Source organism: Roseimicrobium gellanilyticum (assembly GCF_003315205.1).
Classification (GTDB): domain Bacteria; phylum Verrucomicrobiota; class Verrucomicrobiia; order Verrucomicrobiales; family Verrucomicrobiaceae; genus Roseimicrobium; species Roseimicrobium gellanilyticum.
On the sequence record NZ_QNRR01000009.1, the window covers coordinates 1 to 230686 of the forward strand.

Here is a 230686-nt window from a genome sequence, read left to right on the forward strand (position 1 = left end):
CACGTATCCATGAGCGCTCCTCCCGCAATGGTCACTTCGAGTTTAAGCTCATACCATGGTAAAATACCCCGCATTTTCCTTCATGGCATTGGGCTGAAGCCGAAACTACTTTGGTACTCACCAGCTCCGCTCACCTCGCACAAACAAAAAGGACGGCAGCCCACGCTGCCGTCCTTGGAACTTCAGAATGCTCGCGAAGAGACTCGCGAACTACGATGGGTTTACTCCACCGTCGGATTCGGCTCTGCGCTGCCGTCAGCAAGGCCGAGGGCCCATTTGATGCCGCCGAGGATGTGCGCCTGGTACTGCTTCGCCGTTTCGACCGGGTTCACGCGGCCCTTCAGCTCAGGGTCAGCGCTCCAGAGGTCTTCGCGGTGGCCGAGGCTGGTGTAGAACACCTTGCCCTTGCCAGGCGTGCGCACCCAGGACACGGGGAAGTAGCCCTTCTCCTCGGGCTTGTTCGGGTGCTGGCGCAGGTGCCAGAGGGAGCGCACCTTGCTGCGGTCGTGGTGCTTGATGAGGTACATCTCTTCCTGCTTCAGGCTCCAGGAGTCACCGATTTCCGCATTGGCGGGGTGCTTCGCGTCCGCGGCCACGAGGTCGGCAGGGACCTGCGCGCCGTGACCAGCGAACTCACCCTGCAGCATGTCGAGGTAACCTTCGAACTGGTGGAAGGTATCGCTGGAGGAATGCATACCGATGAAGGCGTGGCCTTCTTCAATCCACTTGATGAAGCCCTCCTTGTCCGGCAGGGGCAGCATGCCGGTGGTGTTCGCGAAGATCACGGCGTCGATGCCCTTGGCCTTCAAGTTGTCCGGGCTGAGCTTGGCGAGGGACTCGGCCATCTTCTTGTCGAGTTCTGCCTGCGCCGCCTTGGCTTGGGCTTCCACTTCAGGAGTCCACTTGGCCATCTGCGCATCGTAGTTGGCGATGTCCTTCTTATAACGCTCCTTGGCCTTGTCATCCGCATCGGCGGCCAGGTCCTTGGGTTTGTTCGGCTTCTTGGGCACGGTCACATCCGGCTGCTGGCAGTAGTCCACCACCTTGTAGGCGCCGGACTTGTCGCCCAACTCGGCGATGGTCTTCTCCGCAAAGGGAATGGAGCTGTGACGGAAACCCGCCGTGGTGGTGACGACGATGACCTTCTTGGGCTCAGCGCCCTGGGACTGCACGGGCAGCACGATGGCCCCGGCGAGAAGGAGGAGGATGGAGGTACGACGTAGCATTTTGAGGGGGATGATGAGATGTACTGACCCACTCCAGAGGACTGGAACGGGTGGAGACATACGGGAAGACGGGCGAGTTGCTTCCAAAATTAGACATGGCGGGGGTCAAAAGCGTCTCGCGCGTCCTTGGAATCCATGGCAGTCACAGGCTGTAGGAAACCAGGCCACCACCCCCATGTCCCACACCCTGCGATTCTTCCGGACCAGATGTCTCGATTGCGGCGCCGACTTTGCAATACCTGACCTCGGCGAGTTCCTCTACGGTCAATTCATCTGGTACGGAGAGCGCGGCGACGCGTTTGCGTACTTTGACGCCATCGCCAGCCCCATGTTTGAGCACATTCGCTCCCTCCTGCGAAAGGCCGTAGGATACCCACAATCACCGTCGAGCCATGAGATTGACCGCTTTCATTGGGTGGTCGCAGGATGCGCCGAAAAGATCACAGACCAGCAGCTTCTGCCTCGCAGGGTCTGCCCTTCTTGCCGGTCACGGAATCTCTCCGTGGACGACGGCGACCCTGTTGCAGACCGCCTGGTGGAAGAGGCTTCCTATGATGAGTTTCTCGCCAAACCAGCTCTGGAACAGCTCTCCATGGTGGCGCAGTTATGGGAGCAGTCGGGAGAGAATCGCTTCACGTCTCCCTGACCAGCTACACAAAAAACAAAAAAAGGGCGGCATCCCCCGATGCCGCCCTGCTTTCTGTCGATGGTCCGCCGCCTGAGACGGGCATCGGCATCAAGCAAATATGTCGGTGATAGGATGACCCTTGTCCGCAATGGTGAACGGACGCTTGCTGGGCGAGTACACCACGTGGTCAAGCGGCAGACCCAAAGCGTAGGCGATGGTCGCGTTGAACTGCGGGATCTCCACCTTGTTCTCGATGACTTCGCGGCCTTCCCTGTCCGTCTTGCCGTAGACAAAGCCGCCCTTCACGCCGCCGCCGGCCATGATGCCGGAGAAGGCTTTCGGATAGTGGTCGCGGCCGACATTCACGTTGATGTCGGGCGTGCGACCGAATTCGGAAGTGACCACCACGAGCGTTTCTTCAAGAAGGCCGCGCGAGTTGAGGTCGCTGAGCAGGCTGGCGAGCGCCTTGTCCAGCACATCGCAAAGTTCCGGCACGCGGACGAAGTTCGCATTGTGCGTGTCCCAGCCACCGAGCGAGACTTCCACGAAGCGCACGCCGCGCTCCACGAGACGGCGGGCCAGCAAGCAGCCCTGGCCGAAGGGCTCAGCGCCGTAGCTCTTGCGGGTCTCCTCGTTTTCTTCCGTGAGGTCGAAGGCCTTGAGGTCTTCGCTCTTCATCATGGTCATGGCGTGGTCGTACATGTCCGTGTACGCCTTCACATTGCGATGCTGATAGGTATTGCGGAAGTCCTTATCCAGTTCATCCGCCAGAGACATGCGGGCGACGAAGCGATCCTCCGAGAGGCCCTTCTGCACGCGCACGTTCTTGATGCCGTTTTCCGGATTGTTCACGAAAAGCGGGTTGTAGCTCGCAGGCAGGAAGCCAGCGCCAGGGTGGCGGCTGTCATTGCCGATGAAGACGCTCTTCGGCAGCGTGCTGTTCCCCGTGGCGGGCTGGAAGGCGGTGAGCCAGGAACCCATGGCAGGGTGGCGGATGGTGCCACGCAGCGTGTAGCTGGTGTGCATCATGTAGTTCCCCTGCTCATGCGCTCCCTGGGTGGAGGTGAGAGAATTCACCACCGTGACGTGGTGCATCTGCTGCGCGGTGAGCGGAAGATACTCGGAGATGCGCACGCCATCGGCGCTGGTCTTGATGGGCTTGGTGGGGCCCGCAGTTTCCACGCCTTCCTTCACGTCCCACGTGTCCATGTGCGTCTGGCCACCGGACATGTAGAGGTAGATCACATTCTTGGCCGTGGCCACCTGCTTGCCCTTGAAAGAGCCTTCGAACGGTGCGGCGCCCGCCTTGTTCGTGAAGACCGAGGGAAGCAGACCCACGCCGAGAAGCGTGCTCGCGGTGCGGGCGGCGAACTGGCGGCGCGACAGCTGGTCGCCACGGAGGAGGCTGGACTGAAGGGCGGTGCTCATGGCTTTGCGAGGGTGAGGGGCTTATTGAATGAAGATGAACTGCTGGGTATTGATCAAAGCGTAGATCAGGTCGGAAATGTCCAGGCCTGCATCGGAGCTCTGGGCCTTGTTCCAAAGCTCAAGCTCACGCGGGGTGGGCTTGCGGGTAAGCAGGGTCATGTACACGGCTTCCACTTTGTCATCCGGGTAAGGGGCCTTGTTTACCACGAGCATGAGCTGTGAATAGCGCTCCATAATGCCGGGCAGGAGCTGGCTGTTCATCATGGCCAGGGCCTGCGGCACAGAGGCATCGTAGTTCGCGTTTTCAATCGTCTCACGATCGCTCTGACCGAACTCACGAAGGTAGTGGCCACGCGGCGCGGGCGATTCGATCTCGGCGGCACGCAGCCAGTTGCGCATCTGGCCCGCGCGATAGCTCGCATAGCCCTTGCGCTCCTTCTCAGGGATGCCGTAGTAGGCAGCCTCCTGCATGAGGTCATCGAGCTGCTTCTGGCGCTCTGCCTTCACCTGCTCATCGGACTTTTCGGGCTTGTCATAGCCGGGGATCTTGATGCGATCCGCGTTCATGCCGGCATCTGCCATCATGCCACCGCTCATCATCATGGAGCTGTCTGCGGAGGCCACGACGGGATCGCCTGGCTTGTCGGAAGTCTTGGCGCCGCCCACACTTGCAGCGAGCTTTTTCACCGCGGGAAGGTACACCTGGTTGTTCACTTCCTGGCGAGCTTCACGCTGGAGTTCACTGACCTTGCGGCTCAGCTCCTTGGCGGTGGCCTTGTCGTCATTCGCACGGGCATCCGCGATCTTCTTCTGCAGATCCTTCACCTGATCATTTTGCGCCCGGTATTTCTGCGCAGCGATCTGGGCACCCTTCAACATCTCCTCGGGGGTGAGCTCATTCAGCGCATCGCCCAGTTTCTTCGCAGCGAGCACACGGCGCTCAGCCGCTTCGCGAATGGGAAGATTCGGCATGTCTGGCGTGGGATTGATGAGGGCCACGAAGGAATCCCACATCTGCTCGGCGCTCATGCGGCGCAGGACGGGGCCGGTGAAATGATAGGTCACACCGGCGGGTATTTCCTCCTTCGTCACGGCGCGCTGGTAGCTGCTGGTATTCAGGAGCACACGGAGGTACGACTTGAGGTCATACTCATTGCTCACCATGAGCTTTTCCAGATGCTTCATGAGCTCCGGATTCATGGGGGCGGTGCCATCCATCAGCTCGTCCACCGGTTCGATCAGGCCAAGACCGAACACCTTCTTCCAAAGACGGTTCGCAATCACGGTGGTGAAGCGGGGATTGTCCGGTGAAGTCATCCACTTGGCAAAGGCATCCAGCGACTTCTCTCCAGGGGCGGCTTTCAGCTCATGGCCCATCATCGTGGCCGCGGAGACCACGGACTTCGGCTTCGCATCCGAATACTGGTAGTCGTGCGGCAGGCGCAGTTCACGTTTCGGATTGAAGCCCACCGAGGTGTAGCGCAGGCTGTTGCGCACATCCCCCAGCACTTCCTCCACCGGGCGCATTTCCTTGCGCTTGGCATCGCTGGCAAGACGGGCCTGCTTGCCCATCTCCTCCATCTTGTCACGGTAGGCCTTCTTCTCCTCCGGTGTCATGTTCTTCTTCGGAGGCTCCGGCTTGAACTTGTCCCGCTCTGCCTGGATCTCCTTGTTCATCATGTCACGCGCGGCGAGCTGCGTGGGGCCGTAGTAGTCATTCGTCTCCACCCCGTAGGTGAAGGCCGCCATCTGGTAGAACTGCATCTGCGACCACTTGTCGAAAGGATGGTTGTGACACTGGGCGCACTCGATGCGGGTGCCCAGGAACACACGCACGGTGTTCGCAAGATTGTCCAGCGGCATGCCACGGTCACGCATGTAGTAGCCGATCGCACCACTGTCCCAAGCATCACCTTCTGCGGAGACCATCTCCTGCACAAGCTTGTTCCACGGCTTGTTGGTCCGCAGGCTGTCCTTGATGTAATTGGTATACGCGGCCCCGGTAATGCCACCCGCCTGGCCGTTCGACTGCGCACGCAGGATGTCGGCAAGGTAGTTGTACATGTGCTGCACATAACCCTCGCTCGCCAGCAGGCGGTCGATGAGCTTGCTGCGCTTGTTCGCGTCCTGGGAACTCAGGAACTCCTCCGCCTCGCGATGCGTGGGAATGCGGCCGACGACATCCAGATAGATGCGGCGGAGGAAGACTTCATCGCTGGCAGGGGCGTTTCCCTGGAGCTTGTTCGCCTTCCAGTCCTTTTCCAAAATGGCATCGATCTCCCGGGCTGCCTGTTTGGCATCGGGCTTGGCGGCCTGCAGGGTCAACGAACCGAGCAAGACCACAAGGGGGGTGAGCAATGTGGGCCTTTTCATGGCTAAGGATCCTAAACGATCCCGACCATTTGGATTTATCACAAATAATATTCCTTATTTGCCGAACCCATTTTACCCCCTCAGGGTTTGTCCACGTAGTCGCCACCGTTCAGGCTTTTTGCCACGGACTCCAGCCAGCGCTCCAGCGCCTCCTGCATCTGCGGCACTCGCTCGGGTTGTTCGGCCAGCAGCACGCGACTTTCATCAGGGTCATTTGCCAGGTCATACAGCTCCCAGCTGACCGCGCCGGTCTTGGGGTCCTCCATGCGGTGCAACTTCCAGTTTCCATCCAGCCATGCGGAATGCCCGGGATACTTCTGCGGTGCAAAGTGCTCTTTGATTTGTCCCGCCTCTGCGAACGCCTGTGGCTCGGGAGTGGGCTCGCGACCTTCTTTCTCGGCGGCCATCTGCTCCTCCATCCATTGCTTTGCCGGTGTGCCGATGCCTCTGATCGGAGAATCCCAGAAGCCGATGGGCTGGCTGCGCTTCTTTACCGTCCCCTCCAGCAGTGGCATGAGGCTGACTCCGTCGAGCGGGCGCGATTTGTCAGGCTCCAGGTCGGTGATATCCAGCAGCGTGGGGAAAATATCGCTGGTCACGCAGGGTTCGGTGATCACCTTGGGCTCGGGAAACTTTGCGGGCCATTCCAGCAAAGCAGGCACGGCGAGACCGCCTTCGTACACGGCGCCCTTGTTGCCACGCCGTCCACCGGTGGAGCCAATCTTCGGCAGCGCACCGTTGTCGCTGTAGTACCAGAGCAGCGTGTTCTTCCGCAGACCAAGCTCCTTCAACGTGTCGCGGATGCGGCCGAAGGCACGATCCATGGCGGTGATTTCCCCGTAGAAGTCCTGCGCGTTCTTGGGCAGATCCGCATACAGCTCGCGGTCTGCCTTGAGGGCCTTGTGGGGATTGTGTGGTGAGCCGAACCACACCACGGCCACGAAGCGCTGCTCCTTCTCCACGCTTTCCTTGATGAACTGGATGGCGAGGTCCGCAGTGATGTCCGAGCTGTCTCCCTGGAACTGCGTGGCCTTGCCCCGCTCGCTCAGGATGGGATCGAGGTCGAAGAAATTGGGCGAGGACACCCACGCATCAAATCCCTGGGCACCGGGGCTCGTGGGCTGATCCTTGCGCACAGAACCGAGGTGCCACTTGCCGAAATGTCCCGTGCGGTAGTCCGCCTGCTTGAGTGCTTCCGCGAGTGTGAGCTCCTGCGGTCGCAGCGGCCAGCCCCACTGGAAGACACCGTACCGATTCGGCGTGCGACCTGTGAGCACACTGCCACGCGTGGGAGAGCACACGGGCGCAGCGGCATGGAAGTTATCAAAGCGTACGCCCTCCTTCGCCATGGCATCGAAGTTCGGCGTCTTCAGGTGTGGGTGCCCATTGTACGCCATGTCTCCCCACCCCTGGTCATCGGCCATCACGAGGACGATGTTGGGCAGATTATCCACAGCACGCAGCGTGGACATGAGGGCAAGGGACGAGCAAGCGACGACAGCAGCGCAGGTCAGGCGGCGGAGGCTGGTGAGCATGCGTCGAGGCTACCGCAACCATGGCAAAACAAGCAATGCCGCAGTGAAGAATCCACCCCGCCGATGCAACCGCCCGCAACCCGGCGGCGTCTCCAGGGGTTCAAGACCGAACCTCGACGCTCCATGCCCACTTACCTCCTCCCCCGATTTGCCGCCCTCGCTTCCGCCGGAGCCCTGCTGCTTCACGCTGGGATGGGTCATGCGGAAGGCATCGCCAAGTCATCCACCACCAGCGGCAGCGCCGCGACTGCGACAGCAGTCGGCCAGCGCGTCTTTGTCTGCGCACACAGCTTCATGATTTACACGGCGAAGCTGTTGCCTCCCATGGCGCAGGCCGCGGGCATCGCGCATGTGAATGCCGGCCAGCAGATGATTGGCGGCTCGAAGGTCATCCAGCACTGGGAACTGCCCGATGACAAAAACCGCGCCAAGGAAGCCCTGCGCTCCGGGAATGTGGACGTCATCACGCTCTCACCCCACATGCTGATGCCTGACCCCGGCATCACGAACTTCACCAAGCTCGGCTTGGAGAAGAATCCGAAACTGCGGGTGCTGGTGCAGGCCTCCTGGCCCGCGCGTGATGGACATCCGGAAAAGGGATTCAAGAACGAAGAACGCGATGCGCTGACGTTGGACGGGCTGAACCAGATGCGCATCGATCATCAAACGCTGTGGCGCTCGAAGCTGGAGGACCAGGTGCGCTCACTGAATACCGCCGCCGGTCACGATGCGGTGCACATCATTCCAGTGAGCGATGCCGTCTTCGCCCTTCGCGAGCAGGTCATCAAAGGCACGGCACCGGGCATCGCGAAGCAATCTGCGCTCTTCCGCGATCCCCTCGGCCATCCCCTTGAAGTGCTCGCCACGCTGGTCACCTACACGCACTTCGCCGCCATCTACCAGTGCAGCCCGGAAGGACTCGCCGTGCCGGAGCAGCTCAAGAACCAGCCTCAAGCCGAGGAGCTGAACAGGCTGCTGCAGAAGCTGGCTTGGGAGGCGGTGGTGAACTATCCCATGAGCGGGGTGAAGCAAAAGGCCGTCAGTACCACGCAGAAGGGCTGACTCATTTCATAGGGTGCCACCGGGATCGTAGCCGAGTTTCTCCGAAACTCGAAGCGCCTAGCATGTGCTGTAGATGCATCCATTTCTGACGTCTGGCACCACGCCGTGATGGATGGCACGTCATAGACAGGTCCACGCGCAACGAGTTTCGGAGAAACTCGGCTACTTTGCCAGGAAGCCACCCGGGCCTTGCCATGACCGAATGCCGCTATTGACCGCGCCCACCTTTCCGCGCATCTGTTTCCCAGATGAAATTCACCTCCTTTAACGTGAACGGTGTGCGCGCGGCGATGGACAAGGGTCTCCGTGACTACCTGACCTCTTGCGACGCCGATGTGATCTGCCTTCAGGAGGTGAAGGCCCTGCAGGATCAAGCCGATCTCACCTTCCTCAAGGACTACGAGGTGCTCTGGAATCCCGCCGTGAAGAAAGGCTACTCCGGCACGGCGGTGCTGACACGCATTTCTCCGAAGACGCACGTGCTCGGCGTGGGCATGCCCGAGCATGACAACGAGGGCCGCGTGATCACGGCAGAGTTCCCCGACTTCTACCTCGTGAACGTCTACACGCCGAATGCGCAGGAGCAGCTCAAGCGCCTGCCCTACCGCCTGAAATGGGACGCGGACTTCCGCACCTACCTGAAGCGTCTGGAGCAGACCAAGCCCGTATTCTCCTGCGGTGACTTCAACGTGGCGCATGAAGAGATCGATATCGCACGCCCGAAGGAGAACCGGAAGAACCCCGGCTTCAGCGATGAAGAACGCGCGAGCTTCAGCGAGCTGCTCAACGCCGGCTTCATCGACACCTTCCGTGAGCTGGAGAAAGGTGCGCACCACTATTCCTGGTGGAGCTACCGCGCCAATGCCCGCGCCAACAACGTGGGCTGGAGAATCGACTACTGGCTCATGTCCCAGGCCTTGCGTTCCAAGCTGAAGGCAGCACGCATCCGTCCAGACATCTACGGCTCGGACCATTGTCCGGTGGAGCTGGAGATTGGGTGAGGCTGGTGCGACGCCATCTATCGCGGCCCCCAGATTGGGTCAGGTTCCGGCTGACCACAGAGCTTTCGCCAATACTGCGGAATTGAGTGCCTGATCCAACCGTGGAGGAATCTGCGCCACGACGACTGGTCGTAAGTCCTCTCCTTGCCGAAGTTATCAATCACATATCCGCGTGACGTGAGGTAGTGCCTGTTGCCACTTTCCTGGCCAAGGTATTCGGCGCACTCCACCGCGAGCACGCGGTTGAGCTCCAGATGGACCGGAATGTCACTGCGTGCATCCTCCGCAACAAAGAAGCGGAAGCGGGTGTCGCTCACTTTCTGAATCTCCGCATTCAATTCAGCCACGGCTTCGCGAGGTGTGACGCCATTCCAGCGAATGGATTTGATCTCCACACGCAAGAGCTCGTCGAAGACGCGATCTTCCGGGAGGGGCAGGAAGACGGCCCATGCGAGCAAAAGAAACAGAGTCGCCACTGCCGAAGTTGCCGGGAAAGGGAACCCCTTCTTCTTCACCATCGCTGAACCACCCATGTGAAGTTCCTCCAATCAAGGAGGTGGCGGAGTTTTGAACGGATCGACCACCGCGCCAGGTGGGCTGCCGAACGGACCCGCCGAGGCAGGGGGCGCAGGCGCCGCCGACGGAGCGGAAAACGGAGTGGCGCTTGGGACTGATGGAGCTGGCGCAAAGGGATCGCCTCCGCGTGACCTCCAAAAGCGGTCCCACTTTGAAGGCAGGCTGTATCTCACCCAATCGCGGAGGGGTCTTCGCCACGACTGGCCTGGGCGCCTGCTTGAGGGAGCCTCACAACGCAACATGTCGATGACAATTCCATCCCGCGTTCCGTACATGCTGCCCCCCGACAATTCAGACACGTACCGGGCCAACTCGTCCACGGGCACATCATCCAACTGCAGGGAGATCGTGCCTGAGGACAGTTGAGCATGGGCGTCCGAAACGAAGAAGCGCAAACGCGTTTCCCCTTCCTTCTCCAGTTGGGCGTTTACTTCAGCCACCGCGACTTCAACCGGAGCGTTCTCCAAGTGGATGTGGCCGACCTTCACGGTCGAAAGCACCTCGAAGACCTTTTCCTCAGGAAGGGGAAGCAACACCAGCAGCGCAAGCGATGCCACGGCGATCACAAGCACCGCAGTCATCAGCATGGGACCGGAGGGTCTTCGTGATAGAGCCATCCGGAAAGGGAATCAGAGCCTCAACCTCCTGTCACTCGTTTCCTCAAATGCTTAGCGATTACAGAACCACCCCACACAGGAATTCACGGCGCCGCGAAGGGATCCGAAACGGAGGGCTCGGGCTTCTTTCGGAAATAGTTTGGCAAGCCATTTGTCACCCAGGAGCGAATGCTTCTCCGCCAGGAAGATTCGCCATAGCGGTGACCGTGATCGTAGTCATCAATCACCAGCCCGTCTGGGGTGGCAAAAACACCGCTGCCGCTAAGCTCAGCGATGTATCTGGCGCATTCCGTGGCAGGGATGGAATTCTGAAACTCCAGGGAGAGTGTGATGTCATGGTAGGGCTCCTGCCGCTCGGCGAGCTTCACGCGGTAGGCGCTTCTATTGGCCTTCTCCACCTGGGCATTCAGCTCGGCCACTGCGGCCTTGGCGGAGACATTCTCCCACTTCACCGGTCCTACTTGCACCTTCGACAACTCGTTAAAGATGCGCTCCTCCGGAAGAGGCACCAGAAATGCCATGGTGAACCCCGCCGTCAGCCCGGCCACCGTGGCGGTCACGGGGATGAACAGGGCCCTGCTGCTTGGCATGAGCGGAGCAAACCAGAAATGGCGGCGCTTGTCACGGGTCCTTTCATGCGGTGGACTCACTCGGCAAGAAAATCAAAAAGGCCTGCGCCACTTCAGGGCGGGAAACCGCGCGAACCCAGTATCGAATGTCAGAAACTCACACCCATGCTCAATCGCCACTGCTGCGTGATAGGCATCGGTAACATCATTGCCTCTCGCAGAAATGGCCCGCATTTGATTCACGAAAATCCCCCAGTGTGAGCGACCAGGGACAAGCACTCTGGCGGTTGGAGCACCGCGCACGCTCTCCACAAAAGCCAGAGCTTTATCCAGGCTAAACGGTGTGACGTAAATTCGTGGGTTGGTCAATATGCGGACGGTTGCCTGAAGAACCAGTTCGCTGACACCGAACGGTTGCTGACCGTTGAGAAGCGAATGTAACCATGACCGCGCTGGCGCATGCAAAGGCGACGATTTGTCGGCAGCGTAGATCAGCGGATTAACGTCGGGCAGGTCCATCCACTTCGTCGAGGTAATCGTTCAGCGCACGACTGTCATGAATGGGAGGCACGCCGGGAAGGAGACCTCCCGTATCGCCAACTGGGAAACTGACCTTCTTCCGCCTCACGGGCGTGGACCCACCAGCAAGTTTTGCGCGCACAGCATCTGCAATGTACGCCGTGAGACTGTTTCCCTCCGCCGCTGCGGCCGCTTTGGCGCGACGCATCAGTGCATCGTCGAAGCGAAGTGTGGTTTGCATCAGCAAAGGTATGCGCGTGACAGATTTCTGTCAATCTATCGCTTGCGATGCAAGAGCGTGACAAAAAAACCGCCGGAGTCTCCTCCGGCGGTTTGTCGTTTGAAGGTGCTTCTGATGTCAGGCAGCTTTACGCCACCTTGTACTCGCCGCGGTACTCGCGGGTGAGCCACTTGGGATCGCCACCGCTGACGAAGTTGCTCTTCGCAGGGTCCCACTTGAAGCTGCCACCGTACCAGTAGGCGAAGTTCATCAGGTGGCAGGCGATGGCGCTGCTGGCGCCGATGGCCACGTCGCACACGGGTTGCTGGCGGCTCTTCACGCAGGTGAGGAAGTCCTGGATCTGGTCCTTGCTGTTGTAGAGCTTCACCTTGGCGTTCGCGAGGAACTCACGCTCGGCCAGGGTGTACTCGCGCTGGAGGCTGGTGCCCTTGTCCACTTCCTTGTCCCAGAAGCCGAACCGGCGCTTGCCGTCGAGCACGAGCTCGAACTTGCCGCGGTTCACGTGCACTTCACCTTCGGTGCCGAAGAAGCTGCAGCCCTTGCCGTTCACGTGGGTGAGCACCACGCCATTCGCGTAGATGAGCTGGGCGCCGCGAGCCTTCGGGCTGTCCCACTCAGCGGGAGCCTTCACTTCGACCGGGCCGCTGCCGTCCACATTGAGACCCCAGTGGGCGATATCGATGTGGTGTGCACCCCAGTCCGTGATCATGCCGCCACCGAATTCGCGGGTCATGCGCCATTGCGGGAATCCCTTGTGCACGCCACGCGGGCTGAGCACGGAGCTGTACGGCACCAGCGGGCCGGGACCGCACCAGCGATCCCAGTCGAGGCCGGGCTGCAGAGGCTCTTCCGGGTTCGCATTGGGCTTGGCGGGGTCACCAAAGCTGGTTTCCACGCGCTTCACTTCACCGATGACACCATTGCGTACCAATTCGCATGCGATGCGGAATTCACTTGAGCTGCGCTGCATGGAGCCGGTCTGGAGCACACGGTTGTGCTGGCGTGCGACTGCCGTCACAGCCACGGCTTCATGGACATTGTGCGTAAGGGGTTTCTCGCAGTACACATCCTTGCCGTTGGCGAGGGCGGAGATGGAGATCACCGCGTGCCAGTGGTCAGGCGTGGCGATGCAGACGGCGTCGAAGTCCTTGCTCTCCGTGATCTCACGGAAGTCATTCACCGCCTTGCAATCCTTGTTCTCGTACTTCTTGTCCACCGTCTCCTTGGCGGCGTTGCGGCGGTCGGTATCCACGTCGCACACAGCCAGGACGATGACGCTCTCGTCACCGAGGAACTTGTTCAGGAGGCCGCGGGACTGGGTGCCCATGCCGATGAAGCCCATGCGGAGCCTGGCGCTGGGCTGCGTTTCTGCCGACCAGATGCGGCCTGGCAGGATGAAGGGGGCGGCAGCCGAAGCGGCGGCAGCGGTGAGGAAACGACGACGACTGGCGTGTTTGTGGGGCATGAAAGTAGGAGTTCTGGCGATTTTCGGGAGGACGGAACGCCTCCTCCTGAGAGCTTCTTGCAGGAGGAGCAGACAACGTTCAGGCTCCACCCCGGTGCGTCCAGCCCCAAAAACAGACAAGACAGGCCGTCTCCGGCCTGTCTTGCGCTTCAAGGAATTGAAATTGAATTACTTAACCAGGCTGGGAGGCGTGGCGATGTCATCGGTCAGCTTGGGGCTGTACGGGACTGGGTCGCCACCACGGCTCAGGTAGGTTTTGTAGAGCTGCTTCTGGAGATGGTGCCATGCGTAGAACATCACCGGGCCACCGGCGAGGAAGCCAAGGTAGCAGGTGATGACACCCAAGATCATATACACGATGCCCACGCCCAGCATGAACAGGGCGGCCATCATCAATTCGCCTTTCGTGAGGATGAGGAAGCGCTTCACGAATCCGAAATCAAACGCTTTGGCAAAGTCCTGCGTGATCGTCGAGCGGATGATCATGGGTGTGGTCACGAAGAAGAACGCAGCCATGGCCAGAGCATAAAGGCCGAACATGACGACCATCATCAGCAAGCCGATGATGCTCGCGCCATCACCGCTGGAATTGGAACCCATCGCGCCGATGAGCAGCATGGGAACGAACATCACCACCATCATGACCGGGATCAGGGCGAAACTGCTCACGAGGCTGACCAAGAACGGCCAGACACCGCGCTCCAAGTACTTCATGAAGTACTGAAAATCGAAGTCGGGAAAAGTGGCAGGATTCTCATCATTTTTCCTTCCGTACAATCCCGTGATCAGCCAGCCGGCGAGAACGATGGGTCCCACGGCCGGGATGATGAAGGCCACGATGCCAAGCAGCAGGTTCATGCCCCACTTGGGGCTTTTGAAGAAGTCAGTGATAGAGGCGATGTAGTTCATTTTCGATGTCCTTGAGTATGGTGTGTCGAGTTCTTGTTCCCCCGCGTGCGTGTTGTGACGAAAAAACTGGAATCGAAAAATGCGTGCGTGCTACAACCCCGCTTCTTCTTGAGCGAGTTCAATGTTCTGGCCGAGGAAGTCAAGACCGCGGTCGAAACCTCTTTGTTTCACGCGGAAGGCCTCGTCTGAAGGCGCCTCCTGCAGACGGGCGAGGTCGCGCTTGCAGTAGTCCAGGTGCTGCTTGAGTGCCTCGATGCGCGTCTTGAAATAGTCACGCGTGGTCACGGCGGAGCCGCCCTCTGCCAGCACTTGGATTTCGGCATCCATGGTGGCCAGGGCGGAGTTCACCTTCTTCACATAAGCCTCACGGCTCATGGTGAAGTTTTCCTTGGTGCGCTCCCAGAGGTCCTTGCCCTTCTCGCCGCTCTCTTTCACGGCCTCCTTGGCCTCACCCACGAGCTTTTCGAGCATCTGCTTCGCCTTGTCGGAGGTGGACTTGTCGATCTTGAGGGGCTTCTCATCCTTGTCCTGCGCGTGAGACACGGTCGGTACGGCGAGATGGAACCCAAGGGTGGCTGCGAGCGAAAGGAGCGTGAGGTCGAGCTTCATGAGGAAGAGATGCTTCAGGTTCGGTGGCAATCAACTGCGCAAACACTGTGCCGCACGTCCGCGCCATTTACGAGTGGAAGTGTGGGATCGTTGCATGATTTGACGCCGGCGCATGATTCTGCGCCAGGACAGGGCCCGAAGGCGCATCCCAGACGTATCTCCTCGCACAGCCGCTTCAGATTTGATGTCACGCAACCTTGCGTGACTGACATGAAGAAACGCACATCGCAATCAGTCCAACGAGAATCGACCAACGCAACCAATCACCAACTCACGATTCCCATCCATGTATCTCCATGAAAAGCCCAAACAGCCCCAACGAATACGACCGCACCTTGAGTCTCCGCGAATACCGTCTCCTTCATCCTCATACTGCTGACTATCCCACGCTCAGTGAGAGCACGGTGATTGGCGCCCTTCTGGAACGTCGCCGTCGCCGCCTGGAACGCGCAGCCCGCCGCCACGAGTTCTATCGGAACATGCTCGCCCTTCCGGGAAAGACCGCCATCAGGGCGTGGAACTGGGCAGTGGCCCTCGTCCCGCAAAAGTCCGTGAGCCAGCCGGCGCCTGCTGTCGCAAGGCCTGCCTTTGCGAAGTTCGACCAGCCCGCGCAGATGCGCGCATAAATCCCGCCTCACGGCAAGCGTGCGCGGTATATGTATGGTGCGTGAATCATGCGCACCGACATCGCATGGAGCAGCTGATTGTGCCATGGTGGTGTATCCATGGCCTCAGCGCTCTTCCGCTATCGCGCGTCTCTCCTGCTGTTCATTGCCGGTCTGATTCTGGCTGGAGTCACGGCATTTCCACTGCTGCATGAGCTGCGCCTGCTTTGCCAGATGCTCGGCATCGATGAGCCAGCCCGGTATGCAGAGCTCTCTGGCTTGCGGCATTGGATCGCACAGGTGGCGCATGGTCTGGAGCAGACCTATGCGAAGTTTCCCTTCATCGCGTACGGCACGGACTGGCTCGCCTTTGGGCACCTCAGCATCGCGATGTTCTTCATCCGCCCCCTGTGGAAGCCGCTGGAAAGTGACTGGGTGCTGAAGTGCGGCCTCATCTGCTGCGCCGGCATTCTCCCGCTCGCGTTCATCGCTGGAGCGATGCGTGGCATTCCCTTCTACTGGCAGTTGATTGACTGCTCCTTCGGCGTTTTCGGCGCGGTGCCGCTGTTGTATTGCCTGAAAATGAGCAAACAGATGCAGGCGGAAAAACAGTGAGTAACGGAGATGCCGCGTCGGTTGACTTGCCCGCGTGGTGAGTGTCCCATGACGACGTGGATGCAGGGCCCTCGCATTTTCCAACTACCCAATGGACGGCCATCGTCCATGCCGTGCGATCAGAGAATGGGCAGCACCGGCATCAGGCGCTGACGGATCTCTGCCGGGAATACTGGAAGCCGCTGTACGCCTTCTCCCGCCGTCTGGGATACAGCATGCATGATGCGGAAGACCTGACACAGGGCTTCTTCGCCTACCTGCTGGAGCGCCGGGTATTGGAGACGGCCAACCGCGACATGGGCACGCTGCGAACCTTTCTTCTGAAGGTGTATCAACGTTACATGAATGACGTGCGCGATCGTGAGCAGGCACAGAAGCGTGGTGGTGGAGTGCAGGTCTTTTCTCTCAACGTGGAAGAGGGCGAGCACCTGTACCTCGCCGATCTCGCGGGAAAGCACACCCCCGAGAGCCACTATGATCATGCGTGGGCGCAGTCGGTGCTGCGAGGAGCCTTGCGGCATCTCGGCGTGCAGGAGGAAGAGGCGGGGCGCGGAAAACTCTTCGCCGAACTGGAACCGCATCTCAATCCTGACTCCGATGCCGAGGCGGACTATGCCAAGGCCACCGTGACGCTCGGCATGAACGCGGAATCCCTGCGCCAGGCGGTGAGCCGGCTGCGGAGGAAATTCCGCGACTGCCTGCGCGAGCGCATTGCCGCCACGCTACAGGACCCGGATGACGCACGCATCGACACTGAGCTTCATGCTCTGAGGGCGGCGCTACGGTCGTAAGATGATGAACCAGGCATGAGATGACTCATGGGAGACACATCATCCAGTAACGCTTCTGATTCGCCGACGGCAAAGGTGCTGCCGGCGGGTCTGCTGGATCTGGGCTTCATCACGGAAGATGCTGCGCACGAGGCCGGCAGGGCATCATCGCCATTTTCCACGCCGGAGACAGAGGGGGATATGATTGGGCGCTACCGCCTCATGGCTCCACTGGGTGAAGGCGGCTTCGGATGCGTGTGGAAGGTGGAGCAGACCGAACCCCTCAAGCGTGAGCTGGCACTCAAGCTGATCAAGGCGGGCATGGGCAGCAGGGAGATCATTGCCCGGTTCGAAGCAGAGCGGCAAGCCCTGGCCTTGATGGACCACCCAAACATCGCGAGCGTGCTCGATGCAGGGACCACCACCGACTCGCGCCCGTACTTCGCGATGGAACTGGTGAAGGGCGAGCCCATCACCGAGTACTGCGACAACCACCAACTCAGCATCCGCGAACGGCTGGAACTCTTCATCCCCGTCTGCCAGGCGGTGCAACACGCACATCAGAAAGCGATCCTGCATCGCGACCTGAAGCCCTCCAACATCCTCGTGGTGACCGTGGATGGAAAACCGGTGCCGAAGGTGATCGACTTCGGCATTGCCAAGGCGCTGGGCGGCGGTGATGCCGAAGGGCCGGTGGCTGCGACTCTGCTGCGCACACAGATGGGAATGATCGTCGGCACGCCACGCTACATGAGCCCGGAGCAGGCTGGGAGCATGCCGGACGTGGATACGCGGAGTGATGTGTATGCCCTTGGCGTGATCCTTTGCGAGCTGCTGACGGGGCAAACACCCTTCCCCACCCAGCCGGCAGATTTCGTGGAGGCCCTGCGGTGGGTGCGCGAAGCCGAGCCTGTGAAGCCCAGTACGCTGGTGCAGCAAGCCACTCCCGCCGTGGTGATGGCAGCCGCGCATCGCCACACGGATCCCGCACGCTTCGCCCGGGCACTGCGCGGCGATCTCGACTGGATCACACTGAAGGCGTTGGAGAAGGATCGCACACGCCGTTACGAGACGCCCACCGCGCTGGCACGCGACATCTCGCGCTATCTGGAGCAGAAGCCCATCAGCGCCGTGGCTCCCACCTGGCGCTATCAGCTTGGCAAGTTCGCACGCCGCCAGCGGGCAACGTTGATTGCGACGGTTCTCATCACCCTGGCACTCATCACCGGTACCGCCGTGAGTCTCTGGCAGGCCTCGCGGGCGGAGAAGAGCCGCCTGGAGTCAGAAGCGCACTACGCGCAAGCACGCGATGCCGTGGATAAGTACCTCGCTCGTGTGTCGGAGCATCCGCGGCTGAATTCTTCCGACTTCACGGACCTCCAGCGTGAATTGCTGGAAACGGCATTGCCATTCTACGAACAGATGGCCACGCAGCGGAGTGACGATCCAAAGCTGCAAAAGGATCAGGCATGGGCTCTCTGGCGGTTGGCGAAGCTTTATCAAATGACCCGGCAGTTGGAGAAGGCAGAGAAGACCTATGAAAAAGTGATCCCACTGCAAAAAGTAGTGGCGGCCGATTCATCCCACGATCCGACACTTCAGAAGGATCTGGCGTTCCAGTATGACGAACTGGCCTACGTGCAGAGGCAGCGTGGCAAGAACGAAGCCTGCCTCGCCAGCCATCAGCAGGCCATTGATACCATGGCGAAGCTCGTGGCGCGTGATCCTGCCAACCTTGGCCATCAGCTCCGTTTTGGCATCGTGCGGACGAACTATGCGCTGACACTGGATGAGCTGAAAAGGCACCACGACTCCGAGCGAGAGTACCTGAAAGCCGCCGCAGTTCTTGAGCCTCTGGCAAGGCAACACCCCAGTCACGTGGAGCACTGGCGCGCCATTGGGGAATGTTTTGGCAAGCAGGGCGGACTTTATCGGAGAATGGGACGCCTCAGGGAGGCCGAAGCTGTCTTGAATCAGGCGGTGGAGTGCCAGGAGCAGGCCGTCACGATGCGCCCCCGCGACCGGACCTACCGTCACCATCTTGGCAATGCGCTGTCCATGTTGGGGACGGTGCTCTACTATCAGGATCGTGCCACCGAGGCCGAGCCCCATGTGCGCCGCGCGATTGAGTTGCACCAGGAGATGGCCGCTGAGTTTCCCTCCATTCCCCTCCACAGGACTGCACTGACCGAGGCACGGGAAGTGCTCATCTACACGTGCATCAAGCTCGGCAAGTCAAAGGAGGCGGACGCCTTGCAGGAACTGCAACAGGCAGAGCTGTCGCGACTGGCTTCCGAGTTTCCTGACGAGAAGAAGCACAAGGACAATGTGGTGAAGATCTTCGCGCTGCAGGCGGCACGCGCATATGAACGGAGGGAGTGGTCTATCGCGCGTGACCGCTATCAAAGGGTCGCGGATGCGACCGGTGGCTATGATGCGCATCTGAGGCTCTGCCAACTCGCTCTCATTTCAAAGGAACCTGCGACCGCCGTGAAACATGGTGTGGAATTCATGGAGAAGGCTCCAATCAACTGGCAGAACTATGAAGTGGCTGCGCGACAATTCCGCGATGCGCTTGCCCTCATTCGCGCAGATGCAAAGACTGCTCCCCCAGATCGCGAACAAGCCGCCGCCGAATGCACCGGACACCTCATCAAGAGTCTGCAAAAGGCAGTCTCGCTGGGCTTCACGGGCATCGCGTTCATTGACCATGATGAGCGAGCCGCTCCCCTGCGCGAACACCCGGACTACCAGACGCTGCTACAGCAAAGCTATGCTGCGCCTCCACGATCACCGGTGAAGTTCCAGTTCGACTACCGGCATGACAATCCTGGGATCCGCCACTGGACACGCGAGGGGCTGACCTGGACCGAGACCGCGCCCAAAGGAGAGACCGGCACCTTCACCGTCATGGGGCCAGCTACTGTCGATGGAGTGTCCGGAACCCAATTGGAAAAGAACGGCCCGAGGAGACTCACCGTGTTCCTGCCTGACCTCGGCACTCCGGAACCGATGTCACTCAAGTTGAGAAAGCCGGACGGATCATGGGGTGCCTTCAGCATCTTGCAGCAGGTGCAGTGAGGCTTTGCGCCGGTGACGCGAACTTTTTTCGTCACGGCCAGCGGGTTCTTCCCAAAGGAGGGTTGGAACGGAAGAAGCTCCATTTCTTCCGTCACTGAAACCCAAAGAAGAAAGGACCTGCCATGTTAGCTGCCCGAATGCATGAATACTACAAGCCACTCATCCTTGAAGACGTCCCGGTGCCGGACATCAAGGCGGACGAAGTCCTGGTGAAAGTCACCGCCGCCGGCATGTGCCGCACGGATGTGCAACTGCTCGACGGTTACTTCCGCAAGTATGTGGAGTCGTCATTTCCTCTCACGCCCGGTCATGAGATCGCAGGCATCATTCACAAGATTGGCAGCCTCGTGCCGAAGAATTCAGGATTCGAAGAAGGCGATCAGGTGGTGCTGGTGGGCGGCTGGGGAGATGGCACCTGCCGCCACTGCCAGAGCGGCAACACGCAGATCTGCGGCCACGGCGCCTGGCCGGGCTTCGGCCCGTACGGAGGTTACTCGGAGTTCCTCCCCGTACCCAGCCGGTATCTCATCAAGGTGGACAAGCGCCTGAAGGCAGAGGAACTCGCACCGCTCACGGACGCAGGTCTCACGCCCTACCGCGGCATCAAGAAACTCCGCGACGCCGGCGCGCTCGGACCCGACCGCATCCTCGGCGTGTTTGGCATCGGTGGCCTGGGCGCCTATGCAGTGCAGTATGCCAGGCTCCTCGGTGGCGGCGCGACGGTGATTGCTTTCGCGCGCAATCCTGAAAAGCTCGCCATCGCAAAAGACTACGGCGCGGATCACATCATCAGCACGAAGGACAAATCCACCGCGGACATCCGCAAAGAGCTCAACACCGCCTGCGGTCAGGGGCAGCTCGATGCTATCATCGACTGCGCTGGCGCCCCGGAGATGATTCGCATGGGATTCGAGCTGCTCTCCACCGCTGGCCACTATTCATCCGTCGGCCTCGTGGGTGATCAGATCGACATTCCGCTCTTCCCCTTCGTGGCTCGCGAGTACACATTCCACGGATCCTTCTGGGGAAACTACAATGACCTGAGCGAGGTCATGGCGCTCGCCACGCAGGGCAAAATCCGCCACACGGTCAAGCCGATCACGCTTGAGCAGGTGAACGAGAACCTTGAGCTGCTGCGAACGGGTGATGTCCTGGGCCGCGCAGTGATCCGGTTCTAGTCCACCAGCATCCTGGCGGCCTGGCGTTGTTCCCGGGAACAATTGTTCAGGTCGCCTCCATCTGCCCCACTTCAATTTCCACCAGGAGCACCCGATGAACACACCTGCAAGATCCCTCCTCCTCCCCTTCATTCTTGTCATCACATCCCTTCATATCATCCCAGCCATGCACGGTGCCGACACCAAGAGCACAGCCGAATCGAACAAAGCCATCATCCAAGCCAGCTTTGACCGCTGGCGTGCGGGAACGGGCGGGCCATTCGAGCTGCTGGCCGAAACAGCTGACTGGACCATCACCGGGAATTCCGTCGTCGCGAGGAAGTATCCCACGCGCGCGGAGTTCATGGACATCGTCATCAAGCCGTTCAACGCGCGAATGACCAAGCCGCTGGTCCCAACCATGCGCAGCCTTTACAGTGATGGTGACACCGTGATTGCGTTGTTCGACGCTGAAGCACTTTGTCTGGACGGCAAACCGTATCGCAACACCTACGCGTGGTTCATGAAAATGCAGGACGGCAAGATGGTGAGTGTCACTGCCTTCTTTGACTCCGTCGCCTTTGATGATCTCTGGAAGAGAGTGGTGCCCAGGTCCAGTTCCTGAAGTCACGCCTACTTCACGTCGAAGACCCACGCGCCATTCCAGTCTGGAGCGGGAGGATTGAGACGAAAAGCGTAGACGCGCTCAAGGAGAATCCTCGCAGGTGCATCATCATGATCCATGGCGAGGCACTCCCGCAGCGCCGTCTCCGCCGCATCCCAGTCCCGCGCCTGGTACGCGGCAAGGGCTGTGGCGGAGCGGCTGCAAAGCCCGAGCATCTTCTCCGGCACCTCACCGGCCAGACCGAGCAATTCGTAGATGCTGGTGGTTTCCGTCTTTCCTTTGACGATGATGGTGTCGATTTCACGAGCGACAATCGCATCACCGACTGCCGCGCGCGTGCTGCCACAGATGAGGATGTGAGTGCCGTAAAAGCGATTCACATGCTCAAGGCGCGAGGCCAGATTCACGGTGTCACCAATGACGGTGTAGCTGCGGGTATTCTCCGAGCCAATATTCCCCACCACCACCTCGCCCGTGCTGATGCCAACGCGAAGGTCGAGCTGTGGCAGATTCTTCCTCAGGCCGGTGACCTCGGGCAACATCGTTTGCAGACGTTCCACCGCGCGCCTCTGCTCAAGGGCAGCACGACAGGCGAGTAAAGCATCGCCCTGTTCGGTGGAGAAGGGTGGGCCCCAGAAGGCCATGACGGCATCACCCATGAACTTGTCGACAATGCCATGCTCATGCTGGATGGCCTCCGCCTGGAGTGTGAAGTGCCGGTTCAGGAGATTGACCACCCCCGCAGGCGTGAGTTGCTCCCCGATCGAGGTGAAGCCAGAGAGGTCGCAAAAGGACACCGACATCTCACGTCTCCCGCTCGCAGGCCCGGCTGATTCGGAAGTCAAGAGCACCTGCTTCAGGATGCGCGGATCGATGTATTTGCCGAACGTATTGCGCATCTGTTCCTTCTGACGGAGCTCGGCGATGAAGAAATTGAAGGAACGTGTCAGGGCTCCAATCTCATCCGCACTGGCCACGGGGAGCTGGATGGTGAGATCACCTTTCTCAACAGACTGAATGCCGCTCATGAGAGAGCGCACCGGCTTCACGAGTCTGCGTGTCACAAGGGCGGCCACCGTCAATCCCAGAAGTACCGAGGTGATGGTGGCAAGGAGTGTCGTCCACACGATCTTGACATGACGCTCGGCAGACTCACGCGTCGATGCCGCGATGACCGAACCCATGACGTTCTGCATTTCGCTGCGCTGCTTTTGCACCACGACCTGAAGTTCATCGAGCATGCCCAGAACATCTACGGCGCGGGCTTTCTCGCCCCCCTTGATGAGGTCAATCACCTCACGCTGACGCTTCGTGATGATGCTGTAACTGGATTCCACCTGATCCAGCAGGACGCTGATTTGCTGAAGTCTAAGCTGGTTGCTGGTCCCTGCCGGGGGCGCGGCCAGCATGCCTCGTGCCCGGACGATTTCCTCCGACACCGCCTGGTTGTACAAGTCGTAGTTCTTTGAAGCCTCGGCAATGGCCGCAGATCGATCCTGCCCAGAATCAAGTGCCGCATGCCAGCGCTCAAACGCAAGACGGCGACGCAATCCTGCCTCGTTCAAGTCTACCAAGGTCAGTCGCAGGGGAGCATAGTATCCCGCGATGATCTTCAAGTGACCATTCAACGCCGCTACCTGGTAAAGGAGGAACCCGACCAGCGAAATCATCAGGCACACGAGGATGAGCGCGAGACCGAAGATGCGTGAGGCAATGCTCTTGATGAATGGCATGCAGAGAAGGTCGGTACAGGATCACACGCCAGAATCTTGCGAGGCCGTGTGTTCGCTGATGTACGCCGTTTTTCTCCGTGTGCAATCGAGTCTGCTGGGAGTGGTCCTGCACGAACCTTTAGCGCCCCAACGCCTTCGGCCACCACCACACAAGGGCGGCGCAGGTGAAGAGGCAGGCGTCTTTGACGAGGCCACCGAAGGGGTCATGGAGCGCCTCGGGATTCGTACCGATGACCAGCACCATCAACACCAGCACGGCTAGTGTCGAAACAAGTGCGGCAGCGCGCTCCCAGATACCGCTCATGATGGCGATGCCCGCCACGACCATGGCCGCGCCCAGCCACCAAAGAGTCTCCTCGGGAGAGCCCACCCACCAGCCGCTGCGGCGCACCATCTCAAACTGGGTCGCGTTGGGGAAGAGCATCTTGGGCATCAGTCCCTCCCACACCCACACGAGGCCGATGCTCAGTCGGGCGGCGACTTTGATGCGGTGGAGGGCCTTCCATTCACCTGATGTGAGGTGATGCGTGGGCGCATCAGTGTCTGGGGCAGCATTCATGGCAGTGGCGGCTATGGCATTGGTGTTCATGTTCGTGACTCCGGTAGAGGTTAAAGGCGATGGCGGCTGGCGCGGACGGGCCTGGACATCCACACGTCCCGCAAACCCGGCGAGTAGTTGGCGCCGATGAAGCACGCGTGTTTGGCCCACTCGCCCGTAAGGGACATGAGGCTGTCGTCTTCGATGACGGCCTCCACCTCGCACTGTGGCCAGGGTTCATGCCAGATGCGGAAACAGCGCTTCCACCCCAGCCAGGTGGTGAAGGCTGTGTAACGCTCCATGAGGAACTCGGTGAGCGATCCGTGCTCCGCTGGACGGAAGTCCGGATGCAGCGGCAGTGCGGCCCGGTAGCGCAACACTCCTCCGCCACCGCTCTTGCCCTTCCTCCTGTGAGCAATCACGCTGCCACGTATTCTTCCGCGCTCATGATGATGCCGGTAGTCCAGCCTGCCCAATCGATACGGCAATCCGAAGACCGGCCGTCCCAGCAACACCGCGAGCTTGTTCGGCAACCACTCGGCCAGGAAGTAGATGCCGCTCTCACCGTGGTGCTTCACATAGGTGCGCACATTGAGAAAGCCGTGGGTGGCAATGGGCTTGAAGGCGAGTGCCGCGAGCTTCCCGCCGTGACGCGGTCGCATGCCACGCATGGTGAAGGCGACCAGGCTCACATAGGCCTTTCCGTCGCGTACATCGAGGGGGAAGGGGACGAAGGGTTGCAGTGCCTCCGGAGCAACTTCGTAGTGCAGCATGAGTGCGTGTTCCCAATCGGCGAAGAGGAAAGGTTCTCCTCTGCGCATATCCAGCAGGCGGCTGCGAGCCGCGGCGCTGGATGTTTCTGCGATTGATGGGTGATGGTGTATCAGGGGCGAACCCACCCCGTCGGGAGCAAGAATGCCCCCGCTCCTTGAGCTAGCGCCCGGTTCTGCATCGTCTGTGAGGCATCGCACTCCTTCAAGGAGTGGGGGCATTCCTGCCCCCATGCGCGCGTGACCGCCCAGCGGCCCGCCATCCTCCACGACAGCGCATATCTCTCCCCCCTCCTCCAATGCCCCAACCCCCGCTTTCATCGCGCTGGAGTGTTTCATGACCATCTTCTCCTTTCTCTTTCTTCTTCCTCAATCACTCACTCATTCATTGCTATTGCTCATTCCAAACCTCCGCCTACGCCGTCGCTGCGAGTGCATACACCACGGTCCATGCGCCATATCCGAGGAAGAACAGCCAGTGCAAAAAGGTCCGGCTCGGAATGCCACGCCAGTGCACCGGGCTGTAGTGGAGCCACTGCGCCGCGCAGCGGATGCCCCAGAATCCCGCCATGGCCCAGCACAGCCAGCGTGAGAGTTCCGTGGGCGCGTTTGCCATCTCATGCGCGAAGCGCCACGTGAGCACCGTCCAGATGGCCAGCGTGATCGTGATGAACCACGAGTGGATGATGAACACATCCCGCACCAGTGGCGACATGCGGTCAATGTCCGGCTTGAAGTTCAGGATGCGCCCGATGAACAGATTCGCGATCACCAGGGAGAACTGCGCCACGGCGACGATGCGAAGGAACAGTTCCAGATGCGTGCGGGCAAATTCGATGAGCGTGTTCATGGTGGGATGCGGTGTAGGTTCATTACTTGGCAAAGAGGTCGTGCAGCGCTTCGGGCAGTTCCGCATGGCGGAACTCGAAACCCTCCTGCGTAAGGCGTGCGGGAATGCCGCGCCGGCCGGTGAGTGCGAGTACCGGTTCCGTACGCAGGAAGAAGCAACCGATGGGTACGAGGAACGCGGGCATCGGCGGGCTCCAGGGGCGATGCAAGGTGCTGCGAAGCTCCCGCATGAACCCGGCATTCGTCACCGCTTCCGGTGCCGTCGCGTTGTACACGCCGCTCATGCGTTCGTCTTCGATCGCGCGCAGCCACAGTCGATTCATGTCCTCCACGTGGAGCCACGAGATGTACTGGCGTCCACTCCCGATCGCGCCTCCAAGGTAGCACTTCGTGAGGTTGGCCAGCATGCGGAGGGCGCCGCCTCCATTTCCCAGCACGAAGCTGATGCGGTAGATGACCTTGCGCGTATGAGGTGTGTTTTCCGCTTCGAACGCGCCCTCCCATTTCAAGCAGGTGTCCACCGGGATGCCTTCGCCGTGCGGCGCGTTCTCATCGCACACATGATCACCAGCATCACCATAGATGGCGAGTGAGCCAGCCTGCACCCATACCGCTGGCGGGAAACGGCAGGCGCGGACGGCCTCGCCGATGACCTTCACCGAATCCACGCGTGAGTCGTTGATTTCATCCAGCGCTGCCGTGGTGTAGCGGCAGTTCACATTCTTCCCGGTGAGATTCACCACGGCAGTGGCACCTTCCAGCTCAGCCGCCCAGGCTCCCAGGGTCCTGCCGTCCCAGTGGATGTATCTCGCAGGAACACCAGGCGGCAGAAGATGACGTGACAGGATGAAGACCTCGTAGCCTTCCCCAGCCAGATAGCGTGCCAGGGCGATTCCCAGGAATCCGCTGCCTCCGGCGATGATGACTTTTCCCTTGTGCATGACGATGGATGATTGGGTTTCGTGGTGTATCAGAAACAAATAGTGAGGTGCAGTGCCGCCATGGTGTAAATGGCGGTGAAGAAGACAAAGGCCGCAGTCAGCACGTGGTCACCCAACTTCATCCAGGCGTTCGTCAAATACGGCCCCGTCTCGAAGATGAAGAGTTGCACGAAAAGTCGGGCTCCCCAGAAGACTGCGGTGAAAGCCGCCAGCCCGCGTGCTACCGGCTCTCCCTTCACCATGGCATCCGCATGGAACAAGGTGAGCGTGCCGAGTCCGATGATGGTCAGCACGATGAACACGCCATACACCCAGAAGAGCGTGCGCAGGAAGGGGGGCAGCGGTTGCAGGTTGGTTTTCCAGTCCAGCACCTTCGGCACGAGCGCGCTGGCACAGAGGATGCCGAAGTGACCGATGCCGGCGAGCAGCAGTAGGTTTTCCAGATGGAGGAAGGTGTACACACTCATGGCAGGGCTCCGATGGCGTGGAAGAACGGAACCATGACGCCCTCCACGAAAGGCGGATGGAAGAGGAAGAAGGCCGGCACCGCCGTGAAGAGCACGGTGCGGATGTGCTTGATGATGGTGGGGAGCTTGCAGTAGCGCCGCTCCAGGATGAGTCCCGCGCCCTGCACCAGGAAGTAGGCGGTGGGCAATCCATACCCCGCACCCGCCGGCACACTGATGACCAGCTCATGCACCAGTCCCGAGATGGCGAAGACGAACCAAGTGGCCCCAGTCTCGCCGAAGCGACGCGCCACGGGGATGAAGAGTGTGCGGTGCGCGAGGTCGCGGAACGAGGTATTCCACCTCTGACCCCAGAACTCTGCCAGCGTGGTGGCAGCAAGAGGATTGCGCATGACCGGCTTCACCTTCAGGCCGAGCCCGCCCCAGAAGGCGGTCACGAGGTGGAACACACCGAAGTGCAGCAGGAAGATGAGCCCCACCATGCCTACCCATCCCGCAGCGAGCGGATGGGTGAAGAGTCTCGCCACACCCCAGAGCAGCGCTGCGCCAAAGAGGATGTTGCGCACGCCGTCCAACCAGAGTGTTCCCACTTCACGCTCTCCCGCGGCGTCCGCCTTCGTCCGTGCGGGCCACTTGCTCCAGCCGTTCAGGCTCATGCCCGGCCAGGCGAGCCACCATCCAGCGGTGAGTACGGCGTCTCTTCCGCCTTTCGGAGCGGGTGTCAGCATCCACATGGCCACCTTCCCAGTATAGAAGACCGCAGCCGCCAGCACCCACATGGTCACCCAGCGAGGCAGAGCTTCGGTGATGGCGGTTGTGGCGTTCATATCTGTAGTTTCGGTAAATAACGAAATTCCGTGGCAAATAAAAAGAGCGCTATGACCCCTGGCCTCCCAAACCCAGCAGCTTCACCGCCTTGTCCCCCATGCGGGCCACCTTCACCAGCGAACCGGTGGGAAGACGTTCAAGCTGGTTGGCGAAGGTCGTGGCCAGCTCGAAGAACTCCTTCATGGTCGTGAGTCGGGCACGCACATACTCCTCGCCCTTCTTCTCCTTGCCGGTGTCTTCCAGACAGTCCTCGATGAGCTTGAGCGTGGGATCCACCTCACGGCGGCGACGCTCGTTGGCGATGACGCGGAACATCTCGAAGACGTCCTTCATGCTCTCGAAGTGGTCCCGGCGATCGCCCGGCAGGTGCACCAGCTTCACAATCCCCCAGCCCTGCAGCTCGCGGAGCGAGACGCTGACATTCGACCGGGCCAGCTCCAGCGCCTCGCAGATTTCCTCCGCATTCAGCGGGCGCTCCGAGAGATACAGCAGCGCATGGATCTGCGCCATGGTCCGGTTGATGCCCCAGCGCACGCCCATCTCTCCCCAGTGGAGGATGAATTTGCGGGTGATGGGCGGCAGGTCCGTCATGTCAGTCTTTTCTGTTAAGACAGAAATAGCTGAAGAATGGGAAGGTGTCTAGGGAAAAGTGATTCCCAAAATGCATTCTTGCCTCGCCTCACTTCGGGACGTCGATGGTGATCTTCAAATCATCCACGGTGACGACCGTGCCTGACCTCAGGGCAAACTCCATGAGCAATTCCAAGGCACGGACATCCTTTTCCTCTCCGAAGGAAAACCGATGGTTCTTTGCAGCGTCCGAGCAGGTCACACGGTATCTCATGCCCGGCTTGGTCCACTGGATGTTGCCCAGGACAATCTCTTCCATGTATTTGGCAAGTTCCCCAGCAGTGGTGTCCTCGAAGTGAGCGGTGGGCACAATGACTCTGGGGAGGGTGTGAGCCCCTTGAACCGACCGCAGCAGCACCCCGGCGCTGGTAGAAGGACTCGATGGAGTTTCGGCTCTGATGCCGAGTGAAGTCAGTGCGAATGCCAGGCAAAGCAGCGACCTTATCCTTGAGCTTTGAAGACGTGTCATGACATGGACTCCCAATGCGAATCTCGACTGACCACACCCACCCACTGAGGGACTGACCGCACACGGAGTGTGCGGACCACCAGGGCTTACTGCCCCGGAGCCGGTGCAGGGTAGTAGTTCGGATCGATCTCGTCCTGGCTCTTCTCCTTGCCACCGACGAAAGGCACCCACTTCAAGGGCTTCTTCACCGCTTCGGCGGTGGCGCTGGCCGTGTTGTTCATGGCGCGAGTGGTCTTCTTCAGGATGGTATTCTCCTGCTTCTCCTTCTCCGCCTTTTCCGCCAGGTAGGCATTGGGCTGGGAAGTGGGCGCCGCTACCGGCCGTGCTGGGCGCCAAGTATTCGAGTACGGGTCAAACTCCTGGCCACCACCGGTGTAGGCAGGCGGCGTGGCAGCGGAGGACGACGAGCCGAAACCAAGGTTAAAGCCGGACGTGCCGCACGAGGTGAGGGCCATCGCGGCGACGGCACAGAACAGGGCGGAGGTGGATTTCTTCACGGTCATGGTAAGGGGCGGAGAAGCTAGAGGGGGACGAAAGGAATGACAAGCGACGTTCTTAGTCCGGCGTCGACAGCTCCCGGATGGCCTGGCCAATCTCCTCACGGGCATGTTCTACGACGTCGTTGTGGTGGCTTTTGTTCATTTCCACATAGCGCACCTCCTTGGGGAACCGGTCGCGCAGGACGTGGGACATGCGCACGGGAATCACTTCATCATGAGTGCCATGGAAGATGCGCACCTCGGCATTTCCCCGGCTCGTGATGGAGTCCAGACGCGCCACATTGTCGAATCGGTGCATGTTGATGTAACAAAGCGGCCAGCCCAGAACGTGCCTGCCCATATCCGTGAGGGAGGTGAAGGGGGCGCAGAGCACGGCGCGGTGCAGGTGCACGCTATCCGCCATGATGAGGGCGGCCGCGCAACCAATGGAGTGGCCGAAGACACCGCTGTGAGCGCGGAACTCCTCCTCCGTCCATCCAAACTCAGCCCGCATCTTCTCCGCCACCGCCACCGCATTCTCTTGGATGCGCTTCGGGTTGGGCTTGCCCTGACACAGGCCGTATCCCGGGTAATCCACGAAGACATAGCCCAGCTTTCTGTCCCAGAAGGGTGGCTGGTCTGCGTAGTCGAGGGAGAGTGACCCATTGCCGCCATAGATGAACCAGACGAATGGCGGCGCCTGTTTGGTCCCGACGATACCTTCGGGTGGCAAGTAGAAAGCGGTCTGTTTCCCCTGGGAGGTGGTGTACTCCAGCTTCTTTCCACCCTCCGCCTCAAAGACCTCGACCTGCGTCGTGTCGTATGGGCGCGGGTAGTAGATGATCTTCGACTGGCAGGAGAGGAGAAACACGACACAGGTGAGCAGCGCAATGGTCAACATCCGACCGAGCGACTTGAGGGCTTTGATCATGAGGTGGGAGACGTGTGAAAATCCAGCCGGGCTACGAACGGGCGGAGTATAAGTGTTACAGAGACAACGTTTTCGGCTTCCCGTTGCCATTTTTCCTGCCTGCTTCCATGCTGGATGACCTGCACCCCACCCTGGCCGCCTGGTTCCGCGGGCGCTTCGGCAGGCTCACGCATGCACAAGAGGTGACGCTGCCCCACGTACTGGCCGGACGCTCCGTGTTGCTCTCTTCCCCCACCGGCACAGGAAAAACCCTCGCCGGATTCCTCGGCGTGCTGGACCACCTGGTGCGCTTGCTGGAAAACGGTCCCCTGCCCCATGGCATCCACGCGGTCTATGTCTCGCCGCTGCGCGCCCTGACCTATGACATGCAGAAGAACCTGCTCCTCCCGCTGCAGGAAATGGGCTTGGAGAGTCAGGTACGCATTGGTCTGAGAAACAGCGACACCACGGCCAGTGAGCGCACGAAGCAGAAAAAGCATCCACCCCATCTGCTGCTCACCACGCCGGAGAGCCTCTCCATTTTGCTGCCGCAGGAAGGCCATCGTGAGGCGCTGCAATCCTGCCGATTTGTGATCGTGGATGAACTGCACGCCATTGCGGAGAACAAGCGTGGCTCCCACCTCACGCTCTCCCTGGAGCGGCTGGAGGAACTCACGGGTAAAGGAAAGCCGCTGGTGCGCATCGGACTCAGCGCCACGGCAGCGCCTTTGAAGGAACTGGGCCACCTGCTCTGCGGTGTGGGCAGGAAGTGCGAAATCGCCGAGGGCCGCATCGAGCGGAAGCGACGCGTGGAAGTGCTCTCACCACTGAAGCGCAATCCCTACCCGCCTGCGGGGTGGACGGCGGGTCGCGTCATGGAGGACCTCGCGCGCCTCGTGAAGCAGAAGCGCAGCGTCATCATCTTCTGCAACACGCGTAGCGGCACGGAGAACATCTCGCTGCGACTCAAACAATCACTGCCAGAGCTCGCGGCAGTGATCGAGACACATCATGCCTCGCTGGATCGCGACGTGCGTCTGGAGGTGGAGGACAGGCTGAAGGCCGGGGAACTCCGCGCCGTGGTATGCAGCACCAGCTTGGAGTTGGGCATCGATATCGGCGCGGTGGATTGCGTGGTGATGATCTCCACGCCCAAGGGGATCAGCCGCGCTCTCCAACGCATCGGGCGCAGTGGGCACAGCATTCATGAGGAAAGCCACGGCGTGCTGGTGGCCACGAATGTGAATGATCTTATGGAGTGCGTGGTCTGCGCGGAGATGACGCGCAAGGCGCAACTGGATGACGTGCGGATCATGGACTCGCCAGGTGATGTGCTCGCGCAACACCTCGTGGGTCTCGGCATGGAGAAGAAGCACACGCGGGACGATGCCTTCGCGATGGTGCGGAAGGCGTGGCCGTATCGCGAGCTCACACGTGAGACTTTCGAGAAAATCCTGCGCTACGTGATGGGCGGCGGTCGCAGCCTGGAAACGCAGTACCGCGAGACCTTCGGCAAGGTCATCGAAGGTGAGGATGGCATCCTTCGCACGCCAAGCAAGAAGGTGGAGCGCGACTACCTCGTGAACATCGGCACCATCGCCAGCGAAGGCGCGGTACGTGTGTATCTCGGCACGCGACGCATCGGCGAGGTGGAGGAGAACTTCGTAAAGGGTCTGAAGATAGGAGACATCTTCGTGCTCTCTGGTCGCACGCTGAAACTCATCGAGACCGGCATCATGGAGATCCACGTGGAGGCTGCGGATGGACGCCTGCCCACCGTGCCGAGCTGGAATGCGAACAAGATGCCGCTCGCCAGTGGCCTTGCGAATCAAGTGACGAAGCTGCGCACTCAGCTCTCCGACCTTTTCAAGAAGGATGAATCGGTGGAAGCCATCAATGACTGGCTCGTGGAGAACTTCAGCATCTCCAGCGTGAATGCGGATGCCATCGTGAAGCACTGCAAAAACCAGTTCCGCTTCTCACGCATGTCCACGGAGAAGCTCTTCCTCATTGAGGTGTATCATGAGCCGAGTGAAGAACCGGAACTGGACAAGGAAGGCCGCCGCATGACCGCCGCCGCGAAACGCTCGCGCATGCAGAGCGAGGCAAACATCCAGGTCTTCTTCCATTCTCTCATCGGTCGCTCGGCGAATGACGCGCTGTCACGCGTGATCAGCCATCGGCTCAATGAAGCCGTGGGCGGCAATGCCTTGGTGACCATCGATGACTACGGCTTCCTCCTCACGTTGCGACCGTTTCAAAAACTTGGCCTCGAAGATTGGCGCGAACTCTTCCATCCGGAGAACACGGCGCAAGACCTCCGTACCGCCTTGAAGGAAAGCGCGCTGGTGAAGTGGCAATTCCGCGGCGTGGCGCAGACAGGACTCATGGTCCCGCGCAATCTCCCCGGTGCCGAGCGCAAGCTGAAGCAACTCCGGTGGAGCTCGGAGATTCTCTTCAAAGTCCTCTCCGCCCACGAGCCGGATCACGTTCTGCTGGAGCAGGCTTACCGCGAAGCCGAGCATGTCTTCCTCGATCTGCCACGCGCGCAGGATTTTTTAAGCCGCGTGCAAAAGATGGAGTGGGATCTCATCGAGGTGCCCGTGGTCACACCGTTCTCGTTTGGCATCTACGCCAGCAAGATCAAAGAAGGCATGATGCTGGAAGACCCCGAGGAGGCGATTGAGCGATTGTGGAAGGAATTTGAGCGGGCGGATTTGCTGGCGGGGAAGGGGCAGAAGTGAGCAAGGCGATTGTTAAAGAGGCGAAATGTCCCAGTGCGCCTCGTATTCCGAAGTTTGCTCCCGGAGGGAGCACGGATGGTAGCCGGTCGGTGGAGGGAGCCTGAGCGACCGCAACCACCGGATCTTCGGGAAAGCTATGATGGCGTCCCGGAGGGTACGCCGGAAGGTGTGGCAGAGTGAGAGAGCGTTCATTGGCCAAGCCACGCCTTCCGCCGTCCCATCCGGGACGGGTCATCTTTTCCGCACACTGATCCGGTGGTTACGCTCGTCTAGACTCGCTCCACCAACCGGCTACCATCCGCTGTCCCTTCGGGACAAACATCCGCAGGCACTCATGAGAACCTTCACTCGCTTATCCAGCACGGCATGCCTGGCTCTCGGGGGAATCATGATGCTGCTGCCCGCATGCCGCGACACTTCTCAACCCCACGCGCCTCTCACCCGCGAAGCCTATATCTGGCAGCAGCAATGGCGCGATCCCGTGGAAGCGGCGGCTGCGACCGCCAGCAGGGAACTCGACAGCCTCGCCGTGCTGGCGGCGGTGATTCGATTTCCCAAAGGCTCCATCGCCCCGCAGACACAATACGTCGAGGTGCCATGGCAACGACTCAAGGAACACGGCAAGCCAATCGCGGTGGTGGTGCGACTGGGCACGCCTACCCCTAGCTTCGATGTGGGACATGCCGAGCACGAGACAGGTGCTTTGCGCACTGCCATCCACGCCACGCTGGAAATGCTCTCTACCGCGGGTCTTTCACCTTCAGAAATCCAGGTGGACTTCGACTGCCCGGAAAAGAAGCTGGCTGCGTATGCCCAAGTAATGCGCGACCTTCGCGCGCAGTGGCCGAAGGAGAAATGGTCCATCACCTCCCTGCCTTCCTGGCTGGGAGCGAAAGGTTTCAAGGAACTGGTGCAGACCACAGGCAGCTACATTCTGCAAGTGCACTCACTGAAACTCCCGCCTCCGGGACGCGCGGCGACGCTGTGTGATGAGCAACGCTCGCTCCATTGGGCGAAGCAGGCGGACAAGGTTGGTGTGCCCTTCCGCATCGCCCTGCCCACGTATCGCAGTGAGGTGCTCTATGATGCCGGTGGCAAGCTTTTGGATGTGATCTCCGAAGACCTCCCACAGGACAAAACCATACGTGCCGCCTCACGCTCCGTGGCCGTTGCGGATCCCGCTGCGATGGCCCGGCTGGTAAAACAATGGACTGCCGAGCCGCCGGAGCATCTCACCGGATTGATCTGGTTCCGCGTGCCGGTGGAAGGCGACCGGCGAAACTGGTCCATGCCTGCTTTCCTGAAGGTCCTCCAAGGCGAAGCGCCCGCACCGAAACTTGAGCCGGTGGTGGAGCTCGACCCTTCCGGCATTTGGAAAATCTCCATCCGCCAGACTGGTGATGGAATGGCACTGTGGCCGCTTCAGGTGACGGTCCGTCTCGCGTCAGGCGCGGTGGTGGAGAGCACGGATGCACGTCCCGAGTATGCGGCAGGCACCGCGCCCAACGGTGTGACCTTCCAGCTCACCCGTGACGCACGCGCTCGTGTGCCGGAAATGCCGGCGGGGGATCCACTCTATGTGGGCTGGGTTCGTGGCGGCTCCAGCAAGCCGGAAGTTTCGCTGACGACAGCCACTGTTTCCGAGATGCTGGGGCAGTAGGTTTGTTCGCCAGTGTGACGTTAGTCCCGTCACTTATTTACAATTGTTTTTCTCGCGGGATTATCGAACAAGCCCATCGTTTCGCCGTCTGTCATGCTCACGCACAGACAACCATCATGAACTCTCCCATGCGACTGCTTGGCGCTGGTCTCGGTATCGGGACCCTCGCCGGCATTTCCGCCATCCTGGCCTGCGGGCCTTTCATTTCCGAGGACTACCTCGGTGGACCTTCCCTGGCGCCTTTCCGCGCTCCCGTGGCCGATGTCGCCGCCGAATTGAAGCGGCTGGCCCAATGGTCACGCGAAGCCTTTCCTGACGCCGATCTCGCCCCCTTGCCCCTGCCACCGGATGCGGCTGGACGTCACCAGTACTTCCGCACGCTGGAGCATTCCTTCAGCACCACACTCGAGGTGGAGACCCGTGAACTCGGTGAGCTCGCGAACATGGACGCTCCTGACCTGGAAAAGTGGAAAGACGCCCGCAAGGCCCTGCTCCCATTTGTAGGCGTAGCGCTTTCCATTGGCGCCACCGACCCTGCCACGAAGGATCCACAGGCCGAAGGCGCCATCAAGGCCATCACCTTTCCAAACGCACCGGAGGCGTTCTCGCTGTATGTGGAGGGTGCGCGGCGCTTCGCGCTCGGCGAGAACAAGGAGGCCCGCGGCGCTTGGGAAACAATCATCGCGCTCCCCACGGAACAGCGCAAACCCCGTGCCGTGTGGGCGGCCTACATGATTGCCCGCAGTCACGAAACGGAAGAAGCCTGGAAGGATGCCCGCGCGGCGTACCGACTGACCCGCAAGCTGGTGCGTGAAGGCTGCAGCGACCCCCTTGGACTTGGCATCGCGTCCTTCCGTCGTGAGGCGGACTGCGCCACCGCCTCGGAGGATGAGGAAAGCGCCGCGCGCCTGCGCCTGGCGTGGCTCGCCTGCGGAGATGAAGCCGCCGTGCAGGTCATTCGCACGAACATGGAGCTGCCTCCTCCAGCCATGGATGAGGTGGCGGTGGAAAAGGCCGCCAGGCAACCCGTGCGCCGTGTGCTCATCTCCATGGCCCTGCTGGAGCGTGACTTCATGGGCGAGGATCCTTCCTCTGCCAACCCGGATGAGAGTACCAAGGCGTGGCTCGAAGCACTGGAGAAGCATTTGCATGACGCACCGCTGCTTCATGCGGAGCGCCTCTCATGGGCCGCCTACTCCCAGGGGGACTTTGATCGGGCGCGCCGCTGGCTGAAGCTCGCGGATGCGAAGGAATCCATGACCCAGTGGTTGCAGGGCAAGTTCGCCCTCATGGAGGGCCGCAAGGACGATGCCACCCGGCACTTCGCCTCGGCGAAGCCTGCCTTCACGCCGAAGACCAATGCCGTCATCATCTGGCGCAGGACCGCAGACCCTGACGCCTACATTCACTCTCCCGTGACGGAAGGGATGGAGATACAGCCCTGCCAGTTCCTGGCGGATGCCGCCACGGCGAAGCTGGCCGCGGGTCAGTTCATTCCCGCGATGCAGGGATATCTCGACGCGGGATCATGGCGCGATGCGGCTTACATCGCGGAACGTCTCCTGAGCCGCGAGGAGCTGCTCACCTATGTGCGCCGTCACACCAACGACCGTGAGTGGACTCCAAAAGCGCCGGCGAATGCTCAAGAACGCGCAGAGAACGAAGAGTACGGCATTGTTGGGTTTGGATCCATCCAGGCCCACCTGCGGTACCTCGCCGCGCGTCGTCTCGCGAGAGAGCGCTACTTCAAGGATGCGGCTCTGCTCTTCCCACCTGCGTTGCGTGGTCCCTTCCAGGAGTACACTGCTGCCTGGCGCAAGGGGCATGACGGCAACCTCCCGCGCAAGGAGCGGGCCGGTGCGCTCTGGACGGCCGCGAAGCTGCATCGGAAATACGGCATGGAATTTTTCGGCTTCGTGAATGATCCCGATCACCAGGAGAACGGCGGCAACTTCCAGGTGAACCACGTGGCCGCGTCCCGCACGCGCGGCTCCTATGTGGTGGAAACGGAGGCCGGTGAGTTCAAGGACTACTGGCAGTGGATGAATCGCTGGGCGGATCCTGCCGCCATGCAAGGCAAGCGCGACCAGAATGCCGCCTTGGGCCTGCCCGCGCCTGATGCCATCTTCCCCAAGGTGAGCAGCAACGAACGCTGGAGGCTCGCGAAGTATGGCGTGGCTCCGATCGAGAAGCGTTTCCACTACCGCTACACCGCCGCCGATCTCGCCTGGAAAGCTGCCGCCCTCATGCCGGACAACGACGAGCAAACCGCCGAAGTCCTGCGCACCGCCGGCCTGTGGCTGGCCAATCGCGACCCGAAAGCCGCGGATAAGTTCTACCAATCGCTGGTGAGCCGAAATGCTGCCATCCCCATCGGCCAGAAGGCGGATAAGTTGAGGTGGTTTCCGCAGAGGTAGGTATCCTCCAATCGTGGATTCACCCCAAGCGATCCCTGCGCCTTGTAAACTCAATTGAATGCATGAAAAAGACCTGTCTGCTGGTCGGCCTCGCTGTTGCCATTGGTTTTTGGATTGGGATGCCGTTGTCCATTGGACAGAACAAGGGAGGGACGGGCCGACTATCTCAAAAAGATCGAGTGTTGAGGTCGCTGAAGGATTTCCGGAAACTGTCAGAAGGGATGACCCAGGAACAGTTTGAAAATGTTCGCAGCATTGAACAGCTGTACGCCCTTCTATATGCAGATGATCCGAAGTTCACTATGATGGCTGGCGGTGGAAGTGCATGGCACTACGTGGATGAGCACGCTGGCACAAAATACAGTTATCTTGTTTACCCCTACTCCAGGGGAAGAAAACTCACGGACTCCATCTACATCGCCACCCCCTGTTCCATTGATGGGGTAAGGCTGGTCCTCAACCATGCTTTGAAGATTGAGGAAGTTAATGAATCGACGTTTCACTTCCGAGTATACAGTCAAAGCAAATGAGCCTCCGCGCACTCAATGTTCTTGGCTGATTCTTCCCAGAATCCACCGAACTCGCGGCCCTCACACCTTCTTCTCCTTCCACTTTCCTTTCCTGAAGAGCACCGCGCTCCACAACGTGAGCACGCCGAAGGAGAGGGGCACAGAGATGTACACGCCGAGCGCGCCAAGCTTCAGCGTCACCGCAAGCACATAGGCCAAAGGAATTTGGCCGAGCCAGAAGCAGAAGAAGTTCAGGCGGGTGGGGGTCCAGGTGTCGCCGGAGCCGTTGAAGGCGCCTTCAAAACACATGCCGGCGGCGTAGAAGGGGAAGGCGAGGGAGACGATCCACAAGGAGCGCGTGGCCTCATGGAGCACGTCTGGCTCGGCCGTGAATATGGCTGCGAGCGGATGGGCAAAGGCCACGTACAGTACGCCAATCACACCAAGGAAGATGGTGTTCCACTTCACCGCGATCCACACAGCCGCCTCCGCACGGTCCGGTCGCTCGGCGCCGAGGTTCTGCCCCACCAGGGTGGAGCCCGCATTGGCAATGCCCCACGCCGGCAGCAGCATGAACATGATCAGACGCAAGGCGATGGTGTAACCCGCCAGCGCAGCCTCGTGGAACATGGCGAGGATTTTGTAGAGGCCCACCCAACTCGTGGTGCTGATGAGCAATTGCGCGATGCCATTCTTTGAAGTGCTGAGGATGGTATGCAGCACCTCACGCGCTGGGCGAAGATGATACAGATGCACATGGATGCGGCTGTGATGGCCCAGCAAATGCCAGAGCTGGTAGAGCACGCCGATGCCACGGCCGATGTTCGTGGCCACCGCAGCGCCGGTCACGCCCATCTCGGGGAAGGGTCCCCAGCCGAATACGAAACACGGCCCCAGCGCCATGTTGATCACATTCGCGAGGATCAAGGTGCGCATCGCGATCACGGCATCCCCCGCGCCACGGAAGATGGCATTGATGAGGAAGATCATGAAGACGGTGATATTCCCACCCAGCATGATGCGGATGAAAGGCGTGCCCATCTCCACCACGGCGTCGCTCTGGCTCATGAGCCGCAGGATGTCCTCTCCAAAGTAGCCCAGCACCACGCCCATGCCGGAGGCCACCAGTGTGCCCAGCACCACGATCTGCCCCGCAGCCTGCGAAGCGCGCTCGGGATCCTTTTCCCCAATGCGCCGCGACACAATGGCGGACGCGGCAAAGCACATGCCGATGGCCACCGCATACACGAGGCTCATCACCGACTCGGTGATGCCTACAACAGCGACTGCATTCTTCCCCAGATGCGAGACCCAGAAGATGTCCGTGATCGCAAACAACGACTCCATGAACATCTCCAGCACCATGGGCACGGAGAGCAGGAAGACGGCTCGATTGAGAGATTCAGCGGTGTAGTCATGCTCCTCGCCCCGCAGCGACTGAACAATGCTCCGCCACAGGGAGGGCTTTTCCATTCACCTCAGCATAGTCGGAAATTGCGAGTGCGAAAGCGGGATGGTGGAAACAGTGCGCAGGTGTGCAGGCTTCGCGTTCCATGACAGATTCGAGGCGCTTGCAGTGGTCATGGATGTTACAGGTGCCCGCGTGATGCATTGAGTTTTACTTGTAGCGCCAGCGCGTTCATGTAGTGCTCTCGCGCATGGATTCCCCGACCCTCCCGCACCGTTGCTGGACTGAACTCAGTGCTGATGCGCTCCGGCACAATGCTGCCGTGGCGCGGGAGCAGGGAGGCGCGGAGATCATGGCCGTGGTGAAGGCCAATGCCTATGGTCACGGCGCAGTCTGGGCGGCGCGCATCCTGCAGGACCGCGTGGCCATGTTTGGCGTGGCGAATCTGCAGGAGGCCCAGGAGTTGCGCCTCGCGGGCATCGAGAAGCCCTCGTTCCTGCTGAGCCCCTGTCTCCCGGAAGAGTGGGAGCCTGCGGTGCGCATGGGCTGCCACATCTCCGTGAGCTCACTACAGGAGGCCATCGCGCTGGATCGCCTCGCACAACGCACCGGAGTGAGGGCGCTCCTGCATGCCGTGGTGGATACCGGGATGGGCCGCATTGGCTTCCTGGAGGAGGCATGGGATGAATCCTCCATCGCCGCGCTGAGCTCGCTGAAGTTCGTTTCGTGGGAAGGCATCAACACGCACCTCCCTTCGGCAGATGAAGACGCGGCCTTCACGCGCGCACAGCTCGCCCGTTTCCGCCAGGCGGTGGAGAAGGCTCGCGCCATGGGCTTGCGCCCGAAATGGATTCACTCCTCGAACAGCGCGGGCCTGCTGGGCTATGAAGAACAGCGCGGCTGGTGCACTCTCACGCGTCCGGGCCTGATGCTCTATGGCATCTCACCTCTTCCCGAGGAGCAGTCCCGTCTGAAACCCGTGCTCACCTGGAAAACCCGCGTCACGCAGGTGCGCGAACTCCCGGCCGGGCACGGTGTGAGCTATGGATGCACCTACATCACCGAGCGTCCCACACGCGTGGCCACCCTGGCCTGTGGCTATGCGGATGGGTACCCCCGGCAGGTCTCTGGTCATGGCGCACAGGTGCTCATCGGCAGCACGCTGTGCCCGCTGCTGGGCCGGGTGACCATGGATCAGATCATGGTCGATGTCACCGCGCGCAGCGATGCCAAGCCGGGTGATGAAGTCATTCTCATCGGCGCCCATGGCACGAGCAAGATCACCGCAACGGAAGTCGCCGCCTGGGCGGAAACCATCGAGTGGCACGTGTTCACCGGCATCGGGCCGAGGGTGCCACGGGTGGGGTAGGGGCGCCTGTGGTGGTCCCAAGTGGTCCGCACACTCCGTGTGCGGGTCAGGGCTCACCAACGGGATAGAAGGTCAAATATCCCAATGCTGGAGAAGTCCCTGAGAAATCGGGAGAAGTATCTCGACCCTTGGGAAGGAACAGCGCTCCTTGTGCTGCATGAGAGAACGTACGCTTCTTGCGAGTCGCGCCACCCTGACCGCACACGGAGTGTGCGGACCACCATGGGTGCGGACCACCTCGCTACCTACTTCCCCACGCCTGCCAGCTTGCGTGCGTAAGCCAGGGTATCGATCTCGGCAGGGGTCTTGTCCGTGCGGATGGCCTTGATGCGAGGAAAGCGCAAGGCGAGGCCGCTGTCATGCCGCTGGCTGGGCTGGATGGAATCAAACGCAATCTCCAGCACCACATTCGGTGTCACGGTACGGACACTGCCGCGCTGACTGAGGGTGTGTTCTTTGAAATGCTCCGTGAGTGTTTCGATTTCCACATCAGTGAGGCCGGAGTAGGCCTTGCCGATGACCTTGAGCGCGCCAGTGTTTTCCTCACGCACGGCAAAGGTGTAGTCGCTGAGCACATGGCTGCGCTTGCCATGGCCCTGCTCCGCCTTCACCACCACCACATCCAGCGTGGAGAAGGCTTTTTTCAACTTCAGCCAGGTCTTCCCACGTCGGCCCGGCGTGTAGAGGCTGTGGCGGTCCTTGGCAATCAGGCCCTCGTTTCCATTGCGCCGTGCGGCGTGAAAGGCGTCTTCCACCTCTTCCGGAGAGCCCGCCTCGGTTACAGCGATGCGGCGTAGCAGCCTGGGCATCTTCAACGCCTCCAGGTGCTGCCGCCTGGCCGCAAGTGTCTCATGGAGCAGGCCTTCGCCATTCTTCCAAAGGAGGTCGAAGGCGATGTATCGCACTGTGATGTCTGATGATACAAACAAGTCGCCCTGATCACGGCGGCCCAGGCGCTTCTGCAAATCATGGAAGGTGAGCTTCTTGTTTTCCGAGAACGCAATCAGCTCGCCATCGAGGATGACCTCCTCCTTCAGATCACCCGCGGACTGCACAATCTCCGGGAACTGGTCGGTGAAGTCCTTCAGGTCGCGGGTGAAAATCTTCACTCCGTCCTTCGAGCGATGCAGTTGGGCGCGGATGCCATCAAACTTGTCTTCAAGCCACACCCTGGGTGGGCCTTCCTTGGATGCGCTTCCATTCTTTGTCGGGAGCGCTTCTTCATCGTCCTTCGCATGCGCTCCGTCGCCACAGATGCGCTCCCAGATATCCTCCGCCGTTTCCTCCGGACTGGCGAGCATGACCTTGATGGGGATGAAGAGCGTGGGCTGCGCCTCGTGAAGCGCATCCCTCGAGGCCAGCACCGCAGCACGACCAATGTCGCCGGAAAGCATCGCGGCCTCGCGCAGGGCATCCGCGTCCACGTTGAACGCCTTCGCCACGGCTTCCTCCACGAGTCCTTCTCGTGAGCCCACACGCAACTCGCCCGTGAGGAGCCGCACCAGGAAACTACCCTCCAGCGCCGGCATGCCTGCGAGCGCCTGCTGCAGCACCATGGCCTTTTCATTCGGACCACGCGCCGCGCGCAGATTCCGGAAGATGGTCGCGACACCGGCGATGGAGATGGCATTTCCATCCGCAGCCACTCCCGGTCTGCGTTGAAGGACAAGATACGCCGTGCGCCCCGTGTCTGCCTGCTGCCGTGAGATGGCGCGGTATTCCTGCTCCCGAAGCTGGCTTGCCTGCAGGAGGGCACGCCGGATGATGGACCAGCCGACCTGCAGGGGTCCTGTCTGAGCTGCGGGATCATCCAGCAAGCCCGAGAACCATCGCGCGGCGGTGGCAAGATTCTCCTCTCTCAGGGCCGCGAGGCATGTCGCGAGGTGCTCCTGCTTCTTCAGGCGCGAGGAGTCCGCCGCCACCCGCTCACACGTGCGACACCAGCTGGCGAAGGCCTCGGGAGCGAGCACCTTGTCCCGCAAGTCCGCGTCCGTGGTTTCCGGCACAGACGTGGCGGCCGTCGCTCTTGGGGATGCAGGGACGAAGTCCGCGGCGAGCCCCAGCTCCATCTGGTCATCCGAAACGAGGGACCATGCCTCCCAGCCACGCTGCCGCAGGTCGCGGGCAAACTCGCTCGTGTACCCGTGCACGGTGTACACGACCTTGGGCTTCACCTCTTCCACACAGCGGATGAGTTCCGGGTAGTCCGCGTGATCGCTCAGGGGGAAGACTTCATCCACCTGGTAGCGGTACTTCGCACCCGGCGTGAGGGCCCAGCCACTGAGCATCGCAGTGCGGCAGACTTTCAGGCGGCGGACGGCCTGTGATCGGGCGGCACTTGGCGGCAGCACCAGCACGTGGCCATGCGCCCGTGCCGCATCGAATTTCTCATACTCGGGAAACTCATGTCCGGGATGCAGGTCACGATAAACGGAGGTCATCTTCAGGATGGACTCGTGCAGCATCACGGGCACGCCCGCCTGGTGCAGGGCGGAGATGATTTCCTGCGCCTTCCCCAAGGAGTAGCCCAGCAGCACGGGAATACCACCATCCTCCAGTGTCTCCCGCACGAAACGCAGCATCTGGTCCAGAATCTTTTCCATCGGGGGAAACTGGAACTGCGGCAGGCCAAAAGTGGTCTCCAGGATGAGGGTATCCGCCGACAGCAGCTCCGCAGGTTCGGCGGTGAGCCCCTGCCGCAGCTTGAAGTCACCGGTGTAGAGGAGGCTGGCCCCATCCGAAAGCCGGGTGAGATGCAGCATGGCGGAGCCGTAGATGTGCCCCGCTGGCACGAGCCGGATGGCATAGCCGCCCTCCTCCACCACTTCTCCGTAGGCAGGCGAAATGGCCTCCCGACCCCGGAAAGCCCCGTACCGCCGCTCAATCAGGGTGCGGGTCACGGGGGAGCAGATGGTCTGCGCATGCCGGGCGAAGTGGTCGCTGTGTGCGTGCGAGACGAAGGCCCGCCCCTTCTGGAAGGGCGGGTCCAGCCACAGGTCCGGCTCCGGCAAGTAGATGCCGTCCGCGTAGTGGACCGTGATGTGAGCAGGCGAGGACACGAGCGCGAGGGTCAAAAGGGTCTGAGACTCAATACGCTTCCTCACAAGGATCGCCACGGCGGAGCGCAGCGGTTTTGCGTCTCGATTTCCCCATGGAGTCCGTTGACATCCTCCCACCCTCTCCCTATTCTCCGCCGTTTATGACTCTCCGCCGTCTTGTCTTATCCTCCCGTCTGATCTTGACTGCGGGCATGGTGTCACTGCTCGCAGCGTGCTCCACCACACCGAAGACCGAGACCGGAGCCAAAATCACGAAGGTGAACCCTTACTGGCTCGCGGACATCAGCGAGCCCATCCGTGCACAGGACCCCTCCATCCTGCATGAGCGCAACGCCCTGCTCCATGGCGCCATCTCCAATGACGAGCGCACTGCCCGCCAGGGGAACTACTTCACCATCTTCTGGGAACTGGCCGATCGCCAGCCCGTCACCGTGCGCCTGGAGTACCGTCAGGCCAATAGCGGCCTGAAGGTGAAGACCATAGAGCAGGAAGTCACGGAGCTGAAGAAGCACAACGTGACCAAGTTCTCCTTCATCGGCGAAGACTACGTCACCAACGGTCGTGTGACCTCCTGGCGCGCCAGCCTGGTGCGAGGCAAACAGACACTTGCTGACTATAAGAGTTATCTCTGGGAGTAATTTCCCTTCTGAAGCGCGTGCTTTCACCGGCACGCGCTTTTTCGTGTCCTCAACTGTTTGCGTGACAGACACGTAACAGTACTTAGATTATTGGCTATATTCTTCTGAATGCATACCCACGTGCCAGCTCATCACCTCCGATGTGGCGCTGCGGCTTCCCGAAAATCTTGGGTAGCCCGACAGGCCATCGGTGGCGCATGCGCGTGAAGTAGGCAAAAAACATCCCCCGCTTCTCCACCCCTTCCGCCCGCCCACCGTCATGACTGCTCCCGCCCCCATCCTAGTAGGACAAGTAGGACCTTTTTTCTGGCTGCGCGTGGAGGGCAAGGGCTCTTTCCAGAACAGCGTGCAGGTGAAACGCTGCTTCCAGACGATGATCGACAAGGGCGAGCGTCATTTTGTTGTCGACCTTGAGCGTTGTCCCATCATGGACAGCACCTTCCTGGGCACCCTCACCGGCGCTGCGATGAATCTCCGTGAGAAAGGCGAAGGCGAAGTGTCCGTGGTGAACGTGAACACCCGCAACCAGCAGCTGCTCTGCAGCCTGGGCCTGGACCACATCCTCGACGTGGACACCGATGGCACCAAGCACTCCGCCGAACGTCGCGAAGTCTGCGCCGAACTCGGCACCTGCACCGAACCCGCCTCCTCCAGCAAGCAAGAACAGGCCGAGCACGTGCTCGAAGCCCACGAGGCCCTCACCAAGGCGAATGACAAGAACGCCAGCCGCTTCAAGGACGTGATCGACTTCCTCGAGAAGGAAGTCCGCGCGCATGCGGCGGTGTGAGGGGCCGACCTTCTGCTAGAAGAAGACCAGAGGCGCTTCAACGGAAAAGGAATCTATTGCGGTGGCATCATGCCCGGAAATGGAGGTATGAGCAGTGTACACCCGGGTACGAGTGTGGGCTACCATCCCGGATGCGGAACTCGCGTTCCACACTCCTCTTCGTTGATCGCCCTGAAGGGGCGGAGGAACCCAGCCCAGGGTTAAGGAGCCTTGGCGACTGACACCCTGGGTGGTGACGAAAAATGGATGCCACCCTGAAAGGGTGGAGGAGAGTGTGCCACTCGCTGGAAATGCAGGCCGACACACCCTCCACCCCATGGTATGCTGGTGCGCACTGCTCGCGGTCCAAATGCCTCTGCGAATCTCAACCACGATTCTTTTGCTCGTGCTCTTCACGGGCTGTTCACGCAGGTCGGTGTTTTGGGAAGACGGAGCGTATCGAGTGTATTCACGGCCCTCCTCTGACGAGGTTATCATGGGCTATCACATGGGAGGCGGTGCCGTGCTCGGGCTCAGCGACCCGACTGTGACCGCAGCAGGATCGGATGCCCGCTTTGTCACGTTCAAATGCGAGTCCAACACAGGTCCGGTTCGCTTCTATTACATCGAAAAAAAGCCGGGTGAAGAGGGCGAAGTATCAGGGCCGTTTTCAGCGGATGAGTATGCCCAGGTAGAGAATGCAAAAATGCTTCCTCCCCACAGCTGGACGGCGAGGCCGTAAGACTCGCCGTGCTATCTTTCGATTTGCTCCGTGAAGTGGAGTAGCCTCCCTTGAGGGGCCGCGACACCGCTTCGAGCGGAGCAAAGCTGAGTGCAAGATAACGCACCGTTGCTGCAGGCCATTTGGAATGCTGGATCCCGCATGCGGGACAGCTTTTGGGAGCAGAGCTTGCTCTGCGTGAAGCCATGCACGGGCCTGCCACTTCTTGGGAACGTTGAGCCAGGGGTAGCTTCACGGCAGCAAGCTGCCTGCGGAAAGCTGTCCCGCATGCGGGATCCAGCACTCCAAATCAGACCACGCCAGCTTCTTTCACATGGAAGGTGGCGAAGAGTTCCACCGCTCCGTTCAAAGCGGTGTCGCGGCCTCAAGGGAGGCCTGTGCCACCGCACTCCACGACGCAAAGCGAGATGGCACGCCTTTGAGGCACGACAGGCTTTACCAATAGGATGACCTGATACACCCTAATACCTCCGCAACACCGTATCCTGTGGTGGCTTGGTGGCATCCACATTGGGATAGTCCAAAGTATAGTGCAGCCCGCGGCTTTCATGGCGGCGCACGGCGCAGTCCACAATCAAGGAAGCGCACTCCACGAGGTTGCGCAGCTCCAGCACTTCCGCCGTGACGCGGTAGTGCCAGTAGAACTCCTGCACTTCTCGTTTCAGATTCCGCAGACGAGCGGCAGCACGCTGCAGGCGCTTCGAGGTGCGCACGATGCTGACGTAGTCCCACATGAGGCGGCGGATTTCATCCCAGTTATGGTAGATGACCACGAGTTCATCGATGCTCTGGGCATCGCCGCTCTGCCACGCTGGAATCTCATACTCCTGCAACTCCTCACGCCCCATGGGCAGCTTGTGCAGGAGGAAATCCACGGCGCGATGACCGAGCACGAAACACTCCAGCAGCGAGTTGCTCGCCAGGCGATTCGCCCCATGCAGACCGGTGCAGCCCACTTCACCCACGGCGCAGAGGCCGCGCAGGCTGGTGGCGCCATTCACATCCGTGCGCACACCACCGCACTGGTAGTGCGCGGCAGGCACCACGGGGATGGGTTCCTTGGTGATGTCGATGCCCACATCCAGGCACGCTTTGTGGATGTTCGGAAAATGCGCGATGATGAAGTCCGCTGGCTTGCTGGTGATGTCCAGGTACACGCAGGGACCGCCGGTGCGCTTGATCTCATGGTCAATCGCGCGCGCCACAATGTCGCGAGGCGCGAGTGACCCGCGTGGATCATAGCGGTGCATGAATTCCTTTCCATCCTTCCCTACGAGCACCGCGCCCTCACCACGCATGGCCTCGGTGATGAGGAACGAGCGCTTCTGTGGATGGTACAGGCACGTGGGGTGGAACTGGATGAACTCCATGTTCGCCACCTGTGCACCCGCGCGCCAGGCAATGGCCACGCCGTCACCGGTGGCCACGCGAGGATTGGTGGTGTATTGATACACCCTCCCACACCCTCCGGTGGCCAGGATGATGCGGTCGCTGCGCATGGCCACCACGTCGCCGCTGGTTTCATTCAGCACGTAGACACCAATGACGCGGTCCTCCGAGACAAAGCCGAGCTTCGCCGTGGTGATGAGGTCGATGGCATAGTGATTCTCCAGCAGCGTGATGTTCGGCTCCGCTTTCGCGGCAGCCACGAGCTTGTCCGAGATTTCCTTTCCGGTGGCATCGTGATGATGCAGCACACGGCGGCGCGTGTGGCCACCCTCACGGGTCAGGTCAAACTCCAGCGTGCCATTCACTTCGCGCCGGTCGAACTGCACACCGAGCGCGATGAGCTCCGCCATGCGCGCCGGTCCTTCGCTCGCGATGGTGCGCACGACATCTTCTTTGCACAGGCCCGCGCCGGCGATGAGCGTGTCCTGCACATGCTGGTCGATGGAGTCCTCCTCGCTCTGCACACAGGCCACGCCACCCTGAGCCCAGGCGGAATTGGAATCCTCCGCGCTCTTTTTGGTGACCACGGCGACCTTGCCGTGTTTGGCGGCCCTCAACGCCGCAGTGAGCCCGGCAGCCCCGCTGCCCACGACAATGAAGTCGTATTCGTGCATCCAACGATTTCGTTGCGGACTTGCATAGATGCAAGTGGTGGGGTGGAAAAGGTGAGGGGCGACGCGTTTAGAAAACAGCGCTAGGGAAAAGAAGGAATCACGCGCGCGGCAACCTGCAAGCGGGGGACAGGAATGTCCCCGTTCCTTGGAGAGTGGCGCGCACCATCTCAAGGAGTGGGGGCATTCCTGCTCCCATTCCGCGTGGTGTGCCGCGAGAGCCTGAGTTTCCAGGCTGCTGCCTCTGCGCTCCCGGAGGGAGCACGGCTGGTAGCCGGTCGGTGGAGGGAGTCTTGGCGACCGCAACCACCGGATCCGACGCACAAAATCCGGTAGCGTCCCGGAGGGCACGCAGGAAATTGCTCCATGTCCTCGACGCATCTTTCCCTCCATTTTCACATCGTCTTCTCCACCAAGGACCGTCATCCATGGTTCGCCCCCAGCGTTCGTCCCCGCCTACATGACTTCCTTGGAGGGATCATCCGTGCGGAAAAAGGTCACCCGCATGCAGTTGGTGGAACGGGTGATCATGTCCATGTGCTTATGGGGCTGGATGCCACCCACAGCCTTGCCAAAGTCATGCAGCGCCTGAAGAGTGTCTCCTCAAGCTGGATTCACCGCGAACTACAGCTCGCAGGCTTTGCATGGCAAGAAGGGTATGGAGGGTTCACCGTAAGCGCCACCAATCTTCGTCGCGTACGGAACTACGTGCTCAACCAGGAAGAGCACCACCGCACGAAAACGTTCCAACAAGAATATGTACAACTCCTGAAGCGCGGTCTGGTGACCTATGATGAGAAGTATCTCTGGTAATTGGACGTGGAAGAAGATGGCACATCACATCCGGCGTGCCCTCCGGGACGCTACAAAACTCTACGCGCGGGATCCGGTGGTTGCAGTCGCTCAGGCTCCCTCCACCAACCGGCTACCAGCCGTGCTCCCTCCGGGAGCGAAGCCCTTCCTCACGTCATCCCACAAAGAACGGGGACATTCCTATCCCCGTTCACATCAACGATAATCTTACGCCAGCTCAAACACCTCACGCGCATCCGCCACTTCACCAGTCACGGCAGCGGCAGCCACCATGACAGGAGACATGAGAATGGTGCGGCCGGTGGGGCTGCCCTGCCGTCCCTTGAAGTTGCGATTGCTGGAGCTGGCGCAGAGCTGGTCGCCCACGAGCTTGTCCGGATTCATCGCAAGGCACATGGAGCAGCCTGCGCCGCGCCATTCGAAGCCGGCGTCGATGAAGACCTGATTGAGTCCTTCCTTCTCCGCCATCACGGCGACAATCTGGGACCCTGGAACAGCGATGGCCTTCACATGGCTGGCCACCTTCTTGCCCTTCAGGAACTTCGCCACTTCGCGGAAGTCGCTCAGGCGCCCATTCGTGCAGGAGCCGACGAAGGCCACATCAATCTTGGTGCCCTTGATGGGTGCGCCGCCTTCGAGCTTCATGTACTCCAGCGCTTCCTGGATGCTCACACGCTGCTCATCCGTCGCGGCGCTGTCCACGGTCGGCACGGCTTCCGTCACGGAGATGGCCTGGTCAGGGCTCACGCCCCAAGTCACGGTCGGAGGCACGTCCTCGGCCTTGATGTTCACCACGTCGTCATACTGCGCGTCGCGGTCGGAGGCGATGGCGGTCCAGTGCTGCACGGCGGCATCCCATTCCGCACCCTTCGGCGCATAAGGACGACCCTTGAGGTAATCAAAAGTCTTCTGGTCGGGATTCACATAACCACAACGAGCACCGCCTTCGATGCTCATGTTGCACACGGTCATGCGCTCTTCCATCGTGAAGCCGTCGAAGACACTGCCGCCGTATTCATAGGCGAAGCCCTTGCCACCACCAGCGCCCAGCAGGCGGATGATGTGCAGGATGACGTCCTTCGCATACACGCCGGGGCGCAGGGCGCCGTCCACATTGATGCGGCGGACCTTCATGGGGCTCAGCGCCATGGTCTGGGTGGCGAGCACGTCGCGCACCTGGGTGGTGCCGATGCCGAAAGCAATCGCGCCAAAAGCACCGTGCGTGGCCGTGTGGGAGTCACCGCAGGCGATGGTCGTGCCGGGCTGGGTGATGCCCTGCTCGGGTCCCACCACGTGCACGATGCCCTGCTTGCCGGTGCTCAAGTCGAAATAGGTCACGCCGAACTCCTCCGCATTGCGGCGCAGTTCCTTGATCATCTCCGCGGCGAGCGGGTCGGCGAAAGGCTCGGTCTGCACATCCGTGGGCACGATGTGGTCCACCGTGGCGAAGGTGCGGCTCGGATAGGCTACCTTCAGACCCAGGTCACGCAGCATGCCGAACGCCTGGGGGCTGGTCACTTCGTGAATCAAATGGGTATCAATCAAAAGCTGAGTCTGCCCATTGGAAAGGGTGGCGACGGAGTGCGATTCCCAGACTTTAGCGAAGAGTGTCTTGCCCATGTTGCGTGTTACTTACGAGTGAGTCCGCCATCCGGACGGGGCGGGGGGAATGAGTCTAACATGGTTCTGCAAGGGCGCAACGACGGGAGAGGGAATGGAATGAGGGAAGGGTGGAATTTTGGAACGTTGGGGAGGGGGAACGGACGCCCATCCAAGGAGCGGCGGCTTTAGCCGCCGATGGGGTCAAAGGAACCGATGAGTCGCCCTTCCAATCGGAAGCACGCCAACGGCCTGTCACGCAAAACGGCGGCTAAAGCCGCCGCTCCTTGGGGGGCGCAAGCACCGGCACAATTGACTCACTGCCAAGGCACAATGCGGCACACCTTGCCCAAGGAGCAGGGCATTGCTGCCCCCTCCTTGAGCTTTGCATGGAGAGCGCTACGCCAACTTGTAGCAGTCCGCCCACTCCTTCCGCGGAGCCGGGCCTGCCAGCAGGGCATTCGCGGCATCGTTGCCGGTGAAGCGCTTGGTCTTCGGGTCGAAGGTCAGCTCGACGTTGAGATACTCGGAGATCATGCCGAGGTTCAGCACCTGGGTCAGCTCGCCCGAGATGCTGAAAGCAGACTCGGTGGTGCCGTTCCCCATGCACGCCTGCACGAAGCTGTCGAAATGGTTGAGCTTCGGCGGGTGCAGCGCCAGGGCATCACGGAACTCCAGCATCTTCGTGCGGGGATACACCAGGGAGTGGTTGTCATGGGAGCCACGCTGCACCACGTAGTCGCCCTGCTTCCGATAGAGCAGCGAGCCATTCTTGAGAGGCTTCGGAGTGACAATTTTGCCGTCCTTGTCCGGGTCGCCGTACTTCTCCGCGATTTCGATGGGGAAGTCTCCCGCCTTCCAGTCCAACTCCACAGCGGGGAGCTTGGCGCCGCGCTCCGGGAATTCGAATCGAATGTTGGAGCTCAGCGGGAAACTCACCTGATTGTAGTCCGCCAGTGCCACAGGGGTGATGCGGGTGGGCAGGCCGAGCTTGAGATGATGGTGGGCAAAATCGATGATGTGCGCGCCCCAGTCGCCGAACATGCCGCCGCCGTAGAGGTGGAAGCCACGCCAGTTGAAGGGGTGATACATCTTGCTGAAGGGCTTCACCTCACAGGGTCCGCACCACAGGTCCCAGTTCTTCAGGGAGTCCGGCTTCGTCTCTTCAGCCGGGAAACCCTTGATGCGCTGGGCGGCATCCATGAACCAGAGTGAAGGCGACTTCCACGCTTTGATTTTCACAATGTCATCCACGATGCCCGCCGCGAGCATCTGCTTGAACTGCTCGGCACCCGCAGACGTGTGGCCCTGGTTGCCCATCTGGGTGACCACTTTGTACTTCTTCTCCGCGCGCATGAGGATCTCCGCCTCTTCGAAGCTGTGCGTGAGCGGCTTCTCCACATACACATGCTTGCCCAGGGCCATCGCCGAAATCGCGGCGGTGAAGTGCGTGTGGTCCGGCGTGACGACGCTCACGGCATCGATGTCCTTGCCCATCTCATCGAGCATCACGCGGAAGTCTTCGTACCGCTTCACGTCGGGGAAGGCTTTCAGGTTTTTCTCAATATTCCCGGCGGTTGCGAAGTCCACGTCCGCGAATGCAATCGGCTTTGCCGTGCCGGCAGCAGACAGCCCGGGGATGACACTCTGAGCCCGCCCCCCCACGCCAATGCATCCCAGATTGAGCCTCCGGCTGGGCGGGAGCTGCGGATTGTCCGCCGCGCGGGCGCTGGTGAGGTAGGCAGGCAGAAACGTGAAGCCGAACCCTGCAGAGAGCGATTGTTTGACGAAGCGGCGGCGGGACGGTTGGGCAGAGGGGTCGGTAGGTTTCATGATGGTTCAGGAGCGGACGGCCCCACAGGGCGAAGTCGTTGGAACTAATCGCGCCTCAAACATCAGTTCTTGCCAGGGAAGGCGTGCCAGAAAGTTCTGAAAGCCGACGGGAAGGTCCGGCGCGTACTGGACATGAACACGCTCCGGCGAGCACCCCCACGGCAAGACGCGCCCCTTTCACCCTCGCGCCATGCCCCTCTGAATCATTGCACGTATCGCACCTCACTTCATCCAACCCCACCATGAGCACTCCCTACCAAGCCAAAGCCTACTCCGCCTCCAGCAAGACCTCACCGCTGGTCGCCAGCTCCATCCCGCGCCGCCAGCCCACGGACCGCGATGTGCGCATTGAAATCCTGTACTGCGGCGTCTGCCACTCCGACCTGCACTATGCCCGCGATGAATGGCATGACACCATGCCCACCGTCTATCCCTGCGTGCCGGGTCATGAGATTGTCGGACGCGTGGTGTCCGTGGGCTCCGCCGTCACCAAGTACAAGGCAGGCGACACCGTCGGTGTGGGGTGTCTTGTGGACTCCGACCACACGTGTCCGAACTGCCAGGATGGCCTGGAGCAATACTGCCCCAACATGGTCCTCACCTACGGCTCGCCGGACTCCCACGGCACGGCGCCGGTGACCTATGGCGGCTACTCCGACAGCATCGTGGTGGACGAGCACTTCGTGGTACGCATCCCAGAGAACCTGGACCTCGCGGCCGCAGCGCCCCTGCTCTGCGCCGGCATCACCACCTACTCGCCGCTGCGCCATTGGAAGGTGGGCAAGGGCAAGAAGGTCGGCATTGTAGGCCTCGGTGGTCTCGGCCACATGGGCGTGAAATTCGCCCACGCCTTCGGCGCGCACACCGTGCTCTTCACCACCTCTCCGGGCAAGACGGAGGACGCGAAGCGCCTCGGCGCGGATGAGGTCGTCATCTCGAAGAATCCCGATGAGATGAGCAAACACGCAGGCAGCTTCGACTTCATCCTCGATTGCGTTGCGGCACAGCACGATATCAATGCCTACATCCAGCTGCTCAAGCGCGATGGCAACATCACCATGGTCGGCGCCCCGGAAAAGCCGCTGCCGGTCGGCGTCTTCGGCCTCATCTTTGGCCGTCGCAGCTTCTCAGGCTCCGCCATCGGCGGCCTCGCGGAGACACAGGAGATGCTCGACTTCTGCGGCGAGCACAACATCACCTCCGATGTCGAGGTCATCCCGATTCAGAAGATCAACGAAGCCTATGACCGCATGACGAAGAGCGATGTGAAGTACCGCTTCACGATCGACATGGCGTCGCTGAAGGGCGAATAAGCCAGCAGGTAGATTCAGCACGCTCTGCCCGCGCAACCAGCAATGCTCCGCGGGCAGAGTCTCTTCACCTGGAGTGCATTCAGAAATGAACGTCTCGTGACGTGAGAAACCCTGGGACGCACCTTGGGGCTCTGCGGTGCACCACCTTGCGCGAAGCGCTTTGGAGTGCGGTGAGAATCACCGCTTTGGGAGGCAGGTTGCGAGGGGAACAGGCATTGTGATACAATATAATACACCAAAGCCCCTGATGGAGCAAGGGGAGGTGCGGAGCCGTGCCAGGAGCTGGCAATCTATCTCCGGCCCCAAGCTCCCCACCAAAGCGGTGATTCTCACCGCACTCCAAAGCGCTTCGCGCAACGTAGCTGCGCGTGACCGACATTCCCTCTCTCTTCGAGTCACTCATGTCACGAGACGTTTCAGGAGCATCCCTCACTCTCCGAAGTTCCTCTGCGTCTCCGTGTTTGATTCGTCCTTCGTCCTCACCCTTCGGGCTGCTTCGCAGTCGTCTCGCTTCGCTCGGCGCTGTGTTGAACCCACTGCACCACACCACACCCACTCCCTCCAATCACAACCCCTCCGCCTCTCACCTCTCAACACTCAACCTTCACCTCTCAACTTCCCCTTTCACTCCCCCGCCTTCCCCCGAAACCTCTCCGCCACGCGCTCCACCCCACCACGCGGCCCCACCACTTCCACAAAGCCCTTCCCACCCGAAGCGGGATCCACCGCCGCCTTCGCGGGATAGGGATACAGCGGAATCTCAATCGTCGTCTTCCCATACAGGATGCGCTGCGCCTGAATCTTCCCGGGTGCGATGCCCTTCTCGCGCCAGTCCATCACCAGCTTCAACATGCGCGGCAGGCTGTTGATGCCCGGCCCCGGACCATGACCCATGCCGGGGACGAAGTAGAGCCGCGCAAAGGACTGCGCCTTTTCCACCGAGCCGAAGTGCTCAATCACCCGCTCATAATAATCCAGCGTGGCATGGTACGGCACCACTGCATCCGCCGAGCCCGTGATCATGAGCAGCTTCCCACCACGCGCCTCAAACGCACTCAGGTCCGCATTCTCCGCATTCAGATACGGCGCAAGCTCCGCCGTGTAGGTATCGATATCTTTTCCGAAATCAATCGTCGCCAGGTTCTTCTCCTTCCCGAAGACCCACTGGAAAAGATACAGGTGCCCGTGCGCACTCTTGAAGTCCGCGCCAAAGGGAATGCCATTGAAGATGCGCTCGCCGGTGACGGCATGCTTCGGTCCTCCGAAGAGCTTCCGCAGCGCATCGGCATGCTTGTCCGTGAGCGTCGCGTCCTTCGAGCGGGCCAGCGCGATGACGGCCTCGATGTCCTGCGCGGTGCAGCGCGGGTCAGACACCATCTTTCCCGCCGTCTGCGGCAGCTCGCGTGAGGCCATGTATGCATTCCCCGCCGCGATGATCTTCACCTCCTGCAACTCAGTAAAAGGGCAGGCGCGGAGTATCTGGTCATTCCACAGGAAGTAGGCATGCAGTGGCGTGCGGCAATGCGCGGGCACATTCGCCACGATGCCGTCATAATCCTCCGGATACCGCTGCGCCTCCTGCAGCGCCTGCTGGCCGCCCGTGGAGCCGCCATTGAAGTACGAAAACTCCGGCGCCTTCCCGTAGTAGGCCTTGATGCATTCCTTCGCCGCCACCGTCATGAGATGCGTGGCGCGATGCCCAAAATCCTTCCACACTTCGCGATTCCCGATGCCCGAGTCCGAGTTCGGCGCCGTGCCCATGTCCGTGGTGGCCACGGCGAATCCCTGGCTCAGCGGTCCCACCAGGCTGTCCGGATTGATTTTCCCCGCCGCCCCGCCATTGCCCAGGCCGAGGAAGCGTCCATTCCACTTCTCCGCATCCGGCAGCCACGCCTCCACCTTGATGTTCGAGCCCTTCGCCGGTTGCAGCAGCAGATTCACCACCGTGCGCGCCGGCAGTTCGCCCACCCCGATGTGCGCCACCAGCACGATTTTTCCAGACTCGATGGGCAGCGTCCTGAGCCTCGCCGCGCCCTCTTCCGCCGGAGTCACCGCCTGTGCTTTCGGCGGTGCCTTCTGCTTTGTCTGGGCCGTCAGGACCACAGGACTGCACACTAGCAAAAGGGAAGTCAGGAGCAGGGGATGGGGATAAAGCTTCACAGGAGGAGATGAAAATGGTTTCGCAGAGAGACTAACCAACGCACGAACCCGCGGACAACAAACAAACGAATTCGCGAGGGAAGTTCACAATAGGTGAGCACCTCACGCGGTCGCGTCCGCTGCATCGCCCTCTTCGTCTTCATCATCGTCCGGGCAGCCCAGGGGTTTCCGGAAATAGGTGAGCAGATCCTGCTCCACTTTACCAGGCAGCAGAAGGTCGATGCTGCCCGCTTCGTCATCCGCATGCAGCTGGAACCATTTGCTCTTGAACGCGCCCGCCTGCTCCTCCACCCACGTCACGCTCGACCACGGCAGCAGGAAGGGCTCATGAAAACTCCGGAAGAGAATCACCACGGAAAAATGGATGCCCTCCTCTGCAAAAACCACCCGCACCACTCCCTGATACCTCCCGCTTTGAAAATTGCTGGTGGAAACAGTGTACCTGCGACCCATGGGCGGGTGTGTCGCCGGGTACTTCACGGCAAAGGCATGCCACCCCTTGCGCGAAACGACGTATCCCGACGCTATCCACGCACAGATGAAGAGCGGGACAAACCACAGGAGTGAACCCAACGGCATCTCGGCCAGAATCGGAAGCATCACGTGAATGAAGTAGCCCGTTCTCCCATGCTATCAACCTTCACCCACTGAAACAGCGCCTAAGCAGATCGTGTCGACACCGTCACCCGGTGCATCCCCACAAGCCCAAGGACCGGGAACGCCTCGTTCCCGCACGATTGAGCTGAACCCCGCGAGCGTACGTCGCAGGCACCGCCACCTCCCTCCGGGCATTTTCTTTTTCGCGTCTCTTTGCGGCCATCTCCTCTGCAACAAATCACCCACACGGCAAGAAACCTGCAATTCCCGCACATCCCCACCCGTCACACTCTCACCTCCACGGACAAACTCCCCATCTCCCCATCTCCCCATCTCCCCATCTCCCCATCTCCCCATCTCCCCATCTCCCCATCTCCGCGTCTCCACCACTCCCCGTCATGCTCAATCCCTCTCCCATCCTCCAGACCGCCTTCGGCTTTTGGAATTCCAAGGTCCTCCTCACCGCCGTCGAGTTCGGCCTCTTCACCACACTCGCCAATCGCCGTCTCACCGGTGCCGAGCTCGCCGACGCCCTGCAGCTCCACCCGCGTGCCGTGCCGGATTTCTTCGATGCGCTCGTGGCCATGAAATTCCTCGACCGCGATGGCAACGGCCCGCAGTCGCGCTATTTCAACACGCCAGAGGGCGACCTCTTCCTCGTGGAGAGCAGCCCGCGCTACATCGGCGGCATCCTCATCATGCTCAATGCGCGCCTCTTCAAATTCTGGCACGACCTCCCCGAGGCCCTGCGCACCGGCAAGCCGCAGAACGAAATCAAACACAACCAGCGTGGCATGTTTGAGGAGCTCTACTCCGACCTCCCCCGCCTGGAGCAGTTCATGGGCGCCATGACCGGCCTCTCCCGCATGAACTTCGAGGCCTTCGCGGAAAAGTTCGACTTCACCCCTTATCGCACCCTCTGCGACATCGGCGGCGCCACCGGCCTGCTCTCCACCGAGGTGGCAAAGCGTCACCCCCAGCTCCAGTGCACCAGCTTCGACCTGCCCGAGGTGGAGCCCATCGCGCAGAAGCACATCGCCGCCACCGGCCTGACCGACCGCGTGAGCACCGCGCACGGCGACTTCTTCAAGGACCCCCTGCCCAAGGCCGACATCATCACCATGGGCATGATCCTCCACGACTGGAACCTGGAGAAAAAGAAACACCTCATCCGCGCCGCCTACGAAGCCCTCCCTCCCGGTGGCGCGTTTGTGGCCATCGAAGCCCTCATCGACGACGCCCGCCGCGAGAATGTGCAGGGCCTCCTCATGTCGCTGAACATGCTCATCGAGTTCGGCGACGCCTTCGACTACTCCGGCGCCGACTTCCGCGAATGGTGCACCGAGGCCGGCTTCACCCGTTTCGAAGTCATCCCCCTCGCCGGTCCCTCCAGCGCCGCCGTGGCCTACAAATGATGATATAACCAGAACGGCTACACCACATCCCACCTTCCAGCACCCCGAAGGCACCCAGCTTCAAGGAGCGGCACTAGCCTAGTGCCGGTGGTCGGCAAATAGGGGTGCGGAGCCTCTCTCTTCAAAAATCCACCACTCCACCCTCTTGCCCCTCCTGCGTCTCTTTGCGGCCAACCACTCCACCACTCCTCATCCCACCCCGCTCTCAGTCTCCTTGCCTCTTTCTCTCCGTATCTCCGCGTCTCCGTATCTCCGCGTCTCCGCACCACACCACCCCCTCACTCACTCCTCGACTCACGCACCGCCACTTCCTCCACCTCCGTCTCCCCCTTCTCCCCCTCTGGCTTCTCACCCGTCTCCTTCGGATACGCTTTCTTCGCCGGAGGCACCTGCAGCATCGGCTTGTAGTACTTGAAAAAATCCTCCTGCGCCGCCTTGGACAGACACAGGCGGATGGGCCCCTCGGCATCTTCGATGTCCACCAGCAGGTTCCGGTTCGGCACGAAGCCACCCTTCTTCTTCACCCGACGCACACTCGTCCACGGCAGGAGAAACGGCGGATGAAACAACCGCACCACAATCGGCGGGTGAAAGTAGATGCCCTCCGGCGCAAAGACCATCCACACCAGGTTCCGGTACCAGCCAAAGAGCTCAAACTTTACCCACGGCACCCGATGCGCCTTCCCCGCCGGCCGCACCTTCGCCCGGTACTTCCGGCCAAACCACAGCCACCCCATGCAGGAGAGCAGCAGGCAACCACCCAGCCACGCGCCAATCAGGGTCAGCGGGAAAAACACCCGAAGGTCCTGCAGCATGGGCGGGAGTGATGTCATTGCGATTTGCAAAGAATCACGTCGGCTCCCATACCCCTGTCAACACAACCCCTTGACACTAAATCCTTCTTCAACGCGCCCTCTACCCCTCTCCGGAAACCACACGCCGCCAAGGACTTGGCGCACCCCCGCATGGTGGTCCACCCACTCCAGGTGCGGCCCTCACCTAGTCACCCTGCGGAGACATCCCTCGCGTCTGCGCGTCCCAGACCCCTCCCTCCATGAGCGGCTGCTTTAGCTGCCGAAGCCTGGCCCCTTCCCAAGACGTCTCCACCCATGGTAGGGTGGCGCAACTCTCTCCTGCCATGGCTTCCTACCCCACTCTGGCGAAGGCACTTCTTCTGGGCGCCCTCACCCTGCTGCACACGCAGTGCACCTCCTTGCGGCCCACTGGCGATTCTATCCCGGGGGAAGGCCGACAGGTCCTCGTCGCGGGCTACCTCACCGGAGACCCGCGCGACAGTTTCCGGCTGCGCAAGCCGGTGCACACGGAGGAAGACGCCCGCAAGTCCTTCTCACAGTGCGGCGACCTCCTGGCCAGCCGCTATGACGATTGCTATTTCTACAAAAGTTCGGTGAGAGTCACATGGAAAGCAGACCAGCAACTCTTCGTCGGCACCGGCAGTGCCCTCTTCCACACATACGGGCAGATTCGCTATGAGATGCGCGTGAAGAAGGGCGGCACCCTCTTGAAATACCACGAGACCATCGAGAACCGCGTTCCCAAGCCGAAGCCGAAGCCGAAGCCGAAGCCCAAGGACTGGGACTAGGGCGGTTTGAGGTACAGCGTGGCCATTTTCGTCTTGGGGTAGCAACAACCCTGGCACCACTGTGGCTGCGACCGCTGGTCGCGGTGCGGTGCGCTAGCAACACCCCTGGCACCACTGTGGCTGCGACCGCCGGTCGCAGTGCGGTGCGGTCCGGTGCAATACAGTGCGGCAAGTCACCCCTGATCCTCAGCCAGGACTTCAGTCTCCCCACTCCAAGGGGTCAAGGACACTGGTAGTTCCCTGCCCTCAGACATTTTCCACCGGCCGCACCGGCTCCCGCAGCGCCAAAAAGTATTTCAGCAAATCCTGCTCCACGCTTTTGCGCAGCCACAGATGCATGGTGCCCACGGGATCCATCACATCGACATGGATGGACTGCCCGAGAAGAAAGCTGTCCTTCTTCTCCACCCGCCGCACACTTTCCCAGGGCAGCAAGAATGGCGGATGACACAGCCGGAACGGAAACCACACACAGAAGTAGACCCCCTCCTCTGTCAGAATCACCCTCACCACATTCTTGTAGGGGCTGACGGGACTCCAACCCATCGTCGCCTTCACCGCAGTATGCGCTCTCCCTGCGGGCCGGGTTGTTGCCGGATATCTTCCCGCAAACCTCCGCCAGTCCCAGGAGACAACGAAGCTGGCGCTCAGCCATAAAACCACACCGGTGAGTGCCAACCGCGGCCACACCTCTCCGAACCCTGAAGCGGGCACGCTCGACGGCGACGTCGCCAGCAGCAGAAGCGGGAATATTGGGTCCACAGGCGGACTATCACGTACCCCGGATTCTCTTGTCAAGGCACCTGCATCCGGCCGATGCCCTCGGCCCCATCCGCTCAGCAACCAGGAGCCACTTTCCTCGAAAACATCCTCGGCCAAAGCTTCCCCTACCCCCCTGACGAATCTGACAAACCTGATGCTTTTTCACTAAACTCCCCAGCTTTCTTCTCTCCTGAAAAACTCTTGGAAATCCCGTCAGTTTCGTCAGGGTACCAAGGCAACGGCTGGCCAATCACCGAACTCACCTCCCAAGGAGCGGCTGCTTTAGCTGCCGAAGCAGGTCCACCCACTCCGCTGCGCGGTCAGTCACCCCACCCCCTTCCCCCCTCTTTGCGTCTCTTCGCGTGGAACCCTCCCCCTTCAACCAACCAAGAACGAAGAACCAAGGACCAACAACATCCCCGAATGCACCCGACCATGAGGAAAATGGCAAACAGGGGGCCATTTCCATAAACCCCTCCGCTTCCTTCCATTCTCAGAACTCTGTGGAATCACCCCATATCCACCATGTTTCCCATGGCCACCCTTTCCAGAGTGACGGAAATGACGAAAGTAACCGTGCTCCAAAAAGTTTGTAGGGCAGAATTCTGTAGAGAATACTTTTGGGAAAAGCGTCATGATTGTCACCACCGTCACCCGGCCATGGGAGCAGGTCACGCCCCAAAGGAGCGGCTTCCCGCCCTGAGGGATACCGACGAAGTGGTCCGCCCACTCCGTGTGCGGTCAGTAGGCACCATCCCCCTTGAGCCCCTTGCGTCTCCCCACGGCCAACCCCTCAGTCCCAAGAATCGGGGGCACTCCTGCCCCCGCATTCATTCCCCCGACGTAGACGGCCTGGCGGAAGGTACTGCACAACTCCTGTTCCACCTCCACCTTCCCCGGCAGCCACAGTTCCATCGACCCCGCCTCGCCCGCGCCCTCCACCACCACGTGGTAGTAGCGCCTGCGAAACAAGCCCTTCAGTTCCTCCACCCGCCGCACACACTCCCAGGGCAGGAGAAACGGCGGATGAAAGGGGCGGCAGAGGAACTGCATGTGCAGGTACAGGCCTTCCTCGGCGAACACCACCCGGGCAGCGTTCTTGTACGACGCCATCGTATCGCCAAACCGCACCCCCGGCACCTTGTAGGATTTCCCTGGTGGGCGATGCGCAACCGGATACGCACGGGCAAACGCCTTCCACCGGGGCGAAATGAGAAACCAAAAGACCAGGAATCCGCCCACAGCCGTCATGGGGAAACAAAGGTCCCAAGGCAGGTCATCAGTCGCAGGCATGGCCATCCATACCGGCGTCATTCGAATAAGACAAGCCAAGTGGGCAATCTACGAGGGCAATGTCCCAAGGAGCGGCTGCTTGAGCTGCCGTCAAAGTGGTCCGCCCACTCCGTGTGCGGTCCGTTGGCACCACCCCTCTGGAACCCTTTCCCGTCCCTCTGCGGCCAACCGTCCCCTCTTCAAAAAAACCAAGAACTAAGAACCAAGAACACTCCTCAACCTCCTCCCGCCGCCTCTCTGCCTTCCTGCATTTGCGCACCGTCTTGCTCGAAAGGCGCGGCTGCTTCCCCAGCCTCTCCGCAAACGCACTCCATCCCATCCGCGACAAGCCGAAGCAGATGCCCAGCCACAGGGCGACAAGGCCGAGCAAAATCAGGGGCCAGTAGTTTTGGAGGGGGACAGCGAGGAGAGAATGAGCAAAGAGAGCTGTGGTGATGATGCCCAAGGCACCCGATTGAGGTCTGCGCGTCAAGGGTGCAGTCGAAGTACGAGCCTACCCTGACGGTACTCTCGTTCGCATCAACTCATTAGTGTCGCAGCCAATTCCAGATTTGCTGCCACACACTGGGGTTAGAAGGTGTGGAAGGCTCTTGGGGTTCGATTGTTTCGCTCTCGGCAACTCCATCACTTGATTCCGCTGGCTCACTTGAAGGTTTCTCCTCCCGAGAATCGTCCCATGAAGGACACCATTCTGCACGACTGCGCCTAATCCAATAGTGTGACCGACATGGGAAGCGCCAGTTGCCGATAGATGGAGTCAGCGACAGCGACTCACCATCAAAGTAGAGCTGCCAATCTGTCGGAGACAATGGTGTCACCACTTCCCGACCACAGCCGCAACAGCAAAGATGCATCACCGTGCAATGCTCAATGGAAACGTACAGAGTGTTCCCCTCGAGCGCTTCAGGCATCTGTTTCACGAATCGAAGGTCGAGCATATTCGCCGAGAAGGAGATTATCGTTAATCGAGTATACAGTGTGGTGTTCCTCCTCAAAGTCTTGGTAGAACCCACAGAGCTTCTTCCACTTCAACACAGCAAGCGCAGCATTGAGCATGTTCAGTTCAGCAATCTGAATATTGGTGTGATAGTCATCATTCCGGGCTTCCTGAAATGAGACAACTTTCCCGAAGTGCTCCCGATTCGAAGGTGTGCTCGCTGTCACGCGAACGCTGCCCAGAAGCTTCCCATCACACACTTGTATTCCCATCCCAACATCAATGAATGACTTCTCTCTGGACTCCAGAAAATCAACAATGACTGCCCTCGCAGGCCCATCATCAACGCAGATAAATACGAAATCGAGCTGTTCCAACTCGTGTACGTTCTCTGCGTGAATCAATTCCTCATGCGGGACAATGTGCTGACGCATCCGACCGTAGATGTCCGAGAAGTAAGCCACCTTGGGTTGCGGTAACTCTAGCTGCTGCAGTGTTGGAGCCCCAGGAGACCTAAAAGCGTTGTGTTGCGCAAATGGGTCGACATCGAATAGATGGATCTCAGCGACGGGTGTCTTTGCCACTAAGTCGAGCACATACGAGCCGGTGCCACCCAGGCCAATAATCCCAATCCTAAGACCTTTGAGCTTGGCGCTGATCGCTTCAATCTCTCCACGGCTGGAGTTGGTATCAAGATAGTAGAAGACTGAGTCATTGGCCGTGGAAGGGATCACGCGAAATGTTGTCGCGGTGGCTTTTTCGTCGATAGACTTGGCTGGTGCCGAGATGATCTCGATGTACCGCGTCACTTTCTCATAATAGTCAGGATATCCCTCCTTGGGTTTGTTCGAGAAAGAATGCTCCACAACCAACCCCTCCATCAGCTGCTTCCGCTCACTGGCGTGCGTAATCGGCGAGATGACCCTTCCATCGCGATTGCACGGATGGGCTCCGATAAAGTGGATCACATGCGTCCTTGGCTTGGCAGTGCGATTACCTGCCAGGTCCAAGTCCGACACGAGTATTCCATACAGAACCTTCTTGTTCTGGTCTACGTAGGGAACATGACTGACCAGCAGGTACGAGCCGCGAACTTCCACCTCGTACCCCTCGTTTCTGAGACGCCGGAGGTCCGGACTAAGATCTATCAGTTGCTCGGACATTGAAGTTCATTCCACATTTTACTTTCACGACATCACCAGCAACCATGGTGCCCTTGGGCTTGTGGTCTGGTCCTTTGCTGTAGGTAACCGTGTATGCTGTGTTCGGGTCTGGCGACCCGATTCCAAGCTGTACGACTTCCTCATATGAAATCAGCCGAGAGGTCACGACTCGCTCGCGACCATTAATGACGATTGTTATACCCTTGGTTTGGCGTGTATAAAACACGGGGCCATCACCGAAAAAGGCCGAATCTCCATCCTCAATAGGCGAGTCATGCGGAGACTCATAGTCACGGAAGAGGTCTTTCTGGCAATCCAATCCAAACCAGTCACGAACGGTCCTACCAGACTGGTCGGGACGGATGGTGATTTCGACCCCGTCGTCCACGGAATATGCCAGTTTGGGAGGTGCTGTGCACTGGCCACGAGGTTTCAAGTCGCACAGCGGTACAGAGTAGAAGACATTGCCCTGTGCGAGATCAACGACTGCATCGTCAGCAAACACCGGGTCTTCGGGGGAGTTGTGATCGCGAACAAGCGCATGGGCCTCTGGGCTATTGCCCTGCGTCTTCAGCACTTTGACCAAAACTCGTCTTTGGGGAGTAGGAATCCTCACATCGTTGATGTGAGCAAACCATTTGGCGCCCCTTTGAGAGTTCGAGCGGTCTTCTGAAGAGTGCACTGGATGCTGAGGTTCGATAAGTGGGGTATTCATTTTCAGGAGTTCGAGGTAGTGTTGTTGTTCTTATTTTGTTGAGGTGTTGTCAGTGTTCACGCCTCACACCCTTGAAGGGCTTTGTGTCCGACTTTTGGTCGAGAAACCGGCCAGTCTCGATGTCACGCTTCACGTACCTGCGTGTATGGGGGTTCAATACTTGGGACCGGTTCCGGACAGCGCCCTTACGGTGGCCGTCTCCTGCTGGAGGGTTTGTAGCCATAGAGTATTTCTGTTTTATTGTGTTCCTGGCTTCGACTCAGATGAATCGAATGCTTCCGGATTTTCATTTAAATGAACTACGATGTCAATCGTGAAGTGAATTGTTTTGCAATTTATTTCATTTTGATGAACAATGTGCTTATTTGAACACTATGCAGGTAGGTCCTCGAATTCGTTCTCTACGCCTTGAAAAAGGATTCACGCTTCCTCAGCTGGCGGAAGAGGCAAAAGTCTCCGTTGGCATGCTGTCTCAGCTTGAGAATGCTGATGAAAACTCAGCAAATCCAAATCTTCAAACTCTCCGCAAAATCGCCGGCGCACTTAATGTGACTGTCGGAGACCTTTTGGGTAAGGCAATCGCAAAGACCCGGACCTTTATTCCAGAGAAGCTAGACCGAGGGTTATCAGAGTTTTTGGAGCGAGCTAGAAAGCGGGGCGAGGATTTAGACGAAGGGGTGTTGCAGGGGTGCTATGGCATGCAGGAACGAGACGGTGCTCCAAAAACAGCAGACGACTGGGAATTTCTCTACAAAACCATTAAAATGACGTTTGATACGAGAAGACGGCAATGAGCAGGACATTTAACACATTCGACGATCGCAATCGTAGACGCTGGGTGAATCAGTCAGTTGTCATGTTGATGAGCAAACTGGCTGAACAAGGGGAAATTCCCCAAGAGACGATCCGCCGCTTAGCGCGTAATGTAGTCAGCGATGCACGGTCTTCGGGATGGAATGAAATGCCATTCGATGTTGAGTTATTGGCTGAATTGCAGTGCATCGAAGTGAAGTGCGCAGAGGGTGACATACGCGCTGAGGCACGGCTGATGCCTCTTCCTGGCAATCGCTTAATCATTGAATATGCCGCTGATGCTCCGGTAAGACGTCGGCGTTTTTCCATTTGTCATGAGATCGCCCACACGCTTTTTCCAGACTGTTATGAGCGGGTACAACACCGGCGTAACAATGAGTCTTTCGACCGCGTTCATTCCGAGCTTGAATTGCTCTGCCACGTTGGGGCGGGTGAGTTCTTGATGCCGCTGGAAGAGTTTCTCGAAGCAACTAACGGGCGACTACCTTCGTTGGAAGTCGCACATGAGCTTGGCAATTCCTTTGATGCGTCGCAGGAGGCGGCTCTTCGACGAATGGTTGATCTGTCCGGCGATCCGTTTTGTCTCCTTTGGATTTCCGAACGACTAAAGCCGACAGAAGAGCGGAATGCGGGACCGGAACTCAATCTTGGGTTTGCAGGCCCATCCATGAAGCTCCGTGTCGACTACCAGTTCGGCTCTCCTTCTTGGAAAACTTTTGTCCCCAAGCACAAATCCATTCCGGACGGTTCGGTGCTCTACCAGACACTTTCTGATAGATTGCCTCGTGCACTTTCAGAGGACTGGAGTGAGCTAGACCTTGGAAGGCTTCGCGTTGAGGCTATGACGAGCATGCATTCGGAACCTTCCGCTCGTGGGATTATGGTTTTACTAAGTTCGCACGAGTGACCGCCCTCAAATTTCCCTTGCATTTGACTAAACAGTCAACTATCATCCTCGCATGGGCAGAACCAGCGATGCCAAAGAACGCCTCCTCGAGGCGGCGCTGGATCTTATCTGGGAGCGCAGTTATGGGGTGGTGACCATCGACAACATCTGCGAGGCGGCCAAGGTGAAGAAGGGGAGCTTTTATTACTTCTTCAATTCCAAGGCAGAACTGGCCGTGGCCACCCTGAACAACCACTGGGCGAACTATGGCCGGGCGAAGTGGGACGAGATGTTCTCCCCCAGCCTGCCGCCGCTGGTGCGCATCCGTACCTTCATGCAGAGCGTGCATGACAGCCAGGCGGAGATTCGCGCCGAGTACGGTCGCGTGCTCGGGTGCCCGTGCTTTTGCCTTGGGACTGAGGTGGCTAACGACGATGAAGCCCTGCGTGGCGTGGCCCAGGACATCCTGGCCAAGCAGCTCCGCTACTTCGAGTCGGCCATCCGCGATGCCCAGGCGGAAGGCGTGGTGGGCGCTGGCAATGCCAGCATGAAGGCCCGCTGCCTCTTCGCCCTGTTCGAGGGGTCCCTCGCGCAGGCCCGCATCCAGGATGACCTGGAGATTCTCCGCACGCTGCCGGATTCGGCGATGGACCTGCTGGGCGTGGCCCCGGCGAACATCCCCGCCTGCCTGCCCAAGGTTTCCTGCGCGGCGGCCGCTTCAGATTCTACGACTTCCAAGGCATCTGCCCCAGCGACCGAGGTCGTATCTGCCCCTGTCTCCGACCATTCTCCCTCCCTGGCGACGGCCTAGCTGGCTGAGCCATTCGGGGCTTGAATAGCCCCTTTCGCCCTCCTCGTACCCCGTTCGTTTCCAACGCTTCCCGCCCCTTTTTTCGCACGATTTTGTTTACCATCTAGTCAACTACTAAAGACCCGATTGAATCCCATGAGCACTCAAGACCTTCCAGAGAACCCGGTGAGTCCAGAAATCGAAAGCCAGAAGACAGGGTTGGCTGCCGGGGCCAATATCGAATCCGGTGAGTCTGCCAAGCCACTGACCGCACAACGGAGTGTGCGGACCACCATTGCGGCTGGCCTGGCCGTGGCGGTGATTGGCGGGCTGACGTACCTGACCGCCGGCGAGACCGGAGCGAAGGAGGGTTCCTCTTCCTCCGCCAAGGAAGCGACCACCCCTGCCACGCCGCCTGCGCCGCGCGTGACGGTCTCCACGGTGGAGGAGCGCACGGTCACGGAAACCCGCGAACTGCTGGGCCGCGTGGATGCTCGCGAGACGGTGGAAATCCGCCCGCGTGTGTCCGGCCACATCCAGGAGGTGAAGCTGCAGGCGGGCCAGGTTGTGAAGCAGGGCGAGGTGCTCTTCACCATCGACCCGCGCTGGTACCAGGCCACGCATGACCAGGCGAAGGCCGCCGTGGATGCTGCGAAGGTGCGCGTGCGCATTGCCGAGCGTGATGCGCGTCGTGCCGATGACCTCCTGAAGAGCCGCGCCATCTCCGTGGAGGAGGCGGACACGCGCACCTCGAAGCTGGAAGAAACCCGTGCCGAGCTCGCTGCTGCTGAGGCCACCCTCGCCTCCGCCCGCCTCGACCTGGAGTACACGGAAGTGCGCGCGCCCATCAGTGGACGCGTTAGCCGCGCCTATGTGACCGCGGGGAACCTGGTCTCCGGCGCTCCCAGCGGTGGCACGGTGCTGACGACGATTGTTTCCGATGGCGACATGTATGTGTACGCGGACGTGGATGAATCCACCCTGCTCCAGTACAGCCGCCTGGATCGCGAAGGCCGCCTGCGCAAGGAGAACGGCCGCATCCCGGTGGAGATGCAGCTCAGCGATGAGACGGGCTTCCTGCATCGCGGTTATGTGGAATCCTCCGACAACCGCGTGGACCCCGGCACGAGCAGCCTGGTGCTGCGCATGGTCTTCCCCAATCCGGAAGGCAAGCTCGTCGCTGGCCTGCCCGCCCGCGTGCGTCTCCCCGTGAGCGCGCCGCAGGCCACGCTGCTCATCACCGAGCGCGCCATCGGCACGAACCAGAGCCAGAAGTACGTCTTCACCGTGGACAACACGGAGAAGGTGAACCAGCGCCCCGTGAAACTCGGCCCCGTGATCAATGGCCAGCGCGTCATCCGCGACGGCCTGCAACCCGGCGACCGCGTGATCGTGAATGGCCTGCAGAGGGTGACCGCGGGGATGGTGGTGAATGCGGAGTCGTCCGTGGCGATGAAGTGAGGAAGAGCCAGTAAACAGTAGGTCAGTGTTCAGTATTCAGAACTGAGATGATCACTGGCCACAGGAAGAAGGCCAAGGCCCACACTGAGTCACTGTCTTACTGACCTACTGAATACTGATTACTAAGGCCCGCCACCCCAGGGCCCCTACAAACCATCACACCCCATCCCACCATCCGGCGATGCTCCCCCGCCGGACCCAGCCGCCGCTTTGCCCTTTTCCCAAGCACCTTCCCCTTCCTTCCTCCTTATGACCACCCACGACCACCCTCCGCTGCTGCCGCACCTGTTGCACGAGCTGCCCGCCTTCCTGTGGGAGGGCCAGGCCAGCCCACGTGTCTACCTGCGTGACATGACCGGACGCCGCGGATGGTGCACGAAGGAGGAAGCCGCCCTGCAGGACAGCGACACGGCGGATTGGTACTTCGACTCCCACTACGCCGCCCTCGCCGCCTAGCGACGCGAGCCACTCCCATCTCGCGCCACGCTTCCTCCGCGTTCTCCAAATCAAAAATCATCAATCAAAAATCACAAATCTTGTCCGCCATGAACTTCTCGGACTTCTTCATCAAGCGCCCCATCTTCGCGGGCGTGTTGTCCATCGTCATCTTCCTGGTGGGCGCCATCTCCATGCTGCGCCTGCCGGTCAGTGAGTATCCCGAAGTGATCCCGCCCACGGTGGTGGTCACCGCAAAATATCCCGGCGCCAATCCCAAGACCATCGCGGAGACCGTCTCCACTCCATTGGAGCAATCCATCAATGGCGTGGAGAACTCGCTCTACATGTTCTCCCAGGCCACGAGTGATGGCACCATGACGCTGACCATCACCTTTGCCCTGGGCACGGACCCGGACAAGGCGCAGGTGCAGGTGCAGAACCGTGTGGCCCAGGCGCTGCCGAAGCTGCCGGAGGAAGTCACACGCAACGGCGTGGTCACCGCGAAGAGCTCGCCGAACCTCACCATGGTGGTGCATCTCTTCTCCCCCGACGGCCGCTATGATGATGTGTATGTGAGCAACTACGCCACGCTGCAGGTGAAGGACGTACTCACCCGCCTGCCCGGTGTGGGCCTCGTGCAATCCTGGGGCGCGGGTGAGTATGCCATGCGTGTGTGGCTGGACCCGAACAAGCTCGCCTCACGCAATCTCACCACGGGCGATGTGATTGCGGCCATCCGCGAGCAGAACGTACAGGTGGCCTCCGGCGCCGTGGGCAAGCAGCCGAATGCGAACGGCGCGGACACGGAACTGCTCATCAACACCAAGGGCCGCCTCGTGAATGAAGACGAGTTCGGCGAGATCATTGTGAAGATTGGCGCGCGCGGTGAGCGCACCCTGCTGCGCGACATCGCCCGCATCCAGCTCGGGGCGAATGAATATGCGCTGCGCTCCCTCCTGGCGAACAAGACCGCCGTGGGCATCGGTGTCTTCCAGCTTCCCGGGTCGAATGCCATCGAGCTCTCCAACAACGTGCGCAAGACGATGACGGAGCTGAAGAAGGAATTCCCCGAGGGACTCGACTACGCCATCGCCTATGACCCCACGGTGTTTGTGCGCAGCTCCATCGAGGCGGTGGTGCACACGCTGCTGGAGGCCATCCTGCTCGTGGTGCTGGTGGTGATTCTCTTCCTGCAGACGTGGCGTGCCTCCATCATCCCGCTCGCGGCGGTACCTGTGTCCCTCGTGGGTACCTTCGCAGTGATGAGCGCGCTCGGCTTCTCCATCAATGCGCTCTCCCTCTTCGGCCTGGTACTGGCCATCGGCATCGTGGTGGATGACGCCATCGTGGTGGTGGAGAATGTGGAGCGCAACATCAGCCTGGGTCACTCGCCCTTTGAAGCGACGAAGATCGCCATGCGCGAGGTGACGGGTCCCATCGTGGCCACGGCGCTGGTGCTCTCCGCGGTGTTCATTCCCACGGCCTTCATCAGCGGCCTCACCGGACAGTTCTACAAGCAGTTCGCACTGACCATTGCCATCTCCACGGTGATCTCCGCGTTCAACTCACTCACGCTCTCGCCCGCCCTGAGCGCGCTCCTGCTGCGCGACCACCATGCGCCGAAGGATGCGCTCACGCGTTTCATGGACAAGGCGCTTGGCTGGTTCTTCCGTCCCTTCAACCGCTTCTTCGAATGGGCGTCGAACAAATATTCCAACGGGGTCGCGCGTCTCATCCGTGTGAGCGTGGCGGCATTGATTGTGTACGGCGGGTTGCTCTTCTTCACCGGTCATGTGTTCAAGCAGGTGCCCGCGGGCTTCGTGCCTTCGCAGGACAAGCAGTACCTCGTGGCCTTTGCCCAGCTTCCCGATGCCGCCTCGCTGGAGCGCACGGATGAAGTGATGCGCCGCATGGGTGAGATCGTGGCGCAGCATCCCGGCGTGGAAACCTCGCTGGCCTTCCCCGGCCTTTCCATCAATGGCTTCACGAACAGTCCGAACAGCGGGATCATCTTCCCCATGCTGAAGGACTTCAAGGAACGCAAGGGCAAGCCTGGCATGTCCGGTGAGGAGATCGCGAAGGACTTGCAGGCAAAGTTCAACGAGATCCAGGATGCCTTCGTCGCCGTGTTCCCACCGCCGCCGGTGAACGGTCTCGGCACCACGGGTGGTTACAAGCTCTATGTGGAGGACCGCGCCGGTCTCGGTTATGACGAGCTCTACAAGGCCACGCAGGATCTCATCACGAAGGCGAACCAGACGCCCGGTCTCGCGGGCATGTTCTCCAGCTTCACCATCAACACGCCGCAACTCGATGTGGAAGTGGACCGCGCCAAGGCGAAGCAGCAGGGTGTGCCGCTCGCGAATATCTTCGAGGCCATGCAGGTGAACCTGGGCTCGCTGTATGTGAATGACTTCAACCGCTTCGGCCGCACCTACCAGGTGATTGCGCAGGCGGATGCCGAGTTCCGCGCCAACGCCGAGGACATCATGCGCCTGAAGACACGCAACGCCGCCGGTGAGATGGTGCCGCTTGGCTCCCTCGTGAAAGTGGAGGAGACCTATGGTCCCGACCGCGCCATGCGCTACAACGGCTATGCGGCTGCGGACATCAGCGGTGCTGCTGCTCCCGGCTACAGCTCCGGTCAGGCCGAGGCCATCCTGGAGAAGCTCGCTGCCGAGACCCTACCGAAGGGCATGGTGCTCGACTGGACGGACCTCACCTACCAGCGCATCATCGCGGGGAATACCGGGATGTATATCTTCCCGTTGAGCATCCTGCTCGTGTTCCTCGTGCTCGCCGCGCAGTATGAGAGTTTCCGCCTGCCCTTCGCCGTGCTGCTGATTGTGCCCATGGCCCTGCTCTCCGCCATGCTCGGCGTGTGGCTCACCGCGGGCGATAACAACATCTTCACGCAAATCGGTTTGATTGTGCTCATCGGCCTCGCCGCGAAGAACGCCATTCTGATTGTGGAGTTCGCCGTGAAACTTCGTGAAGAAGGCAAGGGCATCGTGGAAGCTGCGCTTGAAGCTTCGCGCTTGAGGTTACGTCCCATCTTGATGACCAGTATCGCGTTCATCGCCGGTGTGTTCCCGCTGGTAGTGTCCACCGGCGCCGGTGCCGAAATGCGCCAGGCGATGGGCGTGGCGGTGTTTGCCGGGATGATTGGCGTGACGATCTTCGGCTTGTTCCTGACACCTATCTTTTATGTGGTGCTGGAGAAGCTGGGGGTGAAGAAGGCGAAGAGTGAAGCAAAAGACAAAACGCTCACCGAAACTCATCCAGAATCCGTCGTGACCGCCTAAGTGATTGATGTGGGTCTGTGAGGCGCGGCCTCAACCAAAGTAGCTTCGACTTCAGTCGAACGAGCACTCACCACTCGCTGCACCACACAACAGCTTCCCAGTAGTCCCACTCACAAGTGCATTTCACCCCTGCCTCGTTAAAGCGAGTCAGGGGTGATTTCATTCGACTGAAGTCGAAGCTACTTTGAGAGCCGCGCCTCAATCCTATCCAGCACCCGATTGTTATCCGCATCAAATGGCATCGCATCTTCGAGGTTCTTCACGCGATCGCCATCCTCATCTCCATCCGGCTTCAACCACGTGCCCTTCTCAGGCAGCCACTCGCCGCGCTGTAACAGCACCCGCCACAGAAACTGCGCCGCCTCACCACGCAACAGAGGCTGATTGGTGCGGCCACCTTCCAGCAAGCCCTTCGCCACCGGTAATCCCAGCCGCGTGAGCCACGCGTGCAGCGTGTTCCAATTCGCCACGCCGTCCGGATTGAACTGCGGCGCAGTGGGCTGGAAATCTCCCCACGCGATCATCGCCTCGATGGCCCTGCGGTCTGCATCATCCGCGAATACATCCTGATACAGCGGCTTGGCGTTCTCATTCACCCGCGGCCACTCCTTGGCCTCGGGCAACGCACGGCACACACGCACGATCAGCCTCGCCAGCTCACGACGCGTCACGGGTTTCTCCGGTTCAAAGAACAGATTCGTCCCCTCCGGCTGCCAGATACCGCGCACGGCGAGCATGTTCGCCGCTTCGAAATACGCTGCATCCGGCGCGAGGTCATGCCACGGCCAGAGCAACAAGCCCGGTCCATCGCAGCCACGCACGAGCTTGAGTTGCAGTTCACGCACCTTGGACATGTCGCCGGCAATCTCACGCGGCTCCACGCCATCGCGCAGGCACATCCATGCGAGCGTCGCGCCTGCTTGACCCGCATGCATCATCTGTCCATGCAATCGCAAGGCCGACTGCACCACGCTGCTCACGCCGATGTTCTTCCCTGCACCGATGAGCCCCTTCATCTCCACCGGCACGAGTCCACGCAATGGGAACACCGCGCGATCCGTGTCCGTGTGCCAGCCGCGTGAAGGCGTGTGCACATTCTGCCAGGGACCGTTGCGATCCTCCGTGAGGAACCTTCGCCGCGTGGGATGGAAGTCGATGTTGAACTGAAAACCGAACACGGAGTCCGTCGGCATCGCCTTCGCCCACGCGGGCTGCCTTCCCTCTGCGCGGATGTCCTGCTCACGCACCATGTAGAGCGCTTCCAGACGCAGGCCCTCGCGCACATAGGGCTTCGGCGGCAGGCGGTCTGCCGTGCCGAACTCTTCTGTAAGCGCCATGTAGCGGAAGGACTGTGGGAAGTCTCCCACGCGATCATGCACTACTGTCTGCAAGTGATACAGCATGCCCAGCGCGTGCTCCTTGATATCCGCGAACACGATGGCGCGCTGGCGTGGCGTGAGGTTCACGAAGTTCTTCTTCGAGGCCCCCGGCTCATCCTTCTCCAGCGCGTCCACCAGCCGCTGCGGCAGCTGGCAGAGTGGATAGTCCTGCGTGGGATAGTTCAGAAAGGTCGCCTCTGTGCCCGGAGCAAAGCCATTGTGCCAGCGGTCCACGAGGCGGCGATGCGTGTACGGACTGTTCCCACTGGAGGAGTACATGCCCGTGCTCATGTCACTCTCCACCCACGGCGGAATGCGGTCCAGCGCGGCGAAGGAACGCGGGTCATAACTCGCCGGCTTCGGGATGGTCGCATCCTTGCCGCCCGTCTCACGCAGCACAAGGCACCACGAGATGGGATTCATCTCCTGGGCGCCCACGGCATCATCGAACGACTCCGGCGCACTCGGCTCGCCGAAGCGCGAACGCAAGTCCGGCCCCGCGCCATACTTCGCGCCACTGAGACGAATCACATCGCCCCAGTCGCTGGCATCCATGGTCATCTTTGCCTGCACGGTCAGCCGCTCTGCACCGCTCGTGGTGCGCTCGAACTCGACACTCATCACGCGCCCCTTCTCCACCATCACGTTCAGCGGCTGCCATCCGCGCTCGATGCGCAAGGCACCGCTCTTCACGTGCGGTTCCACCAGCTCCTCAAAAATCTTCGCCGCTGCCGCTGGCTCGATGGTTTCCGTGCCGCAGAACGCATTGCCTGGGCTGGCGAGGCCGTACTTGGCCGAGTTGTGCGCCCGGATGCGCTGCACCACTTCGGAGAAGAGGCCACTGCGGGGGAAGTTCGCATGGCGGCCCTTCACGAGTGTCCACTCGTCCAGGCAGCCCACCCCCTCCGCGCTGAACTCGCCACCGAGCCAGTCGATGTCATTCACCAGCACGATGCGCTTCACGCCGAGTCGCGCTGCCTGCACGGCTGCGGCACACGCGGATTCATTCCCGCCGACGATGAGGAGGTCGGCTTCGATGTTCAGAGTGGCAGCGCTCGTTTGTGCGGGAAGCATCGACCAGCACACAAAGACGGTTAGCAATAGAACAAGGGATCTCATGATGTTGAAGGGGGCGCTAGAGTACGCGTCGGTGTGAAGTGCTTTTGCGCTCATGGTGGTCCGCCCACTCCGTTGTGCGTTCAGAGCGTGACACCGCTCCGGGCGTCACCCCATTGGGAAGGCAATAGACCATGGAGGTATTTCACCCACCGCACACGGAGTGGGCGGACCACCATGCTTCCGCTCCCTTGACACCCACTCATCCCGTGAGATTTCTCCACTGCTGGTTCTGCATGCCAGTCCGCTCCATGTCTGCGAAGTCTCCTCCATTCCGGTTTGCGATCGCACTTCTGCTTCCGCTGTTATTGGGCGTCTCATCCTGCCGCACCACTGCTGTGCTCGACCCTGGCGGTTCACGCTCTATAGGGACCAGCGGGGCTCCCGGCTCCCTAGCCCTTGCGCAATCGGCTTACACGCAGCTCGCCGCAAACCCGACAAATACCAGCGCCTCCAAGACCTACCACCACGCCCTCGCCGATCTCGTGAAGTGGTACGATGCGCTTCCAGTCGATCAACGCACCGCCGCATGCCGCGCCGCAGGCATCACAGTGGAACAAGACACTACTGACGAATCCGGCCTGCATCGCTACCTGCTCCCCTCAGATGTGCCCCGTGACCTGCTAACACATTGTCAGGGGCGCACCGGCATCGGTGTTCCCGTGGTCGCATGGCGTCCCACCGATGGCTCCGGCAAGCTCGACAACCTCCGGCCACCGGAAGGCATCTTCACACCCATGACTGCGGTACTCGACCGCAAGAGCACCAACCACGGCGACCAATGGACCCTGCGTTTCCTCTGGCCCATTGAGCGCAAGACCATCTCCTTCTCCAATCGCACCGAGCCTCTCGCCGCCGACTTCAGCGCGCCCATCGCGGTGCTCATCCAACACGCGGAGGAGCTGCGCAAAAGCGGCTTCCGCGGCATGCTGAATCCCACCACGGACCGTGTACGCCGGGAGAAGTTGTATCTCCTCCAGCCTTACGACCCACGGAAGATTCCGCTCATCATGGTGCATGGGCTGCAGTCCACGCCGGTGGCCTTCACCAATCTCATGAATGATTTGCTCGCGGATCCGGTGATTCGTTCACGCTATCAAGTCTGGCACTATCACTACCCCACCGGCACACCCGTGATGTGGAATGCCATGGTCTTCCGCCGCACGCTGAGTAGCACGCTGCGCATGATCGATCCGGAAGGGGACGACTATGCGACGAACCACCTCTTCGTCATCGGTCACAGCATGGGCGGCGTCCTCACCCATACGCTGGTCTCTGACTCAGGGTACAAACTGTGGGACGGCGTGGTGAAGGTGCGGCCGGACAAGCTCCATGCACCGCCCATCAGCCAGCAGACACTGGAGGACCTGTTCCTCTTCCGACACGACCCACGTGTGAGGCGAGTCATCTTCATCTCCGTGCCGCACCGTGGCAGCGCGATTGCGGACAACTGGATTGGCGACTTCGGGCAATACCTCTACCGGGCAGATCCGAAGCTGAATGAAACACTCGGCCCACTCCTGGAAAACCATCGAGATGTGATCGCACCCTTCCTTGTGGGCCTCGCCCAGGCTGGCAAAATCAGCTCCATCCGCACCTTATCCGCGAAGAGTCCGTCACTCATGGCGCTCTCCACCCTGCCACCCCGGGTTCCGTTTCACAGCATCATCGGACAGAAAAAGGATGGGCCAAAAGAAACGGGCAGCGATGGTGTGGTGCCGTATGCCAGCAGTCACCTTGAGGGTGCCGAGTCCGAGCTCATCGTGAAGCATGGGCACGGTTCGTTTCGGAGTCCCGATGCAGTGACGGAGATTAAACGCATCCTGCGGCTGCACGTGGGTACGAAGTGATTCTCAGTGTTTGGGCCATGCCCCCTGACCGCGACCAGCGGTCGCAGCCACAGCATGACCTTGTCTGAATTCGCGTCACAAGAAGCACGGGGCTTCTGTGGCTGCGACCGCTGGTCGCGGTTGGCTGAACCCACCGCTACCCATGTTCCTGCTTCACACCACCCGCCACTCTCCCTCTGCCAACTCCCCCAAGTCATACTCTCCAAAGTTCACACGATGCAGCTTCTCCACATGCCATCCCTGACTCGCGAACATGCGCCTCACCTGATGGTACCTGCCTTCCGTGAGCGTGACTCGCGCAGTGCGCTCACTCACGATCTCCAGCTTCGCCGGCAGGCAGGGCGAGTCTTCACTACGCAGCATCAGCGTCCCTGAGGCGAACACGTCTACGAGACCTGCCTCCAGCGGCTTGTCCACCTCCGCCACGTATACCTTCTCCACCACGGACTTCGGCGAAGTCCAGCGCTGCACCAGTTCACCGCGATCCGTGATCAGCAGCAATCCGCTCGTGTCCTTATCCAGTCGTCCCACACTCGTCACCGGTGGATTGCGTTTCGTCCAGCGCTCCGGCACCAGCTTGTAGATCGTCTCACCCTCCCCTGCGGCATGCGTGCACACATAGCCCACCGGCTTGTGCAGCATCACCAGCAGCCCATCCGGCGCCTCCAGTGGCTCCCCTTCCACGCGCACCTCTGCCACATCCTGCGGCGCGATCTTCTGCCCCTCATCCTCCAGCGCTTCACCACGCAGCGTCACCAGCCCTGCATCAATCAGCTCACGCACCTCCCGCCGGCTGCCGTGGCCGAGGGAAGACAGAAGCTGATCGAGGCGGCGCGGTTTGCTCTGATTCATGAAGATCGCTGAAGAGATGGATGCTATGATTCTCGCACCGTGACCGCATCGGAAACACCGTCAAAGCCAACTTTGACCATTCCTCAATTTGCCATGCTCCTGTCGATGGCGTTTGCGGGCCTCATGACCCTCGTCGTGTGCGGAGCAATCACACTCTATTTTGGGAAGGAGCTTAGCCACTTCGAGCAACATCCTCCCAGGGACCTGGCCGTGCTTGAGCGTTTCATGAAACTTCCCGCGGAGGACAGTCCGGAGCGTACAAGAGTTCTCAAGCTCCAGAAGGACTACGGACAGATGGTGAAATTCCGCCGCGGAACGCTGTGGGGCGGGATGGTCAGCGGCACCCTTGTGTCCGCGACGGGGGCGTTTCTCCTATGCTCCCTTCGCACACAGAAGGGACGGCAAAAGTTCCTGGAGAACCGCAAGACAAACGTGCGTGAACGTGCTCACGCAGTTACGCGAGAGGACAAGCAATCCAAAGGAACACGCCTGTGCTTCTTTGCAGCCTCGGCCATCACGATGTGGATATGCATCGACCTGATGATCCACTTCCGGACCGAGCTCATGCGCGTGCACGACCACTCTCCGTACGATCGGGCCACACTTGAGTTCTACATGCTGCCCACCGTTCCCGGATCCCCGGATGAAATCACCGCGCACAGGCTCGCTGAGGACTACGAGCGGATGGGGACTCTCTACGAGCCTCTGTTGAGAGGGACTGTTATCGCGTGCCTTATTCCCATCCTCGCCTGCGTGCTCATCATGCTCTGGCAGCTGATGTGGCTGTGGCCACGCAAAGCGCAACCACAGCCACAAATAGAAAGAACACCTGCTGCCTAGGCTTACGCCAGCCCCGGAATCTCCCAGCCTGAGCGGTAGCTGCGTTTCACAAACTTCGTCGCGTCCTCGGAGTTGGTGAAGATCATCTTCTCCGCATCCCACTCGAGCGTCTGCTGCGGGAAGATGCTCGCGAGGCAGCCGAGCAGCACCGCCTCGGTAAGCGGGCCACTGTAGTCGAAGTTCGCACTTGGCTTCGTGGAGCCACCCTTGAGGCAGCAATCCACCCACTCGCCCCAATGGTTGCGAGGCTCGAGTTTGTTCGGCCGGCGGCCGGCGAATTTGTCCTTCGGATGCAGCGTGGGAGTGCTGCCGTGCGGATGCACCAGCACGCCTTCCGTGCCGATGTATACCGTGCCCTGGCCGGGCCACTTTCCTTCCACCAGCGCCTGGATTTCCGGAGAGGGAAGCTGGTCGCCGTCATACCACGTCACCTTGATGGTATCCCCTGCGGTGTACTGCGTGCCGGGGTAGAGATATTCCACTTTGCCATTGATGGCCCAGTTCTCCGCATTGGGAGGAGGAGGACCGTAGGAAGTCACGGACTTCGGCATGGTGAGGCCGAGCGCGCGGTACCATCCGCTGAACATGTGGCAGCCCATGTCACCCAGCGTACCCGTGCCGAAGTCACGGCGCTTGCGCCAGTTGCCCGGGTGATAGTAGCCGCTGATGAACTGGCGCTCCTTCGCCACGCCGAGCCACTTGTCCCAGTCGAACTCGGCCGGCGGGGTGTCCTTCTTGTCCGGCACGGGCTCCATATCGCCCCACTTCTTGTTGGAGAACGTGTGCGCCTCCTTCACCTTGCCAATCGCCCCTTCCTGGATGTAGGCCACGGCGAAGCGCTCGGTGAAGTCCGAGGAAACCTGGATGCCCATCTGCGTCATCACGCCCTTCTCACGGGCCAGCTTCGTGATGGCGCGGCACTCCAGGAGGTTTTGCGTGAGCGGCTTCTGTCCATAGACGTGCAGGCCCTTGTTGATGGCAGCCATGCCGATGGGGCCGTGCATGTGGTCCGGCGTGCTGACGTTCACCGCGTCGATCTTGCCTTCTTCCTTCACCAGCAGCTCGCGCCAGTCCTGGTAGACGCGCACATTGGGAAACTGCTCCTGCACGCGCTTGAAGTTGCGCGTGTCCACATCGCACACGGCGGCGAGTTCCCAGTTCGGATGCTTGGCCAGGTTGGTGATATCCGCCCAGGACATGCCGCTCGCGCCGAAGGCGGCGTGGCGCAGCTTGCCATTGGGCGAGGCCGCCCGCAGGCCGGAGGTGACGAAGGGCGCGCCAAGGATGGCTGCGGCGCCCGTTTGCAGGAAACGACGGCGTGAAGAGGTGGAGGAGGCAGGACGAGTCATGGTTCGTAGAAATGCGAAACGTGAACCAGTGCATACGCCGGGTCCCCGCCCAACCTTCGCGGGACAGGCATAATTCAACCGGCTTGAGTGACAAAAGGCAGCGTCCTCTTTAGGACACGCCTAAGGTGGGATTTTTCTTTCCCCCTGCCATCCCCTGCCCGGTCCTGAGTCGACTCCTATTTGGCGGAAATCCTTCCCCTGGCAGACTGACATGCCAGACTCAAGACTCCCAATTCCCTCACCCTCACCTGATGAAGCGATTCTCCTGCGAATGTGGCAACGTGCTCTTTTTCGAAAACTCGCAGTGCCTGCAATGCGGCTCCGAGATGGGCTTCGACCCTGCCATGGGGACCATGGTGAAGCTCACCCCCGAGTCTGGCCTGAAGCGCTGCGACAACGGTCCCACCCACGGCGTGTGCAACTGGCTCCTGGCCAAAGACGACACGAACATCCTCTGCACCGCCTGCCGGCTGAACCGCACCATCCCGGACCTGAACCTGTATGGAAACCTCCCCCTCTGGGGTCGCATGGAATCTGCGAAGCGCCGCCTGCTGGCCACGCTGCTGGGCCTTGGCATCGAGGTGCACTGCCTGAATGAGGACCCCGTGGGAGGTCTCGCCTTCGACTTCATCCAGACCTTGTCGAACCCTCCGGTCACCACTGGCTACGCGGTTGGCGTGATCACGGTGAACCTCCAGGAAGCGGACGACGCAGTGCGCGAGCAGACCCGCCAGCAGCTTGGCGAGAGCAGCCGCACCCTGCTGGGCCACTTCCGTCATGAGACGGGCCACTACTTCTGGGAGCGTTGGTTTGGCACCCTGGCGCTGGATCACCCCCTGCGGGTGGCCTTTACCGGGCTCTTCGGTGATGCCGGGCTGGACTACGCCACCTCCCTCAATCGGCACTATTCCCAGGGACCACCGCTCGGCTGGGAGCAGTCCTACATCAGTGCGTACGCCACCATGCACCCGTGGGAGGACTGGGCGGAGACCTGGTCCCACTACCTGCAGATCCTGGATGGTCTGGAGACTTGCGAAGCCTTCGGCCTGCAACTCGGTGCCGGCTCCCTGGAAGTGACGCCTTTCCCGAAGGAATCAGCCACATTGCCAGAGAATCTGCCACAGGAGCCCGCGGAGGATCAGAAGTTTCTCACCTGGCTGCATCGCTGGGTGCGCCGCGCCCCCATGTTCAATGAAATTTCCGCCAGCCTCGGGCAACCCGCGCTGTATCCCTTCGTGCTGAGCCTGCCTGCGGTGAGGAAACTCCGCTTCGTGCACTACGTGGCGAGTGAAGGGCGTCCCAAGCCACAGCCAGCCGCGGTGGCTGCGAATCCCGTCCCTGTAGAATCGACGCCACCCGCACCCGCGCCGCTTGCAACTCCCGAGGCGAAAGAGCAAGTTGCCGCATGAGTTGGTTTCCCAAGTCGAAGGATCACCTTCCGCTGACATGGTGGAAGGGGCATGCCATCTACCTGGCGGCCTACATCGCGATTGGCGGTGTGGTCAGCATGGTGGTCACGGCCATCCTCATGGCAGCCGCAGGGGGCTCGATCATTGGGATGCTCCAGTTTTCCTATGCCGGACTCGTGGGCGGCCTGCGTCTCTGGACGCCGCTGACTTACGTTCTCGTCAATCCTCCGGACCTCTTCTTCCTGCTCTCCGCCTTCTTCTTCTGGCGTTTCGGCGAGGATGTGGAGAAGTTTTTCGGACGCCGAATTTTCGTGCAGCTTTTCCTGGCCCTCGTGCTGGTCACGCCAGTCGTCCTGACCATCTTTGGCCTGCTCGGTGCGGCGACGTGGTCCGTGTGGGGCGTTACCGGGGTGTTCTTCGGTGTTTTCCTGGCCTTTGTCACTCTGTACCCGCGTGCGCAGATATCGCTCATCCTCTTCACCCTGCCGGCGTGGGTCTTGGCCACCGCGATTGTGGGCGTGAATGCCCTCATCTACCTGGCGGGGCATGCCTGGGCTCAGCTCATCATGCTCGCCAGTCAGGTGCTGACGGCGTACGGCTTCGTGCGTTATCAGCAGGGTCGCTGGACGATGCCCTCCTTCTCCAGCCTGCTGAAGTCCAAGAAAACCGAGCAGCCCGCGGACATCACCCTCCTTCCATCGTATCGCGAGAAGAAGAAAAAGGGCGAGCCGACGGCGACCGACGCGGAGAAGGTCGACGCCATCCTGGAAAAGATCAGCCAGAAGGGCATGCAGAGCCTCACCGCTGCAGAACGCAAACTGCTGGAGAAGGCCAGCGAGCGACTGAAGAAAGGCTGAAGACAACCTGTCCGAGACGCTTGCACCCGCCCCCGCAGGCGTAAGATATCTTTGTGTCCGTTTTCTCCCTCAATTCCGAATACCACCCGCGCGGCGACCAGGCGCAGGCCATTGCCAAGCTGGTAAAGTCCGTGGAAGCGGGCAACCGCCACCAGACCCTGCTGGGCGTCACGGGCTCGGGGAAGACCTTCACCATGGCGAACATCATCGCCCAGATTGGCAAGCCCGCGCTCATCATGAGCCACAACAAGACGCTCGCCGCGCAGCTCTACTCCGAATTCAAAAACTTTTTCCCGGACAACGCAGTCGAGTACTTCGTGAGTTACTTCGACTACTACCAGCCGGAGGCCTACATCCCGCGCTCGGACACCTACATTGAGAAGGACTCGAGCATCAATGATGAAATCGAGCGCCTGCGCCTCTCCACCATGGGCGCGTTGCTCACGCGGAAGGATGTGGTCGTGGTCGCCAGCGTGTCCTGCATCTACGGCTTGGGCTCGCCGGAGGACTATGAGGGCATGATGCTTCCCGTGCATCGCGGTGAAACGATGACCCGCGAGACCATGCTCTCGAAGCTGGTGGACATGCTGTATGAGCGCAATGACATCGCCTTCACCCGCGGCAAGTTCCGCGCTCGTGGCGATGTGGTGGAGGTCTTCCCCGCGTACCTCGACAATGAAGCCATCCGCGTGGAGTTCTTCGGCGACGAGATCGATCGCATCAGCGTCTTCGACCCGCTTACCGGCAGTGCCACCACCCAGCTCCAGAGCTACACCTTCAATCCCGCGAAGCAGTTCGTCACGCCCGCGGACAAGCTGCGCGTCGCCATCAAGGCCATCCGCGCGGAGTTGGATGCGCGCGTTGCGGAGTTCGAGTCGCAGGGCAAGCTGCTGGAGGCGCAGCGCATCCGCATGCGCACCGAGTATGACATCGAAATGATGCAGGAGATGGGCTTCTGCCAGGGCATTGAGAACTACAGCCGCCACCTCTCCGGTCGCGCACCGGGCAGCACCCCGGGCACGCTGTTGGATTTCTTCCCGGACGACTTCCTCTACTTCGCGGATGAAAGCCACGCCACCATCCCGCAGATCGGTGGCATGTATGAGGGCGACCGCTCGCGCAAGACCGTTCTCGTGGAGCACGGCTTCCGCCTGCCCAGCGCATTGGACAACCGCCCGCTGAAGTTCAACGAATTCATGGCCACGATCAAACAGGCCGTGTACGTGAGCGCCACGCCTGCCCAGTTCGAGGTGGACAACAGCGTCGTGGGAAACAAGAGCTACGTGCCACACAAGCGCGAGCGCATCGGCGAGGCGGAGACTGTACCTGCGCTGCTGCCTGGTGGTATCAATGGAGGCGGCAAGTCCAATCTCCAGTCCCAGCTCACGAGCTCGCGTTCCATCGTACGCATTTCCGGAAGCAGCGAGCCGGTGGAGAAGTTCGATGTCACCACGAAGGGCAAGCACCTCATTGTGGAGCAGATCATCCGCCCTACCGGCCTCTTGGATCCCGTCGTGACGATGAAGCCGCTCAAGGGACAAATCGACGAGACCATCGAACTCTGCCGCCAGCGCATTGAAAAGGGCGAGCGCGTGCTCGTGACCACACTCACCAAACGCACCGCGGAAGATCTCACCGACTACCTGCGCAATCTCAACCTCAAGGTGCGCTACCTGCACAGTGAGATCGACGCCATCGAGCGCGTGGAGATTCTGCGCTCGCTGCGTGCCGGTGAGTTCGACATCCTTGTGGGCATCAACCTCCTCCGTGAAGGCCTCGACCTTCCCGAGGTGAGCCTTGTATGCATCCTCGATGCGGACAAGGAAGGCTTCCTGCGCAGTGAAACGTCCCTGCTGCAGACGGCGGGTCGCGCCGCGCGCCACGTGAATGGCGAAGTCGTCCTCTTTGCCGATCAAATCACTGGCAGCATCCAGGCCCTGCTGAACATCAGCGCCTACCGCCGCGATCGTCAGATGGATCACAACGAAGCCCACGGCATCACTCCGCAGACCGTGAAGCGTGCCGTGCAGGAGAGCCTGCATGGCTGGCAGGCCGGCAAGCAGCTTGAAGAAAGCATGGTGAAGGACGAAGCCGGTGGCTACGCCGTCACCGAAGTCCTCCGCGAACTCGAAACCGAAATGGCCGAGGCCGCCAGCAACCTCGAGTACGAAAAGGCCGCCTTGCTCCGCGACCAGATTCGCGAGCTGAAAAAACAAGCTGGCATCAGCGATGCCATGACGCAGCTCCCACAGCGGAAGGTGAAGTACGGTGGAAAGAAACGGGCGAAGAAGGGGTAGTCAGGAATCCATGAGCGACCGCGATCTCAGTACCGTTGTGCCCCGGCTGTATCTGGCGCTTCCCAATAGTGTGCCCGCAGATTTCACCCTTACTGGTGACGATTCACCGGTGGAATCAAAGCTCGCAGGTGACCTTGTCGTCCTTTACGGCTTCGACAAGGGGACGCACTTTCGGTTGGCAAACGGAGGAGATCTCAAGGAACTCGCAACCACGCCTGCTGAATTGCATGAGAAAGCGGTGGAGAACCTAAACAGCCTTCCCCTGCACCTTGAGTTTCATCAAGGTGACGACTACCACATGGTTACCGCAGGTGGTGATCATGAGGCCACACTGGTGTTTCACTCTGCTGTCCTGGAATTCCTCGCGGATCAAGTGCCAGGGAAGCTCGTGGTCGCCATACCCGCCCGCGACCTGTTTCTGGTGGCGAGCAGTGCTGATCCCCGGCACCTCGCAGCATTGCAGCGAAAGGTGAATGAACTCATTGAGACGGCTGAGAAGCCCCTTTCGGGGTTGCTCTATACACGGGATGTCATTTCGGGTGAATGGTCCGTACTCTCTCGTTGAGTTGCCAGTGCAAGCGCATCGTTTTTCCCCTCTCCAATCAACAACATGCGTCGCCTCCTCCGAGCCATCGCCCTCCTCTTTTTGAGCGCCTTGGTTCTCTGGCTAGCATGTCTGAGCTTCGTCATTTGGAACTTCGGCCAAACCGACCACGCCACGCAGGCTGACTGTATCATCGTCCTGGGCGCCAGCGTCCAAGGCTCCCAACCTTCTCCTGTCTTCGAACAACGCCTCCGGCATGGTATTGACCTCTACCAACGCAAACTCGCTCCACGCCTCCTCTTCACTGGTGGCTTTGGGGATGGGAAAAGCCATTCCGAAGCCGGCGTCGGTTCCGCCTATGCGCAGCAACACGGCGTGCCAGCCACCGCGGTGCTGCTGGAAGAGAAATCCCGCACCACGAAACAGAACCTGGAAGAAGCCCTCAAGCTCATGAAGGCCCACGGCCTGCAATCCGCCGTCATCGTGAGTGACCCACTGCACCTGAAGCGAGCGATGATGATGGCAGAAGATCTCGGCATTCAGGCGCACTCATCGCCCACATCCACCTCCATGTACCGTTCCTTCGGTTCCCAGGCGAAGTTCCTGCTGCGCGAGGTGTACTTCATGCATCACTACATGATATTCGGAGAATAGCTAACCTCAGTCGTCTCGTGATTCGATCATCACGTACAGCAAGAAGCTCACCTTAGGTGCACCACCTTGCGCGAAGCGCTTTGGAGTGCGTGTGCGAAGCACCGCTTCGCGCGAAAGTCCGGGAGATCGCACAGCAGAAGGACGAACCCCCAAGGAGCGGCGTGCTTTAGCCGCCGTGGGAGCGTGAAAGGCATGGCCGGTGCCTCGCTACGCACTCTCACATGACAAGCATCCTATGGCTGATGAAGGGGTGGCCATGATCATGCAGCGCTCCATGCGGGGCCACCATTCCACGGCGGCTAAAGCACGCCGCTCCTTGGGGTCGCATCCTCGTCTGCGGTGGCAAGGCCATGGTGGGTCATGCACCAACATTTCACGCCGAGCACTTCGCACAACCTCATCGAGCAAGATCTCCCTCCGCCTCGCGTAAACATTCCAGCTTCCCAACGGGCAGGTCGGAATGATGCGGCATGATGAAAAGAGAACACTGCGGCGGCATCATCGGTCCTGTCCGTGATCCCTTGCACGCATTATCCCCAAGCCATGAATTGCCTTCGCTTTCGAATCCCTCGTTTCCTGCCTGTCAGCGTCCTGCTGCTGGTGTCCTTTGCCATAAACGTTCACTCTGCCGATCTCACCCTGCTCTCCGAAGGCAAATCCACCTACCAAATTGTCACTCCCGACACGCCCCCTACTCCGGAACTCGCGTCCTGCCTCGAACAAACAGCACGGCTCCTGCAAGCTGCCTTCAAAGCAAACGGCGCAGACGTCGCCATCATCTCCGAAAGCAAACGCGTCCCATCCCAGCCAGCCCTCTTGCTTGGTAACACCGCCTTCGCCAAGCAGAACAGCGTCGATGTCACCACACTCACCGACTGGAGTTACATCCATAAAGCGGTCGGGAAGGACATCATCATCGCGGGACATGATCACGCCTCGTCAGTGAAGCCGGATGCGGGCAACGCACGCCGACGCGAGTGGGACCGCACGGGCACAGCGAAAGCAGCTGCAGACTTCGCCCGCACCTACATGGGCGTGCGTTTCCTCTTCCCGGATCTCCCGGGTTACACGCAAGTGAGTGCGCACTCGAAGAATGATCTGCTCGCCTCCCCCTCCATTGAGTTCCTCTCGATGAAGGCCATCACCGTTCCCGATACTCTGAACACGCACAAGGCGCCTTTGCTCCGCATCAACAGCAGCCATCCCGCCGGTGGCAGCTTCTACGACTTGGCTCACAATCGCTTCCCCCGCGTGAATGCCCTTTATGGCAGCCACACCTGGGATCGCGCCGTGCCGGCAGAGAAATACATGGATGCCCATCCCGAGTATTTTGCCCTCATTAATGGAGAGCGCATGAAGGACAAGGCACGCCCGCAGTACTGCCTCTCCAATCCTGATGTGCAGGAACTCATCTATCAGGATCTCGTGAATCAGGTGGAGGCGGGCTATGACTACGTGGATCTCGGTCAGCCAGATGGCTATCGTGAATGCCAGTGTGAAGCCTGCGCGAAGCTCTGGGATACAGGCGGTGACTGGAGTGAGAAGATCTGGATCCTCAATCGCCGCACCGCCGAGCGCCTGCTGAAGTCCCACCCCAAGGCGCGCGTGACCATGATGTCCTACATCCTCACGGCCACGCCACCGAAGACCTTCAAAGCGTTTCCCGCGAACACCTCCGTCATGCTCACGGGCACCAATGAGGAGGACATCGCCCCATGGCGAAGCTATGAGATACCCGGTGGCTTCACCGGTTACGTGTACAACTGGTGCCCCAATCTCGGCAGCCGCTACACACCCATGCGCACCCCGCAGTATGTGGAGGCCCAGGTGAAGCGTCTCGCCGCCGGCCGCATCCAGGCCTTGTATCGCGACGGACCAGGCCAGCTCTTCGGGCTGGAGGGTCCGGTGTATTACACCATGGGGCGCATGTTCGATGACCCGGACCACAATGCGGCGAAGGATCTCATTCCTGAGTTCTGCGATGCCGCTTTCGGCAAGGCCTCGCCAATCATGCGCACGTTCTACGACCAGCTCTATGACGCGATCATGCTGTACTCCGACCACCTCGGCACACGCAATAATCTCTGGACCTACCAGCCGCTGGAAGGCCGGAAACGCAAGACGGTGCGTGATCCCTTTCAGCTCCTCGCCTTCCTGTACCATCCCGAACTGCTCGCCTCGCTCGAGGCCAATCTGATTCAGGCCGAGAAGCTGGCGGACAATGCGAAAATAAAAGCACGACTCTCACTGGTGCGCACCGAGTTCGACTACATCCGCCACCTCGCGCGCGTCATCCACTTGTATCAAGCCTTCACGGTGCAGCCGGATGAAGCCTCACGAGATCGACTTTTGAATGCCATCGATGCCCGCAATGCTTTCATCGAAGCGCTCTACCCGAAGAAAGGTGAGAAGCGCGCTGAGGTCCGATGGGAGCAAGTGTTCTTCCCTTTCCCCGGTCACGATGCCAACCACCTCCGTCTCGCACATGACGGCTACCAGGAACCCTTCGCCAACACCTGTCTGAACTGGGATACCAAGGCCATGCGCCGGGCCCCGTTGCCAGGGAAGAAACGCATCTCCGTCGCTGCCACCTCTACACCCGCAACTTTGGATGGCCCTGAATGGAAGCATGTCGCCACGCAAACACTCACGGTCGCACCTCCCTTCAATCAAGCTCCACGGAATACCACTCTCCAGATGCTGCATGACAAGACGAATCTTTATGTGCGCATGACCTGCGAACTCCCGCCCGATGGCAAGACGACCTTCAGCCCGCAACGACGGGACCTCGACCTGAGCAATCAAGAATCGGTCGAGGTGTATCTATCTCCCGCAGCGGAACGCGAGATCTCCTATCGCTTCATGGCTGGTGCCCATGCCAAGACCGGTTGGGACGCTGCAGCTGGCTTCATCACCGATGTCATGGATCCACGCCATGGTCGAGATGACGCGACCTGGAATGGCGAGTGGACTCACCAGCCCGAAGTAGATGTCTCAAAGAAACAGTGGCGCACCCTCATCACCATCCCCTTCAAGACCCTCGGTGTCGCCGGTCCCACTCCGGGCACCACCTGGCGCGCCAACTTCGCCCGCAATCACCAACTCGTCCGCAGCATGATGGACCGTGCCATCTGGTCATCCGCGATCGGGAACACGAACATGAATGACCGGAGCATCTTCGGGGAGATCGTCTTTGAGTGAGAGTCTCCCAATGAGACCCAGCCTCACTCAAGGATCGGGGGCTTTCCTGTCCCCGTGGATGTGGTTACATCCCACCATTTTCGAACGTCCGTCGCGTGTGAGCGGCACTAGCCTAGTGCCGTCATATGCAGCGTGACCACGCTTGGAGCTCGGAAGATCCGCAAAGCTTCGAACAGAGTGGCTCCGCACCCATTTCGCTCACCGCCGGCACTAAGGCTAGTGCCGCTCCCTGCGAGTCGCGCTTCATCACATGGACGCGCTGCCTCGACAACTCCGTTCACGCATCGAATGGGGCAAGAATGCCCACACTCCTTGCGGGCGCACATCACGCACGGCAGACTCGCTTCTTACTCGCCGTCTTCATCCTCATCCCCCTGCCTCGTCTGCTGTGCGGAGGTCCAGCCTTCTTCTTTCCACTCCTGCACGAGGCGCTTGAGCTTGCGCTGGGCACCAAGCTTGGAAGCCGCGGAGAGACGGTCGGTGAAGAGAATGCCATTGAGGTGATCGATCTCATGCTGGAACGCACGACCCAGCAGGCCATCTGCCTCCATGGTCACGGTCTCGCCTTCGAGGGTCTGGTAGGTCACCGTCACCACGCCGGCGCGGCGCACGTCATAACGCAGATGCGGAATGCTCAGGCAGCCTTCCTGACCGGTGGCCTTGGTGTTATCGAGCACCAGCTTGGGATTGAGAAAGATAATCGGCTGGGTTTCCGCGAGCGTCTTGTCCACGCCATTCACACGCAGCACGGTCACAGACTCATCGTTCGCCGGCACTTCGATGATCGCCATCTGGATGGGCACGGCCACCTGCGGCGCCGCGAGACCCACCCCACGTGCGTCATGCATCGTCTCCATCATGTCGGCGGCGAGTTTGCGGATCTCATCTGTCACCTGCGTGACAGGCTGGCACTTCACACGCAGGACAGGATTTCCGTAGAGGACGATGGGCAGGATCATGAGTAGGGCAATCAACTAAGCACAAACCACCTTATCTCAAAAGAGATAATGAGGTGCGAACCTGCGGGAAGTCAGTTCGGATTCGCACCCTCCACGGCGCGCTGCAGGAGCGTGGTTACGTCTTTCACCAGCCCCGCTGCCACCAGGGCATCAAGCGTGGAGACATACATCCCATGCGGCGCCTCACGATCGACGGATACCTTCAGCTTCACGTCAGGATCCGTCATCTTCAGCTCCTTGAGCGCGGATACCAGATCCTGTTCCGCCACCTCCTGACCGCCCAGGAAGATTTTCCTCTCCTTGGTCACGGTGAGGGACGTCTGCGTGTTCTGCGTGGCGACCGTCTTTCCCAGGTTCTCCGCCGTGGGGAGTTTCACGGGCATCTGCGTCTCACGACTGCGGAAGGTCGTGGTGGCGACGATGAAAAGCAGCACGATCACAAGAATGTCCACCATCGCCACGATGGGAATCACGGGCGAAGGACGGCGGCGGCGGCGGAGATTCACGGGCGGAGGTCAGTTCTCAGTTCGCTGGGCTCAGATCATGACTAGCGCGACATCGCACGCTTCACTTCGAAGTGACGGTGGAAGTCATGAATCGCGTGGCGCAGGATGAGTTCCATGCGTACGGAGATGGCATCCAGCTTGCGGCTGAAGTAGCCATGCGCAATCACGGTGGGAATCGCCACCAGCAGACCCGCGATGGTGCTGTGGAGCGCTTCCGCGATGCCCTTGGCCACCATGGCATTGTCACCCTCCGTACCCTGCCCGCCGAACGAGCCGAACACCGTCACAAGACCCACCACCGCGCCGAGCAAACCAAGCAGCGGTGACACGGTCACGATGACTTCAAGGATCGGAATGCCTTCCTCCAGACGGTGCATGATGCCACGCGCGGCGGTCTCACACGCTTCGTTGTTCTCCTCGCGCGTTTCATGCTTGCCGGAGATGGCGATGATGCCGAGCTGCGCAGCCACGCTGCCGTCCTCCTCCAGCATGTCCTGCAGAGGGGAGATGTCCCCGGTGGAGGCGTAGTTTTCGATCTTCTTGATCTCCTCCACGATCTTCGGCGGGAAGAGCATGCCATCCCGGAGCTGCAGCGCCTTGATGATGATGATGGTCACACTGGCAAGCGAGCAGAGACCGATGAGGATCATCACCTCGCCGCCTCCACGTACGAAGTTCCACACGGTGTCTATACCGCTGCTGACGGAGGCGAGAAGTTCAAGATCGGGCATGATTCAGATCGGTCGAGGCGGGTCGGACAGTTATGGATGAATGACAATGTTGTAGGTCATCTCCAGGCGCTCCTTGTCGAGCATGGGCACGAGGTCGGCAGGCAGCGGAGGAATCTCCGCTTTCAGAATGGCTTCAATGGTGAAATCTTCAAAGAGCGGGCTGGCCTTTTCCTCCAGGATTTTCAGGTCCTCGATCTTGCCCTTCTTGTTCACGTAGAAGCGCAGGCTCATATGACCGGGCTCCACGGCATCCATGCGCTGGATGCGGTACTGGTGCCATTTCTTCTCAATCGCACTGGTGACGATGCGCTTGTAGCGACCCGCAGGTGTGGCGGCAGCAGCCACGGCGTCTTCATCACCCACATTGCTGATCGAGCCCTTGATCTTGCCACGATGCGTCTCAGGCTGGAAGGCATTCTCCTGGGGCTTCGGTGTATTCACCACCGGCTTCGCCACCGGAATGGCTTTGGGAATCGGCACCTCTTCCGCCGCTTCACGCATGATGGGCGGCTTCGCGGGCTCCGGCGGAGGCAGCGTCTTCGGTGATTCAGGCGCAGGCTTGGGAGGTTCCGCCTTCGGCGGCTCCTCGGCGAGCTTCTGGTCCAGCTCCTTCATCATGGCCTCGGCAGGAGAGTCCTCCTTTTTCGCCATCTGTGGAGTGGGAGGAGGCGGTGCTGGCGCTTCTTCTTCCTTCTTCTCCAGTTCCTTCGGCTTCACTTCCGCCACGGGAGGTGGAGGCGCGGGCGCGGTCACGGGGGGCGGGGGAGGAACAGGGAGCGGTTCCGGCTCCGGCTTGGGGGCAGGGGCAGGGGGAGTCTCCGCCACTTTGGGCGGCGTAGGCGGCGGCGAGGGCTTTTCAGGCGGCGTAGCGGGTGCCGAGTCATCCTTTGTCTCGCCCGCCTTGTAGGTGCGATTGGCCAATTCCTTGGTCTCGCGATCCAGACCCTCCATGGAGGGCATCGGAGGCCCATCAGGGGTGGAGGCGGCGGTGCCACGCGTCATGGCGACGGTGTTCCGGTCAGATTCGAAGTTCGCGTCCTTGGGCGCCTCCGCCACCGCGGTGTTTTGCGTGGTGCGGATGTATGGGTCCATCTTCTTCTCCGCAGGTGGCGGGGGTGGGGGAGGAGGAGGCGTCGCCACATCCAGGTTAGGAGGGTCCGGGAAAAGCAGGACCACTTCAGGCTCCTCCGCGAGGTCTGGTCTTGGAGCCGCCAGCATCTGGTGAAAGGACGCCACTCCAATCCACACGGCAAACGCCAGGGCAAGCACCACATGCACCGCCAGCGAACCGACGATGGCGTACGTGATGGTCCGGGATTCCGCGTGCGTCATGAAAGGGATACCATGCCAGCTCACTCCGAAGTCGCAAGTCCCGCTCCGTGCCGGTTTCCGCCCTCCCGATTGCCGCTTGCACCGCTCCGGTTGAGGCTATGGTGCACGCTTTCGAACTCATGAGCACACCGCAGAAAGATCCCCAGAGCGTGACCCCGGCGGGCGAAAGGGTAGCTCCCCTCATCGATGGCGTCCGCGTCCGCCGGGCCGTGACCCATCCGGATGAACGGGGTACGGTGTGTGAAGTCTTCAACCCTGAGTGGAGCTTCCACCCCGACCCTCTGGTGTACGTGTACCAGGTCACCATCCGGCCCGGCCAGGTCAAGGGCTGGGTCGTGCACCGCCTTCAGGATGACCGCCTCTTCCTGAGCCAGGGCACGATGAAGGCCGTGCTCTTTGACGACCGCGAGTCGTCCCCGACCTATGGCCTGGTGAACGAGGTTTTCCTCGACCAACACAACCGCGGGCTGCTCGTCATCCCCGCAGGCGTGTATCATGCCATCCAGAACGTAGGTTCGGATGATCTGCTCTTCTTCAACATGCCGACTCGGCCGTACAATCACACGGATCCGGACAAGTACCGGCTCCCGCTCAACAACGACCGCATTCCCTACCGGTTCCCGACCTAGATAGATTAGATGCATCCGGCTCCGCGAGTCAGCGTCATCATTGCCACTTACAACTGGAGCAGCGTCCTTCGGTACTCCATCGAGTCTGTGCTCGACCAGGAGTTTGAGGACTTCGAGGTGCTGGTCATCGGCGACGGCTGCACGGATGACAGCGCTGCGGTCGCTGCGTCGTTCGGTGATGCCCGCGTACGCTGGCACAATCTCCCCGAGAACTCAGGAAATCAGTCCGCTCCGAACAACGAAGGTCTCCGCCTCGCGCGCGGCACCTACTGCGCCTACCTGGGGCATGATGACATCTGGCATCCCAGGCACCTTGCCGTGCTGGTGCGGGCCATGGACGAGACTGGGGCGGACTTCGGGTACACCTGGCTGCAAATGCTCGGCCCAGAAGTGGCGCCTGGGCGGGAACGTGTGCGCCTCCTCACCGGAGTGGCTCCCGGTGGTGTGCACGACAAAGACATGGCCGTGCCCCCCTCGTCTGTGATGCATCGCCGCGAGGCCGGTCTGTCCATTGGCGGATGGAAGGATTACAGGACCGTGCGTTTGCCCCCCGATTCCGAGTTCCTCCACCGGGCCGCCCTGCAGGGCATGCGCTTCACCTGCGTGCCGGAGCTTACTGTATTCAAGTTCAATGCCTCCTGGCGCAAAGACTCTTACGTGGAGAAGCCCTGCCATGAGCAGCGCGAGTGTCTCCGACGCATCCGGGAGGAACGGGACTTCCGTGTCCACGAGCTCCAGGCCGTAATCACGGCCCTGATACGGCAACATCCGGAAAGCGTGCCTCGCATCCAGGTGGCCGAGGATGTGCCGCCGGGCGAAATCGTGCGGCGCAACCGGCGTCTGCGTGGTCTGGAACGTCGGGATGGAGACGCCCCAGCTCCCCAGCCCCTGCCCGCGCGGCTGAATCTCGCCGACACGACTGCGGAGCCCTATCTGGGACCGGGCTGGAGCGTGCCGGAGACCGACTGCCGATGGACAGACGGCACGACGGCGGCACTCGTTTTCTCCTTGGAATCTCCCCAGCAGAGCCTGCTGCGCATGAGCGTGCAACCTTTCCTGATTCCCGGCAAAGTGCAGGTGCAACCTGTCCGCGTGATCGTGAATGGCAAGTTCATGGGCGAATGGACGCTGCGTGCCAACGACTGGGAGCAGCTCGAGTGCGAAGTGCCCGCGGAGGCTCTGACAGCGGTGAACACCCTCGTGCTGGAGCTGCCGGGCGCCGTGTGTCCCTTGCATCTGGGAGTGAGTGCCGATGCCCGCGAGCTGGCGTTGCGAGTAGCTTGGATGGATCTGCAACCTGTTGGCGATCTGCCCTGGTAACGCCTCACGCTGGATACACCGCCAAACGCCACGGACGCCTCAATCACGCTTGCGGGAGAAGATGCCACTCGTGCGCGCGTGATGAAAAATCCACTGCTGGGCATACCCCCGGTACGGACCGAAATGGTCATGTGCGAACTCCTTCAGCACCCGTGAGGTCACCTTGTCCTCCGCATCCGAGAAATACAGCTCCCGCAGTGCCCGCTCAATCCAGACGTCGATGGGAAACACACCCAGCCGCTCATACGAGAAGAGCAGGGTGCACTGTGCAATCTTCGGCCCCACACCGGGCAGCTCGCACAGGCGCAGCAGGGCTTCGTCATCCGGCAATGCTGAGACCGCCTCCAGATCGAACTTCCCATTCGCAATGAGCTGCGCCGTCTGGTGCAGAAATCCCGCGCGGTAGCCCAGGGCACAGTTGCGGAGCGCTTTTTCACCCGCCTTGGCCAGCGCCGCCGGGGTGGGGTACGCATGAAGCTTCACCCCTTCCCTGGTGGTGATGACCTCCCCATATTTTTCCCTCAAGGTGAGCGAAATCTGCCGGATGTGTGCCACCTGTTTCATGGAGGAAGTGATGAAGGTGGCAAGGCACTCCCACTTCGGCTGGCGCAGGATGCGGATGCCGGGCGCATACTTCAGCGCCCGCTTCAGGTGCGTATCGCCCTTCGGTAGGGTGCGTCGGATCTTCGTGAAGTCGTGATCCAACGCCAGGTAGCTGCTCACCAGCGCCTCCGTCCCGGCTTCCGCTTCCACCTGGTCAGGCGCGCTCTGCCGTACCCACACCGGCGTGTTCCCAATGAGCCCATGAAAGGTCTGCCCTTCGCGATGCCAGTGGAAAACCTGCCCGCTTTCCAGCGTCGCTGCGAGATCGAACCCAGGTGCTGCCAGCTTGATCCACTCCATGCGAACTGCTCCTACTCCGGCCGGTTCCTCATGAAGTCCGCGAGCTGGCCAAAGAACTCACGCAGCACGTTCGCCTCCTCCTCTGGCACGCCCGTTTCCTGCAGCGCACCTTCCATGAGTTCCATCCAGCGGTCCCGTTCCTTCACGCCAATGCTGAAGGGCATGTGCCGGCCACGCAGCCGCGGATGCCCACGTTCCTGGATGTAACGATCCGGACCACCGAAGCGATAAATGAAAAAGTCACGCAGGCGCTTCTCCGAGCCCTCCCAGTCATCCGGTGGGTACAGCGGGCCGATGACGTCATCCGTGCGCACACGCCGGTAGAAGGCCGCCACCAATCGTGTCAGCCCCTCTTCACCCAGCCGCGCATAAATCTGATCTACCATGCACCAGTCTACCAGCCTCGCGGGTGACCGCAATGGCATGGCCCGCTTTCGCTTTCCCATTGCCAGACGCGCAGATGCCGCAAGAGTGCCCGCGTGATCCGCGCACTCCGCACCACCCTTGCCCTGCCGTTGTTCCTTCTGCTGAGCGCCTGTGGCGGCTCTCGCGAGAGGGCGGACCTGGTCTTCGTGAACAGCGCGGAAATCGAAACGCCCGATCCCGCCAAAGCCACGGACCAGGTGAGCATGCGCATCAGCGAATCGCTCTTCGAAGGCCTGTGCCGCAATACCGGTGGCAAGGCCGAGCCCGCCGTCGCCGAGCGGTGGGAGGTGAGCGAGGACAAGAAGCGCTATGTCTTCCACCTCCGCAAAGACGCGGTGTGGAGCAATGGCGACCCGGTCACGGCACATGACTTTGTGTGGTCCTGGCAGCGGGCCCTGGATCCGAAGACCGCTTCCGACTATGCGCCGCAGCTCTATCCCCTGGTGAATGCGAAGGCCTTCAACGAAGGGAAGGTCACCGACCCCTCACAGATTGGGGTGAAGGCGCTGGATGATCGCACACTGGAGTGCGTGCTGGAGAATCCGATTCCCTACTGGATCGACCTCTGCGCTTTCCTCACGCTCTCCCCCGTGCATCGCCCCACCGTGGAAAAGCACGGCGACTCATGGATCAAGGCCCGCAACATCATCGGCAATGGCCCTTACGTCATGGGTGAGTGGCTCATTGATGACAAGATCCGTCTCATCAAGAGCCACAACTACTGGGACCGCGACAACGTGAAGATGCGCACCGTGGAGGTACTGCCCATCAGCGAGGCGAACACCGCGCTCAATTACTTTCTCACTGGCCAGGCAGATCTCCTCATGGACAAGGGCATGGTGCCGCTCTCCCTCGTGCCGAAACTCAAGAAGGAAGATTACTTCCATACGGGACCCTTCCTCGGCACATGGTTCATTCGCATGAATACCAAGAAGCCGCACTTCCAGGATCCTCGTGTGCGGCTCGCCTTCGCCTATGCGGTGGACCGGAAACGCATCGTGGAAAAGATTACGCAGCTTGGCGAGCAGACCGCCTTCTCGCTTACGCCTCCCGGTACGGGACAGAACTATCAGCCACCTCCCGGTCCCGAATACAATCCGGAGAAGGCCAGGGCTCTGATGGCAGAGGCGGGCTATCCCGGTGGTCGCGGCTTCCCTCGTGTGGAGTACCTTCACCTGCCCCTGCCCATCGAGCGCAACATTGCCGTGGAATTGCAGTCCATGTGGCAGCAGACCCTGGGCGTCACGGTGAACCTCGACAAGAAGGAGCAGAAGATCTGGCTGAGCGCCATGCGCGAGTTGAGCTATGACATGTGCCGCTCCAGCTGGGTGGGGGACTACAACGATCCCAATACGTTCCTGGAGATGTTCACCATCGGGAATGGCAACAACCGCACCGGCTGGGAAAGCCCTGCCTATGATGGCTTCATCGCGGCCGCAGCGGCCGAGGGCGACACGGCCAAGCGCCATGAAATTTTCAGCAACGCGGAAAAACTTTTGATCTCTGAGCAGGCGCCCATCATCCCCGTGTATCACTATGTGGGTGTGCAGTTCCGCCGCGCGAACCTCAAGGGTGTGAAGGCCAACCTCATCGACAATCATCCCTTCCGCGCCATGTATTGGGATCCAGCACCGGCACGATGAGTGACTTGAAAATCGAACTGGTTCCGCTGGAACCTGCCCATCTGCTCGCACTGATGGAAAGTGAAGCGGCCTATGAGAAGGTCACCGGCCTGCGAGTGGCCGCAGGTTTGCAAGACTTCTTCGAGCAGGTGCCATCGTCGTACCTCGAAGATGTAAAGTCCGCCAGCGGACCGGACGTTTGGCGGTTTGGCTTTGTCGTCATGATTCCCGCTGAGAATTACTGGGCTGGATGCGCGAGCTACAAAGGACCGCCAGATGCGCACGGCATGGTGGAGATTGCCTATGCCATCGCACCATCCTGGGAGGGCCACGGCCTTGCCACTCAGGCGGCAGCTTTTCTGACGGAACAGGCCTTTCGGGACGCTCGGGTAAAAATCATCCGCGCACACACGCTGCCGGAAAAGAATGCCTCGGGCCGCGTGCTGGAAAAGTGCGGCTTCACTTTCGTAGGTGAGGCCATGGAGCCAGAAGACAGACTCGTGTGGCGGTGGGAGTATCCTCGTCGCTGAAAGAAGGAGCCTCAGCGCTTCTTCACCCCTCACCCCGCCGCGATGCGATCTCTGCCTGGTCTGCGTCGCTCAGTCGTGTCAGGAATGTCTTGAAAGGTTCACCCCATTCCGTGGTGAAGGTGGCCATGTTGGCATCGAGCGTATCCAGTCGCGCAAAAACCTTCGTGCCGTCCTTGCTGGTCCAGGTGCGATAACGTTGCGATTCCAGCCGCTGGCGACGCGCTTCCGCGGCTTTGCCGCTGTTCTTCACCGCATTCTCCAATCGCTGGAGATACGCCTTCGTGTAGGAGCTCTTTTCGCCCGCGTCTTTCTCGTTGTATCCGGCAATGCGGTCTATCTCGGTGCCATCTGGCAGCGTGACCACGACGGTCGGATATCCCTTTGCCTCCAGACGCGCCTTGAAGTCGCGGTAGTAGGGACTTTGCCGCGTGTCTGTGTTCGCGTAATTGATGCGCAGGGGAATGAACTGCTCGGACACCAGGGTGCGGAATTCCGGGGTCAGCATAAGCGTATTCTCCAGCGCCTGTGCAGAGCTGCTGCCCTGATGCGTGAAGAGGATAAGCAACGGTTTCCCGGAGCGGCGGGCATCTTGCGCTGCGGTGGTGAGACTGCTGTGCCAGCCCACACGCCCAAAGTTCTGCGCCTGCGTCTGCACCACATTGGAAAAGTCAAACACGCCTCCCTCAGCGCCACCTCCCGCAGTGCCACCAGGACGTTCTCCCGGCATGCCTCCGGTGCTGGCCCCGGCAAGGGCCTGACCGTCATTCATCAATCCGCGCAGCCCCTTCTCAGGCTCCTCCTGCTTCGGTTGTTTCTTCGGCCGCTTCTTGGTCAGGGCTTTGGTCCTCGCGCCCGCGCTGGCAAGCACGTGACGGGTACGGCCAGCAACATGGCTTCCGAAATGGCACTGCGTGAGCAGCAGCGTCGGGAGCAACGTTACCAGCAACAGGCGACGCATGGGGAAGCGCATGCGCATGGGTCCTAGCGCATGCCTCCCAGGCTGCCCGCCATCGAGCCCGGCTGATAGCCCTTCCACATGGCGGCGCCGCTCGTGGCCGTTCCGTAGTTCTGGCTGTTCAGGTCACCGCCCTGCTGGTTGTACGGCCTGTAGAACCCACCCGCTGCTCCCGCGCTCGGGAGGGACATATCCACCGGATTGCCGCCCGTGGGAATGCCGAGCTGGCGCTTCTGCGCATCGGAAATCTCGTGCCGCGCCCAGGCCATGTCCTGCGCCTGGTTCGGGATGTTGTTCTTGATGGATTTCAGCCGATCGTCATAGCTCTCCTGGCTGATTTCGCCGCGCCGCAATTGTCCGTCGATGATGTCGATTTGGCTCTGCGCCATTTGCTCCGCCTTCTCGTAATAGCGGTCCATCTGCGTAGCAGTCGGCGTCGTGCTGGAAGCGCACGAGCAAAGGGCGGCCAGCGCACCCAGCAGGGCCGTTGTGGATAAGGCACGGAACATCATGAGAAAGAAATTCTAAGGAGAGCGTGGGGCCTTTTCAATGAAAACTACCGCCCCGCGCCATGCATGGACATTTTTGCCCGGCACTGGTTCATTCCGTCTTTCCAATCGACCTCCTGACCGCCATCATGTTCACCAGCAGCAGCTTCGCCGCCCTGCGACGCTGACCGACGTCCTTTCGCGAAACACGACACGATCCTCATGCCCATGACTTTCTCACGCATCGGCCAGCTTTTGTCCGGACCCAGCGGCATTCAGGAGCTGATGGATGACCTCGGTGCGGCGATGACCTCCCACCCGGACATGCGCATGCTCGGGGGAGGCCAGCCGGCAGCCATCCCGGAAGTGCAGGCGCTGTGGCGGAAGAGGATGCATGCCCTGGTGGAGGATGGTCCAGCGCTCGACCGCATGCTGCTCAACTACGATCCGCCCTCGGGAAACCCGCATTTCCGCGAGGCCTTCGCCGCCTTCCTGAAACGTGAGTGCGGCTGGGACGTCACGCGTGAAAACATCTGCGTCCTGCCCAGCAGCCAGGCCGCGTTCTTCCTGCTCTTCAACCTTCTCGCCGGCGACTCCCCTTCGGGGAAAAAGCGCATCCTCTGCCCTCTGGTACCCGAGTACATCGGCTACGCCAACCAGGGCCTGAGCGAGGAACACTTCGCCGCGTGCCTGCCTCAGATCGAGGAGCACGGCCCGCATGAAATCAAATACCGCGTGGACTTCGAGGCCCTCCGCAAGGCCATCACACCGGACATCGCCGCCATGGCCGTCTCATGCCCCACGAACCCCACAGGCAATGTGCTGACGCAGGGCGAGTTCGACGGATTGCGTGACCTCGCGCGGAAGCATGGAATTCCGCTCATCGTGGACAACGCCTACGGCCATCCCTTTCCTGATGTGCTCTACACCGGCTTCCATCCGCACTGGGAGGAGGGCATGATCTTCTCCATCAGCATGTCGAAGGTGGGGCTGCCCGGCGTGCGCAACGCGATGATTGTCGCTTCAAAGGAAATCGTAAAGGCACTCAGCAACATGAACGCCATCCTCGCGCTGGCGAATCCCAATCTCGGCCAGACCCTGCTGACCCCGCTGCTGGCCGATGACACCCTGCCGCGCCTGAGCCGCGAAGTCATTCGCCCCTTTTACAAAGCCCGCTCCGACTTCGCTGCCGAGGTGCTGACCAACTCATTGGGTGACCGCACTCGCTGGGCCTTGCACGCGCGCGAGGGCGCCTTCTTCCTCTGGCTGTGGCTCAAGGATCTGCGCATCACCTCCGCGGAGCTCTATCAACGGCTGAAGGAACGCAGCGTACTGGTCATCCCCGGGCACTACTTCTCCTTCGGACTGGAGCAGCCGTGGGCTCACGCCGCCCAGTGCCTGCGCATCACGTTTTCCCAACCGCATGACATCGTGCAGGAGGGACTGGAGATCCTTGCGGAGGAAGCGGTGAAGGCGAGCCAATGACCGGCACACGGCGATTGTTTCGGTTTCGCCACGGGACGTAAATGCATGCTGAGTCGACATCGCGTGCGCCCCTGCGCTAAGCTCGCAGTATGAAGTGCGTCTGTACCTTCCTCGTTCTCCTGCTGGCTCTCGCCGCAGTCCGGGCGGATACCATCGGTGACTACACATTCGAGTTGGACGGCGCTCCGCTGGAGCCTGGACTCATCACCACCGAGGGCGAAAATCCCGTGCCAGGAGATGTGGCATTCGTGGCAGGCTTCAAACTGTGCCTGGATGGGCCTGGAACATATGCCTTCATTCGCAAGTACGATGGTCTTTACAGGAAACTGGATGATGGCCGGGTGGTGATGGTGGCTTGCGAAGTGGAGGAGCGAAAGGCCGAGCTTGAGGGCAGCCTGCATGGGCCTCCCTCACCCCGCACCATGATCAACCCCCTTACGGACATGGACGCGACGGCGCTGAAGAACCTGCGTGGCGTGACCCTCACCACGTGGCCTGAGGCCATCGAAAAGCATCTCGCCAAGCTCGACTGGGAACATGTGTGCCTGAGTGTCGAAGGAAAGGCTGTCTGGCAGTTTGGGGAGAAAATGCCGCCGATTCCCACTGAGGTGCGCACGCTGATGGTGGAGTCCGGAGGGTCCTGGCACTGCACCGACATGTCCCCGTTCTTGAGATTGCAGAAGCTTCGGTTCTTGGATCTCCGTCAAGCCAGTACCCGGCATTTTGATTTGAGCGTTCTGAGAGGTCTCCCTCTCGAATATCTCGGCTTGCCTTGGCCTTTGGAGAAATCAGATCCTGAAGCGCTCGGCTCTCTCACGGCTCTCAAGACACTCGTGGCAGACTACTGCGACTATATCGGTGAAGCGCGCTGGCTGGCCAAGCTGCAGAACCTGCGGGTACTCCATGCCAGTCATGCCTTTGAGCGTGATGGGACATCCTTTCCACCTCTTGATCTCGCCGCCATCAAACACCTGCCCAAGCTCACGGAGCTCCACGTGCAGGACAGAAAGGTGGCGAACCTCCCGGACGTCAGCATGCCCAGCCTCAAGAGCGCCTTTCTGCTCCAATGCTCAGCTCCTCCGAAAGCGATCGAAGCATTTGTGAAGGCAAATCCCCAGGCGAGGATCCACAAGAGCATGAACGAGGAGCTCGCCAAGGAGCTTCAGGGAGTGGACAAGCTTCGCGCCAGATCGGGTGGAGTGCGACTTCGTGGCGCTGAAGAGGTGAAAACCATACACGAGACTCGCGACGTGTTGGAGATTCAGGAGCTGGCGAAGAACTTTGCCGTAAGCGAAGTCATCAACTATGGACACTGCAATTGCCTGGGAGACCTCACCTTTGAATGCTACAAAGGCGAGGAACTGGTGGCCGTGATTGGATTCCACCATGGCAGATCCATTCGCTGGCTCGGCGGCACGTGGCCCAGCGATGGTATTCTTACGGGTTCCAGTGCGCACCACCTCACCGGATGGCTTGCCAAACACGGGTACAAAGATCCGCATCAGCTTGCAGAAGAGAGATCCCTGCGCCGTGCCGCTGCCCTGCGCCGCCAGCAGGAGATCTATGCCACGTTGCTGCCCCCTGCATTGGACAGGTCGAAGCTGACCACGTCCACAGAGGACGATGCCCTCGCAGAATTCGAGAAGCACTTCCCCACTGTCCAGGCGAGAGCCGCGCTCTACCTCAAACTCTTCGGCTGCGGGCAGGGTCCTTGGGAGATGGCTTCACCGCTGGACCAGCTCCTCGCCCGGGTGCTGCTTCCCTACCTGCCCAAGGAGGTGCTTCACGAAGCCATCAAGTCCGCGAAGCCCGGTAGCATGGAAAGCCTGGGAGCCCTTCGCTGGGTGTTCGGCGAAGAACATGCGAAGGAGTGGCGTCACGACCAAGTCACCCTGGAACGGCTGGCACGGCAGGCGCTGAGCGATCCCCATTCGGGTAATCGCTGGCTCACACTTGCCGTTTTGCGGGATGTCGAGTCACCTGAGGCCCTCCAGGTTCTACGCTCCGTGTTGAAGGATGGCACCAAGCCATCACCAAAAAGCAAAGAGGCGGAGTACGAAGAGTACGCCTACGAGCGGATCTACCAACCGAGCGCCCTCAAGCTCCCCGCAGGGACACCAGACCAGACCGTCGCAGCTCTCTGCCTGAGGATGCTCCGGGACAAGGAGTCCGCTGCCGAGGTGGAGAAGATCTACCAGCAGCTCGGTGCCGAGACAAAACAAGCGTGGGATGAGATATTGGGCGAGAAGTGACAGTTCCGTTCGCGAACTGGGTGGTGCCTTCCGGTCAAAAGAGAAAAAAACCGCCGGTCCCTCATCGGGAGCCGGCGGTCTGGAAAGGTTCTGAAGCCGCTGGGCTTCGCCAAGCTTAGTGCTTGTGGCCGCTTTCGCAGGTAGCGCACTTCTTGCCAGCCTTTTCAGCCTTGGCGCAGCACTCTTTCTTGGCAGCGGTCTTGGAGGCGCAGCAGGAGTCGCAATCCTTCTTGATGGCAGCGCAGGAGGAAAGGCTCAGCGCGGCGGCGGCAAGGGCGAGGGTAAGGATACGGGTCATGATTTTTGGGAGCAGTACTGTTGGTTGAATGAGCGGTTTAGACTGAATAACAACGGCTGATGCGTGGCATCTGTGTCGCCGGATGCAATAAAAAAGCACGCCAAGACAGGCTCGGCGCGCTTTTTGAAGATCGGATTGAATCAGCTCAGCTTACTTGCTGCTGGTGTGGCCCATGTCCACGGAGGGCTGGGGGGGAGGGGGATTCTTGGAAGCGCAGGAGGAAAGGGTGAGGCCGGCAACGGCCAGGACAAGGGCGGCAATGGTGGCTTTCATGGTCGGGTATCGTTGAATAGATTGAATTGCTGTTTTTGGGGATGGTGGGTAACACCAACCCTTGATTCGGGCTATAACGGCGAGCAGGCCGGATGCCAACTCCGATTTTCTGGGATTTCGTGCAAGTTGCCAACGGCGGGCAACTCGTTCATTCCCCGATCCAAACAGGCGTTCCCACATCCACCAGGTCGTACAGGGCGGCCACATCCGCATTCTTGAGGCGCACGCAACCATGGCTCGCGATCCGGCCGATGCTGCCCTCGTCATTCGTACCGTGGATGTAGATGTACCGGTCGAAGGTGTTCGCATTCCGTTCCTCACAGCCTTCCAGCCAGAGGATGCGGGAAAGGATGAGGTCTCCATCTGTCGGGCCACCTGGCTGCCACTCGCCGACGGGCTTGCGGGATTTGAAAATGGTTCTCTCAGGCAGGCCATCCCCGTGCTTTTCCGCCACGCGGAAGGCGCCCAAAGGTGTCTGGTTCGACCCTGGAGTGAAGCCGATACCGAACTTCGAGGTGCTGCACGGCCACTGCTTCACCAGGCGGCGTCCATCCCAGAGGCTGAGGAGCTGGGTCCCGATGGAGACTTCCAGACGAGGCTGCGTGAACTGCTGCATTTGTTGCATTTTACGTCCGGCAGCGTAGTCTGCGCGCCCCTCAAATCAAAACACAAATATGAGCCATCTCAAGCACGTCGCCATTGCCGGTGCCACCGGCGCCGTCGGCGTGGAAATGCTGCGCTGCCTCGAGCAGCGGAACTTTCCCGTCGGTCAACTGACCCTTCTCGCTTCCGCCCGCAGCGCGGGGAAGACCGTGAAGTTCAAAGGCACCGACGTGACCATCAAAGAGCTCAAGGCGGACTCCTTTGAAGGTGTGGACATTGCGCTCTTCAGCGCCGGCGGCGGCATCAGCAAGGAATTCATCCCGCACGCGGTGAAGGCCGGTGCCGTGGTGGTGGACAACTCCTCCGCCTACCGCATGGATGACTCCGTGCCGCTCGTGGTGCCGGAGATCAACGCGGAAGACGTGAAGAAGCACAAGGGCATCATCGCGAACCCGAACTGCACGACTGCCATCACCCTCATGGCGCTGTGGCCGCTGCACCAGGCCTTCGGCGTGAAGCGCCTCTTTGCCTCCAGCTATCAGGCCGTATCCGGTACCGGTGCACAAGCCATCGAAGAACTCGAGCGCCAGACCCGCGAGTGGGCCAAGGCCGAGCGCAAGTGGGACGATGTACGCCTGCCCGCCGATCAGGTGAAGGTGTACCCCCACCAGATCGCTTTCAACGCCCTGCCCCATGTGGATTCCTTCCTCGACTCCGGCTACACGAAGGAAGAGATGAAGATGGAAAACGAAGGCCGCAAGATCATGCACCACCCGACCCTCCGGGCCAGCGTGACCTGCGTGCGCGTGCCCGTCTTCCGTGCCCACAGCGTGGCCGTGAGCGCCGAGTTCGAAAAGCCCGTGACCGTGGAAGCGGCTTATGAAGTGCTGCGCACCGCCAAGGGCCTGGACCTCGTGGACGATCCCACCCTGAAGAAGTACCCGCTCGCCCTCGACGTGGCCGGCAAGGACAACTGCGCCGTGGGCCGCCTCCGCCTGGACTGCGCCCTCGACAACGGCCTGGCCTTCTGGGTCGCCGGCGACCAGCTCCTCAAGGGCGCGGCACTCAATGCGGTGCAGATCGCGGAGTGCCTCGTGTAAGGTAAGCGACAAGATTCACTGGAAGGGCTTCTTCGTTTCATGCGGGGAAGCCCTTCTTTTTGGTGGGACAGGTGGAGGAAAGAAAGACGTGCTCCTCCGGTCCATGACGCCGCCTGCCTGTTGACCGGTGGGGTGCTGCTGCGTCGGCACCCAAATTGGGCGGGGCTCGGGGCGGAGCGGAGCCAATGGGTGGTGCAGTATGTTGCGCGATAGCAAAGCGGTTCCACACCGCCTCCGCCCACTGAAGCTTGGGTGCCGGCGCAGCAGCACCCTACCAGAACACTTTGGCCTCCGGCCAACAGGCGTGTGCATCGAAGACTGCCTTGGCGGTGGAGCTCTCCCACATCCCGTTTGACTCCGCCTCGTGTCCACGCTTGGTGACATTTCCCTCACCCTCGCCGTCATCATGCCCGAGCTCGACCTCAAGACCTACCTCTCCCAGCGTGTCACCTTCGTAGACGCCGCTCTGGAGCGCTTCCTGCCTGCTGCGGACACCCGTCCAGCGAGTCTCCATGCGGCCATGCGGCACAGTGTCTTCGCTGGTGGCAAGCGACTGCGTCCGATTCTTTGTCTCGCGGCTGCGGAGGCCTGTGGTGGCACTCGTGAGCGCGCGCTCTTCGCCGCGGGCGCGGTGGAGTGCCTGCACACGTACTCGCTCATCCACGATGACCTGCCCTGCATGGATGATGATGATATGCGTCGCGGCGTGCCCACCTGCCACAAGGTGTACGGCGAAGCCGTGGCCCTGCTCGCGGGCGACGCCCTCCAGGCGCTCGCCTTCGAACTGGTGGCACGCACGCCAGTGACGCACCGGCATTCTCCGGCAGACATGGTAACACTCCTCGCCCGTACCGCAGGCAGCCTGCATCTCGTGGGCGGCCAGGTGGCGGATCTTGAGGGCGAAGGCAAGAAGCTCCCGCTGGAAGACCTCCGCTACATCCATGAAAGCAAGACGGCCGCCCTGCTCACCGCCAGCGTGAAGCTCGGTGGCATGAGCGCGGATGCGACCCCGGAGCAAATGCAGGCGCTGCATGACTTCGGCATGGCCACGGGTCTCGCCTTCCAGATCATCGATGACATCCTCGATGTCACCCAGACCAGCGAGAAGCTCGGCAAGAGCGCAGGCAAGGACGTGGCCACGGAGAAGAGCACCTATCCCGCCTTGATGGGGCTCGATGCCTCGCGTGCGGAAGCGCATCGACTCACCGACGCGGCGCATGCAGCACTGGAAGTCTTCGGCCCAAATGGCGTGTGGCTGCGCGCCCTGGCGGACTACCTGCTGCAACGCGACTATTGAGCCACTTCGATCTTCTTGTTGTTCTTGTCGAACATGTCCTCCGCCGCGAACTTCAGAAGGTCCTCCGCTGACTTCTCAATGGTGCCGCTGCTTCCCACGGTAGCCACGGTCTTTCCAGTACTGTCCTTTACGACCAGAAGATACCCGTAGTACTTGAAGCCGTACTTGTAGGCAATGTTGTCATAGGTCAGCTTCACTTCCTTGGTGTCGTGCGTCAGGGTCTTCAGCGGCTCCAGCGTCACATCAAACTCCTCCCGGCTGATGACCTTGGACTCCTGATTGTCCTCCAGGTTTTTGGCAAAGGCCATCATGGTGGCCTTGCCCCCGCTGAAGGGACGCTGCTGCTCGCCATTCCGGATGTCCACCCGGAATCCCACACGCGCGGTGCGCTCATCATAGGCATTATTAGTGGGTCGATCGCTCTTGTTCGGATAGACCTTGGCCTCGATGCGCATCGGGGAAGAAGTGTTGGCCGCCGGTGTGCTGGCAATGGCTTTGGGAGTGGCGGACGTACCGAGATTGGCGGGAGCCACGGGAGGCTGCGTCAACTTCACCACTGCGCCTTTGGAAACAAAATAATCCTGATCCGTCTTGCTGAAGTTGGATGCCTTCACCGTGAAGACCAGCCCATCGCTGCTGCGCTTGATGGTGACCAGTTCCCCGTTGGCGCTGACCAGCTCACCCTGCAGGGAGCGGCCATTCTGGTCGATGAATGTGCGAACCTCCGCGCTGAGCGAAGCCAGCCCACACACGACCCAAACTCCAAGAACAAAAAGGGATGATTTCATGGCTCCGATATTCCTTCCGCAAAGCACAACGGATGTTACCGGAAAATGTTGATTTTAGGCAGGCTTTTTTACGATTCCTTTACCTTCACTGCGTCCCACACCTCATCCAGCTCGGCAAGCGAACAGTCCTGAACAGCCCGGCCTTGCGTGGCCAGTGCTTCTTCCACCTGCCCAAAGCGCCGCTCGAACTTGGCGCTCGCCGCCGCGAGGGCGCTCTCCGAGTCCACGCCCAGCTTCCTGGCCAGGTTCACCACGGTGAAGAGCAGGTCGCCCACTTCTTCGGTGATAGCAGCAGCATTGCGGGCTTCCATGGCATGGGTGATCTCCGCGGCCTCCTCCCGAATCTTCTCCAGCACCGGCGCGGCGTCCGGCCAGTCAAAGCCGACCTTGGCCGCCTTCTTCTGCAGCTTCTGCGCCCGCATGAGCGCCGGCAAGCCATGGGAGATGCCGTGAAGAATGGACTCCTTCTGGGTGCCTTTTTCGTCGCGTTTGATCGCATCCCACTGCTTCAGGACCGCGTCGCTGGTCTCGGCATTCGCCTCCCCGAAGACGTGGGGATGACGGCGGATGAGCTTCTCCGTGAGCTCATGAGCGATGGCATCCAAATCAAAAGCGCCTGTCTCTGAAGCGATCTCCGCATGGAGCACGGGCTGGAGCAGAAGGTCACCCAGTTCCTCCCGCAGGTGGGGCATGTCGTTGTTCTTGATGGCTTCCGCCACCTCATACGCCTCCTCCAGCAGGTGCGGGATGAGCGTCTCATGCGTCTGCTCCCGGTCCCAAGGGCACCCTCCCGGCGCCCGCAGGCGGTGCACCACCGCACGCAAACGCGCGAGGGCATCCGGAATATCCGTCACAGTGGGGGCAGCAGCGGTCGCAGGAGAAGTCACACGGCATCATGGGACCGATGCGGATGGCGTCAACTCACGGTTCTGCTGCGCTGAACATGCTGTCTCACCCAGGCCCTCCGTCCGCTCCCGGATGCATGTCGAAACAAGCGGCAGGTCCCAATCTCCCCGTGGGCACAGCTCGCCCCCGCACTGGAACATCTCCCCCGCAGCTACTGGTCCCGAATTTCTTTTAGCAATCGAATGTACTCGCCGATGGCGTGGTCACTAAACCATGAGATAGAACCTTCAAAACCCGGGCCACCGAAGGTCGGGGAATCCTGTTGGACAGTAAGTTCCATCTGAAGCTGTCTGAACTCATGATCAGAGAGGGGCGGAAGGTCGCAGTCAATCATGGTGGTCTGCTCCAACCCCGAAGAAGCCACCGCTTGGGCGGTTTCAAGAGCCGTGGATTCAAAAACGCGAGCCGTGGCTCCGGTTGCGAGCGGTTCCTCACGGAAGGACGACTCAAACCCTGGCTGGAACTGCGGCGCCCCAAAGCCGGTGGTGTAGTTGGGAAGCTTGGCTGCGAACTCGAGAACCCCAGGGCGAACGATGCGCTTCACGATGCCTGTGTGCCGGTAAAGAAGCCCAGGAGGCACGCGTGTAACGATGTCACTTTGGTTCACGAAACGATAGAGCTGCCCCGGCAGTTCGATGGAGAAGCGCTCAGCGAAAGCTCCGAGGCCCACACGAGGCTGCCCATAGGTGTAAAGACCAGCGATGCGGGAGGTTTGCATCTTGAGCCGCGCCGCTGCGACGACAGCGAGCGCCCCGCCGAGACTGTGGCCGGTAATCCACACGTACTTCGGCTTGGCATCAGCGAGTGCCTTGTAAAAATCAGCGAGGTCCGGGCCGACATCTTCCACACCATCCTTGAAGCCTGCATGGATCCAACCCCAGGGAAAAGGAACAGGAGCAAAACGAGCGTCGCGGATCCACTGGCCCGGATTGCTGGTGCCCCGGAAGGCGAGGAGGGCCACATCTCCCTGCACCCCCCAGAACCCCTGGACGTTCTTCCGGTCAAAGGGCACAGGCGTTTGGAACCCCTGTGCCTTTGCCCAACTCACCACACTCAGCGGGTTGGTGTCGTATGCGATCTGTGATGCTTCCGCGAGGAAGACCGCTCGCTTGATTTCAAAGCCGGTGCCAATGAGAAGAGAGAGGGACATGGGAAAGACTGGTTCCAGAGTGATGCTTTTTTGAAGCTGCGGAAATCATCGACCGGATGAGTTCAGGACTTGCCGTTGCTGCCGATCAGCTTGCGAAGCTGTGCCAGCGCCTCGGCTCGCTTGGGATCGACAGGGGCCGTGGACCCCTTGGCAGAAGCGGATTCCGGGCTGCCCCCCATGCTCATCCGGAAGACAATGGGCCGGTGGTCGCTGATGTTTTGAATATAGCCGGGATACCTACTTTCTGCGGCAACGATGAAAAAGTTATCTCCACCGTGGGTGTTCCCCAAGTTCGGAGAGAGGTAGATGTGATCGATGAGGGAGAGGTGGGGTTGCTTTAAATAGGTGAAGGCACCGTCCCGTTCATCCCTGGCGCTGATGGGGACGAGCCCCCCTTCGGAGAGGGCTGCGAAATCTTCGCTCGCGATTTCGGCATTGAGATCTCCCCCCACGATGTAGTCCGTGCCAATACCGTCCTGGATTCTCCGGTTGATGGCTGCCGCAATGATCTTGGACGCCATGCGCCGGCGGGGACTGCCTTCATCCATGGCTTTGAGATGCAGCGGTATGACGTGGAAATCCAGCGTGTGACCTGGACGCACTTCCTGGACGGTGCGGAAACGGAAAAGCGCAGGATAACGGTCAAAGATGCGTCCATGCACCGCTTCGAGGCCCAGGTCGTCAAAATCCCGGCTGTGTGTGTTGAGCCAGGTTTCGATTGGTTCGCCCCACTCTACTTTTTCGCCGGTTACTGTACTGGCGTTCCAAAGCATTGTGCAGCTTTGCTTGCCGTCGGCAGAATCCGGCTCCGCAGCGCCCCACTCAAAGTTGAGACCATAAGTATCCTTCAGAACCTCAACGACCGCCTGGACGCCGTTGGGGGAGGATTCCTCCAAGCACCAGACGTCCAGCTTCATGTCAAAGATGACCTGGGCCACCTGCGCAGCTTTTGCTTCGTAGCGGTTGGTGAGCCATTCGACGTTCCAGAGACCTACGTCAATATCCTGTTCCGTGCCCTGATATGTGTCGACCACACGCTCCAAGTTGGATTCATTCCCCGATGCGCGACCAAGTACACCGAAGAATCCAGCCAGCTCATCTGTGCCGCCAAAGAGTGACAGAACCTTGCGCGCGTTTGGGGCATCGCCGCTACCATCCCGGGAACGACGCTCCAAGTCCGCTGCGATGGCGGAGAACTTGATGCCTTCGTTGAGGATCTCGAACCCCGGCACCTGGCTGCGCTTGGAAGCGTGGTGGAGGGCAACAAGCTGCCAGTTGTTGTTGGACACCGGAGCACCGGAGCTGCCAGGCTCCGTGTCCGACGCATAGTGAACAACCAACTCATCCTGCCACTTGACCTCATTCTCCTTGATGCTGACCAGCTTGGGCCGACCATCGGGATGACTGACAATGTTTGCGTATTCCGATGGGGCAATCGCAAAAGCACTCCTTTTGATGGGGACAGATCCAAATTCTGCCGCCGGATCTCCTTCAAAAGCCACGAAGGAATAATCCAAGCCATCAAGGGCAGAGCTCGTGATAAAGAGCGCGTCTGGTCGGAGACGAAACGCCTTGGTGCGCGCGGGTTGGCCTGAAGGAGTGGTCTGAAAATTGAAGGTGCACTCTGCGGCAGCGGCCGTGGCACGCGAGTTGAGCACGTGATTGTTGGTGACGAGCACGTTCGGCGCAATGATGAACCCTGTTCCAGTCCAAGCCCCAGATCGCCCGAGATAGTCTGTGCCGCGAGTGCTGATCAAGCAGGTCGCGCGACTGACCACGACTCCCTGCTCCAAGAAGCTGGCTGGCAAATAGTCCGCTTTGCCGATGATGGCTTCGAAACCTCCGACACTGGCGCTCGCCTCTCGCATCTGGTCCTCAGTAAGGACCCCTCGAATGAAGAGGTCCCGCGCGCGATGCACCTGGGCTTCATCAGCCGGCGCTGCGGGGTCGAGCTCCGGGACGGAGGGAGTTGCAACACCTTCCACGCCGGACGAGCTGAAAGATTCGAAGCCGCTCTCGGCAGTAAACTGATCAGCGGCAAAAGGAGCGTTGGGTCTGAGGAAATCAGTCGAGGGCATGGCGGTGGAAGCTAGGGGCTGTGCGTCTTGAAGGCACGGTTCAGGAGAATGGACTGTCCGATCAGCAGTCGGGAAGAGAGGGGGCTGGCTTTCACGACCGCAGGCTTGCGATTGAGAAATGGCACAAATGGGTCATCTATTCAGGTGCTTATATCGTCAGAGAAATAATTGCGCCAGTCAAATGGTGAATGGAGTAAATATCTCTGCATTTCTGTAGACATTCCGTCACATCCATTCCGGAACCGGCAGCCGAAAGTGTTGCATGAGTTTTTTGCGGACAGAGGCATGAATGAACACGATCTGCCGCCCGTGCATGATAAATGCATTCTTAACGCGTGGAGTAACTTTCGCTTGTCATCTTCGTGCTGAAGGTGCAATGGATGAGTGCAGTCAACGCGCTGGCGACTGAATGAAACCGCCACTTTCTTCTGGTGTCCACCTGAATAGGATCGGTGCTGTAGCCGCTTGTGATGCCCTGCGCATCATCGGCGATGGCATCGGACGAAAGGCCGCATCTTCGGTTTATCCCGCGAATCTCTGAATCCCCAGGAATTTCTCTTATGCCATTCGGCCCCAATTTTGACCAGCAGGCACGCATCACGCTGCTGACCTGGACCGCCTTCTGCAACTTGATTGAATTGCTCGAACTGGATACGGCCAACTTCAGTGAGAATGCAGCGCCTGCCGCACGCGTGCGGACGTTCCGAAACGAAAGCAACGCGGCGGAAATCAGCGAGGCGGCCATCGAGATGGCCATCATCACGACCGTGACCCGTCCGACCGCCGAGAAGATCATCGCCGTGCTGGAGATCCCGGTTCCAGACGGCCTCTACGTGGGCTCCCCACCGTGGTTCTCTGCTGTGAGGGCGCAATTGGAGTCGCGGGGCATCACGCCGCCGCAGATTAAAGCCGCGCGAGCCCAGGGATTGGGGTCAGCCTCTCCAGTGGATCAACCAGGACCAAGCCATGGGTGGGAAGCTCCGTCATCGGAGCATCTCGAGCAGATCATGGACAAGCGCAGCACCCTGCTGCCGATGGATTTCCTGGAAAAGGCGGTACGGGCGAGCCGAGCCGTGGCAAAAGTAGTAGTGCCAGTGGATGGGAACAAGGCCTACGGCACAGGATTCGTGATCGCCAACAACCTGCTGGTCACCAACGCTCATGTGCTGAAGGACAAGACGCAGGCAGCGGCGGCGGAAGTGCTTTTCAATTTTCAGCGGACCGTGGATGGGGTGGATCGCGAACCGGACCGGGTGACCCTGGACCCAGGACTCTATTTCCGAAGCTCAGCCAGCGACGTCGATGACCTGACAGTGGTCGCGCTCAAAGAGGCTCCCGCTGGCCGGTGGCTCGAATTGGCTTTGAAGGAGGAAAAGGGCAAACGCTTGAAGAAGGATGACGCCGTCTGCATCATCCAGCATCCCGGTGGGGAGCAAAAACAGATCGGGATGCACCACAACGTGGTGACATACACCGACGACCGTTTGCTGCAGTATCTGACAGACACCCTGCCGGGGTCCAGCGGCTCGCCGGTGTTTGACCGCGACTGGGATGTGGTAGGTGTGCACCACGCCGGAGGCTGGCTGCGCGAACCTGCATCCAAACGCACCCTGTTCCGCAACGAGGGCATCCGTCTGGATCGCCTGCTGGCTCTAATGAAGTGAATAGACGATCCCCGCCATGCCGCCTCCACTGGAGAACCGGATCCTAAGCCTCTCCTGGCCCCAGTTTGTGGCCCTGGTTGGGGCTCTGCACCTCGCGGCCACGGAGTTCAATGAGAACTGGTCGTCCGCAGATCGCACCTTGAAGCTGAAGAATCAGCTTGTGGTAGCGACGCCCGGCGGGGTAGTAAATTGGGACCTTGTCGAGCAGGCTCTCAACCAACTGCTGGGAGTGACCTCAGGCCCCGCGGCCGCCCAAGTTCTGCTCGCCGAGAATGTACAGCACGTGAAGGGAGTGCTTGAAACTCTGGAAGGACAGGGCGGAGGAAACGCGGCGCTGGTGAGAACCGTGCGCGATCAAATTGAATTCATCCGGGCGGCGAAGGCCATCCATGCCCTGGTACAGCACCAGCTCGCGTTCAAGCTGACACAGTATCAAATCTACGCAGAGACGAAGATCGAGAACTTGCGCACGTGGAATGCCGTACGGGGGACGGTGCGGGCTTTGCGGAGCGACCTGAACGCGGTGAAGGACAGGGCCCTCGAGCTGGCCCTGGTGAATCAGCTCGAGATGCAGCGGTTCAACAGTGAGATGGATCGTGAACTCGCGAAGCTGGAGACCGTCCTGGCCTCCCCCACCGTGGTGGAGCTGGATCTCATCACACCACTGGACCTCACCTTCAAACCCTACGTGGCGCAGGTCCCCTCCGCCATGCAACGCCTGATGGAGGAGGAGTCCACGCGCATCCCCTGGAAAAACCTGGCGGCACTCTCTACGACCCAGGCAAATGCGGGTGCGGCCGCTGCCGGGGTGAAATCAAACGAGGCCTTTGAAGCGGTACAACGCCTGTTGGCAGATTTGGTGACTCAACACGGAGCCTGGCAGGCGCTGATGAATCAGGTCATGCAATTCGTGGAAAGAATGGAGGCCTTCCTGGAAGGCGTCGCACGGGCGGTGCGCGAAGTGAAGAGCCTGGCGGAGAAGATCACCATTCTCGCCGCTCAGGTCACCGGAGCACCGGAATGCGCACCCCAGGCCCTTCTCCTGAAAGCGGCTGTGGATGCTGTGGCCGTTGATGAGGCGAACGTACGCAATCTGAAAGAGAATCTGGAGGGACAGATCAACGGAGCATTCAATGACGTGGACAATCGGCTGCTGGATGCCTGCGGCACTCTCAGCAACCTGCTCTGACTGCGGTCGGACAAAACACACGGACCTCACAACCGTTAGCAAAACTGGAGCCTATGCAACTCAAGTCCATGACCATAGAAACCCTTGAGGCGATGCGGCAGCACCATTTGGAGTTGATGGAAGCGTCTCCGGAATCCCCTCCAGAACAGATTCAGGCCTTTCTGGCTGCAGGGATGGAACTCGGAGCGAAGCTCTCTGCTCGCAAGGACCGGGCGGAGGCCCAAAGCATGCTCAACTACTGGGCGGCAACACTGGCCGGAACGTACTCGGTACAGGACAGAGTAGCCTCAGCAGAAATGGAGGCGGAAGCCGTGAGATCAGCGGGGCAGTCTCAGTTGGAGCGAGGTAGGACGAAGGGGGTGTCGCGCGAGACCACGCAGGAAAGTGACGGAGGGCTGTTCGGTGTGAGCGGTTTTGTCGCACTCAAGCCTTTCGACGAAGGCGCGGTCGTAAGACAGGCGCGTGAGGGCCTGGCGCGTCTGGACAAGGGTACGGAACAGGAGCAGGCCGAGGTGGAGCAACTGATGCCGGCACTGGTGCGGATGGATGAAACCAGCCACGATGTGCATCTGGCCATGCTGCGTGAAGATGACTCGCTGCTTCAGGGCCAGGGGTGGAAGCATCCGGCCGTGGTACGCTTGCAGGAGGCCGGGTTGCTGATTCCCGCCTCGCCAAGCGAAACGGGAAAACAACAGATGGTATTAGCGGGAGAGTTCCTTCTTCAGGACTGGAAGGCGCTTGAAAAATACAGGACGAATCGCCGAGCCTTTCGCCAAATGGCCCGGGGGTGGGAGAACAGCGGCAAGCAGTCTTCGGCCTTGCTCACCAAAGGCACGCCACTGCGAGTTGCAGAGACGTACCGCGATCGCAATGAGTATGAGAACGCATTCCTCGACAAAAGTCGCACAGCGGCCACCCGGATGCAGCAGGGAATGCTTTCTATCGCCGCAGTCGTGATTGCTCTGTTGGGGACGTTGAGCGTCTGGCTGTTTCTTGAAAAGGCTGAGGCGGACGCGGCCAGGAAAAAGGCCGAACAAGCCCTGGCAGAACTGAAAACGGCTACAGCCCTGGCAGAAACCAGACGTGTCGAAGCGGAAAAAGCCACGACTCTTGCGGAGAATCGGCGCATCGAAGTGGAGAAGGCGTTTGCGGACCTCAAGGCGGCCATGGACGCCAAGACGACAGCAGAAGCTGAGGCGGCCACACTGGCTCTGGTCAATGCCGAGGCGGAAAAAGCAAAGGCCCTGGAACAGGCAAAAGAAGTGGTAGCCATGCAAAAGCGGCTGGCGCAAGAATTGGAAAACTCTGCAAAACTCCGTGTGATCGTGGACTCCGGTCAGAAGGCGTTGGGCGACCTGAACCGGCTCAAGCCAGTGCTAAACAAGCAAACACTGCGGGGTGAAGAACAAATCCTCTCTCAGGCGGTGAAGGATCTCGAGAGAAGCTTCGAACAAGCGCAATCTGTCCAGAAAGCGACGGATCAGAGCCTGCCCCAAGTGGAACAGGCGGTGAAGGATGCGCAGCAAGGGACGCTGGAGAGACAACCCATCCTCATCAAGACCCTGACGGGCCATCAAAGGGGAATCACAGCCGTGCAATTTTTCCCCGATGGTCGATTGGCCACCGCAGGCGGTGACAACGACGTACGGCTTTGGAATGCCGATGGCAGCTCAGCAGGAGAGCCGATCCCCGGCAGCAGTCGCGATGGAGTAAACTGTCTTGCAGCAAACCCAAAGGGCCAGGAGCCCTTGCTGGCCATCGGAAGCAACGGCTCCACCGTGCGGCTCTTCAACTTCACCACGCGGCAAACAGCGGCCTACGACGGACACCTGGACGCCATCACCTGTGTGGCGTTCAGCCCGGATGGGAAAAGGATTCTTTCCACCAGTGGAGACCGCAGCGTACAGATCTGGAATCCTCGTGAGCCGGGGAAGCCCGCATTGTTCAATGCGCAAAAGTTGGGTTCCATCGTGACATGGGCGGCGTTTGATCCCGCTGGCAATCGAGTCGTGGCTTCGCTGGATGAGCCGGCAAAGGCAGCTTTTCTTTGGGATCTGAGTTCAAATCCGGCAGATCGCAAGATTCTCCAGATGGATGCGCCGGTGAAAAGAGCTGTATTCAGTCCTGATGGAACATTGGTCCTGGGTGCAGGCTCTGGCGACAAGACGGCAGGCCTATGGGACGCTGCCACCGGCACGCCCAAAGCACGCCTTCGCGGTCACGAAGGACCAGTATGGCAGGCCATCTTCCGACCAGACGGAAAGCAGGTAGCGACCGCCAGCGGAGATACGACTATCAGGGTGTGGGACGTGGCCGACGGCGCACTGTTGCGTACCCTGAGGGGCCATGAGGGAGAAGTCCGGCATCTGGCCTGCAGTCCGGACGGGGAGGTGCTGGCCTCCGGGAGCATCGATGGCATCGTGAAGCTGTGGTTTGGCAAGGACACCATGGCGCGAAACACGCTTACAGGGCACGAGCGGCGGATTACCGCAGTGGCGTTCAGCCCAGATGGCAATCGCCTGGCTACTGGATCCCAGGACAGCACCGTCCGGCTCTGGAACCTCAACGCCGCGCCCCCGGTGGATGATACGACGATACGGAAGGGCTGGTCCCTCTATGGATGGCTGGAAGAAGGCCCTCCTCCTCCGAAATTCCGCGGTCAGTCCTTCGCCCCCGTGGAGGGTCCAAGGGGAACGATGCCCGAGCCCGGGTCCGTGGTAGTGGCGGAGGCTACCATGAATATCCGGGATAAAGTGGCATTGAATGCCAACGGTCAATGGGATCAGGGCAAGCCCGTGGGATTTATCTTCGCCGGGGAGAAGGTACGGGTGATCGAGCGTCAGGGCGGTAAACCTGGCGAACCGCCAGGCGTGTGGATCTTGTTCGAAAAACTATGATCCTACTGCGATGCGGATGCCGCCTTGCCATCGCGCTCAATTCCCATGAACTCCCGATAACGGGTCATGATTTCTTCAAAGTTCTCTCTCTTGACCACACCTACACTGCTGTCATTTTTTCCCACGATATAGAGATCGTTTCCCACAGGACACGAACCGATGATCAAGGGCAGGTCTCCGGGAGAGGCATCCGTCAATCCTGGAAGGAAAACCCAGGGAACATGCAAGCCGTCACGCCCAATCATGCGGTTGATTTTTGAGAAGCTTTCCTGGTCGAGGATATCTTCCTTCACCAAATCCTCCAGATGCTTGGGGTAATTCCCGCCATGGTCAGACGAGAAGATCCTCATCGCGGTAATGAGTCGCCGGCAATTGCTGATGTTGCGATGGATGGGACCGCGACCATCCAACAAACCGACTGCGTCCTCACGCGCCAGCCACGTCGCGTGGTGCGCGAGCCCGATGGTCGTACAAGCCGTGCCGAAGGCAGCCAGCAAGAGTCCCACCAAGGAGAGCGTCCACTTCGGTTTCCACCGGAAGCCGGACTCCCGTTTTGATTTTGCAAACTTCGCCAACAGGATCTGCAAAGCGCAGACCGAAAGGATGATCAGTACTGCAAATCCCACCAGCGTGGAAAGGCTCGGAACCATGTAGGGCACAGATGCCCAAAGGTGCATGAAACCGCCGGCGAGCAGATGCCAAATAAACCCAAACACCAACTCCCCGAAGGGGACGAACAGCGAGAGCAAGAACAGCACCACTAAAAAGATGGCGCCCCATTTGCAGATCTTTGTCAGACAGGTCGATTCCATCACTTCACCTCCTCCTTGATCTGAGTGTCCATCACCGTCTGTCGCCAGCGGACCAGCGCTGCCTGCCACTCTTCCTCAGTGCACTCTTCTACGCGCTCATCCATAAAGGCGACAAGTCGTGTGCCATCGGCATACGGGTGCGGCGCCACGGCCACGGGGACATCTCCAGGTGTCCCGGTGGCATCCAGCCCTTTGCCCAACCAAGTAAAGTACTGGGGCGGCTGCTCTAGGTTTTCATCGAAAAACACAACGAAAGGCTCTCTAAACAAAGAGGACGCCATGGCAAGTGCGCCAAAGAGATCCTCCGGCAGCTTGCCATCCTCCTGCAAGGCTACATGCCGGCCATTGCTGACCAGGTAGCTTGCGTTGTGCCTGTTCTGATCACGCGGTGTTCCATACGATCCGCGCAGCTTCCCAGCAGAGGAAGAGGCCCATCCAATAGACGTGACAAGACCCACAGTGGCGACGCAGATGCCGAACATCACCGCCACTACCGCGACGATGGAAAGTGTCGTACGCCAGCGCCAGCGATGGCCAGTGGCCGCCGTGCGGCCAAACACGCTTGCCAGCAACCAGTGCAGCACTGCACAGACCACCACCAAGCCAACGACGCCATTCACCAGGGACAACCCATCCACGTGAATCTGCGGCACAGTCTCCCAGAGAAACACCAGCCAGCCCACCGCCACGCGCAACAGCATGCGGAATAAAGATACATCAAGAATCATCCAACCCACCAGCATCAGGAGCAGCAGCAGCACGGCCGGCTTGCGGAGAGAGGCGATGCGACCCGAATCGATCCAACCGCGCATCTCCCGCAGGGACCGCTGGTAGCCACGCTCCAGGGGATCGTTGTCACCATCGAAGGGAGAAAAACACTCCCGGACAGGAACGTTGATGTTCTCCTCCGGGTTCATGGTGATGCCTTCGTAACCTGTGGCTGAGAAGGCATCTGCATGGTCTGTCTCCAGCGTTCCAACGAGGCTTGCCATTCTTCCTCGGTGCAATCCATCACCGTGGTATCCATGAAGGCCACGATGCGCTTGCCATGCTTGTCTGGTCGGGGGGCGGCGAGCACGGGCACATCGGGGGCGGCATCCAGTTTGGTCCCGCCCAGGTAGATCCAGAACTCTTTCATCGCGGTCGGATCCGTATTGAGAATCGGCATCAAGCTGGAGGCTTCGCTGGTAACGCCCACCCCCAAAATGTCATGAAATTGCAGGGGAAGATGTTTGTCGGGGGCACCGGCTTCCTTGGCCACCTCCACGATGTCTTTCGCCCTGGATTTGTTCGCGGCACTAAAACCGCCACCGCGGAAGTGGGGCTCCATCCAATGTTGCACGGGAAAGGATGCCACCTGATCGACAAGCCCTCCTGCAATGACTCCAGCACTCAGCACCAAGGCCGCGATAGCGGTCAGACCAACGGAGTGCTTCCATCGCGGGCCATCCTCTGCCTCCTGTTGAGCACGGAACATTTGCAGGACGGCGCGCATCGCGAAGCACGCAAAGCCAAATCCCAACACGCCAAAAAAAACCTGCGCCATGTCCAGTTGCAGGGTCGGCAGCGTCTTGTGCAAATAGGACAGCCAGCCCACCGCCAACCCGAAACCCAGTTGCATCAGCGCTTCCAAGCGGGGGAAAAAGGGTAAAAGCAACCCCATGACAAGCCAGAACCCCGCTCCAAGAATAAGGAGCCTTACCGGCCTGCCAATGTGCCAACGCATCTCAATCATGGCCGTCCCGACGCGATCACTTGTTCCATCTCCTTCTTCGCCCGCTCCGAGAGCTCGTGCAGCGGCAGGTTGATGATCTCTCCGCTGCTGAGCAGCACATACCGTCGTGAGCCGTACACATAGGGCTCGAAGGCGACGATGAAATTCCCCTCCTCCGCCCGGCGGCCGGGGTAGTAACCATAGGTCGTGCGATCCGGGTCGATGCCGCGCCAGAGCTCCCGCGGGAAGTCCAGCGCCTCGGTATGCGGAGGGAATTCGCCGTTGTGCTTCTTCGCATACTCGAAGAGCCCCTGGCGCAGCCGCTCCATGGCCTGCTGCCGCGCAGAGTCCAGCCAGGGCTTGGCCTGCTTCTCCGGTTCCACGGTGTAGGTGATGCCAGTCTGCCGCCATGCCCCGGGGGTCATGAGCTCACGCGCCCCTGCAATCATCGTGAGGATCACGTACAAGAACATGCCGCACACCACCATCATGCCCAGGGCGCGGGGGTAGGTGAGGCGGGGCAGCTTGGGGAAATCCTTCGCCACTCCGTTCCAGATCCACTTGAACACCAACGTCAGGGCCAGGTAGGCCATGAGGAAGAAGGAGACCACATCCAGCCGTGCAGCGGCCACATCGGTGAGGCGGAAGGAAGGCATGCCAGCCCACGCGGGCGAGCAGGCGGCGCTGCCCCACAGCAGGGCACACACAAGGGACGGGGAGGCGAACCTGGGGGGAGGGGTCACGCCTTCATGCTACCAACGCCGCGCGCCTTTTTGCAAGAGGGCTGCTAATCCTTCACGCCCTTTTCACACTCTCTTCACACCTTCGTGTCGTCATCCCGGTGCCACCCTCCTACCCCCTACATTTCGCGCGATCCGGCGCAAAGAACCTCTGGCAGCGCTCGTTACCAAGCGCTACTCTGACCGCCCTTTTTCAAACGCCAAACCCTAACCCTGCTGAAATCATGCCAAGCAATGCCTTGAACCGCCGCCGCTTTCTCACCACTGCCGCCGGAGTCGCGGGTAGCACTTTTGCCTTTCCGAACCTCCTTCTCCGCGGCCAAAACACGGCGGGCAAGAAGCTGAACCTCGCGATCATCGGTGCCGGTGGCAAGGGTCAGTCGGACACCCAAGCCATCGCACTCGACCACAACGTGGTGGCACTCGTGGACGTGGCCAAGGACCGCCTCGAAGACGCCGCGAAGCGGCACTCGAAGCTCTTCACCGACGCCGGTGAGCAGGCTCCCGCCACCCCGCCGAAGCTCTACACCGACTTCCGCAAGATGCTGGACGAGTGCCACAAGGAACTCGACGGCGTGATCATCAGCACCCCGGACCACACCCACTTCCCCGCCGCCATGTGGGCCATGGGCTACAAGAAGAACGTCTGCGTGCAGAAGCCGCTGGCGAACACCATCTGGGAAGTGCGCGAACTCCACAAGGCTGCCAAGGCCGCCGGCGTGATCACCCAGATGGGCAATCAGGGTCGCACCATGGAAGGCCAGCGCCTCGCCAAGGAATGGATCGAGCAGGGCGCGATTGGCACCCTCAAGAGCATCAACCTCTGGACGAACCGCCCCATCTGGCCACAGGGCCCCATCAAGACGAAGCCCGCGGAAGTGCCCGCCTCCCTGGACTGGGACGCCTGGCTGAACGTCGAGGCCTTTGAACCCTACTTCGAGTACGATCTGCCCGACGCCGACCTCAAGCGCGGCAAGGGTCTGCATCCCTTCAACTGGCGTGGTTGGTGGCAGTTTGGCTCCGGCGCCTTGGGTGACATGGGCTGCCACATCATGGACGCCACCTTCAGCATCCTCGGCCAGGCCATCCCGATCAAAATCGAGGTGGAAAGCGGCGAGGTGACCGAGCGCAACGCCCCCACCTGGAGCTCGCTGAAGTACCACTTCGCGGCCGGCAAGAACAACCCCGAGCCTCTCGTGGTCACCTGGCAGGACGGCATCAAGGACGGCGCCCCGAACAAGCCCGTGAAGCCGGCCATGATGGAAGGCCTCTCCGAAGAAGGCTGGAAGAAGGCCAGCAGCGGCATGATCTTCCAGGGCACCGACGCGGTGGTGTACGAAGGCGACGCCTACTGCGCCAGCCCCTCCATCTACCCCAGCCCGAAGTTCATGGAAACGAAGCAGGCCATGGCCGACGGCAAGATCAAGAAGACCGAGGCGCGCAGCCCGAAGCCAAACAACCCGCAGGGCGAATGGGCCCACTGCATCGTGAACGGCGGCACGCCGAGCTCGAACTTCGACTACTCCTGCAAGCTCACGGAATTCGTGCTGCTGGGCAACCTCGCCATCCGCTCCGGCCAGACCATCTCCTGGAATGCCGAGAACATGAAGGTGACGAACGTGGAAGCCGCGAACAAGTACATCAAGCGCGCGGCGTATCGCCCTGGTTGGTTGAAGGCGTAAATGACGCCACGGACGAGCTGACAACGCAAACTCTGAGCAACCCACCGGTGAGAGCCGGTGGGTTGTTTTTTGGTGGTCCGCACACTCCGTTGTGCGGTCAGTGACACACAACACCACATCCCCCTAATCCACCCCTGTGCCGGGCCATTTGCGTGAATAGCCCCATCAAAGGCCATTCACGCATGACCGCACACGGAGTGGGCGGACCACTTTTCTCCCTCGCAACTCGACACACCGGTTGCGCATCCGCCGCTTCAGGTACCTTTACAGCAGTGCCGGATTCAGAGGACATCATCGCGGAAGACGACAGCTCCACAAGCGTCGCTGACGCTACCAGCGCGCCAATTCATGACGCGCGTGAGGCCCTGCGCAAACACTTCGGCTTCCGCGCCTTCCTCGACGGCCAGGAAGCAGTCATCGCCGCCACCTTGAGCGGGCAGGACGTGATGATCATCATGCCTACCGGGGGCGGCAAGTCGCTCTGCTACCAGCTGCCGGCGATGGTGATGAATGGCGTTACCGTGGTGGTGAGCCCACTCATCGCACTGATGAAGGACCAAGTGGATGCCCTGCAGAATCGAGGCATCCCCGCCACGCTCATCAACAGCACGCTTTCTTTCGACGAGCAGAAGGACCGCATCAACGCCCTGCGGCGCGGCGAGTACAAGCTGGTGTACGTGGCTCCGGAGCGCTTCCGCAGCAACATGTTCGTGGAGACCATGCGGCAGGTGGACATCGCTCTCTTCGCGGTCGATGAAGCGCACTGCCTTTCGCAATGGGGTCATGACTTCCGGCCGGACTACCTGCGACTCGGCGATGCCCTGGAACGCCTCGGTCGTCCCCAGGTGTTGGCCCTCACCGCCACGGCCACACCCGAGGTGCGGTCGGACATTCAAAACACGCTGAAGCTGCGCGACCCGCATATCAGCGTGCGCGGCTTCTCCCGGCCAAACCTGAGCCTGCACATCACCCACACCGAGAAGAACAAGGACAAGTACGAGCGGCTGCGCGACATCGTACAGCACTGGAAGAAGGGCATTGTGTACTGCTCCACCCGCAAGAAGGTGGAGGAGATCGCCGCTCTCTTCGATGAATGGCGCATCAAGGCCATCGCCTACCACGGCGGCATGGATGACAAAGGACGCGAGGAAGCGCAGAACCGCTTCCTGCAGCGGAAGGTGGAAGTCGCCGTGGCCACCAACGCCTTTGGCATGGGCATCGACCGCTCGGACGTGCGCTTCGTGGTGCACTATGATGTACCCGGAAGCATTGAAGCCTACTATCAGGAGGCAGGTCGCGCCGGACGTGATGGCGAGCCCTCACATTGCGAGCTGCTCTTCAACTACGCGGACACCCGTACGCAGGAGTTCTTCATTGAGGGGAACAATCCCACCTATGACACCATCCGCGATGTCTACCAGGCCCTGCTCAATGACGCGGACAACGCACACGAAGTGCACGCCACGATCGAAGACATCACGGATCGCGCGGGTGTGAAGAACTCCATGGCCGTGAGCAGTGCGCTGAGCATGCTCGGACGCCAGGGTTACATTGAGCGCTTCGACATTCCCGGCAAACGCATGCGCGGCACGCGTCTGCTTCAGCCGAAGGTGCTGGCTCGCGGATTGCAGATCGACAAGGTTGCGCTCGCGGAGAAGGACCGTCGCGATCGCTCCAAGCTCAAGTCCATGGTGGAGCTCTGCTATGCGGATCGTTGCCGCCAGCAGGTCATCCTGGAATACTTCGGTGAGAAGCATGCCGGCACCTGTGGCAACTGCGATGCGTGCAAACGCGGCGGCCTGAAGGCCACAGTACGCGTGGGTACCAGCGAGGAAGTGGAAGTGCTGCGCAAGGCCTTGAGCGGCGTGGCGCGCATGAGCATGCGCGAATCGGATGGCACCTGGACTCCGCGCTTCGGACGCGGCCGCATCGTGGCCATGCTCATCGGCAGCAAATCCCGCGAAGTTGTGGACTCGGGTCTCGATGAACTCAGCACCTACGGCATCCTGAAAAACGTGGGCACCGCCGGGGTGAACCAGCTCTTCAAGGAGATGGAGAAGCAGGGCATGGTGGAGACCACCATGGAGAGCGACTACCCACTTCTGCGCCTCACTGACAAGGGCGCCGAGGTCATGCGCAAAGGCGGCAGCATCCGCATGCAGTGGCCCGACTTGACCAAGCGTGTGGAGATGACCAAGAAGGGCCCCTCAGGTGGGGATGACGATGAAGAGCTCGTGGCTAAGGAACTGGGCTTCGATGAGAAGCTCTTCGACAAGCTCAAGAAGAAGCGTCTCGAAATCTCCCAGCGCGAGAGCATCCCACCCTACATCATCTTCAACAACAGCACGCTGGAGTTTTTCACGCGTTTGAAACCGAGAACTCAAACCGCCGCCTTGAAGATTCGCGGAGTGGGGGAACTCAAGGCGATGCGCTGGCTGCCTGAGTTCCTTGAGGTGATCAAGGGGCATGAGGGGTGAACACTCATGGGGTTTTCCGCGAGTCGTCTCGTGACTCAATTAATACTGCTCATATCAACCGCGCTTGAGCAGGCACCACCTTGCGCGAAGCGCTTTGAAGAGCGCGTGCGAAGCACCGCTTCTTGTGGCGACGACGCTCAGAGGGCAGTGAGTAATGATACACCATAGTATTCGCACCCTGAAGGGGCGCAGGAGCCCTTCAGGCTGCGGCTTCCAAATAACCACTACCTCTTCCCCACCTTCTCCAGTCTCTTCTTCCATCGCTCACGCTCTTTTCCCACGATGTCCCCGGGCTTCGTGGTGAAGTAATCGTAGGTCACCTTGTTGTGCTCGGCCATGTCGTGGTAGGTCTTGTAGACGACTCCATCCTGGCCGCCCGCGAAGATGGGCTCTCCTGTTTCCACATCATAGAAGCGTGCCCAGAGCACTTCGGTGGATGCGGGATCCTTCACGTAGTCTGTCTTGCCAGCCGCATTGGTCGTCTTGCGCAAGTTCGTGATGCGGTGGGCATCCAGCCACACGATGGCGTCTTCCACCGATGACAAAACTGCATCTGTGGTCGGGCCATCGCGCATGAGGAACTTGAGCAGGTTGGCACTCTCCGCGCCGCTGAGGGACACAGGCTCCTTCAGTCGCGCGGCCACCGGTGTCAGGGTGATGGGATGATGCTGCGCACACCACACGGTGCGCTTGCCCTGCACCTGCACCTGACACGCTAGCACGCACTGGATGCCACGCTCGTATGCCGCACCGGCGCGTTTCCGCAATGCCTCATCACAGAATCCGAACGGCTCCTCACCTGCACGCACTGCAAGCAACAAATCCAGCGCATGCAGCATGGCGTCATCATTGAGCGTGATAGCCTCATGATAGCCTGACTCCAGCGGATACACCTGCGGCCAGCCACCATTGGGAAACTGCGCGGCAAGCAACCACTCCAGACCACGCAGCGCACCGGCACGGCAATCCTCGCGTTTTGTTGCCTGATCCACCAACGCGAGGAACTTGATCTGCTCCGTGGTGCTGTAGTTGTCCAGCGTGCCGCAGTAATGCCAGCCCGCTTCACTTTGGGTGGTCCAATGTGTGCCGCGAGGGCGCGCGCCCTTGCTGTAGTCTACGGCTTTGGACCACGCGCCGGCTGGTGTTTGGTAGCTGAGGATGACACTGGCCAGCGTCGCCGCTTCCGGGCTCGCGAAATAGGAGGCCGCCACCTTGGTCGGGCACACGAATCGCTCGCTGTCCGTGGGTGCAGGCTTGGAAGCAGCAGCGCGAATCTCCCGGCATTCAGTCGCGAGCGTCTCGTGATCGGCATGCTCATTCTCCCGGGAACGGGCCAAGTATGCCTTCCACGCGACTCGTTCCGATTCAGGAAGCGACTCGATGCGATCCGGCGTCACATGCACGAACGCCGCCGGCTCCGGTCGCGTGACACCTGCTTCCTTAATGACCTTCTCTCCGTCCAGCGCGCGGACTTCCACGCAGTACCAGCCACCAGCGGGCATGGGCGTGGCGAGCTTGAAGGCGCCGTCTGCTACTGGCAGGTCGAAATGGCTCCACGCCACCATGTCCTCCGGACCACCCGGCAGCACCCGCCATTGCCATGCATTGGCGGTGATGTTGGTGGTGCCGGTGATGCGCAGCGCGAGGTAGTCTGCCTTTACAGTGAGCTTGAGCGTGGGCGAGGCCGGTGCTGCATCTTGGGCACGGGCGATGGTCCCGAGGCTCCAAGATAGGAGGGACAGGAAACCGGCAAGCAGGGCCTTCACACGCATGCCATGACGCTGCCACGCCGGGGGCGATGTGTCCACATCACGCTGGCTGTGGCTTTCATGTCAGGAGTCCGACCGAGGGGACAAGAGTGTCCCCGATCCTTGGGGAGCTGATGCTCCCTCTGGTCTATCATTTCGCAGATCGGTAAAACTGGTAGGGCGCTGCTGCGTCGGCGCCCTGATCAGAGCGGGCGGAGGCGGGGCGGAGCATGCGGGTGAAAGCGATTTGTCACGTGTCAGTTCCCCACCACCTCCGCCCACCTGATTAGGAAGCCGGCGCTGCGGCTCCCCACCAGTGTATGAGTCACGCAAGGCCATGGACCAGTGGAGTGCCCCAAGTCCATTGCCCTTCCCTCAAAACAAAAACCGCCATGTCCGCGGAGGACATGGCGGCCAAAACTATCGTGAATGAACGGTTACTATTCCGCCCTGTCCTCAATCCCCAGCAGCTCCCTCGAAGCACGGTTACCCGTCTCGACGCCACCATTCATGAAGCCAGGGGACTCGCCGCTGGTGTGCTCACCGGCGAAGAGCAGATGTCCATCCAATTCCGGTGAGGCCGCCGCGCCATAGACCCAGGTGTACTGGCCCACCTTCGGGCAGGAGTAGCTGCCCTTCATGGTTTTGATGCTCGGCCAGTTCATCATGGTGCGATTGCCATCGATCTTCGCCTTCACACCGGGGAAGATCTCATCGAATTCAGACACGAACTTGTCGAGCCGCTCCGGACTGAACTGCGCACCGAGCGAGCCACCCATGAAGTTCGTAATGATGGCGCTGTCACCCGACTGGCCACGGCTGGTTTCCCAGGCAGTCTGGAAGGGTTTGTCCGAATACACCGCGCCATTGCAGAAGAAGTCGCGGCCACCCGAGGGCTTGCGCCACACCTTCTCAGAGAATCCATACATGACCTTCAAGTTGGTGCCGTAACCCATTTCCTTGATGGCCTTCTGCTTGTCCTCACTCAGTTTCAGCGTGGACACGCCTTCGATGCCACGGAGGATGGTGAAGGGCAGCGCCATGATCACATTCGCATAAGATGGCGTGATCACTTTCGCGTCCGTGGCGAAGGTCAGTTTGATCTTGCTGCCGTCCTCCGCGATCTTCACGAGGCGGTGACCCCCGTTGCACTTCACCGTGCGCTGGATTTCCCGATGCACTGCCGTGGGCAGGGTGTCATTGCCACCGCGCACGCGGAAGGCTTCATCGCTTTCGCCAAACACCTGGAAGCCATTGCTCGTGTCCGGATTGATGAAATCGATCAGGTTCAGCGCGGACTGCTCCTCCGCATCGATACCGTACTCGGGCACGTAGGCCACCTCCAGCATTTGCAGAATCCAGCGATCCACACCCCCACCAATCTGCTTGAGGTAATCCTTGAGGCTGACGTTGTCGAACTGGCGCGCCTTCGCGGTGAACTCCTCCTTGTCATCGTAGATGCCCTCGGCATCCGCGGCAATCCGCTTGGAAAGCGGACCGAAGGCGGCAATGACATCGTGGTCGGTATAGATCTTACCGCCGAAGTGGTAGAAGTCGAGACCGGCATCTCCCTCCTTCAGGTTCTGCAGCTCCACACCGAGTTCCTTCGCCAGCGCGATCAGGTCTTCATGGTTGGAATCCACCAGCTCGCCCCCGAGCTCGACGAACATGCCTTCCTTGTTGAAGTCGCGCTTCGTCCACATGCGGCCGCCGAAGCGATCCAGCGCTTCATACAGATGCACCTCCACGCCCGCCTTCATCAGGCGGTAGGCAGCCGTAAGACCGGCGATGCCACCACCGACAATGGCGACGGGGCCTTCGATTTTCTTCGTGGGCTTCGCCTCGTCCTGCGCGCGGAGACCCACAGCGCCCAACGCCACGGAGGCACCGGCAGCGCTGCTCAGGCGGAAGAAGTCACGCCGTGTCTGCGTGGGCACAGCAGAGTGGCGCATGGCGCGCATGAGCGCGCGGAAGAGGGGAGTGCGACCGGATTTCATGGATGTGAAAAGCTATTGTGAAAGGGATGCGAATTGTGACGGAGGCAAAAGAGGGGCGTGGTCCCACTGTGGAGACCACGCCTGCGGATACAAGTCTTTGCTGCGACGGGAGCGTTATTCGTCGTTCGTGGGCCCAATGCCCAGGAGCCACACCTTCAGGAAGTTCATGACCTGCTGCTTGGTGAGCTGGTTGGCGTCGAGCTGGTAGGTGATCTTGCTCGCGGTCACGGAGTCCTCGCCGTTCACCTTGGCCATGGTGTCCACATAGGCCACCACGCCCGTGAGGGACGGCACGCTGTTGTCCACGGAGAAGAAAGCCTCTTCGTCATTGGCGCTCTTGAAGGCATCAGCCTCAGTGCTGGCGGGCTTGTTCTTGTCTTCGTTCCAGCGGAGGTTGAACTCATACTGCCCCTTGCCGTTCGTGGCGCGGTTGGGATCTTCCACCCACTTGATGGAGCCGGTCACCACGTCATCATACTCCTTGCCATTCAGCGAGTAGTGGAAGCGGATGCCGTTGGTGAGCCAGTTCCCGGTTTCGTAGTCGAAGTCGAGATTGCCATTCACCGTGCACTTCGGGTAGCTCTGGGCGGGACCCGAGGCGATCACCACGTTTTCGAAGCGCATGGGGTCCACGTTCTTCACCTCGATCTTCACTTCCTTGCCCTGGAGACGACGCACGTAGGACATGGCGCCACCGGTCTTCTTGCCCTTGCCGTAGAGACGGCCACCGAAGTTGTCGGTGAAGGCCGGAGACCTGCCTATGGCATCCACGCTGACGCGATGTTTGCTCTCATTCGAGCCAGTGAGTTCATAGGTGCCGTCTGCGGCGATGGGCACGGTGCCCACCCACTTCCCGACGGTCTTCTTCTGCGTCATGTTCGTGGGATTGATGACGCCGAGATCCAGCGAGTAGAAGTACTGGCCAGGTTGCTCCACGCTGCCGAGAATCTTGCTCGTAAGCAGCGGCTGGCGCTCGACCTTGCCCTTGAACTCCGTGGTTTTTCCAACCGTGAGAGCGACTTCATACACATCCTTCGCGCCCTTTTGCGGCTTCCCATCATCGGTCAGACGCGTCCGGGTGTTGAAGGTGATATTCACTGTACCGTTGATGGCACCGGGCTGGGTGATCTTTTCCAGCTCCTGCGCCTGAACGGTTGCCAGGGACAACACCAACAGTGGGAGTAGACGGAGTGTTTTCATGGTTCGGTTACTTGATGACATGACTTTAGCGCGAACAGGGACAACGGATTGCCACGTATCGTTCAAATCGCAAGAGGCGCATTTTCCATACAGCGCCCCCCAGACGGACTGAGAAGGAAGAAAGCTGCACCTCGCCGGGGCGTATTTCCCTCTCACCTCAGATCCCCTTTTGCAGAACCGTGAAGAAGACCGTTTTCATCCTCTCCAGCCTGATGCCGCTGCCCATGGCCACCGCCGCGGTGGACTACGCGCGGGAGGTGAAGCCGTTGCTGGCCAGCGCCTGCGTGCAATGCCATGGAGCCGCCAACCCGAAGGGCAGCCTGCGGCTCGACACGGCAGCAGCCATCTTCAAAGGAGGAAGTGATGGCCCTGCTGTGACTCCGGGAAAGGCAGACCAGAGTCTGCTGCTCACCGTGCTGCGCGGCGCCCACGACGAGATTCCGCAGATGCCCTACAAGCGGAACCCGCTGGCGCCGGAGCAGATCGCGATCCTCCAGCAGTGGATCGCGGAAGGCGCCCAAGCCCCGGCCCAGGAGACGCCAAGCGAATGGAGCCACTGGTCCTTTGGAGTGCCGAAGCGCGACAAGACAACGGGGCCTGAAAGAGAGCATCCCATCGATCACTTTATCAATGCCGCGCTCACGAAGCAGGGCATCGAACCTTCACCACGCGCCGATGCCACGACCCTGGCACGGCGGCTCTCGCTGGATCTCACCGGCCTGCCTCCCAGTCTCGCGGTGGTGGAAGCTTTCACCAACGAGTTCGCCAAAAATCCAGCTTGGGGCGTTTACGCCTATACGACCTTTCTCCTCGACTCACCGCACCACGGCGAGCGCTGGGGCCGTTGGTGGCTGGATCAGGCGCGCTATGCAGACAGCAATGGCTACAGCATCGATGCGCCCCGCAGCATCTGGCCCTATCGTGACTGGGTGGTGAAGGCGCTGAATAGGAACATGCCCTTTGATCAATTCACCATCGAGCAACTCGCAGGTGACCTCCTGCCCAAGCCCACCGTGGATCAGCTTGTGGCCACCGGCTTCCATCGCAATACCCAGGTGAATGGCGAAGGTGGCATCGACCCCGAGCAGTTCCGCATCGAGTCGGTGTTTGATCGCGTGGGCACCACGGGCACGGTGTGGCTTGGGCTCACCATCGCGTGCGCGCAGTGCCATGATCACAAGTTTGATCCGGTGACCCAGCGCGAGTTCTACGCGCTCTTTGCCTTCTTCAACAACCAGGAACAGGACGGCCACGGAGGGACCAAGACCTCCTCGGTGGAGATTCCCGATGCAAAGAAGGACATCCCCGGCCTGAAACGTGAAGAGGCAGACCTGAAAAAGAAAATCGAAGTGATGATGCCAGAGCGCCTCCCGGCCATCGCGCAGTGGGAATCAAAACTCACGGATGGAGAGAAGAAGAAGCTGAAGCCCGACCTGCGCAAGGTGCTCGTGGTACCCACAGAGAAGCGGAATGCCGCGCATCATCGCCTGCTCTATGCGCAATTCGCCTTCAACGATGCGGAGTTCAAGGGACTGAACGATCGCCTCATCGACGTGGAGAAGGAACTCTCCACGAAGACCACCTCCCTCACCATGCGTGACCTGCCACAGCCGCGGGAAACACGTCTCTTCATCAAGGGGGACTTCACACGGCCGGATGCCGTCGTGACGCCCGGCACGCCCCATGTTCTGAATCCCTTGAACTACACCGGCAGCAGTCAGCCCACCCGCCTCGATCTTGCCCGCTGGTTGGTCAGTCGTGACAATCCGCTCACCGCACGCGTGATCATGAACCGCGTATGGCAGGTGTATTTTGGCAAAGGACTGGTGGAAACGGAGAATGACTTCGGCACGCAAAGCAGTGCGCCCACGCACCCTGAGTTGCTCGACTGGCTCGCGTGTGAGTTCATGGACAGCGGCTGGGACCTGAAGCACATGCACCTGCTCATCGTCACAAGCGAGACCTACCAACGCAGCTCAAAAGCGCGGAAGGACCTGGCCATCAAGGATCCCACCAACCGCCTGCTCTCCCACCAGAACCGCCTGCGCATGGATGCGGAGATGGTGCGCGACACCTGCCTCAAGGCCACCGGTCTTCTTAACCCAAAACTCGGTGGCGCTCCGGTCTATCCACCGCAGCCGGAAGGCGCGATGAACGTGGGCCAGATCAAGCGCCCGTGGCCCACCAGCACCGGGCCGGATCGCTACCGCCGTGGCCTGTACACCTTCTTCTTCCGTGCGAGCCCGCATCCGGCGCTGACGGTGTTTGACGCGCCGGATTCCTTCACCACGTGCACGCGCCGCATTCGCAGCAACACACCGCTGCAGGCACTCACCATGCTGAATGACCCGGCTTACTTCGAGCACGCGCAGGCGATGGCGAAGGTGGTGGACAGCCAGGGTGTGAAAACTGCCTTCCGCCTGTGCGTGGCGCGCGAGCCCACTCCGAAAGAACTCGCCACCCTTTCCGCTCTTGATCCCCTCACCGCCGCGCGCGTGCTACTGAACCTGGATGAAACCATCACCCGCGAATGATGACGACGATGATGCCTTCTTCGAATGACATCTCCCAGCTTCACGCGGCGCAGGCAAGACTGCAGGCCGGCACACGTCGTCATTTCTTCAGTCGCTGCTCGATGGGCTTGGGCTCCATCGCGCTTGCTTCAATGATGGCCGAGCAACAAGCCAAGGCCGCACCGTCACCGCAGGATCCCCTGGCGCCGCAGAGGCCGCATGGAGCGCCGCGCGCGAAGAACGTCATCTACCTCTTCATGGCGGGCGGGCCCTCGCAGCTGGAGCTCTTCGACTACAAGCCGCGGCTACAGGAGCTGAATGGCCAGCCCATTCCGCAGAGCTTCATCGAAGGGAAACGCTTCGCCTTCATGAACAGCAGCCATGGCGTGAAGCTGCTCGGCGCGCGTCGTGAGTTCAAGCAACACGGCCAGAGTGGCGCGTGGGTGAGCGATCTGCTGCCTCACACGGCGAGCGTGGCGGATGACCTCTGCTTTGTGAAATCCTGCGCCACGGAGCTCTTCAACCACGCACCGGCGAAGCTCTTCATGAACACGGGCAGCGGCCAGTTCGGTCGCCCCAGCATGGGCGCATGGGTGACGTATGGCCTCGGGAGTGAATCGCGCGATTTGCCCGGTTTCGTCGTGCTCCAGAGCGGCCCGCGTGGCCCGCGCGGTGGCGCGGTGAACTGGGCCAGTGGCTTCCTCCCCACGACCTATCAGGGCGTGCCGCTGCGCGGAACCGGAGAGCCCATCTTGAATCTCACCACACCCGGCGGTGTGAGCAGCGCGAGCCAGCGCAAGACCATCGATGCCATCCGCGATCTCAATCTCTCCCGCCTCGTGGAGACGGGCGATGCGGAAATCCAGACACGCATCAACTCCTACGAGATGGCGTACCGCATGCAGACGAGTGCGCCGGACCTGATCGACATCAGCGGTGAGAGCAAGGCCACGCTGGATATGTATGGCGTGGATCCCTCGCAACCCTCCTTCGCACGGAACTGCCTGCTGGCCCGCCGCCTTGTGGAGCGCGGGACCCGTTTCGTGCAGTTATACCATACAAACTGGGACAGCCATGGCGGCCCCGGCGAGACGCTGGAGGATGATTTCCCCCCTCGCTGCCGCGAAATTGACCAAGGCTGCGCTGCCCTCATCCGGGACCTGAAGTCCCGCGGCCTGCTGGAGGATACTCTCGTGATCTGGGGTGGCGAGTTCGGTCGCACGCCCATGGGTGAGAACCGGGACAAGACCGGGCGGAATCACCACATCGACGCCTTCACCATGTGGTTCGCAGGGGGTGGTGTGAAGGCGGGCCACACCTTCGGCAAGTCTGATGAGCTGGGCTTCAACGCTGTAGAGGACCGGGCGCATGTGCATGACCTGCACGCGACCATCCTCCACTTGCTGGGCATCGACCACAAGAAGCTGACCTTCCGCTTCCAGGGACGCGACTTCCGGCTCACGGATGTGCATGGAAAATTGCTACGTGGAATGCTCGCGTAAGTGGCAGATTTTAAGCGGAATTGAAATAACACAGGTCAAAAAAGGCCACTGGACGTTTCGCGACGATTCTGGAAGAACTTTGCTGTACCCATTGCCTCACCGCCCACCTGCGGTAGGGAGAGGGGTACCCGCCAGCTTCCCCCTTCAGACCCCTGCATGTCGAGATACCACCTCGCTTACATCTTCGAGAGATTCCCCACGTTTACCCAGACGTTTTGCGTGAGGGAGATTTTGGAGTTGGAGCGCATGGGGGTGCGGCCGCTGATCTTTTCCATCCATGACACACGGGATGAAAAGGTGCGTCACTACCCGGAGGAGCTGTTGCAGCGGGTGCACTTCCTTCCTCCTGAGGAAGAACTGATCGCGAAGGTGCTCAAGTGGAAGGAGGCCAACGAGCTGCCGCAGAGCGTGGTGCTCACGCTGCGGCACTGGGGCGACCGGCCCGACAAGAATCGCGTGTATGAGGCCGCGTACATCAGCCACGTGCTCACCCAGCTGGGGAGCGCTGCGCCGAGCCACACCCATTCCCACTTCGCCGGCATGGGCGCCCGCACCTGCTGGTGGCTGCGCAAATTTCACGGCACAAGCTTCAGCTTCACCGCGCATGCGAATGACATCTTCTGCTGTGGCGAGACCCAGATCCCACCCCTCTCCTCGCTCTTCCGTGAAGCCAGTCTCGTGGTCACGGTAAGCGACTACACGGCGCGCAAGCTGAAGGAGGAATTCCCCATCGACGCCCCACGCGTCCAACGCGTGTACAATGGGCTGGACCTGCAGCCTTTCGTGGATGCCCGGGCCGGGGCTGACCGCACGAAGGCAGCCGGTGGCATCTTGAGCGTCGGGCGCCTCATCGAGAAGAAGGGATATGACGATCTGATCACCGCGTGCGGCCTATTGCGTGATCGTGACATCCCCTTCCACTGCCGCATCGTTGGCGAAGGTCCTCTTGAAGACGAACTCAAATCCCAAATCTCAAATCTCAAATTGACCGACAGGGTCACGCTCACCGGTCCCCTGGGCATGACAGAGATCATCCGTCTGCTCGCAGAGGAGACCCAGGTCTTCGCGCTCGCCTGCAAGACCGAGAAGGATGGTGGCAAAGACAACCTGCCCACCGTGCTCATGGAGGCGATGGCAGCCAGCCTGCCCTGCGTGTCCACGCGTCTCGCCGGCGTGCCGGAGATGGTGGTGGATGGTGTGACCGGATTGCTTTGCGACGAGAAACAGCCTGCAGCCTTTGCAGATCATCTCGTGACGCTGTTGCAGGATCCCTTGAGGTGCGAACAGATGGGCAAGGCCGGTCTGACCCATGCGCGAAAGCACTTCGCGAAGGAAGAGACGTCCGTGAACCTGCTGGATGCCTTTGCCGAGCGCGCCAGCCTGCGCTTCGATCTCACCCTCGCGCAGAAGTACGGCCTGCTGACCAGCTTCGCCTCACGCACCATGCGTGGCGATGCCCAGCTGCGGCACCATGCGGCGAAGGCACGCGACAAGAGCTTCGATCTGGCCCGCTTCATGGATTGCACTTAGCGTGAGCCGCAGTCGCGCGGCACCACGTGACACGGTGGGATAACGAATGGCGGGTATGAGATGGCCCGCCTCCAACAGCGCCGCACTGGTCTGCACGGCAGCCTCCTCATCGCCGATGATGATGGGCAGGATGGCAGCGGGAAGTGCATTGGTTTGCGCCGTGAACGTCCCACCAAGAAGAGAGAGCAGCAGGCGTTTGTTCGCCCACAGCTTTTCGCGCCTCGCCTCGCCTTCCGCACTTTGCAGGAGTGAGATGGCGTGCTTCGCGGTCCATGCCACGGCAGGTGGTGGAGCGGTGGAATAGATGAGGCTGCGTGCGCGATTGATGAGCAGATCACGCACCGCGCTGGAGGTGGCCACATAACCACCACTCACACCGATGGCCTTGCTGAGCGTGCCCATCTGCAGCTCCACCTGCTTCTCAAGACCCAGTGATGCCACCAGACCCCGACCCTGCGGGCCCAGCACACCCACGGCATGCGCTTCATCGACGAGCAACCACGCGCCGTGCTTTTCTTTGAGCGCGATGATCTCCGCGAGCGGCGCCGCGTCACCATCCATGCTGAAAATGGACTCGGTGACCACGAGCACACGAGTGGACGCGCCGCCTTTCTCACGCGCACCCGCGAGCAATCGCTCCAGCTTTCCGAGATGATTGTGCGGAAAGATGCGGATGGTCGCGCCGCTCAACTTCGCCGCATCAATGAGCGACGCATGGCTGAGCTTGTCCAGGATCACCACATCACCCGGACCGACCAGCGCGGGAATGGTACCCACTGCAGTGGCATATCCGCTGGTGAAAGCCAGTGCCGCCTCGGCGCCTTTGTAGGACGCGAGCGCAGCTTCCAGATCTTCATGTGGCGCATAATTGCCGCAGACCAATCGTGAAGCGCCGGAACCCACACCGAAACGATCGACGCCTTCGCGCATCGCTTCTTTGAGTGCCTCACTGGTGGCAAGACCGAGGTAGTCGTTGGAGGAGAAATTGATGACGCTGTCACGTTGGGGCAACGCAATCTCCGCACCACTGGTGGAGAGCACGCGGCGCAATGACCGCCGCAGCCCCTGCTGCTGCAAATGCTCCAGCGCTTCCTGCGAAGCGTGGGTGAGATTGTGGGAAGTGTCGTTGTCCATGCTGGCGTCCGTACGCATGGAACGCATCGCCTGCGGTGGGGAATTTTCAAACAGAGAGAGGGGGCCGGAGCGCCTCAAGGTGGTCTGCACACTCCGTGTGCGGTCACCTCACGTGACGCAACCTTCAGTCAAGGAGTGGGGACATTCCTGTCCCCACTTGCTACGGCAATCCGGTAGATTGCTGCATTACCAACAGGTTGGATCCACAGAAGCAGCAGAGCTGCGAAGCAAACTGAAGGTGCCGACCTTGGAATGAGCTTCTGGATCCGGGATCCTATCACGCTCCAATGGGGGCAGGAATGCCCCACTCCTTGATACGAGGCTTTCATCTCCAGGGCTGCGCGTTTGCTATTCACTCCTTCGCCAACAACCCCTGCTCTCTCAGAAAGCTGATGCTCTTCTCCAGTGTCTTTGTATATGCAGGCTCCCGGTTGAAGTAACCGTGGGAATCCCCAGGAGAAACTTCCATCACACACGTTCCACCAAGCTCTTTCACCTTCGCCGCATATGCCTGGACTGTGTCGATGGGCACTGTGTTGTCTGCATCACCATGGAAGATGATGGTCGGCGGATGACCTGCCTTGAGATGATGATACGGACTCACCTTCAAGAGCTCCTCCTGCTTCGTGGCCGTCACTTCCGTGGCGCGGCGGAAGTCGAGCTTCACCGCGGGATTGAACAGCAACAAGGCCGCTGGCTTCGTGCTCACGCTCAGATCGTCCTTGGCATCGTTCACTTCGTCCAACGTTGCGAGCGTGGCCGCGAGATGGCCACCAGCCGAACCACCACCGGCGGCGATCTTCGTGGGATCAATGCCCAGCTCCGTTGCATGGCTGCGCACCCAGCGGAAGGCAGAGCGCGCGTCCTTCACGCAGTCTGGGATAGTCACACCGGATTGCGAGGTCAGGCGGTACTGCACGGAGATGGCCACCATGCCGAGCTTCGCCAGCTCCGCACTCTGGCGTGAAAACGCCATCGGGCTGCCATTGCGCCAGCCACCGCCATGGTAGAAGACGACTGCACCACGTTTGTCCTCCGCCTTCCAACCCTCGGGTTTCCAGATCCAGAGTTCCAGCTTCGTGTCACCGGCTTCCTTGTAGACCTTCTTCTCCGTAGGCTGCGGTCCTTGGATCTTTGCTTGTTGCTGCGCCTGCGATTTGGCGTTGTTGGACTTGGGCTTTGGCTTGGCGGAGTCTTGCGCAGACACCATCAACGGCAGTGCAAGCGCGACGGCAGAGACAACTCCAAAGGAGAAAGAAAAAAGGCGGGATGGAAGAACCATGCCGCCTTTAACGCCGGGGTAACCCTGGTGTTTCGTTAGAAATGCCATCCAAAGCTCAGCATCGGGCCGAGAGCGTCGATGCCGGGATTCACGTCGTCTTGATCCAAGTTGGAGACGTGCTGGTAATAGAGGCCGAGGGCCACGCTGCAGCGTTCCGCCACCATGAACCGGGCGCCGGAGTAAAGGAACCAGTTGAAGTTCAAGTCCTGGCCCTGGGCGCCTTCCACTTCATAGCCCTTGCTGTCCATCCAGCCCACACCACCGCCGGCGGCGAAGAACAGGGAGAAATCGCGCGGGGCATTCCACCATTCCAGGGTGCCGGAACCGGCGATGCCGAAGTAGTAGTCCTCCGGACCTTCCACAATAGGCTCCAGCAGCAGCGAAATGCGGTGGCGGAAACCTAGGCGACCGCTGCCCACATTCCAGCCAAAAGCCTCCGGTGACTTCCACGTGATGATTTGCGGCAGGATGGTGTAGTCCAGCGGGGTGCCGTTGTGCCCCACGCGCCAGAGCGCCCCCGTTTCGAAATCGATTTCGTGATGCAGGAGCGGGTCGTAGGGTACCGGGGTGACGGTCGGCAGCGACTTATCCACCGGTCCGGCGACTGCAGCCGAGACCGCGAGACACAACGAAAGGAGCGGGGTCAGCACCAGCGGCTTGAGCTTCAGCATGCGGCGATGGTAAACCGTTTTTCTCAAGTGGGAAGCGGAAACAAACAGGCGCTATACAGCGGGATGGTAGCCGAGTTTCTCCGAAACTCGTGGCACGTTGAGTCATCCGGGAGATGTTTTCCCTCTCCGGGACCTAGAGCGGTTTAAGTTACCGCGTGGCCATTTTCGCAACCCCAACCGCGACCGGCGGTCGCAGCCACAGCCTGAGCCATCCGCCGCACCGCAGTAGCAGCCTTGGCTCTACTGTGGCTGCGACCGCTGGTCGCGGTGCGGCGAGTCACCTCTGATCCAAGGCCACGTCTTTGTTTAGAACGCCCTAGAGGAACGTTCCGTTCCGTATTCTCAGGGTACTTCGAGTTTCGGAGAAACCCGGCTACCATCCCTTCTCACCCACGATTCTGCCGCAGCGCCTCATAGAGCACGATGCCCACAGAGGTGGCCAGATTCAGGCTGCGCGTGCCCTCCATGGGAATGCGCAGGCACGTGTCCTTGTTCGCCTCCAACAGGGACTCGGGCAACCCGCGCGTCTCCGGCCCAAACACCAGATAACACTCCGCCGGAAACGTCGCGTCCCAATAGCTCTGCTGCGTCTTCGTGGTGAAATAAAACCACGGCACTCCAGTTGCGGCGCTCGCACGCAGATCCTCCAGCGTGTCCCACACGTGCACATCCACTTCCTTCCAATAGTCCAGCCCGGCGCGCTTCAACTGCCGATCATCAATGCTGAAGCCCAGCGGCTTGATGAGATGCAGCCTCGCGCCCGTCGCCAGACACAGCCGCCCCACCGCTCCGGTGTTGTGCGGGATCTCAGGCTGGTAGAGGACGATGTGGAGCATAAAAAAAATGCGAGAGTCGTGGTCGACTCTCGCATGGATCAATTCAAGCCCGGATATGAGCCAAAAGGCTAGGCTGCCTTCTTCGCCTCCGCGGGCTTCGCGGCCGGTTGCTGCGCCGCCTTGGCAGGAGCCGCAGGACGCGGCGTGGGCATGATCTCCACCTTGAGTTCCTTCACCTTGTTGATCTGGTAGATCTCCGCCTCGTACTTCGCGGCGAGGTCATCCAGCTCCTTGCGCTTCGTCTGGAACTCGGTCTGCCACGCATCATACGCCACCTTGTCCGATTCACGCTTGTTGAACATGCCCTTCTGCTTGCCCCACAGGTTGCGCATCGGGCGCACGGCTTCGTCATTCCGCTTCTTGTTGAGCGCCACGACCTTCAGGGACTGCTGATACGTGGGGGAATCGGGATCCTCCTCCACCTCGGCATGCACGGAGAGCGCACGCTCATCCCAGGTGCCCACCAGCTTGCCATTGATGTGCAGATCATAGCGGCCGCTGATGAGACCAGAAGCCACATAGGACTCCTGCGAGGCAGTGTGTCCCGCTTTGGTGAGCTTCATGCCGAGTGGTGCCTCAGCCTGCTGCACCCACGGGAGCGCCTTCGGCTTCACGGTGTAGCTCACGGAGCGGGTGGGATTGCCCTTCACCTCCGAGACCACGGCGGGATTGATGGGCTGCCACTGGCCATTCACCACACGCACACCGGCACTCAAGATGGGCCCGGCTTCACCGGTCTGCTTCAGAAGCGTATACGCCATGATGAAATTGCCATCCGGTCCGGGATGGATGGCATCCTGGATGAGCGTGAAGTTCGGGTCGAAGCGACGCTGCTGCGCGGTGAACAGGTTCAGCGGTCCAAAGAGATCCACGAACTGCAGGTTGCGCTGCCAGGCCGTTTCCTGCAGCCACTTGCCATAGTAAGCGAGCACGGCGTTGTAGCCAGTAACCACCCGGCCTTTCGCATACTCCGGTTTCTCCTTGATGCGGACGTCCCACGCCTGGTGGTCGAACATGGTGGGGCTCATCACAATCACACGGCAGTTGATGGCCTTGAGGCGATCCAGCAGCTCGCTCATGTCCTTCGCGTAGGTGTCGAAGGTGGGCTTGTCGAAATCCTTGTAGCTGCCGTCGTTCATGCCCAGCAGCACCGTGGCCACGGTCGGCTTGAAGGCGGCGATGTCTTCGTCGAAGCGGTTCAGCACATCCCTGGCGCGGTCGCCACTCACACCCGCGTTACGGAACGCGAGGCGCATGTTCGGGTAGCGGGTGTAAAAATAGTTTTCCACGTACTGCGTGTAGAGACACGCATGGGTGATGGAGTCGCCCACGAAGATGAAACGATCGCCATCCTTCAATCCAAGACCCGCAGGGGTGGCAGGTACGGCGGGCTTTTTCGCTGGAGCGGCGGAAGGTGAGGGGGCAGCGAGTGACCGGCCCTCCTGGGCAGTGACCGGATGCGCGAGCAGCGCCGCCGTGGCCAGGGTGAGAAGGAATGAGCGTTTCATGGCAAGGATGGTATCGGGTGGAAAAACGGTGGTGGCTGGGTGCCTATTTGCGCCTCGACACCACCACTACCAGCACGAGGCCGAGGACGGTCGCGCCGATGATGACGAGTTCAGTGAAGCCGATGGAAGAGATCATATCGTTGAAGGGCAGAGCTGTGTCATTTCTGCTTTTTTGACAGATACACCACCAGGAAGATGATTCCACCCAGCACCAGCACAGGACCCCCCACCAGCGCCGCGATGACGAGCATCTCGGTCGTGCCAAAGGGCCCGATGCCGGCGAGGGGCGGAGTCATGACAGACAGGACAAACTACAGGTTCTTGATCGCGAGATTGCGGAATTCCACGTGATCGTTGTGGCCGCAGATGATGAGATGGCCGCTGGCATTCAGCATGCCAGGATGCTCGTGGCCATCAATGGGCTTCAGCTTGCTGAGGTCGGCATCCACAATTGTCACGCCATTGAGGATGACTTTGATCTTGGTGCCTTGGGCGACGATTTCCTGCGTGTTCCACTCGCCGATGGGCTTCATGCCTTCGTGCTTGGCGGGCAGCACGCCGTAAATGCTGCCGTGGTGTTGCCATTCCTTGATCTTCTCATGCTTGGGCACGTTGGCATCGATGAGCTGGATCTCCATGCCATTGAGGTGCGGCGCGGGAGCCTTGCCATCCTTGGGCAGATCACAGCGGATGCCCATGCCGTTGTTCGCACCCTGGCTGAGCTTGAAGTCGAACTTCAGGTGGAAGTCGCCATAGGCCTTCTCGCTGATGAGATGCTTGCCCTGCGGCGTACAGATGAGGACGCCATCCTTCACCTCGTAGCCCTTGGTGGTGTCCGCCTTCCAGCCCGCGAAGGACTTGCCGTCGAAGAGCGGAGTGAAGCCCTCATCTGCGGCACGGGAGACCGTGGTGGAAAGGGCGAGGGTGCAAAGACCGAGGGCGGCGGAGAGGAAGAGGCGGCGCGAGTACATGATAGGGAAGGACAACACCAACGCGGCTCGACACCAGGGTGTTGCGAGGAGATGTGCAGCGGCCCGTTTCATGGGCATTCCCCGACTCGTTTCGGGCACTATTGTCTCACAGCCAGCCACTTCATGGCAAGCCCGATGGCGAAGGGGGCGGTGAAGATGCTCACCACGGTGGTGGCCACAATCACCAGCACCGCCGTGGCCGGGTGCCCGCCGTAGTGCCGCGCCAGTACCACGGTGAAGACCGCCGCCGGCATGGCCGCCTGCACGCAGAGTACCTGCTTCATCTCCGCGCTCAGGGGCATCCAGAGCCCCACCGCAATGAACAGGAAGGGCAGCAAAAACATGCGCAGCACCGAGGTGGCCACGGCCACATTCAGCTTGAAACGCTCTTCGCCGATGAGGTCCATGATGGTGCCGCCAATGAGGATGACGCACAACGGAATGGCACATGCCCCGAGCTGGCCGAGCAGCACGTGAATCATTTCCGGCACGTGCGGCCCCACCCCGGCGTAGTGCAGGACCAGTGAGGCCAGGATGCTGATGACGGGCGGATTGATGGCGTGCCTCCACGGCGCCTTGCTGAAGCCCGTGAGCAGACCCACGCCCACGGTCCACATGGCAAGTTCCACGCCCAGCGTGTAGGTGAAGAGCACCCCGATAAGCGGCTTCCCAAAGAGCGCCTCCGTCACGGGGATGGCCACAAAGCCGTAATTCTGCAGGCCGGTGCAGAGGGCGAAGGTGCGCGCTCCCTCCCCTTTCTTGATGCCAATCAGTGGCGTGACCAGGTAGCAGAGCCCCATGGACGCGGCCACCATCACGAAGCCCAGAGTGGCATTCAGCAGGACCTGCCCACCGTTGTTCAGCGCCGGATTCCCCACGATGCGCTCAAAGGCGAGGCATGGAAAAAGCACCCGCACCGCGAGGTTCATGATGCCGAAGTCCGCCTCGCGTGGCATCCACCCAATCCGCCGGGCACCCGCGCCCACCATCATGGTGAGGTAGACAGGAAGCGTGGCGAGGAGGATGGTAGAATAGTTCATGAACGATAGCGCCCCCTCTTGGTCAACGGGACCGGCCTTCCGGTCAATGAATTCGCTGCAGTTGCTGCGGCGGCACGTCCTTTGCGAACGTGTCATGCACATCCATTTGACGGACCGCTCCGCCGCCCTTTAACGCAGGGAAGAGAATCACACCATGCTCGTAGACGGAAAGCCCTACCGCACCGTCTGGCTCAAGCCGGACGAACCCCACATCGTGCAAATCATCGACCAGCGGAAGCTGCCGTGGAAGTTCGAGGTCGTGGACCTGCGCACGGTGGATGAGGTAGCACGGGCCATCAAGGATATGTGGGTGCGTGGCGCGGGCTGCATCGCCGCCACTGCGGCCTATGGCATGTGGCTCGCCTCGCTGGAGGCCATGCGTGACCCCGACTACAAGCTGGCCACCAAGCTCGGTGCCCGCAAGCTCCTGCAGACTCGCCCCACGGCGGTGAACCTCATGTGGGCCATCGAACGCCAGCTCGCCGCCCTCTCGAAGGCGCGCACGGACATCCAGGCCCTGGAGATGACGCGCGAAACCGCCGAATCCATTGCCGATGAAGATGTGTCTGCCTGTCGGGCGATTGGCGAGCATGGACTCACGCTGATTCAGAGCATCTACCGTGGCAAAAAGCCCGGCGAGCCGGTGAACATCCTCACGCACTGCAATGCCGGCTGGCTGGCCTTTGTGGACATCGGCAGCGCCACCGCGCCCATCTACGCCGCGAAGAAGGCTGGCATTCCCATCCACGTATGGGTGGATGAAACCCGCCCGCGTAACCAGGGCTCACGCCTCACCGCCTGGGAACTCTCGCAGGAGGGCATCCCCCACACCATCATCCCCGACAACACGGGCGGCCACCTCATGCAGCATGAGAAGGTGGACATGGTCATCACCGGCGCGGACCGCATCACGCGCAAGGGCGATGTGGCGAACAAGATCGGCACCTACCTGAAAGCACTGGCCGCCAAGGACAATGGCGTGCCCTTCTACGTGGCCGCCCCCGGCAGCACCATTGACTGGGAGATGAACGATGGCCTGCTGGAGGTCCCGATTGAGCAGCGTGGTGAAGAAGAGGTCGCCTTGATCGAAGGCATGACCAGCGCCGGCAAGCTGGAGACCGTACGTCTCTTTCCGCAGGCGAGTCCGGCTGCGAACTACGGCTTCGACGTCACCCCTGCTCGCCACATCACCGGCATCATCACCGAACGTGGGGTGGTGCGTGCGGATGAAGCAGCGCTGGATCGGGCGTTTTCGTGAGTGGTGGTCCGCACACTCCGTGTGCGGTCAGAGGTCTGGAGCAAAGCACACCCCTGCGGGTGAAAGCCTCACACTCAAGGAAGGAGGATATTCTTCCGAATTGGGTATAGCTAGCCGGTGGAGTGGTTCCGAATCGAGGAAGCCCTCGACGCAAAGAAATGGGGGCAAGAATGCCCCCACTCCTTGAAGATTCTGTCCCCGTCACGGGAGGTAGCAAATCGATGACCGTACACGGAATGGGCGGACCACCATGGGCCGCTACTCCCCGGCCTCTTTCTTCACCTCAGCCTTCTTCTTCTCCACCTCGGGTGAGCTCAGCTCCTCGAGCTTCGGTGGGGTACCACCCTTCGGCACGAAGACCAGGGCAGCGCCATTGATGCAGAAGCGGCGGTCTGTAGGGGTGTTGTAGCCTTCCTTTTCAAAGACGTGGCCCAGGTGGGCTTCGCAACGCTTGCACACGGTTTCCACGCGGCGCATGCCGTGTGAGTTGTCCACGCGCTCGAGCACGTTGTTCGCCTTCGAGGAATCATAGAAGGAGGGCCAGCCGCAGCCGGAGTGGAACTTCTCCTTGCTGGTGAAGAGCTCGCCACCGCAGCAGACGCAGTAGTAGGTGCCTTCGCCTTCCTTTTCGAATTTCTCATACGCAGCACCATGGGCGCGCTCCGTGCCCGCGCGGCGGGTGATGGCGAACTGCTCGGGCGTCAGCTTCTTGCGCCATTCCTCATCGGTCTTGGTGACTTTTCCGGTTTCCATCTTCGTGGTAGAGGCTTCAGGGGTTTTGGGTGTCGCGGGCTTGTCCTCGGCAAGGGCCAGGACCACGGGCAGCGCAGAGGCCAGCGGCAGGAGAAAGATCAGCGGCGTTTTCATGGATGGGTGATCGAACTACGGACAGTCTGGCACAATATTAGGCACGACAGGTATCTGAGTGTCGATCCATCATCAGGTTCGACACTAGGATACGCAAGCTCAGGGACCTTAGATTCAAGAGGCCCCACCCAAATTCGCCATCGTCATCACCCTCCTAAATCCTCACTTGCCAATGCAGTAGAGCGCCTTGTTCGACCGCAGGAAGAGGCAGCCGTCGCTGACTGCCGGGGTGGCGTTGAAATCCGTGGTGTCGCCCACCAGGACATTGGTGCCCAGTACCTGAAACTGGGGTTTCGCCGCCAGGATGTAGGTGCCCTGCTTGCGGCTCACGGCGTAGATCTTGTCCCCGATGAGCAACGGGGAGGCATAGAAGGGTTTGCCACCTCCCCGACGTCCGCCCCCTCCAGCCGAGGGATCCGCCGCTCCGCCAAGACGTTCGCGGTAGATCATCTCACCCGTCTTTGCATCCGCGCACCAGGCGAAGCCCTGGTCACTCACCACGTAGAGTTTCCCATCATGGTAGAGGGGCGTGGGCACATAGGTGGACTGGCTGTCCTGCCAGAGCATGGAGGAGGCGCTCACCTCGCCTTTGTCACCCGCCTTCAGGGCCACGCGCATGGTGGAGGGGAATCCGCCAAAGACGTAGATGTCCTCCCCCTGCACCACTGGGTCCGGCGCCACATTTCCCTCGATGCCCGTGGGCGCATACCAGCGCAGTTTGCCAGTCTCGGGATTCATGCCCCACAGCTCACTCGGCGCGGCAAAGAGGAGATCCTCGCGCCCATCCGCGCGCTTGAGGATCTGCGGTGAGCTGAACGCGCCCTCCAGCAATCCGGCGGTCTGCTTCCACACCTGCCTGCCCGTCGCCTTGTCGAAGGCGATCACAGACTGCGCTTCATCCGCCGCATTGACGATAAGGAGGTTTTTCCACAGCACGGGAGACCCTGAGGAGCCCCAGCGCTGACGCCCTGACTCGCTGCCGGTGGGGGCCTTCCACACTTCCTTGCCGTCCATGTCCAGCGCAACGACACCGCCCTTGCCCCAGTGCACGTACACATGCGCGCCATCGGTCACCGGGGTGTTGCTGGTGTAGCCGTGCTCGCGGATCATGCCGCGCCACTCGTCATCCTGCTGCGTGGTGGGGTAGTCCTTCTGCCAGAGTTTCTGCCCGGTGACCTTGTCGATACAAAGGACGTGGCGCACCAGTGCGCTCACATCGCCATCCTCCTTCTGGCCGGAGAAGCACGTCACGAACACCTTGCCACCCCACACGATGGGACTGGACGCGCCTGCACCGGGAAGACCGAGTTTCCACTTCAGATTCTCCTGTTCACTCCAGGCTGTGGGAACGGTGGCATCCGTGCTGACGGAGTCACGGTTCGGTCCGCGTGTTTGAGGCCAGTTGCTCGCAAGCGCAGGCAACGAAAAACACAACACTGCGGGGAAAAGAAGGAGCGGCTTCATGGCTGAAGGAATGAAACAGCCCGGAATTGCCCCGGTTGCGCATGAGTGAGTGATCACGACAATCTCTGCTTCGTGACTTGCAGCACCGCCCTCCCGATGCTTCGTCATTCCCACATGCAAGCGGTCTTCTTTCGCGCCGGACTCGGCGACGTGATACGCACCATCTACCTCACCCAGGCGTACAAATTCATCAGCGAGACCACGGAACCGGTGAAGGTCATTTCCGCCTCGCACAATCCCTTCACGACCGAGATCTTCCGCTACCATCGGAACTCGAAGAATTTTCTCATCCTTGAACTGGGCCATAAGTATGAGCAACTCCTCAATGCCGGCCTGAGGGCCGGAGATCTCGATCGAGCCATTTGTGAGTTTGCCGAAGTACGTCAGGAAGACCTCTTCACCGGGAAAAAGCTGCCGGACTTTGTCCCCCAGTTCAATGCTCCAGACGATGTCGAATCCTCCGGTCATCTCATCTTCCAGCCGTTTGCCGGGAGTGTGGCGGATCGCACGTTCTCAGATGCACTGATGTCGGATCTGGTGCGCATCCTGGAGAAGCTGCCGTGCCACGTCTATTTGATCACCCGCAGCTTCACACGCAAGAGCAACACCGGACGTTTGATCCACGCGAGTGAAGACGCCCGCCGCTTCACCCGTGAAAACATCACCGTGATGGAACATCTCAGCGTGCCTGCCACGCTCAACCTGGTGAAGTCCAGCAGCGCCTACCTGGGCTGCTGGTCCAGCCTGCAGCAGGCCGCGTGGTTCGAAAACAAACCCGTGGCCGTGCTGTACCCACCGAACTGGTGTGATGTGGTGAAGCGCACCGGGTATGCCTTCGGACTGGATCGCCCGGATTGCTTCCACACCGACTTCAAGGCACTGGATCTGGACAGGCTGCAGGCATGGCTCGCCCAGTGGATTTCGCACCGCCCAGCTTCGCCAGCGCCTCCCGGATCACTGTGATGTGTCCCATCGCATGCGAGGGAGGCACGCTGAGGTCTTCTGCCTGCAACTTGTAGGGAACCACCTCCGGATAGTAGAAGGGCACCCCGCTCACCCGCGCGAATACCATGCCGTGGAAACGGCCTGTGAGCACCAGCTTTGAACGCGCGATCTGAAGGTAGGCCTCATGCGGAGTCAACGACTCCATCACCTTGGTACCCGGATAGCGTCGCCGCGCGAAGGAGAGTTGGGCCTCATCATCCACGCGCGCGCCCATGCTCAGCCAGGTCGTTTCATACTTCATGGAACTGAAGAACTCGACGAAGCGTTTGCTCATCGGGTCCGAAGGAGACACCCGCCCTGCCACCACGATGGTGAGCCCACCGCTGCCTTGGGCGGGCGTTTCATCCACGAGTCCCGGCATGAGGTAGCCTGTGTCCGGATACCACCGGGCAATGTCACGTCCCACGAGATCACGCATGAGACTCACGCATTTCGGTGAACGCAGCGTGATGAAGTCTGCCTGTTCGAAGTAAGGCACCCACGGCTTGAGCGAGTCCCGGAATCCTGCCTCATGATCCGGCCGGAACTGAAACCCGCACGAGGAGAATCCATAGGGCACTCCAGCCCCGATGGCCCACTTCATGTAGTGCTCCATCTTCGCAAAGTGCGGCGATGGAGCAGACGGGTCTTCTCCCTTGGGATTATTGTACAGGATACCACCACCACCCATGACCACCAGATCCAGATCCGCCGGCATTTCCTCCGGCAGATCCGAATTGTAGATCAGCAGTTCATGTTCCGACAGGTGTCGGGAATAGATCAGGGGATAGGTGTTGTCGCCGACATTACCGTAGCCACTCGCGCCCACGAACGCGATCTTCATAGAGCGGCGGGAACGAACGCCGGGGACTGGGTCTTGATCCGGGTGGACCCTTGGGCTTGCGGGAAGAGGGTCTCGAACTGGGCAGCCACCTGGCTCCAGGCGTACTGCGGCTGCCGGACATGGGCCATGCCTTCGCGCGAGAGGCGCTGACGCAGGCTGGCATCCGTGTAGATCTGCTGGAGGCTCTGCACGAAGCATTCGTCATCAGGAAGCGCTCCTACCGTGTTGATCTCGGGGTGGACCAATTCCGTGGTGCAAGGCACCTTGATGGCGGGCTCTGCCCATTCACCCAGCGCGGCCCAGTCCGGCACGATCTGCGGCACGCCGCAGGCCATGCCTTCCATGGTGGTGAGCCCCCAGCCTTCGCCCAAGGTGGTGGACACCTGCACATCGAGTGCATTGTAGGTGTCCTGCAGGTGCGAGGCGTCGCACGCCTCATGGAGCTCTTCCGGTCCAGTGAGGATCAAGCGACCCGCGACTCCGTAGAAGCGGGCCACGCGTTCCAGATTCCACCCCGTGTCCTTCTTTGCGCAATGCAGCAGAAGCCAGGCATCCTTCACATCATGCGCCTTGGTCCACTGGGCAAAAAGGCGGATGGTTACATCCAGGCGCTTGCGGGGCTGGTTGCGGTTCACATTACCCACCACGAAAGCGTTCTCAGGAAGCTGAAGGCCCAGCCGTGCGCGTGCGGCCTTCTTCTCCACGGGCTGCCACTGCGAGCCATCCAGCCCGTGAGGGATCACGTGCCGTGAGCCGGTGAATCCGGCCTGCACCGCCTGCTGGTAGCCGTAGTCCGTGTACCACACGGCGGCGGAGAGTGATTCCAGGCGACGGATATCCGCGGGATCAAGATGCGCACCATCAACCGGCATGTAGCCAATGATCGGCAGAGTCTTGGGCGCATGATCAAGGAAGGCGGCCACATTCCACCAATCATTGTTGATGATGGCTACGTCCGGCGCGATCTCCTCGCAGAGCGCGGCGAAGCGATTCATGCCCCACATGTCACCGCCCTGCCAGGCGGGCAGAATGGTGTAGGGATATTCGTGGCGGGCGCCGCTGTAGTTGATGCCGGAAACAAAGACCTCCCAGTCGCGATGCAGATGCGCGAGCACGGAGTGCGTGACCGTGGCGAAACCCGTGGGAACCGTGGCGTCTCCCACCCACAGGAGGCGGCCCTTTGCCGGAGTGCTGCGCACGGCGGCCTGCGCCATGATCGTCGTGGCCTCGCGGGCCTTCTTCCGCGAAGTACGCGGAGAGACCTCCAGGGCATTCACGGGAACGCCGGAGCCGCTGGCAAGGATGGTGGTAGAGGTCTTGGAAGTGAGTTGTGCCTGGAAGCTGGGAGCTGCTTGGGCGGGAGAGTGGTTGCTGGGTGTGTTCATGATGACTTTCAATACTCGCTGATCTTGAGGTCCGGCAGTGCGTTCTGAAGCTGGTTGATCAGGCGGAGTTCGGGACCGACATCGATGATGTTGGGGTCGGACACGACAGCATTGATTCTGAGCAGGCGAAGATTCCGAAGGGCGGCCAGTGACTCAACCGCTCCCTCATTGAATCCCTGGGTATCTTTCAGATTGAGACTGGTGAGCGACTCCGCCAGGCGCGAGAGATATCCCAGACCGGTGGAGGTAATCTTGGTACTGGCGAGATTGAGGTTTTGCACAGACCCGGCGATGGCAGCGGCATCCACCACGACCGCGAGATCCTGATCCCGGAAAGCAGGCGCCTGATGAAACGAGATGCGCCAGATTTCGAAATCTTCCTTGGGCAGGTCCACTTCCGAACGAATTTCGTATTCGCCGCCCATCATCTGCAGCGGCGCACCCTCTGTGACGTAGTTGATCGTTCCACCCCTCGCAAAGACCGTGCGGGCCAGCGCGGCCTGTGCCTCCCGGCGTTCGGACGGCGCGGTCGCCGTCTGAGGCGGCGGATGGGTGGCAGAAGGCGACGGCGCCATCTCCTTGGACGGGGTCATGCCAAAGAAGTAGGTTCGTGCCCTCTCCATCACGCCGCTGGAATCCCCGAAGATGAAATATCCCAAGGCAAGCAACGAAAGGGTGGAGAATCCCCAGCTCAGGTTTCTCCACCAGGGCCCCCTTGGCTTCTTTCGCAAGTGCACCGTGGTGGCAGACGGGCTGGCCGGTGGATCTGGATCGCCGGGCACCGGGGTGCGCTCAAGAGGCGAGGGATTGGGGGCAGCTCCCGTAATCGGATCTATCAACTGACGCACCACCGTGCTGAGATCCCCCACGCTCTGGTAGCGCCGCTTGGGATCCACCTGAAGCGCGCGGCTCACCACTTCATCAAACCTCTCGTCCACACCCACGGCACGTGAAGGCGGCTCCCAGGCGCCCTTCGGCACATGATTCGTGAGCATTTCATAGAGCATCACGCCCAGGGAATAGATGTCAGCACGATGATCGACCTCGTAGTCGCGGGTCACGGCCTCGGGCGCCATGTAGTCCGGCGTGCCCAGCGCATCGCTGGCGCCGGTGAGCAGGTGCTGGGGTGGCGCGCCGATGACCTTGGCCAGGCCGAAGTCCGCCACCTTGGCGCGTCCATTTTCATCAATGAGGATGTTCGCCGGCTTTACATCACGGTGTACTACACCACGGGAGTGGGCGAACTGCAGCGCCTCGCACACCTGCATGGCGATATTGAGGAGTTGCTTCGCGGTCGCGCGTCCCTCCTTCATGAAGCGGCGGAGGTTCGTGCCCTTCACATACTCCATGGCGTAGTAAAGGCAGCCGCCGCTGGCCTCACCCGAGTCATACACGGAAACAATATTCGGATGGTTCAGCAGCGCCAGCGCCCGGGCTTCGCGGCCAAAACGCTCGGCAAACACCCGGCGATTCCGCAGCGATACCGGGAGCAGCTTGATGGCAACAACGCGATTCAGGCTGCGCTGTCGGGCCCGATACACCGCGCCCATCCCTCCGCGATCGATGAACTCGAGAAATTCATACGCAGGGATCTGCTGATCAAGTTCCTCGATGGAAGGTGGGTTGAATGCGCCCAGATCAAACGGATCCGCTATCGGCGACTGATGCTCCCCTGGCGGGGTTAGAGCGGCCAGACTGTGAGGATCCTTCTCTGATTTCATCTCTCCACGAAAAAGGAAGATAGTTGGCGGAGAAAAAAATAAGGGGCTTTCCTACAAACACAAGGTGATTTGCGGACGAGCACTTCACCCCCGATTCAGCGCGCAGCCACCAAATAAAGCTGTATTTGTCACACTTGTCACCCAAAAGTCGCAGAAGCGACTCAGCGCGAGAGGGTGGCGCTCATGTCCGCCGCCAGGGCAGCGTTGCCAATGATGCCGGATTCATTGCTAAATTTAGCCGGAACCAGTTTCAAACCTTCCCAAACCACGGTGGAGAGCATGGATTTCATCTTTGCTTCCAAAGGCTCAAACAGGAGCGGTCCTGCCTGCGCCACACCGCCACCGATCACAAACGCATCGGGATTCAGCAGCCAGGCAATGCTCGCCAGTGCCGTTCCGAGCCAGTCTGCTACTTCACCCCAGACCTGGCGTGCAATGTCATCACCCGCATGCGCTGCTTCCGCGATCGCTTTGGGAGTGCACTCTGAGGCTTCGCGATGTACTCCGGCCTGCGCATACCGGTGCACGGCGTGCTCAGCGATCTGATTGTTGCCCACGTACTTCTCCAGGGCGCCGAGATTGCCGTAGTGCCCGCTGGTGCCTTCGAAGTGGATGCTCATCTGCCCGATTTCCCCGGCGGAGAAATGTCCGCCGCGATACATCTGGCCATTGAGAATCAAACCTCCACCCACACCAGTACCAAGGGTGAGTGCCACGACATTCTTCATCCCCTTGGCCGCACCATAGCGCCACTCCGCGTAGGCCATGGCATTGGCGTCATTCTCCACAGTGATGGGAAGGCCGGTGAGATCGCCCAGGATTTTGCGCAGGGGAATGTGATGCCATCCCGGGACATTGGTCAGCACGTGGACAAACCCCTTGTCGAAGTCCACGAGTCCCGGAACACCCACACCAATCGCAGCAATGTCCGGATACTTCACGCACAACTTCTCCACGCGCTCTGCCATGGCACGAATCAGGGCATCGGGTTCCTTGTAGTCACCGGTGATGATAGGTGCATCCGTTTCCAGCAGGGTCTCACCACGGCAAACACCCAGCTTGATGGAGGTGCCGCCAAAATCGACGCCGACTGCTGTGACTGCCTGGGAAGTCATGATGTGATGTGCGAAAAAAGAAAGGGGTGCGTGAGGGTTAAGAAAGGGGGTGGAGATTTCCCACGAGTCGCAAGCCGTGCAAGGTCAAATCCTCATCCACCCGCTCGATCTCCGGCAAGGCGGAGGCGATCCATGCCGCGTCTCCTCCAGTGGCCACCACCCTGAGGCCAGTCGGATTTCCCATTTCGCGACGCAATGCTTCCAGGATCCCGCGTACCATGCCGCGATATCCGTGCGCCGCACCGGAGAGAATGGCCTCCACGGTGGACTTGCCGATGGCGTGCGTGGGTTCGTGCAGATCCACCTGCGGCAGAAGAGCCGTACGCTCGTGCAGATAGTCCGTCATCAGTCGCAATCCCGGGGCAATCACGCCACCCACATAGGAGGCGCTGGCATCCACAATGTCGAAGGTCACCGCCGTGCCGAAGTCAATCACAATGCCCGGCGCACTATATAAGTGAGCGAGCGCCACGGCATTCGCGAGGCGGTCCGCGCCGATGGTCTCGGGCCTTGGATACGTGATGCCGATGCCCAGCGGGATGTCATGCCGCAGCACCAGCATGTTCTCGAAATAGCTCTTCAGCTTCTCCGTAGCTGCGGGCACTACGGAAGAGGTGACCACCCGGTCGTACTTCCAGCCATCCAGGGCTTCGGCAAGTTCCGCAGGAGCCAATCCTGCCGTGGGGAGGTCCCGCTGTTCCTGAATCTCCGTGCGACTGGCAAGTCCGAACTTGGTGCGGCCGTTGCCGACGTCGATGAGGAGGTAGTCCTGAGGCATGGAGTGGGCTGCTTTGATAGCGAGGGACCGGGGACAGGCAAGCGCAGCGACCTCCGGACATCGCCACCGCCGTCACCAACCGTCCGGCTGGAAGGTTTTGGGTTCCTTATTCTTGAGGGTTTCCAAATCAAAGGGGGTGGCACCTTTCACCGCAGCCTTGTTGCCACTCACTTCCAAGCTGAGGCCGTCCTGCAAATCCTTCTTCTCCAGCCAGTAACGGAGCTGCACATCCTGGGTGGTACCGGGGGCGATCTCCGGCTGGGGCTCGAAGGGAAGGAAGTAGCCCGGAATCTCCCGTCCACTGGCGGTCAGCAGACGCACTTGGGGTGGCTGGAGCACCAGCTTTTCCGAGCCGGAGTTCTGGATGCGGGCCTCAATGTCGAGCCGGGCATTGCCAAAGTCCCGCTCAACTACGGCACGGTGCACTTGGAGTGGCTTGCCGGGGTCTCCTTTGACAACAGTACCGGTTTTGCGGGGTGGAGGCGTATCCCCCTCTTCCTCCTCGGACGGTCCGCTGGTAAACACCCACACCAGGCCACCGACCACGATGGCCAGCAACACCCACAGCTCGACGCGCTTGAAGAGATTCATCGCCACATCATGGCACGGGAGGGCGGGCGGGGAAAGCAGGAGGTGTCAGCCAGGGCCCTGAGGCCCTGCCTTGTCGCGTCCCGGTTATTGACCCGCTGAGGCGGCTACGCCAGCCACACCGATGAACATGACCACCACCAGGATGATGAGGAGTGATACCGCCAGCAGAATGGCAGAAATCATGCCGCAGATGCGCCCGGCGGAGGTGTTTGACCTGCCCTCGGGGTCCATGATGCCGGCATCCATCTCGCGTAAGTCGTTGTTCCCCATGATCCAGGCGACGATCCCGAAGATCTGGCAGGTGACGAGGCCGAGGATGCCGAAGACAAGGATGAGAGTGCCGCGGTGAGGTTTCATAGCAGGATGGAGAGGCTGCAGAATTCATAAGCAAAGCAGGCGGAATGTTTCTCCGCAAGTGTCCAGTCGGGCGGCAGACCGCATTCTTGCTTGCCAATTTGGCTTTCCCCCCTACACTGCCCGCCCCCTTCCCGCCTTTGTGGGTTGGGGACCGTCAGAAACAATTCAAACCGCCGCGTGATCGAATCAGTCAAGTGACTGAGCTCCAGCCCCGCTGAAGTGCGATTGCAGGCCCCCATCGCTACATGTCCCAACAACTCGCAGAACTCGTCGAAGCCGGAGTCCATTTCGGCCACCAAACCCGCCGCTGGAACCCGAAGATGAAGAATTTCATCTTCGACTCGCGCAACGGCATCCACATCATCAACGTCGAGAAGACCATCGACCAGATCGGCGAAGCCTCGCTGTTCTTGAGCGATCTCGCTCGCAAGGGCAAGCGCCTCCTTTTCGTGGGCTGCAAGCGCCAGGCGCAGGAAGCCGTGCAGGAAGCTGCCGAAGCCTGCGGCCAGTACTATGTGAACCATCGCTGGCTGGGCGGCACGCTCACCAACATGAGCACCATCCGCAAGAGCGTGGCCCGCTGGCAGTACCTTGATGACCTGCCCAAGCTCCCCGAGTTCAAGGCCATGTCCAAGAAGGAAATCGCCGCGCTGAACCGTGAAAAGGCCAAGCTCGAGCGCAACCTCAAGGGCATCCGCTACATGGACGGCCAGCCGGACGCCATGATCATCGTGGACAGCGCTCGTGAGCACATCGCCGTGCACGAAGCCCGCCGCCTTCGCATCCCGATCGTGGCCCTGGTGGACAGCAATGCGGACCCCGACCTCGTGGACTATCCGATCGCCGCGAACGACGACGCCATCCGCTCCATCCGCATCATCCTGCAGAAGCTGATCGACCCGATCATCGTGGCGCAGGCCGAAGCAAAGAAGTAAGGCGGCATCGCCACTTGCCTCGAACGTTTCCGGCGCGCAGCTTCACCGCTGCGCGCCTTGTTTTCCAGAAATCCCATTTTTCCACTCATTCATTCCCATGGCAGAAATCACCGCTGAAATCGTCAACAAGCTCCGTCAGAAGACCAACGCTGGCATGATGGACTGCAAAAAGGCTCTCACCGAAGCCCAGGGCGATCTTGAGGCCGCTGAGACCATCCTTCGCAAGAAGGGCATCACCAAGGCCGCTGGCAAGCAGGACCGCGCCACCAAGGAAGGCATCATCGCCAGCTACATCCACCTCGCCGGCCGCGTGGGCGTGCTCATCGAGGTGAACTGCGAGACCGACTTCGTCGCGAAGAACGAGAACTTCCAGTCTTTCGTGAAGGACCTCACCCTCCACATCGCCGCCGCGAACCCCACCTACCTCCAGAAGGACGATGTGCCCGCGGACATCATCGCCAAGGAGAAGGAAATCGCCGCCGAGCAGGTGAAGGGCAAGCCCGCCAACGTGGTCGAGAAGATCGTGGAAGGAAAGATCAGCAAGATCTTCTCCGAGCAGTGCCTCCTCGATCAGGCCTACATCAAGGACGACAAGCTCACGATCTCCGACCTCATCAAGAGCAAGATTGCTGAGCTCGGCGAGAACATCGTCGTGCGCCGCTTCACCCGCTATGCGGTGGGTGGGGAGTAAGCGTCACACAGCTCACGCTGCATAATTCCAACGCGGATGGTGCCTTGCGCATCATCCGCGTTTTTTGTTTTAGCTCAAGCCGTGGAGGGAGGTTGGCACAGGAGTGATGGGTGTGGCGGGCTGCATTGGATCCAACACAGCGCCGAGCGGAGCGAGACGACTGCGAAACAGCCCGAAGGGTGAGGACGGAAGGACGAATCAAACGCGGAGACGCAGAGGAACTTCGGAGACTGAGATGACTGTGCATAGCGCATCGTGGGACTCGAAACCAACGGGAAAGGGTCTGTGGACACCGCCCAGAGAGCTGCTCTTCACAAGTAGCTGTATTTGCATTTCTCCGAAGTTCCTCTGCGTCTCTGTGTCTCTGTGTTGAACACCCTGCACCCAAACTCACCCACCTTGGGCAAACGGGGCAAACTCTCTTCCCTCTCTTTCACTTTCCACGTCATGCATTCTGCGCCACGCTGGCGTCTGCATGAATCGCATCGACCGCCTCACGGGCATGATCCTGCTGCTGCAAGGCCAGCGTGTGATCACGGCGGAAACCATTGCAGAACATTTCGAGATCAGTGTGCGCACCGTGTACCGCGATCTCGCGGCACTGGGTGAAGCGGGCGTGCCCATCGTCGCAGAGGCTGGCATCGGCTACAGCCTCATGCGTGGCTACCACATGCCACCCATCATGTTCACCGAGGATGAAGCTGCTGCGCTCTTCCTCAGTGGTGAAGTCGCAGAACAGGTCGCGGATGACTCGCTGCGCCAGGCATTGCGTGCCGCGATGCTCAAGATCAAATCCGTGCTGCCACAGGAAAAGCGCGACTACCTACAGCGACTCGGCAACGCCGTGAGCGTGCGCCTACGCCGCGAACACGCGGGTGCAAAACACGAGGGGCTGCTGCCCATCCAGGACGCCGTGGTAAGGCGTCGCTGCCTGGCCCTCTGTTACAACACGGCCAACCGCGGCGCCATCACCGAGCGCATCGTGGAGCCGCTGGGCGTGGTGTTCTATGCCCGCGAGTGGCACTTGATCGGATGGTGCCGCCTGCGCCTCGACGTGCGTGACTTCCGGCTCGACCGCATCCAGTCCTGGCAGGTGCTGGATGAGATCTTCACTGGGCACGAAGATTTCTCGATCAAAAGCTTCCTGAGAAGGGACGTCTCTTGTGAAGAGATGATTCCCGCCGTGGTGATCGTGCAGGGTATGATCCTCGAGGGTTTCCTCCACGAGCTCCCAGGGACTCCGCTGGCTCGTGAGCCGCTTCCAGACGGAAGGGTGCGGCTGGAGCTGCTCACTTTCTCCCTGGAGTGGCTGCGGCATTTCCTGCTGGGTTATGGCACCATGGTGGAGGCCGTGGAGCCCGCAGATCTCCGCGATGGCGTGCGCGCCGCCGCACTCGCGGTGGCTAACCGCTACGCCAAAGAAGAGAAAGTGCGGGAATTCGCAGAATCCTGAAACCCTCCTGACATAGGGCTGTCAGTGCCGTGTGGTTGACTACCCACGTTGCCACCCATGTGGGCTGCGCAACGTCCACTAGCCAACCCAAGTACCACGATGAAACAGAACGCGATCAACTGGTTTGAAATCTACACCAACGACATCAACAAGGCCGCCGACTTCTACGAGAAGATCCTGAAGAAGGAATTGTCCAAGATCACCAACGAAAAGTACAACATGGCCATGTTCCCCTGTGACCTCGACAACGGGGTGGGTGGCGCGCTGACGCAGATGGACAAGTGCCAGCCGGGCGGCGGCGGCACGGTGGTCTACCTCAATGTCGAAGGCGACCTCGACGGTGTGCTGGAGCGCATCCCGAAGCACGGTGGCACCGTGGTGCAACCGCGCTTGGACATCGCTCCGCACGGCTTCATCGGCATCTTCAAGGATCTCGAAGGCAATGTTGTCGGTCTCCACAGCATGGTGTGAGTAAGACGGCAGCGAAGAACCCTCACGCGGATGATGCGCACAGGTGCGTCATCCGCGTTCATTTGTTTACATCACTGCCGGAACGAACGGGCCCCCTGGCTCCTGAGCCCTGTGCACTGCCGGTGGTGGCCTTCACCTCCGCCGGCTTTTGGCGTTTGTAGTAAACGTTGTAGTCGATGTGATTGTGGATCAGTGTGTCTCCGGGCGAGAGATAGCAAAGATAGTCGCTGTACACCGTCTGCTCCGCGCCTTTGTCGTCCTTCATCACGTGTGCAAACCCCATCCAAATGGGACCGCGCTCGTGTTCGAGCCAGATGCCTTTGCCTTTGGAGTGGCCGTAGTCGTAGGTGAATGTGCCATCGGGAGAAAGCACCAGCCGCGGTTGGTTTGAATCCTCGTCACACCATGTCCCTATGTATCTGCTGTCCTTGGCCGGCTTCTTGGACTCGCTCTTGAGGGCGTCCATCATCTCCACAAACCCCTTGGGAATTCCGTGGCCCACATGCTCCTCGAACCATTTTTTCTGTGCCTCTATATGCTCATTGAGAGGAGACTTTCCATGGTCTGGCATGGCCGGCTTGGCCTCTTCGGCCGCGGTCTCAGTCTGTTTCGGCACGGATCCTTTCTTCGGCGCCGCCTCCTGCGCCATCAAGCATGCAGGGGCTGCCACTAGGACGATGGCGACGAGGACACACATTCCGTTGCCAGTCTCAGGCAGAGCGGCCTGGTTGGCAATACGGTTACTTCGCATCCTCCAGCGACAGCAGCTTCATCGTCACGATCTGCTTCATGGGGACGGTTTGGCCTTGCATCTGCAAATGCATCTCCGTGCGCGTTTCATTGCGCACAATCACCCGCTGCTGCTGGTCGAAAAGTGTTTCAGCGGTGAACTTGGAACCATCTGCCCAGCCTGTGATGGAGGAAGCACCGGGGGACGTACTCAAGGAACCGTCCACGAGAAGCTTCGCATGCTTGCGTCCTTCGACTTCCACCACGGAATCAAACCTGCCCGCACCTTTGATCACCACCGCCACGGGCGGCATTTCCATCTTTTCCTCAATGTTCCATGTGTCGCCCACGCTGGCAGGATTCTTGGGCAGGAACGTTTCAAAAGATTTGCGCCACGCGTCCGCGATCTGTTTTCCATCCATGCTGACGGTGTTGCCCAAGGGCGTGGGCTGCAGCTTCTCCGAGCCGCGTGTTTCCACATACTTGTCGTCCTTGTCGAACACCAGTGTGACACTCTTGTTCAACAGTGCGCCAAACGTCTGCTGCAGGAAGGGTGGGGACTTGGCAGGGTCTGCGGAGTCGTAGGTGTGCGATTGGCCCATGATGTCCATGGTCGCCTTCACACCTGTCAGGCTGAATTCGGCGAGCTTGTTTCCGGTGGCGGGCTCTGCTGTGACCCGGAATTGAAATGTCTGTGCCACATCTGACTTTTCGGGTTTTGGGGCGCCTGGTACGGAGGTCGTCGAGGACGTGACTTGCTCATATTTGTAGAGCTTGCCCGGCTCCCAATGACTCCGCAGGACCTCCTTCTGCGCGAGGAGGGGGTGGGCGGCAATCAGGACAGCGAGGGAAAGGAGGAGGCGCTTCATGAAAAAGGCAACGTTGGGAGCTGGCGCGGAAGAAACCACCATCCCCGGACCGTGCCAAGCGCCTCCGGCTGAGAACGGTGCCAAATTTTCGCTTAATTGATCCCAACAAAACGATTTTTTTGAAAAAAGCCCGGTCTTTGGCACACTGCCCGCTATGATGGAGTGGCAACTGGGCAATGCCGCCGGCAAGAAAACGCAACACCACGCCATCTACCACCCAAACCAATCATCTATGAAAAAAGTCGAAGCCATTATCAAACCCTTCAAACTGGAAGACGTGAAAGAGGCGCTTGCCGAGGTCGGTGTGCAAGGCATGACGGTGGTGGAAGTGAAGGGATTTGGCCGCCAGAAGGGTCACACGGAAATCTACCGCGGCAGCGAGTACACCGTGGACTTCCTGCCCAAGGTCAAAATTGAAGTGGTAGTCGAAGGCGACCGTTGTGACACCGTGGTGGACGCCATCGTGAAGGCGGCGAACACCGGCAAGATCGGTGACGGAAAAGTTTTTGTAAGTGACGTGGTCGAAGCCATCCGCATCCGCACTGGTGAGCGCGGACGTGAGGCTGTCTCTGGAAACTAGACCGCGTATAAAAATTTCCGACTAACCATCGGAGTGAGGAAGCGTGCGAAAAAAGGGCAGGCCGGGCCGGGTGGTCCGGCCTGTCTTTTTTTTGTGGTCAATGGCTGCGCGCCATATTCTTGGATTTCAACACAGAGGCACAGAGACACAAAGGCACGAAGGGGAATGGAAAATGAGAGCCCCTGGGGGACTGAGCCCAAAGGGGAGCGATCCAGGCGCACGAGGGAGACGGGCAACTTTAGCCCACTCCCTTCTTCAGCTCTGTGTTTTCGTGTCTCTGTGTCTTCGTGTTGAATCCGAAGCACAAGGCCACCCCCTTTACTGCTCCTCCTCGCGCTTCCGGCGGCCCTGCTTCTGGAGCTGCTCCAGCGTGTCGCTCACGTCATCGACATTGTCCCAGACGTCCTTGGCCACCAGGATGGGGGCATTGTTCGCCACGGCCATGGCGATGCTGTCACTCGGGCGGGCGTCGATTTCCACCACCTTGCGTGCCTGCACCTCGTTTTCCGCGGTGAGGATCAGGCGGGCATAGAAGACGCCGCCGTCCAGGGCATTGATGATGACACGCTCCACCTTGGCGCCGAAGGCCCTCAGCATGTGTCCGATAAGATCGTGCGTCAGGGGGCGGTCCTTCACAATGCCGCGCATGGACATGCTGATGGCCAGGCCGACCGGCTCATCGACGAAAATGACAAAAGTCTTCTCCTCGTTGCCAAGGAACACGGCATGCCCGCTGTCCATTGCAACCACGTTGCGCAATTCCACTGGCACGACGTTGTTGATCATGAGGGAACGTAAACCCCTGCCTGTCCGGGGGCAAGGGGATGCCGCAGGATTCCTGCATCAGAATTCAACTGCCGCCCGGCGCCGGATACATCTCCCGGAATCGGCGGGAAACCTCCACATACTTGGCAGCCAGGCGTGCATTGTCCTGCTGCTCGGCATGGGTGAGCGTCCGCACGACCCGCCCCGGAGATCCGAGGACGAGCGAACCTTCCGGCACCTGGGTCCCCTTGGTGACGATCGCTCCGGCTCCGATGATGGATCGCGGCCCGATCACCGCGCCATCCATGATGATGGCTCCCATGCCCACGAGTACTTCATCGCCAACATCACACGCATGAATGACGGCACGATGACCCACGCTGACGCGCTCGCCGATGATCGCTGCATAAGCATCAGACACATGCACAATGCATCCATCCTGAAGGTTGCTGGATGGTCCCAGCGCGATGCGATTGATATCACCGCGCATCACACATCCATACCAGACACTCGCATTCTCTCCCACGGTGACAGCACCGAGAACCACTGCTCCTGGTGCTATAAAAGCCGTGTCATGAATGCTTGGAATACATTCAGGCATCAAGAAGTTTTTCAGTGAGGATTTTTCAGACATCTGGGGAGCATTAGCTGTTGACGCTTTCCATGGGCGTGGGCATAACGAACGCGTCTTCTCTGTTTCCGATCCAGTCACAGAGGAACCTCAACAAATCAAGCAACACACACCAATCATGAACAAAGCTGAACTCATCGAAGCAGTCCAAAAGACCCTTGGTGGTGAGACCTCCAAGCGCGCTGCGGGCGATGCCGTGGAAGCCGTGCTGACTGCCATCGCCAAGGGCGTGGCGAAGTCAGGAACGGTGCAGCTCATTGGCTTCGGAACCTTCAAGGTGGCCAAGCGCGCCGCCCGCACTGGCCGCAACCCGAAGACGGGTGAAGCCATGAAGATCAAGGCCTCCAAGACGGTTCGCTTCGTGCCTTCCTCGGCGCTGAAGGGATCGCTGTAAAGCTCATCTGGCATCACCAGCATCTACTCCCACACAAGTGCCCGCCGCCTGATGGCCGCGGGCATTTGTATTTTATGCATATTATTGCATAATTATTTCTATACTCCTTGGGCTGCTGCAAGCAGTCCCGCTGCTTTGTGCCGCGTCTCCTCCCACTCATGCGCGGGATCGGAATCCGCCACGATGCCGGCGCCGGTATGGAAATGCATGCGCCCATGCTCCCTCCATGCAGTGCGGATGGCGATGCTGAACTGGCTCTCGCCATTGAAACCAAAGCATCCGATCGCACCTGTATAGAGTCCGCGCTCGTGAGGCTCCAGTTCATGGATGATCTCCAGCGCCCGCTTCTTCGGTGCACCACTGATGGAGCCTCCGGGGAAGCATGCGAGAAAGGCCTCCACCTGGTCCACATCCGCGCGCAGCGTGCCCTCCACCGTGGAGACAAGATGATGCACCTGCGCATGCCTTTCCAGATGGAGGAGCTGCGTCACCTGCACGCTGCCATACTCACACACGCGGCCGATGTCGTTGCGCTCCAGATCCGTGATCATCACGAGCTCCGCACGCTCCTTTGGCGAATGCATGAGTTCATTCGCAAGCTGATGATCTGCATCACGGCTCTGCCCGCGTGGTCGCGTGCCTTTGATGGGACGCGTGACAATGTGGCTGCCGCTCATCTTCAGGAAACACTCGGGTGAGGCACTGCACACCTGCATGCCCGCGAGATCCAGGTAGGCTGCAAAGGGGGCAGGGGAGACATCCCGCAACCGCAGGTAGAAGGCGAGGGGATCCAGATCCGCCGGCCACTCGCCCGTCCAGGGGTAGGAGAGATTCACCTGATAAATGTCCCCGGCAGCGATGTACTGCTGTGCGCGCTCCACAAGGCCACAAAAGGTCGCCTTGTTCATCAGCGGCTCCATATCCAGCGAGGCACCAGCCATGCTGCGCACGACGGTAGAAGACGACGCTGCCACGCGGGCCGCAGAAGCATCCAGCCACGTGCCGCCGCCATGCTGGAACACATGACACTCCGGATACACGCCAAAGATGAATTGCCCATCGAAGCCCACCCAGCCGAAGAGGCCGCCTGAAGGCGCGCCAAGGTCCGGCACATGAGGCTGCTGGTACTGCTGGAGCACACGACGCAGCACCGGCGCGTCCCGGAAGATGTTTCCAGTCAGCACCTCCACCGGTTGAGAGGCCAGGATCGAGAGACTCGCGGCATCCGGCACCGCCGTGTCCAGCCAGACGAGGCCCCCGGCTGCATGCAGCCGCGTGGCCAGCTCCGTGGGCGGGAGCAGGCTGGAGGCTTGAAGCGGAAGGGTGGTGCCGGCGGGCATGAGGGGAAAGACCTAGAATGCGATCGTACGCCTCACACGCAAGGAGGGAATGTACGAACCTGCTTGACCTTGAGCAGGCTGGGATGGCAGCATGCTGGGGAAAAGAGGGCAAGCATGCACATGGCGGAATCATCCAAGAAGGGCACGCGCAAGGCTGCGGCGAACGCTCCCCACCGTACCATCATCCTCTGGCTCTCTGCCCTTTTCGTGGTGTCCATCACCCTCTCCGGATGGTATCCGCTCTTTCCAGAAGACTGGATCGTGGAGCACATCCTTGTCCTGGCGACTGCTCCCGTGTTGTGGCTGCTCTACCGCAAGATCCCGCTCTCGGTGGTGTCCTGGGTGGGTATCTATCTGTTCCTCTACATTCATGAGCTGGGCGCGCACTACACCTACTCGAAGGTGCCGTATGACCAGTGGACCCAATCATGGTTCGGCTTTTCGTTGAACGGCTTCTTCGGCTGGGAACGCAATCATTTCGACCGCTTCGTGCACTTCACGTATGGATTGCTGCTCGCGTATCCGCTGAAAGAGATCATCACCGCGTGGTGTGGGGCGAGAGGTTTCTGGCCCTGGTTCTTCGCGCTGGATGTGGTGATGTCCACCTCGTGCTTTTATGAACTGCTCGAGTGGGCGGCGGCGCTGGTCTTTAGCGAGGAAGTCGGCACGGCCTATCTTGGCACGCAGGGGGATGTGTGGGATGCGCACAAGGACATCCTTCTCGCGGTGATCGGGGGATTCATCACACTGACGGTGGCCACTGTTCTCGAAGCGCGCAAACGCGGCGCCGTGTTCTGGAAGGAGTGGCGGGAGAGCTTCCGGGTGGCGCGTGACGTCAACTAACGGGACGCTGGACAGAATTCGTTGCCCACCGAGCGTGACGCAAGGAAGTCCCTGACCTCCTCATAGTATTTTGCATCTTCGAACATGGAGCGGGTCATGTGATACCTCTGCCCGTTCGACAACACCACGGTGAGAATGGTCTGGAAGTTGAACCGGGTCTCCCAGAGACCCTCGACATCGGAGTAGCGGATGTTGGAAGATTTCAAATGCAGATATCCCGCAGGAAGGGTGAGCACCTCATCTCCCAGCTCCAGAAATCTTGGAAACACGGCGGTGCGCACCAGAAGGATGAGACCCATGAGCGAAAACAACCCACTCACAACCGTGAGCACCCAATAGAACATGGTCGCGCCCCCGGGACCAAATTCGATGAGATGCCAGAGGATGAGACCTCTGTCGTTATGCTGCGCTTTGGACGAAAATAGCAAGATGCCCAGACCAAAGAATACCAAGCCGAGAATCGCCATGGGAGGCGAAGGATTGTAGTGATAGCGCTTCGGAAGCTCCATACAGACAATGCCCGCACTATAGACATCAGCACTTCACCGTCTTCTTCTTTTTCCCAATGGTTCCACGCTGCTCAATCTTGCGCGAATAAGGACCGCACTGCTGTTTCTGCAAGTAGTGGAGGAAGGTGGGGCAGCGCTTTCGGGTGCAGCTGGATAGAACCAGGGTCCGCCCATTCAATCGTTCGTGTTCAGGAACGATTGGGCGGGAACCAACAAATGCGCGCGATGTTCGTTGTCACCCAGGGGATAGCGGACCACGAATTGACGCATGCCGATGTAGACGTTTCGGCACTCAGCATCGGTAGTGATGGAGTTCGGGTACCACCTGATCCAGTGTCCGTTGGGCACCAGGACCTCCGTGCGCTTCTCGAGTGATACCGCCAGCAACATTTCCGAGGTAACGATGCAGAATCGATCATCTGGAAGCACAGTCACGGCCAGGCCAGCACCCGGCAACTCTACAATCTGTGTGGCCGTCCACTTTCCCGAGAGCTTCGCCAGTTCTATGAGCGACCCTTCGGAGGAGGTGGGGCTATCACGTCCTTCTACCGCAAAGATTCTGTTCTTGTGCTGGATGAACCCGTTCACCCAATGCTCTGAGATCTGATATTTTATCTTACCATCAAGGCTATACCACCAAAGGGAAGAGCCAAACTCTCCGCGATTGTATACCGCCAGCCAGCCGTCCTCGGTGGAGAACAAATGGGGCTTCTGAAGATCATTGTCGCCGGCCACGGGCGCTCCCGTGGAGAACTTCGGCCACTCGCCCAGCGGTTCGTTGGAAATGTCCGTGTACAGCTTTGCATGCACATTGCCACCCTCCTGGGAAACGAACCAATCGTCCCGTGAGGCATCAGCACGGGACACAAAGCTTATGTGCTCATCGGACCGGGTTGGAGGCGGGGTCACTTCGATCCATTTCGTGACATCACGATCGTATGAACGCGGTTCATCCGCGGCACCGCCGCATGTGCCAAGGGTGACAAGAAGTAAAGCCGTCAGCAAAGATTTCATCGCTTCGTCCAGTCTAGCACTTCACCGTCTTCTTCTTTTTCCCGATGGTGCCGCGCTGCTCAATCTTGCGGATGTAATCGGGTGAATAAGGCACGGCACAACTGTTATTGCCGAGGTCCGCGGTCACTTCACCAATTTTCTCACCCGTCTCAATTGCCAGCCCGGTGAGTGGTGCCACATAAGCCCCCACGGAAATCACATAAGCATTCATCTGATAACGCACCAGATCCGCCGCGTCATGGATGGTGTTCTTCACGCGTTTCAGCAACGATTTGATTTCCGCAAGATCCAATTCCTCATCGGGCTTCACCGAGACAAGTCCACTCAGTGTGGCCCATCCCGTGGCTGCGATGAGGGGCTTCGGAGAATCGATCCACTTCACGGCCATGGTATGGCCGTGTGGACTGCCAGCGGCGACCCATGCCACCGTCGCTCCCGTGAGCGCTCCCGCGTAGGCTTTCTCCACCCAGCGCTGCAGATCCTTCTGCGTCATGCGCGCGTCATCCGCAATCAGACCGGCGAGATACATGGCGTCGTAGTTGCCGGTGTCATAGAGACCCAGCGCAAGCTGGTAATCCTTCCTGATGCGCTTCTGGATCTTCTTCAGCTCGCTGATGGCCACTCCGTAGCACGGCTCCTTCACGCCGTGACCGTTCATCAAGACTCTCTTGTAGCTCTCTTTCCCGAGTAGTTTCAGCTCGGCGAGGATGGACTGGACAGTGTCTGTGCTCATGGCCGGTGAACGAATCCCCAAGGCTGACAGGAAACGACAAGTCACACCAGTCCAAACCGTGTGGTTCCCGGTGGCAATGTCGAGCAATCGCGCAGACTCGAGAGCTCATCGAATAAGCCTTGCCCATCATTCGTCCGTAGTCCTACCTAGCGGCAACACCATGAAAGCACGTCTCTCCCTTGGATGCCTCGTCGCCTCAGTCACTGCGAGCGTGGGATTTCTGGGTGCCCCCTTCGCACACAGCGCGGATCCGCTTCCTCAGCTTCAGCTGCGCCAAACGATCATCCGGGTTCCCGAGAGCGCGTTGTTCAAGGCCCTGGAGAAAAAGCCCGATGACGACACCCTGGCAACAGAACTTCGGGATTGGGCGAGCACTGGAGCCGCACAGGTGGTGTCTGATCTCTCAGCCAAAGTCGAGTGGGGCGGGAGTTTCGACGTGAAGAACGGCCTGGTATACAAGTGGGTTGTGGAGAACGATCAGGATTCCGACAAACCGGTACTGACTCCGACCTCCTGGCAGGACGTCTTTCTGGGCACTTCCCTGCGTGGGGAATATCGCCTGGAACAGAACCGCCTTCCGGCACACGCAGAGGTGGCACAGCCCGCGGAAGCTCCACTGGATCCCTTCAGTCCCGTTCGGGTGAGACTCGCGGACATTCCTGGAGGACTGGAGACGCAGGCCTTTGGCTGGGCCACCGAGACGCGTGCCCAGATGAATCAGAAAGTCCGGTGGCCTCTGGTGTGGCCGGAGAACCGGAAACCGGAGGTGGGCTGGTATGAGCAGGACGACTTCTTGACGCAAACCCTCATCACCGATGCGCGAATCCGTCCCGGCCATACGGCCGTCCTGGCATTCCTGCGTCCGGCTTCCGATCTCGAAAGCGAACCCACCGTTCGCGAGCTTGATGTGGTGCTGGCCCATGCCGCCTCGCAGAAGACGCCGGCCTCCAAAGCGCCCAGCACCACCCATCCCGCCGTGCCACGCGTGCACCTGCTTGGCTTTGGCCTGAACGATCGCGATGCCACTGAGTTTCTCACCCATCGCCAGCCCGGCGATGATGCGGCGCTGCTGGGCAAGCTACAGGCCCTGGTGCAGGAAGGCAAGGCCGCACGCCGCCTGGTATGCGGTGCCCAGGCGTCGAGCTTTCGCGGCACACTCGCCACGGTACGTGAGCATTCCTATCCCACGGAAATGCCCACCATTCCTTCGGCTTGGAACATGTGCCCGGTGGGGACGCGGGTGGAAATGGAACTCATGGGTCGCAGTCTCAATCTGGTGCTGACTCACCATCCGGCGCGCTTTCGGTGGGCCGAGTGGAAATGCGCGCTGGATGCACCGGAACTCATCATGAACCAGCCACAGTTCTTTGTGCAGCGCGTGCAAACGAATGTGGAGATTCCCGAGGGGAATGTGGCGCTGGTGGCCGCGATGCGCACGCCGGAGTGCCTGAAAGGATCGGACAAGGGACCTGTGATGGGGGAGACCATGCTGATCTTTGCCGAGCTGAACCAGCCCGCTGGCACACCTCCGCTCAAACGCTATCCGTCAGAGGAACATCAGCGTTTTCTCGACTTGGAGGCCGTAATCTTTGAACTGCCGGTTTCCGAGATCGCCGAGTGGCAGGGCCATGGCAGCCTGCCCGTCGATGCCGCAGACGATGAACAGCGCTTTCAGAAAGCCCTGGCAAAGGTCAAGGAAGGCAAGGCCAGCGTGGTCTGCCATCTGGCCATGGCCGCACAGGCAGGACAGCGCTCCAGGGTGGAATACGTCGAGGAGTTTCGCTACGTGACGGAATACAATCCCGTGGATCACAATCCCACTGGTCGCTACCGACCCACTGCCATTGAAGAGCGTCCCGTCGGCTCCATCTGGGAAGTGGATGCAAGTCCTGTCGATCCCAACGGAGCCGGCGGCAAGCCGATGTTCTCCCTCAACTCCAGCCTGCGTCATGATGCGCTTCCCGCAGTGCAGCCCACGCTCAAGGAAGCGATGAAGTACACACAGGACCATACCCACGACCTTCCGGTGCCGGTGTTCACGACAGATGAGTGGGTCGCAGGCTTCCCCCTCGTGTCCGGCAAGGCTCTCTGCCTGGGCCCCGTGCGGCCCAAGGGCGCACGGTTCCAGGACCGCATTCACGTGGCCTTCGTGAGAGGCGTGGTGAGGAAATGAGAGGGTGTCCTACACCATGGCGCGCAGCTCTTCGAGCGCCTGTCGGGTGCGGATGATGCCCTCCTCCTCGGTGTGCTTCTGGCCTTCGTACTCCACACCGATGTAGCCATTGTATCCAGTGGCCACGACGATCTTGATCAGGCGCTCGAAGTCGAGCGTGATCTCGCGGGGTTCACGGCGGTCTTCCGTGTAGAACTTGCCCGCGCCCGTGTCCCAATCGAACGATTTCGCACTGACGGCCTGCTTCACCCAGGGCATGAACTCACGCATACCCTGGTAGGGATTGTACAGCTCCGCTTTCTCGCGGTTCGTGTAGAAGTTGCCGAAGTCCGGCAGGATGCCCACGCGCACGTGGTCGGCCTGCTTCATCACCTGGGTGAGCCACTTGCCGTTGGAGGAGAGGCCACCGTGATTCTCCACGACGACAAAGAGGCCACGCTTGTCGCCCTCCACGCAGAGGGCATGCAGGCCCTCCGCGGCGAGCTTCGCCTGTTCATCCCAGCTCAGCTTGGCATCGCTGGCGGCATTCACACGGATGCTGTGGCAGCCCAGGAACTTCGCCGCATCAAGCCACTTGAGATGGTTCTGCACGGTCTGCTTGCGCTTCGCGTCATCGGGATCTCCGAGGTTCCCTTCGCGGTCGCACATGATGAGCAGGCTGTTCACTCCTTCACCTTCGGCGCGCGTCTTCATCTCCCCGAGGTAGGATTTGTCCTCGCCCTTGTCCATGAACATCTGGTTCACGTACTCGATGCCATCGATGCCGAGCTTCTTCGCGGTCTTGGCGAAGTCGAGGTTGTCGAGCGGTTCCGCGCCCGCCTTCTTGAAGAAGCGCTTGTTCAGCGACCACTGCGCGAGCGAGATCTTGAAGGGCTCTTTCTTCTCCGCGGCGAAGACGTTCGCGACCGGTTGCGTCAGCGCAGCAGCACCGATGGCAGCGGCGTGTTTCAGGAACGAGCGACGGGACGAGGAAGGAGATGGGGCGTGCATGGCGGATCAAAAAGTGAAATCGGAAGGCGATGCTGAGCGATGCGCCTGCGATGCACAACCCAAATCCGCGCTACCGCACCTTCGCGGCCTGCCACGCGCCTTCTGGAGATCTCCTCAGGGAAAGGAATCCACGCGCGTCCACGCGGTTGGCCTTCTTCTCATAGACGGCGATGATCCAGGAATCTGGCGCAGCGGGCAATGCCATGAGTGTTTGAGGTGCTGTGGCGCTGTTTGTCAGGGCGGTCTGCAGCGTGCCATGGCTGCCAAGTTCTTGGGCGCCATCCCAGCTCTCGGGACTAGCAATGGCAAAGCGACGACCCTCGCGCTGAACGTAGGGAAGATTTTCCCAGCTCGCGAGTTCCAGCCGCGGGATCACCGCACCGGGAGGAAGCGGCGTGGGGTCGAGCAGCCAGGCATCGGGCAGGACCTGGAGCAGAGTTTCAAAGTGATCGCGCCGCAGCATGGATTCCCAAACGCTTCGCAATGGGCGGAGTCTCAGCAGGGCAAGCCAGAGGGGTGCGGCAGCATCTTGGGGCGGATCCAAAAGAGCCGGAAGAACCTTGGGCGCCTCAGGGTCTGTCTGCCTCCAGAGTGCGAGGGCCTTGGTCGCGAGGTCCGGGGGAAGCATCAGGGCCGCCAGTCGGATGTCTGTGCCGCTCAGGCTGTAGGCCGAGAGGAAAGTACCGTCCTCCTTCAAACTGGCAGGGATTCCACCGTCTTTCCCAAGCCACGGTTTCAGCGGTGCAAACGTCTCATCCTGAAGGATACGTTGGTGGACCAATGCACGTGCCGCGAGAAAGCGCTCGAGCTTGTGGCCGAGGGAACGAAAGACGTTCGTCTGCGCCTTGCTCATCTCGGTGGGGGCTGCAGATGCGGAGCGCAAGAGTGGCTCGAGATCCGGGGGAAAATGGGAGTCTGCCAAGAAGAGGGCCATGGTTCGTTTCTCCGAACTATTTCTAAACACTAGATAAATCTTTATGAATTATTGTTGCTATAATTAAACAGATTTACGATAATCTTTTCTTTATATGAGAACTGGCTCTCCCTTGCTCTCCCCGCTCCGTCGTCGCAGCGGTGCTGGGATGACCTTGATAGAGGTGCTCACGGTCATGTGCATCATTGGCCTGCTGACAGCGATTGCCGTGCCGCAGATTTCGGCGCTGGCCAGCGGAAATGCCCAGGAAATTCGGCACCGCCGCAATGCGCAGGAGCTCGCCGCCGTGTGCGCCACGGCAGAAGCCGCTGGCCTGAAGTTCGTGGCGGCCAATGATCTGGAGCAGTCGATTCGCAACATCATCAAGGGCGGCACCCCAGCAGCGGGACCCTTCCAAGGGAAGGGTTTTGGGGTTCAGGGATTGCTGGAAGAAGATGTGCAAGGGGTGCAGAGGTATCTTTCACTGAGGGACGGTCGCTTGATCTACGATTCCTCTGGCGAAATGGCGGCAGCCAAACAATAGGCCTTCGGTGCCGACGAGACTCGGGCTAGCGCGGACGCTGGCATACCGGACACCAGCAGGCAGTGCGACCTCGCACGGATTCGCGGACCAGCTCGGCCTCACATCTCGGGCAGCAGTGACCGTCCTCCCAGCGGTAGCGGAAGAGCCAGTTCAGCGGCGGGTCATCCCAATCCACGCCAACGGTTTCCAGCGCGACGCGGCATACCTTTTTGATGGTGCGATGCAGTGCGCGCACAGCTTTCTCATCGAGAGCCCCTCCCAGAATGTGCGGCGGTAATTTCATCTGCCAGAGAATTTCGTCCGCCATCCAGTTCCCGATACCGGGAAACCACCGCTGGTCGAGCAGGAGTGCCTTCAACGGGGTGCGCGCGTGCCTTTGAAGGATCTCCCGCAGGCGCGGCACGGTGAACCCTTCGTCCATCGGCTGGGGAGGCAGGGTAAGCCAGGCCGGGGGAGGGGTCTTGCCCTGGTGGTACAACACGGAGCCGAACTGCCGCGGATCGGTAAACACCAATGCATGCGTGCGCGTGTGCAGCACCAGGTGATCGTGCTTCGCTGGTTCGTAGGGCTGCGGCTTGGCTGCGAGCTCGCCCGTCATGCCGAGGTGAATGGTGAGCCACTGCCCCTTGCTGAACTCAAAGAGCATCTGCTTCCCATGCGTGCGTGTGCTTCGCAGTTGCGCCCCCGGCAATCCCTCGGTGAGTGCGGTCGTGTCACAAGCACGGAAGACCCGCGTCTTGGATCGGATATCCAGCGCGGTGATGCGTTTGTCCTTTCCCGCATCCCACTGCTTCGCGTAGTAGAAGACTTCCGCGAGCTCAGGCATGCGGCATCATATCCCCACGAAGCCGATTGGGTCAACCCTGAGGCTGGGGTCAATCAAGTCAGCTTGAAGACGCGTCGGGCGTTTCCCGCGAGAATCTTTTGCCTCGCGATTTCATCCGGCACCAGCTTGCGGATGAGGGCGATCATCTTGCTGCCACAGCAATTCTTCTCCTCGGGCACGCCGAGCACGTCCTGACAGTCGCTGCCGTACAGGAGCTTGTCCTGATGCCGGGCAAAGAAGGCGGCGCCCTGTTCCTCATCGCGGGTGAAGGCATTGAGCCCGGAGCCGGCGGAGAGATCCGCGAAGAAATTCGGATACTGCGTGAGCCACTTGTCCGTGAGTCCTCCGGGGGTGACCTTGCCCTTGGGATAGAGATCCTCCTGCTTGTGCGCGGCATCCACATTGCCCCAGGTGGTCTGCGCATGCGCGATGAAGTTCACTGTGGGATATTTTTCCAGGATCTGGTAGAACCGCTCGTAGCCGAGGTTGTAGGTCTTGTGCTGGAAGTGGAGCAGCACCGGCACGCCATACGCCTTGGCGAGGTCATACATCTTCAGGCTCACGGCAGAGTCGCACTCCACGCTGAACTTCTGCTCGCCAATGCCGCACGCGCCGAGTTTAAGATACTTCTCCATCACCGGGATGGCGTTCTCCAGATCCGTGACCTCATTGGCACAGAAGACGAACTTGTCCGGGTGTTCCTTTGTCAATCGATATGCCGCTTCATTCCCCAGCACGCGCGCGGCGAGGCCGAAGGATTTGCCGTTGTGCGTGGAGGGACGCAACGCATCCGAACCCGCCGGCAGCAGGATGGTCTTCGTCACGCCCATCGCATCCTGATGCTTGATGAGGTCCGCGTCGGTACGCCCGTGGTAGTTCGTGTGCTGGTGGATGTCCACGATCTCAGCGCGGGGGGAGGAGGTCTGCGCGAGGAGGGAATGTTGTTTCCCAAAGGCACTGCCAAGCAGCGCGGCAGAAGAGGCGGCCATCCAGCGACGACGGGTGAGGGGAGCACGAGCGGGCATGGGAAGGGAACGCCGTGTGGCGGGAACTTTTTCTCATCGGAGCGGTGCCTGCTACAGGATTACCAGTTCCGGTCACAGGAGCATTGCCTTGCTGTGCGGAAGTTGGCACGATGCGGCCATGGAAGAATTACCGGCTGATACCGGGGCTGGATCACAATCCAGGGAAAGGCGCCATCGCTGGACGGTCATCCTGATCACCCTCCTCTGCATCACAGGATGGGCGGCCTTCATGATCTTCGCTCACAAGCCTGCCGCATTGATTCTACCTGGCGGTACCAAAGTGACCTATGTGGAGGTCGCCGACGGCGAAAGGAAAGGCGTATTGCACTCGAACAGATCGGGTCAACCCGCTTACATTCACGCCCTGGAAATCAAAGAGAGCACCTTCGATAAAATTCGGGCCCAGCTTCCCCGCTTTATCGATCGGATGCTGCCCGGCAAACGCATCCCCGCAGGGAGAACTTCAGGCTACGAATCCGCTGCCGCCCAGGCGTTCTGGTTTGCGATTGACGGGCCCTTCGAACCCGAAGATTGGAGGTTCTTCTGGGTGGATGATCAGGGATATGAGTCCGAGGTACGGCACTGGCATCTGAGCAATCCCGGAGAATGGTTGGGTGTGGAGGGCAATGTCCCCCGAATTCAGGAACTACTGCATCTGAAGGTCCGGTCACGAACGGGAGAAAAGGACGGAGACTATGGGACTCCCAGCCGGGGATCGCTTCCCGGCATCGCCAAGGACGGTATCTTGGGCGAGGTGGTGGCCGAGATGAAATTCCAGAACCCTTTACGGAGAACAGACCTGGTCAATCCGCTGACCGCCCAGCCTTTGCCAGCAAAGGTGTCTGTGGATGGGCATGAGCTCGTTCTAAAAGGAGCTACCCGGGCACGCATTGCAAGCGATCGCACCTTTGGTTTGCATCTGGATCTGGCGCTGGAGGGCGAGCACTCCCTCACAAGCCTCTTCTCTCTGCATGACTGGACGATCGAGGACGGGAACGGCAACGTCATGGTTCCAGGGCATGGAATGCTTTCTGAAACGGGCCAGTTGTGGGACTGTGCGCCGTGGAGCGATGCCCCGGTGTGGAAGATCCGCTTTGTTCCGGTGTTGAGCGATCCGAAGAACTACACAGATGAGGAAATCATCACGCTGGATCCCATGCCAGTGCCCGTATACCCGCGCAAGAAAGACATCAATACCTGGCGTTCTGAACGCTTGGTGGGCAAGTCCACCACCATCACCGCCCGATCACCCGAGCCGATGGGCCCCAATGAGATTGTTTTCGACATCACCATCACTCCCGCGGTCAACGGCCACAGTCTGCAACTGCTGCACGCCACCGATGAGTCCGGTAGCCAGACCGTGCAAACTCGCTACGGTCAGGAAAAATATGCCATGTCGTTGGCATCGGTCGCACCCGCAGGTAGCACTGCCATGCCTGTCTCGACCGAGTTGGTCGGGCGATGCCGCCGGCCCACTACCGGCAAAACCCTGACAGTGACTCTGGCCTTCAAGAAGGTGACGCCGGTGGAGTTCACGTTCCGCCCCGAATTCGAGCCGTGACCGAGGGTAGCCTGTACAAGGCAGCCTCCGCCAATCCCCGGAAGATTGGCCCGCAGAGGGCGTTTCCTCTTTCCGGTGTCCTTGCCTCGCCAGCCCCATATCATGCCCTTGCGGTCCACGGTCTTTTTGGCCCTGGTTGGAGCGGTGTCTCTGGGTGGCGGGATGCCGGCTCAAGCGGCGGACGTTTCCTTCAAGAACGACGTGCAGGCCGCCATCGCCAAGGCGGGGTGCAATCTGGGCACATGCCACGGCAATGCCACAGGCAAGGGTGGCTTCAAGATGTCGCTCCGTGGGGATGACGCAGACTATGACTACGCCGCGCTCGTGCAGGATGTCAGCGGGCGCCGGGTAAACCTCATGGAGCCGGAACGCAGCCTGCTGCTGCAGAAGGGCACGCAGGCCCTGGCCCACGAGGGTGGCAAGCGCTTCGACAAGAACTCGTGGGAATATGCCGTGCTGCGCGACTGGATTGCCCAGGGCGCCCGCAGGCACACACCGGGGGAACCGGAGCTACAGAAGCTCGAAGTCACGCCGCGCGAGCAGATCCTCGTGGAGCCGCAGAAGGCGATGCAGCTCAAGGCGACCGCGACTTTTTCCGATGGCACGCAGAAGGATGTGACCAAGCTGGCCGTGTATGAGCCCGCGCAGGTGGGCCTCATCAAAGTGAGCAAGGAAGGCCGTGTGGAGAAGCTGCAGGAAGGTGAGCCCACCATCGTGGTGCGTTACCTGAACAAGCAGCAGCCCGTGCGCCTGGCCTTCATCGCGGCACGACCGGAGTTTGTGTGGACGCCCACGCCGCAGAACAACTTCGTGGATCGCCAGGTCTTCGCCAAGCTGAAGTCCCTGCGCATGACCCCGAGCGACCTCTGCACAGATGAGGTGTACGCAAGGCGCGCCTACCTCGACCTGTGCGGCGCGCTGCCCACGGTGGAGCAGGCGAAGGCCTTCGTGGCGGACAAGTCGCCCGACAAGCGTGCCCGTCTTGTGGACGCGCTGATGACCACCGGCGCCTTCGCGGACTTCTGGGCGGTGAAATGGGCGGATGCGTTGCGCGTGGAGTCCCGCACCATGGATGTGAAGGGGATGACGGCCTTCCACGCTTGGATCCGCGACGCGGTGGCGCGGAACACGCCTGTAGACAAGTTCTCCCACGCGGTGCTCTCCGCACAAGGAAGCACCTACACGGTTCCACAGACAAACTTTTACCGCGCCATGCGCGAGCCCAATGCGCGCGCGGAGGGCATCGCCCGCGTGTTCCTCGGCACTCGTTTGCAGTGCGCGCAGTGCCACAACCACCCCTTTGATCGCTGGACGCAGGATGATTACTTCCAGTGGAGTGCGGTGTTCTCCCGCGTGGACTACAAGATCATCAACAACGAGGTCGAGGACAAGAGCGACAAGCATCGCTTCAAGGGCGAGCAGGTGGTGCAGATTGCCAAGTCCACCAAGCTCATCAATCCCCGCACGGGTGAGCAGGCGAAGGCCAAGCTCCTGGGAGCCTCCGAACTCGATGCCCAGGTGCTGGAGCAGCAGGGTGATCTGAATGCCGCTGCCGATTGGGTGACCAGCCCCACGAATGCGCTCTTTGCCCAGGCGCAGGTGAATCGCATCTGGTTCCACCTCATGGGCCGCGGCCTCGTGGATCCGGTGGATGACTTCCGCGCCACAAATCCTGCCTCGCATCCCGAGCTGCTGAAGAAGCTCGCGGAGGAATTTGTACAGAGCGGCTATGACATGCGGCACATCATCCGCATCATCACGCAGTCGCGCACGTACCAGCTCAGCAGCGAGCCGAATGCGACGAACGCCGCGGACACGACCAACTTCGCCTACGCCTATGTGCGCCGGCTTACGGCCGAGCAGCTCTTCGATGCGCTGTACCAGGGGCTGGGTCTGCAGGCCAAGTTCGATGAGTTCCCCAAGGCCACGAAAGCCGTGCAACTTCCGGGACCCCTGAACCGTCGCAGAAAAGAAGCGGGCAATGACACTGGCGTGGCGTTTCTTGCCCAGTTCGGCCAGCCACCGCGCCTGCTCGCCTGCGAATGCGAGCGCAGCGACGAGACCACGATGGGGCAGTCCTTCTCGCTCATCAGCGGACCGCAGGTGAACAACCTTCTGAAGAGCAACCGGAACATCCTCTCCCGCCTGTTGAATGAGAAGAGCGATGACGCTGCCAGGGTGGAAGCGCTCTACTGGAGCGTGCTGACACGCGCGCCTTCTGCCCAGGAAAGGCAGACCATGGCAGCGATGCTCACCGAAGCCAAGGACAAGCGCGCCGCGTTGGAGGACCTCGCGTGGAGCTTGGTGAATGCGAAGGAATTTGTGCTGCGCAAGTAGCCCGGATGGATCATCCAGCGAGCTCTTGTGCCATGAGAAGCACAACGATTCCTTAACCGTGGCCATGTGGCAGCATCCCTTATGAAGTGGCGTCACCGAGCGCTCCGGCACGGCCTATTTCCCATGCGATTTGAGAAATTTTTAGCATGCAACCGATTGCGGACAACCGAACCCCGATAGAAGGCAGATATCTCCAGAGAACTGCAAACGCCCCATGCCCAGCGCCTCGAGAAACCCTGCTGCCGTATTCCACCTCACCCACGCCAAGGCGGGCTCGCAGTGGGTGTATCAGGTGCTTGATGCACTTTTCCCACACCGGATCGTCCATCCGCAAGCGATGACCGGGCAGTATCTCGATGGCTCTTTAAGGGAGGACGGTATCTATCCCACAGTCTATGCGACGAGGGAGGAATTTGAGGCAGGGCAGGTCCCTGCTCATCACCGGAAGTTTTTCGTCATCCGGGATCTCCGCGATACGCTGGTCTCTCTCTATTTCAGCCTCAAGCACAGTCATCCGAGCCGGAGCTATGACATCGTGTCCCTGGTGCGCACGGACATGGGTGGCATGACCGACGAGCAGGGCATGGAGTTTCTTCTCTCCACCTACCTGGAGCGCATTGCCCAGACCCAGCTTTCGTGGCTGGATGGTGATGCTCCCATCTATCGGTATGAAGATGGCCTGCGGGATCCCATTGGGTTTTTTGGCAGGATGCTGGATCACAGCGAACTCCGCGTGTCGAACGCGATGCTGCGGAATGTGATCGATTCCATGTCGTTCGAAAAGCGGAGCGGCCGTCTCCGCGGCGAGGAGGATCGCAACTCGCACTACCGTCTGGGAGTGTCTGGCGACTGGCAAAATCATCTCCAGGGCACCTTGCTGGAAAAGTTCCTCGCACGGTATGGCCACGTGCTGGTGAAAACGGGATACGAAAAAGCAGAGGCCCTCCCCAGCACATGCCATGTCCAAGGCGGCAAGGAGCTCCAAGGTCGCACCGAACATGTCATGCCGGAGCTGCCAGAGGAAACCGTGGCAATCCTCAGAGCCTATCGCTGCAAAGACCACGACTGGTTTCAGCGTCAGTGGCAGCAAGCCGGTCCGGCCCGACCGGAGAACTCGCTGCAGCAGGACACGCTAATCACCGGCACAGGGTGGTATCCCGTTGAGGAACAGGAGGGCCGCCCATTTTGCTGGGTAGCTGATGAAGCGGAGTTGACGGTACGGCGGCCCAGCGGCGGCATGACACGACTGCACCTCGAGGTGGAACCTGGTCCTTCGATTGGGTCCTTGCCTGCAAAACTCTCCGTGCTCGACCAGAATGGCCAGTCCATCACCGCGGAAGAGATGGTGCCCGCCCGGCAATGGATCACGCTGGACCTCTCCGCATGCGTGGGAGACACGGGCGAGGATTGGAATCTGGTCCTCAAGGTCGAGGGTGCTGGAGCAGCCGTGACAGGGGATGCCAGAACCATGTCATACCGGGTCTTCCGTTTTGGCTGGGCTCCCACCCTGGGGGCAAGACAGGACGCCTGGGGGATGGAGGGGCCGGTATGAGCGGCATCATCTGCTGGTTTTTTGGGCGTTCCGGGGCTGGCAAGAGCAGCCTCTCCTCCCATGTGGTGGCGCAGTTGCGTCAAGAAGGGCGGGCCACCTATCTGGTGGATGGCGATGCCCTGCGATCCGGCGTGTGCGCCGACCTGGGCTACGACGATGCCAGCCGCACAGAGAACCACCGCCGCGCCGCAGAGATGGCCAGGCTGGCCAGTGAGCAGGGGTTGATCGTCATTGGGGCGACCATGTGTCCCGCGAGACACCACCGTGACCTGCTGAGAGACATTCTGGGAGACCGGCTGCGGCTCATTCATGTAAGGGCCAGTCACGAAGTCTGTGCCATGCGCGATCCCAAAGGGCTCTACTGCCGTGCGCAGAAAGGTTTGGTGGATCATTTCGCAGCACAGACATTTCAAGATCCCACCGAGCATGAGGCTGATGGTGTCATTGATACCGGCCTCCACAATTTGGAGGCATGTCGCGAAACTGCCTGGACCATGGTGAAACGTCTGCTGTAATGAGATGGGTAGGCTGGCCCCGCAGTTTCATCGAGTGGTGCGGAGAATGCCGGTATGCATTGATATCGAACATGGATTTCATCTCCTATCCGCAGCGAACCTTCATGCCGTTGCCGGAAGCATTCGTCGAAGGCATCGGCCGTGATGATCGCTTTCTTCTGGCATTCCCCAGGTCCGGATCCCGCTGGATGCTTGTCATGCTCACCGGTCTGATTGAAGAGGCTCACGACCTTCCGCGCAGCAACTTCTTCTCCCGCCCTGCCGATGACCTTGGCCAGGGAGAAAGGAAATCTACACTTTTGGATTCTCACGGAAGATGCGTTCTGCCGAATGCCCACGGGAATCCACGCGAGAGTTCTGCTCTCCTTGCCATTGGCGAGACGCCGATCTTCCGGTCGCACCATCTCGCGGAAATCATCACACGGGCAAACGGACCCATCGTCTATATCGTGAGGCCACCAGCACCGGCGCTCTACTCGTACTACCACTTCGCGCGGGGAGAAGGGCATGTGCCGGCGAGCCTCGGCATCGAGGAGTTTTGCACGATACATTTACCACTGTGGAAAGACCATGTGGCCACCATGCTGCAGCTGCACCGCATGACGCCGGGCCGGGTGCTCTTTCTCACCTACCGGGATCCGGGACCCTTTGAGCGGTTTCAGCTCGAGGCTGCCACGGCGCATTTCGGAATTCCAGCCTCCCCGGAGGCGGTGGAGCGCGCGCTCGCCGGCCTGGCGGGATTCCTGCCTCGGCTCAGCGCCCGCCCGGCCATGGCCCACCCGCGCGGGGTGAATGACGAACTCGTTCGCGAGCTCCCACGGGACCTGCTGCACTGGATCCACTCGGAAGCGGGTGAACTTTACCAGGAAGCGATGATGGCCGAGCGGTCCCGCGCCTGAGCCAGAGGTTCCCCCACCGAAAGAGGGCTCGCCTCCGGGCCGTTGTTTCCCTGGCCATCCAATGGTACCATGGCTGCCCGTCTGTTGCTCATGTCCCAGCCTTCCCCAGCCTGCCGCGACTTTCACAACACCTGCCTTTTGAGCCGGCGCTCGATCCTGCGTGTGGGTGGCATGGGCTTGTTTGGCATGACGCTGCCGCGCCTGCTGGGCGCGACGGAGGCTGCCAAGGTGGAGAAGCGTGTGGCCAGGGCCAAATCGGTGATCTTCCTCTTTCAGTGGGGCGGACCGAGCCATCTGGAGACCTTTGACATGAAGCCGGATGCACCGAGTGGCATCCGCGGCTTCCACAAGCCGATGTCCAGCAACGCGGACGGCATCCAGGTGAACTCCCTGCTGCCCAAGACCGCGCAGATCATGGACAAGGTGACGCTCATCCGCAGCGTGCATCACAACATGAAAAATCACAACAGCGCGGGCTACTACGCGCTGTCCGGCCATGCGCCACCCAGTGATGACCAGCGCCTGAAGGACACGCCGGATCTCTTCCCTGCCTACACCAGCGTGGCGGATGCCATGCTGCCCTCCCGGCTGGAGATTCCCACTTCAGTGCATCTGCCCTTCGTGGTGAGCGATGGCACGCAGACGCCGGGACAGTTCGCCAGCTTCCTCGGGAAGGCACGCGATCCCTTTCTGGTGACCAAGGATCCGAATGAAGCGAACTTCGCCCTCCCTGAGCTGAGCCTGCCAGATGGTATCACCTATGAGCGCCTTGCCGCACGTCGCGAAATGCAGAAGCTGGTGGACAGCCAGAGCCGTCTTCTGGAGTACTCTGCAGCGGCCAGGGGACTGGATGGATACTACGAAAAGGCCCTCGCCATGCTGCACAGCTCGCAAGTGCGCGAGGCCTTCGATCTCGGCAAGGAATCAGACAAGGTGCGCGACTCCTACGGACGCAGCTCCTATGGCCAGAGCTGTCTGCTGGCCCGCCGCCTTGTGGAGGCGGGGGTGAAGTTTGTCACGGTCACCTTCGATCCGGGCATCGGTGGACGACTCACCACGAGTGGGGGCTGGGATACGCACGGCTTCGACAACACCAGGATGTTTCCCATCATTGAGCAGCGTCACCTGCCGATGACGGAGCAGACCCTGCCTACGCTGTTAATGGATCTGGATCAGCGCGGCCTGCTGGATGAGACGCTCGTGGTATGGGTGGGTGAATTCGGTCGCACGCCGCGCGTGAACAAATCCCTGAGCCGTGACCACTGGCCCTTCTGCTACACGGCGCTCATGGCTGGTGGCGGCACGAAGCGCGGCTTCGTCTATGGCGCCTCCGACAAGAACGGCGAGCATCCCTCCGACAAGCCCGTGAAGCCGGATGACCTGGCTGCGACGATGTACCACCTCATGGGCATCGACCCGCACCATGAGCTGCATGACCTTGCGAATCGTCCCGTGCCGCTGAGCTATGGGAACGTGATCGAGGGTGTGATTGCCTGATACAAGCCTGGGGATACCCCGGCCAGGCTGGCCTAGCGTTGCTGCGGAATTGAGTTTCCGTTTCCTCCAGCAGTGCGATGCTGGAGAAACCGCCTGTGCACTGCCCGCATGGAGACAGCCTCCGCCGTCCCCCCGGATCCCACCTTGATTTCATCCGCTGTTCCTGCCCCCAGGTTCAGCGTCATCATCCCGCTGGAATTTCACCGTGGGCAGGGACACGATTGTCTGCAGGGCTGGACACAAGGTCAGGATTTTCCTCGCGACCAATTTGAGATTGTGCTCGCGATTCCGCCCAGCTTCCCTGAGGACGAAGCCGCCGTCTTGCGGACCATGCTGGCGCCACACGACCAGGCCATTGATCTGCCACATGAGCATGACATCGCCCTCTGCGCGGCGGCGGCGCGGCACGCGCGGGGCGAGATTCTCTTCTTCACTGAATCCCACTGTCTGCCGGAGCAAGACGTGCTCACCCAGGCAGAGCGGGGTCTGCGGGCACATCCGGAGTGGGCGGGCTTCAGTTGCGAGTCCGTGCCCATCACGCACAACCTGCTTTCCAAAATCGAAGCAGGATTCTACGAGCGCGACATCCGGGAAGCCATGGAGCACCCATGGAGAAATATCCTGGACCAGTGCTTCGTCACCACCCGCAAGGCGTACCTGACTTCAGGCGGCTTTGATGGCAGCCTCGGCCACTTCGCGGAATGGGTGCTCTCTGCACGCTACCGCCAGCATGGACTGAAGCTCGGCTACTGGCCGGCCGCTCGTATCCACCACTATTACATCGGAGAGATCGATGAGTGGTGGGAGTTCACCGAAGACTTCACTGCCGGGGAGAGTGCCATGCTCACCCGCCCGGTCCGGGACCCGGTGCTCAGCTGGTTCGATGAAAACGACGAGTGGGCGGCACGACATGAGAACTCGCGAGGGCTCGCATGGAAGATGGCCCTGATGGTGCTGCGATCGATGTTCTCGTCGAAACAAGCAGCCTCGGAAGCAGGGCCAGAATCATCGCCTTCCCATACGGATGGTAACGGGCGTGATCTCTTCCGTTGGCTCGCGCGTGGGCTCTTGGGGAGCTGGGCGCCGCTTCTCTCGGCACACGGGCGGGTGTTGCGAGCGTACGCGTTGCTGAATTTCGCGCTCTGGCGGGAGGACCGCGAAGGAGCGGAGCGAGCGTTGCCCAAGCTGTGCAAGGCCCTGACGAGTCGGCGCCGTCGGCAGTTGCTGCGTCAGCACCAGCCATCACACCCACGTTCGGCCGATCCCATCCCGCCCAGTGGCGATTGGATTCCCGAGAATAATACCCCAATGGTCTGTGCCGGGTTCCACGCCACGGAGACCTGGCGTGACGCGCCACTGCGCTGGTCCAAGCCCGCTGCCATGGTGGAATTGCACCTGCAAAAAGGTAAGCATGAGGTGACCCTCGAGTGGATGCCCCGGGCCACGCCACTTCATATCCAGTTCTTCATCAATGAGAAACCGCTGAAGCCAGCTGCGGTAAAGATAGGCAAACGGAAAGCTCGCCTGCGTTTCCGGCTCAACCGCGAAGGACAGGTACGACTCGGCTGGGTCTGCAATCCCCACCACTCACCGGACGATCCCCGTCGGGCTGGCGTAGCCGTGAGGCGGTTGATTTGGGCCGCCCGTTCCTGAGGCAAAACGCACTGTTCAAAAGTTCAGTGCGTACGGTTGCCAGCGCGCGGCGAACTGGTAAGATTCGCCCACGACTTTCCCATTTTCCCCGATGTCTGCCCGCCCCCCGAAGTCCGCTGCCCCTGTCACTGACAACCACATCCACATCTGCGGGGTACGGCAGAACAACCTCAAGGGGTTCGACCTCGATCTGCCCCTCGGGAAACTGAATGTCATCACGGGACCGAGCGGTTCGGGGAAGTCCTCCCTGGCCTTCGACACCATCTACGCGGAAGGCCAGCGGCGGTATGTGGAAACATTCTCCCCGTACACGCGGCAGTTCTTCGAGCGGATGGACAAGCCGGAGGTCGATGCCATTCACGGCATTCCCCCGGCCATCGCCATTGAGCAGGTGAACAACATCCGCTCCACGCGCTCCACGGTGGGGACCATCACGGAGATCAATGACTACCTGAAGATGCTTTTCCCCCGCCTGGCGGAAGGCTCGTGCCCGGAGTGCGGCAGGCCCGTGCGACCGGAGTCACCGGAAAGCATTCAGCAGACTTTGCTCAAGGAGCATGCGGGCAAGACGGCGCTGATACTCTTCGGCGTGGCGGTACCGGCGAAGTCGAGCGTGGAGGACTTCTTCGCCTTCCTGCAGAGTCAGGGCTATGTGCGCGTGCTGCTCTATGGCGACGTGGTTCGCACGGACGAGCCCGCATCGTTTGGCAAACGCAAGCTGCCTGCCGTGGTGCCGGTGGTGCAGGATCGTGTGACGCTGGAACCCGCGAGCCGGATGCGTCTGACCGAAGCCATCGAAGCTGCGCTGCGCTACGGCAAGGGCACGATGAGCGTGGCCATCCTCGGCAAAGGCGGGAATGGATCTCCTTCCCAACAACAGCACCTGAATTTTTCCACAGACTGGAGGTGCGCCGATTGCGATCTCAAGCTGCCCGAACCCACGCCGGGGCTTTTCAGCTTCAACAATCCCATCGGCGCCTGCCCTGCGTGCCGTGGTTTTGGAAAGACTCTGGGCATCGACTGGCGCAAGGCGATTCCGGATGAGTCGCTCAGCATCCGTGATGGCCTGGTGCGTCCCTTCGCCGGTGAAACCTACAGCGAGTGCCAGACGGATCTGGAACGCTGCGCGCGAGCACGGAAGGTGGATTTGAATCTGCCCTTTGATCAATTCAGCGAGGAAGATCGCAACTGGCTCATCGAAGGCGACAATGCAGATCCCGAAGAAGCGTACAAGACCGGCGAGTGGTATGGCATTCGCGGCTTCTTCAAGTGGCAGGAATCCCGCGCGTACAAGATGCACGTGCGTGTGTTCCTCAGCCGCTACCGCGCATACACGGAATGCAGCGAGTGCAATGGCGGCCGCCTGAAGAAGGAGGCGTATTATTATCGCGTCGCCGGCAGGACGATCGCGGACTTCTGGAAGATGCCCGTAAATGTGCTGCTGCCCACGGTGAGAAATCTCGATGTCGTGGAAGGCGACCGGGCAGCCAGGATGCTGCGCGATGAGATCGCCTCACGCCTGAGCTACATGGAGCGCGCCGGCCTTGGCTATCTGGATCTGGATCGCCAGACGCGCACGCTGAGCGGGGGTGAACTGCAACGCGTTAATCTCACCACGTGTCTCGGCGCCTCGCTGGTGAACACACTCTTCGTACTGGATGAACCGAGCATCGGTCTGCATCCACGCGACATCGGCAAGCTCATCGGCGTGATGGAAGGCCTGCGCGATAAGGGCAACACCTTGCTCGTCGTGGAGCACGAAGAGGCCGTGATGCGTGCGGCGGACAACCTCGTGGAAATCGGACCCGGCCGCGGTGAGAAGGGTGGAGAACTCGTCTTCCACGGTCCACTCTCCTCACTCAAGAAAACCCATGGCACGCTCACGGGCGACTATCTGTTCGGCAGGAAGAGCATTCCCGTTCCGAAGAAGCGTCGTACACCGGCGCGTGGGCAGGCCATCAAGATCGTCAACGCCCAGCAGCACAATCTCAAAAGGCTCAGCGTGGAGATCCCACTCGGCGTCCTGTGCTGTGTGACTGGTGTGAGCGGCAGCGGCAAGAGCACGCTGGTCCATGACGTGCTGTATCGCAACCTGATGCGCCAGCGTGGCGAAAGCATCGAAGAAGAACCGGGCCGCGTGAAGTCCGTCGACGGAGGCGACAAGGTCGGCACGGTGGTGATGGTGGACCAGAGCCCGCTCGCACGCACGCCTCGCAGCACACCAGCCGTGTACGTGGGCGCGTTTGACGCGATTCGCCAGCTCTTCGCGGAAACCGAGGATGCGAAATCGGAGGGCATCACGCCGGGCTTTTTCAGCTTCAACAGCGGTGATGGCCGATGCGAACGATGCTGGGGGAATGGGTATGAGAAGATCGAGATGCAGTTCCTCAGCGATCTGTATGTGACCTGTCCGGAGTGCGAGGGCAAACGCTACCAGCCGCACGCCCTGCGCATCCTGCTGCAGGGAAAGAACATCAACGAGGTGCTGGGCATGACCATCGATGAGGCCGCGGAATTCTTCGCCGGCATCGGGTCGAAGAAGGCAGCGAACGTGCTGGTCTCCCTGCGACTCCTGCAGGAAGCCGGGCTTGGATATCTGAGGCTCGGCCAGCCGCTCAACACGCTGAGTGGTGGCGAGGCCCAGCGCCTGAAGCTCATCGGCCATCTGCTGGAACCGTCATCGACGGACAAGAAGACACTCTTCCTCCTGGATGAACCGACCACAGGGTTGCATTTCGATGACATCGCGCTGCTCATCAAGCTTCTGCAACGACTCACCGACGAAGGTCACAGCATCCTGGTGATCGAGCACAACACCGAGGTCATCAAATGCGCGGACTGGATCATCGATCTCGGACCTGAAGCAGGCTCGGCTGGTGGGGATCTGGTGATTGCCGGTACTCCAGAGCAGGTGGCAGCATCTGAGAAGTCGTGGACCGGCAAGTACTTGCGTGACGCCTTGAATGGCGATGCCAGATCCACCTATGAAATCGCGGATGCCAACAGCGGTGGTGTGGTGCGTGATGATGAAGCCGCCTACGGCAAGGGACTCGCCCTCTCGAAGAACGGGATCTCCATTCGTGGCGCACGTGAGCACAACCTCAAAAACTTCAATCTCGACATCCCACGCGATCAGCTCGTGGTGGTAACAGGACTGAGCGGCAGCGGCAAATCGTCACTCGCCTTCGATCTGATCTTTGCGGAAGGTCAGCGCCGTTTCCTGGACAGCATGTCTGTCTTTGCGCGCACCTTTGTGGAGCAGATGGAGAAGCCGGATGTGGACCTCATCGCCGGTGTCCCCCCGACCGTTGCCATCGAGCAACGCGTCTCCCGCGGCAGCGGCAAGAGCACCGTGGCCACGGTCACGGAGGTGTATCATTTCCTGAGACTCCTCTTCGCCAAGTGCGGCACGCAGTATTGTCCGAACTGCAGCATCCCCGTGGAGAAGCAAAGCATCAGTTCGGTGGTAAAGGCCGTGGAGGATCTCGCGAAGAAATCCCCGCTGCACATCATGGCCCCGCTGATCAAGGCGCGAAAGGGCTTCCACACCGAGGTGGCTGAGTTCGCTCGCAAGCAAGGCATCCAGACGCTGCTCGTGGACGGCGACTTCCGCGATACGGCGAACTTCAAGCGCCTGGAACGCTTCAAGGAGCACACCATCGACGCAGTGTTGGGCAAGTTTGAAAGGGGTGCTCGCGCTCTTGCGTTGCGGCCCTTGATTGAAAAGGCGCTGAAGCTCGGCAAGGGCATGATCAAGGTGCGCCTGCAGGACAAGTCCATCCGCGTGCTCAACACCGAGATGAGCTGCCCGCACTGCGGCATGAGCTTCGAAGAACTCGACCCGCGCCTCTTCTCCTTCAACAGCCCTCATGGCTGGTGCAAGTCCTGCCGCGGCTTCGGCGTCGTGACCGAAGGCGCTTCATCGAATGAAGAGCGGCGTGACGATGTCTCCCAGCTCGAAGTGGAGATGGAAGAAGAACGCCGCTTCGACAGCGCGGAGCACGGCGTCGCGCAATGTCCCTCCTGCCATGGTTCTCGCATGAATCCCGTCGCGCGCGCGGTGCAAGTGCAGGGCATCCATCTCGAACAGATCGCCGAGCTGTCCGCGGAACGTGCGTCCGATGTGGTGACGAAGCTGAAGTTCACCGGACTGCAGGCAGAGATTTCGCGCGACATCATGAAGGAGATCACCCAGCGCCTGCTCTTCATGCAGGAGGTTGGCCTGGGATATCTCCAACTTAACCGCAGCGCTGACACTTTGAGCGGTGGTGAGGCGCAGCGCATCCGTCTTGCCTCCCAGCTTGGCTCGAATCTGCGCGGCGTGCTCTATGTCTTGGATGAGCCCACCATCGGTCTGCATCCGCGCGACAACGAGCGCCTGCTCAACACCCTCTCCGCACTGCGTGACAAGGGCAACTCGCTGCTCGTAGTGGAACACGACGAGGACACGATGCGCCGCGCGGATACCATCATCGACCTCGGCCCCGGCGCCGGACGCTTTGGAGGTCAGGTCGTGGCTGTGGGAAATCTCGATGAGATCTCCAAGCACGAGGATTCAGTCACCGGCAGAGCATTGCGCGAAGTCATGCAGCATCCTCTGCACGGCAGACGCCGTCCACTGCCGAAGAAGAACGACGCCAGTGGTTGGCTCACCCTGAAAGGCGCTACGGCGAACAACCTGCGCAAAGTCGACGTGAGCATTCCCTTCGGCGGACTCACCGTCATCACCGGCGTGAGCGGCAGTGGCAAGAGCTCGCTCATGCGCGCCGTGCTGCATCCCGCCGTGAAGGAGGAGCTGGCCAATGCGAAGAAGAAAGGCCGCAAGACAAAGAACGGCGAGAAGAAGATGTGGACCTCCGTGCACGGCGTGGATCAGATCGCGGCGGTGTATGAGGTGGATCAGTCACCCATTGGAAAAACTTCACGCTCCTGTCCCGCGACCTACGTCGGTGTGCTGGATGACATCCGCAAGCTCTTCGCCCAGGTCCCGGCGGCGCGTGCGCGGGGTTATGAAGCGGGACGTTTCTCCTTCAACACCGAAGGCGGCCGCTGTGAGAACTGCGGCGGCAATGGTGAGGTGAAGGTGGAGATGAACTTCCTGCCAACCACACGCGTGCATTGCGAAGTGTGCCACGGTCTTCGTTTCAACAGCGCCACGCTCGAAATCGAGTACAATGGCAAACACATCGGCGATGTGTTGCGCATGAACATCGCGGAGGCGGCGGACTTCTTCGCGAGCATCCCGCGCATCGCCCGTCCGCTCGCGTTGCTGGCGGAGACGGGGTTGGGATATTTGCAGCTTGGCCAGCCAAGTCCCACGCTAAGTGGTGGCGAGGCTCAGCGACTCAAGTTGGTCACGGAACTCAACGCCGGCCAGGGCCGCACGGTCACGGAGAAGATGCGTGGTCTGAAAACCACCAAGCGGAATCTTTACCTGATCGAGGAACCGACCATCGGCCTGCATCACCATGATGTCGTCCGATTGATCGAGATTCTCCACCGACTGGTGAACGAAGGTCACACCGTGATCGTCATCGAGCACCATCTCGATGTCATGGCGGAAGCAGATTACCTGATCGACATCGGCCCCGAAGCCGGCGAACACGGCGGCAAGGTCGTGGCCACAGGGACACCGGAGCAGGTGGCGAAGGTGAAGGGGAGCAGGACGGGGGTGTTCTTGAAGGCGTTGCTCAAATAGGAGGTTAGGGCTTCCGCCCTGACAGCGGACGTTGGACCTTCCGGTCCGACGTTGATGGCGTGCCTTGCCCACATGATCACCCGATCAATGCAGTGGCAAGAACGGTCCCAGGGAGCGTGCGCGGTGGGTGGCCTGCAGCTGTCGGGTCGGAAGACCCAACGCCCACAGTCAGGGCAGAAGCCCTAACCTCCAGGAATACGGCAGCCTGCCACCTCCCATAAGACGATTACGCCGCGATTCCCTGGCAATGCAATCGCGCCAACTGAACAAGCTGGCATGATACACCATGCTATACCCTGATATACCACTCAAAACACCGTGATCGGCCCCGGCACGATCTTCACGCCACCGGTTCCGAGGGGATTGCCCATGGTCTCGTTGATTTCACTCACGGCGCCATTCTGGAAACCGATGGTCAGGCGGCCGACTTCGACCTTCACATAGATGGTGGTCTGCACGAGGTTGCCCGCGGCATCGCGACCAGTGGTGATTTGCGGAACCTTGTCGAAGATGCTGTATTCCAGCACTTCTTCACGACCAGCAGCGGAGATCTTGGAGGACTTGCGTGTGGGCCGGCCCAGGGACTGTTCCACTTCGACATTGGTCATACCCAACGCCACCTGGCGGTTCGCGATGAGTTCATCGACCTTCTTCTGGCGATCATAGAAGGCCTTCAGCTTGTCATAGAGCTGGGGGTCTGCAGACTTCAGGTCTTCTTTCCGCATCCAACCGGCCACATCGCCATGGCGGGCGCGCCCACGGACCTTATAGCTGGTATCCGTCATCGCCACGAGCTGCACCGAGGTGCCGAGCGCCATTTGGCCCAGCGGACGCTGCATATCGATCTGGTAATAAATGACCGAGTCGCCCGCCACATTCAGCCGGACAGGCTTGGGGAGAATGTCCTCAATATAGAGCGAGCCGGGTTCCGTGTTGCTTCCGAGCCGGGAACGACCCTGTTGGGCCTGGGTCTGCACGAGGGAGCCAGCCAGAAAGCTGAGCGCGGCGGCAGCAACGAACACGGAGCGGAAGCGGGGGTTCATAGCAGGGGGAGACTAGCAGGGTTGGTTGATGTGGGGAAGTGCTGAATATGTTCAGACGGGAAAGCCATCTCTTTTGTTCGATGACGTTTTTGCGGCTTCCCAGAAGACGGCGCGTGTGATACACCGGCTCAGATGATCCTGCGTGCTGCCTGCCTTTTTCTTTTCGCCTGCGCCTCCCTGACTCTCACCGGTTGCCAGAACATGGGCCAGATGGCCAATCCACTGGATGGAGCCAACCGCATGATCCAGGCGATGGGCAGATCCGTGGGCCGACTCTCCGCAGATGCAAAGGCCGAGCCGCTCCGCCTCGACGCAGGCGAGATTGAGCGCGCCCGTGAAGCCGAGTTGCAACGCGGGGCATTGCCCGAGAATGCACCCGTGCCTCCAGCTGAGGCGAGCACGGACCACGTTGCCTTCGTTCGCTGAGAGCGGGCGAGTAGCGGCTAGTTCCCCGGCATGAGGATCACGCCGAGCCTGGGCGCACGTTTGGCATCGAGATCAGGCCAGCCGCCGACATCTTTCTGCGAGGTGAGGGGAGGAGCAAACCGCAGCATGGTCACATCCGTGATCAATCTCGCATCCACCGCATCCAGCGGACTGCGGACACCCGCCTCGGCCAGCACTCGCTGTGCCGCCGTCTCTACCGACTCGATGCGGACGGGAGTCGGCGCTTCGAAGAGTCGATCCTCCACGACTTCCGCAGGCGGGCGCCCCCCTGACCACGTCACCGGACGCGCGGTCATCAGCGCAGCAACCCAATAGCCACTCCCAGCGTCGGGAGTTGTGTCGAGATGCCGGTCTGACCTCGACGGTCTGGGGCGGGGATTGCCCTTGTGATCCAGCATGAGCGGTTTCGGCTTGGATGGGGCGGTGGACCTGGCCCCGGGACGCGCAATCACCTTGTTTCCCTTCACTCCGGTGCGCACATCGGCTCCATGGCCATGCTTTTCGATCGGCTCAATATCGACCGCCTTTGAAGAGGAGGTGATGTAGAGATTGTTCAGGAACTGAAAACGGAAGGTCTTTCCCTTGCTCGCCCCGTTCTTCTCCTCCACGCCGGTGGAGTATCGGGAGCCGCTCCGCTCGTAGTCGAAGATGATATTATTCACCGCCTCCATGCGCACGGTGTACTTGCTCTTCGGTGTCATGTCGTTGCACTCGAACTGGGGACCGCGCATGACGAAGCGCGCCAGCAGGCAGTGATGCAGGCTGAGGGTGCTGGCACTGCAATTCAGCACGAAGGCATGGTTGTCGCCATAGGGATGGATCATCGGGTTCGCCAGCGGCTCACCGAGTATGCACCATTGGATGGTCACATCTTGGCACCGGGTGATGCCAAACAACTCATCACAGCTCCACGAGACCGAGCAGTGGTCGAAGAGCACCCGTCGGCAGTCGGTGAGGCCGATGCAATCCAGACCGTCCGAATTCACCGGTCGATCCCGCTTCGAGGCTTTGACCTTTCGGAGGGTGGTCTCATCGCCAAGACGGATCCGGACATGGCGGACGATGATGTCGTTGGTGCGTTTGAATTCGAGGCTACCGCCCCGGATGCAAACACCAGCGCCGGGGGCGTCCGAACCATCGATCGTGAGGTAGGGTTCTTTGATCTCAATCCGGTCCCTCAAGGTGATGGTACCGCTCACGGCAAACTTCACGATGCGCGGCCCTTTCTGGCGCAGAGCCCAGCGCAGGCTGCCAGCCGCGGGTTTCTTCGGGTTATCGTCGAGGCGGGTGACCGTCAGGACCTGTCCGCCGGTGCCACCCTTGGACGAGGCACCGAAGCCCTCCGGCTTGAAGCCCGCTGCGTGGAGGAGGGGAGAGCGCCCTGCGAGAAGGACCAGAAGCAGGAGGAGAACGGGGAGCAGGCGCATGGAGAGAGTACGAGGTGGAGTCGCTGGCGGCTGAGCTTGTCTATTCGACCAAGGTGGGTCACTTTCTTTCAATCGTCGTTCGCTTCCCATGCCGCACCCCAAACTCCTTCGCTTGGCCGAGACTGAAGTGGAGCGTGCCCGGGGCAAACTTCCTGAGGAAGTGAGGGAAGCATCCGATGAGTGTCTGGTGACCTACGAAGACATCGTGGACGCTGTCGAAGAGGACGAAGGCCTGGCGGACGATCTTTTGGGACTCTTCGAAGGGTTCAGCCGCATGGACCCTCTCCCTTCTGGCCCAGCCGACATGCCGAGAATCCGCCTCTTTCTGGACAACCTCTGGGACTACGCGGGCGGTGACGAGCACCAATACCGGAAGGAAGTGCGCATCACCTGGTTGCACGAGCTGGGACACTACCTGGGGTGGGGAGAGGAAGAGATTGAAGCGCTGGGGCTCGGCTGAGGTCTGCCCCAGCAAGTTCGCTAGCTGAGGTCCGTGGGGTCGCCCATCTCCATATTCAGGGCGACAGCGGACTGGACGAGGCGCTTCACCTTGGCATCAGAAATGGTGTCGCCTTCGTTGAGTTGGAGGGTGGCCATCTCGTACTTCCCACCGGGTTTGAGGCGAGGCTCGATTTCCCGAAGCAGCTGCCCGCGCCAAAAGCCAAAGAGGACCCTCTTTTCCTCTGCGCGGATGAGGAGCACGGGGCCATTCCTATGGTAGACCAGGTGGCCCCATTTGATGGATTCCGTGGTAGCAGTGGTAGCAGCTTTGCGTGTCACCTTCCGCAGACGCTCCACCAAGGGGCGTTGCCACTCGGTGAGGCTGGAGACGTAGTCATCCGGGGTGCTAGGGACGTTCGAGGCGCGTTTCATGGCCACACCAATAGAGAGTAGGGGTAGCTGAAGGAAGGCAGGATAGGACGCGATCCGGCCTCGCGGCAAGCACCCAAAACGGGTACCAAATGAGGTTCTGCGCCCGTTTTAGGCGGAAAATGGCACCTGTTGTGCCTCAAAATGGCCTCCTACCACTATATATAGGGGTCCAAAAGTGTTCCACGTGGAACATTTGGCAGGCTTTTGCCCCCTGTGCTATCTTTCTGGCCGCCTCTTCCATGTCCTCCTCTCTCTATACTTACCCGAAGACCTACGACGTCCTTGTCTGTGGGGCCGGCCATGCAGGGGTGGAGGCGGCCATGGCGGCCGCGCGCATTGGTGCCCAAGCGGCCATCCTCACCCAGAACCTGGACACCATCACCCAAATGTCCTGCAACCCTGCCATCGGGGGTCTCGCCAAGGGACACATGGTCCGGGAGATCGACGCCCTCGGCGGGGTGATGGGTCTGAACACGGACGCCACAGGGATCCAATTCCGCATGCTCAATGTGGCCAAGGGACCCAGCGTGCAGGCCCCCCGTGCCCAGTGCGACAAAAAGGCCTACCAGTTCCGAATGAAGTGGCTGGTGGAAAACCAACCCAACCTCGACCTCCATCAGGGGAATGCCGCTGAGATCCTCGTCGAAGGAGGCCAGGTGGTGGGCGTCCGTACCAGCCTCGGTATTATATATCGAGCGAGGTCGGTGGTCATCAGCTCCGGGACTTTCATGCGCGGACTCCTCCATGTGGGCCTACAGAACCAAGCCGGGGGGCGTATGGGGGATTCCATCTCCACCTTGAGTGACAGCCTCAAGCACCTCGGTTTCGACGTGCGACGATTCAAGACTGGCACCCCCTGTCGTCTCAACGGCCGGAGCATTGATCTGAGCAAGTGCGAGCAGCAACCGGGCGACGAGCCGCCACCACGTTTCAGCTACCTCAGTGGAGTGCTGCCGGACGACACCCAGCTTTTTACCCTGAACCGATGGCAGCGTGAAATGTTCCACGTGGAACAGACCCCCTGCTGGATCACCTACACGAACAAGACCACCCACGACATCATCCGGGCGAACCTCGACAAGTCACCGATGTACTGTGGGGTCATCGAAGGCGTGGGCCCGCGCTACTGCCCCTCCATTGAGGATAAGATAGTTCGTTTTGCGGAAAAGGATCGCCACCAGATCTTCTTGGAACCGGAAGGCCGCCACACCCAGGAGTATTATGTGAACGGCGTCTCCACGAGCCTGCCGTTCGAAGTTCAGCTCGCCTTTATCCGCAGCATCGCGGGGTTGGAGAATGCCGAGATCGTCCGCCCCGGCTACGCGGTGGAGTACGATTACTGTCCGCCGACCCAGCTCCACCCAACCCTCGAAACGAAGAGGGTGGGAGGTCTGTATTTCGCCGGCCAGATCAATGGCACTTCCGGCTACGAAGAAGCCGCTGGCCAGGGGCTGCTCGCGGGTGCCAATGCCGCGCTCAAGGTGGCGGGCAAGCCAGCGTTCGTCCTTAAGCGCTCCGAAGCTTACCTCGGCGTGATGGTCGACGACCTCGTGACCAAGGGCACCACCGAGCCCTACCGCATGTTCACCAGCCGGGCCGAGTACCGCCTGCTGCTGCGGCAGGACAATTGCGACCTGCGGCTCACACCGAAGGGGATTGAGTTTGGCATGGTCGATGCCTTCCGTGCCCAGCATACCTCCGACAAGGCCACGCGCCTAGCCGAGCTCCGCGCCTTGCTCGCCGGCACGACGTATCAGAGCACGCGCCTCGAGCAATGGGTTCGTCGACCGGAAAATACCTGGTCCGCTCTGCCGGTGGAGATTCGCTCCAAGTTCTCAGAAGAACTGTGGTGTCTGGCCGAGAACGACATCAAGTACGCTGGCTACATCGCCCGCCAGAACGAGCAGGTGGAGAAGGCGGCTCGCATGGAAGACAAGCCCATTCCAGACTGGGTGGACTATACGGCGATTAAAAGTCTGAAGCGCGAAGCCCAGCTCAAGCTGGCCCAGCTCAGGCCAGCAACTTTCGGTCAAGCAGCACGCGTCCAAGGCGTGACCCCATCCGACCTCGCGGTCGTGCAGGTGTGGGTGAAGCGGGCTGGAGCCGGGCGGGAAGAGCTTGCTCCGGCAGCAGAATAACATCAACCTTGGTCGGCCAGCAGGAGCGAAGCCCGCAATTGGCTGACAGAAGCGTCGCACCCCTTCCAGAGGTCCTCATCAAGCGAGAACACCTCGAGACGTTCTGCATCCCGGCACCGAGCACGGCTCCTGCAGTGCACAGCTCCCAAAGACTGTCGTCTCAGTTATCTTGTGCCGCCTGGAAGGACTCGTAAGCCTCGACCAATCCTTCGCGCAGTGGTGTCTTTGCCTGCCATCCCAGCGCTTTCATTTTGCTGGTCTCCATCAGTTTCCGAGGAGTGCCATCGGGTTTGGAGGAATCGAACTTCAGCTCTCCCTCGAATCCGACGACATCCTTCACCAGTTCGGCCAGCGCACGGATGGTGATGTCCTCGCCGCAGCCGATGTTGACCCAGTCGGGCGGATTCTCCACGCCTAGGAGGTGTACGCAACCCTCGGCCAAATCATCGGCATGCAGGAACTCACGGCGGGGAGAGCCGGTGCCCCAGACGCTGACAGCCTCGGCACCACCAGTCTTGGCCTCATGAAAGCGGCGAATGAGTCCCGGGATCACGTGCGAGTTCTCGGGATGGTAGTTGTCGCCCGGCCCGTAGAGGTTGGTCGGCATCGCCGAGTGGAAGAGGACGCCGTACTGTTTGCGATAGTACTGGCAAAGCTTAAGTCCCGCGATCTTCGCGATGGCGTAGGCCTCATTCGTCAGCTCCAGCTCACTGCTGAGCAAAGCCTCTTCGCGCATCGGCTGTGGTGCCTCGCGAGGATAGATGCAGGAGCTGCCCAGAAAGAGCAAGCGCTGCACGCCGTGCCGATAGGCAGCATGGATGCAGTTCGCTGCAATCATCAGATTCTCGTACAGAAACTCGGCAGGATAGGTGAAGTTCGCATGAATCCCACCCACCTTCGCAGCCGCAACTACCACAACCTGAGGTTTTTGTGACTCAAACCATGCCTCAACGGCCGCTTGATTACACAAATCAAGCTCCGCACGACCGGCGGTGAGAATCTTGTGCTGCCCCCGCGCCTCCAGGGCGCGCACCAAAGCGCTGCCCACCATGCCCCGATGGCCGGCGACAAACACAGAGGCTGCGGGATCCAAACTCATAGATCTCCAGAGTGCAGTGTCTCACCCTCATGGTCAATGATCGACGCGTTCTCAAAAGCGCAGTTCGAGTCCCAAAGCCGGCTCAGGCACATGAGCTACCAGATCTTCCTGTCCTGGATGCCGATCCAAAACAACGCTCCTCCTACGAGCAACGCTACAATCCCTCTCTGCAGCCAGACGCTCCTGCCCGCCTCATACGAACTGATGACGATGGGCAAGGCGCGGACTTGCTCAGTCTTCATACGTCGTCGGACGATGTAAGGCAGTGGTTCTCTGGCCACCATCCACCTCGACCCCAGTGCGCCGTATCGCATGTAGATCTTGGTCTGGGCGCGCACCAGTTCAATGGGCCGGCTGTCGCGACTGGGATCCTTTCCTCCTTCGTCCACTTCCTTGATCACCTCCCGCCTCTCCGCCTCACTCAGGCGCAAAAAAACCATCTCTGGCGCGGAACTCTGCGGGTCAGCCCTGGCAGGAACATACGCCGAGACCACCACCTCCTCCTCCGACTCCCACTTCGCCCCGAACTGCATCATGCGGCTGAAATCAAACGAGCGCGGAAGCTCCTTAATGGTGATCTCCCGCGGAACGATACCCGCCACCTCACCCATCGCAGCAATGTCTGCGACCGCGAGAGTACGCATTCCCCTCACATAATCCCAGATGCAGTAGCCCCCGAAACCAACGATCACCGCGCCCACTACCGTCATCAACTTGGGAAAGAGATTCCTGCCGGGAACCAGTTTCCACTGATACGCGAGTACCACGGGAGCGAGCCCCACGATACCGCATAAAAACCACGTCGTATACAGGCTGTACTCTTTCCAAGTACTCAACAGAATCTCCACGAGCCACGCATACGGACCCATCTCCAGCCACGCGGACCCGATCCAGAAAGCCACCCACACGGAAGCCAACACCAATCTGATCGCTGCAGCCGACATACTTGTGAATCCACCGGTGAGGCGCAGACGAACAGCGCAGCCTCGAGTCAGCGTACCGTGAGGCGTTAGCCAATGCCAAGACAAAACTTCTTCATCCTCATTCAAGCCAGACAGGTTGGGAATACGCGCCGTTCCCCGCAATGTCCCACACCTCAAGCCTTACCCAACGGCGGCCTTTGAGATCCAGCTCCATCGACTCCATCGCCTTTCCAAAGTCCCGCGTGGCAGCCTTGTCCAGTCGGTGCCGGAATACCGCCTTCCCGTCGCCACTCACCAGTTCCACAAAGGAAAGCGGAAAGGTCCAGGAGAGAGCGAAGGCCACCTTGGGTTTCGCATTCTCCTGCATCGCAAAGGTTTCACCACTTCGTTTGCCACCCACGGTGAAGTCATGGATCAGCACCTCACCCGTGGTGGTGAAGAAGGCGCCTCGTCGCAAGACATCCATGACAGGCTGCCAACCATCCTGGTACCGGGGAAGTTTTTCCAGGCGCAGGTAGTTGATGTTCATGTGTCCGTAGAGCTCATGGGTGGGATTGATCTTGAAGACATCCACCTCACCCGGCAGGTACTTGCGCTGACCCCAGTTCGCCATGTCGTCCATCAGGTGGAGGCATCGCTCACCCAGGCGCTCCCGGGAGAGATCTGCGGGCATCGCCTTCCATGCGGCGCCGAGCCAGTGCTCGGAAAGATAAAAATCTTCGTGTCTGAAAACGTCCGGTGTCCAGCTCGAGGCCTTGATGCGGGGATGGGCGGTCCACCCAAGACCACCTTCGCGTTTGAGCAGCTCGAACATGTCCTCACGACCTGCAACGCGGTACACCTTGCCAAAGGGCTCCACGTGATCTTCGAAAGGCTGGTCCGGGGCACGCCTTTGCGTCCAGATTACCGGCTTGGGAAACATGAGCATCCAGTGGCCGGGATGTTTGCCTTCCCCCTTGATGCCGAGAAAGCCACTCACTTCCTCACCTGGAATTACAAGAAGCTCATGATCCGAGATCCGTTTGCACTCATCAAACATGGCCTGCATTTCAGGAAAGCGCAGGGGCCCCGGGTCCTGCTGATGTCCATCACCATGGAATTCCCCGAGGTGCACCGCTTGGACCCCCATCTCCTTGAACATCAGAACAAAGTCCGGCAGCGGGATCTTCTCACGCCCCTCTGCCTTCAATTTCATCACTTCGACCGTATGCGCGAAATGATAGTGGCTTGTGAAAGTGACATGCCCCGGCAATGCCTCGAAGCGATCCCCGCGTGTGTATTTCAACGCGCCCTCCAACGCATCACCCCACTTTCCCGGAGACGCGAGGAGGAAGAACGAGAGCCGCTGCTTGGTGCCTGGAGGTGCGTTGAACCACGGCACAAACGCCCCGCCACCATCCGGTGACTGGCGCACTCCAAACCCAAACGGTACCGACTTTTCATAGTGGCCGCGCCCGCACCAGATGTATTTCAGATTCGGAGTAGCGTCCCTGGGAAAGAAGAACTGATGGGGCGGAGGGAAACATGCCACCGCGCCATGAGCATTGTGCGCGCCGATCATGCGATGCCGCGCCGCCAGAGACCTGTCCGGCCAGCCTGCCTCGGTGCCATCAGGGTTTGTCTTCCAATCTTCTTCCCAGGAGATCTGGCTTGTCCTCCCGTGCCTCGAGAAAGCTTCGCTGGCATTCACCTCGTGCCATGCGAAGCGCTGGAGGCCATGCTCTTCACCCACCAATCCCGCGTCATAGATGATCGCCCGCCGATCCTCATCCGTGGAAACAATCGCCTCTATGCGCATCAGACCACTCCCCGCATAAAAGGTGAATACCAAGTCGCCGGTGAACTTGCCAATAGTCACTCCAGGATAGCGCACCGTGGCGCGGTCGGGCTTTTCTTCGAGCACGGCAGATGATGGCTTCCGTGTGCTCACATGCCTGTCATACGGACGCGTATGTACCTTGTCGAAAAACACATTCCACACCTCCATCTCGGGCGGGCGGCCCAGAGGCGCCTGACGTGTACCGACACTCAGGAAAAACGTCGGTTCCATCTTCTGGATCACGGGATCCCCGGCGGTGTCCCGCTCGTTAGAGAAACTGATGGAATCCAGTACTGGGGGGGTCCCGTCCTCCCTCAGCTTCACATGCAGAAACTTCCCATCCGCAGTAGGGCAAGCCACGTGGAGGAGGTTCTCTTCCTTCACGATGCGGATCGGTTCCGGAGAGGCGGCACTGACACATCCCACGCAGGATGCCAGGCTCAGCCAGAGACAAAGACGCTGGTAGCAGGTCATCACTGGTGATGGGGTGGTGGCCCCATGCAATCAGGTTTGTACCGGATGGACAAGAGCCGAAGTTTCTGCGCTCCACGGCCACAGTTGGAGAGAGTGTCGGGAGTTGTGCCGTTATCAACGCGATCGGTCTGCATACGCGCTGCTTCCATGAAACCGCACATCCTCCTCCTCCTTCCTGTCCTCGGTGCCTGGCTCAGTGCTCCATCATCTCCGTTACGCGCCCAGCAATCCACGACCACCGACCAGGCAAAAACCGTGCAGCTCCTCCAAAAGGAAGTGCTCAAGCGCTATCCCGAATCCGACAAGGATAAGGATGGCAAGCTATCCGCGGCGGAGTGGGGAGCGCTGCAGCTCGACCTGAAGAAACGCGGCCTGCCACCATCAGCCCTCGCACCCAAGCCCGCGCAGCCCAATGCCAGGTATGGTCCGCACGAGCGCAACGTGCTGGACTTTTGGAAAGCGGAAACCAAAGAACCCGCTCCCGTGCTGGTCTTCATTCATGGCGGCGGCTTCCTCGCCGGGAACAAGGACCACATCGCACCCCAGTCCATCGTGCAATGCCTCGCCAACGGCGTGTCCTTTGCCAGCATCAACTACCGCTATTCCTCGCAGGCTATCTATCCAGCCCCGATGCTTGATGGCGCACGCGCCATCCAGTTCCTCCGCAGCAAGGCCAAGGAGTGGAACATCGATCCGAAGCGCATCGGCGCCTTCGGCGGTTCCGCCGGCGCGGGCATCTCCATGTGGGTGGGTTTCCATGAAGATCTTGCGAAGCCGGACAGCAGCGATCCCATCGAGCGTGAATCCTCACGCCTGCTCTGCATTGGCACACTGGGAGGGCAGGGGACTTATGATCCTCTGGTCATCAAGGAATGGATCGGCCTGCCGCCTGCGCAGCATCCCGCACTCATCGCACTCTACGGGGTGAAGACCTTCGAAGATTTCAGCAAGCCCGAGATTCGCAAGCTGGCCACGGACGCCGCCGCCATGACCCACCTCACCAAGGATGACCCGCCACTCTTCATGGTCTACAGCGAAGCGGATGAACGCGTGCCCGCGACTGCAAAACCCGGCTTCGCCATCCATCACCCGATCTTCGGCCACAAGCTCAAGGAGAGCATGGATTCCCTTGGCATCGAAAATGTCTACCGGCACACCGATGACAAAAAGACTCCAGCCGCACCGCAGGCCATGATGGATTGGCTGATTGGGAAGCTGAAAGAATAAACGTGGCTCGCGAGCGGTGTTGACTGATACACTGCTAGCTACTTCCCCTGTTTCGCCCGAATCGTGGCCAGCGCGATGAGTCGTGACACCACGATGGCCAGATACATCACTCCGCAAAACATCTCGAGCATTACCAGGGAGCGCGCGAAGGAGCGGATGGGAATGATGTCACTCAACCCCACTCCTGAAAGCGTGGCGAAGCTCAGGAACAGCAGCTCCAGCCAGCTCCGCGGGTCCTGCGTGTTTTGCGAAGCCGTGAAGCTGCCCGGTACCCAGGCCTGACACACCAGAAAGGCGAAGGCGAACGACCAGGCCAGCAGGGTGAAGGTGGCGCCCGCGGCTACGAGCTCATCGAAGGTCACACTCTGGTCCCCCAGCATGTAGAAGATCAAACCCACCGCCGTATAAAAATAGAGAAGTGCCTCCAATGAATAGCCGACCGTCAGGAAACTGGGGTGTTTCCCCAGGTGTCCGACGACGGAGCAAATCACCGCGGGTATCGCCAACACCCAGCCAATCCAGTTCACAAACGGATTACGGTTCACCACCCAGAGGGCAAGAGCCAGCACCACGTTGCAGAACAACACATAGGCCACTCTTCCTGCGTCGGAGTTATCCAGAAAGGGATAGATCAATACCGCGAGCAATTGCGCAGCCAGCAGCAGGCTCGAGGGCTGCCGACGCAGCGTGACAATCATTCTACGCTTGCTCAAGACGAGGCCCATGGTCAGAGAGAGAGGGATGAATTAAGCGTCGATTTGCTGGATGCGCGCCAGGTGCCGGCCACCTTCAAAAGGCGTGCTCAGGAACAGATCGACAATCGCCAGCGCGGTCGCCTCATCCATCATGCGCTCGCCGAGGGACAGCACATTGGCATCGTTGTGCTGGCGGGTGAGACGCGCGGATTCCAGATTCCAGCACAGACCGCAACGGATGCCATGCACCCGGTTTGCCACGATGGCCTCGCCATTGCCAGAGCCACCGAGCACGATGCCGCGCTCCGCCTGTCCCGTCGCCACTGCTTCCGCGACAGGGCGGATGTATTTGGGATAATCCACCGACGCATCCGAGTCCGTGCCGAAATCCACGACCTCATGCCCGGCCTTCTTCAGATGCTCAATGATGGCCTGCTTGTAGCGAAACCCCGCGTGGTCAGAACCGATGGCGATCTTCATGGGAGGCATGATACACCATTGGCAAAACCATCCACTGAAGGAGACACTTATTTATTGCCGGACCACCAGCGTGACAGATTCTGCTCCGGTGCCCTGGGCAGATCCAAGCCCGCATCCGAATAGTGCGAGGTGTCATTGAAGAGCATGAGGCGGGCGCGGACCGGATCCTTGAAGTCCACAATGTTCAGCGCAGCAGGATTCTGATCGAGGTTGTCCCGGTACCGGCGCGGGTCAAAGCCCAGCAGCGAGCTGAGCAGCAGACGAATGGTTGCCTTGTGTGAGACCACGATCACTGGTTGACCTTCGTGCTGCCGCACAATCTCGATCAAGGCGGGCAAGGCTCGAGCCGTCACGGCCAGACCACTCTCTCCACCGGGCGGAGCATACGTATAGGGGTCCTCCTCCCACGACGCTGCTTCCTCGGGGTATTTCGTCTCCACCTCGCAACGCGTGAGCTGTTCCCAGTGACCGTGGGCGATCTCCTTCAGTCCCTCCCGGGGCCGCACCTCGCAGGTGTGAGGCTCCGCGAGAATCCGGGCAGTCTCCATGGTGCGTCCCAGCGGCGAGGCATAGACGGCCTTCACCGGTAGATCCGCCAGGCGCCGGGCGAGACGTCGCGCCTGCTCCCGTCCCTCATCAGAAAGAGGCACGTCTGTGGAGCCTGCGAAGCGATCTTCGGCAGTCAAAGTCGTAGCGCCGTGGCGGATGAGGAAGATGCGGGTCAGGGCCATAGGATCGCTGGAGGATAGCAGAGATCAGTCCGGCTCCAGTATTGAAAAAGGAAACTCAGGCCTGCCGTGCCATCCAGACGCCCAGTGCAGCTACCAAAAATCCCGCGACGACGGTCGGCGGCAGCCCTTCGCCAAACGCGAGCCACGCCATCACCGCCGTCACGGGTGGCGTCAGGTAGAAGAGACGTGTCACCTGGAGTGACTGCCCTTGTCTCAGAAGGATGGACAGCAGGAAGAACGCCCCGATCGAAAGCACAAAGATCAACCAAAGTAGGGCAAAGATGAGCTGCGGAGTCCATTGCACCACCATGGTCTCGAACCCCACCGCCAGTACCAGCATGAGTCCGGCACAGGTGTAGGCCTGCACCGCGGTCCCCGTGCGCAGATCCATGCCACCGCAGAAGCGCTTTTGGTACAGGGTGCCGAGAGTGATGCCAAAGAGCGCCAGCGTCACGAGGGCCAGGGCGGGAAGGTCGGGATGACCTGTCAGCTTTTGCGACACCACCAAGGCCACCCCCGCGAGGCCCAGCACGAGGCCGATCCACTGCCGGGCCACCAGCGTCTCCCGCATCCACAGCGTGGTGATGACTGCCGTGAGCAGGGGTTGGAGACCCACAATCAGGGCCACCAGTCCAGCTCCCAACCCGTGGGCCACCGCGGAAAGCACCCCTCCTAAATAGATGCCGTGTACCAGTAGGCCGGACACGACGAGGTGCCACACTGCCCGTCTCGACTTTGGCCAGGGAGCGCCCGTCATCCAAGCCACCAAGGTCAGGAGGACCGCCACCACCAGCATCCGAATGAACAGGAAGGTGAACGGCTCCGCATAGCCGAGCCCGAACTTGCTCCCGATGAAGCCCGAACTCCACAGCAGCACGAAGAGCGCGGGAAAGTACGGTTGGAGTTTTTTGAGGACTGGCGAGGGCACGTGCCGTGGGGTGGGGGAGGGGAGCCTGCCATCCTAGAGAGAGCTGACCGACCGGCAAGTCCCTCCAGGCCCGCAACCTGACCCCGCCCGGCCCCGGGCAATCCCCACTTGCCCCTGCCCCCGGCCTTGCTAGGCTCGCCCCCCTCACTTCCCTCTTATGGCAGCAGAAAGGCGCATTCTTGTCACCGGCGGCGCGGGCTTCATCGGCTCGAACCTCGTTCATTACCTCCTCGGCCAGGCCGGTGCGGACCACGGCGTGACCATCAGCAAGGTGGTGAACCTCGACAAGCTCACCTACGCGGGCAACCGCAGCAGCCTCGCCAAGCTGGACGGCGATGCGCGCCACGTATTCGTGCAGGGCGACATCCAGGACGCCGAGCTCTTCGGCAAGCTCCTCAAGGAACATGACATCAATGCCGTCATGCACCTCGCCGCCGAGTCGCATGTAGACCGCTCCATCGACTCCCCGGAAGAGTTCATCTTCACCAATTTCGTCGGCACCTTCCGCCTCCTCCACACCGCCTTGCAGCATCACCGCGAGCGTCAGAAGGAGGGCAAGGACGACTTCCGCTTCCTCCATGTGAGCACGGATGAAGTGTTCGGCTCCCTGAGCCCGACCGATCCTGCCTTCAGCGAGACCACCCCGTACGCGCCGAACAGCCCCTACTCCGCCAGCAAGGCCGGCAGTGACCACCTCGCGCGCGCCTATGTGCACACGTACAAGATGCCGCTGGTCACCACGAACTGCTCGAACAACTACGGCCCCTTCCAGTTCCCGGAGAAGCTCATGCCGCTCATGATCCAGAAGGTGCTCCGCGGAGAAAAGCTCCCGGTGTACGGAGACGGCACCAATGTGCGCGACTGGCTCTACGTGGAAGACCATTGCCGCGGCCTCACGCTCGCCCTCCTCAAGGGTGAAATCGGCGAGACCTACAACATCGGTGGCAAGTGCGAGATGAAGAACATCGACGTCGTACACGCCATCATCGCCGCGGTGAATGCCGAGCGCCCCGACCTCAAGCGCGACCCGAAGGAACTCATCACCTTCGTAAAGGACCGCCCAGGTCATGATCGCCGCTACGCCATCGACTGCAGCAAGATCGGCCGTGAACTCGGTTGGGAACCTCAGGAGACGTTCGACAGCGGCATGCGCAAAACCGTTCGTTGGTATCTCGACAACTCCGAGTGGATCAATGAGATCGAGCGCAAGTACCAGCTCCAGCGTCTGGGCCAGGGCTGAGATCAAGGCTTCTCGAGAAGCCTTCTACATTCTCGGATGACAAAATGACCGGCGATGGTGTGTACTACACCATCTTACTGCGTCATTGTCATGACTCCGCGCTTCATCGCCACTCTGCTGGCCACCGCCGCTTTCACTGCTTCGTTCCTGTCTGCCCAGGATGCAGACACCGAGGGCTTCGTCTCGCTGTACAACGGCAAGGACCTCACTGGCTGGGTGCCCTGCAACGTGGCCACGGATACCTTCCAGGCGAAGGACGGCTACATCATGACCACCGGCATCCCCACCGGTGTCATGCGCACCGAGCGCGTGTATGAGAACTTCATCATCGAGCTCGAGTGGCGTCACCTGAAGGAAGCGGGCAATGCCGGCCTCTTCATCTGGGGCGAAAGCATTCCCGCTCCTGGCGTGCCCTTCTCACGCGGCATCGAAGTGCAGATCCTCGATCCGGGCTATGAGAAGAACAAGGGTGCGAAGGAGTGGTTCACCTCGCACGGCGATATCTTCCCCATCTGGGGCGCTACCATGACTCCCGTGGATCCCGTGGCGAAGAGCGGCAAGCGCAGCTTCCCCAAGGAGGATCGCGTGAAACCTTCCCCCGAGTGGAACCACTACCGCGCCGTGTGCAACAACGGTGAAATCCGTCTCTCCGTGAATGGCAAGGAGGTCACCGTGGGAAAAGACTGCTGGCCGCGCAAAGGCTACATCTGCCTGGAGAGCGAAGGCAGCGAGGCCCACTTCCGCAACATCCGTATCAAGGAACTGCCCTCCACTGGTGCCACCGCGGAGCAAACCGCACGTGAATTCGCCGGCTTCAAGCAATTGTTCGATGGAAAAACTCTGAAGGGCTGGGCCACGCCGGATGATCTCGACAAATGGTGGAGCGCCCACGGCGCCTTCTTCCACGTCAAGGAAGGCAAGCTGGGCAAGGGCAAGGACCTCTGGACGGAAAAATCCTTCAAGGATTTCCAGCTCATCGTCGACTGGAGAATGTCCAAGAAACCTGAGCCGAAGAAGCTGGTCCTCATCGCTCCCGATGGCAACGAAGCCTTGAATCCCGATGGCACCAAACAAACCGCCGAGGTCATGGATGCCGGCGACAGCGGCATCTTCCTGCGCGGTACGAAGAAAGCACAGATCAATATCTTCTGCCGACCCTGCGGCTCCGGTGAAGTGAATGGCTTTCGCATGGCCAAGGACACACCGGCAGATCTGCGGAAACTCTATGTGCCGAAGGAAAAAGCCGACAACAAACTCGGCTCATGGAATCGCTTTGTGATCACATTGCAGAAGGGAAAGCTCAGCGTGGAGCTCAATGAAAAACTGGTGATCGATCAAGCCCCCGTCCCCGGTCTCCCGGAGAAAGGGCCCATCGGCCTACAGCACTACGGAGACGAAATGCAGTTCGGAAACATTTTCATCAAGGAGCTGTAGTTACATCCGTTGCCTGTGCAACTCAGCGAGCTCGCCATTCTTCCACGACAGTGAAATACGCGGCACCAATCCTCCTCGCAACAAGCCTGCTGATGACACCTGCGGCGTGGTCCACCGACGCCGCCTCCATGGCACCTAGCGATCTGTCGCTCTGGTCGGAAATCACACCACCTCCCGTTCGCGAAGACAGCCGGTTCTCCAACGTCTCATGGGCACAGCAACAATGGCGGGTGCTTTTGTCAGACGATGGCAAACCGAGTGTGCAACCTGTAGACTTTGAGTCGCCACCGCCCAAACCAACACCGAGCTTCGTTCCAAAGGCTTCAAAGTGGATTGCCGGAGCCCAGCGGCACTACAAGTTCGTCGGAGGCCAGGCTTATCTGCCCACAGATGATGGTTGGCTTGTGGCCTTCAACCGGGGGGAATTCGGAGCAGCACTGTACTGGTACGACAAGACCGGCAAGAGCAGCTACAAAATCTCTGATCATCAGGTCGTAGCGTTCGTGAGCAATACCAAGGGCATCTTCGCGGTGGAAGGGCTTTCCCATCTGGGCCTCAACCATGGCTCCATCATCCGCATTTCCCGTGCGCATCAGGCCTCCAGTTGGCGCGCCGAGACATTCGCCAAGTTGCCATCCTGTCCCGAAGCCGCTGCCTCCAGCAAAGATGGAACCCTTTATGTAGCACTATCTGATCGCCTTTTGGCTGTGACCCCCAAAGGAGAGATGACATCCCTGATGCAGGGTGATTTCTTGCTGGGCGGCCAGGCAAATTCGGCTCTGCTCTCTTCTGATGAAAGCACTCTCTATGTTGGTATGACCCAGTTTGTGCTCAAGGTGAACGTCAAGACACGCCAGCAGCGCTATCTCCTTCCTGATGCCGCTCTCCTGCAAAAACTCACCAGCCCATAGCGATATTCTCCCATCAGTCTTGCTCACCCCCGCTGGGACGAATGTTGACCTGATAAACGCCCGACTTCTCCTTCGAGCATCCACTTCAATGGAGGCGTTTTCAGACACGCGGCCTCTCAAAAACGATACCTTTTCCTACCCGTCCCCGTTCTCACGCTTGATTCTTTTGGTTTTTCTGATAGTTGGAATAGCTGGATTTCTCTCTCGATACCCGTTTTGAAGTCTCGCCTCATCAAGTTTGCCTGTCATAATTGCGGCACGAAGCTCGCTGTGCCGCCCGAGATGGCTGGCGTCACAGACCAGTGTCCCAAGTGTGGCACGACCATTACTGCTCCTCCGGAATCGACCTTGGAACCGGTGCGGCGGAAGACGAAGTTTGCCCCGGTTCCCAAGTCCGAAGCTGACTCCGAGCATTTGCCGCCACCTCCGGCGCAGCCGGAACTGCCCGCGCTTCCCGGATGGAGCGCTTCCGAGTTGGCGGATGCCCTGAAGCCACCGGCACCTCTGCCGTCGTACGTGCCTGTGGGACAGTCCCTCGCACATGCGCAGCCCCAATTGCACACTCCGGAGCGCAGCCTGCTCCCGGACCCCCCAGCCATTCCAGACCCCGGGCCTGTGTTCATGCCGAAGCGCAAGGCGCAGAGTGAAGGCGCCGTGGCGGTGGCACCCCCTCCTCCAGCCGCACCGGCGAAGAGTGACCACCCCATTCTCGGCAGCATTCTGGATGCGCCCACGCTGCCTCGGGGACGTGCGACCGCTCCTACGCCTGCACCCGCCCCTGCCTGGGAATCCCCGCCAGCGCCTGATTCCGCACCTGAAGCACCGGAGCTCCCTGCACCTGCCGCATTCCTGATGCCGGAGCCACTGCCGCCTCCTGCATCGCTGCCAGAGCAGCCCGCACAAGTCAGCGAGCCCGCGCCTGTAGAAGCCGCTCCGAGCCCGCCACCCCTTCCTCCTCCGCCTCTCGCCGAAGCGCCTGCGGAAGAACCCATCGAGCAGCCTGCCCCAGTCCTGAGTGAAAGTCCGGCACTGGAGTCACTGACGCCTACGCCAGCACCGGCAGAGGAACAGGCACCCACTGCTCCCGAATCACTGCCGGAGTCTCTTGCCTCCGCACTGACAGGACAACCGCTCGACGCGCCTACAGCGCTCGCTCCGACTCCTGAGGTCGCCTCCACGCCCATCGCCCTGGTTCCGGAATCACTTCCAGACGCGCGCGCCGCGGAAGAAGCCGCCATGCCCGGCATGGGCGAAGTGCTTGCCGGTGGCCAGATTGCGCAGGATCCAGCCGCACCTCCCGATACACGGGACCATCGCCCGTTGCTGCACGTGCCATTCCTCCCGGTGGCGGAGTCTCCTTCGAAGGGCCGCCGCACTCAGAAGCGGAAGATGTACATCTTGGGTGTGGTGCTGTTTCTGGTGATCGATGTCTTCATCGGATTCTGGCTCCTCAATGCACCTCGCGGCGCCTTGTCCGAGGGCACCCCCACGGAGAGCACTCCCAAACCCACGGTGCCGCCCACGCCGTCATCGGCAAAAACGGAAACCAACGCAACGCCCCCAGCAAGCCCCGGCACCCCTGCGATTGGAGCCCCTTCCGAGTTCGCCGCCACACAACCGGAGCCATCTCCCGAGGCCGCGCCTGCCAAGCCTTCGTCACCCCCCATGGCGATTCCCCTTCCGGGACACAGCGCCACGGATGTTCCCACGGCCACGCCAATTCCAGTGACTGAGGCCAGCACACCTGCGGATCCCAAGAAGACAGAGCCCGAGGCTTCACCTCCACCGGCCTCGTCGACTACAGCTGGCATGAATCCCTCCGCAGCACCGGTCGCCTCGCCTGATACAGGGAAGCAACCCGTAAAACCTGAAAATGCCGTGGCCGCAGGACCAGACGAGCCTTCCTGGCTTTTGAAAGCGGGGCCCAAATCTGGAGATGCGGCAGGGCCGACCACTCCCGCGCCTACCGCTCCAGCACCCCCGACTCCAGCACCAGCCGCTCCGGGTGGCGATGGCACAGTGGCCTCCATGATGGGCCCACAACCCACACCAGCTCCGACGCCTTCAGGGGAAGACCCACCGTGGCTCAGGCGCATTCAGCCCACATTCCCTGCCATCGACGGCACACCTCTGCTGCCCTCCACCCCTCAGCAACCTGTTGGCCCTCCGCCACCTGCACCGCCAGCACCCGGTGCTGTTGATGGTTCTACCATTCCCCCACTCGCGGCCACCACGAACATGTCGGTCACTCCGGCACCGGGCGTGGAAGGGGCTCCCGCCCCTGCGCCGACGCCCGCTCCAGCCCCGGCAAGCACTGCGACTCTCATCGGCAAGTTGCCTGATGAGGCCAAGAACGCCCTCGAAGTACTGCGCAGTTTCCTTGCGGCTCCCACCTGGCAGGAGCGCTCTGCCTATGTTCAGAAGCCGGAAGCGACCAAGTCCCTCATGGAGAAACACGCCGCCAAATACGGCGACGGACCCATCAATCCAGGCATGATCAAGTTTGTCGACCGTCATCCCGGGCGGGACGGTGGACCACCGTATTGCATGTTCGAAATCGAAGGTGGCGATCTGAAGCATGAAGTGCTGATCCTCATCGAACAACCTGCGGAAGGCTCGCCCAAGATCGATTGGCCCACCTTCGTGGAGTTCAAGGATGACCTCCTGCTGCGCTTCCTCGAGACGCAGGGCGAGCCCAACCAGAGTTTCCGCGTGATGCTGAGCCGCAAACATTATTTTGCCAAGGATGTGCCCGATCTCGCCTCGAAAGATTCCTTCCAGGTGCAGCAGCCGAATGACCGGTTCGACGGTCATGTGTTCCTTCCCAAGAGCACGCAATTGAGCAAGAAGCTGGCCTCGCAACTTTCCTGGAATCAGAACATGCCGGTGATTGTAGAGCTCGCCTGGCGCACCAATGGAAAGCTCCACTGGGTGGAGATTGTGCGAATCGTGAGCTACGGCTGGAGAAGCTAAGATTCATCCAGCGGGCTCCCAGCACTCAACGACGATGCCTATTGGGCACTGCGTTGGAAAAGATCCTTTTCACCACGCAACAGTGCGAGAACCTCTCCCACGAGGTACAGAGAGCCGGTGACCAGCACTCGTCCACCACGAGTACGCGCCGCAGCGAGCGCTGACTCCACCGTGGGATGCGTGCTGCATGCCACACCGCTGCGATACAGATCATCCAGTTCGCTCTGGAGAAACTCCTCGGACTGCGCACGAGGACTGTTGAAATGGGTGAAATGCCAGTGCTCCGCAATGGGCTGAAGCGCGCGAATCAATCCGCGGGCATCCTTTCCTGTAGCGGCGCCGAAGACAACGGCGGCCTTCTCGCCCGGGTAGGCCTGCTGCCAGGTACGCACCAGTGTTTCCGCACCGGCGGGATTGTGTGCTCCATCAATGACGATGCGCTCCTGCTCAAATCGTTCGAACCTGCCGGGCCAGCGCACCTCCTGCACCCCCTCGCGCAACACCGGCTCGGACGTCTGGAACCCAACCGCCTTGAATGCCGCCACCGCGAGCGAGGCATTCCACAACTGGTGCTGGCCGAACAATCCAATGCGATAACCCCGCAACGGTGTCGTCACAATCGTGAGTCGTGAGCCACGCTCGCGTGCTGTCTCGGAGATCACCTTCATGGCCTCCGGTGGCTGGTTGAGCGTCACCACCGGCACCCCCGGCTTGATGATGCCCGACTTTTCCGAAGCAATTTCACGGAGGGTATTCCCAAGCTGCTCCTGATGATCCAATCCGATGCTGGTGATCACACTCACCTCGGGAGTGATCACATTGGTCGCGTCCAGTCGCCCACCAAGCCCCGTCTCGAGCACGGCCCAGTCCAGCTCCCGCTTGCGGAACCAGTCGAGCGCCAGAGCGAAGGTCAGCTCAAAGAAGGTCGGATGCGGATCCATCCCCTCGCAAGTCTTCTTCAAGGCTTCGATTCCCCGGACCACTTCCGCAGAGGAAATCTCCCGCTCCGCATTCCGGATGCGCTCGTGAAAATGCACAAGATGGGGCGAGGTAAAGAGCCCGGCATTCACACCCGCCGCCTTCATCAAGCTGTGTATGAACGCGCACACGCTCCCCTTGCCGTTCGTGCCAGCGACGTGAATGAACTTCTGACCCGGCTTGGGCAGGCCCATGATGTCCAGCAGCCGGGACATGTTCTCCAACCCCAGCTTCACCCCGAACATTTGGGTGCCAAAGAGCCAGTCGAGAACCGCGCGTTCGTGCTGTGCCAGTGTTTCCCCCACAGCGTGAGTCTAGCAAGCCGGGGCAGCCCGTCATGCTTTAGTTTCTGGTCCGCAGAAATCTTCTCGTTACGAAAATAACGTCTACGCCTAGTTGCATAAGATAAAAATCCTGCTTTGTGCGGGCAGCTCCTATCAGCACCCCATGAAACTCGCTCCCTCGCTCTTCTCCCTGGTGTGGCTCGTCGTGGCAAGCGCTTCTCACGCAGGCACCTATCCCGCACCCAAGGCAGTAGAAGCGGCCGTGGCTCCGGCACCTGACGCCACCTCCACCGTGCTGGGTCTGGGGCTGAACACCAACGACAACATGACCGAGGGCAGTGCCTTCCTGGTGCAGCCACTGTGGGACACTCTGGGCCGGCATGGCACCATGGGCGGATCCCTCTTCTTTGCCGAACCCTACTTTACCTGGGGTGAGGAAGGCCAACTCTCGGGCTCCATCGGCCTTGGTTTCCGCCACCTGTTCAGCAATGAACCCATTGGTGGTGACAACCGGGTGGCAGGGCTTCTCGCCGAGGGCCTGTTCGTGGGTGCCAATGTCTTTGCCGACTACCAGCATACCCGCGTGGATTCCGATCTCTGGCAGCTCGGCATCGGCGTCGAGGCCGGGGTCCGCTATCTGGAGCTGAGGGCAAACTACTACATTCCGCTCACTGATGACAGCGTCGGAAGCTATGATGTGACCGAATTCGCTCCCACCTCCAGCGGGGGCCGCCCGGCCATCCGTGCGACCACCCGCACCATCGATATCATAGAAGAGCCCATGGAGGGCTGGGATGCTGAACTGGCCTTGCTGATCCCTGGCCTCGACAAGTATTTCGACGTGCGCCTCATCGGCGGCTACTACAGTTTCGAAACGAATGCCACCGGCAGCGCGCTGCTCTATTCCACCGATGTGGAAGGCTGGAAGGCTGGGGTGGAAGTCCGTCCTGTGCCTGCCGTCGTACTCGCCGGCATGTGGTACCAAGATGAGAACCTGGTGGAAGACAACTGGTTGGTCAGTGTGCGGCTCGAGGTTCCTCTTGGCAAGCCCGCCTCCGAATCCTTCACCCCGCGCCGCCGCCACCTGCAGGAACGTCTTCTCGAACCCGTCCACCGCCAGAATGCTTCCATCAATACCGGAGTGAGCCTTGAACCCTCCGGTGTGAAGAACACCACCACGCTTACTTCTGCCCAGCAGGCCCAAAGATTCCTCGCTGACCTGAAGGGATGGGGCGCAGTGTACACCGGCGCCAGCAAGGGCCCCTCGTCGTCTTCCTCCTCCAATCACACCACAGGCAGCACCCTGAAAGTGTCGAACTCGTCCGGATCCGGTGGTTCGCTGGTGGTGTTTTCCAACGCGGAAGGCATCTCCGGCAGCGGTTCATTGAGCCTCAACAAAGGCGGTGGCACCCCGCTCGCCTCCGTGCTGGCATCCACTGGAAACGGTTCCGTCACGGTGAATGACACCAATGGCAGCAGCTTGGATCGGGCGGCGCTCGCCTCGACGCTGGTGCTTGCCAGTTCGGTGAACACCTTCAGCTACAACCACAGCAACAACAATACTCCTCCTCCAGCAGCGTTGGCTGGGACCCTCACCCTGGCGAATGGGACCTCAGGCCTTGTTCTCCTTCCTCCGCCTTCCAATCTCACCCTCAACACAGGAATCATCCCCACGGGAGGTGGCACGCTCCAGCTCACCAACGGTGGGAATTTGGGAGGCTTCACCATCACTGGTGGTGTTATTCGTAACGCTGCAGGGACCATCATCGGCACCACCACGGCCGGCGGCTATATCATCAATACCAACCCGCCGCAGCCGTAGAGCTCGATGCCGGGCTTTGACCAGACCGAGCCTAAAGCTTTTCAGGTGTCTGGATATCGCTTCTGGATGTTGCCAATCGTGCAGATTGCAGAAGAGAAATCCGTAACTGCTCTGTATTCGGGATCGATATTGTTCCGGCAGCTAAATAACGGCTGGTCTTAGTTGCATAAGGCCGGGAAACTGCTTTGTGCGGGCGCCTCTTATCAACGCACATGAAACTCCCCCGTACGCTACTCCCCTCACTGGCGTCGCTTGTCCTCGCAAGCACTTCCCACGCAGGCACCTATGCCGCTCCCAAAGCGGTGGAAGCTGCCGTCGCACCTGCTCCAGACGCTACCTCCACCGTGGTGGGAGCCGCCCTGAACACCAACGACCACATGACCGAGGGCAGTGCCTTCCTGCTGCAACCCCTTTGGGATAATGTCGGCCAGCATGGCACCATGGGTGGATCCCTGTTCTTTGCCGAGCCGTACTTCACCTGGGGTGAAGAGGGCGAGTTCTCCGGTTCCCTGGGCCTCGGCTTCCGTCATCTCTTTAGCAATGAGCCAACCAGTGGTGGCAACCGTGTCACCGGTCTCCTGGCAGAGGGCCTCTTCGTCGGTGCCAACGTCTTCACCGACTACAAGCGTACCGAAGCAAATGCCGATCTCTGGCAGCTGGGCATCGGCGTGGAAGCCGGGGTGCGCTACCTCGAAGTCCGTGCGAACTACTACCTGCCGCTGCACGATGGCGAAACTATTAGCAGGTTCGATGCGACGGAATTCACCCCCACCTCGGTGGGCGGCAGCCCCGCCATTCGCGCGACCACACGCACCATCGACATCATTGAAGAGCCCATGGAGGGTTGGGACGCGGAATTGGCGCTGCTCATTCCCGGCCTCGACCAATACTTCGATGTCCGCCTGATTGGCGGCTTCTACAGCTTTGAGACCAACACGTCTGGCCGTGCTGTCGCCTACTCGAGCGATGTGGAAGGCTGGAAGGCCGGGGTCGAAGTTCGCCCTGTCCCCGCCGTGGTGCTCGCTGGCATGTGGTACGAAGACGAAAACCTCGTGGAGGACAACTGGATGGTGAGCGTGCGTCTTGAGGTTCCCCTTGGTAAGCCCGGCTCGGAATCTTTCGCCCCACGTCGTCGCCATCTGCAGGAACGCCTGCTTGAACCGGTGCACCGCCAGAACGCGGCCATCCAAACTGGCATAAGCTTTGAACCTTCGAAAGTGAAGAGCACGACCGTCCTCACCACGGCGCAACAGGCCAACCGCTTCCTCCAGGACTTAAAGGGCTGGGGCGCGGTTTATACCGGCGGCAATTCAGCCACAGTGGTGGGACCGACTTCGAATAATGGTGGCGGTAGCGATCAATTCAATGCTGGTCTCATCAAGACCGGTACAGGAGCCACCCTCACCCTCAATCAATCGGGTGCCTATATCGGCGGAGTCAGGGTCGGCGATACTAGGACAACGACTGCGGGAAACGTTGCGGTTCTTGCAAACAACGCTACTGGGCAGATCTACTTCAACGGCCAGCCCTTCACCCAAGGCGGCACATGGGGCCCGACTGGTTACACCAATCCAGACGGTTCCTTCATTCCATATCCTGCCGGATTCACTCCTCCAACGACTACTCCCTGATTCGGCGCTGCTCTCCACACGAAGAGTGATGGAGCCAAGGTCGGCCGGATGGCCATTCACGCCACCGGCCGCATCATTGATAGATCAAAAGAGCCCTAAAGCTGGGTTGCCCAACTGGCACTTTAGAACCCTGACCTCGACAAGGACTTCGACCGTCTTGGAAGGAACCTCATTATCTCCCGGTGTTATTCGCGTTATCGCGGAACCTTCAGTGACACGGTCGCGATGAACGGCAGCCATAAACCCCAGCTGCCCGCCTATCAATCTACCTAGTAGATCATAGGCATTTTGCTCAGCGCTTGCATGCGGATGAAGAGCGTTATTGCACTCCGCACGATCACATTATTTGATATCGATATTACCAACCTAGTCTTAGTTGCCTAAAGAGTTGGATAACTGCTTTGCTGCGGTCAGCTCTTGTCGAAACCCCATGAGACTTCCCCGCACGCTCCTCCCCTCACTGGCGTCCCTCGTGTTAGCGAGTTCCGCCTGCGCAGGCACTTTCCCTGCTCCCAAACCTGTGGACGCTGCGGTGGCTCCCGCACCTGATGCCACTTCCACCGTGGTGGGAGCTGTCCTGAACACCAACGACCACATGACCGAGGGCAGCGCCTTTCTGATACAGCCGCTTTGGGATAATGTCGGCCAGCATGGCACCATGGGTGGCTCTCTCTTCTTTGCCGAGCCGTACTTCACCTGGGGCGAAGAGGGTGAACTTTCCGGTTCCCTCGGCCTCGGCTTTCGTCATCTCTTCAGCAAGGAGCCTGTGGGTGGTGGCAATCGCATCGCGGGTCTCCTCGCGGAAGGCCTCTTCGTGGGTGCCAACGTCTTCACCGATTACAAGCGCACCGAAGCGAATGCTGATCTGTGGCAGCTGGGCATCGGTGTGGAAGCCGGGGTTCGCTACCTCGAGGTCCGGGCCAACTACTACCTGCCCCTGCATAGTGGCGACACGGTCGGCAGCTTTGATGCCACCGAGTTCACTCCCACCACGGTGGGCGGTAGCCCCGCAATTCGCGCCGTCACCCGTACCATCGACATCATTGAAGAGCCCATGGAAGGATGGGACGCCGAACTGGCTTTGCTCATCCCGGGCCTCGACAAGTACTTCGATGTCCGTCTGATTGGCGGCTACTACAGCTTCGAGACCAACGCCTCTGGCAATGCCCTTGCCTACTCCGCCGATGTCGAAGGCTGGAAGGCCGGGGTTGAAGTCCGTCCCGTCCCTGCCGTCGTCCTCGCAGGCATGTGGTACGAGGACGAGAACCTCGTGAAGGACAACTGGATGGTCAGTGTGCGACTTGAAATCCCTCTTGGCAGAAAGGCCTCAGAATCCTTCATTCCACGACGCCGTCACCTGCAGGAGCGCCTGGTCGAACCAGTGCATCGTCAGAATGCCGCCATCCAGACTGGGGTGAGCTTTGAGCCCACAGGTCCGACACGTACCACCACGATCACCAGCGCTCAGCAGTTCCAGAGTTTCCTGACCAATCTTGAAAGCTCGGGTGCGGCTAATTCGAGCGGATCATCCAGCTCATCTTCCAATGTGATCGGAGGTTCATCCTCCTCCGGATCCGTGATTGTCACTGGGAATGGCGGGAACGCAGGCACGGGTGGGAGCGGCGGGAATGCTGGGTTTATCCTCATCGGCGGCCCCACGGGTGGAAATGGCGGCAGAGGTGGAGCTGGCGGCAGCGGTGGGATCCTCTTTGGCAGCGGGGGCTCGGGTGGGAGTGGCGGCAGCGCTGGTGGTACTGGCGGAGCTGGTGGCACTGGTGGTAGCGGCGGACTCTTCGGCAGCGGTGGGAGTGGCGGCAGCGCTGGTGGTACTGGTGGAGCTAGCGGCAGCGGCGGGTTCCTCTTCGGCAGCGGGGGCTCCGGCGGGAGCGGCAGCTAGCCGAGAGTTGGGCACCCTCATCGTCGACCGCGCGAGGCAGCCCTAGCCACCCACCTCATGCCTGAGCACGCTCAGGCAAAATATCGCTGCGGTCTCCACCCGTAGGATGATGGAACCGAGACTCACGGGTAGGCAGCCGTGCGCTCCACGGGCAGCTGCATACTCCTTCGGAGTGAAGTCACCCTCCGGTCCGATCGCCATGAGCACAGACTGGATCTTTTCCTCCCCCTTCCGCACACGCACAGCTGCCAGCGTATCCTTGAAGCTGCGGGAGTCCTCCTGAATGGCCGCAATGAGACGCAAATCATGCGCCGGCAGTTGTCTCCATGCCGCGTCGAATGATACCGGCACACTCACTTGCGGCAGCCAGTTCTGACCACATTGCTTGCAGGCTTCCAAGGCGAGGCGCTGCCATTTCTCCTGTTTTTTCACCGCATCCTTCGCATCGAGCCGCACGACGGTGCGATCCGAAAACACCGGCACGATGGCATTCACTCCGAGCTCCACGGACTTCTCAATAATCAGGTCCATGTTCGACCCCTTGGGAATGGACTGGAACAATGTGATGCTGACCGCAGGGGCGGAAGATTCACCCCACTCCACCAGGTCCAGTTCCACCCGATCCTTCCCACTGGAGGTGATCTTCGTACGGGCCCAGGCTCCATTTCCATTGAAGACCACCACCTCCTGCCCTGCCTCCTTGCGCATCACCTGGGCGCAGTGCCTGGCTTCATCGGCCGTGAGCGCCAGGCTGGAAGGTTGCCACTGATTCGGCGGGATGTAGAAGCGAGGGAGACCCATAATCAAGTCATGAAGGATGTGCCAGTCTGTGCCCACAAAGAGTCACACATCGGCCCGACATTTCCTTTCCCTTCAGACCCTCAACTCTCAACCCCAAACTCTCAACCTCACCCCTCTGCTTCAACTGACACTTGACCTCCCACATTTTCAGTCTACTCTGCCCATCCGCATTGCGGAAAATGGTGGCCGTAGCTCAACGGTGGAGTCCCAGATTGTGATTCTGGTTGTTGCGGGTTCGAGTCCCGTCGGTCACCCCACTTTCCTGAGGCGAGTGGGCATATTGGTAAAGTCTCAGAAATCATGGGAGACAACACGGCATCTCTGGAGGCCCGGCTGGATTACAAATTCCAGCGACGTTCCCTGCTCCGCGAAGCTCTGACCCACCCCAGCATCGCGCACAACAAACAGCGCGTAAAAAAGAACGCCCCGCCTCCGCCCGATGGCGACAAGGAAGCCCGTACCGGGTTTCATTTTCAGCGTCTGGAGCATCTGGGGGATGCCGTGGTGCAGCTCGCCGTCTCTGAAGCTCTCTTTGAGCAGTTTCCCAACGAGTCGGAAGGCCTCCTGACCAAGCTGCGTACGCGCGCGGTGCAGACCGCCACAATGGCCCGCCTCGCCCGTCAGCTCGAGCTGGGTCAGCACCTCATCCTTGGCCGTGGCGAAGACTCCAGTGGCGGCCGCGACCGCGACAAGATTCTGGCAGACGCCCTGGAAGCCATCATCGGCGCCGTACACCAGGACTCCGGCTTCGAGAAGTCCCGTCCGCTGGTCTTGCGCCTCTGGGCGGCAGAGATCGCCGCATTGCGGGAAGCTCCCGTGGAGCAGAACCCCAAAGGCCAACTCCAGGAGTTGCTACAGAACCACGGAGGCGAAACACCCACCTACCGCATCGTGGCCACGGATGGCCCGAGCCACGCCCGCACCTTTGAAGTGGCGGTCACTTGGGCGGGTCGGGATCTGGCTCATGGCTCCGGCCGGAGCAAACAGGAAGCAGAGGTCGCTGCCGCCCAAAAGGCTTTGAAGAACCCGTCGCTCAACGAATGGATCGCTGAAAACGCAGCCTCTCAACCCTGCGAACAACCCTGCGAAGATCATTCCAACAATTCGACAACTCTTCCCAGAGGTGAGTTCCACATCTGAGAATCCACGTCGTTTCACAAAGTAATCCGCAGTCGATCTGCCTGTGGAACGCCAATAAATGGCCCAAGGAACGAACTTGTTCACATATTCACAGCTCCTACTGTTATTAAAGGATCGGGCTTTAGATAAACTAGAATACATGCCTGTGGGTAACTCGACCCCAATCGCTCAAACCAGATAACATTCTCATTAGTGAAGTTATCCTGATCATCAAGATCTCCAAATAATCTCAAGAACGTCTGTCTTGCATCGGACTGACTTCTCGCCAGAGTATCCATCCCCTCGAAGCTTTCCCAACGGTGCGTGATTTTCCGGCTGGCTGCTTCTCAGACCTTCCACCGGCATGGCCAGCAGCTTCGGCACTCTCTTCCGCGTCAGCACCTTCGGTGAATCCCATGGCCCTGCCGTGGGCTGCATTGTGGACGGTTGCCCGCCCCAAGTGGCACTGACCGCAGAGGACATCCAGGTCGAGTTGGACCGCCGCCGTCCTGGCCAGAGTAAGATTGTGACTCAGCGCAAGGAAGGCGACCGGGCGGAGATTCTTTCCGGCGTGGTGGACGGCCAGACCGTGGGCACACCCATCGCCATCATCGTTCGGAACGAGGACCAGCGCTCGGACGCCTACAAGGAGATGGAGACGGCCTACCGCCCCTCCCACGCGGACTACACTTACGACGCCAAGTACGGAGTGCGAGCGGTGGCCGGTGGTGGCCGCGCCAGCGCCCGTGAGACCATTGGCCGGGTGGCGGCTGGAGCCATTGCACAGAAGGTGCTGGCGACGAATCTCCCCGGCTATCAGTGCCTGGCCTACGTGCACAGCGTTCGCGACATCATGGCGACCGTGGATCCCACCACGCTGTCTCGCGAATTGGTAGAGTCCAACATCGTTCGCACCGCTGATCCTATGGCGGCCGAGAAGATGATTGCCCTCATCGAGGAGATGCGAAAAGAGGGCAACTCCGTGGGTGGAGTGGTCGAGTGCGTCGTTCGCGGCGTTCCTGCGGGCCTCGGTGAGCCGGTGTTCGACAAGTTGGAGGCAGACCTTGCCAAGGCCATGCTCAGCCTGCCGGCCACGAAGGGTTTCGAAATCGGCAGCGGCTTCGAAGGTGCTCGCATGACTGGCCTGCAGCACAACGACGAATTTTTCACGGATGAAGCCGGGAAGATCCGCACGCGCACCAATCGCAGCGGTGGCATCCAGGGCGGCATCAGCAATGGCGAGGAGATTGTGTTCCGTGTTGCCTTCAAGCCCACCGCTACCGTCCTGCGCGAGCAGAACACCGTGACGCGCGATGGTACGGCTACCACGCTGAAGGCCCGTGGCCGTCATGACCCCTGCGTGCTCCCCCGTGCCGTCCCGATGGTGGAGGCCATGGTGCATCTGGTCGTCTGCGACCACTGGCTCCGCCAGCGCGCGCAGAACGCGTGACAATGCCAGCCTCCACGGCCATCTCGCGTCACACGGCATCCTCGTGAGCCTGCCGCACGTTGCCTTCATCACACTCTTGGTTCAGTCTCAGTCTCCGTAGTTCCTCTGCGCCTCTGTGTTTGATTCGTCCTGCCGTCCTCACCCTTCGGGCTGCTTCGCAGTCGTCTCGCTCCGCTCGGCACTGCGTTGAATCCCAGGACGTCGCATCCCCTTCCGCCCTCAGCTATGTCCGCGCCTGCTTCTTCCCCCGAAATCCTTCTCGAAGCCCGCGACCTCACCCGTGAGTTCGACGGCGTGAAGGCGCTGGACTCCTTCAATTTCCAGCTTCACCGCGGCGAGGTGCTGGGTCTGCTGGGTGCCAATGGCGCCGGCAAGACCACCACCATGAACATGCTCCTGGGCCTCACCACCCCGACCTCCGGCACCATCGAGGCCTTCGGGATGGATTTCCAAAAGCACCGCATCGATGTATTGAAGCGCTCGAACTTTTCCAGCGCCTACACCGCCCTGCCAGGTAACTTGCGCGTGTGGCAGAACCTGCTCGTCTTCTCGAAGCTCTACGGCGTGAAGAACGCCAAGCAGAAGATCGACTCGCTCCTGGAGCTTTTTGAAATTCCGGATCTGCGCACCCGCGTGACCGGCCAGCTCAGTGCCGGCGAAAGCACCCGCGTGAATCTCTGCAAGGCGCTGCTCAACGACCCCGAGCTGCTGCTCTTGGACGAACCTACCGCGAGCCTGGATCCGGACATCGCTGACAAAGTCCGCAAGACCATCCGCAAGGTGCAGGCCGAGCGCCGCATCAGCATCCTCTACACCTCGCACAACATGCGTGACATCGAGGAGGTGTGTGACCGCGTCATCTTCTTGCACAAAGGCAAGGTCGTCGCTGAAGGCACTCCCTCGGACATCGTAAAGCGCTCCCAGACCAACTCCCTTGAGGACGTCTTCATCAAGATCGCCCGCAGCGGAGAGATTGAAGACTGAGGCGAAGTCACTTGTCATTCGTCATTGGTCAAGGAGCTGAATATCACCACTCAATTGCACGAGCACATTACCATCGTCATCGCCGCTCCCCAACACCGGTGCACCTCAGGTCTGCTTACTGTTTACTGACTACTGCTTACTTCCGTTTTCGTCCCAGCACTTCCCACTCCGATGAACCCCCGCGTCATCTACGCTCTCGTCCTGCGCTACATATTCCTCTATGCGCGCACCCCCATGCGCTTGATTGAGCTCGTCTTCTGGCCGGTCGTCGATCTCATGGTGTGGGGAAACCTCACCATCTTCCTTCGAGAAAACTCGGACAAGGCCTTTGCGGATTATCTGCTTTTCCTCGTGGGTGGCATGATCCTCTGGGACGTGTTGTTTCGTGCACAGCAAGGTGTGGCCATCTCCTTTCTTGAGGACGTGTGGACACGCAATCTGCTGAACATCTTCGTCGCGCCTGTACGTGTGGTGGAGTATGTGGCGGCCACCTTCGCCATCGGCTTCCTCCGAATCTGCATCACCATGATCGTGCTCTGCGCACTGGCGGCGATCGCATACAACTTCAATATCTTCGTACGGCTGGAGTGGGCTTTGATCCCCTTCTTCGCCAACCTCCTCGTCTTCGGCTGGGCTTTGGGCATGATCTCCACTGCTCTCATCCTCCGCTGGGGCCAGGCCGTGGAATCCCTCGCTTGGGCCGTGCCCTTCTTCATCCAGCCCATTGTCGCAGTGTTCTACCCTGTGGCAAAACTCCCCGTGTGGCTGCAGCCCATCGCCTGGGCATTCCCCGCGACACATATCTTCGAAGGCATGCGTGCCGTGCTGGATCCCAAGACGCCCGAGTTTCCTTGGGGCCACATCGGCTGGGCCGTGCTTCTCAATGTCGTCTTCATGGCCATCGCTGGATACATCTTCGGCACCATGCTGATGCAGACGAAGAAGCGTGGTCTGCTCACGAAGTTTGCGACGCAGTAGCGCCATGCGTGAAAAGAGGGCGGACAAGAGTGTCCATGCTCCTTTCTTGCTGTCGCCACCGCGGTGTCTCGCGCAAGGATGGGACTACCGCACCAGCACAAAAGACCCACCGATCGCAGCCACACTGCAGAAGCTCCACACAGGGACGCTACCGGCGGTGACTGGTACGGATCTTGAGTTCAGTGTGAGATCCTGATCCACCATCTGCCACGCAAGTGTTCCTCCCTTGTTCCATCCAGTGCCTTCCGTCCAGGCGATGAGAAGGGAACCATCGCGTCCGGTCGCGAGCACGGGATGCTTGCGTTGTGAAGGTCCCTGCATGGCAACGGTGACCTTGCCGGGCTGGTTGTTGGTAGCACCGAAACGTCCCAACACGATTTGCCCTTCGCGTTCCCAGGCGCCTACCACAGCGCCGCCTTGCACCTCCACCAAGCTCATGCTGCTCATGGGGCATCCATGGATCCTCCATGGATCCACTTCGGCATAGGAGAAGGTCTTGCCACCATCGCCAGAGATGAGTGTGGCGATGTTGCGGCTCTTCCCGGCGTCGAAGGCATTGCGAAACAGCACATGCACATTCCCGCCGCGCGTGGCGAGCGCCTGCATCGAGCAGCAGGCGCAGACACCGGTGCCTTCGGGAGAGATAGTTCGTTCGTCGTCAAAATTCGCGCCGTCATCCGTGGAACTTCGAATGAAGATGCGGCGCGAGACTTCACCTTCTCTGCCGCCTTCTCGACCTGCATGCCAGAAGACATGCACCTTACCGTTCGGATCCGCGGCCACCGCTCCACCGCCATCCATGGGCCAGTCGCCGGAAACGATGCGTTGCGGCTCGAAGGTCTTTCCCCCATCGGTTGACCGCGTGTAGTACAGGGGCATGGGTTCCGCTTTGCCGCCTGTCTCTTTGTACCCATTCCAAATGACATGCAGGTAGCCATCACGTCCCATTGCATACTGCGCCCCGCGAATCGTGCCTGCTGCGACCGCACTGTGGGGGATGCTGTTCACCTTCACCGGCGCGCTCCAGGTCTTGTCCGCCTGCCGTGTGGCATGGAAGAGGTTTCCACCTTTCGCACCGCCTGCGTACCACAGGAGATGTAGCACCCCTTTGCCATCCACCAGCGCGCGGGGTTGGATGCCTTGCTCGGGGGTGGTGAGCATTTCGACTCGGTCGGAGTCAGCGAACAGGGCTCCGGGGATCAGGAGCGATAGGAGAAGCGCTACGCCGGGGGTGTACATCAATCTCTTAAACCGTACACGAAGGCAAAACATTGCAATGAGGGACCATTGCGAAATGGCGCATTCCAGAAGCGGCAACCTGTAAGGAACGCTTACAAGTTCGAACGGTGACGACCGGCGGGGCGGATCTGCATTTCCATCCCCCATTTGACTCCCTCGCCCCCGTAGCGCACTGTCCGCGCCCGCGTGTGGTGGATTTTTCGTCTCCATTCCCTGCCACCCGCCCACGCTTAGGCACCATGAACACCCGTATCCTTCACACCGACGAGCCCCAAGCCTATGTCCAGGCCGTGGCGGAGGCGGTGAACCTGCTCCAGGCCGGTGAAGTGGTGGCCCTGCCCACGGAGACGGTGTACGGATTGGCCGCTGATGCGTTGAACGCCAACGCGGTAGCGAAGATTTTTGAAGTGAAGGAGCGTCCGTCCTTCGACCCGCTCATCGTGCACCTGCCGCACAAGAAGGACTTGGAAGACGTGGCGGACGTGCCGGAGGACATCCTGCCTGTGGTGAAGAAGCTGGCCGAAAAATTCTGGCCGGGCCCGCTGACGATGATCCTCCCCAAGAAGGCCTGCGTGCCGGACATCGTGACCTCAGGCATGCCCACGGTCGCCGTGCGGGCCAGCATGAACCGCGTGTTCAACAAGGTCGCGCGCACCTTTGACCGCCCCCTCGCCGCGCCCAGCGCGAACAAATTTGGCTCCATCTCCCCCACCTCCGCCGCGGCGGTAAAGGCAGAACTGGATGGCCGCATCCCCCTCATCCTTGATGACGGCGCCTCGCTCCACGGGGTGGAGAGTACCATCATCAAGATCGAAGCCTCATCGCCCAAGCCGCGCATCATCATCATGCGCCCGGGCCCCATCACTCAGGACGACCTGAAGTCCTATGGCGTGGTGGTACTGCTGAAGAACCTGAAGCAGGAGAACAAGCCCGAGGCCCCCGGCCTGCTGGAGAGCCACTACGCGCCGCGCACCCCACTGCGCCTGCTGGAGTCGCCGGAAGATTTCATTCCCGAAGAAGGCAAGACCTACGCCCTGCTGAGCTATCGCGGTGATGCCGATGACGGTTACGCAGACCTCACCGACTGGAAGGGCGTGCACGTCCTGAGCCCAGGCAAAGGCAAGCTCGTGGAGGCCGCTGTGCGCCTCTTCTACGCGCTACGCGAGCTCGACAAGGTGGGGGCGGACGAAATCATTGCCGAACCCGTACCCACCCAGGGGGTGGGTCTTGCCGTGATGGACCGCCTGCGGCGCGCGTCTGCGAAACGGTGAATCGAGTAGAGCCATTGCCAAAGCCCTTGCATGAGCGACGACACGAAGGAAGAGCCCACGAAGAAGGAAGTCGCCCAGGCCAGTGCCGGTGCTGAAGGACGCGTCAATACGAAGGCCTTCGGCATTGTCACCATCGCCATCTTCAGCAGCCGCATCCTCGGCCTCGTGCGTGAGATGCTGCTCGCAGCGCTTTTCGCCGGGGAGAACCGCAAGTGGCTGGACTGCTTCAACCAGGCCTTCCGCACCCCGAATCTGTTGCGCGATCTCTTTGCGGAAGGCGCGCTCTCAACCGCCTTTGTCACCACCTTCTCGAAGAAGATGCAATCGGAGGGCGATGAGTCCGCTTGGCAGCTCGCGCGGAAGATGCTCACGCTCGCGGCGGTTTTCATGTCGATCATCTCGGTGTTCGGCGTGCTGCTGGCGCCGTTCATCATCCGCCTGCTGAGCCCGGGATGGATCACGGAAACGCCTGAGAAGATCGAGTACACGGTCCGTCTCGCGCAGATCATGTATCCCTTCATCCTGCTGGTGTCGCTGGCAGCGCTGGTAATGGCCATGCTGAATGCGAAGCGCGTCTTCGGCATGCCGGCCGTGTCGTCCACGTTCTTCAACATCGGCTCCATGGTCGTGGGTGGTCTCGTGGGTTGGTGGATCGACCCGACGTTCGGCAAGGATGCGCTGATCGGTTTCGCCGTGGGCACACTCGCGGGCGGCTTGCTGCAGCTGCTCGTGCAGCTGCCCTCCCTGCGGAAAGTGGGCTTCAAATTTCGCCCTGACTTTGGCTGGAAGGACAGTGGTGTGAGCAAGGTGCTGAGCCTTATGTGGCCGGCCGTACTCTCAGGCAGCGCGGTGCAGATCAATGTGATGCTCAGCAGCATCTTCGCCTCCTGCCTGGTCATCAAGGACGGCCCGGTGACCTGGCTCGGTCAGGCGTTCCGCCTCGTACAGCTCCCGCTCGGACTCTTTGGCGTGGCGGTGGCCACGGTCACCGTACCCGCCATGTCGCGCTTGGCGACGGAGGGTGTGACCCCCGCCTTCAGGCACATGCTCGGACGCGGGTTGAAGCTGGTATTCCTCATGACCCTGCCCGCCGCCGTGGGCCTGGCGATCCTCGCGGAGCCCATCATCTCCCTGATTTTCCAGCGTGGCCGCTACACGGCGTATGACACCCACATGGCTGCCATCGCCCTGCAGAGCTATGCGTGGGGTCTCGTCTTCTTCTCCAGCATCAAGGTCATCCAGCCTGCTTTCTACGCGATCGAGAGGCGCTTTGTGCCGCTGGTGGTGAGTCTTGTGGCGGTGGCGGTGAGTGCGACCATGAACACCATCACCGTCTTCTGGCTGAAGCTGGGTCACGAGTGGCTGGCGCTTTCCACCAGTGTGTCCGCATTTGTGAACTTCGCCCTGCTTTTCTATGCCATGCGCAAGGTGGCCGGCGACCTGGACAGCAAGGGCCTCGCCATCAATGCGGGCAAGCTGCTCGTTTCTGTGATCTGCATGGCTGCGGTGTGCTGGATTTGCAACGCAACCCTGCTGGCGCACTTCACGGAAAAGGCGCTGGTTCTCCGCATTCTTTTCCTTTGTGTAACCATCGGGGGGGCGGCCGCCGTCTACTTCGGCATGAACGCATTGCTGAAAAATGAGGAAGTGGCGGAATTTGGCACGATTCTGAGGCGTAAGCTCGGGCGCAAGTGAACCAAAAAGCCCGGGTGAAACACGGTGCTAGGTGGTCCTGACCACGCCGTGGTATTCTGTGCTGAGCGGTGCTTGCGTTCTCCTTCTTCTCTCCCCTGCCATGAACAGCAGAGTCCTCCTTGTTGCCCTCGGAGCCCTTGTGGCCATCTGGGGAGCTGTGGCTGGCATCATGAGCCTCACGGAAAAGCACACCACCACTCCGGAGAAAGTGCTCAGCGCCATCGGCAAGGTGCCCTGGATGCTGGATGAGAATGCCGAGCTCAGCGACGCCCAGCGTAGGGAGCAGCTGGACAAGATCATCGTGGAGGTCAACCTGCTGGACTTCGACCAGCGCCGCCGCATGCGGGAGGAGGATCGCGACCAGGAGCAGTGGCGCGCCTTCATGGAGTCCCTGTCTGAAGAAGAGCGGGGCTACTTCATGAAGGAGACCGTGGAGCAGCACTTCAAGAGCGTGATGAAAGCCTTCAATCAGATGTCGCGCGAAGAGCGTCAGCGCGTCGTGGATCAGGCGCGCAAGGACATGCAGCGCAACCAGGTCGACGGGCAGAACATGGAGCGTCTGCAGGAGCGGGACGAGAAGGTCTTCCAGCAGATGGTGGACAAGGGCCTGAGCGCTTATTACGAAGAGGCCAGCGCGGAGACGAAGATGGATCTCGCGCCGCTCATGGAGGAAATGCAACAGCGCATCAACGGCATGCCCCGCCGGCGCTAGTGACGATCAACCCGGACCTCATTGTCATGAACTCCACCCCACCTCGCCCGAGCAGGCCACGCGGCCGGGGGCAGGCGTTTACCCTCATTGAGCTTCTGGTCACCATCTGCATCATCGCGGTGCTGGTGTCGATCGCGATTCCCGCCACGAACCGGGTGGTGCACAGCGCGCGTGCGTCCAAGTGCATGGGCCATCTCCGTGGCATTGGCAACGGATTGCAGATATACCTGGCGGACCACAACAATGTGATGCCCACCCTGGTGATCGCACGTGAAAGCAAGGACAGCGACGAGGATGCCATCGACAACACGCTGCATGAGTACGTCGAGGATCCAGATGCCTTCCGCTGTCCGGCGGACAACAAGCACTTCTTTGAGCAGACGGGTACCAGCTACATCTGGAACAACCTCCTCAACGGCCAGCATATCTCAGGCATGAGCATGATGGGCATCATCCGGGATGGCTCGCGCATCCCGGTGATCAGCGACAAGGAGAACTTTCACAAGTATCGCGAGGTGGAGGTGAACATCCTGTATGCGGATGGGCACGTGGCGCGGGAGATTCAGTTCGTCGTGGACGAATAAGCGAGAGAGCGAGTGACGAACGGCTTCCGATGATATCCGCCAATTCCCTCACCAAATACTTCACCCGCAGTCGCGCCGCGCTGTCGGATGTGAGCTTCTCTGTGAATGAGGGCGAAATATGTGGTTTGCTGGGGCACAACGGTGCGGGCAAGAGCACGGTACTGGGCATTATGCTCGGCATGGTGCGCCCGGATGCCGGCGAGGTGATTATCGCCGGACACAGCGTGCAGAAGGAACGCGCGCAAGCCCTGCGGCAGATTGGCGCCATCTTTGAGACGCCCTGCTTCTATGAGTACATGACTGGCTGGCGCAATCTGAAGACCCTTTGCGCCTTCAGCGGCTGGTGGGATGAAGCGCAGGTGAAGCGCACCCTGGACATGGTGCGCCTGACGGATCGCATCCACTCGAAGGTCCGCACCTATAGCCATGGCATGCGGCAGCGATTGGCGCTCGCGCAGGCACTGCTTCCCATGCCGAAGGTGTTGCTGCTCGATGAACCGACCAATGGCCTGGATCCGGAAGGCATCCACGAGTTTCGCGAGACCGTGCTCCGGCTGCGCAAGGAGCATGGGCTCACCATCCTGTTGAATTCCCATCTTCTCGCAGAAGTCGAGATGATGTGTGATCGCTGCATCATCCTGCGGGAGGGACAAAAGGTGCACGAAGATGTGGTGAAGCCGACCGGAGAGACTCGCGTCGAGTTCGAGCTCAAGACCCAGGACGTGGAAGCTGCGCAGCATGTGGCGCGGGACATGGGACTCGCGCTGCCTCCTGATGGTTTGATTGCGCTGAATGATGGACTCACAGGACCCGAAGTCCTGAGCCGCTTCGTGAAGGCGGGTGTCCGTATCGACTCGTGGCGTCCGCATCGCCGCACCCTGGAAGACATCTATCTGGAACTCAGCAGCAGAACTCCCCAAGGCAACGTCAAGTCATGAGACTGTTCTTCACCCAATGGGGCGCCGAGGTGCGCAAGATGTTGGAGCGCAAGCGGACGTACATCGGCTTTGGAGCCTTTGTAGTCATGGAGCTGGTCATCTACTGGCTGCTGCAGGGAAAGACGGTCGGAACGATGATTCGCCGCGGCATCGTGCGGCAGGGAGAGTCTGCGGAGTATTACTACTCTGCCTACACACTGGGCATGATCGTTCTGGCGTTGAGCCTGCTGCTCGCGGCCGTGTTCATTGCGCTGGTGGCTGGGGACGTGGTGGCGAAGGAGAGTGAGGACGGCAACCTGCGCATGGTGCTCGCCCGCCCCATCAGCCGGCTGCGACTGTTGTTCATCAAGTTCCTGAGCTGTGCCGTGTTTTCCGTGGTGCTGGTGCAGTTCCTGGTGTGGAGCGTCTTGCTCACGGGCATTGCGCTGCGCGGCTTCGGTGGAGGCATGATTTTTGGCATTCCCGAGGACAACGTGGTGATGATGTATGATGGACCTGAAGCGTTGCAAAGGTACGCCATGGGCAGCGTGGGCATCGCCATGAGCATGGTGGGCGTGGGCAGTCTGGCCTTCATGCTCTCCTGCTTTCGCATCAAGCCCGTGGCTGCCACCATCTCAGCCGTGGCTTATCTCCTGGTGGATTGGATTCTCTACCAGACCCGCCTCCTGGATGACTATCGACCCTGGATGCTCACCCACTACATGAGCACGTGGCGCTTCCTCTTCCTCGAGAATATCCCCTGGGTCCGCATCGTGAGGAATTATTCGATCCTTTGCGGAGCGAGCTTTTCCTTGTTTGTGGTGGGCGCTGCGGTGTTTGAGAGTCGGGATTTGAAGTCGTGAGGCTAGTCATGGGCTGCCGGAAACAACAGCCAGCCCCTTCGTGGAGACGACAGGGCGGTTGGTCGGTGTACTGGAAACCAGCGAGGTCAGAAACTCACGCACCGCTGCGGGATCCGCGAGACGGAAGGGTGCGCGACTGAGTCTCGCACCCACATGAATGCCGATGCCCTGCCCGGTGAGATTGGCGAACATGTCTTCATCCGTGGTGTCGTCACCGATCGCGACCAGGCAGGTTTCCGCATCAAGGCTGGACTCCAGGCGCGAGAGGATGAGACCCTTGTGCACGCCCATCTGCCGTAGCTCCACAATCTTGCTTCCTCGAAGAACTTCGACCGCGTGATTGCGGAAGAGCTCGGCGAGATGCAGCCGCAGCTCCCGCTCCTGCATGCTGGCGAAGACTGGTTCACAGCGACGGAAATGCCAGCAAAGCGAGGCGGTTTTCTCCTCCACCAAGGCGCCGGGAGTCCGCGCGGCAAACTCTTCCATGATCGCCCGGGCCTTCTCACGCCAGCCTTCGGCGATCTTTGCTGCCGGTACCCATTCCGTGGAACCACGGGCGCGACTCCAGAAGCCGTGTTCCGCGTGAATCGCGAGCTTCAGATGTCCCAGCCACTTCTCCAGCGTGTGTCGATCGCGTCCGCTGGCCACGTGCACTTCAGTACCGGGCCTGCGAGTGAGCTTCTGCAGCAACTCGAGCAGGGCTGGGTCTGGAACGGCCAGCTCCGGCGTGGGTGCGAAAGGCACCAGCGTCCCATCGTAGTCGAGCACCAGCACGAGCTTTTCGGCCTGGCGGATGTGTTGCAGTACTTCAGGTGTCATCGAAGTGGTGCGATGCCACGCGGCATTCTCCGTCGTCACCAGGGTGAGTGCCTGATCGAATTGCCGCACCCATTCATGCACCGTCCAGTCTCGCACACGCTTGCGCAGCCGTTGCATGCGGAAGCGTCGCTCCGGCTCATCCATGGTCAGCGCGCGATGCATGGCATCGGCCAGCTCGTCTTCGTTGTAAGGGTTTACAATGATGGCCTCCCCCATCTCCCATGCGGCGCCGGCGAATTCACTGAGCACCAGCACCCCATCATCATCATGGCGGCAGGCGACGAATTCTTTCGCCACGAGATTCATGCCGTCACGCAGGGGCGTCACGAGCATGACATCGGCTGCGCGGTAGAGGCCCAGCAGTTCATGTCCGTCCAGTCCACGATAGAGATATTGTACCGGCGACCAGCTGATGGTGGAGAAGCGTCCATTCACGCGTCCCACGAGTTCATCGATCTGCTTGCGCAGCTGTTTGTACGCTTCCACGCCTGCACGTGAGGGCACGGCAGCCTGGATGAACTTGAACTTGCCGGCGAGTTCCGGATGCTTTTCCAGCAAATGCTCGATCGCAAGCACGCGGCGCTTGAGCCCCTTGGTGTAGTCAAGTCGATCGACGCCTACGAGGATCTTGCAGCCCGGATGATGGTGGCGGATCTCCTCGGCCTTGGCAGTCACCTCGGGATGCGCCGAGGCCGTTTCGAAATGCTCGGTATCGATGCTGATGGGGAACGCGCCAATGCGCACCAGTCTTCCGTCGTGAGTGACCGTATCCACATTGCTCTCGAGCCCGAGAATGCGCAGAAGGCAGGAGGAAAACTGGCGGGCGTAGGAGAAGGTGTGGAAGCCGATGAGATCTGCGCCAAGCAAGCCCTGCAGGATCTCGCGTCTCCAGGGAAGGATGCGGAACACTCCCGAAGCGGGAAACGGAATATGCAGGAAGAAGCCGATGGATGCTTGTGGCAATCTCTTCCGCAGCATCCCGGGCACGAGGCAGAGCTGGTAGTCCTGCACCCAGATGCGATCGCCGGGTTTGTAGACCGCCACTACGGCCTCGGCGAATTTTTCGTTCACCTCGCGGTACGCCTCCCAGTCACGTCCTGCATCAGAACGCACCGTATCCAGCAGGTAGTGGAAGAGCGGCCATAGCACGCCGTTGGAGAAACCTTCGTAGAAGCGCTCGACTTGCTTTGCTGCGAGATAGACGGGCACCATTCCTGCCTTCTCCAGCCCGTCTTCCAACTGCTCGCGCGCCTTGCGCATGAGCGCCCCTGTTTCACCGGGCCAGCCGATCCACGTCGCGTTGTCCTCGCCAAACACCTGCTTGAGCGCGGTTGCAAGACCTCCCGTGGAAGCCTTGAGTTCGAGGTTTCCATTCTCCACCACCGCTGTGATGGGCAGGCGGTTGGACACGATCAGGTATCGGCTTGTTACATCTCCCATTAATAAAGGATCGAAAGCCGAGGGCTTCTTACGACTACTTTTTGATCTCTTAAGGGGAATGCCTAGTTTCTGGGAGATGAGTTCGAACTGGAAATAATTCCCTTCTCAACCAGTTGAGCGTAAAGAGCAGAGACCACTCCATGCACGTCTTCCACACCGTCACCGACTTCCGTCAATGGCACGCCCAGTCCGCAGGCAGGCCTCTTGTCATCGTCCCCACCATGGGAGCCCTTCATGAAGGTCATCTCGATTTGATGCGTGAGGCGCGGACGCTTGCCGGAGACGGCGGCAGCGTGGCGGTGAGCATCTTCGTGAATCCGCTGCAATTCGGACCGAAGGAAGACTTTGCCAAGTACCCTCGCGAGCTGGAGGCAGACTCGGCCAAGTGCGCCAGCGTGGGTGTGGATGCCATCTTCGCGCCGAGTGCAGAGGAAGTGTATGCGCCGGATCGATCCGTGATTGTTCTGGAGACGAAGCTCAGCAAGGTGCTCTGCGGTGCGAGTCGCCCCGGCCATTTCGATGGCGTGTGCACCGTGGTGCTGAAGCTCTTCAACATCATGCAGCCGGACATCTCGGTGTTCGGGAAGAAGGACTACCAGCAGCTGGCCATCATCAAGCGCATGGTGCGTGATTTGAATGTGCCGGTAGAGATTGTGGGAAGCGAAACCGTGCGCGAAGCAGACGGCTTGGCGATGAGTTCGCGGAATCGTTATCTCAGCGCGGACGAGCGATCCCAAGCGACCGCGCTTCGCGCGGGTTTGCTGAAAGCAAAGGAAGCGTGGCAGTCGGGAGAGAAAGGCGGTGAGAAGCTGAAGCGGCTCTACTTGGAGGTGCTGAAGGAACGTGCTCCCCTCTCACGCGTGGATTACATCGAATGCACGGATGCGGATACGCTGGAGCCCGCCGAGGAAGTGGGCAGCAATGGCCTGATGGCCACGGCGGTGTTCTTTGGAGCCACGCGGTTGATTGACAACATTGAGCTGAAGTAGCTTGGTGGTCCGCCCACTCCGTGTGCGGTCAGGCGTCGTCGCTGGGTGATGCAAGTTTCTCCATCACCCTCCGCATGAACGAAGCGACTGTCCCGCAGGGAGCGGCACTAGCCTAGTGCCGGTGGTCAGCAAATCTGGGTGCGGAGCCTTCTTTCCGAAGTTCTAAGGACGCTTCCAAGCTCCTAGCGTGGCTACGCTGCACATGACGGCACTAGGCTAGTGCCGCTCCCTGCGAGTCGTTGTCTCCCGTGCAAGGGAGTGGTGTGCT

At 60.4% G+C, this 230686-nt stretch carries 195 protein-coding genes and 1 tRNA gene; 92 read left to right on the forward strand and 104 right to left on the reverse strand.

Translation table 11 applies throughout. The annotated features are described in order from the left end of the window. Positions 1 to 221: 221 nt before the first annotated feature. Positions 222 to 1226: a ThuA domain-containing protein gene (locus DES53_RS21970; RefSeq protein WP_113960477.1), complete on the reverse strand. Its 1005-nt coding sequence runs from the start codon at positions 1224 to 1226 to the stop codon at positions 222 to 224. A 175-nt stretch (positions 1227 to 1401) separates the two neighbouring features. On the opposite strand from DES53_RS21970, the gene DES53_RS21975 reads away from it, so the two are divergent. After that, positions 1402 to 1872: a hypothetical protein gene (locus tag DES53_RS21975; protein WP_113960478.1), complete on the forward strand. Its 471-nt coding sequence runs from the start codon at positions 1402 to 1404 to the stop codon at positions 1870 to 1872. 90 nt (positions 1873 to 1962) lie between these two features. On the opposite strand, the gene DES53_RS21980 is transcribed toward DES53_RS21975, so the two are convergent. From DES53_RS21980 to DES53_RS21990, 3 genes are all read right to left on the reverse strand, one after another. After that, positions 1963 to 3282, reverse strand: a complete 1320-nt coding sequence (locus tag DES53_RS21980) for a DUF1501 domain-containing protein (protein WP_113960479.1) — start codon at positions 3280 to 3282, stop codon at positions 1963 to 1965. Between the two features lie 21 nt (positions 3283 to 3303). Further along, positions 3304 to 5655, reverse strand: coding sequence for a DUF1549 domain-containing protein (locus DES53_RS21985; RefSeq protein ID WP_113960480.1), 2352 nt, complete (start codon positions 5653 to 5655; stop codon positions 3304 to 3306). Positions 5656 to 5735: 80 nt separating this feature from the next. Then, positions 5736 to 7127, reverse strand: coding sequence for a sulfatase-like hydrolase/transferase (locus DES53_RS21990; RefSeq protein WP_245958233.1), 1392 nt, complete (start codon positions 7125 to 7127; stop codon positions 5736 to 5738). 186 nt (positions 7128 to 7313) lie between these two features. On the opposite strand from DES53_RS21990, the gene DES53_RS21995 reads away from it, so the two are divergent. After that, positions 7314 to 8252, forward strand: a complete 939-nt coding sequence (locus tag DES53_RS21995) for a hypothetical protein (RefSeq protein ID WP_113960482.1) — start codon at positions 7314 to 7316, stop codon at positions 8250 to 8252. Positions 8253 to 8500: 248 nt separating this feature from the next. Next, positions 8501 to 9253 carry an exodeoxyribonuclease III gene (locus tag DES53_RS22000; RefSeq protein ID WP_113960483.1) on the forward strand — a complete coding sequence of 251 codons (753 nt, stop codon included), beginning with the start codon at positions 8501 to 8503 and terminating at the stop codon, positions 9251 to 9253. Between the two features lie 17 nt (positions 9254 to 9270). Here DES53_RS22000 and DES53_RS22005 read toward each other — a convergent pair whose 3' ends face one another. The 8 genes from DES53_RS22005 to DES53_RS22040 all read right to left on the reverse strand — a co-directional run bounded on the left by DES53_RS22005 (position 9271) and on the right by DES53_RS22040 (position 14758). Then, positions 9271 to 9786 (reverse strand): hypothetical protein, encoded by a 516-nt coding sequence (locus DES53_RS22005; protein WP_113960484.1) that lies wholly within the window; start codon positions 9784 to 9786, stop codon positions 9271 to 9273. A gap of 15 nt (positions 9787 to 9801) precedes the next feature. After that, on the reverse strand, positions 9802 to 10416 hold the full coding sequence (locus tag DES53_RS22010) for a hypothetical protein (RefSeq protein WP_113960485.1): 615 nt from the start codon (positions 10414 to 10416) through the stop codon (positions 9802 to 9804). 113 nt (positions 10417 to 10529) lie between these two features. After that, entirely contained in the window at positions 10530 to 11036 is a 507-nt protein-coding gene (locus DES53_RS22015) for a hypothetical protein (RefSeq protein WP_147263544.1), read from the reverse strand. Between the two features lie 72 nt (positions 11037 to 11108). Further along, positions 11109 to 11534 (reverse strand): type II toxin-antitoxin system VapC family toxin, encoded by a 426-nt coding sequence (locus tag DES53_RS22020; protein WP_113960487.1) that lies wholly within the window; start codon positions 11532 to 11534, stop codon positions 11109 to 11111. Then, positions 11515 to 11775, reverse strand: a complete 261-nt coding sequence (locus tag DES53_RS22025) for a DUF2191 domain-containing protein (RefSeq protein ID WP_113960488.1) — start codon at positions 11773 to 11775, stop codon at positions 11515 to 11517. The genes DES53_RS22020 and DES53_RS22025 overlap by 20 nt, the downstream gene beginning before the upstream one ends. Before the next feature lie 127 nt (positions 11776 to 11902). Further along, positions 11903 to 13240: a Gfo/Idh/MocA family protein gene (locus DES53_RS22030; protein ID WP_113960489.1), complete on the reverse strand. Its 1338-nt coding sequence runs from the start codon at positions 13238 to 13240 to the stop codon at positions 11903 to 11905. Positions 13241 to 13408: 168 nt separating this feature from the next. Continuing rightward, positions 13409 to 14149 carry a DUF4013 domain-containing protein gene (locus DES53_RS22035; RefSeq protein ID WP_113960490.1) on the reverse strand — a complete coding sequence of 247 codons (741 nt, stop codon included), beginning with the start codon at positions 14147 to 14149 and terminating at the stop codon, positions 13409 to 13411. Positions 14150 to 14239: 90 nt separating this feature from the next. Further along, a complete protein-coding gene (locus DES53_RS22040) occupies positions 14240 to 14758 on the reverse strand; it encodes a hypothetical protein (RefSeq protein ID WP_147263545.1) in 519 nt (172 codons plus the stop codon). Between the two features lie 296 nt (positions 14759 to 15054). Between DES53_RS22040 and DES53_RS22045 the strand changes: the two genes are divergently transcribed. From DES53_RS22045 to DES53_RS22070, 6 genes are all read left to right on the forward strand, one after another. Beyond that, complete coding sequence (locus tag DES53_RS22045) at positions 15055 to 15384, forward strand: hypothetical protein (RefSeq protein WP_113960492.1); 330 nt, start codon at positions 15055 to 15057, stop codon at positions 15382 to 15384. Between the two features lie 99 nt (positions 15385 to 15483). Continuing rightward, positions 15484 to 15978: a hypothetical protein gene (locus tag DES53_RS22050; protein WP_113960493.1), complete on the forward strand. Its 495-nt coding sequence runs from the start codon at positions 15484 to 15486 to the stop codon at positions 15976 to 15978. A gap of 113 nt (positions 15979 to 16091) precedes the next feature. Next, a complete protein-coding gene (locus DES53_RS22055; protein WP_147263546.1) occupies positions 16092 to 16769 on the forward strand; it encodes an RNA polymerase sigma factor in 678 nt (225 codons plus the stop codon). Positions 16770 to 16796: 27 nt separating this feature from the next. Next, positions 16797 to 19829 carry a protein kinase domain-containing protein gene (locus DES53_RS22060; RefSeq protein ID WP_113960495.1) on the forward strand — a complete coding sequence of 1011 codons (3033 nt, stop codon included), beginning with the start codon at positions 16797 to 16799 and terminating at the stop codon, positions 19827 to 19829. Positions 19830 to 19951: 122 nt separating this feature from the next. Then, the gene (locus DES53_RS22065) at positions 19952 to 21007 is read left to right on the forward strand and encodes an NAD(P)-dependent alcohol dehydrogenase (protein WP_113960496.1); all 1056 of its coding nucleotides are present in this window, start codon (positions 19952 to 19954) and stop codon (positions 21005 to 21007) included. A gap of 166 nt (positions 21008 to 21173) precedes the next feature. Further along, positions 21174 to 21611 carry a nuclear transport factor 2 family protein gene (locus DES53_RS22070; protein WP_113960738.1) on the forward strand — a complete coding sequence of 146 codons (438 nt, stop codon included), beginning with the start codon at positions 21174 to 21176 and terminating at the stop codon, positions 21609 to 21611. 8 nt (positions 21612 to 21619) lie between these two features. Here DES53_RS22070 and DES53_RS22075 read toward each other — a convergent pair whose 3' ends face one another. The 11 genes from DES53_RS22075 to DES53_RS22125 all read right to left on the reverse strand — a co-directional run bounded on the left by DES53_RS22075 (position 21620) and on the right by DES53_RS22125 (position 30246). Further along, entirely contained in the window at positions 21620 to 23344 is a 1725-nt protein-coding gene (locus DES53_RS22075) for an adenylate/guanylate cyclase domain-containing protein (protein WP_113960497.1), read from the reverse strand. Positions 23345 to 23462: 118 nt separating this feature from the next. Continuing rightward, on the reverse strand, positions 23463 to 23933 hold the full coding sequence (locus DES53_RS22080; protein WP_113960498.1) for a DoxX-like family protein: 471 nt from the start codon (positions 23931 to 23933) through the stop codon (positions 23463 to 23465). A gap of 20 nt (positions 23934 to 23953) precedes the next feature. Continuing rightward, a complete protein-coding gene (locus tag DES53_RS22085) occupies positions 23954 to 24997 on the reverse strand; it encodes a DUF2071 domain-containing protein (protein ID WP_113960499.1) in 1044 nt (347 codons plus the stop codon). Between the two features lie 70 nt (positions 24998 to 25067). Next, a complete protein-coding gene (locus DES53_RS22090) occupies positions 25068 to 25502 on the reverse strand; it encodes a hypothetical protein (protein ID WP_113960500.1) in 435 nt (144 codons plus the stop codon). A 22-nt stretch (positions 25503 to 25524) separates the two neighbouring features. Next, complete coding sequence (locus DES53_RS22095) at positions 25525 to 26442, reverse strand: TIGR01777 family oxidoreductase (RefSeq protein WP_113960501.1); 918 nt, start codon at positions 26440 to 26442, stop codon at positions 25525 to 25527. Between the two features lie 29 nt (positions 26443 to 26471). Further along, positions 26472 to 26909 (reverse strand): hypothetical protein, encoded by a 438-nt coding sequence (locus DES53_RS22100; protein WP_113960502.1) that lies wholly within the window; start codon positions 26907 to 26909, stop codon positions 26472 to 26474. Then, positions 26906 to 27736, reverse strand: a complete 831-nt coding sequence (locus tag DES53_RS22105) for a wax synthase family protein (protein ID WP_113960503.1) — start codon at positions 27734 to 27736, stop codon at positions 26906 to 26908. Before DES53_RS22105 ends, DES53_RS22100 begins: the two co-directional genes overlap by 4 nt. A 49-nt stretch (positions 27737 to 27785) precedes the next feature. After that, positions 27786 to 28328: a GbsR/MarR family transcriptional regulator gene (locus DES53_RS22110; RefSeq protein WP_113960504.1), complete on the reverse strand. Its 543-nt coding sequence runs from the start codon at positions 28326 to 28328 to the stop codon at positions 27786 to 27788. Between the two features lie 88 nt (positions 28329 to 28416). Continuing rightward, positions 28417 to 28677 carry a hypothetical protein gene (locus DES53_RS22115; protein WP_113960505.1) on the reverse strand — a complete coding sequence of 87 codons (261 nt, stop codon included), beginning with the start codon at positions 28675 to 28677 and terminating at the stop codon, positions 28417 to 28419. 245 nt (positions 28678 to 28922) lie between these two features. Then, positions 28923 to 29339: a hypothetical protein gene (locus DES53_RS22120; protein ID WP_113960506.1), complete on the reverse strand. Its 417-nt coding sequence runs from the start codon at positions 29337 to 29339 to the stop codon at positions 28923 to 28925. Positions 29340 to 29391: 52 nt separating this feature from the next. Further along, positions 29392 to 30246, reverse strand: a complete 855-nt coding sequence (locus tag DES53_RS22125; protein ID WP_113960507.1) for an alpha/beta hydrolase — start codon at positions 30244 to 30246, stop codon at positions 29392 to 29394. A gap of 107 nt (positions 30247 to 30353) precedes the next feature. Between DES53_RS22125 and DES53_RS22130 the strand changes: the two genes are divergently transcribed. From DES53_RS22130 to DES53_RS22145, 4 genes are all read left to right on the forward strand, one after another. Next, entirely contained in the window at positions 30354 to 32969 is a 2616-nt protein-coding gene (locus DES53_RS22130; protein WP_113960508.1) for a DEAD/DEAH box helicase, read from the forward strand. A 334-nt stretch (positions 32970 to 33303) separates the two neighbouring features. Then, positions 33304 to 34629 (forward strand): DUF3142 domain-containing protein, encoded by a 1326-nt coding sequence (locus DES53_RS22135; RefSeq protein WP_211325643.1) that lies wholly within the window; start codon positions 33304 to 33306, stop codon positions 34627 to 34629. Positions 34630 to 34745: 116 nt separating this feature from the next. Continuing rightward, complete coding sequence (locus DES53_RS22140; RefSeq protein WP_113960510.1) at positions 34746 to 37046, forward strand: hypothetical protein; 2301 nt, start codon at positions 34746 to 34748, stop codon at positions 37044 to 37046. Positions 37047 to 37108: 62 nt separating this feature from the next. Beyond that, positions 37109 to 37576 carry a hypothetical protein gene (locus DES53_RS22145; RefSeq protein ID WP_113960511.1) on the forward strand — a complete coding sequence of 156 codons (468 nt, stop codon included), beginning with the start codon at positions 37109 to 37111 and terminating at the stop codon, positions 37574 to 37576. Between the two features lie 60 nt (positions 37577 to 37636). Here the strand turns inward: DES53_RS22145 and DES53_RS22150 are convergent, their stop codons facing one another. Next, entirely contained in the window at positions 37637 to 39028 is a 1392-nt protein-coding gene (locus tag DES53_RS22150; protein WP_113960512.1) for an MATE family efflux transporter, read from the reverse strand. Between the two features lie 185 nt (positions 39029 to 39213). On the opposite strand from DES53_RS22150, the gene alr reads away from it, so the two are divergent. Next, the gene (alr, locus tag DES53_RS22155; protein ID WP_113960513.1) at positions 39214 to 40332 is read left to right on the forward strand and encodes an alanine racemase; all 1119 of its coding nucleotides are present in this window, start codon (positions 39214 to 39216) and stop codon (positions 40330 to 40332) included. Between the two features lie 245 nt (positions 40333 to 40577). On the opposite strand, the gene DES53_RS22160 is transcribed toward alr, so the two are convergent. Continuing rightward, a complete protein-coding gene (locus tag DES53_RS22160; protein WP_211325644.1) occupies positions 40578 to 43391 on the reverse strand; it encodes an ATP-dependent DNA ligase in 2814 nt (937 codons plus the stop codon). A 140-nt stretch (positions 43392 to 43531) separates the two neighbouring features. Between DES53_RS22160 and DES53_RS22165 the strand changes: the two genes are divergently transcribed. Together DES53_RS22165 and DES53_RS22170 are read left to right on the forward strand one after the other, a co-directional pair. Beyond that, positions 43532 to 44029: a hypothetical protein gene (locus DES53_RS22165; RefSeq protein ID WP_147263547.1), complete on the forward strand. Its 498-nt coding sequence runs from the start codon at positions 43532 to 43534 to the stop codon at positions 44027 to 44029. Between the two features lie 259 nt (positions 44030 to 44288). Next, the gene (locus DES53_RS22170; protein ID WP_147263548.1) at positions 44289 to 44816 is read left to right on the forward strand and encodes an STAS domain-containing protein; all 528 of its coding nucleotides are present in this window, start codon (positions 44289 to 44291) and stop codon (positions 44814 to 44816) included. A gap of 1182 nt (positions 44817 to 45998) precedes the next feature. Here the strand turns inward: DES53_RS22170 and nadB are convergent. Next, positions 45999 to 47600 (reverse strand): L-aspartate oxidase, encoded by a 1602-nt coding sequence (gene nadB / locus DES53_RS22180; RefSeq protein WP_113960517.1) that lies wholly within the window; start codon positions 47598 to 47600, stop codon positions 45999 to 46001. A gap of 363 nt (positions 47601 to 47963) precedes the next feature. Between nadB and tnpA the strand changes: the two genes are divergently transcribed. After that, positions 47964 to 48410 carry an IS200/IS605 family transposase gene (gene tnpA / locus DES53_RS22185; RefSeq protein ID WP_113960518.1) on the forward strand — a complete coding sequence of 149 codons (447 nt, stop codon included), beginning with the start codon at positions 47964 to 47966 and terminating at the stop codon, positions 48408 to 48410. Positions 48411 to 48617: 207 nt separating this feature from the next. Here the strand turns inward: tnpA and leuC are convergent, their stop codons facing one another. Next, the gene (leuC, locus tag DES53_RS22190; protein WP_113960519.1) at positions 48618 to 50030 is read right to left on the reverse strand and encodes a 3-isopropylmalate dehydratase large subunit; all 1413 of its coding nucleotides are present in this window, start codon (positions 50028 to 50030) and stop codon (positions 48618 to 48620) included. 378 nt (positions 50031 to 50408) lie between these two features. Then, complete coding sequence (locus tag DES53_RS22195; protein WP_113960520.1) at positions 50409 to 51842, reverse strand: Gfo/Idh/MocA family protein; 1434 nt, start codon at positions 51840 to 51842, stop codon at positions 50409 to 50411. A gap of 242 nt (positions 51843 to 52084) precedes the next feature. Between DES53_RS22195 and DES53_RS22200 the strand changes: the two genes are divergently transcribed. Beyond that, positions 52085 to 53155: an NAD(P)-dependent alcohol dehydrogenase gene (locus DES53_RS22200; RefSeq protein WP_113960521.1), complete on the forward strand. Its 1071-nt coding sequence runs from the start codon at positions 52085 to 52087 to the stop codon at positions 53153 to 53155. A gap of 624 nt (positions 53156 to 53779) precedes the next feature. On the opposite strand, the gene DES53_RS22205 is transcribed toward DES53_RS22200, so the two are convergent. Both DES53_RS22205 and DES53_RS22210 read right to left on the reverse strand, forming a co-directional pair. Then, on the reverse strand, positions 53780 to 55315 hold the full coding sequence (locus DES53_RS22205) for a tannase/feruloyl esterase family alpha/beta hydrolase (protein WP_170157303.1): 1536 nt from the start codon (positions 55313 to 55315) through the stop codon (positions 53780 to 53782). A gap of 102 nt (positions 55316 to 55417) precedes the next feature. Next, positions 55418 to 55918, reverse strand: coding sequence for a hypothetical protein (locus DES53_RS22210; RefSeq protein WP_170157304.1), 501 nt, complete (start codon positions 55916 to 55918; stop codon positions 55418 to 55420). Between the two features lie 392 nt (positions 55919 to 56310). On the opposite strand from DES53_RS22210, the gene DES53_RS22215 reads away from it, so the two are divergent. Further along, entirely contained in the window at positions 56311 to 57327 is a 1017-nt protein-coding gene (locus tag DES53_RS22215) for a methyltransferase (RefSeq protein ID WP_113960524.1), read from the forward strand. A gap of 278 nt (positions 57328 to 57605) precedes the next feature. On the opposite strand, the gene DES53_RS22220 is transcribed toward DES53_RS22215, so the two are convergent. Then, positions 57606 to 58142, reverse strand: coding sequence for a hypothetical protein (locus tag DES53_RS22220; protein WP_113960525.1), 537 nt, complete (start codon positions 58140 to 58142; stop codon positions 57606 to 57608). A 323-nt stretch (positions 58143 to 58465) separates the two neighbouring features. Here DES53_RS22220 and DES53_RS22225 point away from each other — a divergent pair, with 323 nt between their 5' ends. After that, the gene (locus DES53_RS22225; RefSeq protein ID WP_113960526.1) at positions 58466 to 58930 is read left to right on the forward strand and encodes a hypothetical protein; all 465 of its coding nucleotides are present in this window, start codon (positions 58466 to 58468) and stop codon (positions 58928 to 58930) included. 246 nt (positions 58931 to 59176) lie between these two features. Here the strand turns inward: DES53_RS22225 and DES53_RS22230 are convergent, their stop codons facing one another. The 5 genes from DES53_RS22230 to DES53_RS22255 form a co-directional block, all read right to left on the reverse strand. Continuing rightward, complete coding sequence (locus DES53_RS22230) at positions 59177 to 59476, reverse strand: hypothetical protein (RefSeq protein WP_113960527.1); 300 nt, start codon at positions 59474 to 59476, stop codon at positions 59177 to 59179. A gap of 957 nt (positions 59477 to 60433) precedes the next feature. Beyond that, complete coding sequence (locus tag DES53_RS22235; protein ID WP_147263550.1) at positions 60434 to 60985, reverse strand: hypothetical protein; 552 nt, start codon at positions 60983 to 60985, stop codon at positions 60434 to 60436. Between the two features lie 527 nt (positions 60986 to 61512). Then, positions 61513 to 61923 (reverse strand): ubiquitination-like system serine protease family protein, encoded by a 411-nt coding sequence (locus DES53_RS33955; RefSeq protein ID WP_113960530.1) that lies wholly within the window; start codon positions 61921 to 61923, stop codon positions 61513 to 61515. Continuing rightward, complete coding sequence (locus DES53_RS22250; protein ID WP_113960531.1) at positions 61889 to 63085, reverse strand: ThiF family adenylyltransferase; 1197 nt, start codon at positions 63083 to 63085, stop codon at positions 61889 to 61891. The genes DES53_RS33955 and DES53_RS22250 overlap by 35 nt, the downstream gene beginning before the upstream one ends. Further along, positions 63060 to 63800, reverse strand: a complete 741-nt coding sequence (locus DES53_RS22255) for a multiubiquitin domain-containing protein (RefSeq protein ID WP_113960532.1) — start codon at positions 63798 to 63800, stop codon at positions 63060 to 63062. Before DES53_RS22255 ends, DES53_RS22250 begins: the two co-directional genes overlap by 26 nt. A gap of 374 nt (positions 63801 to 64174) precedes the next feature. On the opposite strand from DES53_RS22255, the gene DES53_RS22260 reads away from it, so the two are divergent. From DES53_RS22260 to DES53_RS22285, 6 genes are all read left to right on the forward strand, one after another. After that, complete coding sequence (locus DES53_RS22260; protein ID WP_113960533.1) at positions 64175 to 64594, forward strand: helix-turn-helix domain-containing protein; 420 nt, start codon at positions 64175 to 64177, stop codon at positions 64592 to 64594. 62 nt (positions 64595 to 64656) lie between these two features. After that, the gene (locus DES53_RS22265) at positions 64657 to 65520 is read left to right on the forward strand and encodes an ImmA/IrrE family metallo-endopeptidase (protein WP_170157305.1); all 864 of its coding nucleotides are present in this window, start codon (positions 64657 to 64659) and stop codon (positions 65518 to 65520) included. A 52-nt stretch (positions 65521 to 65572) separates the two neighbouring features. Further along, complete coding sequence (locus DES53_RS22270; protein ID WP_113960535.1) at positions 65573 to 66310, forward strand: TetR/AcrR family transcriptional regulator; 738 nt, start codon at positions 65573 to 65575, stop codon at positions 66308 to 66310. Between the two features lie 135 nt (positions 66311 to 66445). Next, positions 66446 to 67750 carry an efflux RND transporter periplasmic adaptor subunit gene (locus DES53_RS22275; protein ID WP_113960536.1) on the forward strand — a complete coding sequence of 435 codons (1305 nt, stop codon included), beginning with the start codon at positions 66446 to 66448 and terminating at the stop codon, positions 67748 to 67750. Between the two features lie 249 nt (positions 67751 to 67999). After that, positions 68000 to 68206 carry a hypothetical protein gene (locus DES53_RS22280; RefSeq protein ID WP_113960537.1) on the forward strand — a complete coding sequence of 69 codons (207 nt, stop codon included), beginning with the start codon at positions 68000 to 68002 and terminating at the stop codon, positions 68204 to 68206. Between the two features lie 89 nt (positions 68207 to 68295). Further along, positions 68296 to 71493, forward strand: coding sequence for an efflux RND transporter permease subunit (locus DES53_RS22285; protein ID WP_113960538.1), 3198 nt, complete (start codon positions 68296 to 68298; stop codon positions 71491 to 71493). Positions 71494 to 71672: 179 nt separating this feature from the next. On the opposite strand, the gene DES53_RS22290 is transcribed toward DES53_RS22285, so the two are convergent. Beyond that, a complete protein-coding gene (locus tag DES53_RS22290; protein ID WP_245958234.1) occupies positions 71673 to 73991 on the reverse strand; it encodes an FAD-dependent oxidoreductase in 2319 nt (772 codons plus the stop codon). Positions 73992 to 74239: 248 nt separating this feature from the next. On the opposite strand from DES53_RS22290, the gene DES53_RS22295 reads away from it, so the two are divergent. Then, positions 74240 to 75838 (forward strand): esterase/lipase family protein, encoded by a 1599-nt coding sequence (locus DES53_RS22295; protein ID WP_113960540.1) that lies wholly within the window; start codon positions 74240 to 74242, stop codon positions 75836 to 75838. 153 nt (positions 75839 to 75991) lie between these two features. Here the strand turns inward: DES53_RS22295 and DES53_RS22300 are convergent, their stop codons facing one another. Continuing rightward, positions 75992 to 76690: a pseudouridine synthase gene (locus tag DES53_RS22300; protein WP_113960541.1), complete on the reverse strand. Its 699-nt coding sequence runs from the start codon at positions 76688 to 76690 to the stop codon at positions 75992 to 75994. A gap of 93 nt (positions 76691 to 76783) precedes the next feature. Between DES53_RS22300 and DES53_RS22305 the strand changes: the two genes are divergently transcribed. Continuing rightward, a complete protein-coding gene (locus DES53_RS22305) occupies positions 76784 to 77530 on the forward strand; it encodes a hypothetical protein (RefSeq protein WP_113960542.1) in 747 nt (248 codons plus the stop codon). 2 nt (positions 77531 to 77532) lie between these two features. On the opposite strand, the gene DES53_RS22310 is transcribed toward DES53_RS22305, so the two are convergent. Then, entirely contained in the window at positions 77533 to 78879 is a 1347-nt protein-coding gene (locus tag DES53_RS22310) for a Gfo/Idh/MocA family protein (protein ID WP_113960543.1), read from the reverse strand. Between the two features lie 251 nt (positions 78880 to 79130). On the opposite strand from DES53_RS22310, the gene DES53_RS22315 reads away from it, so the two are divergent. The 6 genes from DES53_RS22315 (at position 79131) to DES53_RS22340 (ending at position 87841) form a co-directional block, all read left to right on the forward strand. Continuing rightward, complete coding sequence (locus tag DES53_RS22315) at positions 79131 to 80288, forward strand: zinc-binding metallopeptidase family protein (RefSeq protein ID WP_113960544.1); 1158 nt, start codon at positions 79131 to 79133, stop codon at positions 80286 to 80288. Beyond that, the gene (locus DES53_RS22320) at positions 80285 to 81145 is read left to right on the forward strand and encodes a rhomboid family intramembrane serine protease (RefSeq protein ID WP_113960545.1); all 861 of its coding nucleotides are present in this window, start codon (positions 80285 to 80287) and stop codon (positions 81143 to 81145) included. Before DES53_RS22315 ends, DES53_RS22320 begins: the two co-directional genes overlap by 4 nt. Positions 81146 to 81198: 53 nt before the next feature. Continuing rightward, a complete protein-coding gene (locus DES53_RS22325) occupies positions 81199 to 83442 on the forward strand; it encodes an excinuclease ABC subunit UvrB (RefSeq protein WP_113960546.1) in 2244 nt (747 codons plus the stop codon). A gap of 10 nt (positions 83443 to 83452) precedes the next feature. Continuing rightward, positions 83453 to 84007: a DUF1444 family protein gene (locus DES53_RS22330; protein WP_113960547.1), complete on the forward strand. Its 555-nt coding sequence runs from the start codon at positions 83453 to 83455 to the stop codon at positions 84005 to 84007. Positions 84008 to 84052: 45 nt separating this feature from the next. Then, positions 84053 to 84640 (forward strand): YdcF family protein, encoded by a 588-nt coding sequence (locus DES53_RS22335; protein WP_113960548.1) that lies wholly within the window; start codon positions 84053 to 84055, stop codon positions 84638 to 84640. 543 nt (positions 84641 to 85183) lie between these two features. Then, positions 85184 to 87841, forward strand: a complete 2658-nt coding sequence (locus tag DES53_RS22340) for a DUF4838 domain-containing protein (protein WP_113960549.1) — start codon at positions 85184 to 85186, stop codon at positions 87839 to 87841. Between the two features lie 347 nt (positions 87842 to 88188). Here DES53_RS22340 and def read toward each other — a convergent pair whose 3' ends face one another. The 4 genes from def to DES53_RS22360 all read right to left on the reverse strand — a co-directional run bounded on the left by def (position 88189) and on the right by DES53_RS22360 (position 91369). Then, positions 88189 to 88800 (reverse strand): peptide deformylase, encoded by a 612-nt coding sequence (gene def / locus DES53_RS22345; RefSeq protein WP_113960550.1) that lies wholly within the window; start codon positions 88798 to 88800, stop codon positions 88189 to 88191. Positions 88801 to 88871: 71 nt separating this feature from the next. Then, on the reverse strand, positions 88872 to 89306 hold the full coding sequence (locus DES53_RS22350) for an ExbD/TolR family protein (protein ID WP_113960551.1): 435 nt from the start codon (positions 89304 to 89306) through the stop codon (positions 88872 to 88874). A gap of 41 nt (positions 89307 to 89347) precedes the next feature. Continuing rightward, a complete protein-coding gene (locus tag DES53_RS22355; protein ID WP_113960552.1) occupies positions 89348 to 90037 on the reverse strand; it encodes a MotA/TolQ/ExbB proton channel family protein in 690 nt (229 codons plus the stop codon). A 30-nt stretch (positions 90038 to 90067) separates the two neighbouring features. Then, complete coding sequence (locus DES53_RS22360) at positions 90068 to 91369, reverse strand: energy transducer TonB (protein ID WP_113960553.1); 1302 nt, start codon at positions 91367 to 91369, stop codon at positions 90068 to 90070. Positions 91370 to 91488: 119 nt separating this feature from the next. Here DES53_RS22360 and DES53_RS22365 point away from each other — a divergent pair, with 119 nt between their 5' ends. Both DES53_RS22365 and DES53_RS22370 read left to right on the forward strand, forming a co-directional pair. Beyond that, positions 91489 to 91998, forward strand: a complete 510-nt coding sequence (locus DES53_RS22365) for a dTDP-4-dehydrorhamnose 3,5-epimerase family protein (RefSeq protein ID WP_170157306.1) — start codon at positions 91489 to 91491, stop codon at positions 91996 to 91998. A 9-nt stretch (positions 91999 to 92007) separates the two neighbouring features. After that, a complete protein-coding gene (locus DES53_RS22370) occupies positions 92008 to 93318 on the forward strand; it encodes a glycosyltransferase family 2 protein (RefSeq protein WP_113960555.1) in 1311 nt (436 codons plus the stop codon). A 39-nt stretch (positions 93319 to 93357) separates the two neighbouring features. Here the strand turns inward: DES53_RS22370 and DES53_RS22375 are convergent, their stop codons facing one another. Together DES53_RS22375 and DES53_RS22380 are read right to left on the reverse strand one after the other, a co-directional pair. Continuing rightward, positions 93358 to 94221 (reverse strand): DNA-3-methyladenine glycosylase family protein, encoded by an 864-nt coding sequence (locus tag DES53_RS22375; protein WP_113960556.1) that lies wholly within the window; start codon positions 94219 to 94221, stop codon positions 93358 to 93360. 11 nt (positions 94222 to 94232) lie between these two features. Further along, positions 94233 to 94607 (reverse strand): globin domain-containing protein, encoded by a 375-nt coding sequence (locus tag DES53_RS22380; protein WP_113960557.1) that lies wholly within the window; start codon positions 94605 to 94607, stop codon positions 94233 to 94235. A 93-nt stretch (positions 94608 to 94700) separates the two neighbouring features. Between DES53_RS22380 and DES53_RS22385 the strand changes: the two genes are divergently transcribed. Both DES53_RS22385 and DES53_RS22390 read left to right on the forward strand, forming a co-directional pair. Then, entirely contained in the window at positions 94701 to 96290 is a 1590-nt protein-coding gene (locus DES53_RS22385; RefSeq protein WP_113960558.1) for a peptide ABC transporter substrate-binding protein, read from the forward strand. Then, complete coding sequence (locus tag DES53_RS22390) at positions 96287 to 96799, forward strand: GNAT family N-acetyltransferase (protein ID WP_113960559.1); 513 nt, start codon at positions 96287 to 96289, stop codon at positions 96797 to 96799. Before DES53_RS22385 ends, DES53_RS22390 begins: the two co-directional genes overlap by 4 nt. Positions 96800 to 96821: 22 nt before the next feature. On the opposite strand, the gene DES53_RS22395 is transcribed toward DES53_RS22390, so the two are convergent. After that, a complete protein-coding gene (locus tag DES53_RS22395; RefSeq protein WP_211325645.1) occupies positions 96822 to 97757 on the reverse strand; it encodes a thioredoxin family protein in 936 nt (311 codons plus the stop codon). 23 nt (positions 97758 to 97780) lie between these two features. Further along, on the reverse strand, positions 97781 to 98266 hold the full coding sequence (locus DES53_RS22400) for a hypothetical protein (RefSeq protein WP_147263553.1): 486 nt from the start codon (positions 98264 to 98266) through the stop codon (positions 97781 to 97783). Between the two features lie 204 nt (positions 98267 to 98470). Between DES53_RS22400 and DES53_RS22405 the strand changes: the two genes are divergently transcribed. Then, a complete protein-coding gene (locus DES53_RS22405; RefSeq protein WP_245958235.1) occupies positions 98471 to 99727 on the forward strand; it encodes a valine--pyruvate transaminase in 1257 nt (418 codons plus the stop codon). Between the two features lie 89 nt (positions 99728 to 99816). Beyond that, positions 99817 to 101979 carry a leucine-rich repeat domain-containing protein gene (locus DES53_RS22410; RefSeq protein WP_113960563.1) on the forward strand — a complete coding sequence of 721 codons (2163 nt, stop codon included), beginning with the start codon at positions 99817 to 99819 and terminating at the stop codon, positions 101977 to 101979. Between the two features lie 115 nt (positions 101980 to 102094). Here the strand turns inward: DES53_RS22410 and DES53_RS22415 are convergent, their stop codons facing one another. The 3 genes from DES53_RS22415 to DES53_RS22420 form a co-directional block, all read right to left on the reverse strand. After that, entirely contained in the window at positions 102095 to 102277 is a 183-nt protein-coding gene (locus tag DES53_RS22415) for a hypothetical protein (RefSeq protein ID WP_113960564.1), read from the reverse strand. 150 nt (positions 102278 to 102427) lie between these two features. Then, the gene (locus DES53_RS33900; RefSeq protein ID WP_281270190.1) at positions 102428 to 102550 is read right to left on the reverse strand and encodes a hypothetical protein; all 123 of its coding nucleotides are present in this window, start codon (positions 102548 to 102550) and stop codon (positions 102428 to 102430) included. A 148-nt stretch (positions 102551 to 102698) separates the two neighbouring features. Beyond that, positions 102699 to 103166 (reverse strand): L,D-transpeptidase, encoded by a 468-nt coding sequence (locus tag DES53_RS22420; RefSeq protein ID WP_113960565.1) that lies wholly within the window; start codon positions 103164 to 103166, stop codon positions 102699 to 102701. Positions 103167 to 103224: 58 nt separating this feature from the next. Here DES53_RS22420 and DES53_RS22425 point away from each other — a divergent pair, with 58 nt between their 5' ends. Continuing rightward, positions 103225 to 104253 (forward strand): aspartate-semialdehyde dehydrogenase, encoded by a 1029-nt coding sequence (locus tag DES53_RS22425; RefSeq protein ID WP_113960566.1) that lies wholly within the window; start codon positions 103225 to 103227, stop codon positions 104251 to 104253. 406 nt (positions 104254 to 104659) lie between these two features. After that, the gene (locus tag DES53_RS22430; protein ID WP_113960740.1) at positions 104660 to 105550 is read left to right on the forward strand and encodes a polyprenyl synthetase family protein; all 891 of its coding nucleotides are present in this window, start codon (positions 104660 to 104662) and stop codon (positions 105548 to 105550) included. Here the strand turns inward: DES53_RS22430 and DES53_RS22435 are convergent. The 4 genes from DES53_RS22435 to DES53_RS22450 all read right to left on the reverse strand — a co-directional run bounded on the left by DES53_RS22435 (position 105544) and on the right by DES53_RS22450 (position 110472). After that, positions 105544 to 106338, reverse strand: a complete 795-nt coding sequence (locus tag DES53_RS22435) for a hypothetical protein (protein ID WP_113960567.1) — start codon at positions 106336 to 106338, stop codon at positions 105544 to 105546. The genes DES53_RS22430 and DES53_RS22435 overlap by 7 nt on opposite strands. 68 nt (positions 106339 to 106406) lie before the next feature. Continuing rightward, entirely contained in the window at positions 106407 to 107225 is an 819-nt protein-coding gene (gene mazG / locus DES53_RS22440) for a nucleoside triphosphate pyrophosphohydrolase (protein ID WP_113960568.1), read from the reverse strand. A 170-nt stretch (positions 107226 to 107395) separates the two neighbouring features. Continuing rightward, positions 107396 to 108394: a lipase family protein gene (locus DES53_RS22445; RefSeq protein ID WP_113960569.1), complete on the reverse strand. Its 999-nt coding sequence runs from the start codon at positions 108392 to 108394 to the stop codon at positions 107396 to 107398. Between the two features lie 62 nt (positions 108395 to 108456). After that, complete coding sequence (locus DES53_RS22450; RefSeq protein WP_113960570.1) at positions 108457 to 110472, reverse strand: trypsin-like peptidase domain-containing protein; 2016 nt, start codon at positions 110470 to 110472, stop codon at positions 108457 to 108459. Positions 110473 to 111032: 560 nt separating this feature from the next. On the opposite strand from DES53_RS22450, the gene DES53_RS22455 reads away from it, so the two are divergent. From DES53_RS22455 to DES53_RS22465, 3 genes are all read left to right on the forward strand, one after another. Beyond that, the gene (locus DES53_RS22455; RefSeq protein WP_170157307.1) at positions 111033 to 112136 is read left to right on the forward strand and encodes a trypsin-like serine peptidase; all 1104 of its coding nucleotides are present in this window, start codon (positions 111033 to 111035) and stop codon (positions 112134 to 112136) included. Between the two features lie 16 nt (positions 112137 to 112152). After that, positions 112153 to 113325: a hypothetical protein gene (locus tag DES53_RS22460; RefSeq protein ID WP_113960572.1), complete on the forward strand. Its 1173-nt coding sequence runs from the start codon at positions 112153 to 112155 to the stop codon at positions 113323 to 113325. A 68-nt stretch (positions 113326 to 113393) separates the two neighbouring features. Beyond that, a complete protein-coding gene (locus tag DES53_RS22465; RefSeq protein ID WP_170157308.1) occupies positions 113394 to 116222 on the forward strand; it encodes a WD40 repeat domain-containing protein in 2829 nt (942 codons plus the stop codon). Positions 116223 to 116224: 2 nt separating this feature from the next. On the opposite strand, the gene DES53_RS22470 is transcribed toward DES53_RS22465, so the two are convergent. From DES53_RS22470 to DES53_RS22485, 4 genes are read right to left on the reverse strand one after another with little or no spacing between them, the layout of a single operon-like run. After that, positions 116225 to 117037, reverse strand: coding sequence for a hypothetical protein (locus tag DES53_RS22470; protein WP_147263554.1), 813 nt, complete (start codon positions 117035 to 117037; stop codon positions 116225 to 116227). Further along, positions 117034 to 118026 (reverse strand): hypothetical protein, encoded by a 993-nt coding sequence (locus DES53_RS22475; protein WP_147263555.1) that lies wholly within the window; start codon positions 118024 to 118026, stop codon positions 117034 to 117036. Before DES53_RS22475 ends, DES53_RS22470 begins: the two co-directional genes overlap by 4 nt. Then, on the reverse strand, positions 117948 to 118769 hold the full coding sequence (locus DES53_RS22480; protein ID WP_147263556.1) for a hypothetical protein: 822 nt from the start codon (positions 118767 to 118769) through the stop codon (positions 117948 to 117950). Before DES53_RS22480 ends, DES53_RS22475 begins: the two co-directional genes overlap by 79 nt. Further along, positions 118766 to 119491, reverse strand: a complete 726-nt coding sequence (locus DES53_RS22485; RefSeq protein WP_147263557.1) for a hypothetical protein — start codon at positions 119489 to 119491, stop codon at positions 118766 to 118768. Before DES53_RS22485 ends, DES53_RS22480 begins: the two co-directional genes overlap by 4 nt. A gap of 236 nt (positions 119492 to 119727) precedes the next feature. On the opposite strand from DES53_RS22485, the gene DES53_RS22490 reads away from it, so the two are divergent. Then, positions 119728 to 121170 carry a Gfo/Idh/MocA family protein gene (locus tag DES53_RS22490; RefSeq protein WP_245958237.1) on the forward strand — a complete coding sequence of 481 codons (1443 nt, stop codon included), beginning with the start codon at positions 119728 to 119730 and terminating at the stop codon, positions 121168 to 121170. Between the two features lie 182 nt (positions 121171 to 121352). Further along, a complete protein-coding gene (locus tag DES53_RS22495) occupies positions 121353 to 123647 on the forward strand; it encodes a RecQ family ATP-dependent DNA helicase (RefSeq protein ID WP_113960579.1) in 2295 nt (764 codons plus the stop codon). 224 nt (positions 123648 to 123871) lie between these two features. Here DES53_RS22495 and pelA read toward each other — a convergent pair whose 3' ends face one another. From pelA to DES53_RS22510, 3 genes are all read right to left on the reverse strand, one after another. Further along, positions 123872 to 125455 carry a pectate lyase gene (gene pelA / locus DES53_RS22500; RefSeq protein WP_147263558.1) on the reverse strand — a complete coding sequence of 528 codons (1584 nt, stop codon included), beginning with the start codon at positions 125453 to 125455 and terminating at the stop codon, positions 123872 to 123874. A gap of 380 nt (positions 125456 to 125835) precedes the next feature. Continuing rightward, complete coding sequence (locus tag DES53_RS22505; protein ID WP_113960581.1) at positions 125836 to 127392, reverse strand: flavin monoamine oxidase family protein; 1557 nt, start codon at positions 127390 to 127392, stop codon at positions 125836 to 125838. A 114-nt stretch (positions 127393 to 127506) separates the two neighbouring features. Further along, positions 127507 to 128592 (reverse strand): hypothetical protein, encoded by a 1086-nt coding sequence (locus DES53_RS22510; RefSeq protein ID WP_113960582.1) that lies wholly within the window; start codon positions 128590 to 128592, stop codon positions 127507 to 127509. Positions 128593 to 128771: 179 nt separating this feature from the next. Here DES53_RS22510 and DES53_RS22515 point away from each other — a divergent pair, with 179 nt between their 5' ends. The 3 genes from DES53_RS22515 to DES53_RS22525 all read left to right on the forward strand — a co-directional run bounded on the left by DES53_RS22515 (position 128772) and on the right by DES53_RS22525 (position 134137). Continuing rightward, positions 128772 to 131126, forward strand: coding sequence for a PSD1 and planctomycete cytochrome C domain-containing protein (locus DES53_RS22515; protein ID WP_211325646.1), 2355 nt, complete (start codon positions 128772 to 128774; stop codon positions 131124 to 131126). Between the two features lie 11 nt (positions 131127 to 131137). After that, a complete protein-coding gene (locus DES53_RS22520; protein WP_113960742.1) occupies positions 131138 to 132607 on the forward strand; it encodes a DUF1501 domain-containing protein in 1470 nt (489 codons plus the stop codon). A gap of 156 nt (positions 132608 to 132763) precedes the next feature. Further along, the gene (locus tag DES53_RS22525) at positions 132764 to 134137 is read left to right on the forward strand and encodes a glycosyltransferase family 4 protein (RefSeq protein ID WP_113960583.1); all 1374 of its coding nucleotides are present in this window, start codon (positions 132764 to 132766) and stop codon (positions 134135 to 134137) included. Here the strand turns inward: DES53_RS22525 and DES53_RS22530 are convergent. The 8 genes from DES53_RS22530 to DES53_RS22560 form a co-directional block, all read right to left on the reverse strand. Continuing rightward, the gene (locus DES53_RS22530) at positions 134042 to 135289 is read right to left on the reverse strand and encodes an aminotransferase class I/II-fold pyridoxal phosphate-dependent enzyme (RefSeq protein ID WP_245958238.1); all 1248 of its coding nucleotides are present in this window, start codon (positions 135287 to 135289) and stop codon (positions 134042 to 134044) included. The genes DES53_RS22525 and DES53_RS22530 overlap by 96 nt on opposite strands. A 334-nt stretch (positions 135290 to 135623) precedes the next feature. Next, a complete protein-coding gene (locus DES53_RS22535; protein WP_170157310.1) occupies positions 135624 to 136481 on the reverse strand; it encodes an alpha/beta hydrolase in 858 nt (285 codons plus the stop codon). Positions 136482 to 136588: 107 nt separating this feature from the next. Beyond that, positions 136589 to 137251 carry an acyloxyacyl hydrolase gene (locus DES53_RS22540; RefSeq protein WP_170157311.1) on the reverse strand — a complete coding sequence of 221 codons (663 nt, stop codon included), beginning with the start codon at positions 137249 to 137251 and terminating at the stop codon, positions 136589 to 136591. A 359-nt stretch (positions 137252 to 137610) separates the two neighbouring features. Further along, positions 137611 to 138060, reverse strand: coding sequence for a tRNA (cytidine(34)-2'-O)-methyltransferase (locus tag DES53_RS22545; protein WP_113960586.1), 450 nt, complete (start codon positions 138058 to 138060; stop codon positions 137611 to 137613). Positions 138061 to 138128: 68 nt separating this feature from the next. After that, positions 138129 to 139568, reverse strand: coding sequence for an SGNH/GDSL hydrolase family protein (locus DES53_RS22550; protein WP_113960587.1), 1440 nt, complete (start codon positions 139566 to 139568; stop codon positions 138129 to 138131). Positions 139569 to 139726: 158 nt separating this feature from the next. After that, positions 139727 to 139864, reverse strand: coding sequence for a hypothetical protein (locus DES53_RS33150; protein WP_170157312.1), 138 nt, complete (start codon positions 139862 to 139864; stop codon positions 139727 to 139729). A gap of 15 nt (positions 139865 to 139879) precedes the next feature. Further along, positions 139880 to 140539: a 3-keto-disaccharide hydrolase gene (locus DES53_RS22555; RefSeq protein WP_113960588.1), complete on the reverse strand. Its 660-nt coding sequence runs from the start codon at positions 140537 to 140539 to the stop codon at positions 139880 to 139882. A 98-nt stretch (positions 140540 to 140637) separates the two neighbouring features. Beyond that, positions 140638 to 141579 carry an AEC family transporter gene (locus tag DES53_RS22560; RefSeq protein ID WP_170157313.1) on the reverse strand — a complete coding sequence of 314 codons (942 nt, stop codon included), beginning with the start codon at positions 141577 to 141579 and terminating at the stop codon, positions 140638 to 140640. A 154-nt stretch (positions 141580 to 141733) separates the two neighbouring features. On the opposite strand from DES53_RS22560, the gene mtnA reads away from it, so the two are divergent. After that, complete coding sequence (mtnA, locus tag DES53_RS22565; RefSeq protein WP_113960590.1) at positions 141734 to 142837, forward strand: S-methyl-5-thioribose-1-phosphate isomerase; 1104 nt, start codon at positions 141734 to 141736, stop codon at positions 142835 to 142837. Between the two features lie 258 nt (positions 142838 to 143095). Here the strand turns inward: mtnA and msrB are convergent, their stop codons facing one another. Further along, positions 143096 to 143704, reverse strand: a complete 609-nt coding sequence (gene msrB / locus DES53_RS22570; RefSeq protein ID WP_245958239.1) for a peptide-methionine (R)-S-oxide reductase MsrB — start codon at positions 143702 to 143704, stop codon at positions 143096 to 143098. A 162-nt stretch (positions 143705 to 143866) separates the two neighbouring features. Continuing rightward, positions 143867 to 145168, reverse strand: coding sequence for an outer membrane protein assembly factor BamB family protein (locus DES53_RS22575; protein ID WP_170157314.1), 1302 nt, complete (start codon positions 145166 to 145168; stop codon positions 143867 to 143869). Positions 145169 to 145282: 114 nt separating this feature from the next. Between DES53_RS22575 and DES53_RS33155 the strand changes: the two genes are divergently transcribed. After that, complete coding sequence (locus DES53_RS33155; protein WP_170157315.1) at positions 145283 to 146131, forward strand: hypothetical protein; 849 nt, start codon at positions 145283 to 145285, stop codon at positions 146129 to 146131. On the opposite strand, the gene DES53_RS22585 is transcribed toward DES53_RS33155, so the two are convergent. From DES53_RS22585 to DES53_RS22615, 7 genes are all read right to left on the reverse strand, one after another. Next, positions 146040 to 146996: a polysaccharide pyruvyl transferase family protein gene (locus DES53_RS22585; RefSeq protein WP_113960593.1), complete on the reverse strand. Its 957-nt coding sequence runs from the start codon at positions 146994 to 146996 to the stop codon at positions 146040 to 146042. The genes DES53_RS33155 and DES53_RS22585 overlap by 92 nt on opposite strands. Beyond that, positions 146993 to 148381 (reverse strand): glycosyltransferase family 4 protein, encoded by a 1389-nt coding sequence (locus tag DES53_RS22590; protein ID WP_113960594.1) that lies wholly within the window; start codon positions 148379 to 148381, stop codon positions 146993 to 146995. Before DES53_RS22590 ends, DES53_RS22585 begins: the two co-directional genes overlap by 4 nt. Before the next feature lie 8 nt (positions 148382 to 148389). Then, complete coding sequence (locus tag DES53_RS22595; RefSeq protein WP_113960595.1) at positions 148390 to 150102, reverse strand: serine/threonine-protein kinase; 1713 nt, start codon at positions 150100 to 150102, stop codon at positions 148390 to 148392. Between the two features lie 161 nt (positions 150103 to 150263). Then, the gene (locus DES53_RS22600; protein WP_113960596.1) at positions 150264 to 151217 is read right to left on the reverse strand and encodes an ROK family protein; all 954 of its coding nucleotides are present in this window, start codon (positions 151215 to 151217) and stop codon (positions 150264 to 150266) included. A gap of 37 nt (positions 151218 to 151254) precedes the next feature. After that, the gene (locus DES53_RS22605; RefSeq protein ID WP_113960597.1) at positions 151255 to 151995 is read right to left on the reverse strand and encodes a type III pantothenate kinase; all 741 of its coding nucleotides are present in this window, start codon (positions 151993 to 151995) and stop codon (positions 151255 to 151257) included. A gap of 72 nt (positions 151996 to 152067) precedes the next feature. Further along, on the reverse strand, positions 152068 to 152586 hold the full coding sequence (locus DES53_RS22610) for a hypothetical protein (RefSeq protein ID WP_113960598.1): 519 nt from the start codon (positions 152584 to 152586) through the stop codon (positions 152068 to 152070). A gap of 84 nt (positions 152587 to 152670) precedes the next feature. Next, positions 152671 to 152943, reverse strand: a complete 273-nt coding sequence (locus tag DES53_RS22615) for a DUF4190 domain-containing protein (protein ID WP_113960599.1) — start codon at positions 152941 to 152943, stop codon at positions 152671 to 152673. A 245-nt stretch (positions 152944 to 153188) separates the two neighbouring features. Between DES53_RS22615 and rpsB the strand changes: the two genes are divergently transcribed. The 4 genes from rpsB (at position 153189) to DES53_RS22635 (ending at position 156493) form a co-directional block, all read left to right on the forward strand. Beyond that, the gene (gene rpsB / locus DES53_RS22620; RefSeq protein ID WP_113960600.1) at positions 153189 to 153878 is read left to right on the forward strand and encodes a 30S ribosomal protein S2; all 690 of its coding nucleotides are present in this window, start codon (positions 153189 to 153191) and stop codon (positions 153876 to 153878) included. A gap of 97 nt (positions 153879 to 153975) precedes the next feature. Then, a complete protein-coding gene (gene tsf, locus DES53_RS22625; RefSeq protein WP_113960601.1) occupies positions 153976 to 154569 on the forward strand; it encodes a translation elongation factor Ts in 594 nt (197 codons plus the stop codon). 475 nt (positions 154570 to 155044) lie between these two features. Beyond that, the gene (locus tag DES53_RS22630; RefSeq protein ID WP_113960602.1) at positions 155045 to 156022 is read left to right on the forward strand and encodes a helix-turn-helix transcriptional regulator; all 978 of its coding nucleotides are present in this window, start codon (positions 155045 to 155047) and stop codon (positions 156020 to 156022) included. 99 nt (positions 156023 to 156121) lie between these two features. Then, positions 156122 to 156493 (forward strand): VOC family protein, encoded by a 372-nt coding sequence (locus DES53_RS22635; RefSeq protein WP_113960603.1) that lies wholly within the window; start codon positions 156122 to 156124, stop codon positions 156491 to 156493. 58 nt (positions 156494 to 156551) lie between these two features. Here the strand turns inward: DES53_RS22635 and DES53_RS22640 are convergent, their stop codons facing one another. Both DES53_RS22640 and DES53_RS22645 read right to left on the reverse strand, forming a co-directional pair. Further along, positions 156552 to 157190 carry a hypothetical protein gene (locus tag DES53_RS22640; protein WP_147263559.1) on the reverse strand — a complete coding sequence of 213 codons (639 nt, stop codon included), beginning with the start codon at positions 157188 to 157190 and terminating at the stop codon, positions 156552 to 156554. A gap of 43 nt (positions 157191 to 157233) precedes the next feature. Next, the gene (locus tag DES53_RS22645; RefSeq protein WP_147263560.1) at positions 157234 to 158091 is read right to left on the reverse strand and encodes a DUF6263 family protein; all 858 of its coding nucleotides are present in this window, start codon (positions 158089 to 158091) and stop codon (positions 157234 to 157236) included. Between the two features lie 232 nt (positions 158092 to 158323). On the opposite strand from DES53_RS22645, the gene DES53_RS22650 reads away from it, so the two are divergent. Beyond that, complete coding sequence (locus DES53_RS22650) at positions 158324 to 158671, forward strand: P-II family nitrogen regulator (protein WP_113960745.1); 348 nt, start codon at positions 158324 to 158326, stop codon at positions 158669 to 158671. Between the two features lie 318 nt (positions 158672 to 158989). Here DES53_RS22650 and DES53_RS22655 read toward each other — a convergent pair whose 3' ends face one another. Together DES53_RS22655 and DES53_RS22660 are read right to left on the reverse strand one after the other, a co-directional pair. Then, positions 158990 to 159457 carry a bifunctional nuclease family protein gene (locus DES53_RS22655; RefSeq protein WP_113960606.1) on the reverse strand — a complete coding sequence of 156 codons (468 nt, stop codon included), beginning with the start codon at positions 159455 to 159457 and terminating at the stop codon, positions 158990 to 158992. 64 nt (positions 159458 to 159521) lie between these two features. Then, a complete protein-coding gene (locus DES53_RS22660; RefSeq protein WP_113960607.1) occupies positions 159522 to 160070 on the reverse strand; it encodes a gamma carbonic anhydrase family protein in 549 nt (182 codons plus the stop codon). A 115-nt stretch (positions 160071 to 160185) separates the two neighbouring features. Here DES53_RS22660 and DES53_RS22665 point away from each other — a divergent pair, with 115 nt between their 5' ends. Then, a complete protein-coding gene (locus tag DES53_RS22665) occupies positions 160186 to 160461 on the forward strand; it encodes an HU family DNA-binding protein (protein ID WP_113960608.1) in 276 nt (91 codons plus the stop codon). Between the two features lie 98 nt (positions 160462 to 160559). On the opposite strand, the gene DES53_RS22670 is transcribed toward DES53_RS22665, so the two are convergent. Then, a complete protein-coding gene (locus tag DES53_RS22670; RefSeq protein ID WP_113960609.1) occupies positions 160560 to 161801 on the reverse strand; it encodes an anthranilate synthase component I family protein in 1242 nt (413 codons plus the stop codon). A gap of 120 nt (positions 161802 to 161921) precedes the next feature. Here DES53_RS22670 and DES53_RS22675 point away from each other — a divergent pair, with 120 nt between their 5' ends. After that, positions 161922 to 162644 (forward strand): DUF2238 domain-containing protein, encoded by a 723-nt coding sequence (locus DES53_RS22675; protein WP_170157317.1) that lies wholly within the window; start codon positions 161922 to 161924, stop codon positions 162642 to 162644. Here the strand turns inward: DES53_RS22675 and DES53_RS22680 are convergent. From DES53_RS22680 to DES53_RS22690, 3 genes are all read right to left on the reverse strand, one after another. Further along, positions 162641 to 163111 (reverse strand): hypothetical protein, encoded by a 471-nt coding sequence (locus tag DES53_RS22680; RefSeq protein WP_211325647.1) that lies wholly within the window; start codon positions 163109 to 163111, stop codon positions 162641 to 162643. The genes DES53_RS22675 and DES53_RS22680 overlap by 4 nt on opposite strands. A gap of 216 nt (positions 163112 to 163327) precedes the next feature. Further along, on the reverse strand, positions 163328 to 164020 hold the full coding sequence (locus DES53_RS22685; RefSeq protein ID WP_147263561.1) for a hypothetical protein: 693 nt from the start codon (positions 164018 to 164020) through the stop codon (positions 163328 to 163330). A gap of 160 nt (positions 164021 to 164180) precedes the next feature. Beyond that, the gene (locus DES53_RS22690) at positions 164181 to 164900 is read right to left on the reverse strand and encodes a DNA alkylation repair protein (protein ID WP_113960612.1); all 720 of its coding nucleotides are present in this window, start codon (positions 164898 to 164900) and stop codon (positions 164181 to 164183) included. Between the two features lie 160 nt (positions 164901 to 165060). On the opposite strand from DES53_RS22690, the gene DES53_RS22695 reads away from it, so the two are divergent. Continuing rightward, a complete protein-coding gene (locus DES53_RS22695) occupies positions 165061 to 167073 on the forward strand; it encodes a hypothetical protein (RefSeq protein ID WP_113960613.1) in 2013 nt (670 codons plus the stop codon). Positions 167074 to 167082: 9 nt separating this feature from the next. Here the strand turns inward: DES53_RS22695 and DES53_RS22700 are convergent, their stop codons facing one another. Both DES53_RS22700 and DES53_RS22705 read right to left on the reverse strand, forming a co-directional pair. Then, positions 167083 to 168063 carry a sugar phosphate isomerase/epimerase family protein gene (locus DES53_RS22700; protein WP_113960614.1) on the reverse strand — a complete coding sequence of 327 codons (981 nt, stop codon included), beginning with the start codon at positions 168061 to 168063 and terminating at the stop codon, positions 167083 to 167085. A 70-nt stretch (positions 168064 to 168133) separates the two neighbouring features. Continuing rightward, on the reverse strand, positions 168134 to 168997 hold the full coding sequence (locus DES53_RS22705; protein WP_113960615.1) for a hypothetical protein: 864 nt from the start codon (positions 168995 to 168997) through the stop codon (positions 168134 to 168136). Positions 168998 to 169109: 112 nt separating this feature from the next. Between DES53_RS22705 and DES53_RS22710 the strand changes: the two genes are divergently transcribed. Beyond that, positions 169110 to 169520, forward strand: a complete 411-nt coding sequence (locus DES53_RS22710) for a type II secretion system protein (RefSeq protein WP_170157318.1) — start codon at positions 169110 to 169112, stop codon at positions 169518 to 169520. A 25-nt stretch (positions 169521 to 169545) separates the two neighbouring features. Here the strand turns inward: DES53_RS22710 and DES53_RS22715 are convergent, their stop codons facing one another. Next, on the reverse strand, positions 169546 to 170346 hold the full coding sequence (locus DES53_RS22715) for an Fpg/Nei family DNA glycosylase (RefSeq protein WP_113960617.1): 801 nt from the start codon (positions 170344 to 170346) through the stop codon (positions 169546 to 169548). Between the two features lie 53 nt (positions 170347 to 170399). Then, on the reverse strand, positions 170400 to 171371 hold the full coding sequence (locus tag DES53_RS22720; protein WP_113960618.1) for an amidohydrolase family protein: 972 nt from the start codon (positions 171369 to 171371) through the stop codon (positions 170400 to 170402). A 229-nt stretch (positions 171372 to 171600) separates the two neighbouring features. Here DES53_RS22720 and DES53_RS22725 point away from each other — a divergent pair, with 229 nt between their 5' ends. The 8 genes from DES53_RS22725 (at position 171601) to uvrA (ending at position 187083) form a co-directional block, all read left to right on the forward strand. Continuing rightward, positions 171601 to 172932: a hypothetical protein gene (locus DES53_RS22725; RefSeq protein ID WP_147263562.1), complete on the forward strand. Its 1332-nt coding sequence runs from the start codon at positions 171601 to 171603 to the stop codon at positions 172930 to 172932. A 102-nt stretch (positions 172933 to 173034) separates the two neighbouring features. Further along, positions 173035 to 175269 carry a DUF1549 and DUF1553 domain-containing protein gene (locus DES53_RS22730; RefSeq protein ID WP_113960620.1) on the forward strand — a complete coding sequence of 745 codons (2235 nt, stop codon included), beginning with the start codon at positions 173035 to 173037 and terminating at the stop codon, positions 175267 to 175269. Positions 175270 to 175483: 214 nt separating this feature from the next. After that, positions 175484 to 176821, forward strand: coding sequence for a sulfotransferase domain-containing protein (locus DES53_RS22735; protein WP_113960621.1), 1338 nt, complete (start codon positions 175484 to 175486; stop codon positions 176819 to 176821). After that, positions 176818 to 177336, forward strand: a complete 519-nt coding sequence (locus DES53_RS22740; RefSeq protein ID WP_170157319.1) for an adenylyl-sulfate kinase — start codon at positions 176818 to 176820, stop codon at positions 177334 to 177336. The genes DES53_RS22735 and DES53_RS22740 overlap by 4 nt, the downstream gene beginning before the upstream one ends. Before the next feature lie 71 nt (positions 177337 to 177407). Further along, complete coding sequence (locus tag DES53_RS22745) at positions 177408 to 178235, forward strand: sulfotransferase domain-containing protein (protein ID WP_170157320.1); 828 nt, start codon at positions 177408 to 177410, stop codon at positions 178233 to 178235. Between the two features lie 69 nt (positions 178236 to 178304). After that, the gene (locus DES53_RS22750; protein ID WP_245958241.1) at positions 178305 to 179732 is read left to right on the forward strand and encodes a DUF1501 domain-containing protein; all 1428 of its coding nucleotides are present in this window, start codon (positions 178305 to 178307) and stop codon (positions 179730 to 179732) included. Between the two features lie 108 nt (positions 179733 to 179840). Further along, complete coding sequence (locus tag DES53_RS22755; RefSeq protein ID WP_113960623.1) at positions 179841 to 181385, forward strand: glycosyltransferase family 2 protein; 1545 nt, start codon at positions 179841 to 179843, stop codon at positions 181383 to 181385. Between the two features lie 91 nt (positions 181386 to 181476). Further along, a complete protein-coding gene (gene uvrA, locus DES53_RS22760) occupies positions 181477 to 187083 on the forward strand; it encodes an excinuclease ABC subunit UvrA (RefSeq protein WP_113960624.1) in 5607 nt (1868 codons plus the stop codon). A 308-nt stretch (positions 187084 to 187391) separates the two neighbouring features. Here uvrA and DES53_RS22765 read toward each other — a convergent pair whose 3' ends face one another. Continuing rightward, a complete protein-coding gene (locus DES53_RS22765) occupies positions 187392 to 188126 on the reverse strand; it encodes a hypothetical protein (RefSeq protein WP_113960625.1) in 735 nt (244 codons plus the stop codon). A gap of 132 nt (positions 188127 to 188258) precedes the next feature. Here DES53_RS22765 and DES53_RS22770 point away from each other — a divergent pair, with 132 nt between their 5' ends. Then, the gene (locus DES53_RS22770) at positions 188259 to 188552 is read left to right on the forward strand and encodes a hypothetical protein (RefSeq protein WP_113960626.1); all 294 of its coding nucleotides are present in this window, start codon (positions 188259 to 188261) and stop codon (positions 188550 to 188552) included. Between the two features lie 17 nt (positions 188553 to 188569). On the opposite strand, the gene DES53_RS22775 is transcribed toward DES53_RS22770, so the two are convergent. After that, complete coding sequence (locus DES53_RS22775; protein ID WP_113960627.1) at positions 188570 to 190000, reverse strand: hypothetical protein; 1431 nt, start codon at positions 189998 to 190000, stop codon at positions 188570 to 188572. Positions 190001 to 190088: 88 nt separating this feature from the next. On the opposite strand from DES53_RS22775, the gene DES53_RS22780 reads away from it, so the two are divergent. Continuing rightward, positions 190089 to 190460 carry a metallopeptidase family protein gene (locus tag DES53_RS22780; RefSeq protein ID WP_113960628.1) on the forward strand — a complete coding sequence of 124 codons (372 nt, stop codon included), beginning with the start codon at positions 190089 to 190091 and terminating at the stop codon, positions 190458 to 190460. 20 nt (positions 190461 to 190480) lie between these two features. Here DES53_RS22780 and DES53_RS22785 read toward each other — a convergent pair whose 3' ends face one another. Beyond that, complete coding sequence (locus DES53_RS22785; protein ID WP_113960629.1) at positions 190481 to 190873, reverse strand: DUF1801 domain-containing protein; 393 nt, start codon at positions 190871 to 190873, stop codon at positions 190481 to 190483. 239 nt (positions 190874 to 191112) lie between these two features. Between DES53_RS22785 and mnmG the strand changes: the two genes are divergently transcribed. After that, positions 191113 to 193011 (forward strand): tRNA uridine-5-carboxymethylaminomethyl(34) synthesis enzyme MnmG, encoded by a 1899-nt coding sequence (mnmG, locus tag DES53_RS22790; protein ID WP_113960630.1) that lies wholly within the window; start codon positions 191113 to 191115, stop codon positions 193009 to 193011. A gap of 160 nt (positions 193012 to 193171) precedes the next feature. On the opposite strand, the gene DES53_RS22795 is transcribed toward mnmG, so the two are convergent. The 3 genes from DES53_RS22795 to DES53_RS22805 form a co-directional block, all read right to left on the reverse strand. Next, positions 193172 to 194110 carry a GDP-L-fucose synthase family protein gene (locus tag DES53_RS22795; protein ID WP_113960631.1) on the reverse strand — a complete coding sequence of 313 codons (939 nt, stop codon included), beginning with the start codon at positions 194108 to 194110 and terminating at the stop codon, positions 193172 to 193174. Between the two features lie 95 nt (positions 194111 to 194205). Continuing rightward, positions 194206 to 195054, reverse strand: a complete 849-nt coding sequence (locus tag DES53_RS22800) for a hypothetical protein (protein ID WP_113960632.1) — start codon at positions 195052 to 195054, stop codon at positions 194206 to 194208. A 97-nt stretch (positions 195055 to 195151) separates the two neighbouring features. Beyond that, positions 195152 to 197326, reverse strand: a complete 2175-nt coding sequence (locus tag DES53_RS22805) for a CehA/McbA family metallohydrolase domain-containing protein (RefSeq protein WP_113960633.1) — start codon at positions 197324 to 197326, stop codon at positions 195152 to 195154. 147 nt (positions 197327 to 197473) lie between these two features. Between DES53_RS22805 and DES53_RS22810 the strand changes: the two genes are divergently transcribed. Continuing rightward, entirely contained in the window at positions 197474 to 198553 is a 1080-nt protein-coding gene (locus DES53_RS22810; protein WP_170157321.1) for an alpha/beta hydrolase, read from the forward strand. Positions 198554 to 198591: 38 nt separating this feature from the next. Here DES53_RS22810 and DES53_RS22815 read toward each other — a convergent pair whose 3' ends face one another. The 4 genes from DES53_RS22815 to DES53_RS22830 are packed head-to-tail and all read right to left on the reverse strand — an operon-like array spanning position 198592 to position 201387. Beyond that, entirely contained in the window at positions 198592 to 199278 is a 687-nt protein-coding gene (locus DES53_RS22815) for an ion channel (protein ID WP_113960635.1), read from the reverse strand. A 21-nt stretch (positions 199279 to 199299) separates the two neighbouring features. Beyond that, complete coding sequence (gene rpiB / locus DES53_RS22820; protein ID WP_113960749.1) at positions 199300 to 199728, reverse strand: ribose 5-phosphate isomerase B; 429 nt, start codon at positions 199726 to 199728, stop codon at positions 199300 to 199302. A 47-nt stretch (positions 199729 to 199775) separates the two neighbouring features. Further along, positions 199776 to 200459, reverse strand: a complete 684-nt coding sequence (locus DES53_RS22825; RefSeq protein WP_113960636.1) for a histidine phosphatase family protein — start codon at positions 200457 to 200459, stop codon at positions 199776 to 199778. 55 nt (positions 200460 to 200514) lie between these two features. Next, on the reverse strand, positions 200515 to 201387 hold the full coding sequence (locus tag DES53_RS22830) for a DMT family transporter (protein WP_113960637.1): 873 nt from the start codon (positions 201385 to 201387) through the stop codon (positions 200515 to 200517). Between the two features lie 157 nt (positions 201388 to 201544). Between DES53_RS22830 and rfbB the strand changes: the two genes are divergently transcribed. The 4 genes from rfbB (at position 201545) to DES53_RS22850 (ending at position 207945) form a co-directional block, all read left to right on the forward strand. Beyond that, the gene (rfbB, locus tag DES53_RS22835) at positions 201545 to 202627 is read left to right on the forward strand and encodes a dTDP-glucose 4,6-dehydratase (protein WP_113960638.1); all 1083 of its coding nucleotides are present in this window, start codon (positions 201545 to 201547) and stop codon (positions 202625 to 202627) included. A 90-nt stretch (positions 202628 to 202717) separates the two neighbouring features. Beyond that, positions 202718 to 204061, forward strand: a complete 1344-nt coding sequence (locus DES53_RS22840) for a 3-keto-disaccharide hydrolase (RefSeq protein ID WP_113960639.1) — start codon at positions 202718 to 202720, stop codon at positions 204059 to 204061. Positions 204062 to 204189: 128 nt separating this feature from the next. Then, positions 204190 to 204972: a hypothetical protein gene (locus tag DES53_RS22845; protein WP_147263563.1), complete on the forward strand. Its 783-nt coding sequence runs from the start codon at positions 204190 to 204192 to the stop codon at positions 204970 to 204972. 216 nt (positions 204973 to 205188) lie between these two features. Then, the gene (locus DES53_RS22850; protein ID WP_113960641.1) at positions 205189 to 207945 is read left to right on the forward strand and encodes a zinc ribbon domain-containing protein; all 2757 of its coding nucleotides are present in this window, start codon (positions 205189 to 205191) and stop codon (positions 207943 to 207945) included. A 38-nt stretch (positions 207946 to 207983) separates the two neighbouring features. Here the strand turns inward: DES53_RS22850 and DES53_RS22855 are convergent, their stop codons facing one another. After that, positions 207984 to 209138, reverse strand: coding sequence for a bifunctional folylpolyglutamate synthase/dihydrofolate synthase (locus DES53_RS22855; RefSeq protein ID WP_170157322.1), 1155 nt, complete (start codon positions 209136 to 209138; stop codon positions 207984 to 207986). Positions 209139 to 209370: 232 nt separating this feature from the next. Between DES53_RS22855 and DES53_RS22860 the strand changes: the two genes are divergently transcribed. The 3 genes from DES53_RS22860 (at position 209371) to DES53_RS22870 (ending at position 214557) form a co-directional block, all read left to right on the forward strand. Beyond that, a complete protein-coding gene (locus DES53_RS22860; protein WP_113960643.1) occupies positions 209371 to 211029 on the forward strand; it encodes an inverse autotransporter beta domain-containing protein in 1659 nt (552 codons plus the stop codon). A gap of 212 nt (positions 211030 to 211241) precedes the next feature. Next, complete coding sequence (locus tag DES53_RS22865; RefSeq protein WP_113960644.1) at positions 211242 to 212660, forward strand: inverse autotransporter beta domain-containing protein; 1419 nt, start codon at positions 211242 to 211244, stop codon at positions 212658 to 212660. Positions 212661 to 213090: 430 nt separating this feature from the next. Further along, a complete protein-coding gene (locus DES53_RS22870; RefSeq protein WP_113960645.1) occupies positions 213091 to 214557 on the forward strand; it encodes an inverse autotransporter beta domain-containing protein in 1467 nt (488 codons plus the stop codon). Between the two features lie 42 nt (positions 214558 to 214599). Here the strand turns inward: DES53_RS22870 and DES53_RS22875 are convergent, their stop codons facing one another. Further along, on the reverse strand, positions 214600 to 215358 hold the full coding sequence (locus DES53_RS22875; protein ID WP_113960646.1) for a 16S rRNA (uracil(1498)-N(3))-methyltransferase: 759 nt from the start codon (positions 215356 to 215358) through the stop codon (positions 214600 to 214602). Positions 215359 to 215540: 182 nt separating this feature from the next. Between DES53_RS22875 and DES53_RS22880 the strand changes: the two genes are divergently transcribed. The 5 genes from DES53_RS22880 (at position 215541) to DES53_RS22900 (ending at position 219889) form a co-directional block, all read left to right on the forward strand. Then, a tRNA-His gene (locus DES53_RS22880) sits at positions 215541 to 215615 on the forward strand. Positions 215616 to 215658: 43 nt separating this feature from the next. Further along, the gene (gene rnc / locus DES53_RS22885; RefSeq protein ID WP_113960647.1) at positions 215659 to 216498 is read left to right on the forward strand and encodes a ribonuclease III; all 840 of its coding nucleotides are present in this window, start codon (positions 215659 to 215661) and stop codon (positions 216496 to 216498) included. A gap of 343 nt (positions 216499 to 216841) precedes the next feature. Further along, positions 216842 to 217927, forward strand: a complete 1086-nt coding sequence (aroC, locus tag DES53_RS22890) for a chorismate synthase (RefSeq protein WP_113960648.1) — start codon at positions 216842 to 216844, stop codon at positions 217925 to 217927. Between the two features lie 225 nt (positions 217928 to 218152). Then, a complete protein-coding gene (locus tag DES53_RS22895; protein ID WP_113960649.1) occupies positions 218153 to 218911 on the forward strand; it encodes an ABC transporter ATP-binding protein in 759 nt (252 codons plus the stop codon). Positions 218912 to 219082: 171 nt separating this feature from the next. Then, on the forward strand, positions 219083 to 219889 hold the full coding sequence (locus DES53_RS22900; protein ID WP_113960650.1) for an ABC transporter permease: 807 nt from the start codon (positions 219083 to 219085) through the stop codon (positions 219887 to 219889). 84 nt (positions 219890 to 219973) lie between these two features. Here DES53_RS22900 and DES53_RS22905 read toward each other — a convergent pair whose 3' ends face one another. Then, the gene (locus DES53_RS22905; protein ID WP_170157323.1) at positions 219974 to 221050 is read right to left on the reverse strand and encodes a sialidase family protein; all 1077 of its coding nucleotides are present in this window, start codon (positions 221048 to 221050) and stop codon (positions 219974 to 219976) included. A 317-nt stretch (positions 221051 to 221367) separates the two neighbouring features. Here DES53_RS22905 and DES53_RS22910 point away from each other — a divergent pair, with 317 nt between their 5' ends. The 6 genes from DES53_RS22910 to DES53_RS22935 all read left to right on the forward strand — a co-directional run bounded on the left by DES53_RS22910 (position 221368) and on the right by DES53_RS22935 (position 227170). Then, positions 221368 to 222399 carry an L-threonylcarbamoyladenylate synthase gene (locus DES53_RS22910; protein ID WP_113960652.1) on the forward strand — a complete coding sequence of 344 codons (1032 nt, stop codon included), beginning with the start codon at positions 221368 to 221370 and terminating at the stop codon, positions 222397 to 222399. Between the two features lie 30 nt (positions 222400 to 222429). Beyond that, on the forward strand, positions 222430 to 224094 hold the full coding sequence (gene murJ / locus DES53_RS22915; protein WP_113960653.1) for a murein biosynthesis integral membrane protein MurJ: 1665 nt from the start codon (positions 222430 to 222432) through the stop codon (positions 224092 to 224094). Between the two features lie 100 nt (positions 224095 to 224194). Further along, positions 224195 to 224806, forward strand: coding sequence for a hypothetical protein (locus DES53_RS22920; protein ID WP_113960654.1), 612 nt, complete (start codon positions 224195 to 224197; stop codon positions 224804 to 224806). Positions 224807 to 224832: 26 nt separating this feature from the next. After that, a complete protein-coding gene (locus DES53_RS22925; protein WP_147263564.1) occupies positions 224833 to 225390 on the forward strand; it encodes a type II secretion system protein in 558 nt (185 codons plus the stop codon). Between the two features lie 29 nt (positions 225391 to 225419). Continuing rightward, on the forward strand, positions 225420 to 226328 hold the full coding sequence (locus DES53_RS22930) for an ABC transporter ATP-binding protein (protein ID WP_113960656.1): 909 nt from the start codon (positions 225420 to 225422) through the stop codon (positions 226326 to 226328). Continuing rightward, complete coding sequence (locus DES53_RS22935) at positions 226325 to 227170, forward strand: ABC transporter permease (RefSeq protein WP_113960657.1); 846 nt, start codon at positions 226325 to 226327, stop codon at positions 227168 to 227170. The genes DES53_RS22930 and DES53_RS22935 overlap by 4 nt, the downstream gene beginning before the upstream one ends. A gap of 6 nt (positions 227171 to 227176) precedes the next feature. On the opposite strand, the gene DES53_RS22940 is transcribed toward DES53_RS22935, so the two are convergent. Further along, positions 227177 to 229429, reverse strand: a complete 2253-nt coding sequence (locus DES53_RS22940; RefSeq protein ID WP_113960658.1) for a bifunctional alpha,alpha-trehalose-phosphate synthase (UDP-forming)/trehalose-phosphatase — start codon at positions 229427 to 229429, stop codon at positions 227177 to 227179. A gap of 140 nt (positions 229430 to 229569) precedes the next feature. On the opposite strand from DES53_RS22940, the gene panC reads away from it, so the two are divergent. Further along, complete coding sequence (panC, locus tag DES53_RS22945; RefSeq protein WP_113960659.1) at positions 229570 to 230418, forward strand: pantoate--beta-alanine ligase; 849 nt, start codon at positions 229570 to 229572, stop codon at positions 230416 to 230418. Positions 230419 to 230686 lie beyond the last annotated feature (268 nt).

Coding starts and splice junctions, on each gene's coding strand:
- DES53_RS21970 (WP_113960477.1), bottom strand. CDS start 1,226: ATGCTACGTCGTACCTCCATCCTCCTCCTTCTCGCCGGGGCCATCGTG.
- DES53_RS21975 (WP_113960478.1), top strand. CDS start 1,402: ATGTCCCACACCCTGCGATTCTTCCGGACCAGATGTCTCGATTGCGGC.
- DES53_RS21980 (WP_113960479.1), bottom strand. CDS start 3,282: ATGAGCACCGCCCTTCAGTCCAGCCTCCTCCGTGGCGACCAGCTGTCG.
- DES53_RS21985 (WP_113960480.1), bottom strand. CDS start 5,655: ATGAAAAGGCCCACATTGCTCACCCCCCTTGTGGTCTTGCTCGGTTCG.
- DES53_RS21990 (WP_245958233.1), bottom strand. CDS start 7,127: ATGTCCACGCTGCGTGCTGTGGATAATCTGCCCAACATCGTCCTCGTG.
- DES53_RS21995 (WP_113960482.1), top strand. CDS start 7,314: ATGCCCACTTACCTCCTCCCCCGATTTGCCGCCCTCGCTTCCGCCGGA.
- DES53_RS22000 (WP_113960483.1), top strand. CDS start 8,501: ATGAAATTCACCTCCTTTAACGTGAACGGTGTGCGCGCGGCGATGGAC.
- DES53_RS22005 (WP_113960484.1), bottom strand. CDS start 9,786: ATGGGTGGTTCAGCGATGGTGAAGAAGAAGGGGTTCCCTTTCCCGGCA.
- DES53_RS22010 (WP_113960485.1), bottom strand. CDS start 10,416: ATGCTGATGACTGCGGTGCTTGTGATCGCCGTGGCATCGCTTGCGCTG.
- DES53_RS22015 (WP_147263544.1), bottom strand. CDS start 11,036: ATGCCAAGCAGCAGGGCCCTGTTCATCCCCGTGACCGCCACGGTGGCC.
- DES53_RS22020 (WP_113960487.1), bottom strand. CDS start 11,534: ATGGACCTGCCCGACGTTAATCCGCTGATCTACGCTGCCGACAAATCG.
- DES53_RS22025 (WP_113960488.1), bottom strand. CDS start 11,775: ATGCAAACCACACTTCGCTTCGACGATGCACTGATGCGTCGCGCCAAA.
- DES53_RS22030 (WP_113960489.1), bottom strand. CDS start 13,240: ATGCCCCACAAACACGCCAGTCGTCGTCGTTTCCTCACCGCTGCCGCC.
- DES53_RS22035 (WP_113960490.1), bottom strand. CDS start 14,149: ATGAACTACATCGCCTCTATCACTGACTTCTTCAAAAGCCCCAAGTGG.
- DES53_RS22040 (WP_147263545.1), bottom strand. CDS start 14,758: ATGAAGCTCGACCTCACGCTCCTTTCGCTCGCAGCCACCCTTGGGTTC.
- DES53_RS22045 (WP_113960492.1), top strand. CDS start 15,055: ATGAAAAGCCCAAACAGCCCCAACGAATACGACCGCACCTTGAGTCTC.
- DES53_RS22050 (WP_113960493.1), top strand. CDS start 15,484: ATGGCCTCAGCGCTCTTCCGCTATCGCGCGTCTCTCCTGCTGTTCATT.
- DES53_RS22060 (WP_113960495.1), top strand. CDS start 16,797: ATGGGAGACACATCATCCAGTAACGCTTCTGATTCGCCGACGGCAAAG.
- DES53_RS22065 (WP_113960496.1), top strand. CDS start 19,952: ATGTTAGCTGCCCGAATGCATGAATACTACAAGCCACTCATCCTTGAA.
- DES53_RS22070 (WP_113960738.1), top strand. CDS start 21,174: ATGCACGGTGCCGACACCAAGAGCACAGCCGAATCGAACAAAGCCATC.
- DES53_RS22075 (WP_113960497.1), bottom strand. CDS start 23,344: ATGCCATTCATCAAGAGCATTGCCTCACGCATCTTCGGTCTCGCGCTC.
- DES53_RS22080 (WP_113960498.1), bottom strand. CDS start 23,933: ATGAACACCAATGCCATAGCCGCCACTGCCATGAATGCTGCCCCAGAC.
- DES53_RS22085 (WP_113960499.1), bottom strand. CDS start 24,997: ATGGTCATGAAACACTCCAGCGCGATGAAAGCGGGGGTTGGGGCATTG.
- DES53_RS22090 (WP_113960500.1), bottom strand. CDS start 25,502: ATGAACACGCTCATCGAATTTGCCCGCACGCATCTGGAACTGTTCCTT.
- DES53_RS22095 (WP_113960501.1), bottom strand. CDS start 26,442: ATGCACAAGGGAAAAGTCATCATCGCCGGAGGCAGCGGATTCCTGGGA.
- DES53_RS22100 (WP_113960502.1), bottom strand. CDS start 26,909: ATGAGTGTGTACACCTTCCTCCATCTGGAAAACCTACTGCTGCTCGCC.
- DES53_RS22105 (WP_113960503.1), bottom strand. CDS start 27,736: ATGAACGCCACAACCGCCATCACCGAAGCTCTGCCTCGCTGGGTGACC.
- DES53_RS22110 (WP_113960504.1), bottom strand. CDS start 28,328: ATGACGGACCTGCCGCCCATCACCCGCAAATTCATCCTCCACTGGGGA.
- DES53_RS22120 (WP_113960506.1), bottom strand. CDS start 29,339: ATGACCGTGAAGAAATCCACCTCCGCCCTGTTCTGTGCCGTCGCCGCG.
- DES53_RS22125 (WP_113960507.1), bottom strand. CDS start 30,246: ATGATCAAAGCCCTCAAGTCGCTCGGTCGGATGTTGACCATTGCGCTG.
- DES53_RS22130 (WP_113960508.1), top strand. CDS start 30,354: ATGCTGGATGACCTGCACCCCACCCTGGCCGCCTGGTTCCGCGGGCGC.
- DES53_RS22135 (WP_211325643.1), top strand. CDS start 33,304: ATGAGAACCTTCACTCGCTTATCCAGCACGGCATGCCTGGCTCTCGGG.
- DES53_RS22140 (WP_113960510.1), top strand. CDS start 34,746: ATGAACTCTCCCATGCGACTGCTTGGCGCTGGTCTCGGTATCGGGACC.
- DES53_RS22145 (WP_113960511.1), top strand. CDS start 37,109: ATGAAAAAGACCTGTCTGCTGGTCGGCCTCGCTGTTGCCATTGGTTTT.
- DES53_RS22150 (WP_113960512.1), bottom strand. CDS start 39,028: ATGGAAAAGCCCTCCCTGTGGCGGAGCATTGTTCAGTCGCTGCGGGGC.
- alr (WP_113960513.1), top strand. CDS start 39,214: ATGGATTCCCCGACCCTCCCGCACCGTTGCTGGACTGAACTCAGTGCT.
- DES53_RS22165 (WP_147263547.1), top strand. CDS start 43,532: ATGACTCTCCGCCGTCTTGTCTTATCCTCCCGTCTGATCTTGACTGCG.
- DES53_RS22170 (WP_147263548.1), top strand. CDS start 44,289: ATGACTGCTCCCGCCCCCATCCTAGTAGGACAAGTAGGACCTTTTTTC.
- nadB (WP_113960517.1), bottom strand. CDS start 47,600: ATGCACGAATACGACTTCATTGTCGTGGGCAGCGGGGCTGCCGGGCTC.
- tnpA (WP_113960518.1), top strand. CDS start 47,964: ATGTCCTCGACGCATCTTTCCCTCCATTTTCACATCGTCTTCTCCACC.
- leuC (WP_113960519.1), bottom strand. CDS start 50,030: ATGGGCAAGACACTCTTCGCTAAAGTCTGGGAATCGCACTCCGTCGCC.
- DES53_RS22195 (WP_113960520.1), bottom strand. CDS start 51,842: ATGAAACCTACCGACCCCTCTGCCCAACCGTCCCGCCGCCGCTTCGTC.
- DES53_RS22200 (WP_113960521.1), top strand. CDS start 52,085: ATGAGCACTCCCTACCAAGCCAAAGCCTACTCCGCCTCCAGCAAGACC.
- DES53_RS22215 (WP_113960524.1), top strand. CDS start 56,311: ATGCTCAATCCCTCTCCCATCCTCCAGACCGCCTTCGGCTTTTGGAAT.
- DES53_RS22220 (WP_113960525.1), bottom strand. CDS start 58,142: ATGCTGCAGGACCTTCGGGTGTTTTTCCCGCTGACCCTGATTGGCGCG.
- DES53_RS22225 (WP_113960526.1), top strand. CDS start 58,466: ATGGCTTCCTACCCCACTCTGGCGAAGGCACTTCTTCTGGGCGCCCTC.
- DES53_RS22230 (WP_113960527.1), bottom strand. CDS start 59,476: ATGGGTTGGAGTCCCGTCAGCCCCTACAAGAATGTGGTGAGGGTGATT.
- DES53_RS22235 (WP_147263550.1), bottom strand. CDS start 60,985: ATGCCTGCGACTGATGACCTGCCTTGGGACCTTTGTTTCCCCATGACG.
- DES53_RS33955 (WP_113960530.1), bottom strand. CDS start 61,923: ATGCTCGACCTTCGATTCGTGAAACAGATGCCTGAAGCGCTCGAGGGG.
- DES53_RS22250 (WP_113960531.1), bottom strand. CDS start 63,085: ATGTCCGAGCAACTGATAGATCTTAGTCCGGACCTCCGGCGTCTCAGA.
- DES53_RS22255 (WP_113960532.1), bottom strand. CDS start 63,800: ATGAATACCCCACTTATCGAACCTCAGCATCCAGTGCACTCTTCAGAA.
- DES53_RS22260 (WP_113960533.1), top strand. CDS start 64,175: ATGCAGGTAGGTCCTCGAATTCGTTCTCTACGCCTTGAAAAAGGATTC.
- DES53_RS22265 (WP_170157305.1), top strand. CDS start 64,657: ATGTTGATGAGCAAACTGGCTGAACAAGGGGAAATTCCCCAAGAGACG.
- DES53_RS22270 (WP_113960535.1), top strand. CDS start 65,573: ATGGGCAGAACCAGCGATGCCAAAGAACGCCTCCTCGAGGCGGCGCTG.
- DES53_RS22275 (WP_113960536.1), top strand. CDS start 66,446: ATGAGCACTCAAGACCTTCCAGAGAACCCGGTGAGTCCAGAAATCGAA.
- DES53_RS22280 (WP_113960537.1), top strand. CDS start 68,000: ATGACCACCCACGACCACCCTCCGCTGCTGCCGCACCTGTTGCACGAG.
- DES53_RS22285 (WP_113960538.1), top strand. CDS start 68,296: ATGAACTTCTCGGACTTCTTCATCAAGCGCCCCATCTTCGCGGGCGTG.
- DES53_RS22290 (WP_245958234.1), bottom strand. CDS start 73,991: ATGAGATCCCTTGTTCTATTGCTAACCGTCTTTGTGTGCTGGTCGATG.
- DES53_RS22295 (WP_113960540.1), top strand. CDS start 74,240: ATGTCTGCGAAGTCTCCTCCATTCCGGTTTGCGATCGCACTTCTGCTT.
- DES53_RS22300 (WP_113960541.1), bottom strand. CDS start 76,690: ATGAATCAGAGCAAACCGCGCCGCCTCGATCAGCTTCTGTCTTCCCTC.
- DES53_RS22305 (WP_113960542.1), top strand. CDS start 76,784: ATGCTCCTGTCGATGGCGTTTGCGGGCCTCATGACCCTCGTCGTGTGC.
- DES53_RS22310 (WP_113960543.1), bottom strand. CDS start 78,879: ATGACTCGTCCTGCCTCCTCCACCTCTTCACGCCGTCGTTTCCTGCAA.
- DES53_RS22315 (WP_113960544.1), top strand. CDS start 79,131: ATGAAGCGATTCTCCTGCGAATGTGGCAACGTGCTCTTTTTCGAAAAC.
- DES53_RS22320 (WP_113960545.1), top strand. CDS start 80,285: ATGAGTTGGTTTCCCAAGTCGAAGGATCACCTTCCGCTGACATGGTGG.
- DES53_RS22330 (WP_113960547.1), top strand. CDS start 83,453: ATGAGCGACCGCGATCTCAGTACCGTTGTGCCCCGGCTGTATCTGGCG.
- DES53_RS22335 (WP_113960548.1), top strand. CDS start 84,053: ATGCGTCGCCTCCTCCGAGCCATCGCCCTCCTCTTTTTGAGCGCCTTG.
- DES53_RS22340 (WP_113960549.1), top strand. CDS start 85,184: ATGAATTGCCTTCGCTTTCGAATCCCTCGTTTCCTGCCTGTCAGCGTC.
- def (WP_113960550.1), bottom strand. CDS start 88,800: ATGATCCTGCCCATCGTCCTCTACGGAAATCCTGTCCTGCGTGTGAAG.
- DES53_RS22355 (WP_113960552.1), bottom strand. CDS start 90,037: ATGCCCGATCTTGAACTTCTCGCCTCCGTCAGCAGCGGTATAGACACC.
- DES53_RS22360 (WP_113960553.1), bottom strand. CDS start 91,369: ATGACGCACGCGGAATCCCGGACCATCACGTACGCCATCGTCGGTTCG.
- DES53_RS22365 (WP_170157306.1), top strand. CDS start 91,489: ATGAGCACACCGCAGAAAGATCCCCAGAGCGTGACCCCGGCGGGCGAA.
- DES53_RS22370 (WP_113960555.1), top strand. CDS start 92,008: ATGCATCCGGCTCCGCGAGTCAGCGTCATCATTGCCACTTACAACTGG.
- DES53_RS22375 (WP_113960556.1), bottom strand. CDS start 94,221: ATGGAGTGGATCAAGCTGGCAGCACCTGGGTTCGATCTCGCAGCGACG.
- DES53_RS22380 (WP_113960557.1), bottom strand. CDS start 94,607: ATGGTAGATCAGATTTATGCGCGGCTGGGTGAAGAGGGGCTGACACGA.
- DES53_RS22390 (WP_113960559.1), top strand. CDS start 96,287: ATGAGTGACTTGAAAATCGAACTGGTTCCGCTGGAACCTGCCCATCTG.
- DES53_RS22395 (WP_211325645.1), bottom strand. CDS start 97,757: ATGCGTCGCCTGTTGCTGGTAACGTTGCTCCCGACGCTGCTGCTCACG.
- DES53_RS22400 (WP_147263553.1), bottom strand. CDS start 98,266: ATGATGTTCCGTGCCTTATCCACAACGGCCCTGCTGGGTGCGCTGGCC.
- DES53_RS22405 (WP_245958235.1), top strand. CDS start 98,471: ATGACTTTCTCACGCATCGGCCAGCTTTTGTCCGGACCCAGCGGCATT.
- DES53_RS22410 (WP_113960563.1), top strand. CDS start 99,817: ATGAAGTGCGTCTGTACCTTCCTCGTTCTCCTGCTGGCTCTCGCCGCA.
- DES53_RS22415 (WP_113960564.1), bottom strand. CDS start 102,277: ATGACCCGTATCCTTACCCTCGCCCTTGCCGCCGCCGCGCTGAGCCTT.
- DES53_RS33900 (WP_281270190.1), bottom strand. CDS start 102,550: ATGAAAGCCACCATTGCCGCCCTTGTCCTGGCCGTTGCCGGCCTCACC.
- DES53_RS22420 (WP_113960565.1), bottom strand. CDS start 103,166: ATGCAGCAGTTCACGCAGCCTCGTCTGGAAGTCTCCATCGGGACCCAG.
- DES53_RS22425 (WP_113960566.1), top strand. CDS start 103,225: ATGAGCCATCTCAAGCACGTCGCCATTGCCGGTGCCACCGGCGCCGTC.
- DES53_RS22430 (WP_113960740.1), top strand. CDS start 104,660: ATGCCCGAGCTCGACCTCAAGACCTACCTCTCCCAGCGTGTCACCTTC.
- DES53_RS22435 (WP_113960567.1), bottom strand. CDS start 106,338: ATGAAATCATCCCTTTTTGTTCTTGGAGTTTGGGTCGTGTGTGGGCTG.
- DES53_RS22445 (WP_113960569.1), bottom strand. CDS start 108,394: ATGTCCCTCTCTCTTCTCATTGGCACCGGCTTTGAAATCAAGCGAGCG.
- DES53_RS22450 (WP_113960570.1), bottom strand. CDS start 110,472: ATGCCCTCGACTGATTTCCTCAGACCCAACGCTCCTTTTGCCGCTGAT.
- DES53_RS22455 (WP_170157307.1), top strand. CDS start 111,033: ATGCCATTCGGCCCCAATTTTGACCAGCAGGCACGCATCACGCTGCTG.
- DES53_RS22460 (WP_113960572.1), top strand. CDS start 112,153: ATGCCGCCTCCACTGGAGAACCGGATCCTAAGCCTCTCCTGGCCCCAG.
- DES53_RS22465 (WP_170157308.1), top strand. CDS start 113,394: ATGACCATAGAAACCCTTGAGGCGATGCGGCAGCACCATTTGGAGTTG.
- DES53_RS22475 (WP_147263555.1), bottom strand. CDS start 118,026: ATGGCAAGCCTCGTTGGAACGCTGGAGACAGACCATGCAGATGCCTTC.
- DES53_RS22480 (WP_147263556.1), bottom strand. CDS start 118,769: ATGATTGAGATGCGTTGGCACATTGGCAGGCCGGTAAGGCTCCTTATT.
- DES53_RS22495 (WP_113960579.1), top strand. CDS start 121,353: ATGACCGCACACGGAGTGGGCGGACCACTTTTCTCCCTCGCAACTCGA.
- DES53_RS22505 (WP_113960581.1), bottom strand. CDS start 127,392: ATGAAATCCGGTCGCACTCCCCTCTTCCGCGCGCTCATGCGCGCCATG.
- DES53_RS22510 (WP_113960582.1), bottom strand. CDS start 128,592: ATGAAAACACTCCGTCTACTCCCACTGTTGGTGTTGTCCCTGGCAACC.
- DES53_RS22520 (WP_113960742.1), top strand. CDS start 131,138: ATGCCTTCTTCGAATGACATCTCCCAGCTTCACGCGGCGCAGGCAAGA.
- DES53_RS22525 (WP_113960583.1), top strand. CDS start 132,764: ATGTCGAGATACCACCTCGCTTACATCTTCGAGAGATTCCCCACGTTT.
- DES53_RS22530 (WP_245958238.1), bottom strand. CDS start 135,289: ATGCGTACGGACGCCAGCATGGACAACGACACTTCCCACAATCTCACC.
- DES53_RS22535 (WP_170157310.1), bottom strand. CDS start 136,481: ATGGTGTCTGCGCAAGACTCCGCCAAGCCAAAGCCCAAGTCCAACAAC.
- DES53_RS22545 (WP_113960586.1), bottom strand. CDS start 138,060: ATGCTCCACATCGTCCTCTACCAGCCTGAGATCCCGCACAACACCGGA.
- DES53_RS22550 (WP_113960587.1), bottom strand. CDS start 139,568: ATGAAACGCTCATTCCTTCTCACCCTGGCCACGGCGGCGCTGCTCGCG.
- DES53_RS33150 (WP_170157312.1), bottom strand. CDS start 139,864: ATGACTCCGCCCCTCGCCGGCATCGGGCCCTTTGGCACGACCGAGATG.
- DES53_RS22555 (WP_113960588.1), bottom strand. CDS start 140,539: ATGTACTCGCGCCGCCTCTTCCTCTCCGCCGCCCTCGGTCTTTGCACC.
- DES53_RS22560 (WP_170157313.1), bottom strand. CDS start 141,579: ATGAACTATTCTACCATCCTCCTCGCCACGCTTCCTGTCTACCTCACC.
- mtnA (WP_113960590.1), top strand. CDS start 141,734: ATGCTCGTAGACGGAAAGCCCTACCGCACCGTCTGGCTCAAGCCGGAC.
- msrB (WP_245958239.1), bottom strand. CDS start 143,704: ATGAAAACGCCGCTGATCTTTCTCCTGCCGCTGGCCTCTGCGCTGCCC.
- DES53_RS22575 (WP_170157314.1), bottom strand. CDS start 145,168: ATGAAGCCGCTCCTTCTTTTCCCCGCAGTGTTGTGTTTTTCGTTGCCT.
- DES53_RS33155 (WP_170157315.1), top strand. CDS start 145,283: ATGCAAGCGGTCTTCTTTCGCGCCGGACTCGGCGACGTGATACGCACC.
- DES53_RS22585 (WP_113960593.1), bottom strand. CDS start 146,996: ATGAAGATCGCGTTCGTGGGCGCGAGTGGCTACGGTAATGTCGGCGAC.
- DES53_RS22590 (WP_113960594.1), bottom strand. CDS start 148,381: ATGAACACACCCAGCAACCACTCTCCCGCCCAAGCAGCTCCCAGCTTC.
- DES53_RS22595 (WP_113960595.1), bottom strand. CDS start 150,102: ATGAAATCAGAGAAGGATCCTCACAGTCTGGCCGCTCTAACCCCGCCA.
- DES53_RS22600 (WP_113960596.1), bottom strand. CDS start 151,217: ATGACTTCCCAGGCAGTCACAGCAGTCGGCGTCGATTTTGGCGGCACC.
- DES53_RS22605 (WP_113960597.1), bottom strand. CDS start 151,995: ATGCCTCAGGACTACCTCCTCATCGACGTCGGCAACGGCCGCACCAAG.
- DES53_RS22610 (WP_113960598.1), bottom strand. CDS start 152,586: ATGAATCTCTTCAAGCGCGTCGAGCTGTGGGTGTTGCTGGCCATCGTG.
- DES53_RS22615 (WP_113960599.1), bottom strand. CDS start 152,943: ATGAAACCTCACCGCGGCACTCTCATCCTTGTCTTCGGCATCCTCGGC.
- rpsB (WP_113960600.1), top strand. CDS start 153,189: ATGTCCCAACAACTCGCAGAACTCGTCGAAGCCGGAGTCCATTTCGGC.
- tsf (WP_113960601.1), top strand. CDS start 153,976: ATGGCAGAAATCACCGCTGAAATCGTCAACAAGCTCCGTCAGAAGACC.
- DES53_RS22630 (WP_113960602.1), top strand. CDS start 155,045: ATGAATCGCATCGACCGCCTCACGGGCATGATCCTGCTGCTGCAAGGC.
- DES53_RS22635 (WP_113960603.1), top strand. CDS start 156,122: ATGAAACAGAACGCGATCAACTGGTTTGAAATCTACACCAACGACATC.
- DES53_RS22640 (WP_147263559.1), bottom strand. CDS start 157,190: ATGTGTGTCCTCGTCGCCATCGTCCTAGTGGCAGCCCCTGCATGCTTG.
- DES53_RS22645 (WP_147263560.1), bottom strand. CDS start 158,091: ATGAAGCGCCTCCTCCTTTCCCTCGCTGTCCTGATTGCCGCCCACCCC.
- DES53_RS22650 (WP_113960745.1), top strand. CDS start 158,324: ATGAAAAAAGTCGAAGCCATTATCAAACCCTTCAAACTGGAAGACGTG.
- DES53_RS22655 (WP_113960606.1), bottom strand. CDS start 159,457: ATGATCAACAACGTCGTGCCAGTGGAATTGCGCAACGTGGTTGCAATG.
- DES53_RS22660 (WP_113960607.1), bottom strand. CDS start 160,070: ATGTCTGAAAAATCCTCACTGAAAAACTTCTTGATGCCTGAATGTATT.
- DES53_RS22665 (WP_113960608.1), top strand. CDS start 160,186: ATGAACAAAGCTGAACTCATCGAAGCAGTCCAAAAGACCCTTGGTGGT.
- DES53_RS22670 (WP_113960609.1), bottom strand. CDS start 161,801: ATGCCCGCCGGCACCACCCTTCCGCTTCAAGCCTCCAGCCTGCTCCCG.
- DES53_RS22675 (WP_170157317.1), top strand. CDS start 161,922: ATGGCGGAATCATCCAAGAAGGGCACGCGCAAGGCTGCGGCGAACGCT.
- DES53_RS22680 (WP_211325647.1), bottom strand. CDS start 163,111: ATGGCGATTCTCGGCTTGGTATTCTTTGGTCTGGGCATCTTGCTATTT.
- DES53_RS22690 (WP_113960612.1), bottom strand. CDS start 164,900: ATGAGCACAGACACTGTCCAGTCCATCCTCGCCGAGCTGAAACTACTC.
- DES53_RS22695 (WP_113960613.1), top strand. CDS start 165,061: ATGAAAGCACGTCTCTCCCTTGGATGCCTCGTCGCCTCAGTCACTGCG.
- DES53_RS22700 (WP_113960614.1), bottom strand. CDS start 168,063: ATGCACGCCCCATCTCCTTCCTCGTCCCGTCGCTCGTTCCTGAAACAC.
- DES53_RS22705 (WP_113960615.1), bottom strand. CDS start 168,997: ATGGCCCTCTTCTTGGCAGACTCCCATTTTCCCCCGGATCTCGAGCCA.
- DES53_RS22715 (WP_113960617.1), bottom strand. CDS start 170,346: ATGCCTGAGCTCGCGGAAGTCTTCTACTACGCGAAGCAGTGGGATGCG.
- DES53_RS22720 (WP_113960618.1), bottom strand. CDS start 171,371: ATGCCCGCTCGTGCTCCCCTCACCCGTCGTCGCTGGATGGCCGCCTCT.
- DES53_RS22725 (WP_147263562.1), top strand. CDS start 171,601: ATGATCTTCGCTCACAAGCCTGCCGCATTGATTCTACCTGGCGGTACC.
- DES53_RS22730 (WP_113960620.1), top strand. CDS start 173,035: ATGCCCTTGCGGTCCACGGTCTTTTTGGCCCTGGTTGGAGCGGTGTCT.
- DES53_RS22735 (WP_113960621.1), top strand. CDS start 175,484: ATGCCCAGCGCCTCGAGAAACCCTGCTGCCGTATTCCACCTCACCCAC.
- DES53_RS22740 (WP_170157319.1), top strand. CDS start 176,818: ATGAGCGGCATCATCTGCTGGTTTTTTGGGCGTTCCGGGGCTGGCAAG.
- DES53_RS22745 (WP_170157320.1), top strand. CDS start 177,408: ATGGATTTCATCTCCTATCCGCAGCGAACCTTCATGCCGTTGCCGGAA.
- DES53_RS22750 (WP_245958241.1), top strand. CDS start 178,305: ATGGCTGCCCGTCTGTTGCTCATGTCCCAGCCTTCCCCAGCCTGCCGC.
- DES53_RS22755 (WP_113960623.1), top strand. CDS start 179,841: ATGGAGACAGCCTCCGCCGTCCCCCCGGATCCCACCTTGATTTCATCC.
- uvrA (WP_113960624.1), top strand. CDS start 181,477: ATGTCTGCCCGCCCCCCGAAGTCCGCTGCCCCTGTCACTGACAACCAC.
- DES53_RS22765 (WP_113960625.1), bottom strand. CDS start 188,126: ATGAACCCCCGCTTCCGCTCCGTGTTCGTTGCTGCCGCCGCGCTCAGC.
- DES53_RS22770 (WP_113960626.1), top strand. CDS start 188,259: ATGATCCTGCGTGCTGCCTGCCTTTTTCTTTTCGCCTGCGCCTCCCTG.
- DES53_RS22775 (WP_113960627.1), bottom strand. CDS start 190,000: ATGCGCCTGCTCCCCGTTCTCCTCCTGCTTCTGGTCCTTCTCGCAGGG.
- DES53_RS22780 (WP_113960628.1), top strand. CDS start 190,089: ATGCCGCACCCCAAACTCCTTCGCTTGGCCGAGACTGAAGTGGAGCGT.
- DES53_RS22785 (WP_113960629.1), bottom strand. CDS start 190,873: ATGAAACGCGCCTCGAACGTCCCTAGCACCCCGGATGACTACGTCTCC.
- mnmG (WP_113960630.1), top strand. CDS start 191,113: ATGTCCTCCTCTCTCTATACTTACCCGAAGACCTACGACGTCCTTGTC.
- DES53_RS22795 (WP_113960631.1), bottom strand. CDS start 194,110: ATGAGTTTGGATCCCGCAGCCTCTGTGTTTGTCGCCGGCCATCGGGGC.
- DES53_RS22800 (WP_113960632.1), bottom strand. CDS start 195,054: ATGTCGGCTGCAGCGATCAGATTGGTGTTGGCTTCCGTGTGGGTGGCT.
- DES53_RS22805 (WP_113960633.1), bottom strand. CDS start 197,326: ATGACCTGCTACCAGCGTCTTTGTCTCTGGCTGAGCCTGGCATCCTGC.
- DES53_RS22810 (WP_170157321.1), top strand. CDS start 197,474: ATGAAACCGCACATCCTCCTCCTCCTTCCTGTCCTCGGTGCCTGGCTC.
- DES53_RS22815 (WP_113960635.1), bottom strand. CDS start 199,278: ATGGGCCTCGTCTTGAGCAAGCGTAGAATGATTGTCACGCTGCGTCGG.
- rpiB (WP_113960749.1), bottom strand. CDS start 199,728: ATGAAGATCGCCATCGGTTCTGACCACGCGGGGTTTCGCTACAAGCAG.
- DES53_RS22825 (WP_113960636.1), bottom strand. CDS start 200,459: ATGGCCCTGACCCGCATCTTCCTCATCCGCCACGGCGCTACGACTTTG.
- rfbB (WP_113960638.1), top strand. CDS start 201,545: ATGGCAGCAGAAAGGCGCATTCTTGTCACCGGCGGCGCGGGCTTCATC.
- DES53_RS22840 (WP_113960639.1), top strand. CDS start 202,718: ATGACTCCGCGCTTCATCGCCACTCTGCTGGCCACCGCCGCTTTCACT.
- DES53_RS22845 (WP_147263563.1), top strand. CDS start 204,190: ATGGCACCTAGCGATCTGTCGCTCTGGTCGGAAATCACACCACCTCCC.
- DES53_RS22855 (WP_170157322.1), bottom strand. CDS start 209,138: ATGTCCCGGCTGCTGGACATCATGGGCCTGCCCAAGCCGGGTCAGAAG.
- DES53_RS22860 (WP_113960643.1), top strand. CDS start 209,371: ATGAAACTCGCTCCCTCGCTCTTCTCCCTGGTGTGGCTCGTCGTGGCA.
- DES53_RS22865 (WP_113960644.1), top strand. CDS start 211,242: ATGAAACTCCCCCGTACGCTACTCCCCTCACTGGCGTCGCTTGTCCTC.
- DES53_RS22870 (WP_113960645.1), top strand. CDS start 213,091: ATGAGACTTCCCCGCACGCTCCTCCCCTCACTGGCGTCCCTCGTGTTA.
- DES53_RS22875 (WP_113960646.1), bottom strand. CDS start 215,358: ATGGGTCTCCCTCGCTTCTACATCCCGCCGAATCAGTGGCAACCTTCC.
- rnc (WP_113960647.1), top strand. CDS start 215,659: ATGGGAGACAACACGGCATCTCTGGAGGCCCGGCTGGATTACAAATTC.
- aroC (WP_113960648.1), top strand. CDS start 216,842: ATGGCCAGCAGCTTCGGCACTCTCTTCCGCGTCAGCACCTTCGGTGAA.
- DES53_RS22895 (WP_113960649.1), top strand. CDS start 218,153: ATGTCCGCGCCTGCTTCTTCCCCCGAAATCCTTCTCGAAGCCCGCGAC.
- DES53_RS22900 (WP_113960650.1), top strand. CDS start 219,083: ATGAACCCCCGCGTCATCTACGCTCTCGTCCTGCGCTACATATTCCTC.
- DES53_RS22905 (WP_170157323.1), bottom strand. CDS start 221,050: ATGCTCACCACCCCCGAGCAAGGCATCCAACCCCGCGCGCTGGTGGAT.
- DES53_RS22910 (WP_113960652.1), top strand. CDS start 221,368: ATGAACACCCGTATCCTTCACACCGACGAGCCCCAAGCCTATGTCCAG.
- murJ (WP_113960653.1), top strand. CDS start 222,430: ATGAGCGACGACACGAAGGAAGAGCCCACGAAGAAGGAAGTCGCCCAG.
- DES53_RS22920 (WP_113960654.1), top strand. CDS start 224,195: ATGAACAGCAGAGTCCTCCTTGTTGCCCTCGGAGCCCTTGTGGCCATC.
- DES53_RS22925 (WP_147263564.1), top strand. CDS start 224,833: ATGAACTCCACCCCACCTCGCCCGAGCAGGCCACGCGGCCGGGGGCAG.
- DES53_RS22930 (WP_113960656.1), top strand. CDS start 225,420: ATGATATCCGCCAATTCCCTCACCAAATACTTCACCCGCAGTCGCGCC.
- DES53_RS22935 (WP_113960657.1), top strand. CDS start 226,325: ATGAGACTGTTCTTCACCCAATGGGGCGCCGAGGTGCGCAAGATGTTG.
- DES53_RS22940 (WP_113960658.1), bottom strand. CDS start 229,429: ATGGGAGATGTAACAAGCCGATACCTGATCGTGTCCAACCGCCTGCCC.
- panC (WP_113960659.1), top strand. CDS start 229,570: ATGCACGTCTTCCACACCGTCACCGACTTCCGTCAATGGCACGCCCAG.